The 230,686-nt window shown below is 53.4% G+C and carries 206 protein-coding genes, 9 tRNA genes, 6 rRNA genes and 1 riboswitch (2 of these 222 cut by a window edge); of the genes, 83 read left to right on the top strand and 138 right to left on the bottom strand.

Translation table 11 applies throughout. The features are described 5' to 3' along the window. A protein-coding gene (gene ubiD, locus J2125_RS12340; RefSeq protein ID WP_017800689.1) for a 4-hydroxy-3-polyprenylbenzoate decarboxylase crosses the window boundary here: on the bottom strand, positions 1-103 show its start. 1,382 nt of this gene lie to the left of the window's left edge; 103 of the gene's 1,485 nt are visible here — the first part of the coding sequence; its start codon is at positions 101-103; its stop codon lies off the left edge, out of view. 327 nt (positions 104-430) lie between these two features. Between ubiD and rfaH the strand changes: the two genes are divergently transcribed. Next, a complete protein-coding gene (gene rfaH, locus J2125_RS12335) occupies positions 431-919 on the top strand; it encodes a transcription/translation regulatory transformer protein RfaH (protein WP_026111642.1) in 489 nt (162 codons plus the stop codon). A gap of 30 nt (positions 920-949) precedes the next feature. Here rfaH and hemB read toward each other — a convergent pair whose 3' ends face one another. The 10 genes from hemB to udp all read right to left on the bottom strand — a co-directional run bounded on the left by hemB (position 950) and on the right by udp (position 10,216). Next, the gene (gene hemB / locus J2125_RS12330) at positions 950-1,972 is read right to left on the bottom strand and encodes a porphobilinogen synthase (RefSeq protein ID WP_017800687.1); all 1,023 of its coding nucleotides are present in this window, start codon (positions 1,970-1,972) and stop codon (positions 950-952) included. 37 nt (positions 1,973-2,009) lie between these two features. Continuing rightward, complete coding sequence (gene tatD / locus J2125_RS12325; protein WP_017800686.1) at positions 2,010-2,792, bottom strand: 3'-5' ssDNA/RNA exonuclease TatD; 783 nt, start codon at positions 2,790-2,792, stop codon at positions 2,010-2,012. 212 nt (positions 2,793-3,004) lie between these two features. After that, positions 3,005-3,766, bottom strand: coding sequence for a Sec-independent protein translocase subunit TatC (gene tatC, locus J2125_RS12320; protein ID WP_017800685.1), 762 nt, complete (start codon positions 3,764-3,766; stop codon positions 3,005-3,007). Between the two features lie 2 nt (positions 3,767-3,768). Further along, entirely contained in the window at positions 3,769-4,314 is a 546-nt protein-coding gene (tatB, locus tag J2125_RS12315) for a Sec-independent protein translocase protein TatB (RefSeq protein ID WP_017800684.1), read from the bottom strand. Positions 4,315-4,317: 3 nt separating this feature from the next. Next, on the bottom strand, positions 4,318-4,569 hold the full coding sequence (gene tatA, locus J2125_RS12310; protein ID WP_017800683.1) for a Sec-independent protein translocase subunit TatA: 252 nt from the start codon (positions 4,567-4,569) through the stop codon (positions 4,318-4,320). Between the two features lie 122 nt (positions 4,570-4,691). Then, a complete protein-coding gene (ubiB, locus tag J2125_RS12305; protein ID WP_017800682.1) occupies positions 4,692-6,329 on the bottom strand; it encodes a ubiquinone biosynthesis regulatory protein kinase UbiB in 1,638 nt (545 codons plus the stop codon). Continuing rightward, the gene (gene ubiJ, locus J2125_RS12300; protein ID WP_017800681.1) at positions 6,326-6,931 is read right to left on the bottom strand and encodes a ubiquinone biosynthesis protein UbiJ; all 606 of its coding nucleotides are present in this window, start codon (positions 6,929-6,931) and stop codon (positions 6,326-6,328) included. The genes ubiB and ubiJ overlap by 4 nt, the downstream gene beginning before the upstream one ends. A 12-nt stretch (positions 6,932-6,943) precedes the next feature. After that, entirely contained in the window at positions 6,944-7,699 is a 756-nt protein-coding gene (gene ubiE, locus J2125_RS12295) for a bifunctional demethylmenaquinone methyltransferase/2-methoxy-6-polyprenyl-1,4-benzoquinol methylase UbiE (protein WP_017800680.1), read from the bottom strand. 75 nt (positions 7,700-7,774) lie between these two features. Then, complete coding sequence (rmuC, locus tag J2125_RS12290; RefSeq protein WP_017800679.1) at positions 7,775-9,289, bottom strand: DNA recombination protein RmuC; 1,515 nt, start codon at positions 9,287-9,289, stop codon at positions 7,775-7,777. Between the two features lie 165 nt (positions 9,290-9,454). Further along, the gene (udp, locus tag J2125_RS12285) at positions 9,455-10,216 is read right to left on the bottom strand and encodes a uridine phosphorylase (RefSeq protein ID WP_017800678.1); all 762 of its coding nucleotides are present in this window, start codon (positions 10,214-10,216) and stop codon (positions 9,455-9,457) included. A gap of 252 nt (positions 10,217-10,468) precedes the next feature. On the opposite strand from udp, the gene J2125_RS12280 reads away from it, so the two are divergent. Continuing rightward, complete coding sequence (locus J2125_RS12280; RefSeq protein ID WP_017800677.1) at positions 10,469-11,305, top strand: dienelactone hydrolase family protein; 837 nt, start codon at positions 10,469-10,471, stop codon at positions 11,303-11,305. Between the two features lie 48 nt (positions 11,306-11,353). Here the strand turns inward: J2125_RS12280 and metE are convergent, their stop codons facing one another. After that, entirely contained in the window at positions 11,354-13,630 is a 2,277-nt protein-coding gene (metE, locus tag J2125_RS12275; protein ID WP_017800676.1) for a 5-methyltetrahydropteroyltriglutamate--homocysteine S-methyltransferase, read from the bottom strand. 145 nt (positions 13,631-13,775) lie between these two features. Here metE and metR point away from each other — a divergent pair, with 145 nt between their 5' ends. Together metR and J2125_RS12265 are read left to right on the top strand one after the other, a co-directional pair. After that, on the top strand, positions 13,776-14,714 hold the full coding sequence (metR, locus tag J2125_RS12270; protein ID WP_017800675.1) for an HTH-type transcriptional regulator MetR: 939 nt from the start codon (positions 13,776-13,778) through the stop codon (positions 14,712-14,714). 90 nt (positions 14,715-14,804) lie between these two features. Then, complete coding sequence (locus tag J2125_RS12265; protein ID WP_017800674.1) at positions 14,805-15,281, top strand: YehS family protein; 477 nt, start codon at positions 14,805-14,807, stop codon at positions 15,279-15,281. Between the two features lie 45 nt (positions 15,282-15,326). Here J2125_RS12265 and J2125_RS12260 read toward each other — a convergent pair whose 3' ends face one another. Next, positions 15,327-16,190 carry a carboxylate/amino acid/amine transporter gene (locus J2125_RS12260; protein WP_026111641.1) on the bottom strand — a complete coding sequence of 288 codons (864 nt, stop codon included), beginning with the start codon at positions 16,188-16,190 and terminating at the stop codon, positions 15,327-15,329. 256 nt (positions 16,191-16,446) lie between these two features. Here J2125_RS12260 and glpT point away from each other — a divergent pair, with 256 nt between their 5' ends. Next, positions 16,447-17,796 (top strand): glycerol-3-phosphate transporter, encoded by a 1,350-nt coding sequence (glpT, locus tag J2125_RS12255; protein WP_017800672.1) that lies wholly within the window; start codon positions 16,447-16,449, stop codon positions 17,794-17,796. Positions 17,797-17,832: 36 nt separating this feature from the next. Here the strand turns inward: glpT and yigL are convergent, their stop codons facing one another. After that, a complete protein-coding gene (gene yigL / locus J2125_RS12250; protein ID WP_017800671.1) occupies positions 17,833-18,633 on the bottom strand; it encodes a sugar/pyridoxal phosphate phosphatase YigL in 801 nt (266 codons plus the stop codon). Between the two features lie 66 nt (positions 18,634-18,699). Further along, a complete protein-coding gene (pldB, locus tag J2125_RS12245) occupies positions 18,700-19,692 on the bottom strand; it encodes a lysophospholipase L2 (protein WP_017800670.1) in 993 nt (330 codons plus the stop codon). Between the two features lie 114 nt (positions 19,693-19,806). Here pldB and rhtB point away from each other — a divergent pair, with 114 nt between their 5' ends. Continuing rightward, positions 19,807-20,430, top strand: a complete 624-nt coding sequence (rhtB, locus tag J2125_RS12240) for a homoserine/homoserine lactone efflux protein (RefSeq protein WP_017800669.1) — start codon at positions 19,807-19,809, stop codon at positions 20,428-20,430. A 41-nt stretch (positions 20,431-20,471) separates the two neighbouring features. Here the strand turns inward: rhtB and rhtC are convergent, their stop codons facing one another. After that, on the bottom strand, positions 20,472-21,095 hold the full coding sequence (rhtC, locus tag J2125_RS12235) for a threonine export protein RhtC (protein WP_017800668.1): 624 nt from the start codon (positions 21,093-21,095) through the stop codon (positions 20,472-20,474). A gap of 140 nt (positions 21,096-21,235) precedes the next feature. Between rhtC and J2125_RS12230 the strand changes: the two genes are divergently transcribed. Further along, complete coding sequence (locus tag J2125_RS12230; protein ID WP_017800667.1) at positions 21,236-21,724, top strand: hypothetical protein; 489 nt, start codon at positions 21,236-21,238, stop codon at positions 21,722-21,724. Positions 21,725-21,923: 199 nt separating this feature from the next. Here J2125_RS12230 and recQ read toward each other — a convergent pair whose 3' ends face one another. Together recQ and pldA are read right to left on the bottom strand one after the other, a co-directional pair. Further along, positions 21,924-23,759: an ATP-dependent DNA helicase RecQ gene (gene recQ / locus J2125_RS12225; RefSeq protein ID WP_017800666.1), complete on the bottom strand. Its 1,836-nt coding sequence runs from the start codon at positions 23,757-23,759 to the stop codon at positions 21,924-21,926. Positions 23,760-23,832: 73 nt separating this feature from the next. Continuing rightward, positions 23,833-24,711, bottom strand: coding sequence for a phospholipase A (pldA, locus tag J2125_RS12220; RefSeq protein ID WP_017800665.1), 879 nt, complete (start codon positions 24,709-24,711; stop codon positions 23,833-23,835). Positions 24,712-24,890: 179 nt separating this feature from the next. Here pldA and J2125_RS12215 point away from each other — a divergent pair, with 179 nt between their 5' ends. Then, a complete protein-coding gene (locus tag J2125_RS12215; protein WP_017800664.1) occupies positions 24,891-25,361 on the top strand; it encodes a thioesterase family protein in 471 nt (156 codons plus the stop codon). A 100-nt stretch (positions 25,362-25,461) separates the two neighbouring features. On the opposite strand, the gene J2125_RS12210 is transcribed toward J2125_RS12215, so the two are convergent. The 10 genes from J2125_RS12210 to J2125_RS12170 all read right to left on the bottom strand — a co-directional run bounded on the left by J2125_RS12210 (position 25,462) and on the right by J2125_RS12170 (position 36,166). After that, positions 25,462-26,505 carry an AbrB family transcriptional regulator gene (locus J2125_RS12210; RefSeq protein WP_017800663.1) on the bottom strand — a complete coding sequence of 348 codons (1,044 nt, stop codon included), beginning with the start codon at positions 26,503-26,505 and terminating at the stop codon, positions 25,462-25,464. A gap of 119 nt (positions 26,506-26,624) precedes the next feature. Beyond that, a complete protein-coding gene (corA, locus tag J2125_RS12205; protein ID WP_017800662.1) occupies positions 26,625-27,578 on the bottom strand; it encodes a magnesium/cobalt transporter CorA in 954 nt (317 codons plus the stop codon). 150 nt (positions 27,579-27,728) lie between these two features. Further along, positions 27,729-27,785 carry a YsgD/CorL family protein gene (ysgD, locus tag J2125_RS25280; RefSeq protein WP_407704357.1) on the bottom strand — a complete coding sequence of 19 codons (57 nt, stop codon included), beginning with the start codon at positions 27,783-27,785 and terminating at the stop codon, positions 27,729-27,731. An 85-nt stretch (positions 27,786-27,870) separates the two neighbouring features. After that, positions 27,871-30,033, bottom strand: a complete 2,163-nt coding sequence (gene uvrD / locus J2125_RS12200) for a DNA helicase II (RefSeq protein ID WP_017800661.1) — start codon at positions 30,031-30,033, stop codon at positions 27,871-27,873. Between the two features lie 58 nt (positions 30,034-30,091). Beyond that, positions 30,092-30,808: a 5-amino-6-(5-phospho-D-ribitylamino)uracil phosphatase YigB gene (gene yigB, locus J2125_RS12195; RefSeq protein WP_017800660.1), complete on the bottom strand. Its 717-nt coding sequence runs from the start codon at positions 30,806-30,808 to the stop codon at positions 30,092-30,094. Then, complete coding sequence (gene xerC / locus J2125_RS12190) at positions 30,808-31,716, bottom strand: tyrosine recombinase XerC (protein WP_017800659.1); 909 nt, start codon at positions 31,714-31,716, stop codon at positions 30,808-30,810. The genes yigB and xerC overlap by 1 nt, the downstream gene beginning before the upstream one ends. Continuing rightward, on the bottom strand, positions 31,713-32,417 hold the full coding sequence (locus J2125_RS12185; RefSeq protein WP_017800658.1) for a DUF484 domain-containing protein: 705 nt from the start codon (positions 32,415-32,417) through the stop codon (positions 31,713-31,715). The genes xerC and J2125_RS12185 overlap by 4 nt, the downstream gene beginning before the upstream one ends. Further along, positions 32,414-33,238 (bottom strand): diaminopimelate epimerase, encoded by an 825-nt coding sequence (dapF, locus tag J2125_RS12180; protein ID WP_026111640.1) that lies wholly within the window; start codon positions 33,236-33,238, stop codon positions 32,414-32,416. The genes J2125_RS12185 and dapF overlap by 4 nt, the downstream gene beginning before the upstream one ends. Before the next feature lie 39 nt (positions 33,239-33,277). Next, complete coding sequence (gene lptM / locus J2125_RS12175; protein ID WP_017800656.1) at positions 33,278-33,481, bottom strand: LPS translocon maturation chaperone LptM; 204 nt, start codon at positions 33,479-33,481, stop codon at positions 33,278-33,280. A 135-nt stretch (positions 33,482-33,616) separates the two neighbouring features. After that, positions 33,617-36,166: a class I adenylate cyclase gene (locus J2125_RS12170; protein WP_026111639.1), complete on the bottom strand. Its 2,550-nt coding sequence runs from the start codon at positions 36,164-36,166 to the stop codon at positions 33,617-33,619. A 289-nt stretch (positions 36,167-36,455) separates the two neighbouring features. Between J2125_RS12170 and hemC the strand changes: the two genes are divergently transcribed. Genes hemC through hemY form a run of 4 tightly spaced genes read left to right on the top strand, consistent with a single transcriptional unit; the run spans position 36,456 to position 40,508 of the window. Further along, positions 36,456-37,397: a hydroxymethylbilane synthase gene (hemC, locus tag J2125_RS12165; RefSeq protein WP_017800654.1), complete on the top strand. Its 942-nt coding sequence runs from the start codon at positions 36,456-36,458 to the stop codon at positions 37,395-37,397. Next, a complete protein-coding gene (hemD, locus tag J2125_RS12160; protein WP_017800653.1) occupies positions 37,394-38,134 on the top strand; it encodes a uroporphyrinogen-III synthase in 741 nt (246 codons plus the stop codon). Before hemC ends, hemD begins: the two co-directional genes overlap by 4 nt. A 23-nt stretch (positions 38,135-38,157) precedes the next feature. After that, positions 38,158-39,315 (top strand): uroporphyrinogen-III C-methyltransferase, encoded by a 1,158-nt coding sequence (gene hemX, locus J2125_RS12155; protein ID WP_209499500.1) that lies wholly within the window; start codon positions 38,158-38,160, stop codon positions 39,313-39,315. 2 nt (positions 39,316-39,317) lie between these two features. Then, positions 39,318-40,508, top strand: coding sequence for a protoheme IX biogenesis protein HemY (hemY, locus tag J2125_RS12150; RefSeq protein ID WP_017800651.1), 1,191 nt, complete (start codon positions 39,318-39,320; stop codon positions 40,506-40,508). Positions 40,509-41,107: 599 nt separating this feature from the next. On the opposite strand, the gene J2125_RS12145 is transcribed toward hemY, so the two are convergent. The 16 genes from J2125_RS12145 to trxA all read right to left on the bottom strand — a co-directional run bounded on the left by J2125_RS12145 (position 41,108) and on the right by trxA (position 54,985). After that, positions 41,108-41,184: transfer RNA gene (locus J2125_RS12145), tRNA-Pro, on the bottom strand. 36 nt (positions 41,185-41,220) lie between these two features. Then, positions 41,221-41,307, bottom strand: a tRNA-Leu gene (locus J2125_RS12140). 15 nt (positions 41,308-41,322) lie between these two features. Beyond that, a tRNA-His gene (locus J2125_RS12135) sits at positions 41,323-41,398 on the bottom strand. A gap of 66 nt (positions 41,399-41,464) precedes the next feature. Next, positions 41,465-41,541 (bottom strand) — tRNA-Arg (locus J2125_RS12130). Between the two features lie 179 nt (positions 41,542-41,720). Beyond that, on the bottom strand, positions 41,721-42,461 hold the full coding sequence (wecG, locus tag J2125_RS12125) for a lipopolysaccharide N-acetylmannosaminouronosyltransferase (RefSeq protein WP_017800650.1): 741 nt from the start codon (positions 42,459-42,461) through the stop codon (positions 41,721-41,723). Between the two features lie 49 nt (positions 42,462-42,510). Further along, on the bottom strand, positions 42,511-43,860 hold the full coding sequence (gene wzyE, locus J2125_RS12120; RefSeq protein WP_017800649.1) for an ECA oligosaccharide polymerase: 1,350 nt from the start codon (positions 43,858-43,860) through the stop codon (positions 42,511-42,513). Beyond that, positions 43,857-44,930, bottom strand: a complete 1,074-nt coding sequence (locus J2125_RS12115) for a TDP-N-acetylfucosamine:lipid II N-acetylfucosaminyltransferase (RefSeq protein WP_026111638.1) — start codon at positions 44,928-44,930, stop codon at positions 43,857-43,859. Before J2125_RS12115 ends, wzyE begins: the two co-directional genes overlap by 4 nt. After that, positions 44,927-46,177 carry a lipid III flippase WzxE gene (gene wzxE, locus J2125_RS12110; protein ID WP_017800647.1) on the bottom strand — a complete coding sequence of 417 codons (1,251 nt, stop codon included), beginning with the start codon at positions 46,175-46,177 and terminating at the stop codon, positions 44,927-44,929. Before wzxE ends, J2125_RS12115 begins: the two co-directional genes overlap by 4 nt. A gap of 1 nt (position 46,178) precedes the next feature. Next, entirely contained in the window at positions 46,179-47,309 is a 1,131-nt protein-coding gene (rffA, locus tag J2125_RS12105) for a dTDP-4-amino-4,6-dideoxygalactose transaminase (protein ID WP_017800646.1), read from the bottom strand. Between the two features lie 4 nt (positions 47,310-47,313). Next, positions 47,314-48,006, bottom strand: coding sequence for a dTDP-4-amino-4,6-dideoxy-D-galactose acyltransferase (gene rffC, locus J2125_RS12100; protein WP_017800645.1), 693 nt, complete (start codon positions 48,004-48,006; stop codon positions 47,314-47,316). Positions 48,007-48,040: 34 nt separating this feature from the next. Continuing rightward, complete coding sequence (gene wecC / locus J2125_RS12095) at positions 48,041-49,303, bottom strand: UDP-N-acetyl-D-mannosamine dehydrogenase (RefSeq protein ID WP_017800644.1); 1,263 nt, start codon at positions 49,301-49,303, stop codon at positions 48,041-48,043. Then, on the bottom strand, positions 49,300-50,430 hold the full coding sequence (wecB, locus tag J2125_RS12090) for a non-hydrolyzing UDP-N-acetylglucosamine 2-epimerase (protein ID WP_026111637.1): 1,131 nt from the start codon (positions 50,428-50,430) through the stop codon (positions 49,300-49,302). Before wecB ends, wecC begins: the two co-directional genes overlap by 4 nt. 52 nt (positions 50,431-50,482) lie before the next feature. Beyond that, positions 50,483-51,535, bottom strand: coding sequence for an ECA polysaccharide chain length modulation protein (gene wzzE / locus J2125_RS12085; protein WP_017800642.1), 1,053 nt, complete (start codon positions 51,533-51,535; stop codon positions 50,483-50,485). Between the two features lie 21 nt (positions 51,536-51,556). Beyond that, positions 51,557-52,654: a UDP-N-acetylglucosamine--undecaprenyl-phosphate N-acetylglucosaminephosphotransferase gene (gene wecA / locus J2125_RS12080; RefSeq protein WP_040462385.1), complete on the bottom strand. Its 1,098-nt coding sequence runs from the start codon at positions 52,652-52,654 to the stop codon at positions 51,557-51,559. A 379-nt stretch (positions 52,655-53,033) separates the two neighbouring features. Beyond that, positions 53,034-54,293, bottom strand: a complete 1,260-nt coding sequence (gene rho, locus J2125_RS12075; RefSeq protein WP_017800640.1) for a transcription termination factor Rho — start codon at positions 54,291-54,293, stop codon at positions 53,034-53,036. A 359-nt stretch (positions 54,294-54,652) separates the two neighbouring features. Beyond that, positions 54,653-54,985, bottom strand: coding sequence for a thioredoxin TrxA (gene trxA, locus J2125_RS12070; RefSeq protein WP_017800639.1), 333 nt, complete (start codon positions 54,983-54,985; stop codon positions 54,653-54,655). 117 nt (positions 54,986-55,102) lie between these two features. Between trxA and rhlB the strand changes: the two genes are divergently transcribed. Continuing rightward, positions 55,103-56,398 carry an ATP-dependent RNA helicase RhlB gene (gene rhlB / locus J2125_RS12065; protein ID WP_017800638.1) on the top strand — a complete coding sequence of 432 codons (1,296 nt, stop codon included), beginning with the start codon at positions 55,103-55,105 and terminating at the stop codon, positions 56,396-56,398. A 7-nt stretch (positions 56,399-56,405) separates the two neighbouring features. After that, on the top strand, positions 56,406-57,890 hold the full coding sequence (gene gppA, locus J2125_RS12060) for a guanosine-5'-triphosphate,3'-diphosphate diphosphatase (protein ID WP_026111636.1): 1,485 nt from the start codon (positions 56,406-56,408) through the stop codon (positions 57,888-57,890). Between the two features lie 2 nt (positions 57,891-57,892). Here the strand turns inward: gppA and rep are convergent, their stop codons facing one another. Continuing rightward, positions 57,893-59,914, bottom strand: coding sequence for a DNA helicase Rep (rep, locus tag J2125_RS12055; RefSeq protein WP_017800636.1), 2,022 nt, complete (start codon positions 59,912-59,914; stop codon positions 57,893-57,895). An 88-nt stretch (positions 59,915-60,002) separates the two neighbouring features. On the opposite strand from rep, the gene ppiC reads away from it, so the two are divergent. Further along, on the top strand, positions 60,003-60,284 hold the full coding sequence (gene ppiC / locus J2125_RS12050; RefSeq protein WP_017800635.1) for a peptidylprolyl isomerase PpiC: 282 nt from the start codon (positions 60,003-60,005) through the stop codon (positions 60,282-60,284). A gap of 51 nt (positions 60,285-60,335) precedes the next feature. Here ppiC and ilvC read toward each other — a convergent pair whose 3' ends face one another. Next, positions 60,336-61,811, bottom strand: a complete 1,476-nt coding sequence (gene ilvC, locus J2125_RS12045; protein WP_017800634.1) for a ketol-acid reductoisomerase — start codon at positions 61,809-61,811, stop codon at positions 60,336-60,338. 166 nt (positions 61,812-61,977) lie between these two features. Between ilvC and ilvY the strand changes: the two genes are divergently transcribed. Then, positions 61,978-62,859, top strand: coding sequence for an HTH-type transcriptional activator IlvY (gene ilvY / locus J2125_RS12040; protein ID WP_017800633.1), 882 nt, complete (start codon positions 61,978-61,980; stop codon positions 62,857-62,859). A 64-nt stretch (positions 62,860-62,923) separates the two neighbouring features. Here ilvY and ilvA read toward each other — a convergent pair whose 3' ends face one another. The 6 genes from ilvA to ilvL all read right to left on the bottom strand — a co-directional run bounded on the left by ilvA (position 62,924) and on the right by ilvL (position 69,485). Further along, on the bottom strand, positions 62,924-64,471 hold the full coding sequence (ilvA, locus tag J2125_RS12035) for a threonine ammonia-lyase, biosynthetic (protein WP_017800632.1): 1,548 nt from the start codon (positions 64,469-64,471) through the stop codon (positions 62,924-62,926). Positions 64,472-64,473: 2 nt separating this feature from the next. Further along, positions 64,474-66,324 (bottom strand): dihydroxy-acid dehydratase, encoded by a 1,851-nt coding sequence (ilvD, locus tag J2125_RS12030; protein ID WP_017800631.1) that lies wholly within the window; start codon positions 66,322-66,324, stop codon positions 64,474-64,476. A 63-nt stretch (positions 66,325-66,387) separates the two neighbouring features. Then, on the bottom strand, positions 66,388-67,317 hold the full coding sequence (ilvE, locus tag J2125_RS12025) for a branched-chain-amino-acid transaminase (protein ID WP_017800630.1): 930 nt from the start codon (positions 67,315-67,317) through the stop codon (positions 66,388-66,390). Between the two features lie 18 nt (positions 67,318-67,335). Continuing rightward, the gene (ilvM, locus tag J2125_RS12020; protein WP_017800629.1) at positions 67,336-67,593 is read right to left on the bottom strand and encodes an acetolactate synthase 2 small subunit; all 258 of its coding nucleotides are present in this window, start codon (positions 67,591-67,593) and stop codon (positions 67,336-67,338) included. Further along, the gene (gene ilvG, locus J2125_RS12015; protein ID WP_209499499.1) at positions 67,590-69,236 is read right to left on the bottom strand and encodes an acetolactate synthase 2 catalytic subunit; all 1,647 of its coding nucleotides are present in this window, start codon (positions 69,234-69,236) and stop codon (positions 67,590-67,592) included. The genes ilvM and ilvG overlap by 4 nt, the downstream gene beginning before the upstream one ends. A 150-nt stretch (positions 69,237-69,386) precedes the next feature. Next, complete coding sequence (ilvL, locus tag J2125_RS12010; protein ID WP_071590505.1) at positions 69,387-69,485, bottom strand: ilv operon leader peptide; 99 nt, start codon at positions 69,483-69,485, stop codon at positions 69,387-69,389. A 349-nt stretch (positions 69,486-69,834) separates the two neighbouring features. Between ilvL and J2125_RS12005 the strand changes: the two genes are divergently transcribed. Continuing rightward, positions 69,835-71,355: a YifB family Mg chelatase-like AAA ATPase gene (locus J2125_RS12005; protein WP_017800627.1), complete on the top strand. Its 1,521-nt coding sequence runs from the start codon at positions 69,835-69,837 to the stop codon at positions 71,353-71,355. Positions 71,356-71,382: 27 nt separating this feature from the next. On the opposite strand, the gene J2125_RS12000 is transcribed toward J2125_RS12005, so the two are convergent. After that, positions 71,383-71,721, bottom strand: a complete 339-nt coding sequence (locus tag J2125_RS12000; protein WP_017800626.1) for a MaoP family protein — start codon at positions 71,719-71,721, stop codon at positions 71,383-71,385. A 121-nt stretch (positions 71,722-71,842) separates the two neighbouring features. On the opposite strand from J2125_RS12000, the gene hdfR reads away from it, so the two are divergent. Beyond that, positions 71,843-72,664 carry an HTH-type transcriptional regulator HdfR gene (gene hdfR / locus J2125_RS11995; RefSeq protein ID WP_017800625.1) on the top strand — a complete coding sequence of 274 codons (822 nt, stop codon included), beginning with the start codon at positions 71,843-71,845 and terminating at the stop codon, positions 72,662-72,664. A 122-nt stretch (positions 72,665-72,786) separates the two neighbouring features. Here the strand turns inward: hdfR and J2125_RS11990 are convergent. The 8 genes from J2125_RS11990 to btuB all read right to left on the bottom strand — a co-directional run bounded on the left by J2125_RS11990 (position 72,787) and on the right by btuB (position 81,208). Then, positions 72,787-72,862 (bottom strand) — tRNA-Trp (locus J2125_RS11990). Between the two features lie 7 nt (positions 72,863-72,869). Beyond that, positions 72,870-72,946 (bottom strand) — tRNA-Asp (locus tag J2125_RS11985). Between the two features lie 86 nt (positions 72,947-73,032). Beyond that, positions 73,033-73,148, bottom strand: a 5S ribosomal RNA gene (gene rrf / locus J2125_RS11980). Positions 73,149-73,365: 217 nt separating this feature from the next. After that, positions 73,366-76,273: ribosomal RNA gene (locus J2125_RS11975) — 23S ribosomal RNA — on the bottom strand. A gap of 225 nt (positions 76,274-76,498) precedes the next feature. Further along, positions 76,499-76,574: transfer RNA gene (locus J2125_RS11970), tRNA-Glu, on the bottom strand. Positions 76,575-76,644: 70 nt separating this feature from the next. Next, positions 76,645-78,187 (bottom strand): 16S ribosomal RNA (locus J2125_RS11965). Together the 16S, 23S and 5S rRNA genes with 3 tRNA genes alongside form the textbook arrangement of a ribosomal RNA operon. A 353-nt stretch (positions 78,188-78,540) precedes the next feature. Beyond that, positions 78,541-79,392: a glutamate racemase gene (gene murI / locus J2125_RS11960; RefSeq protein ID WP_209499498.1), complete on the bottom strand. Its 852-nt coding sequence runs from the start codon at positions 79,390-79,392 to the stop codon at positions 78,541-78,543. Then, complete coding sequence (btuB, locus tag J2125_RS11955) at positions 79,337-81,208, bottom strand: TonB-dependent vitamin B12 receptor BtuB (RefSeq protein ID WP_017800709.1); 1,872 nt, start codon at positions 81,206-81,208, stop codon at positions 79,337-79,339. Before btuB ends, murI begins: the two co-directional genes overlap by 56 nt. Positions 81,209-81,280: 72 nt before the next feature. Next, a riboswitch (cobalamin riboswitch) is annotated at positions 81,281-81,464 on the bottom strand. 123 nt (positions 81,465-81,587) lie between these two features. On the opposite strand from btuB, the gene trmA reads away from it, so the two are divergent. After that, positions 81,588-82,688 carry a tRNA (uridine(54)-C5)-methyltransferase TrmA gene (gene trmA, locus J2125_RS11950; protein WP_017800708.1) on the top strand — a complete coding sequence of 367 codons (1,101 nt, stop codon included), beginning with the start codon at positions 81,588-81,590 and terminating at the stop codon, positions 82,686-82,688. Between the two features lie 36 nt (positions 82,689-82,724). On the opposite strand, the gene J2125_RS11945 is transcribed toward trmA, so the two are convergent. Beyond that, the gene (locus J2125_RS11945) at positions 82,725-83,078 is read right to left on the bottom strand and encodes a YijD family membrane protein (protein WP_017800707.1); all 354 of its coding nucleotides are present in this window, start codon (positions 83,076-83,078) and stop codon (positions 82,725-82,727) included. Positions 83,079-83,100: 22 nt separating this feature from the next. Further along, a complete protein-coding gene (fabR, locus tag J2125_RS11940; protein WP_017800706.1) occupies positions 83,101-83,742 on the bottom strand; it encodes an HTH-type transcriptional repressor FabR in 642 nt (213 codons plus the stop codon). A 195-nt stretch (positions 83,743-83,937) separates the two neighbouring features. On the opposite strand from fabR, the gene sthA reads away from it, so the two are divergent. Next, positions 83,938-85,338: a Si-specific NAD(P)(+) transhydrogenase gene (sthA, locus tag J2125_RS11935; protein ID WP_017800705.1), complete on the top strand. Its 1,401-nt coding sequence runs from the start codon at positions 83,938-83,940 to the stop codon at positions 85,336-85,338. Here sthA and oxyR read toward each other — a convergent pair. Beyond that, positions 85,321-86,238, bottom strand: coding sequence for a DNA-binding transcriptional regulator OxyR (gene oxyR / locus J2125_RS11930; protein WP_017800704.1), 918 nt, complete (start codon positions 86,236-86,238; stop codon positions 85,321-85,323). The two genes, sthA and oxyR, sit on opposite strands and share 18 nt — an antisense overlap. Before the next feature lie 137 nt (positions 86,239-86,375). On the opposite strand from oxyR, the gene J2125_RS11925 reads away from it, so the two are divergent. Beyond that, positions 86,376-87,107 (top strand): redoxin family protein, encoded by a 732-nt coding sequence (locus J2125_RS11925; protein ID WP_017800703.1) that lies wholly within the window; start codon positions 86,376-86,378, stop codon positions 87,105-87,107. A 69-nt stretch (positions 87,108-87,176) separates the two neighbouring features. Here J2125_RS11925 and argH read toward each other — a convergent pair whose 3' ends face one another. The 4 genes from argH to argC all read right to left on the bottom strand — a co-directional run bounded on the left by argH (position 87,177) and on the right by argC (position 91,676). After that, positions 87,177-88,550: an argininosuccinate lyase gene (gene argH, locus J2125_RS11920; protein WP_017800702.1), complete on the bottom strand. Its 1,374-nt coding sequence runs from the start codon at positions 88,548-88,550 to the stop codon at positions 87,177-87,179. 80 nt (positions 88,551-88,630) lie between these two features. Continuing rightward, positions 88,631-89,845 (bottom strand): argininosuccinate synthase, encoded by a 1,215-nt coding sequence (locus J2125_RS11915; protein ID WP_017800701.1) that lies wholly within the window; start codon positions 89,843-89,845, stop codon positions 88,631-88,633. Positions 89,846-89,874: 29 nt separating this feature from the next. Then, positions 89,875-90,651, bottom strand: a complete 777-nt coding sequence (argB, locus tag J2125_RS11910) for an acetylglutamate kinase (protein ID WP_017800700.1) — start codon at positions 90,649-90,651, stop codon at positions 89,875-89,877. Between the two features lie 20 nt (positions 90,652-90,671). Then, positions 90,672-91,676, bottom strand: coding sequence for an N-acetyl-gamma-glutamyl-phosphate reductase (argC, locus tag J2125_RS11905; RefSeq protein WP_017800699.1), 1,005 nt, complete (start codon positions 91,674-91,676; stop codon positions 90,672-90,674). Between the two features lie 185 nt (positions 91,677-91,861). Here argC and argE point away from each other — a divergent pair, with 185 nt between their 5' ends. Together argE and ppc are read left to right on the top strand one after the other, a co-directional pair. Continuing rightward, positions 91,862-93,010: an acetylornithine deacetylase gene (gene argE / locus J2125_RS11900; protein WP_017800698.1), complete on the top strand. Its 1,149-nt coding sequence runs from the start codon at positions 91,862-91,864 to the stop codon at positions 93,008-93,010. A gap of 249 nt (positions 93,011-93,259) precedes the next feature. Next, positions 93,260-95,911 carry a phosphoenolpyruvate carboxylase gene (gene ppc / locus J2125_RS11895; protein WP_017800697.1) on the top strand — a complete coding sequence of 884 codons (2,652 nt, stop codon included), beginning with the start codon at positions 93,260-93,262 and terminating at the stop codon, positions 95,909-95,911. Positions 95,912-96,003: 92 nt separating this feature from the next. Here ppc and metF read toward each other — a convergent pair whose 3' ends face one another. The 3 genes from metF to metB all read right to left on the bottom strand — a co-directional run bounded on the left by metF (position 96,004) and on the right by metB (position 100,724). Then, entirely contained in the window at positions 96,004-96,900 is an 897-nt protein-coding gene (gene metF, locus J2125_RS11890; RefSeq protein WP_017801518.1) for a methylenetetrahydrofolate reductase, read from the bottom strand. 225 nt (positions 96,901-97,125) lie between these two features. Next, on the bottom strand, positions 97,126-99,561 hold the full coding sequence (locus J2125_RS11885) for a bifunctional aspartate kinase/homoserine dehydrogenase II (protein ID WP_026111750.1): 2,436 nt from the start codon (positions 99,559-99,561) through the stop codon (positions 97,126-97,128). A 2-nt stretch (positions 99,562-99,563) separates the two neighbouring features. Further along, positions 99,564-100,724 (bottom strand): cystathionine gamma-synthase, encoded by a 1,161-nt coding sequence (gene metB / locus J2125_RS11880; RefSeq protein WP_017801520.1) that lies wholly within the window; start codon positions 100,722-100,724, stop codon positions 99,564-99,566. A 251-nt stretch (positions 100,725-100,975) separates the two neighbouring features. Between metB and metJ the strand changes: the two genes are divergently transcribed. Continuing rightward, positions 100,976-101,293 (top strand): met regulon transcriptional regulator MetJ, encoded by a 318-nt coding sequence (gene metJ / locus J2125_RS11875; RefSeq protein WP_013200201.1) that lies wholly within the window; start codon positions 100,976-100,978, stop codon positions 101,291-101,293. 136 nt (positions 101,294-101,429) lie between these two features. On the opposite strand, the gene rpmE is transcribed toward metJ, so the two are convergent. Then, on the bottom strand, positions 101,430-101,645 hold the full coding sequence (gene rpmE / locus J2125_RS11870) for a 50S ribosomal protein L31 (RefSeq protein WP_071590511.1): 216 nt from the start codon (positions 101,643-101,645) through the stop codon (positions 101,430-101,432). A gap of 218 nt (positions 101,646-101,863) precedes the next feature. Between rpmE and priA the strand changes: the two genes are divergently transcribed. The 7 genes from priA to rraA all read left to right on the top strand — a co-directional run bounded on the left by priA (position 101,864) and on the right by rraA (position 110,048). Next, positions 101,864-104,059 (top strand): primosomal protein N', encoded by a 2,196-nt coding sequence (gene priA / locus J2125_RS11865; protein ID WP_017801522.1) that lies wholly within the window; start codon positions 101,864-101,866, stop codon positions 104,057-104,059. Between the two features lie 206 nt (positions 104,060-104,265). Next, entirely contained in the window at positions 104,266-105,300 is a 1,035-nt protein-coding gene (gene cytR, locus J2125_RS11860; protein WP_026111751.1) for a DNA-binding transcriptional regulator CytR, read from the top strand. 182 nt (positions 105,301-105,482) lie between these two features. Further along, entirely contained in the window at positions 105,483-106,379 is an 897-nt protein-coding gene (ftsN, locus tag J2125_RS11855; protein ID WP_017801524.1) for a cell division protein FtsN, read from the top strand. 89 nt (positions 106,380-106,468) lie between these two features. Beyond that, positions 106,469-106,999: an ATP-dependent protease subunit HslV gene (gene hslV, locus J2125_RS11850; RefSeq protein ID WP_004154863.1), complete on the top strand. Its 531-nt coding sequence runs from the start codon at positions 106,469-106,471 to the stop codon at positions 106,997-106,999. 11 nt (positions 107,000-107,010) lie between these two features. After that, on the top strand, positions 107,011-108,342 hold the full coding sequence (gene hslU / locus J2125_RS11845) for an HslU--HslV peptidase ATPase subunit (RefSeq protein ID WP_017801526.1): 1,332 nt from the start codon (positions 107,011-107,013) through the stop codon (positions 108,340-108,342). A 189-nt stretch (positions 108,343-108,531) separates the two neighbouring features. Next, positions 108,532-109,458, top strand: coding sequence for a 1,4-dihydroxy-2-naphthoate polyprenyltransferase (locus tag J2125_RS11840; RefSeq protein ID WP_017801527.1), 927 nt, complete (start codon positions 108,532-108,534; stop codon positions 109,456-109,458). A 104-nt stretch (positions 109,459-109,562) separates the two neighbouring features. Continuing rightward, positions 109,563-110,048 carry a ribonuclease E activity regulator RraA gene (rraA, locus tag J2125_RS11835; RefSeq protein WP_017801528.1) on the top strand — a complete coding sequence of 162 codons (486 nt, stop codon included), beginning with the start codon at positions 109,563-109,565 and terminating at the stop codon, positions 110,046-110,048. Between the two features lie 64 nt (positions 110,049-110,112). On the opposite strand, the gene zapB is transcribed toward rraA, so the two are convergent. Beyond that, positions 110,113-110,352, bottom strand: coding sequence for a cell division protein ZapB (gene zapB, locus J2125_RS11830; protein ID WP_017801529.1), 240 nt, complete (start codon positions 110,350-110,352; stop codon positions 110,113-110,115). Between the two features lie 438 nt (positions 110,353-110,790). On the opposite strand from zapB, the gene J2125_RS11825 reads away from it, so the two are divergent. The 4 genes from J2125_RS11825 to fpr all read left to right on the top strand — a co-directional run bounded on the left by J2125_RS11825 (position 110,791) and on the right by fpr (position 115,270). Next, entirely contained in the window at positions 110,791-111,648 is an 858-nt protein-coding gene (locus J2125_RS11825; protein ID WP_017801530.1) for an MIP/aquaporin family protein, read from the top strand. Positions 111,649-111,683: 35 nt separating this feature from the next. Beyond that, positions 111,684-113,195, top strand: a complete 1,512-nt coding sequence (glpK, locus tag J2125_RS11820) for a glycerol kinase GlpK (RefSeq protein ID WP_017801531.1) — start codon at positions 111,684-111,686, stop codon at positions 113,193-113,195. A 164-nt stretch (positions 113,196-113,359) separates the two neighbouring features. Beyond that, positions 113,360-114,370, top strand: a complete 1,011-nt coding sequence (glpX, locus tag J2125_RS11815; RefSeq protein ID WP_017801532.1) for a class II fructose-bisphosphatase — start codon at positions 113,360-113,362, stop codon at positions 114,368-114,370. Between the two features lie 153 nt (positions 114,371-114,523). After that, positions 114,524-115,270: a ferredoxin--NADP(+) reductase gene (gene fpr / locus J2125_RS11810; RefSeq protein ID WP_017801533.1), complete on the top strand. Its 747-nt coding sequence runs from the start codon at positions 114,524-114,526 to the stop codon at positions 115,268-115,270. Here fpr and J2125_RS11805 read toward each other — a convergent pair. Continuing rightward, complete coding sequence (locus J2125_RS11805) at positions 115,261-115,698, bottom strand: DUF805 domain-containing protein (protein ID WP_017801534.1); 438 nt, start codon at positions 115,696-115,698, stop codon at positions 115,261-115,263. The two genes, fpr and J2125_RS11805, sit on opposite strands and share 10 nt — an antisense overlap. A gap of 104 nt (positions 115,699-115,802) precedes the next feature. Here J2125_RS11805 and J2125_RS11800 point away from each other — a divergent pair, with 104 nt between their 5' ends. Together J2125_RS11800 and tpiA are read left to right on the top strand one after the other, a co-directional pair. After that, entirely contained in the window at positions 115,803-116,393 is a 591-nt protein-coding gene (locus tag J2125_RS11800) for a YiiQ family protein (protein WP_040462469.1), read from the top strand. A 123-nt stretch (positions 116,394-116,516) separates the two neighbouring features. Then, complete coding sequence (tpiA, locus tag J2125_RS11795) at positions 116,517-117,281, top strand: triose-phosphate isomerase (protein WP_026111753.1); 765 nt, start codon at positions 116,517-116,519, stop codon at positions 117,279-117,281. Positions 117,282-117,316: 35 nt separating this feature from the next. On the opposite strand, the gene J2125_RS11790 is transcribed toward tpiA, so the two are convergent. The 4 genes from J2125_RS11790 to fieF form a co-directional block, all read right to left on the bottom strand. Then, entirely contained in the window at positions 117,317-118,081 is a 765-nt protein-coding gene (locus tag J2125_RS11790) for a CDP-diacylglycerol diphosphatase (protein ID WP_017801537.1), read from the bottom strand. A gap of 117 nt (positions 118,082-118,198) precedes the next feature. Further along, entirely contained in the window at positions 118,199-119,188 is a 990-nt protein-coding gene (locus J2125_RS11785; protein ID WP_026111754.1) for a sulfate ABC transporter substrate-binding protein, read from the bottom strand. 148 nt (positions 119,189-119,336) lie between these two features. Continuing rightward, the gene (gene pfkA / locus J2125_RS11780) at positions 119,337-120,299 is read right to left on the bottom strand and encodes a 6-phosphofructokinase (RefSeq protein ID WP_017801539.1); all 963 of its coding nucleotides are present in this window, start codon (positions 120,297-120,299) and stop codon (positions 119,337-119,339) included. Positions 120,300-120,515: 216 nt separating this feature from the next. Beyond that, positions 120,516-121,418, bottom strand: coding sequence for a CDF family cation-efflux transporter FieF (gene fieF, locus J2125_RS11775; protein ID WP_017801540.1), 903 nt, complete (start codon positions 121,416-121,418; stop codon positions 120,516-120,518). 245 nt (positions 121,419-121,663) lie between these two features. Between fieF and J2125_RS11770 the strand changes: the two genes are divergently transcribed. Together J2125_RS11770 and J2125_RS11765 are read left to right on the top strand one after the other, a co-directional pair. Continuing rightward, positions 121,664-122,764: a diguanylate cyclase gene (locus J2125_RS11770; protein WP_040462470.1), complete on the top strand. Its 1,101-nt coding sequence runs from the start codon at positions 121,664-121,666 to the stop codon at positions 122,762-122,764. A gap of 628 nt (positions 122,765-123,392) precedes the next feature. After that, a complete protein-coding gene (locus J2125_RS11765; RefSeq protein ID WP_026111755.1) occupies positions 123,393-124,487 on the top strand; it encodes a glycosyltransferase family 9 protein in 1,095 nt (364 codons plus the stop codon). 157 nt (positions 124,488-124,644) lie between these two features. Here J2125_RS11765 and cpxP read toward each other — a convergent pair whose 3' ends face one another. Next, positions 124,645-125,160 carry a cell-envelope stress modulator CpxP gene (cpxP, locus tag J2125_RS11760; RefSeq protein ID WP_017801543.1) on the bottom strand — a complete coding sequence of 172 codons (516 nt, stop codon included), beginning with the start codon at positions 125,158-125,160 and terminating at the stop codon, positions 124,645-124,647. Between the two features lie 152 nt (positions 125,161-125,312). On the opposite strand from cpxP, the gene cpxR reads away from it, so the two are divergent. The 3 genes from cpxR to trmL are packed head-to-tail and all read left to right on the top strand — an operon-like array spanning position 125,313 to position 127,898. Next, a complete protein-coding gene (gene cpxR, locus J2125_RS11755) occupies positions 125,313-126,011 on the top strand; it encodes an envelope stress response regulator transcription factor CpxR (RefSeq protein WP_017801544.1) in 699 nt (232 codons plus the stop codon). Further along, positions 126,008-127,381: an envelope stress sensor histidine kinase CpxA gene (gene cpxA, locus J2125_RS11750; RefSeq protein WP_017801545.1), complete on the top strand. Its 1,374-nt coding sequence runs from the start codon at positions 126,008-126,010 to the stop codon at positions 127,379-127,381. The genes cpxR and cpxA overlap by 4 nt, the downstream gene beginning before the upstream one ends. A 43-nt stretch (positions 127,382-127,424) precedes the next feature. Further along, entirely contained in the window at positions 127,425-127,898 is a 474-nt protein-coding gene (gene trmL / locus J2125_RS11745) for a tRNA (uridine(34)/cytosine(34)/5-carboxymethylaminomethyluridine(34)-2'-O)-methyltransferase TrmL (RefSeq protein WP_017801546.1), read from the top strand. A gap of 31 nt (positions 127,899-127,929) precedes the next feature. Here the strand turns inward: trmL and cysE are convergent, their stop codons facing one another. The 6 genes from cysE to J2125_RS11715 form a co-directional block, all read right to left on the bottom strand. Beyond that, positions 127,930-128,751, bottom strand: a complete 822-nt coding sequence (gene cysE, locus J2125_RS11740) for a serine O-acetyltransferase (RefSeq protein WP_017801547.1) — start codon at positions 128,749-128,751, stop codon at positions 127,930-127,932. Between the two features lie 74 nt (positions 128,752-128,825). Then, positions 128,826-129,845, bottom strand: a complete 1,020-nt coding sequence (gene gpsA, locus J2125_RS11735) for an NAD(P)H-dependent glycerol-3-phosphate dehydrogenase (RefSeq protein ID WP_017801548.1) — start codon at positions 129,843-129,845, stop codon at positions 128,826-128,828. Next, positions 129,845-130,309 carry a protein-export chaperone SecB gene (gene secB, locus J2125_RS11730; protein ID WP_017801549.1) on the bottom strand — a complete coding sequence of 155 codons (465 nt, stop codon included), beginning with the start codon at positions 130,307-130,309 and terminating at the stop codon, positions 129,845-129,847. The genes gpsA and secB overlap by 1 nt, the downstream gene beginning before the upstream one ends. A 48-nt stretch (positions 130,310-130,357) precedes the next feature. Then, on the bottom strand, positions 130,358-130,609 hold the full coding sequence (gene grxC, locus J2125_RS11725; RefSeq protein WP_017801550.1) for a glutaredoxin 3: 252 nt from the start codon (positions 130,607-130,609) through the stop codon (positions 130,358-130,360). Positions 130,610-130,628: 19 nt separating this feature from the next. Continuing rightward, entirely contained in the window at positions 130,629-131,060 is a 432-nt protein-coding gene (locus J2125_RS11720; RefSeq protein WP_026111756.1) for a rhodanese-like domain-containing protein, read from the bottom strand. A gap of 332 nt (positions 131,061-131,392) precedes the next feature. Then, a complete protein-coding gene (locus J2125_RS11715) occupies positions 131,393-131,596 on the bottom strand; it encodes a hypothetical protein (RefSeq protein ID WP_198510903.1) in 204 nt (67 codons plus the stop codon). Here J2125_RS11715 and envC point away from each other — a divergent pair. Both envC and J2125_RS11705 read left to right on the top strand, forming a co-directional pair. After that, a complete protein-coding gene (gene envC / locus J2125_RS11710; RefSeq protein WP_026111757.1) occupies positions 131,511-132,818 on the top strand; it encodes a murein hydrolase activator EnvC in 1,308 nt (435 codons plus the stop codon). The two genes, J2125_RS11715 and envC, sit on opposite strands and share 86 nt — an antisense overlap. A 3-nt stretch (positions 132,819-132,821) precedes the next feature. Then, positions 132,822-133,730: a divergent polysaccharide deacetylase family protein gene (locus tag J2125_RS11705; RefSeq protein ID WP_017801553.1), complete on the top strand. Its 909-nt coding sequence runs from the start codon at positions 132,822-132,824 to the stop codon at positions 133,728-133,730. A 42-nt stretch (positions 133,731-133,772) separates the two neighbouring features. On the opposite strand, the gene tdh is transcribed toward J2125_RS11705, so the two are convergent. Beyond that, complete coding sequence (tdh, locus tag J2125_RS11700) at positions 133,773-134,798, bottom strand: L-threonine 3-dehydrogenase (protein WP_017801554.1); 1,026 nt, start codon at positions 134,796-134,798, stop codon at positions 133,773-133,775. 11 nt (positions 134,799-134,809) lie between these two features. Beyond that, positions 134,810-136,006 carry a glycine C-acetyltransferase gene (gene kbl, locus J2125_RS11695; RefSeq protein ID WP_017801555.1) on the bottom strand — a complete coding sequence of 399 codons (1,197 nt, stop codon included), beginning with the start codon at positions 136,004-136,006 and terminating at the stop codon, positions 134,810-134,812. Between the two features lie 235 nt (positions 136,007-136,241). Here kbl and rfaD point away from each other — a divergent pair, with 235 nt between their 5' ends. The 5 genes from rfaD (at position 136,242) to J2125_RS11670 (ending at position 141,470) form a co-directional block, all read left to right on the top strand. Beyond that, positions 136,242-137,174 carry an ADP-glyceromanno-heptose 6-epimerase gene (rfaD, locus tag J2125_RS11690; RefSeq protein ID WP_017801556.1) on the top strand — a complete coding sequence of 311 codons (933 nt, stop codon included), beginning with the start codon at positions 136,242-136,244 and terminating at the stop codon, positions 137,172-137,174. 33 nt (positions 137,175-137,207) lie between these two features. After that, the gene (gene rfaF / locus J2125_RS11685) at positions 137,208-138,257 is read left to right on the top strand and encodes an ADP-heptose--LPS heptosyltransferase RfaF (protein WP_017801557.1); all 1,050 of its coding nucleotides are present in this window, start codon (positions 137,208-137,210) and stop codon (positions 138,255-138,257) included. Continuing rightward, on the top strand, positions 138,257-139,219 hold the full coding sequence (rfaC, locus tag J2125_RS11680) for a lipopolysaccharide heptosyltransferase RfaC (RefSeq protein ID WP_017801558.1): 963 nt from the start codon (positions 138,257-138,259) through the stop codon (positions 139,217-139,219). The genes rfaF and rfaC overlap by 1 nt, the downstream gene beginning before the upstream one ends. A 198-nt stretch (positions 139,220-139,417) precedes the next feature. Next, a complete protein-coding gene (locus J2125_RS11675) occupies positions 139,418-140,314 on the top strand; it encodes a hypothetical protein (RefSeq protein ID WP_017801559.1) in 897 nt (298 codons plus the stop codon). Next, the gene (locus J2125_RS11670; RefSeq protein ID WP_017801560.1) at positions 140,304-141,470 is read left to right on the top strand and encodes an O-antigen ligase family protein; all 1,167 of its coding nucleotides are present in this window, start codon (positions 140,304-140,306) and stop codon (positions 141,468-141,470) included. Before J2125_RS11675 ends, J2125_RS11670 begins: the two co-directional genes overlap by 11 nt. A gap of 45 nt (positions 141,471-141,515) precedes the next feature. Here J2125_RS11670 and J2125_RS11665 read toward each other — a convergent pair whose 3' ends face one another. After that, positions 141,516-142,586, bottom strand: a complete 1,071-nt coding sequence (locus J2125_RS11665) for a glycosyltransferase family 9 protein (RefSeq protein WP_017801561.1) — start codon at positions 142,584-142,586, stop codon at positions 141,516-141,518. Then, on the bottom strand, positions 142,573-143,547 hold the full coding sequence (locus J2125_RS11660; protein ID WP_017801562.1) for a polysaccharide deacetylase family protein: 975 nt from the start codon (positions 143,545-143,547) through the stop codon (positions 142,573-142,575). Before J2125_RS11660 ends, J2125_RS11665 begins: the two co-directional genes overlap by 14 nt. A 166-nt stretch (positions 143,548-143,713) precedes the next feature. Here J2125_RS11660 and rfaQ point away from each other — a divergent pair, with 166 nt between their 5' ends. The 6 genes from rfaQ (at position 143,714) to coaD (ending at position 149,800) form a co-directional block, all read left to right on the top strand. Further along, positions 143,714-144,787 (top strand): putative lipopolysaccharide heptosyltransferase III, encoded by a 1,074-nt coding sequence (gene rfaQ, locus J2125_RS11655; RefSeq protein ID WP_017801563.1) that lies wholly within the window; start codon positions 143,714-143,716, stop codon positions 144,785-144,787. Next, positions 144,784-145,911 carry a glycosyltransferase family 4 protein gene (locus J2125_RS11650; protein WP_017801564.1) on the top strand — a complete coding sequence of 376 codons (1,128 nt, stop codon included), beginning with the start codon at positions 144,784-144,786 and terminating at the stop codon, positions 145,909-145,911. Before rfaQ ends, J2125_RS11650 begins: the two co-directional genes overlap by 4 nt. 3 nt (positions 145,912-145,914) lie before the next feature. Further along, positions 145,915-147,012: a glycosyltransferase gene (locus J2125_RS11645; protein ID WP_017801565.1), complete on the top strand. Its 1,098-nt coding sequence runs from the start codon at positions 145,915-145,917 to the stop codon at positions 147,010-147,012. Between the two features lie 263 nt (positions 147,013-147,275). After that, the gene (gene waaA, locus J2125_RS11640) at positions 147,276-148,550 is read left to right on the top strand and encodes a lipid IV(A) 3-deoxy-D-manno-octulosonic acid transferase (protein ID WP_017801566.1); all 1,275 of its coding nucleotides are present in this window, start codon (positions 147,276-147,278) and stop codon (positions 148,548-148,550) included. Next, entirely contained in the window at positions 148,551-149,327 is a 777-nt protein-coding gene (locus J2125_RS11635) for a glycosyltransferase family 2 protein (RefSeq protein ID WP_017801567.1), read from the top strand. Then, positions 149,324-149,800 carry a pantetheine-phosphate adenylyltransferase gene (gene coaD, locus J2125_RS11630; protein WP_017801568.1) on the top strand — a complete coding sequence of 159 codons (477 nt, stop codon included), beginning with the start codon at positions 149,324-149,326 and terminating at the stop codon, positions 149,798-149,800. The genes J2125_RS11635 and coaD overlap by 4 nt, the downstream gene beginning before the upstream one ends. Positions 149,801-149,823: 23 nt before the next feature. On the opposite strand, the gene mutM is transcribed toward coaD, so the two are convergent. From mutM to radC, 4 genes are all read right to left on the bottom strand, one after another. Next, positions 149,824-150,633, bottom strand: coding sequence for a bifunctional DNA-formamidopyrimidine glycosylase/DNA-(apurinic or apyrimidinic site) lyase (mutM, locus tag J2125_RS11625; RefSeq protein WP_017801569.1), 810 nt, complete (start codon positions 150,631-150,633; stop codon positions 149,824-149,826). Positions 150,634-150,716: 83 nt separating this feature from the next. Then, positions 150,717-150,884: a 50S ribosomal protein L33 gene (rpmG, locus tag J2125_RS11620; protein ID WP_003024094.1), complete on the bottom strand. Its 168-nt coding sequence runs from the start codon at positions 150,882-150,884 to the stop codon at positions 150,717-150,719. An 11-nt stretch (positions 150,885-150,895) separates the two neighbouring features. After that, positions 150,896-151,132 (bottom strand): 50S ribosomal protein L28, encoded by a 237-nt coding sequence (rpmB, locus tag J2125_RS11615; protein WP_026111758.1) that lies wholly within the window; start codon positions 151,130-151,132, stop codon positions 150,896-150,898. Between the two features lie 286 nt (positions 151,133-151,418). Then, on the bottom strand, positions 151,419-152,087 hold the full coding sequence (radC, locus tag J2125_RS11610) for a RadC family protein (RefSeq protein WP_026111759.1): 669 nt from the start codon (positions 152,085-152,087) through the stop codon (positions 151,419-151,421). 193 nt (positions 152,088-152,280) lie between these two features. On the opposite strand from radC, the gene coaBC reads away from it, so the two are divergent. The 3 genes from coaBC (at position 152,281) to slmA (ending at position 154,653) form a co-directional block, all read left to right on the top strand. After that, positions 152,281-153,495: a bifunctional phosphopantothenoylcysteine decarboxylase/phosphopantothenate--cysteine ligase CoaBC gene (gene coaBC, locus J2125_RS11605; RefSeq protein WP_026111760.1), complete on the top strand. Its 1,215-nt coding sequence runs from the start codon at positions 152,281-152,283 to the stop codon at positions 153,493-153,495. Beyond that, a complete protein-coding gene (gene dut / locus J2125_RS11600; RefSeq protein ID WP_026111761.1) occupies positions 153,473-153,931 on the top strand; it encodes a dUTP diphosphatase in 459 nt (152 codons plus the stop codon). The genes coaBC and dut overlap by 23 nt, the downstream gene beginning before the upstream one ends. A 125-nt stretch (positions 153,932-154,056) precedes the next feature. Beyond that, positions 154,057-154,653, top strand: coding sequence for a nucleoid occlusion factor SlmA (gene slmA, locus J2125_RS11595; protein ID WP_017801574.1), 597 nt, complete (start codon positions 154,057-154,059; stop codon positions 154,651-154,653). 3 nt (positions 154,654-154,656) lie between these two features. Here the strand turns inward: slmA and J2125_RS11590 are convergent, their stop codons facing one another. Genes J2125_RS11590 through rph form a run of 4 tightly spaced genes read right to left on the bottom strand, consistent with a single transcriptional unit; the run spans position 154,657 to position 158,631 of the window. Beyond that, on the bottom strand, positions 154,657-155,139 hold the full coding sequence (locus J2125_RS11590; protein WP_017801575.1) for a GDYXXLXY domain-containing protein: 483 nt from the start codon (positions 155,137-155,139) through the stop codon (positions 154,657-154,659). After that, positions 155,132-157,183 (bottom strand): DUF2157 domain-containing protein, encoded by a 2,052-nt coding sequence (locus tag J2125_RS25180; protein WP_017801576.1) that lies wholly within the window; start codon positions 157,181-157,183, stop codon positions 155,132-155,134. The genes J2125_RS11590 and J2125_RS25180 overlap by 8 nt, the downstream gene beginning before the upstream one ends. 32 nt (positions 157,184-157,215) lie before the next feature. After that, entirely contained in the window at positions 157,216-157,857 is a 642-nt protein-coding gene (gene pyrE, locus J2125_RS11580; protein WP_017801577.1) for an orotate phosphoribosyltransferase, read from the bottom strand. 57 nt (positions 157,858-157,914) lie between these two features. Then, positions 157,915-158,631: a ribonuclease PH gene (gene rph / locus J2125_RS11575; protein ID WP_017801578.1), complete on the bottom strand. Its 717-nt coding sequence runs from the start codon at positions 158,629-158,631 to the stop codon at positions 157,915-157,917. 167 nt (positions 158,632-158,798) lie between these two features. Here rph and J2125_RS11570 point away from each other — a divergent pair, with 167 nt between their 5' ends. After that, positions 158,799-159,983 (top strand): NupC/NupG family nucleoside CNT transporter, encoded by a 1,185-nt coding sequence (locus tag J2125_RS11570; protein WP_017801579.1) that lies wholly within the window; start codon positions 158,799-158,801, stop codon positions 159,981-159,983. A 35-nt stretch (positions 159,984-160,018) separates the two neighbouring features. On the opposite strand, the gene J2125_RS11565 is transcribed toward J2125_RS11570, so the two are convergent. Then, a complete protein-coding gene (locus J2125_RS11565; RefSeq protein WP_017801580.1) occupies positions 160,019-160,453 on the bottom strand; it encodes a DUF3574 domain-containing protein in 435 nt (144 codons plus the stop codon). Positions 160,454-160,587: 134 nt separating this feature from the next. Here J2125_RS11565 and J2125_RS11560 point away from each other — a divergent pair, with 134 nt between their 5' ends. Together J2125_RS11560 and J2125_RS11555 are read left to right on the top strand one after the other, a co-directional pair. After that, positions 160,588-161,451, top strand: a complete 864-nt coding sequence (locus J2125_RS11560) for a YicC/YloC family endoribonuclease (protein WP_017801581.1) — start codon at positions 160,588-160,590, stop codon at positions 161,449-161,451. A gap of 224 nt (positions 161,452-161,675) precedes the next feature. Next, positions 161,676-162,353 (top strand): tyrosine-type recombinase/integrase, encoded by a 678-nt coding sequence (locus J2125_RS11555; RefSeq protein WP_017801582.1) that lies wholly within the window; start codon positions 161,676-161,678, stop codon positions 162,351-162,353. Positions 162,354-162,588: 235 nt separating this feature from the next. Here the strand turns inward: J2125_RS11555 and J2125_RS11550 are convergent, their stop codons facing one another. Beyond that, the gene (locus tag J2125_RS11550; RefSeq protein ID WP_017801583.1) at positions 162,589-163,740 is read right to left on the bottom strand and encodes a Fic family protein; all 1,152 of its coding nucleotides are present in this window, start codon (positions 163,738-163,740) and stop codon (positions 162,589-162,591) included. A gap of 365 nt (positions 163,741-164,105) precedes the next feature. Here J2125_RS11550 and J2125_RS11545 point away from each other — a divergent pair, with 365 nt between their 5' ends. Then, the gene (locus tag J2125_RS11545) at positions 164,106-164,288 is read left to right on the top strand and encodes a type II toxin-antitoxin system CcdA family antitoxin (protein ID WP_017801585.1); all 183 of its coding nucleotides are present in this window, start codon (positions 164,106-164,108) and stop codon (positions 164,286-164,288) included. Positions 164,289-164,668: 380 nt separating this feature from the next. Here J2125_RS11545 and J2125_RS11540 read toward each other — a convergent pair whose 3' ends face one another. The 9 genes from J2125_RS11540 to J2125_RS11500 all read right to left on the bottom strand — a co-directional run bounded on the left by J2125_RS11540 (position 164,669) and on the right by J2125_RS11500 (position 172,123). Continuing rightward, the gene (locus J2125_RS11540; protein ID WP_017801586.1) at positions 164,669-165,130 is read right to left on the bottom strand and encodes a hypothetical protein; all 462 of its coding nucleotides are present in this window, start codon (positions 165,128-165,130) and stop codon (positions 164,669-164,671) included. A 487-nt stretch (positions 165,131-165,617) separates the two neighbouring features. Continuing rightward, complete coding sequence (locus tag J2125_RS11535) at positions 165,618-165,887, bottom strand: HPr family phosphocarrier protein (protein ID WP_017801587.1); 270 nt, start codon at positions 165,885-165,887, stop codon at positions 165,618-165,620. A 26-nt stretch (positions 165,888-165,913) separates the two neighbouring features. Then, the gene (locus J2125_RS11530) at positions 165,914-166,774 is read right to left on the bottom strand and encodes a class II aldolase (protein WP_017801588.1); all 861 of its coding nucleotides are present in this window, start codon (positions 166,772-166,774) and stop codon (positions 165,914-165,916) included. A gap of 116 nt (positions 166,775-166,890) precedes the next feature. Beyond that, on the bottom strand, positions 166,891-168,390 hold the full coding sequence (locus J2125_RS11525) for an FGGY-family carbohydrate kinase (protein WP_017801589.1): 1,500 nt from the start codon (positions 168,388-168,390) through the stop codon (positions 166,891-166,893). Beyond that, positions 168,383-169,741, bottom strand: coding sequence for a PTS galactitol transporter subunit IIC (locus J2125_RS11520; protein ID WP_017801590.1), 1,359 nt, complete (start codon positions 169,739-169,741; stop codon positions 168,383-168,385). The genes J2125_RS11525 and J2125_RS11520 overlap by 8 nt, the downstream gene beginning before the upstream one ends. A 96-nt stretch (positions 169,742-169,837) precedes the next feature. Next, on the bottom strand, positions 169,838-170,122 hold the full coding sequence (locus J2125_RS11515) for a PTS sugar transporter subunit IIB (RefSeq protein ID WP_017801591.1): 285 nt from the start codon (positions 170,120-170,122) through the stop codon (positions 169,838-169,840). Further along, on the bottom strand, positions 170,119-170,592 hold the full coding sequence (locus J2125_RS11510) for a PTS sugar transporter subunit IIA (RefSeq protein ID WP_017801592.1): 474 nt from the start codon (positions 170,590-170,592) through the stop codon (positions 170,119-170,121). Before J2125_RS11510 ends, J2125_RS11515 begins: the two co-directional genes overlap by 4 nt. Positions 170,593-170,637: 45 nt before the next feature. Further along, positions 170,638-171,384 (bottom strand): GntR family transcriptional regulator, encoded by a 747-nt coding sequence (locus J2125_RS11505; protein WP_017801593.1) that lies wholly within the window; start codon positions 171,382-171,384, stop codon positions 170,638-170,640. 214 nt (positions 171,385-171,598) lie between these two features. Continuing rightward, positions 171,599-172,123, bottom strand: a complete 525-nt coding sequence (locus J2125_RS11500) for a hypothetical protein (RefSeq protein WP_017801594.1) — start codon at positions 172,121-172,123, stop codon at positions 171,599-171,601. Positions 172,124-173,234: 1,111 nt separating this feature from the next. Between J2125_RS11500 and J2125_RS11495 the strand changes: the two genes are divergently transcribed. The 3 genes from J2125_RS11495 to J2125_RS11485 all read left to right on the top strand — a co-directional run bounded on the left by J2125_RS11495 (position 173,235) and on the right by J2125_RS11485 (position 176,018). Beyond that, on the top strand, positions 173,235-173,630 hold the full coding sequence (locus J2125_RS11495; RefSeq protein ID WP_017801595.1) for a hypothetical protein: 396 nt from the start codon (positions 173,235-173,237) through the stop codon (positions 173,628-173,630). 495 nt (positions 173,631-174,125) lie between these two features. Next, entirely contained in the window at positions 174,126-174,401 is a 276-nt protein-coding gene (locus J2125_RS11490) for a bacteriocin immunity protein (protein WP_017801597.1), read from the top strand. Positions 174,402-174,527: 126 nt separating this feature from the next. Further along, positions 174,528-176,018, top strand: coding sequence for an MOP flippase family protein (locus tag J2125_RS11485; RefSeq protein ID WP_017801598.1), 1,491 nt, complete (start codon positions 174,528-174,530; stop codon positions 176,016-176,018). Between the two features lie 62 nt (positions 176,019-176,080). On the opposite strand, the gene J2125_RS11480 is transcribed toward J2125_RS11485, so the two are convergent. Then, on the bottom strand, positions 176,081-176,785 hold the full coding sequence (locus tag J2125_RS11480) for a helix-turn-helix transcriptional regulator (RefSeq protein WP_017801599.1): 705 nt from the start codon (positions 176,783-176,785) through the stop codon (positions 176,081-176,083). A gap of 493 nt (positions 176,786-177,278) precedes the next feature. On the opposite strand from J2125_RS11480, the gene J2125_RS11475 reads away from it, so the two are divergent. Then, entirely contained in the window at positions 177,279-177,896 is a 618-nt protein-coding gene (locus J2125_RS11475) for a trimeric intracellular cation channel family protein (protein ID WP_017801600.1), read from the top strand. 15 nt (positions 177,897-177,911) lie between these two features. On the opposite strand, the gene ligB is transcribed toward J2125_RS11475, so the two are convergent. Beyond that, positions 177,912-179,588, bottom strand: a complete 1,677-nt coding sequence (gene ligB / locus J2125_RS11470) for an NAD-dependent DNA ligase LigB (protein ID WP_017801601.1) — start codon at positions 179,586-179,588, stop codon at positions 177,912-177,914. Positions 179,589-179,839: 251 nt separating this feature from the next. Between ligB and gmk the strand changes: the two genes are divergently transcribed. The 5 genes from gmk to recG are packed head-to-tail and all read left to right on the top strand — an operon-like array spanning position 179,840 to position 185,709. After that, positions 179,840-180,463: a guanylate kinase gene (gene gmk / locus J2125_RS11465; RefSeq protein WP_017801602.1), complete on the top strand. Its 624-nt coding sequence runs from the start codon at positions 179,840-179,842 to the stop codon at positions 180,461-180,463. 54 nt (positions 180,464-180,517) lie between these two features. Then, positions 180,518-180,793 (top strand): DNA-directed RNA polymerase subunit omega, encoded by a 276-nt coding sequence (gene rpoZ, locus J2125_RS11460; RefSeq protein ID WP_017801603.1) that lies wholly within the window; start codon positions 180,518-180,520, stop codon positions 180,791-180,793. 21 nt (positions 180,794-180,814) lie between these two features. After that, the gene (gene spoT / locus J2125_RS11455; RefSeq protein ID WP_017801604.1) at positions 180,815-182,932 is read left to right on the top strand and encodes a bifunctional GTP diphosphokinase/guanosine-3',5'-bis pyrophosphate 3'-pyrophosphohydrolase; all 2,118 of its coding nucleotides are present in this window, start codon (positions 180,815-180,817) and stop codon (positions 182,930-182,932) included. Between the two features lie 3 nt (positions 182,933-182,935). Then, positions 182,936-183,631, top strand: coding sequence for a tRNA (guanosine(18)-2'-O)-methyltransferase TrmH (gene trmH, locus J2125_RS11450; RefSeq protein ID WP_017801605.1), 696 nt, complete (start codon positions 182,936-182,938; stop codon positions 183,629-183,631). Next, on the top strand, positions 183,628-185,709 hold the full coding sequence (gene recG, locus J2125_RS11445) for an ATP-dependent DNA helicase RecG (RefSeq protein ID WP_017801606.1): 2,082 nt from the start codon (positions 183,628-183,630) through the stop codon (positions 185,707-185,709). Before trmH ends, recG begins: the two co-directional genes overlap by 4 nt. Before the next feature lie 6 nt (positions 185,710-185,715). On the opposite strand, the gene J2125_RS11440 is transcribed toward recG, so the two are convergent. Further along, positions 185,716-186,381 carry an SDR family oxidoreductase gene (locus J2125_RS11440; protein ID WP_017801607.1) on the bottom strand — a complete coding sequence of 222 codons (666 nt, stop codon included), beginning with the start codon at positions 186,379-186,381 and terminating at the stop codon, positions 185,716-185,718. Between the two features lie 182 nt (positions 186,382-186,563). On the opposite strand from J2125_RS11440, the gene J2125_RS11435 reads away from it, so the two are divergent. Beyond that, complete coding sequence (locus J2125_RS11435) at positions 186,564-187,958, top strand: nucleobase:cation symporter-2 family protein (RefSeq protein ID WP_017801608.1); 1,395 nt, start codon at positions 186,564-186,566, stop codon at positions 187,956-187,958. A gap of 141 nt (positions 187,959-188,099) precedes the next feature. Further along, a complete protein-coding gene (locus J2125_RS11430) occupies positions 188,100-189,776 on the top strand; it encodes an AsmA family protein (RefSeq protein ID WP_017801609.1) in 1,677 nt (558 codons plus the stop codon). A 54-nt stretch (positions 189,777-189,830) separates the two neighbouring features. On the opposite strand, the gene fabY is transcribed toward J2125_RS11430, so the two are convergent. From fabY to typA, 5 genes are all read right to left on the bottom strand, one after another. After that, on the bottom strand, positions 189,831-190,778 hold the full coding sequence (gene fabY / locus J2125_RS11425; protein ID WP_017801610.1) for a fatty acid biosynthesis protein FabY: 948 nt from the start codon (positions 190,776-190,778) through the stop codon (positions 189,831-189,833). Between the two features lie 59 nt (positions 190,779-190,837). Further along, complete coding sequence (gene dtd, locus J2125_RS11420; RefSeq protein WP_017801611.1) at positions 190,838-191,275, bottom strand: D-aminoacyl-tRNA deacylase; 438 nt, start codon at positions 191,273-191,275, stop codon at positions 190,838-190,840. After that, on the bottom strand, positions 191,272-192,144 hold the full coding sequence (locus J2125_RS11415) for a virulence factor BrkB family protein (protein ID WP_040462408.1): 873 nt from the start codon (positions 192,142-192,144) through the stop codon (positions 191,272-191,274). The genes dtd and J2125_RS11415 overlap by 4 nt, the downstream gene beginning before the upstream one ends. A gap of 3 nt (positions 192,145-192,147) precedes the next feature. Further along, positions 192,148-192,744, bottom strand: coding sequence for a glucose-1-phosphatase (yihX, locus tag J2125_RS11410; RefSeq protein ID WP_017801613.1), 597 nt, complete (start codon positions 192,742-192,744; stop codon positions 192,148-192,150). Positions 192,745-193,015: 271 nt separating this feature from the next. Further along, positions 193,016-194,833 carry a ribosome-dependent GTPase TypA gene (gene typA, locus J2125_RS11405; RefSeq protein WP_017801614.1) on the bottom strand — a complete coding sequence of 606 codons (1,818 nt, stop codon included), beginning with the start codon at positions 194,831-194,833 and terminating at the stop codon, positions 193,016-193,018. Positions 194,834-195,267: 434 nt separating this feature from the next. Here typA and glnA point away from each other — a divergent pair, with 434 nt between their 5' ends. The 3 genes from glnA to glnG all read left to right on the top strand — a co-directional run bounded on the left by glnA (position 195,268) and on the right by glnG (position 199,324). Further along, positions 195,268-196,677, top strand: coding sequence for a glutamate--ammonia ligase (gene glnA, locus J2125_RS11400; protein ID WP_017801615.1), 1,410 nt, complete (start codon positions 195,268-195,270; stop codon positions 196,675-196,677). A gap of 180 nt (positions 196,678-196,857) precedes the next feature. Beyond that, positions 196,858-197,907, top strand: a complete 1,050-nt coding sequence (gene glnL / locus J2125_RS11395) for a nitrogen regulation protein NR(II) (protein ID WP_017801616.1) — start codon at positions 196,858-196,860, stop codon at positions 197,905-197,907. A 7-nt stretch (positions 197,908-197,914) separates the two neighbouring features. Then, positions 197,915-199,324, top strand: a complete 1,410-nt coding sequence (gene glnG / locus J2125_RS11390; RefSeq protein WP_026111763.1) for a nitrogen regulation protein NR(I) — start codon at positions 197,915-197,917, stop codon at positions 199,322-199,324. A gap of 121 nt (positions 199,325-199,445) precedes the next feature. On the opposite strand, the gene hemN is transcribed toward glnG, so the two are convergent. After that, the gene (gene hemN / locus J2125_RS11385) at positions 199,446-200,819 is read right to left on the bottom strand and encodes an oxygen-independent coproporphyrinogen III oxidase (RefSeq protein WP_017801618.1); all 1,374 of its coding nucleotides are present in this window, start codon (positions 200,817-200,819) and stop codon (positions 199,446-199,448) included. A 238-nt stretch (positions 200,820-201,057) separates the two neighbouring features. Next, entirely contained in the window at positions 201,058-201,600 is a 543-nt protein-coding gene (gene yihI / locus J2125_RS11380; RefSeq protein WP_017801619.1) for a Der GTPase-activating protein YihI, read from the bottom strand. Positions 201,601-202,161: 561 nt separating this feature from the next. On the opposite strand from yihI, the gene yihA reads away from it, so the two are divergent. Then, entirely contained in the window at positions 202,162-202,797 is a 636-nt protein-coding gene (gene yihA / locus J2125_RS11375) for a ribosome biogenesis GTP-binding protein YihA/YsxC (protein WP_026111764.1), read from the top strand. 112 nt (positions 202,798-202,909) lie between these two features. On the opposite strand, the gene spfP is transcribed toward yihA, so the two are convergent. The 5 genes from spfP to J2125_RS11355 all read right to left on the bottom strand — a co-directional run bounded on the left by spfP (position 202,910) and on the right by J2125_RS11355 (position 208,472). After that, on the bottom strand, positions 202,910-202,957 hold the full coding sequence (gene spfP / locus J2125_RS25335; RefSeq protein WP_071892919.1) for a small protein SpfP: 48 nt from the start codon (positions 202,955-202,957) through the stop codon (positions 202,910-202,912). A gap of 291 nt (positions 202,958-203,248) precedes the next feature. Next, complete coding sequence (gene polA, locus J2125_RS11370) at positions 203,249-206,038, bottom strand: DNA polymerase I (RefSeq protein WP_017801621.1); 2,790 nt, start codon at positions 206,036-206,038, stop codon at positions 203,249-203,251. Positions 206,039-206,478: 440 nt separating this feature from the next. After that, positions 206,479-207,108: a thiol:disulfide interchange protein DsbA gene (gene dsbA / locus J2125_RS11365; protein ID WP_017801622.1), complete on the bottom strand. Its 630-nt coding sequence runs from the start codon at positions 207,106-207,108 to the stop codon at positions 206,479-206,481. A 26-nt stretch (positions 207,109-207,134) separates the two neighbouring features. Next, positions 207,135-208,121 (bottom strand): serine/threonine protein kinase, encoded by a 987-nt coding sequence (locus J2125_RS11360; protein ID WP_017801623.1) that lies wholly within the window; start codon positions 208,119-208,121, stop codon positions 207,135-207,137. Positions 208,122-208,202: 81 nt separating this feature from the next. Continuing rightward, the gene (locus tag J2125_RS11355; RefSeq protein WP_017801624.1) at positions 208,203-208,472 is read right to left on the bottom strand and encodes a YihD family protein; all 270 of its coding nucleotides are present in this window, start codon (positions 208,470-208,472) and stop codon (positions 208,203-208,205) included. 77 nt (positions 208,473-208,549) lie between these two features. Here J2125_RS11355 and mobA point away from each other — a divergent pair, with 77 nt between their 5' ends. Both mobA and mobB read left to right on the top strand, forming a co-directional pair. After that, on the top strand, positions 208,550-209,140 hold the full coding sequence (mobA, locus tag J2125_RS11350; protein ID WP_017801625.1) for a molybdenum cofactor guanylyltransferase MobA: 591 nt from the start codon (positions 208,550-208,552) through the stop codon (positions 209,138-209,140). Between the two features lies 1 nt (position 209,141). Beyond that, a complete protein-coding gene (gene mobB / locus J2125_RS11345) occupies positions 209,142-209,645 on the top strand; it encodes a molybdopterin-guanine dinucleotide biosynthesis protein MobB (RefSeq protein WP_017801626.1) in 504 nt (167 codons plus the stop codon). Between the two features lie 48 nt (positions 209,646-209,693). Here mobB and rrf (J2125_RS11340) read toward each other — a convergent pair. From rrf (J2125_RS11340) to J2125_RS11320, 5 genes are all read right to left on the bottom strand, one after another. After that, positions 209,694-209,809 (bottom strand): 5S ribosomal RNA (rrf, locus tag J2125_RS11340). 114 nt (positions 209,810-209,923) lie between these two features. Continuing rightward, positions 209,924-212,831 (bottom strand): 23S ribosomal RNA (locus J2125_RS11335). Positions 212,832-213,029: 198 nt separating this feature from the next. Beyond that, positions 213,030-213,105, bottom strand: a tRNA-Ala gene (locus J2125_RS11330). A 150-nt stretch (positions 213,106-213,255) separates the two neighbouring features. Next, positions 213,256-213,332: transfer RNA gene (locus J2125_RS11325), tRNA-Ile, on the bottom strand. Between the two features lie 73 nt (positions 213,333-213,405). Continuing rightward, positions 213,406-214,948: ribosomal RNA gene (locus J2125_RS11320) — 16S ribosomal RNA — on the bottom strand. A 512-nt stretch (positions 214,949-215,460) separates the two neighbouring features. Here J2125_RS11320 and mdtD point away from each other — a divergent pair. Further along, a complete protein-coding gene (mdtD, locus tag J2125_RS11315) occupies positions 215,461-216,864 on the top strand; it encodes a multidrug transporter subunit MdtD (protein ID WP_017800264.1) in 1,404 nt (467 codons plus the stop codon). Here mdtD and rbsR read toward each other — a convergent pair. The 8 genes from rbsR to budA form a co-directional block, all read right to left on the bottom strand. Beyond that, positions 216,861-217,862 (bottom strand): ribose operon transcriptional repressor RbsR, encoded by a 1,002-nt coding sequence (rbsR, locus tag J2125_RS11310; RefSeq protein WP_026111596.1) that lies wholly within the window; start codon positions 217,860-217,862, stop codon positions 216,861-216,863. The genes mdtD and rbsR overlap by 4 nt on opposite strands. 5 nt (positions 217,863-217,867) lie before the next feature. Then, positions 217,868-218,797, bottom strand: coding sequence for a ribokinase (rbsK, locus tag J2125_RS11305; RefSeq protein WP_017800266.1), 930 nt, complete (start codon positions 218,795-218,797; stop codon positions 217,868-217,870). 64 nt (positions 218,798-218,861) lie between these two features. Beyond that, on the bottom strand, positions 218,862-219,737 hold the full coding sequence (gene rbsB, locus J2125_RS11300) for a ribose ABC transporter substrate-binding protein RbsB (RefSeq protein WP_017800267.1): 876 nt from the start codon (positions 219,735-219,737) through the stop codon (positions 218,862-218,864). A 92-nt stretch (positions 219,738-219,829) separates the two neighbouring features. Then, entirely contained in the window at positions 219,830-220,801 is a 972-nt protein-coding gene (gene rbsC / locus J2125_RS11295; RefSeq protein ID WP_017800268.1) for a ribose ABC transporter permease, read from the bottom strand. Next, a complete protein-coding gene (rbsA, locus tag J2125_RS11290; RefSeq protein ID WP_017800269.1) occupies positions 220,798-222,309 on the bottom strand; it encodes a ribose ABC transporter ATP-binding protein RbsA in 1,512 nt (503 codons plus the stop codon). The genes rbsC and rbsA overlap by 4 nt, the downstream gene beginning before the upstream one ends. Before the next feature lie 7 nt (positions 222,310-222,316). Further along, on the bottom strand, positions 222,317-222,736 hold the full coding sequence (rbsD, locus tag J2125_RS11285; protein WP_017800270.1) for a D-ribose pyranase: 420 nt from the start codon (positions 222,734-222,736) through the stop codon (positions 222,317-222,319). Between the two features lie 218 nt (positions 222,737-222,954). Next, a complete protein-coding gene (gene alsS / locus J2125_RS11280; RefSeq protein WP_017800271.1) occupies positions 222,955-224,634 on the bottom strand; it encodes an acetolactate synthase AlsS in 1,680 nt (559 codons plus the stop codon). Between the two features lie 20 nt (positions 224,635-224,654). Further along, positions 224,655-225,437, bottom strand: a complete 783-nt coding sequence (gene budA, locus J2125_RS11275; protein ID WP_017800272.1) for an acetolactate decarboxylase — start codon at positions 225,435-225,437, stop codon at positions 224,655-224,657. Between the two features lie 104 nt (positions 225,438-225,541). On the opposite strand from budA, the gene J2125_RS11270 reads away from it, so the two are divergent. Then, positions 225,542-226,435 carry a LysR family transcriptional regulator gene (locus tag J2125_RS11270; RefSeq protein WP_017800273.1) on the top strand — a complete coding sequence of 298 codons (894 nt, stop codon included), beginning with the start codon at positions 225,542-225,544 and terminating at the stop codon, positions 226,433-226,435. A 23-nt stretch (positions 226,436-226,458) separates the two neighbouring features. Here the strand turns inward: J2125_RS11270 and J2125_RS11265 are convergent, their stop codons facing one another. After that, positions 226,459-226,854, bottom strand: a complete 396-nt coding sequence (locus J2125_RS11265) for a YgiW/YdeI family stress tolerance OB fold protein (RefSeq protein WP_026111597.1) — start codon at positions 226,852-226,854, stop codon at positions 226,459-226,461. Positions 226,855-227,070: 216 nt separating this feature from the next. Here J2125_RS11265 and qseB point away from each other — a divergent pair, with 216 nt between their 5' ends. Beyond that, complete coding sequence (qseB, locus tag J2125_RS11260) at positions 227,071-227,733, top strand: quorum sensing response regulator transcription factor QseB (RefSeq protein ID WP_017800275.1); 663 nt, start codon at positions 227,071-227,073, stop codon at positions 227,731-227,733. Further along, positions 227,730-229,082 (top strand): quorum sensing histidine kinase QseC, encoded by a 1,353-nt coding sequence (gene qseC / locus J2125_RS11255; RefSeq protein ID WP_017800276.1) that lies wholly within the window; start codon positions 227,730-227,732, stop codon positions 229,080-229,082. Before qseB ends, qseC begins: the two co-directional genes overlap by 4 nt. Before the next feature lie 32 nt (positions 229,083-229,114). Here the strand turns inward: qseC and kup are convergent, their stop codons facing one another. Then, positions 229,115-230,686, bottom strand: the 3' portion of a protein-coding gene (kup, locus tag J2125_RS11250) for a low affinity potassium transporter Kup (RefSeq protein ID WP_017800277.1). 297 nt of this gene lie beyond the right edge of the window; the window shows 1,572 of its 1,869 coding nt (coding positions 298-1,869); its start codon lies off the right edge, out of view — the gene reads right to left on this strand; the stop codon is at positions 229,115-229,117.

Raw genomic sequence — 230,686 nt, 5'->3', positions numbered from 1 at the left:
TCTCGGTCATTTCCAGTTCAGGATCGATCTCAAGAGTGATGCGTTTTAGTTCCCCGCGCTTTTCCAGCAGGGCAAGGAAGTCGCGTAAGTCGTGGTATTTCATGCCTTTCCATCAATCCGGCCGGTGAATCGGCCATTATAAGGCTGATTCAGCGGGCATGCTTGTTTTTGTTCCTGCCAGATGTCCGGCAGATCGCACTGTCAAATTATGTCGCGCGCCCAGAGTCTGATACAGATAAAGCCAACGCGTCAATTTCCAATTTCAGCCAATGTGACAAATCCATGGCCAAATTGCTGCGAGTTTGTCACGATGGCTTCGGATATTTCGTAGCCAGCGCGCAGCAGCAAATCCAGTTAACACGCGTGATGTTGCTACAACTCTGACAGCAGTTTTGTTATTCTTAGCGTCCGGTAATTGGAAAGTGACATTATGGAATCCTGGTATTTACTGTACTGCAAACGTGGTCAACTGTTGCGCGCAAAAGAGCATCTTGAGCGCCAGTCAGTTCATTGCCTGAGCCCGATGATTGCACTGGAAAAAATCGTGCGCGGTAAACGTACAACCGTCAGTGAGCCACTGTTTCCCAATTATCTGTTTATTGAGTTCGATCCCGAAGCAATTCACACCACCACCATCAGCGCCACACGTGGTGTCAGCCATTTTGTGCGCTTTGGCACCCTGCCAGCGACGGTGCCGGAAAATGTTATTCAGATATTGCAGACTGAAACCCCGGAAAATATGGTCGATCCGGAAACGCCGCAACCGGGCGATGAGGTGCTGATTATTGACGGCACCTTTGAAGGGCTGAAGGCCATCTTTACCGAGCCGGATGGCGAAGCACGCTCGATGCTGCTGCTTAACCTGCTGAATAAACAGATCGTGCGCAGCGTCGATAATTTACAGTTTCAGAAGCTGTAATAGCGGGCGGCGTTATCGCCGCCCGACTGACTAACGCTGCATCTGCTCGTCGCGGATCCACTGTGCAACACGCTTCGAGAAGTAAGTCAGAATACCGTTGGCGCCTGCGCGCTTAAAGCACAGCAACGACTCCATCACCGCCGGTTTCTCGGCCAGCCAGCCATTCTGAATCGCCGCCATATGCATCGCATACTCGCCGGAAACCTGATAAGCAAAGGTCGGCACGCCAAAGGTGTCTTTGACCCGACGGATCACATCCAGATACGGCATGCCCGGTTTCACCATCACCATATCGGCGCCTTCCTGCAGATCCTGGGCGATCTCCTGCAGCGCTTCATCGCTGTTAGCCGGGTCCATTTGATAGGTCAGCTTATTGCCGCCCTTCAGGTTGCCGGATGAGCCAATCGCATCGCGGAATGGGCCGTAGTAGCAGGAAGCATATTTCGCCGAATAGGCCATAATCTGGGTGTTCACATGATTATCCCGCTCCAGCTGGTCGCGCAGCGCGCCAATACGGCCATCCATCATATCGCTTGGCGCCAGAATCTCGGCGCCAGCTTCGGCATGCGACAGCCCCTGACGTACCAGAATTTCTTTGCTGATATCATTAATCACATAGCCATGCTGGTCGATAATGCCATCCTGACCATGAGTGGTGTAAGGGTCGAGCGCCACATCGGTCAGCAGGCCCAGCTCCGGCACCGCTGCTTTCAGGGCGCGTACCGCACGCTGCACCAGACCCTGCGGGTTATACGCTTCTTCGGCATGCAGGGATTTCTTATCCGCTTCAATCACCGGGAACAGAGACAGTACCGGTATGCCCAGCTTCGCGATCACTTCCGCTTCTTTAACCAGCACATCAATGGTCATGCGGAAAACGCCCGGCATTGACGGGACTTCCTGCTGCTTGTTATGGCCTTCCATCACAAATACCGGATAGATCAGGTCGCTGACCGTCAGCTGATTCTCAGCGACCAGACGACGGCTGAAATCATGGCGACGAACGCGGCGCAGGCGGCGGCCAGGAAAGGCGCCAGGGAAAGCAAAACTCATGGGAATAGACTCCTGTGGAGGATAGCCGACAAACTTACTACCCTATTTTAAATAATTTACGACTGTTCGCTGCGGTCTGCTGTGCTAACCCTTCAGCATCTTCACCGCGCCACGCGGCGACCTGCTGAACGATATGCGGCAGAAAACAGGGTTCGTTGCGGCGGGAAGTCGGCCTTGGTCGCATATCCCGTGGCAACAGATAAGGCGCATCGGTCTCCAGCAGTAGACGCTCTGCGGGAATCAATGGCAGTAATTCACGTAATTCCAGTCCCCGGCGCTCATCACACACCCAGCCGGTAATGCCGACCGATAAGCCAAGCGCCAGGCACTCTTCGATTTCCGCCTGGGTACCGGTAAAGCAGTGCACCACCGCGCCGGGCAGCTTCTCAATCCAGGGTTTGAGGATCTCAATAAAGCGTGAGTGCGCATCGCGACAGTGCAGAAACACCGGCATCGAGAGTTCCGCCGCCAGCTCCAGCTGGGCGTTAAAGGCGTACTCCTGCTGCTCCTGGGCGGAGAAGTTGCGGTTAAAATCGAGTCCGCACTCGCCAATCGCCACCACCTGCTCACTCTCCGTCAGACGGCGTAAGGTGGCGGCAGTCTCACCCGACCACTCGCTGGCGTGGTGCGGATGGACGCCCGCGGTGGACCAGCAGTAATCAGGATGCTGACGCGCCAGGCTCTGCGCCTGCTGACTCTCCAGCGCATTGGTGCCGGTAATCAGTATGCCGGTAACGCCCGCTTCGCGCGCGCGTTTAACCACCTTGTCACGATCTTTAGCGAACTGCGTACTGGTCAGGTTTACACCGATATCAAACATATTTCTTTCCAAACAGTAACCGCCCTTACGGGCGGTTGGCTATGACTTTAAATTCCTCGCAGCAAGGCCGGAATCTCATGTTTCTGAGATGCCCTAAATAATTCGAATTGCATCAAGGCGGCAAGCGAACGAATCCCGATGAGCGTAGTAAACTACGTGATTCGGGTGAGTGAACGCAGCCAACGAAGAGGCAATCCGAAGTATGACGGGCATCACGATTCAGACTCCTGTTCCTTATCATCATTATCCTGACGTCCCTTTCCTACATAGAAGCGACCAAAGAATACGCCGACTTCAAACAGGCAGTACATCGGAATAGCGAGCAAAGTTTGCGAAAGAACGTCCGGTGGCGTTAATAACATCCCCACCACAAAGGCGCCAACCAGCACATAAGGGCGTTTTGCTTTCAGATCTTCCGGACTTGTCACACCTGTCCAGCACAGCAATACGATCGCAATCGGCACTTCAAATGAGATGCCAAACGCCATAAACAGCGCCATGACAAAATCAAGATAGTTATTAATGTCAGTGGCTATCAGTACGCCTTTCGGTGCGGTTGAGGCAAAAAAGCCAAACGCCAGCGGAAAAACGACGAAATAGGCAAAAGCCATACCGATATAAAACAGCGCTGAACTGGAAAACAGCAGCGGCATCACCAGCTTGCGCTCATGGCGATACAACGCCGGAGCAACAAACGCCCACACCTGATGCAGGATCACCGGTATTGAAATAAATACCGAGACGATCATCGTCAGCTTGATGGGGGTAAAGAATGGTGAGGCCACATCAGTGGCGATCATACTGGCGCCAGCCGGCAGCTGTTTGATTAGCGGTGCGGAAACGATTTGATAGATATCATTTGAGAAGTAAGCCAGTGCCAGAAAAATGCCTAAAACGGCAATAATGCAGTTCAGCAGACGCTTGCGCAGCTCTATCAGATGACTGATCAGCGGTTGGGTATCTTCAACAGCCATGGTTAACGTTCACCGCTAGTTTGAGTGGTTGAGGCCTGAGTGCGGACGACTGGCGTGGCTTCGGGCGCGGCAACAGCGTCCGGTTTGATCTCCGGTTCGGGCTGAGTGACAGGCTCGACAGCTTCAGGGGTCTGAGCCGGTGCGCTGGCTTGCGTATCCGCTTCAGCAGGCGTCACGCCTTCATGTGACTCCTTCGGATCTTTTACCAAAGGGTTATGGATAGTATTGGCTTCGTCGTCAGCTTTTTCGTTGTCGCCGAGATAAGAGCGCTTCATGGACTCCGCTGATTTCTTCAGCTCTTCCATTGACTCTCTCAGCTCCGGCGACAGGGAGTCTTTACTGGCCTGCTCGACTTTTCTCAGGCTGTCCTGCAGTTCCTGCAGTTTCAGCTCTTGCGCCAGCTCATTTTGTACATTGGATGCCAGTGAGCGCAGCGCGCGGATCCAGCCGACCACGGTTCTGACCGCAACCGGCAAGCGTTGCGGACCCAGCACCACCAGACCGATAACGAACACCAATGCCAGTTCACTAAAACCTATGTCGAACACGGCTTACACCTTGTCTTTGTCGTTCTTAACTTCTTCGCTTTTCGCGTCAGTATGCGGCTTGTCTGCCAGAGTTTTGGCATTGAAATCAGCATCCTGAGAATCTTTTTCTTTCTGCTCGTCGTCACCCATGGCTTTCTTAAAGCCTTTGATTGACGAGCCTAAATCGGAACCAAGGGAACGCAACTTGTTGGTACCAAACAGAAGTACGACAATCACGGCAATAATTAACAATTGCCAAATACTGATACCGCCCATGTTTATGCCTCTGATATTAGAAATAAAGTGTCTGCACCGCAGTATATATTAACTGACCGCCGGGTCACGACCAACGCGCTAATCGTTACAGCATTAAAGCGTCTTTTTACCATTCATGACAATCAGTTTGTCCTGCGCCAGCCAATCAGCCATGCCACCAGGCCACCGGCCATCATCACCGCCGGTAAAAAGTCCCACTCCGGATGGGTTAACAGAATGGCGGTGCCGCTCACCAGCAGGGTAGCGCCGATGCCAAACAGAAAACGTGACTGGTGTTGGCGCGTGCGCTGCACATTCAGATCGGTCACCAGCCGGTCAACACTGTGTTGCAGGCGTTTGTGCTGACGCAAGCTGTCGTAAAACAGCTCAGGTAACTCCGGCAATTTCTCCGCCCAGAACGGCGCTTTCTCTTTTAGCGCGCGCACAATCGCCGGAATACCCACCTGGTCTTTGATCCAGTCTTCGAGGAATGGCTTGGCGGTTTTCCACAAATCGAGCTGTGGATAGAGCTGACGCCCTACGCCTTCCACATACAGCAGGGTTTTCTGCAATAACACCAGCTGCGGCTGTACTTCCATATTGAAGCGACGGGCGGTGTTAAACAGATTCAGCAGTACGTGGCCAAAAGAGATCTCCGCCAGTGGTTTCTCAAAAATCGGCTCACAGACGGTGCGAATGGCAAACTCGAAATCCTCAACATTGGTATCCAGCGGCACCCAGCCGGAATCGACATGCAACTCCGCCACTTTGCGGTAGTCGCGGTTAAAGAAGGCAATAAAGTTCTCGGCCAGGTAGCGCTTATCTTCTTTATTTAACGAGCCGACGATACCGCAGTCGATACCGATATATTGCGGATCTTCCGGATGCTCATAACTGACAAAGATATTGCCGGGATGCATATCGGCATGGAAGAAGCTGTCACGGAACACCTGGGTAAAGAACACCTGTACGCCACGTTCGGCCAACAGCTTCATATTGACGCCATGCTGTTCCAGCGCCACCACATCAGAAATCGGAATACCGTAGATGCGCTCCATCACCAGCATGGTTTCGCTGCCGTAATCGGAATAGACTTCAGGCACATACAGCATTTTGCTGTTATCGAAATTGCGGCGCAGCTGAATGGCGTTCGCCGCTTCGCGCAGCAAATTCAGCTCATCGATCAGCGTTTTTTCGTAATCTTTAACCACTTCCACCGGCCGCAAACGGCGACCATCAGGAAGCAGGCGCGGCACCCAGTGCGCCAGGCGGTAAATCAGTCGCATATCCGCTTTAATCACCGGCAGAATATCGGGACGAATCACCTTGATCACCACCTTCTGACCGTTCTCTTTCAGCGTTGCGGTATGTACCTGAGCGATGGAAGCAGAAGCCAGTGGAGTAATATCGAAATCTTCAAACCAGGTTTCAATCGCGCCGCCGAGCGACAGCTCAATCTGACGGCGCGCTTCAGCGCCATCAAATGGGGCCACGCGGTCCTGCAACATCGCCAGCTGGTCGGCGATATGCGGCGGAAACAGATCGCGCCGCGTCGACATCATCTGACCAAATTTGATCCACACCGGTCCCAGCTGCTCCAGCGCCATACGCAGGCGCGCGCCTAGCGGCTTATCTTTATGCTGATTGGGGATCCAGAACACAGAACGTCGCCACAGCCGAATTAGCAGGCCAAAGCGCATACGCGGAATAAGTTCATCAAGACCGTAACTCAGGAACACCTTGATGATGTAATAGAGTCGGCGAATTTCACCTAACGTCATTTCGCCTCCAGTTGATCTAACCGGGCGCTGAGCGCGTCCAGTGAACGGTTAACCGCGTCGACTTCTTCGGCAAACCAGGCCAGCTCTAAGCCGCCCGGCGCCACGCGCCACTCTTCGGTTAACACTTGTGCTGCATAGCCCTGCTTGCGTTGCAGATCGCTGCGCAAAAAGCTGAAGCCGCGATGCGCGACCTGACTGATGCCCTGGGCGGCGATATCGCCGATCCACGGCGCCAGATACTCCGCCGGATCCAGTTCAGCCATATCAATCAGGGCAGAGAAGTGCTGAACCACCTGCAGATCGCCGCTGACATCCAGCTCACCGCTGCGAATCAGCGTGGTAAGCTGCTGACGATCGCGCAGTTTCGGCAGTACAGAAAGACGGGTTCTCACCGTGCAGTCGGTGGCGTCAAGCCATTCGCCCAGCACATCGACCTGATTTTCACTAAACACCAGCGTCAGTGGCTGTGGCAGTTCCTGCAGGTCGATGGCGAGAGTTTTGCCATTTAAACGTTGACGCGCCGCTTTCAGTCCACGATCGCGATACAGAATATGGTTAAGCGCGGTCTCCAGACCTGCGGTTAACAGCGGCGTTAAGGTCATGCGATTTCCTGGTTAAAACTTGAATCCACGATGCAGCGCAACAATGCCGCCCGTCAGGTTGTAGTAGGTGGTGTTTTCGAAACCCACATCCATCATCATCTGTTTTAACGTTTCCTGATCCGGATGCATGCGGATCGACTCCGCCAGATAGCGATAGCTTTCGGCATCTTTCGCCACCAGCTCACCGACGCGCGGCAGGATATGGAAAGAGTAAGCGTCATAGGCTTTACTCAGCGGTTCCAGCAGCGGTTTGGAGAACTCCAGCACCAGCAGGCGACCGCCTGGCTTCAGCACGCGGAACATCGACGCCAGCGCTTTCTCTTTTTCGGTGACGTTACGCAGACCGAAGGAGATGGTAATGCAGTCAAAATAGTTATCGGGGAATGGCAGCGCTTCAGCATTGGCCTGCACATAACTGACGTTACCGACTACGCCGCTATTGCGCAGTTTTTCACGTCCCATCTTCAGCATTGAGCTGTTGATATCCGCCAGCACCACCTGACCGGTTTCACCCACCAGACGGGAAAACTTCGCCGTCAGGTCGCCCGTGCCACCCGCCAGATCCAGTACGCGTTGCCCGCGACGCACGCCGCTGCAATCAATGGTGAAACGTTTCCAGATACGATGGATGCCAAAAGACATCAGATCGTTCATCAGGTCATACTTCGCCGCTACGGAATGGAATACATCAGCAACCATGTCAGCTTTTTCAGTCTTCGCTACCGTGCGAAAACCGAAGTGTGTGGTTTCCTGTGATTCATCTGCCATTTGTTTTGCCTGCTCCACAATCAAATATCATCGAAGTGTATCAGAGTAAGGGTAGCCAGGCACCCTACCCGGCGTTTATTCATTGATTCGGCGCAGCATCTCGCTGACCGGTTGCGCCGGGGATTCCGCCTGCGCATCATCATCCTGCTCAGGGTCATTTTCTGGCGATTCCGGTAACGCCTGTTCCGCCAGACGGGGATTAATTGGCCGTTTAACTTCTACCCCTAACTGACGAAAACTTTCGCTCTGGGCGATAAGGTTGCCGCGTCCTTCCGCCAATTTTTTCATTGCCGTACGATAGCTGTCCTGCGCCTTATCAAGGTTTTGCCCGATACTGGTCATATCGTCGACAAACAGCCGCATCTTGTCGTACAGCCGGGCGGCGCGATCCGCAATGCGCTGGGCATTGCGACTCTGATGCTCGTAGCGCCAGAGATTATTGATGGTACGCAGCGCCACCAGCAGCGTGGTCGGACTGACCAGCATAATATTCAGTTTCAGCGCTTCGTTGATCAGCTCCGGCTGGCGATCGATCGCCAGCAGAAACGCCGGTTCCACCGGGATAAACATCAACACATAATCCAGCGAGCGTAAACCGGGCAATTGTTGATAATCTTTACGGCTCAGCCCGCGCAGATGGGCGCGAATTGCCGCCACATGCTCATTGATGGCCTGCTCACGCGTCACCTCATCATCGCCGTTAAAGTAGCGCTCGTAGGCCACCAGCGTCATTTTAGCGTCAATCACTACATCTTTGCCCTGCGGCAGACGCACGATAACATCCGGTTGCATACGACTGCTCTGATCGACCTGTACATTGACCTGGGTCTGGTATTCGTGGCCTTCGCGCAGGCCGGAAGCTTCCAGCACCCGGCCCAGCACCACTTCTCCCCAGTTGCCCTGAGTTTTATTATCGCCTTTCAGCGCTTTGGTCAGATTGATCGCTTCCTGCGCCATCTGTGCATTCAGCTGTTGCAGATTGCGGATCTCATGGGAAAGGGTGTGGCGTTCGCGCGCTTCCTGGCCAAAGCTGTCCTGCACCTGACGACGGAAACCATCAAGCTGCTCACGCAGCGGGGTGATCAGACCATTCAGACTCTGGCGGTTTTGTTCATCTACCCGGCGACCACTGTTTTCAAAAATGCGGTTGGCCAGATTTTCAAACTGGGCGGTAAGACGCTGCTCACTGTTGGTCAGCAGACGCTGCTTCTCTTCCGCCGCCATCCGCGTCTCTTCAAGGCGGATGGTGACTTCGCGCAGTTCCGCTTCCTGGGCGCTGTTGATTTCCAGCTGATTACGCAGCTCGCGACCAAGTTGTTCACTCTCACTGCGCCAGTGGTCGAAATAGTGCAGCTTTTCCTGGGCGGCAGCCAGCGCGCCATGCAGCTGGCGTAATTCGGTCTCGCTGAGTTGCAGACTTTGTTGCTGCTGCTGAAGCTGCTGCTCAGCCTGTTGCAGCGACTGAGCTAATAATCGCCGCTCAGTTTCCTGACCTGCCTGCTGCTGACCGCTACGAAATGAGGCAAACAACCAGCCCACCAGCAAACCCGCCAGCCCAAGACAGACGCCCAATAAGTATTCTTTTTCCACCGTTCCTCCTGCACACCGCGTCAGACAGTGAAAAGGTAGAGGCGCACTGTATAAATGTCCAGATAAAAAGCGAGGGGGTGATAGTGAAAGGGAAATTTGTTGGCAAGAGCGGCGATAACGCCGCCCCTACAGACTTTTGTAGGGGAGCCGTTATCGGCTCCCTTATTACAGCAGACGCCGCGCCGCCTCGACCACAATAGTGACCGCATCGCTTTCGGTCTGCTTCATGGTGACCGCATCCGGGATCTCTTTCTGCGTACGATTAACAATCACCCCGGCAACCATACCGGCGCGCAGCCCCTGGCTGGCGCACATGGTCAGCAGCGTGGCGGACTCCATTTCATAGTTCAGCACACCCATCTGCTGCCACTCTTGCATCGAGCCCTGATAACGGCTGACCACCCGGCCAGAGAAGGTGTCATAACGCTCCTGACCCGGATAGAAGGTGTCAGAAGAAGCGGTAATACCGATATGGGTTGTCGCGCCTGACGCTTTCGCCGCCGCCACCAGCGCGGTGGTGCAGTCAAAATCCGCTACCGCCGGAAACTCCATCGGTGCAAAGTGCAGGCTGGCGCCATCCAGACGGACCGAGCCGGTGGTCACCAGCACATCACCGACATTAATATGTGGCTGAATCGCACCCGTGGTGCCGACGCGCAGGAACGTGCGTACGCCCAGCTGCGCCAGCTCTTCCACCGCGATCGACGTTGATGGGCCGCCAATGCCGGTTGAGCAGACTACTACCGGTTTGCCATCCAGTTCGGCGCGCCAGCTGGTAAATTCACGATGCGAAGCCAGATGCACCGGATTGTCCATCAGCGCGGCGATTTTCTTCACCCGCTCAGGATCGCCGGGAACAATCGCCAGCGTCGCGCCTTGCAGGTCGGCTTTGGTAATACCAAGGTGGAACACATCAGACTCGGCCATAACAGACTCCTGAAATAAGGGGGAAATAATTTAATGCGCTACTGTAAGCCATACACCGCCACAATAGCGTGATCAGATTCACCGATAAAAATGAAAGTTACATTAGGAATCAAAAATATTGTGATTTTAATCACATAAACAGGTCGTGTGAGCGAATTTTCCGTTTAACCTCACTGCGCAGTTATCCGGTCAGATGTTAAAGAGAGTGTCTATAGTTAGCTGATTGCGCTAACGCTTAGCATGGAGAGGACGATGAAAACCGAAGATAACATGGCTCAAAAGCCAGGCAATAGCGGCTTTGCGCCTGCCGTTTTACCCACCGCTTCGACAACAATTATTACCGACAATGATAACATTCAGTCTGGCGAAACCTCGATACCGACGCAGGGCGAGAATATGCCCGCTTTCCACGCCAGACCGAAAAATGCCACGACGCCGCTGCCGGTAGTGATGGTGGTACAGGAAATCTTCGGCGTCCATGAACATATTCGCGATATCTGCCGTCGGCTGGCGGCCGAAGGCTATCTGGCGATCGCACCGGAACTCTACTTCCGTGAAGGCGATCCCGCCGACTACGACGATATTCCCACGCTGTTTCAGCAACTGGTAAGTAAAGTGCCGGATGCGCAGGTGCTGGCCGATCTCGATCATGTCGCCAACTGGGCGTCACGTAACGGCGGCGATATGCGTAATACCGCCATCACCGGTTTTTGCTGGGGCGGACGTATCTGCTGGCTCTATGCTGCCCATAATCCACAACTGAAAGCTGCAGTGGCCTGGTATGGCAAACTGGTCGGGGAAAAAACCCTGAAGCAACCGAAGCAACCGCTGGATATCGCAGTCGATCTTACTGCGCCGGTGCTGGGTCTGTATGGCGGTAAAGATGACAGCATTCCGCAGGAGAGCATTGAGCAGATGCGACAGGCGCTGCGTGCCGCCAACGCCGATGCGGAAATCGTGGTTTATCCCGATGCCGGACATGCGTTTAATGCCGACTACCGCGCCAGTTACCATCAGGAGTCGGCGCAGGATGGCTGGCAGCGGATGCTGGCGTGGTTTAAGCGCGCAGGCGTCACGCCTGAGGTTTAAGCAAAAAAAAGGGGGCGCCAGGCGCCCCAGAAACGACAACACAACACTTTACACAGAAACTTTATTTGCCCGCAGGTTCTGCGCGGCTTTTACCATATTGGCCAGCGCCTGACGGGTTTCGCTCCAGCCCCGCGTTTTCAGGCCGCAGTCCGGATTAACCCACAGACGCTCAACCGGAATACGCTGCGCCGCTTTCAGCAGTAACGCTTCCATCCACTCAACAGTTGGTACGTTTGGTGAATGGATGTCATACACGCCCGGACCAATTTCGTTCGGATATTCAAACTCTTTAAACGACTCCAGCAGTTCCATATCGGAGCGCGAAGTTTCGATGGTAATCACGTCCGCATCCAGCGCGGCGATAGAATCCATAATGTCGTTAAACTCGCAGTAACACATATGGGTGTGGATCTGGGTTTCATCCTGCGCCACCGCGGCGTTCAGGCGGAAGGCATCGACTGCCCATGTCAGATAGGCGGCCCAGTCGGACTGACGCAGCGGCAGTCCTTCACGCAGCGCCGGCTCATCAATCTGGATAATGCCGATACCGGCTTTTTCCAGATCTTCCACTTCGTCACGCAGCGCCAGTGCAATCTGTCTGGCGATAGTTTCACGCGACACATCTTCACGCGGGAACGACCAGCAGAGGATAGTTACCGGGCCAGTCAGCATGCCTTTGACCGGCTTTTCGGTCAGTGACTGGGCATATTTAGCCCACTCGACGGTAATCGCTTCCGGGCGGCTGACGTCACCGATAATCACCGGAGGTTTAACGCAACGTGAACCGTAGCTCTGCACCCAACCGTTTTGCGTAAAGACAAAACCATCAAGGTTTTCACCGAAGTATTCCACCATGTCATTACGTTCAGCTTCACCATGCACCAGCACGTCAAGACCCAGTTGTTCCTGCTCCGCAATCGCCTGTTTAATATGTTCAGCGATACCGGTGCGGTAGTTGTTGCGGTCGAGATTGCCCTTTTTGAAGTCCAGACGCAGGCCGCGAATTTCGGTGGTCTGCGGGAATGAACCTATAGTGGTGGTCGGCCATGCTGGCAGATTAAAACGTTCACGCTGGGCTTTCGCACGCACCTGGTAGCAGCTGTCGCGCAGACTGTCTTTGCTGGTGATCGTGGCTAAACGCTGGCCAACCGCTGCATTGTGGACGCGGCTGGAGTGACGACGGGCGCGAACCGGTGCGCTCCAGGCTTCCAGCGAAGCGGCATCGTTATTGTTCAGCGCGTTAGTCAGCAGTGACAGTTCACCACACTTTTGCAGGGCGAAAGCGAACCAGCTTTTCACCTCTTCATCAAGGCGGGTTTCGACGCTCAGATCGATTGGGCTGTGCAGCAGTGAACAGGAAGAACCAATCCACAGCTGCTTGCGCTGACTCGTCAGCGGTTGCAGACGCTCAAACCAGCTGCTCAGATCGGCACGCCAGACGTTACGGCCATTAATCACGCCGACAGACAGCAGCCACCCGGCTGGCAGTCTGGCGTTCAGCGCCGCCACATCGTCATTACCGTGTACCAGGTCAACGTGCAGACCATTTACCGGTAATTCACAAATGGTATCGAGGTTCTGACCCACGCTGTCGAAATAGGTGGTCAGCAGCAGTTTAGTCTGCCCCTGCAACGCAGCGTACGCCGGTTTAAAGGCATTCAGCCACTCAGCTGGCAGTTCCAGCACCAGCGCAGGTTCGTCGATCTGTACCCATTCGATATCGCGTTTTGCCAGCTCAGCCAGTACCTGCTGATACACCGGAAGAATCTCTTTTAGCAGGCTCAGACGGTCAAATGGCTCACCTTTGACTTTACCCAGCCACAGGTAAGTGACCGGCCCTAACAGCACCGGCTTCACTTTATGGCCCAGCGCCAGCGCTTCGTCGACTTCCTCCAGCAACTGCGTCCAGCTCAGTTTAAATTGCTGACCTTTAACGAACTCCGGCACCATGTAGTGATAGTTGGTGTTAAACCATTTGGTCATTTCTGCCGCCGCCGCAGGCTCGCCGGCAGGCGCACGGCCACGGCCGAGGCGGAACAGGGTATCAAGGTCGACCGAACCGTCTTTATTCTGATGGCGCGCCGGGACGTTACCCAGCAGCAGGCTGGTGGTCAGTACGTGATCATACCAGGCGAAGTCGCCAACCGGCAGCAAATCAACGCCAGCATCTTTCTGTTGCTGCCAGTGTCGAGCACGCAACTCGCGACCCACAGCCAGTAATTCCTGCCGGGTGCTGTTACCCGCCCAGTAGCTCTCTTGTGCTTTCTTTAGTTCGCGACGCAGACCGACGCGTGGAAATCCAAGGGTATGGTTCAGAATAGTCATATCTTTGTCCTGAATTAAGAGGTTACAAAGCGGGCGGGGAAATTAGCTGATTCATTTAGCCGTCCAGATGTTTACACCGCTATAATGTGCAGGTACTGTATCAACCACAAGCGCAAATTGTTCACTATCGATGTGAAGGACTCTCATGATCGAACTCAAACACCTGCGGACGCTGCAGGCCTTAAGGAATACAGGCTCTCTGGCTGCCGCCGCCGCACAGCTGCATCAAACGCAATCGGCGTTATCTCACCAGTTCAGCGATCTGGAGCAGCGTCTCGGCTTTCGTCTGTTTGTACGTAAAAGCCAGCCGCTGCGCTTTACGCCGCAGGGAGAGATTATGTTGCAGCTGGCGGAACAGGTGCTGCCGCAAATCCAGCAGGCGTTGCAGGCCTGTCATGAGCCGCATCAGACCACGCTGCGTATCGCCATTGAGTGCCATAGCTGTATTCAGTGGCTGACCCCGGCGCTGGATAATTTCCGTCAGAGCTGGCCTCAGGTAGTGATGGACTTCAAATCAGGCGTGACCTTTGATCCACAACCGGCGCTGCAACAGGGCGAGCTGGATGTGGTGCTGACTTCCGATATTCTGCCGCGCAGTGGCCTGCACTATACGCCGATGTTTGATTTTGAAGTGCGGCTGGTGCTGGCGCCGGATCATCCGCTGGCGCAGGCTGAACAGATTTCACCGGAAGATTTGGCCAGTGAAGTGTTAATGATCTATCCGGTGCAGCGTCAGCGGCTGGATATCTGGCGCCATTTCCTGCAACCGGCAGGCGTCAGTCCGGCGCTGAAAAGTGTCGACAATACGCTGCTGCTGATTCAGATGGTCGCCGCGCGGATGGGCATTGCCGCGCTACCGCACTGGGTGGTGGAGAGCTTTGAACATCAGGGACTGATTGTTACCCGCACGCTGGGCGAGGGGTTGTGGAGCCGTCTGTATGCAGCGGTGCGCGATGGCGAGCAACGTCAGCCGGTGGTGGAAGCCTTTGTGCGTTCGGCGCGCCAGCATGCCTGCGATCATCTGCCATTTGTGCGTGATGCCTCGCGTGCTGGTGTACCCTTGCCGGGCACCGTGCAGGGGTGAGACTTCAGTCTCCCGCTAACAGCGCTGCAACTTCAGAGGCAATGTGTATAATGCGCCACATTGCATTTTATTAACTGAAGAGATTTCATTATGACCAACAACGACGTGTTACGCAGCGTGCGCTACATGCTGAATATGAGTGACGCTAAAATGGTCGAGACGCTGGCGCTGGCGGAGAGCGAAGCCTCTGTCGAAGAGATGCAGAGCTTTCTGAAAAAAGATGAGGAAGAGGGTTTTCGCGCCTGTCCTGACGTGCTGATGGGCTATTTCCTCAATGGCCTGATTTTCTCACTGCGCGGTAAAAGCGAAGAGGCTCCGGTGCCCTCCGTCGAGCGCAAAATGACCAACAATATCATCCTGAAAAAACTGCGTGTGGCGTTTAACCTGAAAACCACCGATATCACCGAAATTCTGCAACTGGCTGATTTCTCGGTGTCACAGGCGGAAATTGGCGCCATCTTCCGCAAACCTGGTCATAAAAACTATCGCGAATGTGGCGATCAGATTCTGCGCAACTTCTTGAAAGGGCTGACGATGAAAATCCGCCCGGTTGCCGGCAAAGCCTGATTGATAAGCATAGCGGAGCGGTTTACCCGCTCCGCTGGCCCTGGCTTACACTCCCACCGGCTTACCGATAATCCAGCGCTTATGCACCCACAGTGAGGCGCAAATCACCGCCGCGCCGATAATAAAACTGGTCCAGTGCGGTTGCTGCTGCCAGATTGCCAGATTCACCAGCAGACCAGCCGGCACATGCATATTGTTCATAATCCCCAGCGTTCCCGCATCCACCTGGGTCGCACCATAGTTCCACATAAAATAACCCAGCCCCGATGCCACCACGCCCAGCCAGACCAGAATGCCCCACTGCAGCGAGGTGGTCGGCAGTTTGTTCGCGTTGCCCCACAGGCTCCAGGCGACAACCGCCACTATCGCCGCACCGATATAGAACCAGGAGAAGGCAGTATGCTGTGGCATCGGACGCACTTCCTGCAAACGTTTATAACCCACCATGCCAATGGCAAAACAGATATTAGCCAGCTGTACCAGCATCAGGCCGAACCAGAAGTGGTCGCTGACTTTGTCATAACGAATAATCGCCGCACCCAGTACCGCCAGCAGTGCGCTGAGCGCATAGCCTGCACGGATGCCGCGCCCGCTCAGCAGATCGTAAATCAGTGTGATATACAGCGGCGTCAGTACGGTAAACAGCAGGAACTCTGACACGCTGAGATAGATATAGGCCTGGAAGCTGAACAGATACATGATCCCCAGCTGCATTGCGCCTGCCACCATATACAGCAGCAGCGTCGACAGTTTATAGCCACGCCAGCGCAGAAATGGCAAAAACACCAGCGCTGCCAGCCCGACGCGCATCAGCACCGAAAACCAGCTATCGACCTGCCCTGCCAGATACTCGCCGATCAGACTAAATGAAAACGCCCAGAGAATGGTGGTGATAATCAGTAACGCCACAGTAAGCACTCGTCAGAAAAAGGAGCGACTAGTGTAACCGATTGCTGTCAGCTGGCAGCAAGTTCCTGGTTGACAACTGAGCAAATAAAAAACGATGGAAACCCTAAATCGAAACCCATATAGTTATCATTGACACAAAAATGTAATAAAACTGAAACATTTGCGTGGTTACTCACAGTCCGAAATCGATTTTGCTCCTATTCTTTGCGCGAAATGGAACATTTCAAGCGGCGAAAACGACCATCGGAGTTTTTTTATGTTGAGTATTTTTAAACCTGCATCACACCAGGCACGCGTGGCAGATGAACGCGTCGACCCACTCTACCGCCGTCTGCGCTGGCAAATTTTCTTCGGCATCTTTTTCGGTTACGCCGCTTACTACCTGGTGCGCAAAAACTTTGCACTGGCGATGCCTTATCTGGTTGAACAGGGCTTCTCGCGCGGCGATCTCGGCTTTGCGCTGTCAGGTATCTCAATCGCCTACGGATTTTCTAAATTTATTATGGGTTCGGTTTCGGATCGCTCGAATCCGCGCGTGTTTCTGCCTGCGGGTTTGATTCTGGCGGCGGTGGTGATGCTGATTATGGGCTTCGTCCCCTGGGCCACCTCCAGCATTATGATTATGTTTGTGCTGCTGTTTGTCTGCGGCTGGTTTCAGGGCATGGGCTGGCCGCCCTGCGGGCGCACCATGGTGCACTGGTGGTCGCAGAAAGAGCGCGGCGGCATCGTTTCAGTATGGAACTGCGCACATAATGTCGGCGGCGGTATTCCCCCTCTGCTGTTTTTGCTGGGTATGGCGTGGTTTAACGACTGGAAAGCGGCGCTGTATATGCCAGCCTTTGGCGCGATTATCATCGCGTTTATCGCCTTCGCGCTGATGCGTGATACCCCGCAATCCTGCGGTCTGCCGCCGATTGAGGAGTATAAAAACGACTATCCGGTTGATTACAGCGATAAGCATGAAGAGGAGCTGACCGCGAAGCAGATCTTTATGCAGTACGTGTTGCCGAACAAGCTGCTGTGGTATATCGCGCTGGCAAACGTGTTTGTCTATCTGCTGCGCTACGGCATCCTCGACTGGTCACCGACCTATCTGAAAGAGGTGAAGCACTTCTCGCTGGATAAATCCTCATGGGCTTACTTCCTGTATGAGTACGCGGGGATCCCCGGCACGCTGCTGTGCGGCTGGATGTCAGATAAGGTGTTTAAAGGTAATCGCGGCGCCACCGGAGTGTTCTTTATGGTGCTGGTCACCATCGCCACCATAGTCTACTGGATGAACCCGGCGGGTAATCCGGGGGTGGATATGGCCTGTATGATTATTATCGGCTTCCTGATTTACGGCCCGGTGATGCTGATTGGTCTGCATGCGCTGGAACTGGCACCAAAAAAAGCAGCCGGAACGGCGGCGGGCTTTACCGGACTGTTTGGCTATCTTGGCGGATCGGTCGCGGCCAGCGCGATTGTCGGCTATACCGTTGACTACTTCGGCTGGAACGGCGGCTTTATTATTATGGTCGGCGGCTGTGTGCTGGCGGTAATCCTGCTGATTATGACCATGCTGAGCGAGAACAAACATAAGCAGCAGCTAAATCAGACATCATAAACAGCGATGGCCAGCACTGCTGGCCATCCGCCATCGCTAAGCCAGTAACAGCTTACGTAAATAGTGCGGCACGGCATCGTCAGCATTGCTGCCAATCACTTCCAGCTCCGGCAGCAGATCTTTCAGACGCTGATGCGCATTGCGCATAATGCAACCTTTACCCGCCATCATCAGCATCTCTTTATCATTCAGGCCGTCACCAAATGAGATGCACTCTTTCAGCGAGTAACCGAGGGTTTTCGACACCGCTTCCAGCGCATGTCCTTTCGAAACGCCACCCGCCATCACTTCCAGGCAGGTCGGGAAGGAGAAGCTGACATTCACCCGGTCGCCCCAGCGCGCCAGAATCGCCTGCTCCAGCGGCAACAACACATCGGGATCATCGCAGGTGAAGAACACCTTGCTGACGCCATCGGTGTCGAGCATGCCCGGTTCAAACAGCTGGTAGTTAAAGATCGACTCGCGGAAAAAACGCTTCTCTTCCGGACGGTGGCGATTGAGAAACCACTCATCGTCGCGATAGACGTTAGTAAGAATATCCTGATCGTTATATTTGATCGCGAACAGATCGCTGGCGATATCAGCATCAAGATTATGGCTGAACACCAGCTCACCGGCAGTATTGTGTACGCGCGCGCCGTTTGAGGTGATCATATAAGCATCGATTTCCAGATTATCGCGCATCTGGGAGACGTCGATATGGTGACGTCCGGTAGCAAAAACGAAGTGAACGCCGCGCTCGGTTAATAACTTCAGTGTCTCTTTGGTGTAAGGCGTCAGTCTGTGATCGGGCGACAACAGCGTGCCATCGAGATCGGATGCGACAACGTAATACATAATGCTTTCAAACCTCTGGTTAGAAAAAGTAACCGGGCGTGCCCGGGAGAAATCTGAGTCATGTTGCTAACTGTGCCGTGCGAAAAACTCCACGATGGCATCTAAGGCTTCGGCACGCATATCGTCTCTTTCAAATAAGATCTCATGACGCGCGCCAGCGATAACCCGAGGTTTGCCCCCTTCACAGGGATGACCTGCGGCATTCATTGCCTTACAGAACAGATCCTGACAGCGATTATCGACGATTTTATCGTCTGCCGCTTGCAGCAGCAAAATCGGCGTATGGATATCGGCGACTTTGGTTAAAATATTCTGCCCGGCCAGTACCCCTTCGCGTACCCAGTGATAGGTCGGGCCTCCGACACGCAGGCCGGGATCGTCGGCATAGAAACGCAGATTACGGCGATAGCGCTCGCGGCTGTGGGTCAGCGTATTAATGCTGAACGGGCGGGCGCGCCACTTGCCGGTGCCCAGCGCATAGCCTTCGCGAATGGCCGGGCGCTTCTCGGCCCAGTTAAGAATACGGTTCGCCATCCAGGCGGGCATCGGTAAATAGATGCCAAACATTGGTGAAGCCAGTACCGCAGCATCAAACGCCTGCGCATGACGCGCCAGCAGCAGCGACAAAATCGCGCCGCCCATCGAATGCGCCAGCGCATAGCGATGACGATACTCACTGTCAGCAATTTCCCGCTGCCACAACGCTTCTAAATCATCAACGTAGTGGCTGAACGCCGCCACATGTCCACGGTGGGAATCCTGCAACAGGCGGCCGGATCGCCCCTGCCCACGGTGATCGATAATGATCACGTCATAGCCGCAGTGGAACAGATCGTAAGCCAGTTCGGGATATTTTACGTAACTCTCGATACGCCCCGGCACCAGCAGGATCACTTTATCGTGCTGGGGTGACGTAAAGCGCACATAGCGAATAGGGACGTTCTCGACCCCCTCAAACTCGCGCTCCTCGCGGCGATGCCAGAAATCCAGCAGCGGTCCGGTGGCGAATGCGGCGAACGCCTTTTCACGGGTTGGCCAGCCATTTTTATGCTTTGTCATCGGCAAGAATTCCGCAAAAAATTGTCGATGCCATAACCAGTCGTGCGGGCCATAGCAGATCGTTCCACAATGTCGTATTGTGTCATAATTCTGCGTATTCAGGGAGTTTTACCCATGACCATCGAATGGTGGCTGACTTATCTTTTAACCACCAGCATCCTCAGTCTGTCGCCAGGTTCAGGGGCGATTAATACCATGAGTACCGGCATCAGCCATGGCTATCGCGGTGCGGTGGCGTCAATTTCCGGTTTACAGGTCGGGCTTTCATTGCATATTTTGCTGGTCGGCATTGGTCTTGGCGCGCTGTTTTCCCAGTCGCTGCTGGCATTCGAAATTCTGAAATGGGCCGGGGCGGCTTATCTGATCTGGCTGGGTATTCAGCAGTGGCGTTCCGCTGGCGCCATCGATCTGAGTGCGGTGGCGCAGGCGATGCCACGTCGCCGCCTGTTTAAACGCGCGGTGCTGGTGAATCTGACCAACCCGAAGAGCATTGTGTTTCTCGCCGCCCTGTTTCCACAATTTATTATCCCGCATCAGCCGCAGGCGTTGCAGTATCTGGTGCTGGGCGTCACCACGGTGGCGGTCGATATTATTGTGATGATTGGCTACGCCACCTTAGCGACCCGTATTGCCGGGTGGATTAAGGGGCCACGTCAGATGAAATTGCTGAACCGTATTTTTGGCGGGATGTTTATGGCGATTGGCGCACTGCTGGCGACAGCGCGCAGAGTGGCATAAGCCTTCGGCACGGGCGGCGAGAACGCCGCCCGTGCGCTAAATCAACGCGATAGAATTAAATGAATGCCAAATCCGGCAAATAACACGCCCGCCGTACCATCAATCCATTTCGCCAGACGCTGATATCCACGGCGCACCGCCGGAAGCGCAAAGACACAGGCCACCAGGCTGAACCAGCAGAATGTCTCAAGAATAATCAGGATAAACAGCCCCCAGCGCTCAGCAGCGCCGACGTCATCGCCAACAAACAGTGAGAATACGCTACCAAAGTAGATAACGGCTTTGGGATTCGACAGATTGGTGAGAAAACCTTTTAAGAAGCTGCGGCCATGGCGTGATAACTCCATCGGCGTTTCCGTCTGCACCGGTTGCTGGTGTCGCTGACGGGCAGAACGCAGCAGCTGCCAGCCCATCCACAGCAGATAAAGCCCACCGCCAACCATAATAATCTGATGCAGCCAGGCCATTTTCTGCAGAATCAGATGCAGGCCCATCAGCGCGACTCCTGCCCACAACACAATCCCCAGCGAAATGCCCAGCACCCCCAGCATCGCCTCTTTGCGCGAGCGGCTGGCGGCAGTTTGTGACACAAAGAAGAAGTCCGGCCCCGGACTCATCAGCGCAATAAGATGCACCGACGCAACGGTAAGAAACAGTATCAACATTGAGGTTCCATCCTGAAGAGATCGATTATTTCCGGTTTAGCATAACATCTGCCCGGACGAAGGCAGTAGGCTCTCTGTGGCGGATTATGCGAAAATAGTGACAGGCACAGGAAGTGCCGGAAAGCATACAGGGAGCGAGCATGATCGGCGATGACGGACTGCGTGATGCAATCACAGATTTCACCCAATGGATTAGCGACATCATCAGTGCTGGACATCAACTGCCTGCTGAACAATGGAATGCCCCCTTGTTTACCTGTCTTATAACTAAGAAACAATTCAATCAGCTAAATAGCCTCTGCCAAAAGCATAACTGGCCTCGTCAGCGCTGTCCGGGCATTACGGTTTACCCTCGCCATATCAGCCATATACTGAGTTCACGTGCGAAGGATCGGCTTAGCTGGCAGGATGTGGCTAAAATCATTTCATTGTCATATAGCGCACGCAGCCAGGTTGCGTTAAACAAGGGGAGGATGCAGCAAGGAATTGTACTCAACGCCAGCGAAGCAATACGCATTGGCAAGGGAAAATATTATGGCATGGCAATTATTCAGGTCTCTGAAAACAGCTTAGCCCCGGTTACAGCGTATCACGCATCCGAGGCTAAAGTTCGCGCCATCACAAAGTGATGGCATGTAATCGAAAGGAGGTACGCCACCGCAGGCCACTCTCCACAATTTAATGTGAATGAATCATATACCTGAGATTCCCCTCATCGGTCTGCCTGACGGCAGTCTGCATGGCATCGGCGTTTTTCCATGCGTCTTCCGATCACGTTTTTAAATTAGCAAATTGCTCAAAAATATCAAGAGACCACAGCAGCCCGGCTTATTCATCATCGCCATCGACATGTTCTCTGATCATCACCATAAACGGCTTGCCAAAGCGCTCCAGCTTACGCTGGCCAACGCCGTTAACACTGAGCATTTCAGAGGCGGTAAGCGGCATCTGTTCAGCCATTTCGATCAGGGTCGCGTCGTTAAAGACCACGTACGGCGGAATATTCTCTTCATCGGCAATCGCTTTACGCAGCTTACGCAGTTTAGCGAACAGCTTGCGGTCATAATTGCCGCCATAGGATTTCTGGCTGCTATTTTTGCTTTTGATCGTCACCAGACGTGGCACCGCCAGCATCAGCGGCTCTTCACCGCGCAGAATCGGGCGCGCCGCTTCGGTCAGCTGTAGCGCCGAGTGCATAGCAATATTTTGCGTCACCAGCCCCAGATGAATCAGCTGACGCAATACGCTGACCCAGTGTTCAGTGGTCTGCTCACGGCCAATACCGTAAACCGGTAATTTATCGTGCTGGAACTCGCGAATACGCTGGTTATTCGCGCCGCGCAGCACTTCGACGACATAGCCCATACCAAAGCGCTGGCCCACGCGGTAAATGCTCGACAGCGCTTTCTGCGCTTCGACCAGACCATCATAGCGGCGTGGCGGATCAAGACAGATATCGCAGTTGCCACAGGATTGCTGGCGTCCTTCGCCGAAATAGTTGAGCAGCACCAGACGACGACAGGTTTGCGCTTCCGCAAAGGCGCCCATCGCGTTCAGTTTATGGCGTTCAATATCCTTCAGCGCCCCCGGCGCTTTCTCTTCCAGGCAGCGACGCAGCCACGCCATATCGGCCGGATCGTAAAACATCAGGGCTTCGGCAGGCAGACCATCACGCCCGGCGCGACCGGTTTCCTGATAGTAGGATTCGATATTGCGCGGAATATCGAAGTGCACCACAAAGCGGACATTCGGCTTGTTAATACCCATCCCGAACGCCACGGTGGCGACCACAATTTGCAAATCGTCACGCTGAAAGGCTTCCTGCACCTGCGCGCGATGCACATTGTCCATGCCGGCGTGATAAGCACCGACGCTGATACCACGGCTTTGCAGACGCGCGGCGGTATCTTCAACTTTCGCCCGGCTGTTACAGTAAATAATGCCGCATTTGCCGCGCTGGTCCTGCACATAGCGCATCAGCTGGTCGGTGGGTTTAAACTTATCCACCAGCGTGTAGCGAATATTGGGGCGGTCAAAACTGCTGATCTGAATCAGCGGATCGTTGAGCTGTAGCAGGCGCGCAATATCATTGCGCGTGGTTTCATCGGCGGTGGCGGTTAGCGCCATTACCGGCAGGGTCGGGAAACGCTGTCGTAACTGGCCGAGCGCGCCATACTCCGGACGGAAGTCGTGACCCCACTGCGAAATACAGTGCGCCTCATCGACCGCCAGCATCGCCGGATTCCAGTGGGTCAGACTGTCGAGGAAGTTGTCCATCATCAGACGCTCGGGCGCGATGTACAGCAGACGAATACGCCCGCTACGGCATCCGGCCATCACTTCCTGTTGCTGTTCACGGTTTTGCGTTGAATTCAGACAAGCCGCTGCGACGCCATTGGCCAGCAGCTGATCGACCTGGTCTTTCATCAGCGAGATCAAAGGTGAAACCACCAGCGTCAGCCCCTCGCGCACCAGCGCCGGGATCTGATAGCAGAGTGATTTGCCGCCACCGGTAGGCATCACGACCAGACAGTCACGCCCGTCGAGCGACGCCTGAATGATGGTTTGCTGGCCGGGACGAAACTGCTGATAACCGAAAGTATCCTGTAATACCTTCGCCGCCAGCGTTTCATCGTGATCGTTGATTACTGCAGCCGTAGACACATCTTCCCCGTTTAGCTTGTTATGACATGATTTATCGTTGATGGCGGGCCAGACCGTTGCCTGACCCGGCACATCAGAACAGGTCGTTCAGCGTAACACCGACACCAATGCGCGTCTGGTGATGGTTATAATCGATTAACGATTCGCCGTAGCCGCTAAACACCTGAGTATAGAAGCGCACGTGCTCGCTGACTGGATAGCTCCAGCCCAGCTCTGCGCCGCCGTAGCCACTGTTCCAGTTGTAATTGCCCTGCACGCTGAAAATGCTGTCGCCCACCAGATAGCCCAGCTTCAGGCGGTAATAGCCCATATATTTGGTGATATCCGGGTTGTCATCATTGCTGTCGCTTTCCGGCAGACGATACCACGGCTTCACTTCCGCCATAAAGTTGCCGTTCTGCGCCATCAGACGCGCATAAACACGGTTCCAGCTGCGTGAAGTGGGATCGGAACGCCCGTTCGACTGATGGTTCAGGCCGAACTCAACATCGCGCAACGTCCAGCCCGCCAGATTGTAATCGGTGGCCCAGCCAAGGAAAATCTGCGGCTCGTAGTCGGTTTCACGGAAAGGCGATGAGGCGCCACGGTTGGAAAGCTGCCACCATGAACGCTGGGTATAAGAAGCTGCCAGCAACGAGTTATCGCCAAAGATACCGCGCCACAGCGGAAAAGCCAGGCTGAGCTGGAATTTTACTTCATCTTTTTTGGCTTTATCGGCCCAGTCGTATGATTCAATCGCTTCGGTGTTCAGATTGCTGGTGTACGTATATAGTAAATAGTTGTTTTCATAAGGATAAAGCACAAAAGGATTGTCATGCTTTTCCAGCAAATTAGCGATAATACTGCCACGCACGGCTGGTGCATCATGAACATCTTTAATGGTCGCTTCCTGCGCCGATGCGAAAGCGGGTAATAATATAACCGCTGCCAGCAGTCCTCGAAGCATACGCATAGTGTTCTCCAATAAAGCAAGCGCTGCAAGATAGATGAGTAAAAAGCACGCCATTCTACACACAAAAACCGCCCAACATTAGCGCTGATTGCGGAAACTGGAAAGCAGCCCGACAGAAGCATAAGATAACCAAAATATTAACATTTTGTACGCCATAATTGCCTTCAGGAAGTCATTACATGTCGGGTACTTTATTAACTCAGGACGCTGCGCGCCGTCTGATTGGTGAGATTTTTGTCTATGATATGCCGTTTAACCGCGCCCTTGGCCTGACGCTCGATCGTCTGGAGCCAGACTACGCCGAGTTAAGTTTTGCTAATCAGTCGATGCTGGTCGGTAATGCCGCGCAGAAAATTTTGCATGGCGGCGTGATTGCTTCAGTGCTGGACGTTGCCGCCGGACTGGTCTGCGTCAGCAATACGCTGACCCGCCAGGAAAGCATCAATGAAGAGGAGCTGCGTCAGCGGCTGTCACGGATGGGCACTATCGATCTGCGCGTTGACTATCTGCGCCCGGGACGCGGCGAGCGCTTTACCGCCAGCAGCAGCCTGCTGCGTGGCGGCAATAAGGTCGCGGTAGCACGCGTGGAGCTGCATAACGACGCCGGAGTGTATATTGCCAGCGCCACCGCGACGTACCTGATTGGCTAATACGTTCGATGTATATCTGCAACACCGGCGGCGAGAACGCCGCCCCTACAAAGAATCGGCAGGTTTATGTAGGGGCGGCGTTCTCGCCGCCCGAAAGGTTTTAGCGTGCATAACGTGAAATAAAGCGCGCCATCGCCGGGCCGGTAAGCAGAATAGTGAACAACCGTAAGGTCTGTAGCGCCATCACAAAAGCGATATCCACCTGGCTGCCCGCGGCGATAATCGCCACCGTATCCAGCCCGCCCGGGCTGGTTGCCAGATAAGCGGTCAGCAGATCGACATGCAGCAGTCGCGTCAGCATCCACGCCATACCGCCACATAACAGCATCAGCCCCATAATCGACAATATCATTTGTGGCAGGGTGCGCAGCGCCAGCCGGAAGATCGGTTTAGTGAACCGCAAACCTACACTCCAGCCAATCAGTGCGTAGGCCAGCGCCAGCAGCCATTCCGGCACCTGCAACGACAGCGTGCCGCTGGCATGCAGTACAGCGCCAAACAGCGCTGGCAACAGCAGCGCGCCAGAGGGAATGCGAAATTTCTGGCCCAGCCAGGCGCCGCCAAAGGCCACCGCCAGCGTGGCGGCAAAACGCAGATCCAGCGGCGGAAACCACAGTTGCGGCGCGGCGCTTTGCGCGCTGTCGCCCAGCCCGATACGCGCCACTACCGCCGCCGCCGTGGCGACAAACAGCACGCGCAGATACTGCATAAACGCCACCAGCCGCGCATCGGCGCCATATTCACCGGCCATCGCCACCATCGCTGAAGCGCCACCAGGCGACGATCCCCAGGCGCCGGTAGCGCCGGGCAGATCGCTAAAACGCACCAGCAGAAAACCCGATAGCCCGCTGGCGGCCAGCGTCAGTACCAGCACGGCCAGCACCACCGGCCAGTCAGCAATTAATGGGGTAAGAATCGAAGGTGAAAGGCTTTGCGCAATCATACAGCCGAGGATCGCCTGCGCCAGAATAAACAGCCGCTTATCGATGCGTAAGGTCGCGCCGGACAGTCCCATCACTACGCCGACAATCATCGGCCCCAGTAACAGCGCGGCGGGAACATGGAAATATTGCAGCAAAAAACCCAACAGCAGTGAGACGCTGAGCAGGATAAACCATTGCAGCCTGAGTGACAGCCGTTCCATATTAAGCAAACTTATATTGGGAAAAGAGCAGGTTATAACTTACGCGGATGTTGCAAGATGCGCCAGCACCAACTGGCAGGATGGTAGCTCCCCCAGAATAAGGGGGAGTGAATCTGCGCTTACAGCCAGTTTTTACGTTTAAAATAGGCGTAAGGCGCGAGACCAGCGAGGATCATCAGGGTGATGGCAGCGGGATAACCGAAGCTCCATTTTAACTCCGGCATAAACTCGAAGTTCATCCCGTAACTGGAAGCGACCAGCGTTGGCGGCAGGAACACTACCGAGACCACCGAGAAGATTTTGATAATGCGGTTCTGCTCGATATTGATAAAGCCCATCGCCGCCTGCATCAGGAAGTTCACCTTCTGGAACAGCGATTCGTTGTGTGGCAACAGTGACTCGATATCGCGCAGGATTTCCCGCGCCTGCTCCAGCTGCGTATTTGGCAGACGCGCTTTACGCACGAGGAAGTTCAGCGCACGCTGAGTATCCATCAGGCACAGACGCACTTTCCAGCCGATATCTTCCAGTTCCGCCAGCGTCGACAGCGCGCGGTCAAATTCATCACCCTGCTGTCCTTCCATAATCACCCGGCTCAGCTTTTCCAGATCGCTGTAGACGTTTTCAATCTCATCCGCCAGCTGTTCGATTTTGGTTTCAAACAGATCCAGCAGCAGTTCAAAGGCGTTACCGTCGATTAGCACCTGATTGCGCGCACGCATACGGTAGAGGCGGAATGCCGGCAGTTCACGCTCGCGAAGGGTATAGAGACGTCCTTCACGGATGGTAAACGCCACGGTGGAGTTACCGGCATGATCGTCCGCATCTTCATAGAAGAAGAAGGAGTGAATGTGCAGACCGTCTTCATCTTCGAAGAAACGCGCTGACGCTTCGATATCTTCCAGTTCAGGACGGGTTGCAAGGCTCTGGCCTAATTCAGACTGGACACGCTCACGTTCATTCTCTTCCGGCTCAACGAGATCCACCCAGACCGAAGAGGTCAGTGAGTCCGACTCGTCATCCAGTTCCAGCCGGGATAAACGGTTTTGATCCAGTTTAAATGCGCTCAGCATAGCAGTACTCCCAATTGCAGTAACAAATGGGACATTGCGCCAGAACACGGGAAACGATGACGTTTCAGTCAGTGATAGTGCTAACTCAGGCGACGGGAAATGCGAGGTCGCTGACAACCACAAAGGCTACCAGCATTTAAGAGGATAGCCTTAGGCGTTGCACCTGCTAAACAGGTTATTGAGCCAGTATCGACTGGGTGTGTCCAAGGCGAATGTCCTCTTAGGGTAATCGTGGGCGCATGTTACGCTGAGACGAAAAAGGCGTCAAGCGGCCCACTCGGCAGGCGCGGCGTCAGACCGTTTCCAGTCGGGCGTATGCCGCCACCAGCCATTTGATCCCCTGTCCCTGAAAGGCCACTTGCAGCCGACTGTGTTCGCCGCTGCCTTCCATATTCACGATAGTGCCTTCGCCAAACTTGCTGTGGCGCACCCGCTGTCCGAGGGCAAAACCGCTGTCATTACTGGTCACCGGCGTCCCCAGACGCTGATGATTCACCGGGCGGCTGACGCTGGCGCGCAGACGCACTTCGTCGACGCACTCCACCGGCAGCTCACCAATAAAGCGTGACGGACGGTGATACACTTCCTTACCATAAAGCCGACGGGTTTCCGCATAGGTCAGCGTCAGTTTCTGCATTGCCCGCGTAACGCCAACATAGGCCAGCCGACGCTCCTCTTCCAGCCTGCCGCCCTCATCCAGCGACATCTGGCTCGGGAACATTCCCTCTTCCATGCCGACGATAAACACCTGGCTAAACTCCAGACCTTTCGCCGCATGCATGGTCATCAGTTGCACCGCATCCTGCCACTTATCCGCCTGGCCTTCGCCCGCTTCCAGCGCCGCATGGGAGAGAAACGCCTGTAACGGCATCAGATCCTGGTCTTCATCCTGATAGCTGTACTGACGTGTGGCGTTGACCAGCTCTTCTAAGTTTTCGATGCGCGCCTGGCCCTTCTCGCCTTTTTCCTGCTCATACATCATCCACAGGCCGGAGTCTTTGATTACCCGGTCGGTTTGCACATGCAGCGGCATTTCCGCGGTTTCCTGCGCCAGAGAATCCACCAGTTCGCAGAAGCGTTGCAGCGCCGAGGCGGCGCGACCCGCCAGCACTTTTTCCTGCAGCAAAGCGCGCGTCGCCTGCCAGAGCGTCATCTGTCGATCACGCGAGGTCTGACGCACCACATCAAGGGTACGATCGCCAATGCCACGGGTCGGGGTATTAATCACACGCTCAAAGGCCGCATCGTCATTGCGGTTGGCCATCAGACGCAGATAGGCCAGCGCATCTTTGATTTCCTGACGTTCGAAGAAGCGCATACCGCCATAAATGCGGTAGGGCATGCTGGTCTGCAACAGAGCTTCTTCCAGCACGCGCGACTGGGCGTTGCTGCGATAGAGAATGGCGCAGTCATTTAATGCTCCGCCATTCTCCTGCCACACCTTGATGCGATTAACCACAAACCGCGCTTCGTCCAGCTCGTTAAAGGCGCAGTAAAGGGAGATCGGTTCGCCATCAAGGCCATCGGTCCACAGCTCTTTACCCAGACGGCCATTATTATTGGCGATCAGGGCGTTGGCCGCTTTCAGAATGTTATTGGTTGAACGGTAGTTCTGCTCCAGACGAATGGTTTCCGCGCCGGAAAAATCCTTCAGGAAGCGCTGAATATTCTCGACCTGCGCGCCGCGCCAGCCGTAAATCGACTGGTCATCATCACCCACAATAATCACCCGCCCGCTGTCACCGGCCAGCATACGGATCCAGGCGTACTGGATATTGTTGGTATCCTGAAACTCATCCACCAGAATATTGGTAAAGCGTTCGCGATAGTGATTGAGGATATGCGGTTTGTTCAGCCACAGTTCATGCGCACGCAGCAGTAGTTCGGCAAAATCCACCAGCCCGGCGCGGTCACAGGCTTCCTGATATGCCTGATAGACGCGCAGCCAGGTCTGCTCAATCGGGTTGCCGTAGCTTTCTATATGCTTTGGCCGCAAACCTTCATCTTTTTTGCCGTTGATGTACCACATCGCCTGCCGCGCCGGCCACTGCTTATCATCCAGATTCATTGCTTTGATCAGGCGCTTTAACAGCCGCAGCTGATCTTCGCTATCAAGGATCTGAAAATCCTGCGGCAGCGCGGCGTCAAGATGGTGTGCGCGCAGCAGGCGATGGGCCAGACCATGGAAAGTCCCGATCCACATCCCGCCCTGACTGGTGCCAATCAGCTGTTCGATACGATGACGCATCTCCGCTGCGGCTTTATTGGTAAAGGTTACCGCCATCACCGAATATGGCGAGCAGTTCTCCACCGTCAGCAGCCAGGCGATACGGTGTACCAGCACGCGCGTTTTGCCGCTGCCCGCGCCCGCCAGCACCAGCAAATTGCTGCGTGGCGCCGCCACGGCTTCGCGTTGTTTGTCATTCAAACTGTTGAGCAGGTCAGAAACGTCCATAAGCACCATTCAGGCAGGGAAAACGCCGGCGGCGTTTTACTGGATATATTAACAGTTATTATACCAGCGCGGTCAGCGATGCCAACTGCGAAATTTCAAGGTGCGGTAACAGGCGGCTGTCGCCGATATGCATCAGGTTGCCGCCACGCAGATTGATCCAGCACGCCTGCATACCACAGCGCACTGAACCGGCCACGTCGGTGGTCAGATCGTCACCCACATGCAGAATATTTTCCAGTGGCAGATCAAGCTTTTGCGCCGCCAGCTGGTACATATCATCATAGGGCTTAGCGCGCCCGTGCGGACCGGCGCGCAGAATAAATTTGAAGTAGCTATCAAGGCCGCACAGATGCGGCTCGGCGTTGCCGTTGGTAATCGCCACCAGCGGCACGCGTTGCGCCAGCGCCGCCAGTGTCTGGTGTGTCTCTTGCGGCACCTCTATCTGGCTGCGCCAGTGGGCAAAATTCGCCATCACCGCACGTGAACCTTTTTCCGCTTCCGCCGCTGGCAGACCAATACTCAACATCGCCTCAGCCACCGCACGACGCCGCCATTCCGACACATCATGATAAATTTCTGGCTCCTGCTGCAACAACTTATCGCGCAGCACCTGGTACTGCTGAGGTGTGAAATCAGCCAGCGCCGGATGGTAGCCTTGCAAAAACGCATGGGACTCTTTCGTCGTGCGACGAATCACTTCGGAGTTGTCATACAGGGTGTCATCGAGATCAAAGGTAATCGCTTTAATCGGTCGCAGGGGGCGGTAAAAGTGCATCAGGATTTTCCTCGTTTCGCACGGGGATGTGCTGCATCGTAAACCGATGCAAGATGTTGGAAGTCTAAGTGGGTGTAGATTTGGGTCGTCGACAGGTTGGCATGGCCAAGCAGCTCCTGCACCGCGCGCAGATCGCCGCTCGACTCCAGCATATGAGTGGCGAAGGAGTGGCGCAGCTTATGCGGATGAATATGGCTGTTAACGCTCTGCTTCACGCCCCACTCGGCAAAGCGCTTCTGCACATTGCGCATTGAGATACGTTTACCCTGACTGGACAAAAACAGCGCGTCATCGTCGGGAGCAAAAAATTCACGTAACGCCATCCACTGTTCTACCCAGCTGACGGCGGTCGCGCCAATCGGCAACCGCCGCTCTTTGCTGCCTTTGCCGGTCACCCACACCTCGCCGGAGGCGAGATCAAGATGACGGCAGTCGATGCCGACCAGTTCCGCCAGACGCAGGCCAGCGCCATACATAATTTCCAGCATCGCCCGATCGCGTACCGCCAGCGGATCGTTGAGATCGATCTCCAGCAGCTGATTCATTTCGTCAACATCAATATTTTTCGGCAGATGGCGCGGCGCACGCGGCGTGGCAATGCCTTTCGCCGGATTGGCTTTTAATTGTCCCTGGCCGACCAGCCAGTCAAGAAAGCTGCGCAGTGCAGAGAGGCGCAGCGCCAGGCTGGCAGGTTGCAGCCCGGCACGACGGCTGCGCGCCGCCAGCGAACGAACCTGAGCCGCATCCAGCTTTGCCCAGTCGCTGATTTTCATCTCATCCGCCAGCGTCACCAGTACGCCAAGCTGATGGCTGTAACTTTTTTGCGTCAGCAGACTCAGCTGCCGCTCCACTTTCAGATAACGCAGGAAACCCTCTACGGCTGGCTGCAGAGGCGACTCGCTGCTCATGCCCGTTCAATCCAGCGCGACAGCAGATCCGGCATCATCAGCGCCAGATGCTGCAGTAACAGCGTCCCCATACCAGACTGATAGTGCTGGGTATCACGGCTGCTAAATATCAGCACACCAAGATCGCCGCGATCGCCCATCAGCGACATGGCAACGGATCCGATCGCTTTCGCCTGCGGCAACAGCAGCAGTAACTCCGGGCCGTTAAGGCTGCCGAGGTAGTGTTGCTGATTACCCATGCGCTGAATGCGCACCGATTCAAACGCCTGCGGAGAAAGCGCCAGCTGAGTGAAGTCCGACGGCGCGCCAATATGCCACTTATCGCTGAACAGGCGCAGGTTGGCGCCCGCCAGCCCCAGTTCACGCGCCCAGCGATGCAGACGGTTCAGCATATCGTGCAACGTCGGCGCCGCCGCCAGATGGCTTTGCAACGCTAACAGACGGTCAAACAGTTGATGATTGGCCGTGGCCTGCTCCATCAGCAAGGTGATCTCTTCTTCCAGCTGGGCGATATGGTTGCGCTGACGCGCCAGATGCCACTCCACCAGCGACACCGTGCCGCGTACCGGATGGGGTATCACCATCTGCTCAACCTGACGCGCATTGCGGATAAAGAAATCCGGATTTTGCCGCAGGTAGTCACTCACCGCCTGATCGTCCAGCATCACTTCGCTGGCCGTCTGTTCGCCGACATTTTTCATAAATGAATAAACCCGTCGTAAACGTGGGTGGCCGGTCCGGTCATAAACAGCGGATGACCCGGCCCTTTCCAGGCGATATGCAGCGTACCGCCCGGGAGATCGACGCGGACTTTCTCCGCGAGCTTAGCTTGCTGAATACCAACGGCGACGGCAGCGCAGGCGCCGCTGCCGCAGGCTTGCGTTTCGCCGGCGCCACGTTCATAGACGCGCAGACGGATATGTTCGCGATTCACCACTTCCATAAAGCCGACGTTGACGCGTTCCGGGAAGCGCTCATGGCTCTCCAGCACCGGGCCAAGACTTTCGACCGCGGCGGTTTTTACATTGTCGACCTGAATCACGCAGTGCGGATTGCCCATCGACACCACGCCACACATCACCGTCTGTTCAGCGACCCGCATCAGATAGAGATTTTCCGCTTTATTGGCGCGGAACGGCACCTGCTGCGGCTCGAAATTTGGCTCACCCATATTCACGCGCACCAGATCGTCACTGGTGACGCTCAATACCATGCGCCCGGTCTGGGTGCTGACATTGATATCATTCTTATTGGTTAAGCCTTTCAGGCGCACAAAGCGGGCAAAACAGCGCGCGCCGTTGCCACACTGGGCGACTTCGCTGCCGTCTGCGTTGAAAATGCGGTAGTGGAAATCAAGATCGGGATCGTACGGCGGTTCAACGATCAGCAGTTGATCAAAGCCGATCCCCAGATGACGATCCGCCAGACGGCGAATCAGCTCTGGTGAAAAATAGACGTTTTGCGTCACGGCATCAACGACCATAAAGTCGTTGCCAAGGCCGTGCATTTTGGAGAACTGCATTTTCTGCTCCGCCGGATTCGCCATAGATTACTCAGTCAGTTACATACCCGGCTGGTCAGGCGTCTGATCCTGCACGCTGCCATCCTGCTGGGTTGTGGTGGAATCCTGCGTCGTCTGCTGCGCAGGTTGCTGTTCCTGCTGCGGCTGATCCTTCGGCGGAAAGTAGAGCGGGCCTTTTAAACCGCAACCAACCAGGCTCGCTAACGCCAGCGCCATCGCCAGCTGGCATATCGTTTTGTTCATTATCGTTCGGCTCATGATTAATGCTTACTGGTTGCTTATCATCGCAGGTGAACTCTGAAAAGCAACAGGTATTGGCGATTGGATGATGCTGCCGCTGTCGCATTTTTAACATTTAGCGCCGGGGGACAGCGCTAATCAATGCATCTGAATACGTTGCTGGTAATCCGTATGGTCATTGTCAGAGACGGTTGCGCAGAGCTGAGTCAGCGTCTGGCTACGAAATGGAATCACCTGCAAGCGTTCATCCGCCTGCACAAGCTGATAGAACTGCGGCAGATTGAAATTAACGAAGCTGGAACCATAGGTGAAGCGGTCATGTGACGACGAGTAGAAGCGGCTGACATCACGCACCAGATCTTCTTTGCTGCCTTCACAGTGATGATAAATCTCAATGCGGTTGGTTTCATCGAGAATATAGATATTAAAGCCATGGTCATCACTGGTGTCTTCAAAGAAGAACTGGATGATCCCTTCGCTGGCATAGTTGTTCACCACGCTGGGTAAGCGCGTCTCGCTTTCGACTTTGATCGATAAGCCATGCAGTTTGTTATTGGAAATCGCGCCGTAAAACTCTACCGCATTTTCCAGTTTCTGCACCGAAACACCGAGACGTTCGAAAAACAGTCCCCAGGTCTGGCCAGCCACGCGCAGCGCTTTAAAACGTCCCGGCTCCTGGCTGGTGCTGGAGAGGCGTAACTCAACGCATTCGGAAACCAGCTGCTGCACCCGGGTACGAATCAAACCGCGCAGGTGCTGGCTGTAGCAGAACACTTCCACCGCATCCGGCGGCGAGGCGTCCTGATGCATTTTGCCGAGGATGGTCTTCAGCGCTTCAATCATCGACTGCTCGCCATTAAAGTGCAGCGTACGCACCTCATTCCACGAGTTGCGATACAGCAGATCGATACTGCCCACTAAGCACTGCTGCTGCTCGCCAAAGCTGAACACATCCAGCTTACGGAAATCAAAATGCACCACCTGATTACGGAACGCCGCCGTCGGGTCATATTCGAGATTGACGATAATCGCCAGATGGCGAATTTCGCACGGGCTGTACAGCGCTTTTGGCGTTGGTGAAGGCAGGCGCAGCGGGAAGTGATGCGACACATCGGCCACCAGCTCCTGCAATCGCGCGAGGTCGCAGATTTCATTGCCTTTAATATGCAGCCGCGTTTTGCTGGTCAGCAGACCATTAAACCACGCCCAGGCCACCAGCTTATTCAGATAGCGGTTATATTCCAGCGGCTGATGGCTGATAATCGACCCCATATCCGGCGACTGATTATACAGATACCAGCCTGCGCGGTTAGCGCGACCATTGGGCACATGAATAAAGGTCAGATGCGGTTCGGAGAGGTCCGGCGAAATCTGCGGATTAACCAGCGTCACTTTGCCCGGCAACGCTTCAAAAGCGGCATACAGCTTACGGGTCAGCACGCCAATATCTTGCGGGCTGGCGCTGACACTTAAGTTGTTACGACGGGCAAAGCGGATCAGATTGCGATAACTCTGCATCATCGCATCCAGCAATTCATTGTGCGCTTCGCGTACCCGGCCGATTTTCCAGTCGGAGCGGCTATCAAGCATCTGCAGACGCTCATTATCCCAGCCCCACTCTTTCACCAGCTGACCAAGAATTTCACGACGCCAGCCCGCTTTACCGCCCTCTTGCGACAGTTTTTCGCATACTTTAAGATAGAAACAGCGGCGCACCAGGTCGAGACGCGCATGGTCATCAATGCTGGTCAGATAGTGCGTGACGCGTTCCAGCATCATGCAGTAAGGATCGAGGCCAAAGGAGACGATTTCGCCATCATGCAGGCGCTGCTTAATATCCATCGCCAGCAGTTTGGGATCCGGATATTCCCAGGAGTAGGCTTCCAGCAGCAGGGTTTTCAGCACCGCTTTATAGGGTGAGTCGATGCTTTTATATAGCTGCCACAGACTGGCGCCAAAGTACTCTTCCGCCGACAGCGTGCCCAGGCCGCCGAGATCCAGCCACTCATTAGGCGTCAGCACACCCTGCGAGTAGAGAGACATTACATAGTCGTCGTAATGCTCTTCTTCTTCACCCGGCACCATATTCCACAGAATGCGCTTACCGGCCATTCGCACGGCGGTACGGTAGAATTCATCCAGCAACAAGATATGTTGGGTTGAGCCGCAGTCTTCACCACCGAGGCTACCGCTTTCATTGTGGCGGAAGCGGTTCTCATCAATCAGGAAGAAGCTGACCTCAACGCCCATCGCCGCGCACCATTTTTGCAGCTGGGTGCACTTTTTCTGCAGGCTAAGACGTTCTTCATTATCAAGCCAGGACTGGTGGCAGACCCAGATATCGAGGTCAGAAGTGAAGTTCTGCCCTACCGATGAGGTGCTGCCCATTGAGTAAACACCGGTAATTGGCCGCTCGCCTTGCGCGGGCAGCGCCGCACGCTTGCCGGATTTACCTTCTAAATCATTGAGATAGCTTATCTGGTTTTCATCAGGCGTGAAGAAGCTGATGCCATGTGGAACGTTACCTTCGAGGTAACCCGGCATCAGCGGATGATGATAATGTAATAAGGTTGGCAGCAGACTGTATACCTGCTGGAAAGCAGGTCCCATCGCAGCCAGTGCGCGATCGACGCGCAGCTGATTGATGGCATCCAGTCTCTGTTTCAATGTCTCAATGTAGAGGTACAAGACGTTTCGCCTGATTGTCCCAGTGTTTTTAAACAAACCCGGTTTCCGACATCCACCCTTTGCTTTAGAAATATTCGGGCGAATAATTGCTGGAAACGTGATCAATCTAACACCTGGCAGATTGACCGTAAAGAAAGTTGCGCTACCACACAGTTTAGCACGTTTTACGATCAATCAAGCTTCCGCCGGGTGTACTCATCCCTGACATACCGTTTAAAAGCCGTTGAAACTGACAGCCTTCATGTATCAATGATAGGATAATCAATGAACGATCAAAACGGTAAGAAGCATGTTAGACAAAATTTTAAGAATTGCCACCAGGCAAAGTCCGCTCGCGTTATGGCAGGCACAATATGTACAACAGCGTCTGATGGCTTGCCATCCGGGGCTTGTGGTTGAACTGGTGCCGATGGTGACGCGCGGTGATGTGATCCTCGACACGCCATTAGCGAAAGTCGGCGGCAAGGGTTTATTCGTTAAAGAACTCGAACTGGCGATGCAGGAAGGCCGGGCGGATATCGCGGTGCATTCAATGAAAGATGTGCCGGTAGAGTTCCCGCAAGGGCTGGGGCTGGTGACAATTTGCGAGCGTGATAATCCGCTCGATGCTTTTGTTTCTAACCACTATGATTCGGTAGATGCGCTGCCGCAGGGCGCGATTGTCGGCACCTCCAGCCTGCGTCGCCAGTGTCAGCTTAGCGCACGTCGGCCTGATCTGGTGATCCGCTCGCTGCGCGGCAATGTCGGCACACGCCTCAGTAAACTGGACGCCGGTGACTATGACGCGATTATCCTTGCGGTGGCCGGCCTGAACCGTCTTGGTTTACAACAGCGTATTCGCTATGCAATGCCAGCGGAAGAGTCACTGCCCGCGGTGGGCCAGGGCGCGGTGGGGATTGAGTGTCGTCTCGACGATCAACACACCATAACCCTGTTGTCGGCCCTGAACCATGAAGACACATCGGTGCGCGTCAGAGCCGAGCGCGCGATGAATACCCGTCTGGAAGGTGGCTGCCAGGTGCCGATCGGCAGCTATGCGCTACTGGAAGGCGATGAGCTGTGGCTGCGCGGCCTGGTCGGTTCGCCGGATGGCAAACAGATGATCTGCGGTGAACGCCGCGGCCCGCGCGCCGATGCCGAACAGATGGGCATCTCCCTCGCTGAAGAGCTGCTGGATAAAGGGGCGCGTGAGATTCTGGCTGAAGTTTATCAGGGAAATCCACCGGTATGACCATTCTGGTAACCCGTCCATCACCTGCTGCTGAAGAGCTGGTCAGTCGCCTGCGCGGCCTGGGACAGGTTGCCTGGAGCATGCCGCTGATTGAATTTACTCCCGGCCGCGACCTTGATGCTCTGCCACAGCAGCTGGCCAGTCTGGCTGCCGGGGACTTACTGTTTATTCTTTCGCAGCATGCCATTCACTTTGCGCAGCCGGTAATCCGTCAGCACGGCGTAACATGGCCCGCCAGCCTGAACTATTATGCTATAGGTCGCAATACGGCGCTGGTGATGCATACCGCTACCGGCTATCAGGTAGACTATCCACACCAGCGCGAAAGCAGTGAGATCCTGATACAGCTACCTGCACTACAGCAGGTCGCGGGTAAACGCGCGCTGATTCTGCGCGGCAATGGCGGTCGCGAACTGTTAGCGGAAACGCTGATCGAGCGCGGTGCAGAAGTGACCTTTTGTGAATGTTATCAGCGTTGCGCCAAATTTTACGACGGCCATACTGAAGCACGTCGCTGGCGCGATCGCGGCATTGATACGCTGGTGGTAACCAGTGGTGAGATGCTGCAACAACTCTGTTCACTGTTCCCTGAGATCGATCGTGAGGAATGGTTACTACACTGTCGACTGGTGGTCGTCAGTGAACGTTTGGCTACCCTGGCCAGGGAGTTTGGCTGGCAGGAGATTACGGTAGCCGATGGGGCCGATAACGACGCGCTGCTGCGCGCGTTACAATAAACTTAAAGATGGGATGTGCCACAATGACGGAACAAAAAGATTCATCCGCCATGGTTGAAGAGACCACCCCAGCGGTAGAAACCACCGCGCCAGCGGAACAAAAGCCGCCACGGAAGTCAAAAAACAGCGGCATGGCGTTGGGCGCTCTGGCAATAGTCATCGCTCTGGCGTCAGGCGCCGGACTGTACATTAATGCTAAACACCAGACACAACTGCAAACCGAGGCGACCCAGGCGCTGGCGGATCAGCTAAGCGAACTGCAACAGCAGGCCAAAAACGATAAGCAGCAGCTCACTGAGCAACTTGCGGCGCAGACCAGCGCACTGCAGACCGCACGTGACCAGCAGTCCGCCACCAGCCAGCAGCTTGATGAATTAAAAGAGAAAGTCACCACCATCTCCGGTAACGACTCACGCACCTGGTTACTGGCGCAGGCAGATTATCTGGTGAAACTGGCCGGACGTAAGTTGTGGAGCGACCAGGATGTCACAACTTCCGCCGCACTGCTGAAAAGCGCCGACGCCAGCCTGGCGGATATGAACGATCCCAGCCTGATCGAAGTGCGTCGCGCCCTGACCCAGGATATCAGCAATCTGTCGGCGGTCAGCCAGGTTGATTACGACGGTATTATTCTGAAACTCAATCAGCTGGCTAACGGTGTCGACAATTTACGTATTGCCGACACCGACAGCGATGAGTCGCCAATGGATGCGGACAGCACCGAGCTCTCCTCGTCACTGCATGAATGGCGTCAGAATCTGGTGAAGAGCTGGCACAAATTTATGGATGACTTTATTACCGTGCGTCGTCGTGACAATACGGCAGAGCCGCTGCTGGCGCCGAATCAGGACGTTTATCTGCGTGAAAATATTCGCTCACGTCTGCTGATTGCCGCCCAGGCGGTGCCGCGTCATCAGGATGAAATCTATAAACAGTCGATTGATACCGTCTCAACCTGGGTTCGCGCCTGGTTTGATACCAATGATGCCTCAACCAAAGCCTTCCTTGCCCAGCTGGATGATCTCAGTCAGCAAAGCGTTTCGATGGATGTGCCGGACGCCCTGCAGAGCCAGCCGATGCTGGATAAACTGATGCAGACACGCGTACGCAATCTGCTGGCGCAGCCGTCAGGCGATCAGCCGCAGCCGCAGCCGCAGCCGCAGCCGCAGCAGGGAGAATAAGCATGCTTAAAGTACTTTTGCTTTTCCTGCTGTTGATTGCCGGTATCGTTATTGGCCCGATGATCGCCGGTCATCAGGGTTATGTCCTGATTCAGACCGACAACTGGAATATTGAAACCAGCGTCACCGGTCTGGTGATCATACTGATTCTGGCGTTGCTGGTGATTCTGGCGGTGGAGTGGTTATTGCGCCGCATTTTGCGTACCGGCGTCAGAACCCGCGGCTGGTTCCTCGGTCGTAAACGCAGCCGGGCGCGTAAGCAGACGCAGGCAGCGATGCTGAAGCTGGCGGAAGGCGATTACAAGCAGGTGGAAAAGCTGCTGTCACGTAATGCCGACCATGCTGAGCAACCGGTGGTGAACTATCTGCTGGCAGCGGAAGCCGCGCAGCAGCGCGGTGATGAGATACGCGCCAATCAGCATCTTGAGCGCGCTGCCGAACTGGCGCAGAGCGATCAGCTGCCGGTTGAAATCACCCGCGTACGTATTCAGCTGGCGCGCAATGAAGATCATGCTGCGCGTCATGGTGTTGATCGTCTGCTGGAAGTGGCGCCGCGTCATCCGGAAGTGCTGCGTCTGGCGGAGCAGGCTTATATCCGCACCGGCGCCTGGAGTTCATTGTCAGATATTCTGCCCGCGATGCAAAAAGCGCAGGTTGCCGATGAAAATCATCGTGCCGCCTTGCAGCAGCAGGCATGGCTGGGCTTAATGAATCAGGCGATGGCCGATCAGGGCAGCGATGGCCTGAAACGCTGGTGGCAGGAGCAGAGCCGTAAAACACGTCATGAACCTGCCTTACAGGTGGCGATGGCGGATCATCTGATTGCTTGCGATGATCATGATATGGCTCAGACTATCGTGCTGGATGGACTGAAACGTCAGTATGACGAGCGTCTGGTGCTGTTGATGCCACGGCTGAAAACCGGCAATCCGGAACAGCTGGAAAAAGCGCTGCGCCAGCAGATCAAACAGCATGGTGCCACCCCGCTACTCTACAGCACGCTGGGTCAGCTGCTGATGAAACACGGTGAGTGGGAGCAAGCCAGTGAAGCGTTCCGTGAAGCGTTAAAACAGCGCCCTGATGCCTTTGATTATGCCTGGCTGGCAGATACGCTTGATCGCCAGCATAAGCCGGAAGAAGCGGCGCAGATGCGGCGTGACGGACTGCTGTTGACGTTAAAGAACAATCCTTAGCGCAGGCGCTACGGAAGATATCAATAAGCCGGGTTCGCCCGGCTTTTTTACGCCTGGATTCAGGCAAAAAAAAACACCTGCCAGATAGCAGGTGTAAATATCAGGTCGGTAAGACAACCGATTGGTACCAGACTCAACGTGGTGCCCGGGGATCCAATAAGATCAATTGACGATATTGGCTGGCTGGACAACTGGTACCGTAAAATGGCTCTGCGTCATTCCCAGGTTTATGAAGCTTGCGCGAACATAAGAGGTGGAATGAGCATCTACAGTAATATTATTGCATAATGCGTGCCAGGATGGCAGTAATCTTATTGTTTATATATAAATATGATGATTTTCATCAGGTTATAATTTTATTTACAGATAAATACGCAGACAAATGGTGTCGTTAAAACCCCACAATCCAGTCAGCCAACGTCTCCGATCGACGACAAGCAGTGTCAGATTATGAAAACATATTAAATAACATAGTGTTATACGTCGCCCATATGAGACATATGCTGTTTTTTTGCCGTAAGAGAAACATGACGGAACAGAGGTTTTTTTGGCGGACGCCAGACGCAAAAAACCCCGCTATAAAAGCGGGGTTTCGAATATGGTCGGCGAGAGAGGATTCGAACCTCCGACCCACTGGTCCCAAACCAGTTGCGCTACCAAGCTGCGCTACTCGCCGAAATGTACTGCTTTACTGCTTCACATCGATTTTGTGTGGTGCGAAGAGAGGGACTTGAACCCTCACGTCCGTTAAGACACTAACACCTGAAGCTAGCGCGTCTACCAATTCCGCCACCTTCGCATACCGTACAAAATCTGGGGTGGCTAATGGGACTCGAACCCACGACAACTGGAATCACAATCCAGGGCTCTACCAACTGAGCTATAGCCACCACACCTTACTGCTTACTTCTTAACGCGATAAATATTACCACCGCAGCTCTTGCGCACAAATTAAATGGCGCGCCCGACAGGATTCGAACCTGAGACCTCTGCCTCCGGAGGGCAGCGCTCTATCCAGCTGAGCTACGGGCGCGTAGCGCCGTTGCGGATGTGCATACTACGGATGTGAGCCGATCCTGTCCAGTGCTTTTTTCACAAAAAAACGCGTTTGATTACGCTTTGTGCATTCCGTCGAAACAACCGGCGTTTTTTGCCCTTTTTAGCTCACAAATCAGTACAAAACCGCGGTAAAACCTTTACCCCGGCGACAAATTAAAGTTGGCCACGATAATGATAGTTGAGATATTTCAGCAATCTGAGCTGACGACGCAAACGGCTCGGCTGCAAAATCAGGCGATACAGCCATTCTAAGCCCAGATTTTGCCAAATCATCGGAGCACGCTTCACATGACCGGTAAATACGTCGTAGGTGCCACCGACGCCCATATACAGCGCATCCGGATAGAAAGCTTTGCAGTCACGCATTACTATCTCCTGCTTTGGCGACCCCATGGCAACGGTGACAATCTTTGCCCCACTGGCGCGAATGCGGCTAAACAGCGCCTCGCGATCGGCTGGCGCAAAGTAACCATCCTCACTGCCAACGATATTGACGTTCCACAGCCGACGCAGTTTATCTTCCGTTTGCGCCAGCACCGCCGGTTTGCCGCCGATTAGAAACACCGGCGTGGCTTCACGTCCGGCGCGCTCCATCAGCGCTTCCCATAAGTTGACCCCGGCAATGCGTGACACTTGCGCCTGCGGATATTTTTTACGGATTGAGCGCACGATACTGATGCCATCCGCATACTTATATTCCGCGTCATCAATCAGTTTATACAGGTCTGCATCACTTTCCGCCGTCAGTACTTTTTCGGCATTAATCGCCACCAGCGTGCCGCTTCTCAGCCGCCCGTCGCTATAGAGGAAATCCAGACACTGCTTCATATCGCGAAAGCCATACAGTGACAGACCACGAATTTGATACTGCGGCGCAGCAGAGGTGACATCCATTTAAGTTCCCTTACATCATTCCGGCCCATCTTAGCCGAAAGAGATTTTATTATTGTGTTGCAGCTTGCATCGTACGACCTGAAACGCGCCGGCGGATTAGCCCCGCGCGATCGAACAGCCAGTAAAGCAGTTTGGCAGCCACCACGCAGGCGCCAAAAATGACGCAGAAAAAGACCACACGCGAAGCAAAAGCATCGAGTCCTTCACGCGCCAGCACAATCATATTAAACACCGCGCCAAAACAGAAACTTTGCAGAATCGCGGCCTTATAACGATTGCTTTCCGCTTTACCCAGCTCATACAGCCAGTCGAACCATTTAATAATCAGTCCCACCGCCACCGCGCCAAGCGGAATAAACGCTACGCCGCCCATCACCACCAGCGAACCAATCAGCGTTGGTGAAATCGCCAGCCCGGAATGGTTGTTCAGCACTTCCCAGGTGAAGTAGTTGGCGCTGTTCAGGACAATGCCCGGACGGTCATGCCATAACCAGCTGGGAATAAACACATAGAAGTCGCGCACAATCGGCGCCAGCCCCTGGAAATCAATCTTGTCGTAGTTTTGCAGCAGCAGACCCAGATTTTCCCACGGCGAGAAAGTGTCGCGCGTCAGATACAGGAAGGTATAAAACGCTTCCGCACCGCTGACATCAAGGTTGTAGCGACGTAAGGCCAGCCAGAACATCGCCACCACGCCGAGCATGCCAGCCACCGCCAGCATCCACAGCGTAATCCAGCCGCGAATAATGCCAATAAACAGAAACAGCGCGAAGGCGATAATGATATTGGCGCGTGTACCGCCGACAATCACATACGTCAGCAGGCCAAACGCCAGCGTGCTGACCAGGAAGAACAGCCAGGCGCGCGAATCCTGGCGCAGGAAGTAGACCACCAGCATCGCCGGAATAAAGAAGTAGAAAAAGCGCTTCAGCGCCACGCCGGACACATCGCTGGAAAAAATCTGACTGTAGGCATGCAAGCGAAACAGCAGAAAACCATTGTGCATAAAGAAGACGGCCACGGTCGCCAGCGCCACCAGCGCCAGCAGCATCCAGGTGAGATGGGTCTCTACCCGGTTCATATTAAACACCGGACGCCGCGGATGTGTAGTGGATGCGCGCAGCCGGGTTTTATAACTGACATAATAGATGCCATAAAAACAGCTGGCCGCCAGCATCGCCTGCAACAGGTTTTCCGCAGGTACCACATTAACGTCAAACTGGAACACCAGAATGCTGGTCAGCGGAAAACCAAAATAGAAGGTCAGCAAAAACAGTAACGAAAAGAAGACGTTAAAGTTAAAACGTACGCGACGAAACTCACGCCAGGTCAGCGTCAGAATAAATCCCACTGAAAACAGATAAACCAGCAGCAAACCACTAAATTGCATCAGGCTCATGCCTTGTCCCCTTCAGCCAGCGATAACGCCTGTTGCCAGCCGGTGATAAACGCCGGGTCAAAAAAGGCGATCTGTTGTTTATCCAGCAAACTCAACTGGCGATGTGCTTCCGCCACCACCTGCTTATCCAGCACATCACCACTGAACAGTACCGGCACCTGCTGCTCGGTTAAATCCTGCCAGAACGGATTGTCACGACTCAATACAAACGGGATATTGGCCTGAATCAGCAGACATAAAGTACCAATGCCCTGCTGACGGCGGAAAATAAAATAGCCGAGATCGCAATGCGCAATCAGCTGGAGATAGTCGGCAAACGCCAGATTATCGGTCAGCAGCTGGAGGTTATCGGCACTGAACAACGCCTCACCAGCCTGGCGCACGCTGGCGATATAAGCTTCATTGTTCGGTGGATAGCCGAGCGGCACAATCACTTTTACCTGATCGCCAAACTGCTGGTGAATTTCCTGCAGCGCCTCACGATGACGGTTACTGGCGTCGCCGGAGTTACCCAACAAAATGGTAAAAAGCCGCTCGCCAGCTTCTGACGGCGCCACCTGCGTGGCCATGCGCGTCGGGAAATAAAGCAACGATACTGGCGTCTGCGGATGTCGCTGCTGATAGTGGTTAATATCACCCCGGGTGGCAAACAGATGGCTTACCCGCCCCTGCGCCAGCCGGCGCAGCAGATAGAACAGGCGAAACTTCAGGCTGGAAGACTCTTCATACAGATCCGCGCCCCACGCATGCCAGTATACCTGCGATGAACGCAGCTTGCCGGTCAGCAGCGCCAGCCACAGTAGCGGATTAAACTGACCATGAAAGAAGAAACGCGTCTGCCGCTGCCGCGCGCGCGCGATAACTGCATGGGCCAGCGCTTTTTTACTGGCAAATAGCTCAATATGCAGCGCATTAAAGGCTGCAAAAGCGCTGCCATCCCGTGCCACCACCATAAAGTGGCGCGCGTCAGCCGTCGGCTGTTTAACGCTTAGTACATCGTTAAAAAAACGCAGCACGGTCAGGTTATGGTGGGGAATATCCGATCCCAATACGTGAATCAGTGTAGTCATGCTCTTCGACGATAAATTAAGAAAGCGCTACAACAGAGCGCAAAATAGACCACATAGGTCGCCAGGTAGGCCTGCGCCGCACCGGTGGCGCCATGTAGCGGAATCAACCAGCGGGAAAAGGCGGTCAGCAAAATAAACTGGCTGATTTCGGTCAGAATATAAAAGCGCAGCGACGCTTTGGCGATCACCAGATATCCGAAAATATAGGAGCCAACCTTCAGCACATCGCCGGGCAGCTGCCAGCTAAACAGATCGCGCATGCCGTTAAACTGGCTGGAGAACAGCAGCCAGATGGCGAAATCGCGCAGCAGCCAGACGCAGAAACTGGCGGCGGCGACCGCCGGAATGACAAATCGCAGCGCGCGCCAGATCTCTGCGGAAATTTCCGCTTTGCTGTTTAGTCGTGACAGCGTCGGCAGCAGCCAGACGCTAAAGGTGGCGGTGACAAATTGCAGGTAAGCATCTGAAATCGTGGTCACCCCCTGCCACAGCCCCACCTGCTCCCAGCCCGCGTGCGCCGCCAGCAGATTACGCATCATCACCCAGGCTACCGGTAAGGTTACCGAGGTAATCAGCGCCATCAGCGTAAACTTGCCGAGATTAGCCGCCAGCTCGCCGTGCCACTGGGGCAGTAAGTAGCGCAGCGGCAGATGATCACGTTTCGCCAGCAACAGCGCCGCAGGCAGCACCACTAACGCCGGAACCAGCGCCAGGCCCACCAGCGCACCGCTGTAACCACCAAGCCAGTAGCAGGCATAATAAGCCACCACGCCAATCAGGCTGCCAGCAATCAGCGCCAGCGCATTACCCATCGCATCGCGAAAACCTTTCATTATCGCCAGCGACAGATTGGCCCAGGCAATGCCCATCTGCAAAAATGCCACGATGCGCACGACTTGCTGATAATCCGCATGGCCAAACAGGCCGATGCTGACAGGCTCTGCAGCCAGCAGGAAAATCACCGCCAGCAGCGTCGAAAAGCCCAGCACCATACTGGAGGCGGTGCCGGTCACCGCGCGCAGTTTCTCCGGCTGTTGCTGATATTCGGCGACATACTTGGTGATACCGTTAAAAATACCGGCGCCAGCCAGCACGCCTAACACGGTGATTAACTGACGAAAGTTACCCGCCTGTCCCACCCCGCCCGGTCCATAAGAGACCGCCAGCAACTTAACCACCAGCAATCCGGCAGCGATTTTTACCAGTGTCGACGCGGCGGTCCACACTGAGGCTTTGGCCAGTGACATATCAGGAGAAGAAGCTCAGCAGCGAATTGATAACCGTGCTCTGGTTATTGTCCGATAAATTGTAAAACAGCGGCAGACGCAGCAGGCGCTCACTATCCGCCGTGGTCACCCGATCTTCACCAGCAAAGCGACCGAAGCGCTCCCCGGCGGGTGAACTGTGCAGCGGAATATAGTGGAATACCGCCAGAATTTCCGCTTCCTTCAGCCAGGCGATCAGCGCCTGACGCTGATCATGGTTGCGCAGCTTAATGTAAAACATATGCGCATTGTGCTGGCAGTGAGCCGGCATCGACGGCAGGGTGATTAATCCACGGGCGGCAACCGGTTGTAAGGCATCGTAATAACGCTGCCACAGGCGTAAACGCTGATGGTTAATCTTTGTCGCGGCTTCCAGTTGCGCCCACAGATAAGCCGCCTGTAAATCGGCCATCAGATAGCTGGACCCGATATCCCGCCAGGTATATTTATCCACCTGGCCACGGAAGAACTGACTACGGTTGGTGCCTTTCTCACGGATCACCTCGGCGCGCTCAACCAGCGATGCATCGTTGATCAACGTCGCGCCGCCTTCGCCACCGGCGGTGTAGTTTTTGGTTTCATGGAAGCTGAAGCAGCCAATATGACCAATGGTGCCCAGCGCCTTGCCCTTGTAGCTGGACATCACGCCCTGCGCGGCATCTTCAATCACAAACAGCTGATAGCGCTGCGCCAGCGCCATAATCTCATCCATCTCACAGGCCACACCGGCATAATGTACCGGCACAATGGCGCGCGTACGATCGGTGATCGCCGCTTCAATCAGCGTCTCATCGATATTCATGGTGTCTGGTCGCACATCGACAAACACAATAGTCGCGCCGCGCAGCACAAAGGCATTGGCCGTTGAGACAAAGGTATAGCTCGGCATAATCACTTCATCGCCGGGCTGGATATTAATCAGTATCGCCGCCATTTCCAGCGAGGCGGTGCAGGATGGCGTCAGCAATACTTTTTTACTGCCAAACTGATGCTCCATCCACTGCTGGCAGCGACGGGTAAAGCCGCCATCGCCGCACAGCTTGCCGCTGGCCATCGCCGACTGCATATATTCGAGTTCGGTTCCCACCACCGGTGGTGCATTAAATGGAATCATTGGGTCACCTGTATAGCCAGTACGCGGTGCTTTCAAGTGTGGCGCCGCGACTAAGATAGAGCCGCATCGCGGCGAGATTACTGAGTTGGGTGGCCACACGCAGCGTTGGAATACGACGCGCCTGACACCAGTCCGCCGCCGCATGCATTAAACGCTGCCCCACACCTTTACCGCGCGCCTCGGGTAACGTCGCCAGCAGGCCAATACGCGCCTCGCCATTGCCCAGTTCACGCAGGGAAACAAAACCTTCCATCACCCCGGCTTTGTCAACCGCCAGCAGACACTGATGGTCAAAGGTGCCACGCACCGCATTTTCAATCCACTGCGCATAAAAACGTCCGCTGTCACCCGGCTGATACCAGGGCGCGCGGAAACGGCTGTTAGCAAATGCCTCGCTGGCCACCGCACGCAGCTGGGGAATATGTTCGCTGCGGGCAATACGAATACCAGACTGGCGCTGCGTGGCGCTGATCGCGATCGACATATCGGCCTCGCCCTCCACCAGGCGGAAACCGATAGCGCTCAGCGCGTCAATTTCTGCTGTCTGATGGCTGCCGAGTCTGGCCTGCAACAGATCGCAGGCTGCCAGCTGTGCTTCGGTCAACGGTTGTGGCGCGCTAAAGTCCAGCAGCGCACTGTTGATCCCAAAGAACTGGTTTTCCCACTCAAGCGGCTTAATTGTGGCAAGGATATGCATTCAACAACCCCCCAGACCGCAGGATACGGGCGCGTTAACGCCAGACTCCTTTCGTATCAACAATCCAGCGCTGGGTGACCTGTGCCGCATCAATGGCTTTAAACTGCTGATGATCCACCAGCATTACCAGCACATCCGCCTGCTGTAACGCGCTTTCGGCGCTGACCAGCTGTGTGATATGCGCCAGCCTTTGCGGGGTGGTCTCAATATTTGGCTCCACCACCCAGGTTTCACCGGCGTTCCAGCTGGCGATCAGATGCGCCACCTCCATCGCCGGACTTTCACGCAGATCGTCAATATTTGGTTTAAACGCCAGACCAAAACAGGCAACTTTCAGCTCGCTGGCGCGCTTATCACTCGCTGCCAGACAGTCCGCTACCGTACGCTTAACCTGATCCAGCACCCAGTGCGGTTTGCTGTCATTTACTTCGCGCGCAGTACGAATCAGGCGTGCCTGCGCGGGGTTTTGCGCCACAATAAACCAGGGATCGACCGCGATGCAGTGTCCACCGACGCCCGGACCCGGCTGCAGAATATTGACGCGCGGATGGCGATTAGCCAGCGCGATCAGCTCCCAGACGTTAATCCCCTGATCGGCGCAAATCACTGACAGTTCATTGGCAAAGGCGATATTAACGTCACGGAAACTGTTTTCGGTCAGCTTACACATTTCGGCCGTGCGTGCGTTGGTGACCACACACTCCCCTTCAAGGAAAATGTTATACAGTTCGCTGGCGCGCGCGGAGCACCGCGGCGACATCCCGCCAATAACCCGATCGTTTTTAATCAGCTCCACCATCACCTGCCCCGGCAAGACCCGCTCCGGACAGTAGGCGACATTGATATCAGCCTGTTCGCCAGCCTGCTGCGGGAAACTCAGATCGGGGCGCGCCTGCGCCAGCCATTCCACCATCTGCTCAGTGGCGCCCACCGGCGAGGTGGATTCAAGGATCACCAGATCGCCTTTTTTCAGCACCGGCGCCAGCGACAGTGCTGCTGCCTGTACGTAGGCCATATCCGGCTGGTGGTCGCCTTTAAACGGCGTCGGCACCGCGATTAAAAAGGCATCTGCCGCTACCGGCTGTGATGCCGCGCGCAGAAAACCGCCTTCTACCGCGTTTTTCACTACACGATCGAGATCCGGCTCCACAATATGAATTTCACCGCGATTAATAGTATCCACCGCGCGCTGATTGATATCGATACCGATCACTTTTTTCTGGCGGGAGGCAAAAGCCGCAGCGGTTGGCAGGCCAATATAGCCGAGGCCAATAACTGAAATGGTATTAAAACTCATAGGGTTACTCTGTTATTTTTTAGTGCCTGCACGATGCGCTCGCAGGCATGACCATCACCATAGGGATTATGCGCGCGGCTCATACGGTGGTAAGCCTCTTCATCGGTCAGCAACCGCGTCACTTCCGTCACGATCTTCTCAACGTTGGTGCCGACCAGACGTACTGTACCCGCATCGACCGCTTCCGGGCGTTCCGTGGTATCACGCATCACCAGCACCGGTTTGCCCAACGATGGCGCCTCTTCCTGAATGCCGCCAGAGTCGGTCAGAATCAGCCAGGAATGGTTCATCAGCCAGACAAACGGCAGGTACTCCTGCGGCTCAATCAGCACGATATTATCGATATCTTTCAGGATGCGGTTGACCGGCTCGCTGACATTGGGATTCAGATGCACCGGATAGACGATTTGCGCTTCGGGATGCAGACGGGCGATTTCCGCCAGTGCGCAGCAGATACGCTCAAAACCTTCGCCAAAGCTCTCGCGGCGATGGCCGGTGACCAGGATCATCTTTTTATCCGCCTGTAAAAACGGATAACGTTCGGCCAGCCGATTGCGCAAATTGCCATCACTTAATACCCGGTCACGCACCCAGAACAGCGCATCAATTACCGTGTTACCGGTTATAAAAATCCGTTGGTCGTTCAGGTTTTCACGCAGCAGATTCTGGCGTGAGGTTTCCGTCGGTGTGAAATGCAGGGTGGCCAGATGACCGGTCAGCTTGCGGTTAGCCTCTTCAGGCCAGGGGGAATAAAGATCGCCGGTGCGTAATCCTGCTTCAACGTGCCCCACAGGAATTCGGTGATAAAAGGCTGCGAGGCTGGTTGCCATGGTGGTGGTGGTGTCGCCATGCACCAGCACCATATCCGGTTTAAACTCGTCGAAAACCGCCTTCAGACCTTGCAGGATACGGCAGGTAATTTCCGTCAGCCCCTGCTCCGGACGCATAATATTCAGGTCGTAGTCCGGCTCCAGAGCAAACAGATGCAATACCTGGTCCAGCATCTCACGATGCTGGGCGGTGACGCACAGACGTGACTCTATCTCAGGATCCTGAGACAAAGCATGTACCAGCGGCGCCATTTTTATCGCTTCCGGGCGCGTGCCGAAAACAGTCAATACTTTCACTGTAGCTCTCTTAATTCGTCTGCCGTTATTACGGAATCAGGTAAGCGCGCAGTTAAGCGCGTGGTCGACGCACCAGCGCAACGCCTGCGCCAATTAGCGCACCCACTGCACCCCACATAATCATTAAGAACAGGCGACGCGGACTGTCGCGTTTAACTGGCTCTTCAGGCGTTCGCAAATAGCGGTAGGTCTGGAATTTCTCATCCAGCGTCGGCCCGACATCCAGAGTGGACAGCATCGCTCTGTTTTGATCATAGTCCAGATCGTAACCCGGACCGCTGGCCTGCAAATTCTCTAAACGCGCCTGCAACATCGGCCGTCCCAACAGGAACAGCTCCGAGTCTGGTAATTGTTCTGAAGGGGTATCGGTCTTAGCCCGGTCAATCCCCTGCTGCTGCGCGATTTTCAGCGCCTGCTGCACGGCATTAACCTGACGATCGTAAATCGCTTTTGCTACCGCTTCCTGGCGTTTTACCTGCGCTTTTAACTGAATCGCACGCGCCGCCCAGGCGCCGCTCAGCTCTTCATTAAGATGGCGAGCGGAACGCTGGCTGGCGAAAGCCACATATTGACGCAACAGGTTATTGGCATCCGGCGCGGTTTCCGCCACCAGTTTGACGCTGTCACTGGTATTTTTCAGCGCGTCTGCCGCGGTAAATTGAATGTTGTTGACCATCTCATCCAGCAGCGCGGCATCACTTTTGGCATTACCGCTTTTACGATGTTTGTAGTAATCGGTCTGCAACCAGAAATCGCGACGCGTGTCATATGCTGACAGCTGCATCACAAACTCCTGATAAGCATCCTCCATCACCGTAGGCTGGGGCGCGACGGCCATTGTGGTGGTGCGGGCATCAAGATTACGTAAAAACTGCTGTTGCGAATAGAAACCGCCCAGCATATTGACCGTCGGACGATCGGTAATCGCGGTAGTGCTCCACTCCTGTTTAACCAGCAGTGACCAGATAAAGGCGACAATCACAAACAGCAACGCCAGACCGACAATCCACGATTTTCCTCGCCATAGCGTGCAGCAAAGACCGCGGATATCCAGTTCATTATCCACCGCAGCTGAGTGAGATAAAGATTCAGGTTCAGTTTTCATGGCGTCCCTATATGATTTATTTCAAGAAAGTTTTTTATTGGCACTGGCATTGCGCATTCTGCGCTTCATGCGCTTAATCAACCGCGCCACTCTCCAGGCACGTTTTATGCAATAGCCGTACAGCATAAATGCTAGCAAGAACAATACCAACATTACCCATTCAGGAACAAAATTCAGGTATTCGCCCAGCACCCCAACCCCGGCAAGCAGGGCGGCCGCCAGCGTAATCAGCAGGAAAGCCTGTTGCGAGGTAAATCCGGCGCGCATAATCAGATGATGGATATGCTGACGGTCAGCTGAGAACGGACTCATACCTTTACGCAGACGCCGATACATGATGGCAATCATATCCATCAGTGGAATTGCGATTAACCAGAGCGCGGTAACCGGCGTAATTGGATGGGTCTTTCCCTGGGTGGTTTCGAGCAGTATCCAGATAATAGTGAAACCGATCAGCGTACTGCCGGCATCGCCCATAAACACTTTGTAGCGACGGCCAAAAGTGCCGAGGTTCAGCAAAATATAAGGCACGATAGCGGCGATCATCGCGAAGCACCACATGGCAAGACTTAGCTGGCCGTCAAAATAGAGAATGATGCCTATCGCCGCAAAAGTAACGCATGAGAGGCCACCGAGCAGACCGTCGATGCCATCCACCATATTAAAGGCGTTAATCGCCGCCCAGACGGCAAACAGGGTCAGCACATAGCCAAAGGGGCCGACAACCAGTTCCCAGGAGCCAAAGATATGACCGAGGCTCAGCAGGTAAAGGTTGCCGTAATACATCATGACCACCGCGATCAGCGCCTGTACCGAGGCGCGCAGCTTAACGCTGATGTCATAGCGGTCATCCAGCGCGCCTATCAGCACCAGTACCCCAGCGCAGCAAAGATAGAGCCAGGCATGCGGAATGTAGTAATTAGTGATCAAAAAAGTAAAGCAAATCCCTGCATAGACTGAGATCCCACCGACGAGAGGAATCACTCCCTGGTGGCGCTTACGGTAGTTTGGTTTGTCCACTAATCCAATTTTCTTGGCTACTTTGCGTGCAAAAAACAGGAACACCAGTGAAAACAAAAAGATTGAAGCAAGCTCAGCACTCATCGTGAGTAAATTCACATTAACAGCTCTCAGCAAAGAATCTCAGGTTAACTCTGCATTATGGATGCAAGATTCATACCCGATTCTGAAATCCTGTAATGGCGAAGGGCAAATACGTTAAGCCTTCCCTACCATCATTTTATATGTCGACGCCTGGTGTAGATCAGCGTCCTGGCGTCCTGCCGCATTAAAGCAGTAAACCGCGACTTCAGCCCACCGGCTATCAGTGAAAACCGAAAAAGGGTCAGTCTGAAGGTTACAACGCATAAAATTCAAACTTATGATTGTTGTTAACGCACTTTAAGGTCGGAAATTCAGGCGACCATTTTATATCGTATAGCCCATAAACGAAAAACGCCACGTCTCAGCGTGGCGAATTCCGTGTTTTTCCGCTTTTTTAGGAGCGCTTCATCATATCGAAGAATTCATCGTTGGTTTTGGTCATCGCCAGTTTGTTGATAAGGAACTCCATCGCATCAATTTCACCCATTGGGTGAATAATTTTGCGCAGGATCCACATCTTCTGCAACTCTTCCTGGGAAGTAAGCAGCTCTTCTTTACGAGTACCAGAGCGGTTGTAGTCGATAGCCGGGAAGACGCGTTTTTCGGCGATTTTACGTGCGAGATGCAGCTCCATGTTACCGGTGCCTTTAAACTCTTCGTAAATCACTTCATCCATCTTCGAGCCAGTATCAACCAGCGCGGTAGCGATGATGGTCAGGCTTCCGCCCTCTTCCACGTTACGCGCAGCACCGAAGAAACGCTTCGGACGATGCAGGGCGTTCGCATCCACACCACCGGTCAGAACTTTACCGGAAGCCGGCACCACGGTGTTGTAGGCACGCGCCAGACGTGTAATCGAGTCAAGCAGGATGATCACATCTTTCTTGTGCTCAACCAGACGCTTCGCTTTCTCGATAACCATCTCGGCAACCTGAACGTGGCGGGATGCTGGCTCATCAAAGGTCGAAGCAATCACTTCGCCTTTAACCAGACGCTGCATCTCGGTCACTTCTTCCGGACGTTCATCGATCAGCAATACCATCAGCGTACAATCCGGGTGATTGTAGGCAATGCTCTGTGCGATATTCTGCAGCAGCATGGTTTTACCCGCTTTTGGCGGCGCCACAATCAGACCACGCTGGCCGCGGCCAATAGGTGATGCCAGATCCAGTACACGTGCGGTTAAATCTTCGGTGGAACCATTACCACGCTCCATACGCAGACGAGAGTTTGCGTGCAGCGGCGTTAAGTTCTCAAACAGAATTTTATTACGCGCGTTTTCTGGTTTGTCGTAGTTGACCTCATTAACCTTCAGCAGGGCAAAGTAACGCTCGCCTTCTTTTGGCGGTCGAATTTTGCCAGCGACGCTGTCGCCGGTACGAAGGTTAAAGCGGCGAATCTGGCTAGGGGAAACGTAGATATCATCAGGACCGGCGAGGTAGGAGCTATCTCCAGAACGGAGGAAACCAAATCCGTCCTGCAATATTTCCAATACGCCATCGCCGAAGATATCTTCGCCACTTTTTGCATGTTGCTTGAGGATGGCGAAAATAATGTCCTGTTTGCGCATACGCGCCAGGTTTTCCAGCCCCATGTTTTCGCCGAGAGTAATCAGCTCAGAAACCGGCGTATTTTTTAATTCGGTAAGATTCATAATGGTGGGTTCTTAAACTCGGGGTAAATCTCGAAATGTTTGTCGTGAATGGTATGGCAAGAACGTCCATGCCTGTTTAATGGCACTGTTTCCGTTGTCCGCTCGGCGATCATGTGCAGGAATATGCTGATCTGAAAACGAGGAGACGGTTGGAACGCGATGCCGGAAAATATTGATGCTGACCGTCAGATTGCTGAATGCTTATGCACTTCGCTGTGAAATGCCGTATTCAACAAGGGAAAATCTAAGATTCAAACTACCAGGTAAGTTCGTAATGCAGTAAAACCAACTTAGCACGCTTCAAGGCGGGCGTCTAGCGGTCTGCAAAAAATAACCAGACCGCCAGCGCCGATCGGGGATTAACCCAGATTTGCGTTCAGGAACTCTTTCAGCTGGCCTTTAGAAAGCGCGCCAACTTTCGTTGCTGCCACTTCGCCGTTTTTAAACAGCAACAGCGTAGGAATACCACGAATACCATACTTAGGCGCAGTGCCCGGATTTTCGTCGATATTCAGTTTCGCAATGGTCAGCTTACCATCGTATTCGTCAGCGACTTCATCCAGAATGGGTGCAATCATTTTGCACGGGCCACACCACTCTGCCCAGAAATCAACCAGCGTTAAACCTTCGGCTTTCAGGACGTCGGTTTCGAAGCTGTCATCGGTCAGGTGAACAATTTTATCGCTGCTCATGTCTTACTCCACAAGATTATGCCTGGCTGGTTGGCGTAAAATCTGCCAACTTAGGTTGACTTTATTTCACCGGATACGCTTTCGTAAAGCAATAGTAAGCTGATATTCTACCACACTATGAGCAAAACACACTTAACTGAACAGAAGTTTTCCGACTTCGCCCTGCACCCTCAGGTCATTGAAGCCCTTGAAACTAAAGGCTTTCATAATTGCACGCCGATTCAGGCGCTTGCATTACCTTTCACGCTCGCTGGGCGTGATGTAGCAGGTCAGGCGCAAACCGGTACCGGCAAAACGATGGCGTTTCTGACGTCAACGTTCCATCATCTCCTCTCTCACCCGGCTGCGGAAGGTCGCCAGGTGAATCAACCGCGTGCGCTAATTATGGCACCAACGCGCGAATTGGCCGTGCAGATCCACGCCGATGCCGAGCCGTTAACCAAGTCTACCGGACTGAAATTAGGTCTGGCTTACGGTGGTGACGGATATGACAAACAGCTTAAAGTGCTGGAAAGCGGTGTCGACGTATTAATCGGCACTACCGGTCGTTTAATCGACTATGCCAAACAAAACCACATTAACCTTGGTGCAATCCAGGTAGTGGTGCTCGACGAAGCCGACCGTATGTTTGATCTCGGCTTTATTAAAGATATCCGCTGGTTGTTCCGCCGTATGCCGGCCACCAGCCAGCGTCTGAATATGCTGTTCTCCGCTACGCTGTCATACCGCGTACGCGAACTGGCGTTTGAACATATGAACAACGCCGAATACGTGGAAGTAGAGCCAGAACAGAAAACCGGCCATCGCATCCAGGAAGAGCTGTTCTACCCTTCTAACGAAGAGAAAATGCGTTTACTGCAAACGCTGCTGGAAGAAGAGTGGCCGGATCGCGCGATTATCTTCGCTAACACCAAGCATCGTTGTGAAGATATCTGGGGCCATCTGGCTGCCGATGGTCATCGTGTTGGCTTGCTGACCGGCGACGTGGCGCAGAAGAAACGCCTGCGTATCCTCGATGACTTTACCAAAGGTGATGTGGATATTCTGGTCGCTACCGATGTGGCGGCACGTGGCCTGCATATTCCAGCCGTGACCCATGTGTTTAACTACGACCTGCCTGACGATCGTGAAGACTATGTGCATCGTATCGGCCGTACCGGTCGTGCTGGCGCCAGCGGTCACTCCATCAGCCTGGCGTGTGAAGAGTATGCGCTCAACCTGACGGCTATCGAAGAGTATATTGGTCACAGTATTCCGGTGAGCAAATACAACAGCGAAGCATTGATGACCGATCTGCCACCGCCGAAGCGCTTAACGCGTAACCGCTCTGGCAATGGCCCACGTCGTGGTGGCGGCACTAATAACCGCCGTGGCGGTGCGCCGCGTAATAACAACCGTAAACGTACGAGTTAAGTCAGCCATGCTAAGCGCGTCGTCACTCTATGCTGCGATAGACCTTGGTTCTAACAGTTTTCATATGTTGGTGGTGCGTGAAGTAGCGGGCAATATTCAGACCGTCGCGCGTATTAAACGTAAAGTGCGTCTCGCCGCGGGTCTTGATGCGCAGAATCATCTGTCGGATGAGGCGATGACGCGAGGCTGGCAGTGTCTGCGGCTGTTTTCCGAGCAGTTGCAGGACATCCCCGCGGACCAGATCCGTGTGGTGGCGACAGCCACCCTGCGGCTGGCGCAGAATGCCGATGTTTTTCTGCACAGCGCCGGAGAGATCCTTGGTTGCCCGATTAACGTCATTACTGGCGAAGAGGAAGCACGCCTGATTTATCAGGGCGTGGCCCATACCACTGGCGGCTCAGATAAGCGTTTAGTCGTCGATATCGGGGGCGGAAGTACCGAGCTGGTGACCGGTGATGGTTCCCATGCTACCGCGCTGTTTAGCCTGTCGATGGGGTGTGTCACCTGGCTGGAGCGCTACTTTAGCGATCGTCATCTGGGCAAAGAGAACTTCGAACAAGCCGAAGCTGCGGCGCGCGCCATGATTCAGCCGATTGCCGCCCAGCTGCGCACGCAGGGCTGGCAGGTTTGCGTCGGTGCTTCCGGTACAGTGCAGGCGTTGCAGGAAATTATGGTGGCGCAGGGCATGGATGAGCGCATCACCCTGAAAAAACTTCAGCAGCTTAAGCAGCGCGCCATTCAGTGCGGCAAGCTGGAAGAGCTGGAGATAGAAGGGCTGACGCTGGAACGTGCGCTGGTGTTCCCCAGCGGCTTATCGATTCTGATCGCCATTTTTCATGAGCTGAATATCGAAAGTATGTTGCTGGCTGGCGGCGCGCTGCGCGAAGGTCTGGTGTATGGCATGCTGCATCTGCCGATCGATCGCGATATTCGCAGTCGTACGCTGCAAAATATTCAGCGCCGCTTTACCATTGATGCCGAGCAGGCAACACGCGTACGCCAGCTGGCGGAAAGTTTTGCCCGCCAGGTAAGTTCGAACTGGAAGCTGGATGAACGATGTCGTGAATTGCTGGACAGCGCCTGTCTGATCCACGAAATTGGCCTCAGTGTCGATTTCAGACAGGCTCCGCAGCATGCCGCCTATTTAGTCCGCCATCTCGACCTGCCAGGCTTTACGCCCGCACAGAAAAAACTGCTGGCAACTTTGCTGCAAAATCAGGGTAACGGTATCGATCTGGCGCTATTAAGCCAGCAAAATGCCGTGCCGCCGCGGATGGCAGAACGCATGTGTCGTCTGCTGCGCCTGGCGATTATTTTTGCCAGTCGCCGTCGCGACAATACCTTACCTGCGGTTCGTTTACAGGCTGATGACGATACGCTGCATCTGACCCTGCCGGCTGGCTGGCTGGAAGCGCATCCCTTGCGTGCCGAGCTGCTGGAGCAGGAGAGCCACTGGCAGAGCTATGTGCACTGGCCCCTGATTATCTCGTGAAGTTAACTGCCTTTCGCTTTATCTAACATCGCACGCAGATTGGCCACCCGACTCTGGCCGGTTTGCATGCGCTCTTCCGCACTGACCACCTTACGCTCGCTTTCCCATTTCAGGTCATCCTGCGGCAATTCAAGCAGAAAACGGCTTGGCTCCGGGCGCATCATCTCGCCGTACTGACGACGTTCGCGGCACAGGGTGAAAGTCAGTTCTTTCTGCGCACGCGTAATGCCGACATAGGCCAGACGCCGCTCCTCCTCGACATTATCTTCATCAATGCTGCTTTGATGCGGCAACAGCCCCTCTTCCATACCGACCAGATAGACATAGGGGAACTCCAGGCCTTTGGAGGCGTGCAGCGTCATCAGCTGAACCTGATCCAGCTCTTCATCGCTTTCACCCCGTTCCATCATGTCGCGCAGGGTAAAGCGCGTCACCACCTGAGTTAAAGTCATCGGCTCATCGATATCCGTACCCTCCAGCATTTCCGTCATCCACTGGAACAACATATTGACGTTTTTCATGCGCATTTCCGCCGCCTTCGGGCTGGGCGAGGTTTCAAACAGCCAGCTTTCATAATCGACGCCACGAATCAGATCGCGCACGGCGGCAATTGGCTCGCGCTCAGCAAGGCGGGCGATTTCCTGCAGCCACAGCGTAAAACGCTGCAGCGACTCCAGACCCCGTCCGGTTAACGTCTGGCTGAGTCCTATATCAAAACTGGCGCTAAACAGACTCTTGTTGCGCTGCATCGCCCATTCACCCAGCTTTTGCAGTGTGGCGGAGCCAATCTCACGCCGTGGCGTATTCACAATGCGCAGAAACGCGCTGTCATCATCCGCATTGGTCAGCACGCGCAGATAGGCCAGCAGATCTTTAATTTCTGGCCGCGAGAAAAACGAGGTACCGCCGGAAATGCGATACGGGATGCGGTTCTGCATTAGCATCTTTTCAAATACGCGCGACTGGTGGTTGCCGCGATAGAGAATGGCGTAATCTTTATAGTGGGTTTTATTAATAAAGTGGTGGGCGATTAACTCGCCGGTGACGCGCTCGGCTTCATGTTCTTCATGATTGGCGGTAACCACTTTCAGTTCCGCGCCATAACCCAGCTCGGAAAACAGACGTTTTTCAAAGACATGCGGATTATTGGCGATCAGTATATTCGCCGCCTTCAGAATGCGCTCCGAGGAGCGATAGTTCTGCTCCAGCTTAATCACCTGCAATGCCGGGAAATCCTCTTTCAGCAGCACCAGATTTTGCGGACGGGCACCACGCCATGAGTAGATCGACTGATCATCATCGCCAACCACCGTAAAACGCGCCCTGGCGCCCACCAGCAGCTTTACCAGCTCATACTGACTGGTGTTGGTGTCCTGATACTCATCCACCAGCAGATAGCGGATACGCTGCTGCCAGCGCTCACGGACCTCTTCATTGCGCTGTAATAACAGCGTCGGCAACAGGATCAGATCGTCAAAATCGAGCACGTTGCAGGATTTCAGGTGCCGATCATACAGCGCATAACAGTGAGCAAAGATCTTATCGCGCTCACCGCTGACCTGTGCGGCGGCACGCGAAGGGTCAGTCAGATCGTTTTTCCAGTTGGAGATGGTCGAGATCAGCTGCTGCAGCAGATTTTTATCATTCTCCAGCCACTCTTCGGTCAGATCCTTCAACAGGCCGAGCTGATCCTGATCGTCAAACAGCGAGAAATTCGATTTCATCCCCAGCGCAGCATATTCGCGTTTAATAATCTCCAGCCCCAGCGTGTGGAAAGTGGAGATCATTAACCCGCGCGCCTCTTTGCGCCCAAGGGTTTGCGCCACACGCTCTTTCATCTCACGCGAGGCTTTATTGGTAAAGGTCACCGCCGCAATATGGCGCGCCTGATAGCCGCATTCACGGATCAGATGGGCAATCTTATTGGTGATCACGCGTGTCTTACCGGAGCCAGCACCGGCCAGTACCAGACAAGGCCCGGTAACGAATTCGACGGCCTGTTGTTGGCCAGGATTTAGACGCATAGCAGATGTCACTCAATGAAATTGCGGAGGGAGGAAATAATAGCGTGGTAGTATAGCCAGCGGTATTCTTAAAACTCAAGGCACGATCATGGCAAAAACCGCGGCAGCATTGCATATCCTTGTTAAGGAAGAGAAACAGGCGCTCGACATTCTGGAGCAGCTGAAAAACGGCGGCGACTTCGAGAAACTGGCGAAGAAGCACTCCACCTGTCCGTCAGGCAAAAAAGGCGGCCATTTAGGCGAGTTTAAACAGGGTGCGATGGTACCCGCCTTCGATAAAGTTGTGTTCTCCGCCCCCCTGCTGGAACCTTATGGTCCGCTGCATACCCAGTTCGGTTATCACGTTATTAAAGTGCTGTACCGCAATTAAAAAAGGCGCCCTCAGGCGCCTTTGTAGGGGCGGCGTTCTCGCCGCCCTGGATTAACCTGCAACCGCAATACGTTTCATATCAGTCATATAGCCACGCAGTTTGCGGCCCACTGATTCGATTGGGTGGTTACGAATCGCTTCGTTAACGTCACGCAGTGAAGCGTTGTCCACGGTAGTGGTTGCTACCGCTTTACCCAGATCGCCCGCCTGCAGCGTGGTCATAAACTCTTTCAGCAACGGCACCGCCGCGTAAGAGAACAGGTAGTTACCGTATTCCGCTGTATCTGAGATAACCACGTTCATTTCATACAGACGCTTACGCGCGATGGTGTTCGCGATCAGCGGCAGCTCATGCAGTGATTCATAGTAAGCAGACTCTTCGATAATGCCGGCAGCAACCATGGTTTCAAACGCCAGCTCAACGCCCGCTTTAACCATGGCAATCATCAGCACGCCCTGGTCGAAGTAATCCTGCTCGGCAATTTTGCCTTCAAACTGTGGCGCAGTTTCGAATGCCGTTTTACCGGTCTCTTCACGCCAGCCCAGCAGTTTCTTATCGTCGTTCGCCCAGTCAGCCATCATGCCGGAAGAGAACTCGCCGGAAATGATATCGTCCATATGTTTCTGGAACAGCGGCGCCATAATCTCTTTCAGCTGCTCAGACAGCGCGAAAGCACGCAGTTTCGCCGGGTTAGACAGGCGATCCATCATCAGTGTGATGCCGCCCTGCTTCAGCGCTTCGGTCACGGTTTCCCAGCCGAACTGAATCAGTTTTTCCGCGTAAGCCGGGTCAGTGCCTTCTTTCACCAGTTTGTCGAAGCACAGCAGAGAACCGGCCTGCAACATGCCACACAGAATGGTCTGCTCGCCCATCAGATCGGACTTCACTTCCGCAACGAAGGAAGATTCCAGTACGCCAGCGCGGTGACCACCAGTTGCTGCCGCCCAGGCTTTGGCAATCGCCATGCCTTCACCTTTTGGATCGTTTTCCGGATGCACGGCGATCAGCGTCGGTACACCGAAGCCACGCTTGTACTCTTCACGCACTTCGGTACCCGGACATTTCGGCGCCACCATTACTACCGTAATGTCTTTACGCACCTGCTCGCCCACTTCAACGATATTGAAGCCATGGGAGTAACCCAGCGCCGCGCCATCTTTCATCAGCGGCTGTACAGCCTGCACCACAGATGAGTGCTGTTTGTCTGGCGTCAGGTTAACCACCAGATCGGCCTGTGGGATCAGTTCTTCGTAAGTACCTACTTTAAAACCGTTTTCGCTCGCTTTACGCCATGAAGGACGTTTCTCGGCAATCGCTTCGGCACGCAGGGCGTAGGAGACATCCAGACCAGAGTCACGCATGTTCAGACCCTGGTTCAGGCCCTGAGCACCACAACCAACGATGACGACTTTTTTACCTTTCAGGTAGCTCGCTTCATCAGCAAATTCATCACGCGCCATAAAGCGACATTTACCTAATTGCGCTAACTGGTTGCGCAGGTTCAAAGTATTGAAATAGTTAGCCATGGGTACTCCGTATGAGGTTATGTTTGTCATTTATTCTGCCGGTACGGCGCCTTTCTGCCTTACCGATAATTGTCCCCATCATATGACAGGAAATGTGTTGCTTAAATTGATATATTAACAACGTGACATTGCAAGAACTGCAACGCAAAAACGAGGCCCGCATCGCATGGATTTACGTGACCTGAAACTGTTTCTCCATCTGGCGGAGAGTCGCCACTTTGGCCGTTCTGCGCGCGCCATGCATGTCAGTCCGTCAACGCTGTCGCGACAGATCCAACGACTGGAAGAAGATCTCGGCCAGGCGCTGTTTTTGCGCGACAACCGCACCGTCACCCTGACCGACGCCGGTGAACGCCTGCGTCAGTTTGCCCAGCATACCCTGTTGCAGTATCAGCAGCTGCGCCATGCCATCGGGCAGCACGGCCCTTCGCTGAGCGGCGAAATGCGGCTGTTTTGTTCGGTTACCGCCGCCTACAGCCATCTGCCGCCGATTCTCGATCGCTTTCGCGCCGAACATCCGCTGGTCGAAATTAAACTCACCACCGGTGATGCCGCCGATGCAGTAGAGAAAGTACAGTCCAACGAAGCCGATCTGGCAATTGCCGGACGCCCGGAAACCTTACCGGCCAGCATTGACTTCACGCCGCTCGGCTATATTCCGCTGGTGTTAATTGCTCCGGCGCTTGCCTGTTCGGTGCGTCAGCAGGCAACCCAGGATGAACCGGACTGGTCACAAATTCCGTTTATTCTACCGGAACAGGGGCCGGCGCGGCGGCGGATCGATCTCTGGTTCCGCCGTCACCATATTGCCAACCCGCTGATATACGCCACGGTGTCCGGCCACGAAGCGATTGTGTCGATGGTGGCGCTGGGCTGTGGTATCGCGTTATTACCGGATGTGGTGCTGGAAAACAGCCCTGAACCGGTGCGTAATCGCGTGCTGGTGCTGGATGGCGTCGAATCCGTCGCGCCGTTTGAACTGGGCGTTTGCGTACAAAAAAAGCGGCTGAATGAGCCGCTTATCGATGCTTTCTGGAATTTGCTGTAATAACGGGCGGCGAGAACGCCGCCGCCCCTACATCATCGTAGGGAAGCCGTGATCGGCTCCCGTTTTATTTTCCGGCGAGGAAGAAGCTAAACGCCGGATTACGCGTCTCATCGTGGCAGTCATAGCCCAGTGCAGTGAGATGCTGTTCAAACTCCGGCTCCTTCTCGCCCAGCTCAAAACCGGCCAGCACGCGACCATAATCGGTGCCGTGGCTGCGGTAATGAAACAGCGAAATATTCCAGTGCGTGCCCAGCGTCTGCAGAAAGCGCAACAGCGCCCCTGGCGATTCCGGGAACTCAAAGCTGAACAGCCGCTCGCGCAACGGTTTTGACGGACGTCCACCGACCATATAGCGCACATGAAGTTTTGCCATCTCGTCGTCAGAAAGATCCACCACCTGGTAACCGCCTTCACCTAACAGCGCAATAATCTCGGCGCGTTCTTCAGCACCGCGGGTCAAGCGCACGCCGACGAAAATGCAGGCATTATCCGCATCAGCATAGCGATAGTTAAACTCGGTAACCGAGCGACCGCCCAGCAGCTGGCAAAAATTCAGGAAACTGCCTTTCTGCTCCGGAATGGTCACCGCCAGCAGCGCTTCACGCTGCTCACCCAGTTCACAGCGCTCTGAAACGTAGCGCAGGCCATGGAAGTTAACGTTAGCGCCGGACAACACATGAGCGAGACGTTCACCTTTGATATCGTGCTGCTGGATATATTTCTTCATCCCGGCCAGCGCCAGCGCCCCGGAAGGCTCAGCAACGGCACGCACGTCTTCAAACAGATCTTTCATCGCCGCACAAATCGCATCGCTATCGACAGTAATAATATCGTCGAGATACTGCTGGCACAGACGGAAGGTTTCGTTACCGATGCGTTTTACCGCCACGCCTTCGGCAAATAAACCAACGCGCGGCAGATCGACCGGCTCACCAGCGTCCAGCGCCGCTTTCAGGCAGGCTGAATCTTCCGCTTCTACCGCAATCACTTTGATTTGCGGCATCAGCTGCTTAATCAGCACCGCCACGCCCGCCGCCAGACCGCCGCCGCCGACCGGTACAAACACCCGGTCGAGATGCGCATCCTGCTGCAGCAGCTCCATCGCCAGCGTGCCCTGTCCGGCGATAACCGCCGGATGGTCAAAGGGCGGCACAAATGTTAAGCCCTGCGCTTCCGACAGCTCGATAGCCTTGGCTTTCGCTTCGTCGAAGTTAGCGCCAAACAGAAAAGCCTCACCGCCAAACGCCCGCACTGCATCAACCTTGATATCTGCCGTCGCCACCGGCATCACAATCAGCGATTTGATCCCCAGCTTGCTGGCTGACAGCGCCACGCCCTGCGCATGGTTACCGGCCGAAGCCGTCACCACGCCACGCGCTTTTTGCTCTTCGTTCAGACCAGCGATCATCGCGTAAGCGCCACGCAGCTTAAAGCTGTGTACAGGCTGACGATCTTCGCGCTTCACCAGAATGGTATTGCCGAGGCGCAAAGAGATCTTTTCCATTTTCTGCAGCGGTGTCACCTGCGCCACTTCGTACACCGGCGCGCGTAATACCGCGCGCAGATACTCGGCGCCACAAGGTGCGTCGGGTAGCGGTTGAGACTCTGCCATTTTTAGCCTCCCAGCTTGCTCTTGTCGCGGATTGCGCCTTTGTCGGCACTGGTCGCCAGTAAGGCGTAAGCACGCAGGGCAAGAGATACCTGACGCTCACGACCATGTGGCGTATAAGCTTCAGCGCCACGCGCCTCTTCTTCTTCACGACGCGCATGCAGCTCGCTATCCGGCACATCCAGCTGGATACCGCGATTCGGGATGTCGATATTGATCATATCGCCCTCTTTCACCAGCGCGATCACACCGCCAGCCGCCGCTTCCGGTGAAGCGTGGCCGATAGAGAGACCTGAGGTGCCGCCGGAAAAACGCCCGTCGGTGATCAGCGCACAGCTTTTGCCAAGACCCATCGACTTCAGATAGGTGGTCGGATAGAGCATTTCCTGCATGCCCGGACCGCCTTTTGGCCCTTCATAACGGATGACCACGACGTCGCCCGCCACTACTTTGCCGCCCAGAATCGCTTCTACCGCCGCATCCTGTGACTCATACACTTTGGCCGGGCCGCGGAAGACGTGAATCTCTTTCTCCACACCGGCGGTTTTTACAATACAACCGTCCTGCGCAATATTGCCGTAAAGCACCGCTAAACCGCCGTCCTGACTAAAGGCGAATTCGCGTGAACGGATACAGCCTTCCTGACGATCGTCATCCAGCGTGTCCCAACGGCAATCCTGCGAGAAGGCCTGAGTGGTGCGAATACCCGCCGGACCCGCGCGGAACATTTTCTTCACCGCTTCGTCTTTGGTCAGCATGATGTCGTACTGTTCCAGCGTCTGCTGCAGATTCAGACCCAGCACATTACGCACATCGTTATTCATCAGACCAGCACGATCCAGCTCACCCAGGATACCCAGTACACCACCGGCGCGGTGTACGTCTTCCATATGGTATTTCGGCGTGCTCGGCGCCACTTTGCACAGATGTGGCACTTTGCGCGACAGACGGTCGATATCACTCATATCGAAATCGATTTCGCCTTCCTGCGCTGCCGCCAGCAGATGCAGTACGGTATTGGTGGAGCCGCCCATCGCGATATCCAGCGTCATCGCATTCTCAAATGCGGCTTTACTGGCGATATTGCGTGGCAGAGCAGTTTCATCATCCTGCTCGTAGTAGCGTTTCGACAATTCGACAATGCGCTGGCCAGCGGTGAGGAACAGCTGTTTACGGTCAGCATGGGTGGCCAGCAGTGAACCATTACCCGGCTGCGACAGGCCCAGCGCTTCGGTCAGGCAGTTCATTGAGTTGGCGGTAAACATACCGGAACAAGAACCGCAGGTCGGACAGGCGGAGCGCTCAATCTGATCGCTGTCGGCGTCGCTGACATTCGGGTTAGCGCCCTGAATCATCGCGTCGACCAGGTCCAGCTTGATGATTTTGTCTGACAGCTTCGTTTTACCGGCTTCCATCGGGCCGCCGGAGACAAAGATCACCGGAATATTCAGGCGCAGTGACGCCATCAGCATTCCCGGGGTGATTTTGTCACAGTTGGAGATACACACCATCGCATCGGCACAGTGGGCGTTGACCATATACTCTACGGAGTCGGCAATCAGTTCACGAGACGGCAGTGAATACAGCATACCACCGTGACCCATCGCGATTCCGTCGTCTACTGCGATGGTGTTGAACTCTTTGGCCACACCACCGGACGCTTCAATCTGCTCTGCGACCAGTTTGCCGAGATCGCGCAGATGCACATGTCCCGGTACGAATTGGGTGAATGAGTTAACAACCGCAATGATCGGCTTACCGAAATCATCGTCAGTCATTCCGGTTGCGCGCCACAGGGCACGTGCACCAGCCATATTACGGCCATGGGTGGTGGTAGCGGAACGGTACTTAGGCATGCTCTATACTCCAGTCTAAATAAGTTGCGAGCGGACAATCATCCGCTCGCCAAATCATTATGCTTATGGATTTACCTGATCCAGCCAGCCCCACTTGTCTTCCGTTTCACCGGTAAACAAGCCGAAGAACGCCTGCTGAATACGTTTGGTGACAGGACCACACTTGCCCTCGCCAACCTTGATCTGATCGACACTGCGCACCGGGGTGATTTCAGCAGCGGTACCAGACATAAAGACTTCATCCGCCAGATACAGCGATTCACGCGACAGCACCTGCTCGCGCACTTCGATGCCCATATCTTTGGCTAATTTAATAATAGCGTCGCGGGTGATGCCCGGCAGCGCAGAAGAGGTAAATGGCGGGGTGAACAGTATGCCATCTTTCACTTCAAACAGGTTTTCACCCGCGCCTTCAGAGATATAACCCTGCGTATCCAGCGCGATACCTTCCTGATAACCGTGGCGGCGCGCTTCGCTACCGACCAGCAGTGAGGAGAGGTAGTTACCACCGGCTTTCGCGGCGGTTGGCAGGGTGTTCGGCGCCACACGGTTCCATGAAGAAACCATCGCATCAATACCCTGCTCCAGCGCTTCAGCACCGAGGTAAGCGCCCCACGGGAAGGCAGCAATAATCACGTCGGTTTCGTAGCCCTCTGGCGGGTTCACACCCAGACCAACATCACCAACAAATACCAGCGGACGAATATAAGCACTTTTCAGCTTGTTAACGCGCAGGACTTCACGGCAGGCTTCCATCAGCTCGTCGACGCTCTGGCTGACCGGGAAACGATAAATTTTGGCGGAGTCGTGCAGGCGCTGCATATGTTCACGATGGCGGAAAACTACCGGGCCTTTGTGCGAGTCGTAGCAGCGGACGCCTTCAAACACAGACGTACCGTAATGCAGTGCGTGGGACATCACGCTGACTTTAGCGTCTTCCCATTTAACCATCTCGCCATTGAACCAGATAAAGTCTGCTTTCTTCGTCGTCATTCTTCTTTCCTTTCGCGGCTATGCGCGGATTTGTTGTGTTGTCTGTTGTTGAACCTGAACGCACGCAACGTCCATCAGTTTACTTAGCTGCGTCGACAGTAAATCGACAGAACGCTGGCTGGCAACGGTCATTTCAATATTAATATTATTCACGTTACTTGCCGCTGCCATATTCATCGCGCAAATCTGGAAGCCGCGATGGCGAACGACACGTAAAATGCGCTCCAATATTTCAGGTCGGAAACGCGCTTCGATAGACAATTGATGCTGATTCATGAGGTTTTCTCCATCATATTGGCGTTACTGGCGCCAGGCGGCACCAGCGGCCAGACGTTTTCAAGCTCATCGATTGAAACATGCAGCATGTAAGGCCCTTCGCTGTTCAGCAGAGCGTCTAATGCGGCGTCGACCTGATCTTTACGGGTAATACGCTGGCCCGGGATATCAAACGCGCGCGCCAGCATCAGGAAATCGGGGTTATCGGAGAGGTTGGTCTCACTGTAACGCTCAGAGAAAAACAGCTGCTGCCACTGGCGCACCATCCCTAAACGTTGATTATCCAGCAGCACGATTTTGACCGGCAGCTGTTTGCGTTTGATGGTGCCCATCTCCTGCACATTCATCATAAATGAGCCATCACCGGAAACGCAGATAACGGTGTCGTGCGGACGAGCAACCTGCGCGCCGACCGCAGCAGGCAGGCCAAAGCCCATAGTGCCGAGACCACTGGAGGTGATGAAATTCTCTGGCGCGCTAAAACTCATATGCTGCGCCGCCCACATCTGGTGCTGGCCCACATCGGTGGTCACCACTGCGTTATCTGGCTTACGCGCTGACAGCTGCTGCAAAAACAGCGGCGCGTAGATCGCTTCACCCGGATGATCATAACGCCAGCCGTTCTCCGCTTTCAGCGCCATCACCTGTTGACGCCATGCGTCGATGGCAATTGGCTGATACAGCTCCGGCAGCAGGCGATTGAAATCACCCTGCAGCGCTACATTGGCGCGACGCAGTTTGTGCAGTTCTGCCGGGTCGATATCCAGATGGATTACGCTGGCATGGGGGGCAAAGGTATCCAGCTTGCCGGTAACGCGGTCATCAAAGCGCGCGCCAACCGCAATCAGTAAGTCACACTCCTGCACCGCCAGGTTGGCGGCTTTGGTGCCGTGCATACCCAGCATGCCAAGATAACAGGGATCGTTTGCATCAGGTGCGCCCAGCCCTTTCAGCGTGGCAACCGAGGGAATGCCGGTCTCTTTGGCAAAGGCGCGCAGCGCCGGAACTGCCTGCGCCATCCCCACACCGCCGCCGACATACAGCACCGGCTTTTTGGCCTGCGCCAGCATCGCCCGCGCCTGTTGCAGTTCGTGGACCGGATGATCCGGTGTCGGTTCTGTCGCCAGCAGATGCGGCGTCAGTTCACACTCCGCCAGCTGGATATCTTTCGGGATATCAACCAGTACCGGGCCTGGGCGGCCTGACTGGGCGATGGCAAAGGCTTCAGCCATTACCCATGGCAGATCGTCGAGGGTCTCAACAAGGAAACTATGTTTGGTGCATGCCAGTGACAGACCTAATACATCGATCTCCTGAAAAGCGTCAGTACCGATAAAAGCGGAGGAGACCTGACCGGTAATCGCCACTACCGGCACTGAATCCATCATCGCATCAGCCAGACCAGTAATCAGATTCGTCGCGCCAGGGCCGGAAGTGGCGATGCAGACGCCCACTTTTCCGGTGGAACGCGCATAACCGATTGCAGCCATTGCAGCACCTTGCTCATGACGACACAGTAGGTGTTCCACGCCGCCATCATAGAGCGCATCGTATACCGGCATAATTGCACCACCCGGATAGCCGAATACAGTTTCTATATCTTGCGCACGCAACGCCTGAACCACCCACTGAGCACCATTCATAGTTATTCCCCCGCCTCTCGCTGGGAACAACAGCATTTTATGCTACTGTTCATTCTTTATTCCTCAGACATTAACTGCCATTGCATCGGGTCAAAAAAAAACCCCCGGACCTTTCGGTGCGGGGGTTTTTTGTGAATTCAGACTTGATTTTTAAGCCTTTCTTTCTCCAAGCGAAGCCCCGCAAGGTGTGATAATAATCACCACCACGCTAATCACGACTAGGCTAATCACTCGTAGAAGGGCTGTCATTTTCAGTTCGATATTTCGCTTGTTCGAAGTAATGCCTACAGAGTTATCACAGTTAGCCGGTTAAACACAACTTTTTTCAGCAAATAATTTAATGCGCCAGGTCGCGAATTTATAAAAAACGATTGTTATTCAGTGCATAAGCCAAATGCTGAAAAATCTTCATTACTCACCTGTCGTGATGAATCTTTTTCTCTCTGGCCCGGCGGGTGATTTTTGCGATCCCGCGCGGATAAAATGTTTTTCGCCGGTAAACCAGCACGATTATTTTCGTGACGCCACGCAAAACCCGCGTTTGCCCGTCGTCAACGCGCAGGGCGCCAGGCACACTGGCTGGCAACAAGGAGCCATTATGACCTTAGCCATCGTCTTTACGCGTGCTGCGCTGGGCGTTGAAGCGCCACTCGTCTCTGTCGAAGTGCACTTAAGCAACGGACTGCCTGCCCTTTCGCTGGTGGGATTACCGGAAACCACAGTAAAAGAGGCGCGGGATCGCGTCAGAAGCGCCATTATCAACAGCGGATTCACCTTTCCGGCGAAGCGCATTACCGTCAATCTTGCGCCTGCGGATCTGCCGAAAGAGGGCGGGCGCTATGACCTTCCCATCGCCATCGCCATTCTCGCGGCCTCAGAGCAAGTCCCTGCGGCTAAATTGCCTGCTTATGAATTCCTGGGCGAGCTGGCGCTCAGCGGCGCGCTACGGGCCGTACAGGGCGCTATTCCGGCTGCCATGGCCGCATTGCAAAATGGTCGGCAGCTGATTCTTTCGTTTGAAAACCAACAGGATGTCGGATTAATCCGCCATGGTGAGAGTCTGGTTGGCAACCATCTGCTGGAGGTATGTGGTTTTCTGCACGGGAAGTCGCCGTTAGCGCCTGCGGTGGCTGAAATGCCGCTCGCAACGGGCAGTCAAAACGATCTAAGTGAAGTTATTGGTCAGCAGCAGGCTAAACGCGCACTGGAGATCACCGCGGCCGGCGGCCACAACCTGCTGCTTATCGGGCCGCCCGGCACCGGTAAGACCATGCTGGCGTCGCGGCTGATCGGATTAATGCCGCCGTTAAGCGATAGCGAAGCACTGGAGTGTGCGGCCATCGCCAGTCTGGTGAGTAGCGGCGCCATGCAGAAACAGTGGCGTCAGCGGCCATTCCGTTCACCGCATCACAGCTCCTCAATGTATGCACTGGTCGGTGGCGGCTCACTGCCGCGTCCTGGGGAGATCTCCCTCGCCCACAATGGCGTGCTGTTTCTTGATGAGTTGCCGGAATTCGAAAAGCGGACCCTGGATGCACTCCGCGAGCCGATCGAGTCAGGCGAAATTTGTATTTCGCGGGCGCGCGCAAAAGTTATTTATCCGGCGCGTTTCCAGCTGGTTGCCGCCATGAACCCCAGCCCATCAGGCCACTACAGCGGCACCCATAATCGCAGCTCACCACAGCAGACCTTGCGCTACCTGAATCGCCTTTCTGGCCCCTTCCTCGATCGTTTTGATTTATCACTGGAGGTACCGCTGCTGCCCTCAGGTACGCTGAGCAGTAACCGCAGCAGCAGCGAATCCAGCGACACTGTCCGGGCACGGGTACTGGCTGTCAGAGAGCGTCAGCTTATGCGCAGCGGTAGAATCAATGCCATGCTTAACAACAGTGAGATTCAACAATGGTGTGTGATTAGCCGGGAGGATGCTGAGTGGCTGGAATCGGTACTGAATCAGCTGGGGTTGTCAGTCAGAGCCTGGCAGCGCATTCTGAAAGTGGCGCGTACTATCGCCGACCTGGCGCAAGAGGAAAATATCCGGCGCGATCATCTGCATGAAGCACTAAGCTATCGTGGCATTGATCGTTTGTTGATTTATCTGCACAAATCTCTGCAATAAAAAATGGGGCGCTGAGCCCCATTCGTTTTAATCGTCGCTGTCAGAATAGTCTTCAACACCTTCCATCTGCGGCTTACCACCAGAGAGGGTGTGGAAACGTTTCGGACGCTTAATTCGTGTCATATACTTTGACCACACGCGTTCCGCTTCAGTTTGCGGCTCACGTATGCCACGGCAAACCTCGATAAACAGACGCTCTTCTTCTGTTACAGGTTCGCGTTTCGCCAGATCCAGCTCATTGAAGGCGTAACCATGACGCTCAAGAAGCTGTGCTTCCTTAATGGTGAAATCACCGTGACGCGAGAATCCACGTGGATAATGTTTGTTATCAAAAAAACGATTAGTTGTTGCGAAGCTTTCCGCCATTTTACACGCTCCTAACTCTTTTATGGCCGTGCTATTTATGGCGCGGAGTATTAGATAGGCTTGACAGAGTGTAAAACAAAACATTTAAATCATGACGACAAATGTTTTTTGGGAGATAACTGTGGATACGGAATTACTTAAAACCTTTCTTGAAGTGAGCAGGACTCGCCACTTTGGACGTGCCGCTGAAGCGCTTTATCTCACACAGTCTGCGGTCAGCTTCCGTATCAGACAGTTGGAAAATCAGTTAGGTGTGAATCTTTTTACCCGTCATCGCAATAATATTCGCCTGACCTCAGCCGGGGAACGTTTACTACCTTATGCCGAGAGCCTGATGAGTACCTGGCTGATGGCTAAGAAGGAGGTATCGCACACTCAGCAGCATCATGAGCTGTCGATAGGCGCCAGTGCATCCCTTTGGGAGGCTTACCTCACTCCGTGGCTACAAACGCTGTATGAGAACCGTGAGGACCTGCACCTTGAAGCACGTGTGGCGCAGCGGCATTTACTGGTTAAACAACTCCATGAACGCCAGCTGGATCTGCTGATCACCACTGAAGCGCCGAAGATGGATGAACTTACCAGTCAGCAAATTGGCCATATTTCGCTGACGCTGTTCCGTTCGCGAAAAAGCGAAAAACGTGAAAAATATGACTACATCAAACTGGAATGGGGCGCCGATTTTCATCAACATCAGAGCTACCTGGCCGGCGCTGATGATGTTCCCGTGCTGACCACCACATCGGCGCATTTAACCCGACAATTGCTGCATACTACCGGCGCTTGTGCGTTTTTACCCGACGTTTGGCACAATCTCTATCCGGATCTGATGGTGATCCCTGATACGCCGGTCGCCGTGCGTCCGCTGTATGGCGTCTGGCTACAGAACAGCGATCAGCAGTCGCATATTCGTCAGCTGTTAAAATTTCCGGTAGCGATTTAGTTTTTGCTTTATAAACAGTAAAAATCAAAGGGGGTCAGTAAGTACTGGCTCTTTTTTTGCGGTTATCTGGCGGGATATTGAAGACAAAAAAAATCCTTTGCCGAAGCAAAGGATTGTTTTTATGGCAGGGGCGGAGAGACTCGAACTCCCAACACCCGGTTTTGGAGACCGGTGCTCTACCAATTGAACTACGCCCCTAAAAGGGTGGCGGAACGGACGGGGCTCGAACCCGCGACCCCCTGCGTGACAGGCAGGTATTCTAACCAACTGAACTACCGCTCCACCGATTCTGTACTGATCCCAGACATGACGTCTGAATTCAGGTGTTTCTCTCACTTCCGTGTCACGGGAAATGGTACTAATTTGATGCCTGGCAGTTCCCTACTCTCGCATGGGGAGACCCCACACTACCATCGGCGCTACGGCGTTTCACTTCTGAGTTCGGCATGGGGTCAGGTGGGACCACCGCGCTAAAGCCGCCAGGCAAATTCTTGGGCACTAAACGAATCTTTTGCGCTGCTGCTGCGTTGGCCGCTCTCGCGTCACTCAGTCACATACTTCCGTATGCTCCTTCATGCCGTCTCGTTTGCCGCCTTGCTTCAGCACAAAATCTTTCGTTTATGCAGATTCTTGTATCCGGGGAACAAAGCTGAAAATTTTCGCGTCTCTCATAACGCTCACCAAAACACTTCTGGTGTTGTAAGGTTAAGCCTCACGGGTCATTAGTACCGGTTAGCTCAACGCATCGCTGCGCTTACACACCCGGCCTATCAACGTCGTAGTCTTCAACGTCCCTTCAGGACTCTCAAGGAGTCAGGGAGAATTCATCTCGAGGCAAGTTTCGCGCTTAGATGCTTTCAGCGCTTATCTTTTCCGCATTTAGCTACCGGGCAATGCCATTGGCATGACAACCCGAACACCAGTGATGCGTCCACTCCGGTCCTCTCGTACTAGGAGCAGCCCCTCTCAATTCTCCAGCGCCCACGGCAGATAGGGACCGAACTGTCTCACGACGTTCTAAACCCAGCTCGCGTACCACTTTAAACGGCGAACAGCCGTACCCTTGGGACCTACTTCAGCCCCAGGATGTGATGAGCCGACATCGAGGTGCCAAACACCGCCGTCGATATGAACTCTTGGGCGGTATCAGCCTGTTATCCCCGGAGTACCTTTTATCCGTTGAGCGATGGCCCTTCCATTCAGAACCACCGGATCACTATGACCTGCTTTCGCACCTGCTCGAGCCGTCACTCTCGCAGTCAAGCCAGCTTATGCCATTGCACTAACCTCACGATGTCCGACCGTGATTAGCTGACCTTCGTGCTCCTCCGTTACTCTTTAGGAGGAGACCGCCCCAGTCAAACTACCCACCAGACACTGTCCCCACCCCGGATTACGGGGCCAGGTTAGAACATCAAACATTAAAGGGTGGTATTTCAAGGTTGGCTCCACGCAGACTGGCGTCCACGCTTCAAAGCCTCCCACCTATCCTACACATCAAGGCTCAATGTTCAGTGTCAAGCTGTAGTAAAGGTTCACGGGGTCTTTCCGTCTTGCCGCGGGTACACTGCATCTTCACAGCGAGTTCAATTTCACTGAGTCTCGGGTGGAGACAGCCTGGCCATCATTACGCCATTCGTGCAGGTCGGAACTTACCCGACAAGGAATTTCGCTACCTTAGGACCGTTATAGTTACGGCCGCCGTTTACCGGGGCTTCGATCAAGAGCTTCTCCTTGCGGATAACCCCATCAATTAACCTTCCGGCACCGGGCAGGCGTCACACCGTATACGTCCACTTTCGTGTTTGCACAGTGCTGTGTTTTTAATAAACAGTTGCAGCCAGCTGGTATCTTCGACTGCCTTCGGCTCCGCCCGCGAGGGGGTTCACCTACCAGCAGCGTGCCTTCTCCCGAAGTTACGGCACCATTTTGCCTAGTTCCTTCACCCGAGTTCTCTCAAGCGCCTTGGTATTCTCTACCTGACCACCTGTGTCGGTTTGGGGTACGATTCGATGTTACCTGATGCTTAGAGGCTTTTCCTGGAAGCAGGGCATTTGTTACTTCACCACCGTGGTGGCTCGTCATCACGCCTCAGCCTTAAAGCGTTCCGGATTTGCCTGGAACGCAAGCCTACACGCTTAAACCGGGACAACCGTCGCCCGGCTAACATAGCCTTCTCCGTCCCCCCTTCGCAGTAACACCGGGTACAGGAATATTAACCTGTTTCCCATCGACTACGCTTTTCAGCCTCGCCTTAGGGGTCGACTCACCCTGCCCCGATTAACGTTGGACAGGAACCCTTGGTCTTCCGGCGAGCGGGCTTTTCACCCGCTTTATCGTTACTTATGTCAGCATTCGCACTTCTGATACCTCCAGCAGACCTCACAGTCCACCTTCGACGGCTTACAGAACGCTCCCCTACCCAACAACGCATACGCGTCGCTGCCGCAGCTTCGGTGCATGGTTTAGCCCCGTTACATCTTCCGCGCAGGCCGACTCGACCAGTGAGCTATTACGCTTTCTTTAAATGATGGCTGCTTCTAAGCCAACATCCTGGCTGTCTGTGCCTTCCCACATCGTTTCCCACTTAACCATGACTTTGGGACCTTAGCTGGCGGTCTGGGTTGTTTCCCTCTTCACGACGGACGTTAGCACCCGCCGTGTGTCTCCCGTGATAACATTCTCCGGTATTCGCAGTTTGCATCGGGTTGGTAAGCCGGGATGGCCCCCTAGCCGAAACAGTGCTCTACCCCCGGAGATGAGTTCACGAGGCGCTACCTAAATAGCTTTCGGGGAGAACCAGCTATCTCCCGGTTTGATTGGCCTTTCACCCCCAGCCACAAGTCATCCGCTAATTTTTCAACATTAGTCGGTTCGGTCCTCCAGTTAGTGTTACCCAACCTTCAACCTGCCCATGGCTAGATCACCGGGTTTCGGGTCTATACCCTGCAACTTAACGCCCAGTTAAGACTCGGTTTCCCTGCGGCTCCCCTATACGGTTAACCTTGCTACAGAATATAAGTCGCTGACCCATTATACAAAAGGTACGCAGTCACCCCCCTGAAGAGGGCTTCCACTGCTTGTACGTACACGGTTTCAGGTTCTGTTTCACTCCCCTCGCCGGGGTTCTTTTCGCCTTTCCCTCACGGTACTGGTTCACTATCGGTCAGTCAGGAGTATTTAGCCTTGGAGGATGGTCCCCCCATATTCAGACAGGATGTCACGTGTCCCGCCCTACTCATCGAACTCACAGCAAGTGTGCCTTTGTGTACGGGAGTATCACCCTGTACCCTGCGACTTTCCAGACGCTTCCACTGACACACAAACTGATTCAGGTTCTGGGCTGTTCCCCGTTCGCTCGCCGCTACTGGGGGAATCTCGGTTGATTTCTTTTCCTCTGGGTACTTAGATGTTTCAGTTCCCCAGGTTCGCCTCGTTAAGCTATGTATTCACTTAACGATGATGCACCGTAGTGCACCGGGTTTCCCCATTCGGGTATCGACGGGTATAGCGCCTCATATCGGCTTACCGTCGCTTATCGCAGATTAGCACGCCCTTCATCGCCTCTGACTGCCAGGGCATCCACCGTGTACGCTTAGTCGCTTAACCTCACAACCCGGAAGTGTCTTTCGACCCTCGGGGCTGCAAGCATTTGAGAGACTCGAATATATCGTGCTTCATTTCTTATTACGGAGAAATGAGACGACATATCGTTTCAATTTTCAGCTTGTTCCGGATTTTTAAAGAGCAAATATCTCAAACGTGACTCGCCTTGCGGCCTAATCAGTTTTGAGATACTGGGTTGATAACGTCTTTCACATCGTTATCAGAGTATGGCGTCCCCAAGGGGATTCGAACCCCTGTTACAGCCGTGAAAGGGCAGTGTCCTGGGCCTCTAGACGATGGGGACTCTGTTACTGTTGCTCGTTACTTTCATCAGACAATCTGTGTGGGCACTGCGCGGAGTATCTTCACATAGGTAAGGAGGTGATCCAACCGCAGGTTCCCCTACGGTTACCTTGTTACGACTTCACCCCAGTCATGAATCACAAAGTGGTAAGCGCCCTCCCGGAGGTTAAGCTACCTACTTCTTTTGCAACCCACTCCCATGGTGTGACGGGCGGTGTGTACAAGGCCCGGGAACGTATTCACCGTAGCATTCTGATCTACGATTACTAGCGATTCCGACTTCACGGAGTCGAGTTGCAGACTCCGATCCGGACTACGACGCACTTTATGAGGTCCGCTTGCTCTCGCGAGTTCGCTTCTCTTTGTATGCGCCATTGTAGCACGTGTGTAGCCCTGGCCGTAAGGGCCATGATGACTTGACGTCATCCCCACCTTCCTCCGGTTTATCACCGGCAGTCTCCTTTGAGTTCCCGCCATTACGCGCTGGCAACAAAGGATAAGGGTTGCGCTCGTTGCGGGACTTAACCCAACATTTCACAACACGAGCTGACGACAGCCATGCAGCACCTGTCTCACGGTTCCCGAAGGCACTAAGGCATCTCTGCCGAATTCCGTGGATGTCAAGGCCAGGTAAGGTTCTTCGCGTTGCATCGAATTAAACCACATGCTCCACCGCTTGTGCGGGCCCCCGTCAATTCATTTGAGTTTTAACCTTGCGGCCGTACTCCCCAGGCGGTCGACTTAACGCGTTAGCTCCGGAAGCCACGCCTCAAGGGCACAACCTCCAAGTCGACATCGTTTACGGCGTGGACTACCAGGGTATCTAATCCTGTTTGCTCCCCACGCTTTCGCACCTGAGCGTCAGTCTTCGTCCAGGGGGCCGCCTTCGCCACCGGTATTCCTCCAGATCTCTACGCATTTCACCGCTACACCTGGAATTCTACCCCCCTCTACGAGACTCTAGCCTGCCAGTTTCAAATGCAGTTCCCAGGTTGAGCCCGGGGATTTCACATCTGACTTAACAGACCGCCTGCGTGCGCTTTACGCCCAGTAATTCCGATTAACGCTTGCACCCTCCGTATTACCGCGGCTGCTGGCACGGAGTTAGCCGGTGCTTCTTCTGCGGGTAACGTCAATCGACGCGGTTATTAACCGCATCGCCTTCCTCCCCGCTGAAAGTACTTTACAACCCGAAGGCCTTCTTCATACACGCGGCATGGCTGCATCAGGCTTGCGCCCATTGTGCAATATTCCCCACTGCTGCCTCCCGTAGGAGTCTGGACCGTGTCTCAGTTCCAGTGTGGCTGGTCATCCTCTCAGACCAGCTAGGGATCGTCGCCTAGGTGAGCCATTACCCCACCTACTAGCTAATCCCATCTGGGTTCATCCGATGGTGTGAGGCCCGAAGGTCCCCCACTTTGCTCTTGCGAGATTATGCGGTATTAGCTACCGTTTCCAGTAGTTATCCCCCTCCATCGGGCAGATCCCCAGACATTACTCACCCGTCCGCCGCTCGTCACCCAAGGAGCAAGCTCCTCTGTGCTACCGCCCGACTTGCATGTGTTAGGCCTGCCGCCAGCGTTCAATCTGAGCCATGATCAAACTCTTCAATTAAAAAGCTTGATGCTCAAAGAATTAAAACTGTTATTCGTAATGAATATAGTAGTCACTCTTGAGACTTGATATTTCAAATTTTTTCCATCCGGAGATGGTTTGCGATATCAACCCTGCGAGTGCCCACACAGATTGTCTGATAAATTGTTAAAGAGCAGCGCCACAATCTTCTGTGGCGCGGGCTGCGTATATTACGCCTTCCCGCTGAAGAGTCAAGGAATTAATCACTTTTTCTCTTCCTGACACCGCGCTGTGTAAGCCGTTGTTCCGTGTCAGTGGAGGCGCATTATAGGGAGTTCCTGACGGGTGACAAGTGCTAATTGCAAAAAACTTTCTGAGTGATGCTTTTTTACTCAAAACGTCAGTTTTTCGAGCTTTTCAAAGCCATAACGTTGTAAAACGGGCATTAATTGCGCGGTTTCTTCAGTAAAAGCCATGCAATATGCGGTATTGCACTCTGCTGAAAGCGCAACTGGCGACTCATGCTCCAGTAACCACGCTGTACGACGCGCGATTGCCGCGCCCGAATCCACTAAACGCGTACCTTCCGGCAACACTTGCTGCAACTCTTCACTTAACAAAGGAAAGTGGGTGCAACCGAGCACTACGGTATCGGGTGGCTCAGACATGCGCAGCCACGGCTGCAGAATACGTCTGATCTCATCTAATGGCACCGCCTTCCCTTGCAGCTTCGCTTCAGCCAGTTCTACCAGCTCCGCCGACCCTAACATTTCAATCTTGCACTCACCGGCAAAGCGGGCCACCAGTTCATGTGTATAAGGACGGCGCACCGTGCCACGGGTAGCCAGTAAACCGACGCTGCCGTTACGGGTTAAACGTGCCGCCGGCTTAATCGCTGGCACCACCCCAACCACCGGGAAATCAAAGCGCGCGCGCAATGCCGGTAACGTAACGGTGCTGGCGGAATTACAGGCAATCACCACCAGCGACAGCGGGGTATCGCGGGTAATAGCCGTAACAATGTCGACGACACGCTCAACAATAAACTCTTCGCTTTTCTCACCATAGGGGAAAGCGACATTATCGAAGGCATACAGATAGTGGAGATCCGGCAGCAACTGCCGCATCTCCTGATAGACGGAGAGCCCACCGACGCCGGAATCAAATACCAGCACGGTGGGTCTTAATTCAGAAGGTGTAGCTGCCGTTAACGAAGTATTCGCGTCCTGCAGTTGGATAGCCATACGCTGTCTCGTAATCTTTATCGAACAGGTTGGCAATTCTACCACGAACAGTGAACTGAGATGTGACCGGATACGAAACGGCGAGATCTACCGTGCTATAACTCGGTAAGCGTTGTGCAGCGCTGGTGCTGTTGTCGAAACGTTTGGAGAAGTACTGATAAATCATGTCGACATCAACGTCATACATAGTCCAGCCCAGTTGATACTTGGCCTGCTGCTTTGAACGGCGTCCCAGTTCGCGGTTATCGGCATCGTTACGGGCATCAAGATAGCCAAGGGTGACCTGATGATGGAAAATCCCCGTATCCAGCTCGCCAGTCCACTCAATCCCCTTTAGCGTAGCAGCACTCACATTATAGTAAGTACCCTTAAAGGTGGCGGAGTCATAGCTGTAATCGATAAGGTTATCGATCTGATTATGATAAGCCGCTAAGCGCCAGCTTAATGGGCCAGTCAGACCTTCCAGCGCCGCTTCCCACTGCTTAGACTCTTCAGGTTTCAGGTTCTCATTTGAGTTGATGCTAAAACTCTTCTGCCCATACAGTTGCCCCAGCGTAGGTGCCTGGAATCCAGTGCCGTAAGAGAGTGAGACACGATAATCAGGCAAAAACTGCCAGCCCGCCGCCGTCTGCCAGGTGCCATGCCGACCAAACTGCTGATTGTCGTCACCACGCATTGAGCCTTCCAGCGTCACAGTGCCAAACTGCTGCTGCGCAGTCAGATACGCGCCAGTATTGTCTCGCTTGTAATTATCGGTCGCACGCGCAAAGGTGTCATAACTGAAGCCATCAGAGGTAAGCTTTTGCTGCTGCCAGTCCAGCCCGGCGCTGATCATGCCGTGGCCGACACGGAAGGTGTTGCCCCACTGCAGGTTCCGCTGATCCATATCGTCAAGCGTATGGTTATCGCTGTAACGCCCTTCAGTACTGACATAGTTCAGATAACTGTATTTCTGATAGCTGGCCACCAGCTGAGAAGAGTAATCTCCCTGCGTAAAACGCAAACCGGTATCAAAGGTATGATTATTAATCTGCTGCTCGTCTGTGCCGCCAAAGCCATCATAATCAGAGTTAGCACCATAACCATAACCGCGGAAGAAACCACTGAACTGCTGATTAAACTGATGTTCAACACCTGCCCAGAAGGATTTATTGCGCCAGCCGTCGCGATCGCTATCAACCGGCGCCGTTGAAGTCGAGTTAACATCAAAGCCCTTCGTATCCTGATAAGAACCGGCGACGGTAACGCGCGTGCTGTCAGAAATATGTTGATTCAGGCTGCCACTGTATTCCTGGTAGTGATCGGAACCGGCGCCAACAGTGAGATTGTTTTTATCTTCATCGGATTGGGTAATAACGTTAATTACGCCACCAATGGCATCGGCGCCATAAACCGCAGAGCGCGGCCCACGAATAAATTCAATACGCTGCACCAGTGAAATCGGGATTTGGTTGAAATCCGCCACACCAGAAATCCCCGGTTTAGCCAGCGGAATACCATCAACCAGCACCAGCGTATGACGCGCTTCGGAGCCACGGATATACATAGAAGCGCTCTGACCTATGCCGCCACTCTGCGCGATATCCACGCCCGGCAAACGGCGCATCACTTCCAGCAGATTTTTCGACTGCCAGCGATCAATCTCATCTTTAGTGACCACCGTTGTCGATGCCAGCACTGAAGAGACCGGCTGCGCAAAGCGGTTGGCGGTAACCACCAGTTCATCACTACTGTTTTGCTGCGCAAAGCCATGTTGCGCCCAGAGAGAAATAGCCGTGACGCTAAACGCCAGCAGCGAAGTTTTTGTTTTCATCATTTGAATTTAAGCATCCAAACATATGTAGCAGGATGCCGCAGGCATACGATCGATAGCACGCGATAATCGTACGAAGTGCGACGTACCCCGGCAGGTCTTCGGGCTTGGTGTCGTTTATACTGGCAAAGACTTCCCATCATTAAGACAGTGTCTGCATTCGCAATCGCCACGACAATCCTTACCGCTGCGCGTCAGCTCCAGATTTACACTGGATTCCCTTTTAACTCTTCAGGAGGCCGGAAAGCGCATACTACGTTCAAGGATAATGGAAGTCCAGACTTCCGGAGTGCTAAACTAATGCTTTTCGCGACAATACTGGACATCGACGATCGAATCCCTACAATCGCCCGGCAAGTCAGACATTCAATCAGGAACGCATATGACGCCCGAACAATTACCCATCGAAAATTATGACGCCCAACTGGCGGAAAAAGTCACCCGTTTACAGGGGATGATGTCGCCATTTGCCGCGCCTGAGGTTGAGGTATTTCGTTCGCCGGTAAGTCATTACCGCATGCGTGCGGAGTTCCGCCTGTGGCATGACGGCGACGACATCTACCATATAATGTTTGATCAGCAGACGCGCGAACGCATTCGCGTCGACAGTTTCCCGGCGGCCAGCCAGCTGATAAACCGTCTGATGCCGCTGCTGATTGAGGCAATTCGCGATAACCGCGTATTACGCCGCAAACTGTTCCAGATCGATTATCTCTCGACAATGAGCGATCAAATCGTCGTCTCTCTGCTGTATCACCGTGCGCTGGATGATGAGTGGCAGCAGGAAGCGACTAAGCTGCGTGATGCTCTGCGCGCGCAAGGCATTAATCTGCATCTGATTGGTCGCGCCACCAAAACCAAAATCTGTCTCGATCAGGATTTTGTCGATGAGCGTTTGCCGGTCGCGGGCCGCGAGCTGATTTATCGTCAGGTCGAAAACAGTTTTACTCAGCCTAATGCGGCGATGAATATTCAGATGCTGGAGTGGGCGCTGGATGTGACGCAAGAGTCACAAGGGGATTTGCTGGAACTGTACTGCGGCAATGGCAACTTCTCGCTGGCGCTGGCCCGCAATTTCCGCAAAGTGCTGGCGACCGAGATTGCCAAACCGTCAGTGGCATCGGCGCAATACAATATCGCCGTTAACCAGATCGATAACGTACAGATTATTCGTATGTCAGCCGAAGAGTTTACCCAGGCGATGAACGGTGAACGCGAGTTTAACCGTCTGCAGGGCATCGATCTCAGCAGCTATCAGTGTGAGACCATTTTCGTCGATCCCCCGCGCAGCGGTCTGGATGCCGAAACGCTGAAGATGGTGCAGGCTTATCCGCAGATCCTCTATATCTCCTGTAATCCGGAGACCTTAAGCGAAAACCTGCAAACGCTGGCGCAGACCCATCAGGTGACAAGGCTGGCGCTGTTTGACCAGTTCCCTTATACCCACCATATGGAGTGTGGTGTGTTGCTGACCCGCCGCTAAACCAAAAACGGCGAACCGGGTTCGCCGTATTCACCGTTAACCGTTCTTCCGCGCCTTGATACGTAAGCCAATCCAGAACACCAGCGCCACCATCAAAATCGTCGGCACAAAGTTCGATCCGATATCCGGATGTTCCGCGCGCACAATCGCGCTGTACAGCAAAATACCAAGCAGGAAAAAAGCGGCGGCCAGCGAAGGCATGCCGTCGGGCATCGCCCGGTTGAGATAGCGCTGATGCAAACACCAGGCGGCAAGGCCCAGCGCAATCAGCGGAAAAATTGAAAACGGCACGATAGAACTAAAAAGCACGGTGAAAGAACCGTTAATCGACAGGCCAGTGATAAACGCCAGCACCAGAGTGCCTTTGTCCCGATGGGTGGTTTCAGTCATGTCATTATCCTTATCAACCAGCTTAAGTATTTGACTCCAGGGTAACCGCCAGCTTCTCTTGCTCACGGCGATACCAGTAATAAGCCCCTTTCGAGATCATCCGCAGCTGCAATACCAGCCGTTCTTCCAGCTGGCGGCGCTGGTCAGCATCGATATCCAGCGCTTCCGCACCGGCGTTAAACACGATGATCACCATGGCTTCGGCCTGCGCTTCGGTAAAGCTGCGCGGCATACGGTTTTCCAGCTCAAGATAATCCGCCAGCTCAGCGATAAAGTGCTGGATTTCACGCGCCACCGCCGCACGGAACGCGGCAGAGGTGCCGGAACGCTCACGCAGCAGCAACCGGAAAGCGTTAGGGTTATTGCCGATGAACTCCATAAAGGTGGCGACCGACGTGCGGATCACGCTGCCGCCTTTCGCAATACGCTGACGCGCCTGGCGCATCAGCTGGCGTAACATCAGGCCGCTTTCATCGACCATCGTTAACCCTAATTCATCTACATCACGAAAGTGACGATAAAATGAAGTCGGCGCAATACCGGCTTCACGTGCAACTTCACGCAGGCTGAGACTGGCAAAACTTCTTTCAGCACTCAATTGACTGAATGCCGCTTCAATCAGCGAACGTCGTGTACGTTCTTTTTGTTGTGCTCTGACGCCCATGTTTCTGCCTGTTTGACCTGCCGAAGCGGAACTATAGCAAACTTTTCAGCGTACAGTCCGATCAACTTTGTGAACGCCTGTTAACCTCTTTACTTTGGCAATTCGCGGCAAAAATGAGTGATCCGATTGGGATGTAAGCGGTGAGATGTTAGAATCTCGTTGTAAAAATGTAGATAAAATATAGGACGTATCGGTATGCAACAGTCTTACGATTACGATGCCATTGTTATTGGCTCCGGTCCTGGCGGTGAAGGCGCCGCAATGGGGCTGGTTAAACAGGGAGCGAGGATCGCGGTGATCGAGCGCTACCATAATATCGGTGGTGGCTGTACTCACTGGGGAACCATTCCGTCAAAAGCCCTGCGCCATGCGGTCAGCCGTATTATCGAGTTTAATCAGAACCCGCTCTACAGCGATCATAGCGTCCATATGCGATCCTCGTTTGCTGACATTCTTAATCACACCGAAAACGTTATCAGCCAGCAAACCCGCATGCGTCAGGGTTTCTATGAGCGTAACCATTGTGAGATGTTTCAGGGCGACGCCCATTTTATTGACGCAAACACGATTGAGATTGATTTTCCCGACGGCACCAAAGATCGTCTGACCGCCGGTAAGTTTGTTATCGCTTGCGGCTCACGCCCTTATCATCCGGTGGATGTCGATTTTACCCATCCGCGCATCTATGACTCCGACTCGATCCTCAATCTGCATCACGAACCTGGCCATGTGATCATTTATGGCGCCGGGGTGATCGGTTGTGAGTACGCATCGATCTTCCGTGGACTGAATGTCAAAGTCGATCTGATTAACACCCGCGATCGCCTGCTGGCGTTCCTTGATCAGGAGATGTCCGACTCACTCTCTTACCACTTCTGGAACAGCGGCGTGGTGATTCGTCATAACGAAGAGTTTGAGAAGATTGAAGGGGTGCAGGATGGCGTGATTGTCCACCTGAAATCCGGCAAGAAGGTAAAAGCCGATTGCCTGCTGTATGCCAATGGCCGTACCGGTAACACTGATTCACTGACGCTGGAAAACGTCGGCCTGGAAGCAGACAGCCGTGGACTGCTGAAGGTCAACAGCATGTACCAGACCGCACAGCCGCATATTTACGCGGTGGGCGATGTAATCGGTTATCCAAGCCTGGCGTCAGCGGCTTACGATCAGGGGCGTATTGCCGCGCAGGCGATTATTAAAGGCGAAGCAACCGCGCATCTGATTGAAGATATCCCGACCGGTATCTATACCATTCCGGAAATCAGCTCGGTGGGTAAAACCGAACAGCAGCTGACGGCGATGAAAGTGCCGTACGAAGTGGGCCGTGCGCAGTTTAAGCATCTGGCGCGGGCGCAGATTGTGGGTATGAATGTGGGTAGTCTGAAGATTCTGTTCCATCGGGAAACCAAAGAGATTTTGGGCATTCACTGTTTTGGTGAGCGCGCTGCCGAGATTATTCATATCGGCCAGGCGATTATGGAGCAGAAAAACGGTGGCAACACGCTGGAATACTTCGTGAATACCACCTTTAACTATCCGACGATGGCGGAAGCCTATCGGGTTGCAGCGCTAAACGGCTTAAACCGCCTGTTTTAAGCTATTGCCCATATAACTCTGCATATGGGTGCGAATCGCCTCTGCCAGCTGTTCATAACGGCTGCGCAGTGGTGAGCCAGGACGATAGACCAGCGCGATAGTGCGCTGCGGCTCCGGCTTATAGCAGGAGAGATAGCAGACGCCATCACGGATACGCTCATTCGGCACTGCCAGCGAAGGTAGCAGCGTGATGCCGCTGCCCGCTGCAACCATATTGCGCAGGGTTTCTAAACTGGTGGCGCGGAAGTGGGTATCTTCATCGGCGCCAGCCTGGAAACAGAAGCCCATTGCCTGATCGCGCAGGCAGTGACCATCTTCCAGCATCAGCAGTTTTTCACCGGCCAGCTCGGACATCGCAACACGATCGCGATCGTGCCACGGATGATCGGCATAGATCGCCAGCTTCATTGGCTCGTCGAACAGCGGTACTTCGATAAAGGCTTCGCTCTCTTTCACCAGCGCTAAAATCGCACAGTCCAGCTTACCGCTGTCCAGTTGCGCCAGCAGCTGCTGAGTCTGCGCTTCATGCAGATACATCTCCAGCTTCGGAAAGCCCTGATGCAGCATCGGCACAATTTGCGGCAGCAGATAAGGCCCCACCGTCGGGATCAGACCAATATGCAGCGGCCCGGACATCGCTTCGCCCTGCTGGCTAGCCATCTCTTTCAGCACTTTCACTTCACGTAACACCGTACGCGCCTGATCCACCAGCAGCAAACCCGCCTGTGTGAACAGAACCTTACGGCTGGTGCGCTCCAGCAGCATCACGCCTAATTCATCTTCCAGTTTACGAATTTGTCCGCTCAGCGTGGGCTGACTGACATGGCAGGAATCAGCAGCACGTCGAAAGTGACGATGCTCGGCTAACGCCACCAGATATTCCAGATCACGAATATTCATTATTATCCTCCGAGCCACGATAGTCCGTGGCGATAGATAGGATAGCAATCAACGATTATCCCTATCAAGCTGATATAGCAATAATGTCCAACATTCGGCAACGACCAGATTTATCCATTTAATTTTTGAGGTATTTTATGTTTGCTAGTCAGGAAGGTAAGTCCATCCCGCAAGTCACTTTTCACACACGTCAGGGCGATAGCTGGGTCGACGTTACAACTGATGAGCTGTTTAAAGATAAAACCGTCATTGTCTTTTCTCTGCCAGGCGCCTTTACGCCAACCTGCTCATCAAGCCATCTGCCACGCTACAACGAGCTGGCCACGGTGTTTGCTCAGCATGGCGTTGACAGCATTCTTTGCGTCTCGGTTAACGACACCTTTGTGATGAACGCATGGAAAGCCGATCAGCACGCCGATAACATCACCTTTATTCCGGACGGCAACGGTGATTTTAGCCGCGGCATGGAGATGCTGGTTGAGAAAGCCGATCTCGGCTTTGGCCCGCGCTCATGGCGTTATTCGATGCTGGTGCGTAACGGCGTGGTAGAAAAGATGTTTGTTGAGCCAAACAAGCCGGGCGACCCGTTTGAAGTTTCCGATGCAGATACCATGCTGCGTTACCTGGCGCCTGAATTTAAAGTGCAGGAATCCGTTTCACTGTTTACCAAACCGGGCTGTCCGTTCTGCACTAAAGCTAAACAGATGCTGCTGGATCGCGGAATTCAGTATGAAGAAATTGTGCTGGGACAGGATGCCACCACCGTTAGCCTGCGCGCAGTAAGCGGCCGCGCCACGGTGCCACAGGTGTTTATCGGCGGTCGCCATATTGGTGGCAGCGACGATCTGGAAAAGTTTTTTGCGGCGTAAAAACAGGGGAGCCGAAAACGGCTCCCCTGTAAATGTTCCGTAGGGGCGCCGTTCTCGCCGCCCGCTGCCTTAATTCAAACGCTGTTTCGCTTCACTAATCGCCAGCGCAACCTGCTGCGGCGACACGCCGCCTTTGGCTTTACGCTGGTCCAGACAAGACTGCAAGGCGAGGAAGGGATAAACGTCGTCGCCAATAACGCGGTTAAATTTCTGCAGATCCGCCAGCGACAGCGCTTCCAGCGCCACACCCTGACGGATCGCTTCAACCACCGCCTCACCGACAATATGGTGCGCTTCGCGGAACGGGATACCTTTAGCCACCAGATAATCCGCCAGTTCAGTCGCATTGGCATAACCCTGCTCGGCCGCTTCTTTACAACGCGGACGTTTCACCTGAATACCATCCAGCACCAGCGCCGCCATATGCAAACAGTCGGACCAGGTATCAAGCGCGTCAAACAGCCCTTCTTTGTCTTCCTGCATATCTTTGTTATACGCCAGCGGCAGGCCTTTCAGCGTCATCATCATCCCGGTCAGCGCGCCCTGTACGCGGCCACATTTGCCACGAATCAGTTCCAGCGCATCGGGATTTTTCTTCTGCGGCATCAGTGATGAGCCGGAAGTGACGCGATCTGACAGCTCCACAAAGCCCGCTTCACCGGTATTAAAGAAAATCAGGTCTTCAGCGAAACGTGACAGATGCACCATACCGATCGAGGCATCAGAGAGCAGCTCTAACACATGGTCGCGGTCGGATACGGTATCAAGGCTGTTACGGGTGGCGGAAGCAAAGCCTAACCAGCCAGCCAGTTGCTCGCGGTCGATGGCATAGGCGGTACCGGCCAGCGCACCGCAACCCAGCGGGCTGACATCCAGACGTTTCAGGGTATCCTGTAAACGGCTCTCATCACGTGCCAGCATCTCGACGTAAGCCAGGCACCAGTGCGCAAAAGTCACCGGCTGCGCGCGCTGCAAATGGGTATAACCCGGCATAACCGCGTCCTGATTGGCTTCAGCAGTGACGACCAGCGCCTGCTGCAACTGACGGGTGGCCGTCAGCAGTTCGCTGACCTGTTCTTTACACCAGAGTTTCAGATCGGTGGCGACCTGATCGTTACGACTACGGCCAGTGTGGAGTTTCTTACCCAGCGCGCCGACTTTGTCGATCAAACGCCCTTCCACCCAGCTGTGAATATCTTCAGCATCGCTTTCCAGAATCTGCTGCGGATTGGCGCGCACTTCTTCCAGCAATACGGTTAATGCAGCTTCTAATTGCTGCTGTTCTTCTGCGGTCAGCACGTTAACCGTGACCAGCGCTTTGGACCAGGCGACGGAACCGACAATATCCTGCTCTGCCAGACGATAGTCAAAGCGCAGCGAGTCGTTAAAAAGCTTGAAACGTTGATCTGCTGCCTGAGTAAACCGTCCACCCCAAAGTGCCATGTTAGTGCTCCGTTTGATAAAATTTAACCGGTGATGCCATTAAGACGGGCGGCGAAAACGCCGCCCGCAGAGAGTACAAATTATTTCTTTTCGTTCAGCGCGCGAATACGTGAAGAGAGCGAGAACAGACGGATAAAGCCGCCAGCATGACGATGGTCATACACTTCGTCTTCGCCGAAGGTGGCAAACTCTTCAGAGTACAGGCTGTTAGGGGATTTTTTCTGAATCGCCGTGACCTGGCCTTTGTACAGTTGCAGTACCACTTCGCCGTTCACTTCTTCCGCCAGCGCTTCAGCAGAAGCCTGCAGAGATTTACGCAGCGGGGCGAACCAGCGTCCGTCATACACCACGTAAGACATCTCATGGCCGAGCTGCTCACGCCATTTGAAGCTATCGCGATCCAGCACCAGCTGCTCAACAGCGCGCAGCGCGTTAACCATAATGGTACCGCCCGGGGTTTCGTAGCAGCCGCGAGACTTGATGCCCACCAGACGGTTTTCCACGATATCGATACGACCGATGCCATGCTTCGCGCCGATAGCGTTCAGTTTGTCCAGACAGCCGAACGGGCTAAGGGCTTCGCCGTTAACCGCAACTACACGGCCTTTTTCTACTGCAACCGTTACCTGCTCTGGCTGATCCGGTGCTTCCAGCGGATCCACGGTCCAAACCCAGCAATCTTTATTCGGTGCATTCCACGGGCTTTCCAGCACGCCGCCTTCGGTAGAGATATGCCAGGCGTTTTCGTCACGGCTGTAGATTTTTTCCAGCGACGCAGTGGTCGGGATATTACGCTCTTTCAGATAATCCAGCAGTGCTTCACGGGAACGCAGGTTCCACTCACGCCATGGCGCAACCACTTTCAGCTGTGGCGCCAGCGCGGTATAGGTGGTTTCGAAACGTACCTGGTCGTTACCTTTACCGGTCGCGCCGTGGCACAGTGCATCCGCACCCACTTTCAGCGCCAGCTCAACCTGCGCTTTAGCGATAATTGGACGCGCCATCGAGGTGCCCAGCAGATAAGTGCCTTCGTACAGCGCGCCAGTTTGCAGCACCGGATAGACGTAATCACGGATAAACTCTTCACGCAGATCCACCACGTGACACTCAGAAGCGCCAGACTGCAGAGCTTTCTGCTCAACGCCTTCCAGATCGCCACGCTCCTGGCCAATATCCGCCACAAAGGCAACCACTTCACAGCCACCGTAATTCTCTTTCAGCCATGGAATAATTGCTGAGGTATCCAAACCACCGGAGTAAGCCAGAACGATTTTTTTAATGCCTTGGTTTTGCATCTTTTAATCCTTGAATATAAAGCGTTTCGTTATGCGAGAATCCGGGTGCCAATGGACACACCGTTAAATAAAGTTGGCAGTTGTTCTGCATTGCGCCAGCTGGCAATGTCTACCGGACGGCCCAGCGTACGGGCGGCATCCAGTGCGGCGTTCACTTTCACAATCATGCCATCGGTAATAATGCCCTGCGCGATCAGCTGCTCAGCTTTTGCCGCCGTCATCTCTTCGATGCGCTGACCTTTACCATCCAGAATGCCGCTGACATCGGACAGCAGAATCAGATCGGCGCCAAGGGTGGCCGCCAGCGCGGTGGCTGCCTGGTCAGCATTGACGTTCATCAGCTCACCTTCTGCGGTGATGCCAATCGAGCTAATCACCGGCAGAAAACCGCCCGCCAGCAGGGAGTTGATCAATACCGGTGAACCCGGCGTGGCATTGCCGACGTGACCCAGCGCTTCATCCAGTTGCGTCACGTTGACGCTGCTACCGTCACCGAGGCACAGGCCAACAGCATTGATAGCATATTTTTTTGCCCACGCCAGCAGCGTTTTGTTGGCGGTACCTGCCAGCGCGCCAGTGATAATATCAATCTGATCCGGCGGGGTAACACGCAGGCCGTTCTTTTTCTCTACCGGCAGCGCCAGTTTCTTCATCAGTTCGTCAACCAGGCAGCCGCCGCCGTGCACGATCAGCAGCGGACGCTGATGCGATTCACGGTAGGTCACCAGCGCGTCAAACAGACGCGCCAGCGCCTCTTCGCTATCTAACAACACGCCGCCCAGTTTGATAATTAATGGATTAGTCATGGTGTGCTCAAACTCGCCTGTTAAATAAGTGACTGCGTTTCAGGGAAGCCGAAACGAATATTTAAACACTGAACCGCCTGCGATGAAGCGCCTTTCAGCAGATTATCTTCCACCGCCACGATGATCAAATGCTCGCCCTGGATCGCAAAACCGATATCGCAGAACGGCAGGCCTACAACCGCTTTCAGCTCCGGCACGCCCTGCTGATAGACACGCACCAGCGGTTTATCGTGATAGGCGTTATGGAAGGCTTCCGCTACATCTACACGCGTCACGCCGGCCTTCACCCGGCAGGTGATGGTTTCGAGAATACCGCGCGGGAAGTTGCCGAGATGCGGGTTGAAAATCACCGGCACGCCAAGATGCGCCGCGATTTCCGGCTGATGGCGATGGGCAAACAGGTTGTACGCTTTCAGGCTGACTTCGCAGAAGCTGGTATTCATGCTGGCCTTACGACCGGCGCCGCTGACGCCGCTGGTGGCGTTAATTACCGGCCACTGCGCGTTATTCAGCAGATCGGCGGCGACCAGCGGTTTCAGCGCCAGCTGCGCGGCCGTCGGATAACAACCCGGCACCGCAATCAGCTGCGCTTCTTTGATTTTGTCATGCTGCCACTCCGCCAGACCGTACACCGCTTTATCCAGCCACTGCTGATGCTGATGGGTAAAGCCGTAGTATTGGGTAAAGAAGTTTTCGTCGTTGACGCGGAAAGCGCCCGAGAGATCGAACACCACGCAGCCCGCTTTAAGGAATTCTGGCGCCAGATCGTGGCTGACTTCGTGGGCAGTCGCCAGAAACACCACATCCACTTTACCGGCGTACTCAGCAGGATCGCTCAGCGGCTGCAATGGCAGATCGATCACCCCTTTCAGCTGCGGGTGAAGATCGGAAAGTAACTTTCCGGCATCCGGACTTTGCGCTGAAACCGCTAAAGCGGTTATGTTCATATGCGGATGGCGATTCAGAAAGGTCGCGAGCTCTACACCAGCGTATCCACTGGCGCCTACAATCAGCGTATTCAACATCAGGCTGTATACCTTCTTACAGTCACAAAATTCCGGGTTGCAGCCTGCTGGCTCCTCACCGACGAAGTCAGGCGTTTTTTTATTCAGGAACCAATTAACCGTTTCCTTAAGCCTGACGATAATGTATTTTTATTCACTATTACTGCATGAATATTGATACTATCCTAACTCAAGGACTGTCAACAGTGAAGACAAAATTACCCCCTTTTATTGAACTCTACCGCCAGTTGATCGCTATACCGTCAATCAGCGCCACCGACAGCGCGCTCGATCAGAGTAATGAAACTTTAATCAATTTACTGGCCGGCTGGTTTCGTGACCTTGGCTTCAGTGTTGAAGTGCAGCCAGTGCCGGGAACGCGCCATAAATTTAATATGCTGGCGAAAAGCGGCGCCGGCGCCGGTGGTCTGCTGTTAGCCGGTCACAGCGACACCGTCCCTTATGATGATGGCCGCTGGACCCGTGATCCTTTTACCCTGACTGAACACGATAACAAGCTGTATGGTCTGGGCACTGCCGATATGAAAGGCTTCTTTGCCTTTATTCTTGATGCGCTGCGTGATGTGGATACTTCCACACTGGAAAAACCGCTGTATATCCTCGCTACCGCAGATGAAGAGACCACCATGGCGGGCGCCAGCTACTTTGCTAAGTCCACTACCCTGCGTCCTGACTGCGCCATTATCGGCGAGCCGACATCGCTGAAGCCGGTGCGCGCCCATAAAGGCCATCTGTCGCAGGCGATTCGTATTGAGGGGCAGTCTGGCCACTCCAGCGATCCAGCCCGCGGCGTCAACGCGATTGAGCTGATGCACGAGAGCATTGGCCATCTGATGAATCTGCGCAACACGCTGAAAGAGCGTTATCACCACGACGGCTTTGCCATCCCCTATCCGACGATGAACTTTGGCCATATTCATGGTGGCGATGCGGCAAACCGTATTTGCGCCTGCTGTGAGTTGCATATGGATATTCGTCCGCTGCCGGGACTGACGCTGAGCGATCTTGATGGTCTGTTGAATGAAGCGCTGGCACCGGTGAGTGAGCGCTGGCCAGGCCGGTTGACCGTTGGTGAACTGCATCCGCCCATTCCTGGCTACGAATGCCCGCCCGATCATCAGCTGGTGCAGGTAGTGGAGAAACTGCTGGGAACACCAACCGAAGTGGTGAACTACTGCACCGAAGCGCCGTTTATCCAGCAGGTCTGTCCGACGCTGGTACTGGGTCCGGGTTCAATTAATCAGGCGCATCAGCCCGATGAGTTTATCGATATGGCGTTTATTAAGCCGACGCGCGAACTGATTGCACAAGTCGTGCAGCACTTTTGCCATTAACCAGCAATAACTGGGGTATTTGGCTGGCTATTCGGCCAGTTACCCCTGATTTATTCCGTGTTTAGCGATAAGAATAACTTATCTCACCTTGATGTAATTAAATTTCATAAATTACCGTCATTTAGCTGCAGGATAGCGCCTGTTTAAGTCATTTGACGAATGGATAGTTACATGGCTAGATAAAAGACGAAGTTATGCCGGCGACGGTGAAATAAAGTTACAGAAAAATATAAGGGTGTCAGGGGTCATATGAACGAACAATATTCCGCAATGCGAAGTAATGTCAGTATGCTCGGCAAACTGCTCGGGGATACGATAAAGGATGCGCTGGGAGAGAACATCCTCGACCGGGTGGAAACCATCCGCAAACTCTCCAAGTCATCCCGCGCGGGAAATGACGCCGATCGTCAGGAATTGCTGAATACGCTGCAAAACCTGTCGAATGATGAATTGCTGCCGGTAGCGAGAGCATTCAGTCAGTTTCTGAATCTGACCAATACCGCCGAGCAGTACCACACCATCTCACCAAAAGGTGAAGGCGCAAATAATCCTGAGATGCTGGCAAAGGTGTTTGATCGCCTGAAACAGCAACCCGATCTCAGCGAAGAGGCCGTCCGTGAAGCCATTGAGTCGCTGTCACTGGAGCTGGTGCTCACTGCACACCCGACTGAAATCACCCGTCGCACCCTGATTCACAAACTGGTTGAAGTTAATACCTGCCTGAAGCAGCTCGACCATAATGACCTGTCGGATTACGACCGTGGACAGATTATGCGCCGCCTGCGTCAGCTGGTGGCCCAGGCCTGGCACACCGATGAGATCCGTAAATATCGTCCATCGCCGGTCGATGAAGCCAAATGGGGCTTTGCGGTCGTGGAAAATAGCCTGTGGGAAGGTGTCCCCAACTTCCTGCGCGAACTGAATGAGCAGGTCGAAGCCTCCTTTGGTTACAAACTGCCGGTCGACTTTGTGCCGGTGCAGTTTACCTCGTGGATGGGCGGCGATCGCGATGGCAATCCAAATGTCACCGCCGATATTACCCGCCATGTATTGCAGTTAAGCCGCTGGAAAGCCACCGACCTGTTCCTGCGTGATATCGCGGTGCTGGTTTCTGAGCTGTCGATGTCAGAATGTACGCCTGAAGTGCGCAAGCTGTGCGGTAATCCGGAAGCGCTGGAGCCGTACCGTGAAATTATGAAGCATCTGCGCAGCCAGCTGACTAATACCCAGGCTTATCTGGAAGCGCGCCTGAAAGGCGAACGCCTGCCGCGTCCAGCCGATCTGCTGATTTCCAATGATCAGCTGTGGGATCCGCTCTATACCTGTTATCAGTCACTGCAGGCGTGCGGCATGGGTATTATCGCCAACGGCCAGCTGCTGGATACCATGCGTCGCGTGAAATGCTTCGGCGTGCCGCTGGTGCGAATTGATATCCGTCAGGAGAGCACCCGCCATACTGAAGCTATTGCTGAAGTGACGCGTTATCTCGGCCTTGGTGATTACGAAAGCTGGTCAGAAGCGGATAAACAGGCGTTTCTGATCCGCGAACTGAACTCCAAACGTCCGCTGTTGCCACGCCAGTGGGAACCGAGCGCCAATACCCATGAAGTACTGGAGACCTGCCGCGTCGCCGCACAGGCGCCGAAAGGTTCGATTGCCGCCTATGTGATCTCGATGGCGAAGACGCCGTCGGACGTGCTGGCGGTGCATCTGCTGTTAAAAGAAGCCGGTATTCCGTTCGCCATGCCGGTGGCGCCACTGTTTGAAACCCTTGATGACCTGAATAACGCCAACGATGTGATGAGCCAGCTGCTCAGCATTGACTGGTATCGCGGCTTTATCCAGGGCAAACAGATGGTGATGATTGGCTATTCTGACTCGGCAAAAGACGCCGGGGTGATGGCCGCTTCCTGGGCGCAGTATCAGGCGCAGGACGCATTAATCAAAACCTGCGAGAAAGCGGGTATCGCCCTGACGCTGTTCCACGGACGCGGCGGCACTATCGGCCGTGGCGGCGCACCGGCGCAGGCGGCGCTGCTGTCACAGCCGCCGGGCAGCCTGAAAGGTGGTCTGCGTGTCACCGAACAGGGTGAGATGATCCGCTTTAAATACGGGCTGCCGGAAATCACCATTTCCAGTCTGTCGCTGTATACCGGTGCGATTCTGGAAGCAAACCTGCTGCCACCGCCGGAGCCGAAGAAAGAGTGGCGCAGCATTATGGACCAGCTGTCGAGAGTCTCCTGCGATATGTACCGTGGCTATGTCCGCGAAAATGCTGACTTTGTGCCTTATTTCCGTTCGGCGACGCCGGAACAGGAGCTGGGCAAACTGCCGCTCGGTTCACGCCCGGCCAAACGTCGTCCGACCGGCGGCGTTGAGTCACTGCGCGCTATTCCATGGATCTTCGCCTGGACGCAGAACCGTCTGATGCTGCCCGCCTGGCTGGGCGCTGGCGCCGCATTGCAGAAAGCAATGGAGCAGGGTCATCAGGATCAGCTGGAAACCATGTGCCGTGACTGGCCGTTCTTCTCCACCCGTCTTGGCATGCTGGAGATGGTGTTCTCGAAAGCCGATCTGTGGCTGGCGGAATATTACGATCAGCGTCTGGTGGATACCTCACTGTGGCCGCTGGGCAAACAGCTGCGTGATCAGCTGGACTCCGATATCAAAGCGGTGCTGACAATCGCCAATGATTCACATCTGATGGCCGACCAGCCGTGGATTGCGGAATCTATTGCCCTGCGTAACGTCTATACCGACCCGCTGAACGTATTGCAGGCCGAACTGTTGCATCGTTCGCGTCAGCAGGAGCAAAGTGGTGGTGAAGTGGATGCCCGCGTCGAGCAGGCGCTGATGGTGACTATCGCCGGTGTGGCGGCGGGAATGCGTAATACGGGTTAATCTCGTTCAACATCATACGGGCGGCGAGAACGCCGCCCCTACATAATTCTCTGATTACTCTGTAGGGGCGGCGTTTTCGCCGCCCAAGCCGGTCAGACCGCCGCTGTCGGACGCACACCCAGCGTATGACAAATAGCGTAACTCATTTCCGCGCGGTTCAGCGTATAGAAATGGAAATCCTTCACCCCTTCGCGGCTAAGGATCTTCACCATATCCATCGCCACATTGGCGCCGACCATTTTGCGCGTCTCAGGATCATTATCCAGCCCTTCAAACATCGCGGTCATCCAGCCCGGCACACGCACGTTGGTCATGGTGGCAAAACGCTGTAGCTGCTTAAAGTTCGATACCGGCAGAATGCCCGGGACAATTTCGACATCAATACCGGTTGATACGCAGCGGTCACGAAAGCGCAGATAGCTTTCGACATCAAAGAAGAACTGAGTGATTGCGCGACTGGCGCCGGCATCAATTTTACGCTTCAGGTTAATCAGATCCGACTGCGCGCTTTTCGCTTCCGGATGCACTTCCGGGTAAGCCGCGACCGAGATATCAAAGTCACCGACTTCTTTTAACAGCGCCACCAGGTCGGCGCCGTACATTTCCGGCTTGCCGCTGCCCGGCGGCAGGTCACCGCGCAGCGCCACGATATGGCGAATACCGTTGTTCCAGTAATCCTGGGCAATGCTACGCAGTTCATCACGGGAAGCATCGATACAGGTCAGATGCGGTGCCGCCTCAAGGCCGGTGCGATCTTTAATCCCTTTAATAATACTGTGGGTGCGGTCACGCTCGCCGGAGTTAGCGCCATAGGTGACGGAAACGAATTTTGGTTTCAGGCTGCTTAAGCGATCGATAGAGCTCCACAAAGTCTGTTCCATTTCACTGGTGCGCGGCGGGAAAAATTCAAAAGAGACATTAATCTGGCCACTAATCTCTGCCAGGCTCTGATTTAATGCTTCGCGCTGGTTGGCGTGAAAGAAACTCATAACTGCTACCTCATCAATCGCTTTATGTCAGTATGACGGCGTAAGCTGACATCCATACGTTTAGACGTCCAGACACTCAAAATGAACGATTCTGGTTAAATCGTCAACAGAAAAGTGATCAACATGCGTGACAAATTTTCAGCGAAGATGAAAGAAATTCAGGATGGCGCGGCAGATTGAAAAATGGCCAGACAACGTCCGGCCATCAGTGACAGGCAGAGGAAACTACAGCAATTGCGCCAGCCGATTGATATCTGACTGAATTGCGCCAGCGGTCACGTCGCGTCCGGCGCCGGGACCACGAATCACCAGCGGATTATCGCGATACCAGCGGCTTTCGATAGCGAAGACGTTATCGCACGGCAGCAATGACGCCAGCGGATGCTCCGGGCGTACCGCTTCCACGCCGACACGCGCTTTACCGTTAGCATCGAAGCGCGCGACATAGCGCAATACCAGCCCCATCTCCTGCGCTGCTTCTAACCGCTGCACCATCTGGTCGTTTAACACTTCACCATTTTCAAAGAAGTGATCGACCGACTCGCTTTCACAGCCCGCAGGCACCAGCGACTCGACACGCACCTGATCCGGTTCGATGTTATAGCCCGCTTCACGCGCCAGAATCACCAGCTTACGCATCACGTCCTGACCGGAGAGGTCAACGCGCGGATCCGGCTCGGTTAAGCCCTGCTGCCACGCCTGATCCACCAGCTCGGTAAACGGCACCGTGCCATCAAACTGTAAAAACAGCCACGAAAGCGTACCGGAGAAAATACCGCTGATCGCCAGAATGCTGTCGCCGCTTTCGCGCAGATCGCGCACCGTATGGTTAACCGGCAACCCGGCGCCGACAGTGGCGTTATACAGCCAGTGACGGCCGGTTTTGGCAAAAGCATCGCGGATCTGACGGTACGTCTGGCTGTCAGAGGCGCCCGCCACTTTATTGGCGCTAATCACATGGAAACCGTGGCTGGCGAAATCAAGATACTGTCCGGCTAATGGCGCGCTGGCGGTGACATCCAGCACCACCAGATCGTCAAACGGATGCGCGCGCATCCACAAGAACAGCGACTCTTCATCCTGTTCCACCGCTTCATCTTCAAAGAACGCCAGCGCCCGGCTGGCATCCAGCCCGTCATAGCTCAGCAGACTGCGGCGGCTATCCACTACCCCGGTCAGTACAAATTCAAATCCGGTGCGGGCTGAAAGGATTTCATGTTCACGCGCAAACAGCTCCAGCCAGCGCGAACCGATATTGCCTTTGCCAAACAGCACCAGGCCGATTCGTTTTTCTGCACGGAACAGCGACTGATGCAGGCCCTGGATCAGATGCCCGGTAGGGCCAACGCGCAATACCGCCACCAGGCTGATACTGTCCTCTGACTGCCAGATAAACTCTACCGGCTGGTCTTTAATCTGCTGCCAGAAACGGTGGCTGTGCAGTGGATTACGGCTGACGCCTGCGCCGACCAGCGCCACCAGCGCCAGACCGTCGCGCAGCTGCAGGTGGCCCGGCAAACCGGCATCCTGCAAAATATCCAGCGCACTGTTAACCACTTCCGAGGTATAGCACAGCTGCAACAGGTTCCGATCCGGATGCACACCGGTCGCCAGAGGACGCACCTGCGCGCGTTTCAGCAGCAGGTCGATCTGTTTATGCAGACTGGTGAAATCATGGGATGGCGGCACCTGAAACTCAATCAGGCAGACATCATCATGGCTGGTGACAATACGTGCGCCAGTACCGGAAGCCAGTACGCGTTCAATACGGGTGGAACCCTGCTCGGGCTGATAGCTACAGCGCAGTTGCAGATCGATATCGCTGCCGGAAACCGGCTGCAGGGTGCGGGTATGCAGTACCGGCGCGGCTAAACGCGCCAGTTCACTGGCTTCATCAAGACGCAGTAACGGCAGCAGGCAGGCATCTTTCACTTTGCGCGGGTCAGCGCTGTACACCCCGGCGACATCACTCCAGATGGTGACGCGGGAGGCACCAGCCAGCGCGCCAATCTGCGTGGCGGAGTAGTCGGAACCATTACGACCCAGCAACACGGTCTCACCCGCTTCATTGCGGCAGATAAAACCGGTCACCACCAGCCGCTTATGCGGATGCTGCGCCATCAGCTGTTGCAGCAGTGGCCAGGATTTCCCCTCATCCACCTGCGGCTGCGCGGCGCGTTCGGCACGCAGAAAATCGCGGGCATCCAGCCAGCCCGCTTCCATATCGCGCTGATTAAGCACCGCCGCCATTAACCGTGCCGACCATACTTCACCGTGGCCCACAACTTCGGCATACACCGCATCGCTGATTTTGCCATCCAGCAACGCCGCCAGCTTTTCCAGATCGTGAATAAATTCGGCAACCATCGGTTCGGCAAATTCAGCAGGCAGCAGGCCGGTAATCAGTTCCGTTTGATAACGACGCAGCGCCTGTTGCACCTGATGAGCCGACAGCCGATCGTTCTGGCTGAGTTTCAGCCAGCTAATCAGCTGATTGGTGGTGCTACCGGCGGCCGAGACCACCATCAGATCGCCCGGCTGGCTGTAATCCGCCATAATCCCGGCCACGCGCTGATAACATTTGGCATCGGCCAGACTGCTGCCGCCAAATTTATGCAACTGCCGCGTGTTGTGCGTCCCTGCTACTGCTGAAATACTCATGATTACCTCTCGGCCGCTACCCGGAATGCATTATCCAGATCGGCTATTAAATCTTCGTGATCCTCAATGCCAACAGAAATACGCAGCAGCGACTCTGAAATTCCCGCTTCGGCCCGCGCCTCCGCCGACATACCCGCATGGGTCATGGTGGCCGTGTGGGAAATCAGACTTTCCACGCCGCCCAGCGATTCTGCCAGGGTAAAGAGTTCCAGCGCTTTCAGGAAGCGGCGAATTCTCTGCTCATCGCCATCCAGCTCAAAACTCAGCATCGCGCCGAAGCCACGCTGCTGACGTACTGCGTATTGATGGCCGACATTTTCCGGCAGTGAAGGATGATACAACTTTTTCACTAAAGGTTGTTGCTTCAGGTAATCAACAATTGCCAGCGCATTGCGCTGCGCCGCCGCCATACGCGGCGCCAGAGTGCGCATACCACGCAGCAGCAGGTAACTGTCGAATGCCCCGCCGGTAACACCGATATTATTTGCCCACCATGCCAGTTCGGTGGCCATTGCGGCCTCTTTCGCCACCACCGCGCCAGCCACCACATCTGAGTGGCCATTAAGGTATTTGGTGCAGGAGTGAAGCACTAAATCAGCGCCCAGCGCCAGCGGGTTTTGCAGCGCCGGACTGAGGAAAGTGTTATCCACTACGCTGATGGCGCCGGCATCACGCGCCGCCTTACAGATTGCCGCAATATCCACCACCCGCAGCAGCGGGTTGCTTGGGCTTTCAATCAGCACCAGCTTCGGTTTTTCCGCCAGCGCCGCCTGCAATGCCGCCGCGTCATTCTGGTCGACAAACTTAACGCGATACGCGCCACGCTTACTCAGACTGTCGAACAGGCGATAGCTGCCGCCATAGCAGTCATGTGGGGCGACCAGCAGATCGCCAGGTTTCAGGAACACCGTACACACCAGATGAATCGCCGACATACCGGTATTGGTCATCACCGCGCCCGCTCCACCTTCCAGCTCCGCCAGCGCACGCTGCACCACATCACGCGTCGGGTTGCCGCGACGGGAATAGTCATGGGCGCGTGGCTGGTTGAAGTCGGTAAAGTTATAAGTACTGGAGAGATGAATCGGTGGGACAACGCAGCCATATTGCTCGTCATCATTCAAACCGCTACGTACTGCGATAGTTGCCTGTTTACGCGTCATGGTGCTCACTGTTCCTGACTAAAATAAGAAGAGTGACAGGATAGCATCATGGTAATAGACGTCAATACATCTGGACATCTAAATGTCTTTGCGTATAGATTGAGCAAAGACACAATACCCGTTAATATTACGCGGTATATTTGCCCCACCCGCCTCCCTGCTGACATTTATTAGTGAGAAGCGGCAAGATCGGGCATAATTAGCCGATTTCCGGCAACTCCACATTCAAATGATAATGATTAAGGTAACCCATGGCTGAATGGAACGGCGAATATATCAGCCCTTACGCTGAGCACGGTAAGAAGAGCGAGCAGGTTAAGAAGATTACAGTTTCTATTCCGCTGAAAGTTCTGAAGATTTTGACCGATGAGCGTACGCGCCGTCAGGTAAATAACTTACGTCACGCGACCAATAGCGAATTGCTGTGCGAAGCGTTTCTGCACGCATTTACCGGTCAGCCGTTGCCGGATGATGTCGATCTGCGCAAAGAACGTAGCGATGAAATTCCCGAAGAAGCAAAAGCCATTATGCGGGAAATGGGTGTCGATCCCGATACCTGGGAATATTAATCCTCTTTCCGTACTATACGGGCGGCCATCTTTTTCACGCAGATGGCCGCCCGTGGCTTTTCTGGCGCTGAATGTCAGCCATAAAAAAACCCGCCATGGCGGGTTTTTTCTTATTAATAAAACCGCAGTGGTTTTATTAAGCTTTGCTGCCTGGGATGCTGAAACGCTTGTTGAAGCGGTCAACACGGCCACCGCTAGCAACGTCACGCTGCTTACCGGTGTAGAACGGGTGACATTTGCCACAAACGTCCAGGTTCAGATCGCGACCGACAGTAGAGCCGATTGTGATTTCGTTACCGCAAGAACATTTAGCAGTAACTTCAGTATATTTAGGGTGAATACCTTTTTTCATGGGAAAACCTCAGTTAAGGCCGCGTCGCTCTCCCGTGCCAGGAAAATTCCTGCACCGGCACCACACGAAGATTAAAAAAATTAGGTGTCATTGATACTAAAACACGGTATCAAAGGCGGCGAACTATACAGAAAGTCGCCAGCGCCTGCAATCGAATCCGCACATTGCAGGCCACACAGTGTACACTATCTCGTCATTTTTTTCATCCGGATGAATTCATGCCCGTTGTTCAGGTCGCGCTGCCCGTACCCCTTGCCCGTAATTTTGACTATCTGCTGCCCGATCACCTCCATGCGGTGGTGGGCGGACGCGTGAGCGTACCTTTTGGGAAACGCAAAGCGACCGGCATTGTGGTCGGCATCAGCGAAAGCAGCGACTTTCCTGTCGACCAGTTAAAAGCGGTGCATGAGGTTCTCGATCGGCAATCCCTGTTCCCGCCTTCCCTGTGGCGCATTCTGCTGTGGGCGGCTGACTATTATCATTTTCCGCTGGGCGAAGTGTTATTCCATGCCATTCCGGTGCTGCTGCGTCAGGGGAAGCCGGCGCAGGAAGCGCCGTTGTGGCAATGGTTTATCAGCGAACTGGGACGTGAAACCGCCCCTGAAAGCCTGAAGCGCGCGCCGAAACAGCAACAGGCATTAGCCGCGCTGCGCCAGCGTCCGATTTACCGCCATGAAGTCACGCAGCAGGAGATTACCGACGCCACCCTGCAGGCGATGCGCGCCAAAGGTTTATGCGAGCTGCGTGAGCATCAACGCGCCGCGGAAGACTGGCGCACTCACTTTGCGGTAAAAGGTGAGCGCCTGCGGCTTAATACCGAACAGGCCACCGCCGTCGGCGCCATACGCAGCGAAGACGACCACTTTGCCGCCTGGTTACTGGCCGGGATTACCGGCTCCGGTAAAACCGAGGTCTATCTCAGCATTCTGGAGAATGTGCTGGCCAGCGGTCGTCAGGCGCTGATTATGGTGCCGGAAATTGGCCTGACGCCGCAAACCATCGCCCGCTTTCGCGAACGCTTTGACGCGCCGATCGACGTGCTGCACTCAGCGCTGAACGACAGCGAGCGCATGGCGGTGTGGTTACGCGCGCGCAGCGGTGAAACCGCCATTGTGATTGGCACCCGCTCCTCACTGTTTACACCCTTCGCCCGACTGGGAGTCATCGTGATCGATGAAGAGCATGACAGCTCGTATAAACAGCAGGAGGGCTGGCGCTATCAGGCGCGCGATCTGGCGGTGTTCCGCGCGCGCGAAGAGGACATCCCGATAGTGATGGGTTCAGCGACTCCGGCGCTGGAGACGCTGCAAAATGTGCAGATGGGTAAATATCGTCAGCTGAATCTGAGTAAACGCGCCGGGAATGCCCGGCAGGCCACTCAACAACTGATTGATCTAAAAGGTGTGAAACTGGAAGGCGGCCTGTCGCCAGCGCTGATCCAGAAAATTCGCCAGCATCTGCAGGCCGATAACCAGGTTTTACTGTTTCTGAATCGCCGCGGCTTCTCGCCGGCGCTGCTGTGCCACGAGTGTGGCTGGATTGCCGAATGCCAGCGCTGCGATCACTACTACACGCTGCATCAGAACCAGCGCCAGCTGCGCTGCCACCACTGCGACAGCCAGCGCCCGGTGCCGCATCAGTGCCCGCAATGCGGTTCAACCCATCTGGTGCCGGTCGGTCTTGGCACAGAACAGCTGGAGCATAATCTGGCGGCGCTGTTCCCCACTACCCCGCTGTCGCGTATCGACCGTGATACCACCAGCCGTAAAGGGGCGCTGGAGCAGCATCTGAATGAAGTGCATCGCGGCGGCGCGCGCATTCTGATCGGCACCCAGATGCTGGCGAAAGGTCACCACTTCCCCGATGTCACGCTGGTGTCACTGCTCGATGTTGATGGCGCGCTGTTTTCTGCCGACTTCCGCTCTGCCGAACGCTTTGCTCAGCTCTATACTCAGGTCGCCGGACGTGCCGGGCGCGCCGGAAAACAGGGCGAGGTGCTGTTACAGACGCACCATCCGGATCATCCGCTGCTGCAAACCTTACTGCACCAGGGTTATGACGCCTTTGCCCAACAGACGCTGCAGGAGCGTAAAACGGTGTTTTTACCGCCCTTTACCAGCCATGTGCTGATCCGCGCTGAAGATCACGACAATCAACAGGCATCCGCCTTCCTGCATCAGCTGCGGAATCTGTTTGAGGCCAGCCCGTTAAAAGATGAGGCGTTATGGGCAATGGGGCCGGTACCGGCGCTGCTGGCGAAACGTAGCGGACGCTATCGCTGGCAGCTGCTATTGCAACACCCTTCACGGGCGCTGTTGCAGCGTTTGCTGAAAAGCAGTTTACCACTGGTCAGCACCTTGCCGCTGGCGCGCAAGGTGAAATGGACACTCGATGTGGATCCCACTGAAAGCTGATGAATGACTGACGACGACAACAGTTGTGCGAGCAGGATCGAAAAAAGTCGCACAAGTCACACTTTTTATGCAAATTAAGTAACAGCACCCGGCGCAATCTGTTAAGAATGAGATGACCATCAGCTAATGGCCGCAGAAAGTGGCGATGAAAATCTAAAGAAAATTCAGTTGGTCAGGCCAGCTTCGCTGGCGTGAGGAGAAAAGTGTTGGAGCAGAATCAACAGACAACGGCAGCCACCATGAAAGACGTGGCTGAAAGAGCAGGCGTATCAACGGCCACCGTGTCACGCGCACTGATGAACCCGGAGAAGGTTTCAGTCGCAACGCGACAGAAAGTGGAGCAGGCGGTGATTGACGTCGGCTACTCGCCACATGCGCTGGCGCGCAACGCCAGACGTAGCGAATCACGCACCATCCTGGTTATTGTGCCGGACATCTGCGATCCCTTTTTCAGCGAAATTATTCGCGGCATTGAAGTGACTGCCGCGCAGGAAAACTATCTGGTGCTGATTGGCGACTGCGCCCATCAGAATCAGCAGGAAACCTCATTTTTAAATCTGATGCTGACGCGGCAAATCGATGGCATGGTGCTGCTCGGCTCGCAGGTACCCTTTGATACCGGAATAGAAGAGCAACGCAATCTGCCGCCGATGGTGATGGCCAATGAGTTTGCACCGGAACTGGAACTGCCAACGGTGCATATCGACAACCTCACCGCTGCGTTTGAAGCCGTTAATCATCTGCATCAGCTGGGTCATCGCCGTATCGCCTGTATTGCCGGGCCAGAAGAGATGCCGCTGTGCCACTATCGCTTGCAGGGTTATATCCAGGCGCTGCGGCGTAATGGCCTGCCGGTAGAGCCGGAATATATTGTGCGCGGCGATTTTACTTTTGAAGCCGGCGCCAGGGCGCTGAAGCAGCTGATGGCTCTGCCGCAGCCACCCGATGCGCTGTTCTGCCATAGCGACATTATGGCGCTGGGCGCGATGTCGCAGGCCAAAAGCAGCGGCCTGCATGTACCGCAGGATCTGTCGCTGGTAGGCTTTGACGACATCGAACTGGCTCGTTACAGTGACCCGCAACTGACCACTGTCGCGCAACCGCGTTTTAATATTGGTCGTGAAGCGATGCTATTGTTACTGGAACAGCTGCAGGGAAAAGTGGTCAGCAATGGCTCCCGTTTGCTTGATTTTGAACTAAAAATCCGCGGCAGCAGCGCACGCGCCACCCGGCATAAGTAGCCGGAAATTTTCCTGATACGGTGAGATTCAGCCGATTCCTGGGTGACTCACTGCTGGTCAAACTTCCAGCCCTTGAGTAACATGTCCGGCTAATCGCCAGGCTCATAAAGTGCTGACTTTTCGCACGCATTGCAAATTTTTGCCCGGCGTGCCTTTTCTTATTTGATATTAGCGGAACGATAGTGGCACAAAAAGATTATGTAGGCCGCGGGCGTTCGACAGGGACGCGTCGCAAAAAACCCACCGGCCGCAGCAAAAAACGCAGCAGTGGTTCAGGTGTTTCCAAATTTATGGTGGTACTGGCAGTCGCGGTATTGATCGCTTTTATCGGTGTGCTGTGGTTTCTCGCTCACCACAAGAAAGACGATACGCCGGTTATCCCTAACCACAAAGCCGCAGGTAATGGCTTGCCGCCAAAACCGGAAGAGCGCTGGCGCTACATTAAAGAGCTGGAAAATCGTCAGATTGGCGTGCCGTCACCGACAGAACCTTCTGCTGGTGGCGAAGTGCATTCCCAGACTCAGCTGACTGACGAGCAGCGCCAGCTGCTGGAGCAGATGCAGGCCGATATGCGCCAGCAGCCGACGCAGCTAAACGAAGTACCGTGGAATGAACAGACTCCGGCGCAACGTCAGCAGACGATTCAGCATCAACAGCAGCAACAACAGGTTCAGCAACAGCAGCAGCGGATGTTGCAGCAAAACCAGTTGCAGCAGCAGTCACGTATGCCGCAACAGCAGACCCAGCCCGCCGCACCGATCACCCGCGAGCCGGCACGCCAGGCGCCGCCTGCGCAGGCCAGCAAACCGCAGGAAACGGTGAAAGCGAAAGAGAAAGAAGAGAAACCGAAGGCGCAAAGCTGGATGGTACAGTGTGGTTCCTTTAAAGGCACCGATCAGGCCGAATCCGTGCGTGCGGCGCTGGCGTTTGAAGGCTTCGAAAGCCGGATTACCACCGGCGGCGGCTGGAATCGCGTGGTCGTGGGACCGTATAACAATCGCGCCAGTGCCGACAGCACCCTGAAGCGTCTGCGCAGTTCTGGCCACTCAAACTGCATTCCCCTCGCCATCGGGGGTTGAAACCCGCCAAACTCGCCCCATATCTTGTTGCATAATGCCCCGTACCTTGTGTGCGGGGACATCTTCCGACTGCAACAAGGGGTCTGCCCGTGACAACAATAGTAAGTGTACGACGCAACGGCCAGGTAGTGATTGGCGGCGATGGCCAGGCTACTCTCGGCAATACCGTGATGAAAGGCAATGTTAAAAAAGTGCGTCGTCTCTACAACGACAAGGTGATCGCCGGATTTGCTGGCGGCACTGCAGATGCCTTTACCCTGTTTGAACTTTTTGAACGTAAACTGGAAATGCACCAGGGTCATCTGGTTAAAGCCGCTGTGGAACTGGCGAAAGACTGGCGTACCGACCGTATGCTGCGCAAGCTGGAAGCCCTGCTGGCTGTCGCCGACGAAAACGCCTCGCTGATTATCACCGGTAACGGTGACGTGATTCAGCCCGAAAACGATCTTATTGCCATCGGTTCAGGTGGTCCTTACGCTCAGGCAGCCGCGCGCGCGCTGCTGGAAAATACCGATATTGGCGCACGCGATATCGTGGAAAAAGCGTTGGGCATTGCAGGTGATATCTGCATCTACACCAACCATAATCTCACCATTGAAGAACTTCCGTCCAAAGCGTAAGGATCCTAATTATGTCTGAAATGACTCCGCGCGAAATCGTCAGCGAACTAAATCGATTTATCATTGGCCAGGACGGCGCGAAAAAAGCCGTGGCTATCGCCCTGCGCAACCGCTGGCGCCGCATGCAACTGGACGAAGAATTACGGCATGAAGTCACGCCAAAAAATATTCTGATGATCGGTCCAACCGGCGTCGGTAAAACCGAAATCGCCCGTCGTCTTGCCAAGCTGGCGCATGCGCCTTTTATCAAAGTTGAAGCGACCAAATTCACCGAAGTGGGCTATGTCGGGAAAGAAGTGGATTCAATTATCCGCGATCTGACTGACGCCGCACTGAAAATGGTGCGGATGACCGCCATCGATAAAAACCGCTATCGTGCTGAAGAGATGGCCGAAGAGCGCATTCTTGACGTTCTGATCCCTCCAGCGAAAAACAACTGGGGTCAGGCCGAAGCAGCAGCAGAACCTTCTGCAGCGCGCCAGTCGTTCCGTAAAAAGCTGCGTGAAGGCCAGCTGGACGACAAAGAGATTGAGATCGATCTCGCCGCCTCCTCAATGGGCGTAGAGATTATGGCGCCTCCAGGCATGGAGGAGATGACCAATCAGTTGCAGTCGATGTTCCAGAATCTGGGCGGCCAGAAGCAGAAACCGCGTAAGCTGAAGATCAAAGAAGCGATGAAGCTGCTGATCGAAGAAGAAGCGGCGAAACTGGTTAACCCGGAAGAGCTGAAGCAGGAAGCGATCGAGGCCGTCGAGCAGCACGGTATCGTGTTTATCGATGAGATCGACAAAATCTGTAAACGCGGTGAGTCTTCCGGTCCGGATGTGTCGCGTGAAGGCGTACAGCGCGACCTGCTGCCGCTGGTGGAAGGTTGTACCGTATCGACTAAACATGGCATGGTGAAAACTGACCATATTCTGTTTATCGCCTCCGGTGCCTTCCAGGTGGCCAAGCCTTCTGATTTGATTCCGGAACTGCAGGGTCGTCTGCCAATTCGTGTTGAGCTACAGGCGCTGACGGTTAATGACTTTGAACGCATTCTGACTGAGCCTAACGCTTCCATCTCCGTGCAGTACAAAGCGCTGATGGGCACCGAAGGGGTCACAGTTGACTTTACCGAAGACGGTATCCGTCGTATCGCTGAAGCAGCATGGCAGGTTAACGAATCCACCGAGAATATCGGTGCGCGTCGCCTGCATACCGTGCTGGAGCGTCTGATGGAAGATATCTCCTATGACGCCAGCGATCGTCAGGGTGAATCCATCACCATTGATGCAGCCTATGTGGGTAAACATCTGGATGTGCTGATTGCTGACGAAGATCTCAGCCGCTTTATTCTGTAATCGTTCGCACGGGCGGCGACAACGCCGCCCCTACGTGGTTTGTAGGGGAGCCGTTAACGGCTCCCGTTTCACCGACGAATCCCCTGCCAATCCCCTTCTTTATTGACGAAGATTAATTTTTCCCCTCCTGCCTCCACGTACACTGCCGGTAAGCGTTCAATCCGTATCTGCGACCATCCGGTGAAATCTATGGAAAATATTCAACTGGCGCCACGTCTCACGGCCTCGCGCGCCTGGCTGGAAAGCTTGCGACTGCGTACGCTGCCGCTGGCCTTTGCTTCGATTATCAACGGTTCGGCGCTGGCTTACTGGCAGGGACATTTTACCCCTGGCATCGCGTTGCTTACCCTGCTGACCACCGCCCTGCTGCAAATTCTGTCTAACCTGGCTAACGATTACGGCGATGCGCAGAAAGGTAGCGATACCCCGCAACGTATTGGCCCGTTGCGTGGCATGCAGAAAGGCGCTATCAGTCCGTTACAGATGCGTTCGGCATTAGTGTTAACGGCGGTAATCACGATATTCTCCGGCATAGCGCTGGTGGTGCTGGCCTGCACCACCCTCAGCGATATGCTGGGCTTTATTGCGCTTGGCGGGCTGGCGATGGCGGCAGCGATTGCCTATACCGTCGGTAAGAAGCCGTATGGCTATCTCGGCCTCGGCGATCTGTCGGTGCTGATCTTTTTCGGCTGGCTGGGCGTCAATGGCAGCCAGTATCTGCAAACCCACAATCTGAACCTGATTGATCTGCTGCCAGCGACCGCCTGTGGTTTACTGGCGGCGGCGGTACTGAATGTAAATAATCTGCGTGATATCGACAGCGACCGCCAGAATGGCAAGTTTACGCTGGCGGTACGCCTCGGCCCGGTTAACGCGCGCTGCTACCATGCCGGATTATTATCCTGCGCGCTGCTGTGCTTCGCCTTTTTTGCCCTGTTCGCTTCACAAACCGCTGGTAGCTGGTTGTTTCTGTTAGCAGCACCACTGATTTACCAGCAAACGCGCTATATCCTGCGGGAAACCAGCCCACTGGCGATGCGTCCAATGCTGGAGAAGACGGTAAAGATGGCGCTGCTGGTCAATGTACTGTTCGCGCTGGGCCTGATACTGAGTTAACGCCAGGTGACAAATGTCCCTGATTTCTGACAATTGATGATTTTGCCAACATCAGCCAATAAGCGATATACTTAGCGCTCCTGTGGCAAACAGACGAAACTCCTATGAAATACGATACTTCCGAACTCTGCGACATCTATCATGAAGAAGTGAATGTTGTGGAACCGCTATTTTCGAACTTTGGTGGCCGCACCTCCTTTGGTGGGCAGATCATCACAGTGAAATGTTTCGAGGACAACGGGCTGCTGTACGATCTGCTGGAAGAGAACGGCCGCGGGCGTATATTGCTGATTGATGGCGGCGGTTCCGTCCGTCGCGCACTGGTTGATGCTGCGCTGGCGCGTCTGGCGGTGCAAAACGAGTGGGAAGGCATTGTGGTCTATGGCTCGGTGCGCCAGGTCGACGATCTGGAAGAGCTGGATATTGGTATTCAGGCGATTGCCGCGATTCCGGTGGGTGCGGCGGGTGAAGGCATTGGTGAGAGCGACATCCGGGTTAACTTCGGCGGCGTCACCTTCTTCTCCGGTGATCATCTGTATGCCGATAATACCGGTATGATCCTCTCTGAAGATCCACTGGATATCGAGTAGCCTTTCATACAAAGCAAAACGGGCGCCTGCGGCGCCCGTTCTAATTTCTGTCATTGCGCGCCGATCAGACTTCTTCCATCTTTCCCAGCAATGCACGCAGACGATCCTGCCACACATGCTGCTCTTCTTTCAGCTGCTGGTTTTCGCGCACCAGTGATTCGGTGTTGCCCGAAACCTGATTCACTTCCTGCTTCAGCGTACTGTTTTGCTCTTTCAGCTCTTCAATTTCCATCTGCAGCAGGGTGATGGTATCAATCGCCTGCTGGACTTTCGCTTCCAGTTTCTCGAACACTTCAAATGACATCTTTATAACCTCTCCTTAATCGCAAGGCGTTGATGATGCTAGCCGCTGACTGTGAGGTTTATCGAAAACTCCGCGGATAGCAACGATTCCCCGATTGTATGTAGCCTGTCACCCCAAGTCCAGCAACGAACCTGCGCAGAGTGCAGTCTGTAACAATTTTCAGCTTATGCTTAAAACTGGTAGGTAAGAGTAGCGCTTTGGCTTTTTCAGCACCAAACAACCGTATTGAAACTTTTTTAACCACTTTTATGATGCTTTTGGAAAACCAAAAGACGCGAAAGCGCGCATTTTTATGACGTAGTACACAGTTTTTGATTTCGCTATTTCTCGATTATGCTCGTTAACGATAAATTTACATCAGCCCTACATTAGATCGGGGTGACTGATGAATGAAAACAAAGAACGACAACATTTAACCTCGCCTTCAGGAATTTCACTATGAGCCAGACAGCAACAAGTTCGCTTAAAGGTCAGTGCATCGCCGAGTTTCTCGGCACCGGTTTAATTATTTTCTTTGGTGCTGGCTGTGTTGCCGCGCTGAAACTGGCTGGCGCCAGTTTTGGTCAGTGGGAAATCAGTATCATCTGGGGCCTTGGCGTCTCCATGGCGATCTATATGAGCTCGGCGATTTCCGGCGCTCACCTTAACCCGGCGGTTACCGTCGCGCTGTGGCTGTTCGCCTGCTTTGAACGCCGTAAGGTCCTGCCTTATATCGTCGCCCAGGTCGCCGGCGCCTTCTGTGCAGCAGCGCTGGTCTATGGTCTTTACTACAATCTGTTTATCGATTTCGAACAAACGCACCAGATGGTACGCGGCAGCACGGAAAGCCTCGACCTTGCCGGCATCTTCTCCACCTATCCGAACCCGCATATCGGTGTCGGTCAGGCGTTCCTGGTGGAAATGGTGATTACCGCCGTACTGATGGCGCTGATTATGGCGCTGACCGATGACGGCAACGGCATCCCGCGTGGTCCACTGGCGCCGCTGCTGATTGGCCTGCTGATTGCGATAATCGGCGCATCCATGGGTCCACTGACCGGCTTTGCGCTGAATCCGGCCCGTGACTTCGGACCTAAAGTCTTCGCCTGGTTAGCAGGCTGGGGTGAAGTGGCCTTCACTGGCGCACGTGACATCCCTTACTTCCTGGTTCCGATTTTTGGACCATTAGTCGGCGCATGCCTGGGCGCATTCGGATATCGTGCCTTGATTGGTCGTCACCTGCCATGCGATGTTTGCATTGATGATGACGAGAAAGCAGAAAAGCCCGTCGCGCGCACTGAACAACGTAAAGCGTAATTGTGCTCATCCTTTACACCATCAGGAATTGAATTATGACTACAGAAAAAAAATACATCGTTGCCATTGACCAGGGCACCACCAGCTCTCGTGCAGTCATACTGGATCATGATGCCAATATTGTCGCCGTATCACAGCGCGAGTTTCAGCAAATCTATCCTAAAGCTGGCTGGGTTGAGCACGACCCGATGGAAATCTGGGCCTCCCAAAGCTCAACCTTAGTGGAAGTGCTGGCGAAAGCAGATATCAGCTCCGACCAAATCGCCGCTATTGGTATCACCAACCAGCGTGAAACCGCGATTGTCTGGGACAAAGAGACCGGCAAGCCCATCTATAACGCGATTGTCTGGCAATGCCCGCGTACCGCCGACTATTGCGAAAAGCTGAAGAAAGAGGGCCTGGAAGAGTATATCCGCCACACTACCGGGCTGGTAATCAACCCCTACTTCTCCGGCACTAAAGTGAAGTGGATCCTCGATCATGTCGAAGGCGCACGTGAGCGCGCAAAACGTGGTGAACTGCTGTTCGGTACCGTCGACACCTGGCTGGTGTGGAAAATGACCCAGGGACGGGTGCATATCACCGACTACACCAACGCATCCCGTACCATGATGTTCAATATCCACAAGCTGGAATGGGATCAGCGCATGCTGGATATTCTGGATATTCCGCGCGAAATGTTGCCAGAAGTACGCAAATCTTCCGAAGTGTATGGACAGACCAACATCGGCGGTAAAGGCGGCACGCGTATTCCTATCGCCGGTATCGCCGGTGACCAGCAGGCAGCGCTGTATGGCCAGCTGTGCGTCAGCACCGGCATGGCGAAGAATACCTACGGCACCGGCTGCTTTATGCTGATGAACACCGGCACCGAGGCTGTGACCTCAACTCACGGCCTGCTGACCACCATCGCCTGCGGTCCGCGCGGCGAAGTGAACTATGCACTGGAAGGTGCGGTGTTTATCGGTGGCGCCGCGATTCAGTGGCTGCGTGACGAGATGAAGATGATCAGCGAGTCTGAAGATTCCGAATATTTCGCCACCAAGGTGAAAGATACTAATGGCGTGTACGTAGTGCCGGCCTTTACCGGTCTGGGCGCGCCATACTGGGATCCGTATGCACGTGGCGCCATCTTCGGTCTGACGCGCGGCGCCAATGCCAACCATATTATTCGCGCCACACTGGAATCTATCGCCTACCAGACGCGAGATGTTCTGGAAGCAATGCAGGCCGATGCCGGTACGCGTTTGCAGTCTTTACGCGTCGATGGTGGTGCGGTTGCCAATAACTTCCTGATGCAGTTCCAGTCCGATATCCTGGGCACCCGTGTTGAGCGTCCGGAAGTTCGTGAAGTCACCGCACTGGGTTCCGCTTACCTCGCGGGTCTGGCTGTTGGCTTCTGGAAGGATCTGGATGAAGTGCGTTCTAAAGCCGTGATTGAGCGCGAATTCCGCCCGAGCATTGAAACTACCGAACGTAACTATCGTTACGCTGGCTGGGTGAAAGCGGTGGCGCGCGCTAAAGCATGGGAAGATCACGAAGATTAATCCTGTTGTGGGCGGCGATAACGCCGCCCCTACAATATATTTCATGTTCCCCCGCAATGACGGCGTTATCGCCGCCCGTGTCAATGATTTGCACTGTCCCATTTCCCAGGGGCAAAGTGTATCTGTGATAAACTCTTCGCCTCATCTACTCCCCGAGGCAAATCATGAAACGAGAACTCGCCATTGAATTTTCACGTGTTACCGAAGCTGCCGCGCTGGCTGGTTATAAGTGGTTAGGACGCGGAGATAAAAATACCGCCGATGGCGCCGCCGTGCATGCCATGCGCATCACGCTGAACAAAGTCGATATTGACGGGCAGATCGTGATTGGCGAAGGGGAAATTGATGAAGCACCGATGCTGTATATCGGTGAAAAGGTCGGCACCGGCAAGGGCGATGCGGTAGATATCGCCGTCGACCCGATCGAAGGCACGCGTATGACGGCAATGGGTCAGGCCAATGCGCTGGCGGTACTGGCGGTCGGCGATAAAGGCACATTCCTGCACGCACCTGATATGTATATGGAAAAGCTGATTGTCGGACCAGCCGCCAAAGGCTGTATCGATCTGAATCTGCCGCTGGCGGAGAATTTACAGCGTATTGCCTCCGCGCTCGGCAAGCCGCTCAACACTCTGACCGTCACCATTCTGGCAAAACCGCGTCACGATGAGATTATTCGTCAGATGCAGCAGCTGGGGGTGCGCGTTTTCGCTATCCCTGATGGCGACGTTGCCGCCTCGATTCTTACTTGTATGCCGGACAGTGAAGTTGACGTGCTGTATGGCATTGGCGGTGCGCCGGAAGGTGTGGTGTCCGCAGCGGTGATTCGCGCGCTGGATGGCGATATGCAGGGCCGTTTACTGGCGCGTCATGTGGTCAAAGGCGATAATCAGGAGAATCGCCGCATTGGCGAACAGGAACTGGCGCGCTGTCAGCAAATGGGCATTACGGCAGGTGAAGTACTGCAACTGGATGAGATGGCGCGTAACGATAACGTTATTTTTTCCGCCACCGGCATCACCAGTGGCGATCTGCTAAAAGGCATCACCCGCAACGGCAATATGGCGACCACCGAAACCCTGCTGATTCGCGGAAAATCACGCACCATTCGCCGCATTCAGTCGATCCACTACCTTGACCGTAAAGATGCCGACCTGCATCAATATATTTTGTAATCTATAGTACTACGTCCAGATTGTGCTTAATGGCGGGGCAAATTTGTCGATACGAGCTTTGCCGCAGGTTGGGGGGTGGAAAAAACCCCGCAGCCTGGCGAAGATGACAGCAGACGAAAATAGCGAGCTAAAATCAACCATTAAGGAGTTTTCATGGCTGAGTGGATCACCGGAAAAGTGACCAAAGTGACTAACTGGACCGATAGTTTGTTCAGTATCACCGTGCATGCACCCGTGGCGGCGTTTAATGCTGGTCAGTACGCCAAGCTGGCGCTGGAAGTTGACGGCGAACGTGTGCAGCGCGCTTACTCCTATGTAAATGCTCCCAGTGATAAAAACCTCGAGTTCTATCTGGTCACCGTGCCGGAAGGCAAACTTAGCCCGCGCCTGTTTGCGCTGAGGCCAGGCGATGAACTGATGATTACCAAAGATGCCGCCGGCTTTTTTGTTCTCGACGAGATCCCCGAATGCGAAACCCTGTGGATGCTGGCCACCGGCACTGCCATTGGCCCTTACCTGTCGATTTTGCAGGAAGGCAAAGATCTGGATCGCTTTCGCCATATTGTACTGGTGCACGCCGCGCGCTTTGCCGCCGACCTCAGTTATCTGCCACTGATGCAGCAGCTACAGCAACGCTATAACGGCAAACTACAGATTCAGACGGTCGTCAGCCGCGAAGAGGTTGCCGGTTCACTGACGGGCCGCGTACCGGCGCTGATTGAGAGTGGCCAGCTGGAGCAGGCCGTTAACCTGAAAATCGATGCGGAAACCAGTCACATTATGCTGTGTGGTAATCCGCAGATGGTGCGGGACACCCAGCAGTTGCTGAAAGATACCCGTCAGATGCGTAAACATCTGCGGCGTAAACCTGGTCATATGACCAGTGAGCATTACTGGTAATCCGCTTTCCTGAGGTAATTTACCGGCTGCGCGGCACTGCCGAAGCGGTTGTCACCGGCGGTGCCGGTAATGACCCCCAGTTCAAGCAGCATCATGATAAAGATCAGCGTGGGGATAAAACGGCCTGATATCCAGTGCCAGCTTTCACCCAGCACTGCCCAGTTGCCCGCCAGCAGTATCCACGCCACAATTACCAGTAGCGCCCAGTAACCTTTTTTATTGCGGTCATGCAAACGCTTCACCATCACCGCACTCGATGGCCACAGCAGGCACACCACGCCAAACGCCGCCATCTGCGTATCCAGCCAGCCATTACCCGCCAGACTGAACAGCAGCACCATTGCGATCAGCCACACAGCCTGCCAGATCCAGAAGTCACGGCGTCCCAGACGACCGCGGTAAGAAAAGCACCATTGTTGTAGAGTCATGCATCCGTCCCGGAAAAAGCATCAATAAAAGGCCGCAGCTTTTGACTTTGGCGGGTAAAAACCGTTCTAATCGTTGGCTGAGTTTACTGGTTAGGGTCAACAAAATGAAGAAAGCGCGTGGCATGGCATTAATAATAGGATGTTTACTGTGGCAAACCGCCTGGGCGGATCCCGAGCCGCAGGATCGCGCTGAACATATGCCTGCCGCCCCCTACCTGCTGGCGGGTGCGCCCACTTTCGATATGACCATCGCGCAGTTTCGTGAAAAGTATAATCTTGCCAATCCTGAGTTACCGATTAGTGAATACCGCGCCATCGATAATCGCGATGACAAAAGCAATCTGACCCGCGCCGCCAGTAAAATTAACGAAAACCTGTATGCTTCCACCGCGCTGGAACACGGCACCGGAAAAATCAAAACGTTGCAGATTACCTGGCTGCCGATTCAGGGTGCGGAAGAGAAGAGCGCTCATGAAAAAGCGCTGGCTTATATGACCGCCATGATGCGCTTTTTTGTGCCGGGAATTTCCGCCGAAGAAGCCACTAAGCGCATGAATAATTTACTGAATAAAGGTAAAGGATCGCGTTATTTTACCCAGACGGAGGGTGCTCTGCGCTTTGTGGTGGCGGATAATGGTGAAAAGGGCCTGACCTTTGCCATTGAGCCGATAAAACTCTCGCTGGCAACCCCTTAACAGCACAGGCAAAGATGACGAAAAGCAAAGCCTTTCACGGTTTTGATCTCTATACTGTCTGGCAGACAACACTGTCTGATGGCAGTGCTACTTCAAAGTATCACGTTAAGCGTGGAGGATATGATGCGACATCCATTAGTGATGGGTAACTGGAAACTGAACGGCAACAAACATATGGTCAACGAGTTGATCGAAGGTCTGCGTAAAGAGCTGAGCACCGTTGATGGTTGCGGCGTTGCTATCGCACCACCGGCGCTGTACCTGGACCAGGCTAAACATGCCATTTCTGGTAGCTATATTGCTCTGGGCGCACAGAACGTCGACGTTAACCTGTCTGGCGCGTTCACCGGTGAAGTTTCCGCAGATATGCTGAAAGATATCGGCGCGAAATACATTATTATCGGCCACTCTGAGCGTCGTACTTACCATAAAGAGAGCGATGAGTTTATCGCGAAGAAATTTGCCGTGGTGAAAGCCGCAGGTCTGGTTCCGGTATTGTGCATCGGTGAAACCGAAGCAGAGAACGAAGCGGGCCAGACTGAAGAAGTATGCGCACGCCAGCTTGATGCAGTGCTGGAAACGCAGGGCGCAGCGGCGTTCGAAGGTGTGGTAGTGGCTTACGAGCCAGTATGGGCGATCGGCACCGGCAAATCCGCCACCCCGGCGCAGGCTCAGGCAGTACACAAATTTATTCGCGACCATATCGCGAAGAAAGATGCCGCTATTGCTAACCAGGTGATCATTCAGTACGGCGGTTCTGTTAACGATAAAAACGCAGCAGAACTGTTTACCCAGCCTGATATCGACGGCGCGCTGGTCGGTGGTGCTTCTCTGAAAGCAGACGCCTTTGCGGTCATCGTGAAAGCCGCTGCCGCAGCGAAGAAATAACCCCCACGGGGCGGCGCTATCGTCGTCCCCGTTATTTATGCCGCTTTATCGAGGATCTTACAGTTATGATCCTGCACCTCTTCTGCCGAACCACGATTTAACTTCAGCCAGTTACGCTCAATCGCCATCAGCACCAGACGGCCATCCGGCAATGCTGCCAGCGCCAGACCATATTTTCCCATTGCTGCATGCGCATCCGGCACTTCATCCGCCAGACGGATAAACGCGCTCTGCTGCGCCAGTTGTTCAACCGTCAACGCTCTGAGCAGATAAGGGTGGTTTAACAGGGTGGCAGATTGCCAGTGCTGACTTAATGACGGCGCCAGCTGATTGAGCTGCTGACGCACATCCGGCCGCAGACAAGAGATATGAATATGCAGCTGATTCTGCGTACGGCCATACTGCGAATTAATCGCCAGCGAAATTGCATTATCGGCAACCGGTGCGCCGCGCTTGTCGGCCATTAAGTGACGTTCCCGCCAGGATTGAAAAAAGAAGTTGGGTGTTCGCGAGTTAAGCAGCAGTGGGTTTTCGATACCGCTGATTCTGGCGACCGGCATCAGTAAATATTGCAGCGGCCCGTTGCGATCCTTCATGGTGACATAGCCCTGAGCCATATCAACATTCTCGCAAGGCGCGGGATTGCCATGTTGTTGCTGGCCTGGTACACATTTCTCACTGACGATTTGCCACAGCGCATCAGCATTTTTTTGAAAACTTAGCGCCGCGATCGCCAGACCTGCCACCAGTAGTGCAATGATCAGCGCGATCACCGTAGCCGCGCGATTTCTTCCGTGCATCAGCGTCACCTTTTAATCTTTTCACCCGGAAAAATAGTCGCCGAAGTGCCGATAAAAGTCACGCATTGCATAGTGACAGCAGCAGGCGGCAATCAATACCGCCTGCCCGGTGGCTAATTAACGCTTCATAATCTGATCGTAACTACCGCCTTCGGAAAAGTGGGTCTTCTGTGCAGCGGTCCAGCCGCCAAATTTACCATCAATGGTAAACAGATTGACCGGCTGGAAAGTACTGGCATATTTCTTCGCTACCGTAGCATCACGCGGGCGATAGTAGTTCTGCGCCGCGATCTCCTGACCTTCTGGCGAGTAGAGATACTTCAGGTACTCATCGGCCACTTTACGCGACTCGCGCTCGTCGACCACTTTATCGACGACAGAAACCGTTGGCTCCGCCAGAATCGATTCGCTTGGGGTGACAATCTCAAACTTATCTTTGCCCAGCTTATTTACCGCCAGGTAAGCTTCGTTTTCCCATGCAATCAGCACGTCGCCGATGCCACGCTCAACAAAGGTGTTAGTGGCGCCACGCGCACCGGAATCCTGTACTTCGACATTCTTAAACAGATCTTTGACAAACGCCTGTGCTTTCGCCTGATCGCCATGGTTCTTGTCCAGTGCATAGCCCCACGCCGCCAGATAGTTCCAGCGTGCACCGCCCGACGTTTTCGGATTTGGCGTAATCACCGCGACACCTGGCTTAATCAAATCTGGCCAGTCATGGATTTGCTTAGGATTGCCTTTGCGAACCAGGAATACGATGGTGGAGGTATAAGGTGCGGAGTTGTCTGGCAGACGTTTGATCCAGTTTTTATCAATGCGGCCACGTTCGGCAATGGCATCAACATCCGAAGCCAGCGCCAGCGTGACCACATCGGCTTTAATGCCGTTAATCACTGAGGTCGCCTGCTTGCCTGAACCACCGTGTGACTGGCGGATAACCACATTGTCACCGGTTTCCTGCTTGTAATGTGCGCTGAAAGCTTTGTTGTACTGCTCGTATAATTCACGCGTTGGATCGTAAGACACATTCAGCAGCTGAATATCTTTTGCCAGCACGCTGGTTGAAGCCAGTAACAGGGTAAAACCCACACTCCACTTATTCATCGCACACACTCCCAATGTTGTTATGCGAGAAGCGTGACACAAAGTTATCGGTGATTTAAAGAATTAAAAAGTAACCTTTATATCTTAATGGAATATATCTTTGCATAACAAAGGCGCTGAACCTGCAGCGCCTCTGTCTGAAACGCAATCAGTAGAGTTTTTTCGCCGTATCCAGCCAGTCGCCTTTAAACGGACGCTTCATATTTTCAATGGCATCAATAATGTCATGATGCACCATCTTCTCATTCTGAATACCGACACAACGTCCGCCATAGCCCTGCAACAGCAGTTCGATAGAGTAAGCGCCCATACGTGAGGCCAGAATACGGTCGTAGGCTACCGGCGCACCGCCACGCTGAATATGGCCCAGCACCGTGGCGCGAGTTTCACGTTTAGTTTCTGCTTCAATAAACTTCGCCAGATCATCGATATCACAGATATGCTCAGTGATCGCCACGATCGCATGCTTTTTACCTTTGGCGATGCCCGCTTTGATCTCCTCCACCAGCTCTTCACGGGTGTAAGGGATTTCCGGCAGCACGATAAACTCACAGCCGCCAGCAATCGCTGCCGCCAGCGTCAAATCGCCACAGTAACGGCCCATCACCTCTACAATCGAAATACGCTGGTGCGAGGAAGAGGTATCGCGCAGACGGTCAATTGCTTCAACTACCGTTTCCAGCGCGGTGAAATAGCCGATGGTGTAGTCAGTACCGGCAACGTCGTTATCAATGGTGCCTGGCAGGCCGATGCAGGGGAAACCCATCTCGGTCAGACGTTTGGCGCCCATATAGGAGCCATCGCCGCCAATCACCACCAGCGCATCAATGCCACGCTTTTTCATATTATCAATCGCGACCATACGCACTTCATCATTGCGGAACTCCGGAAAACGCGCGGAGCCGAGGAAAGTGCCGCCACGGTTAATCATATCGGACACGCTATAGCGATCGAGATTGGTCATGCGATCTTCATACAAGCCCAGATAGCCATCATAAATACCAAAAACTTCCAGACCTTCACTCAGTGCCGCGCGAACGACCCCACGAATAGCTGCGTTCATTCCCGGAGCGTCACCGCCACTTGTCAGTACACCGATTTTTTTGATCATGACAACCTCTGAACTTGTTGATGCAAAGTGATGAATTCAGTACGCCGGAAGGCCACGGCGCGTAAAAACAGATAGCGAGCTTATCGCCTGATAATGACACATAGTATATCAAACACTTCTGGCTGAATTGATTCAGGTCAGACAAGTTTCGGCAAAAATATCTGCTTAGCCTCTCGCTTTGAACTATTCATCCGCTATCTGCTTAATAACCTTAGGTTATAACTCGAAAAACCCCTGCCGCTCAGCCGGAACCACCGAACAGGGATCCTGGTGAATAATAATATCTGCTCCGGGAAACCGCCGCAGCAATGCCTGTTCAACCTGCTCGGCCACCAGATGTGCCTGCACCAGCGGCAGATGGTCATCCATCTCCAGATGGAGCTGGATAAAGCGCGTCGGACCCGACTGGCGCGTGCGTAACTCATGGGCGCCACTGACCCCAGGCCACGAAGAGACAATATCAATAATCTCATTACGTTCATCGTCGGGTAAAGCACGATCCAGTAAAGATTGTACCGCTTCGTAACCCATACGCAGCGCGCTATAGAGGATCCATACCCCGATACCCAGCGCAAACAGCGCATCGGCGCGTGAGAAACCATACCAGCTTAACGCCAGTGCGATCAAAATTGCGCCATTCATTACCACATCGGATTGATAGTGCAGCATATCAGCACGAATCGCCTGGCTGCGGGTTTTGCGCACCACCCAACGTTGAAAAGCCACCAGCCCCAGCGTGGAGAACAGCGCAATCACCGTCACAATTATCCCCACCAGTGGCGCATGCAGGGTTGCCGGCTGTGCAAGGTGCTGAATGCCGGTAAGAAACAGAAACAGTGCTGAACCAGAGATAAACATGCTTTGCGCCAGCGCCGCCAGCGACTCCGCTTTACCATGGCCAAACGTATGTTCAGCATCAGCCGGTTGCAGTGAGTAACGCACCACCAGCAGATTGGTCAGCGAGGCGGCGATATCGACCAGTGAATCGACCAGCGCTGCCAGCACGCTAACCGAGCCGGTATACCACCAGGCAAATATTTTGATAATGAGCAGTAGCGAAGCCAGAACCGTTGCCGCAACCGCTGCTGCATTAACCAGACGTGCATATTGAGGATTCATGCCGCACTCCGCAGGATATTGGCGTGTCAGTATACTGAAATTAAGGGGAAAAAAGCCCCGGCGTGTTTATCACACTATCAGCCAGCCCAGGCGATCAGATACGTTTTTCTGCCGGATATGCAGGCTGACAAAACATCTTAAGTCAGAAAAGCAACATATTCGCTGCACGCCCGTTAAATAGTGCCATTCCTCTGCGGATTTTTGCTAAATTGACCCTTATTCAACGTATGCCGCCGGCTGGTGTTATGATCTTGCTTCCCAATGATGACGAATATTTAAAGATCCGCAGCTTGCGCTTTGTTCGTCGCATGTTTCTGATGCGTCAGCTGGGAACATTTTTGTGCTTTTTTCCGATAATGTCAGTGCTGCTGGAAAACGGTGCCGGGAAAATCACATTAGTCATGCTGGGATTAAATGCTTTTCTGTGGCCCGCCGCCGCTTATCTGCTAAGCACCCGCTCGAAAGATCTGGTCAAGGTCGAACAACGCAGCCTGACCATCGATGCTTTGTGGGGTGGGATGTGGGTGGCGTTAATGGGCATCAGCCCCATCCCCTCTTGCGTCATTCTGGCGATTCAAATTTCTGACCGATACGCCGCGGGCGGATGGAAGCAGCTGAGGCCTGCGCTGTTCGCTTTCTGCCTGACGTTTATTATCGTCTGGTCCGCTACAGGATGCCCGATCCGTTTAAATTTCAGCGCGAAGACCGTCTGGCTTACGCTGCCGCTGGCCACCGTTTACCTGGTGGCGCTAAGTATCCTCTCACGCCAGCTGACCGTGCGGCTGCGTGATAAAAGCCGGGAGTTTGAGCGAGTAGCATTACTGGATCCCCGTCTGCATATTCCGAACCGCCGCCTGTTCGAACAGCGGCTGGCCAGCGCCTGGCTGCAATCGCAGCGGGGCACCCATACGGCATACCTGATGCTGCTGGATGTTGATAATTTTAAGCAGGTAAATGATAGCTACGGTCATGAGGTTGGTGATTTTTTGCTGGCTGAAGTCTCTGAGGCGTTGCGCGATGTCATCAGCGCAAAAGATGTGCCGGCAAGATTTGGCGGCGATGAGCTGGCGGTAATAATCCATCACAGTGATGAGCATAATGCTTTCCAGCTGGCCGCAAAGATGCTTGAGAGAATAGAGAAAATCCGCCTTCCCTGCGATGAAGTCTATCGCTGCACCGTCAGTATTGGTATCGCATCAGCAAAAGTGGCGACATCAGCGTCGGAATGGTTGCGCCACGCCGATCACGCGCTGTATGAGACCAAACGCGCCGGCAAAAACGGCTTCAGGATGTCTGACGGCCACATCAGTTTGCACAGTTTCCAGGAGCCAGGGGCAGAGGCTTAGTGATTCGGGCGTGAAAAAAGCAAAAAAGCCGCATTCTCCCCTCTTCCTCTTAAAAGGGGGAAATGCAGGGCATACGCCTGAGGAATGTTTTCCGCGTGGCGCGTTTTCTTTCTGATTCACTAATAAAAGCGCCGGGTGATGAAATATCGGCGGGCTTTTTAAACATGTTTCATAGCCATGCCCAGCAGCAGCGCTACTTTTTACGCTCAGACTCACTACCACTCGTCGGCGTCAGCCTTACGGCCTGAAGCCCGTTATAAACCTTCAATGCAGGTAGTTGTTAACGTTCATCCGCAAAATGAAGTGCTTACTTCCATATCGGTTGATGCGGATTACTCATTATCTCAATGCGCGCCTTCAGTTGCTATCGAGGCAGACATAAGCATAGACCCACTCATAGTGAGTTCTGTGTCATCAGCAGAACTGCCGTGAAGAGTTGCATATAGATAGCCTAAAAAGTGTTACATCAACAATCATATGCAAGTTTAATTATTATCAAAAAGAAGGTACTCTGTTACACGATCACAAAAAAAAGTAGCCCGGTTAGATGTTATGCCGTTTACTCTGCCGAATGAACGGCCTACGCATGCAGCCATTAGCGAAGTAAGACAGTTATAATGGGTGTTTTATGAGTTTCCTGCGCAAGATAAACAGAACCAAAAATAATTTTCTAAGGGAAATTAAGAAATCTGCATTAATTTCTTTTTTAAAAACACAACGTTTTGAACGGACATTTGATCCATTAGCCGTGCGCAAAGTGCTGTTACTGCGCCTGGACGATAAAATTGGTGATATGGTTGTTTCTACTGGTACTGCTCATCTTCTGGCGGAACGGGGGTATCACGTTTCTGTTCTCACCGGGCCTTTATGCTGCGAAATGTTGAGAAACTGTCCATACCTCGACAAGGTTATTCTTTATAAAAAAAGAATGTCTCTGAATGAGTTGCGGGCTGAGAAATTTGATGTAGTTATTGACGTTGACGACGTGCATGATTTCGAACGCCTTAAACTGGCGTGGCGTCTGAAAGCACGCCACCATGTTGGTTTCAACAAGAACGGCCTTAATATCTACAACATTCCCATTGAGTATCTCAATGAAGAGCAGCACATCACTGAGCGTCATAAGAAAATATTACGTTTGTTTAATGTCGATGCGGATATTATTCCCTATCGCCTCGGCACCAGCCATGACGAACGCAACAGAATTGAGCATAACTTAGACTACAGCAACAGTGATATTATTATTGCAATTAATCCATTCTCTGGTGCGGAAGATAAAGATTTCTCCGCCGGACAGATAATTGAGTTAATTGCTTTTATTCATTCGCTGAATCCCGCAATTAAAGTTGTCATGATTGGCCAGACTAAAAAGGTGCAATCTTTTGCTGATCAGGGTGCTTATGTTATGCAAAACAGCACCATCAATACAGCAATTGAAACTGTAAGAATATCTGACGTGGTAGTGAGTACTGATACTTCAATCGTACATATCGCAAATGCGATAAACCGCCAGCTCGTTTCGATTTATAACAAGAGAAAGTTAAAAGATACGGGGTTGTCAGGTTATAAAATCTGGGCGCCTAACTACGAGAGGGCAACGCAGATTGTGATTGAAGATGCTCAAGTGAGCGATTACGTCATCAGCAATGCATTTCCGTTTATTAAGGCTGCGGTTGAAGCATTAGAGCGCGATCTCTCTGGCGAAAATCACGAGAGGCATTGAGTAAGCGCAGAAGCATAAAACTTCTCAAGCCAGCCGGTGACCGCCAGTCACTTTATGATGAATGGTGGGAACATCAAAATCATGATAAAAAAAACCCCCTCATCATGAGGGGGAAGACAGGGATGGTGTCTATGGCAAGGAAAACAGGGATACTATGTTACTGGTTACTGCCGGTACTACTCACTGCCTGCAGCGATGAAGACTGCTGCACATTCGTTAGCTTGCGCATCTCTTTCATGCGCTGCTGATGTCGCTTTTCTAAAACGTCCTGCTGCTCGGGCGTTAACAGGTGATACATCTGGTTGCGAACGCGGGCCATTTCGACCTGCCTTTCAACCTGAGCTTGTGCTAACTTTTCTGCCAGAGCCTTGACGGCCGTTTCATTAAATTTGTCTGCAATGACTAAGTCATGCATGGTTTCTAAATCGCTAATACTAATGGGAGAACGCTCATGACGCGCTTGCTGCATCAGGTCTCGCATTTGCTGACGCTGCTGCTCTGTCAGATTGATGCCATCAAACATGTGACTTTGCGAATTTTGCGTCATACTGCGATTCGTCAATCCGTCGTCATCTTGATGCATCTCATCAATCGTCGTTACGTCTGCTGCCCATGCGCTGGAGAAACTGACTGCCATCGCTGAAACAATGACGACGGCGGTTAAGTTGCGCATCGTTCACTCCCGGTTATGTTTCCGTATTTCGATTCAACGAGGTCCAGTGTACGGAGATGGCTGCAAACTAGCGTCAGGGGGTGTAAAACTACGTAAAGCGATGGATTGAGGCCATGGGATCAAGGTATTTTGCCTGCGGAGGGAAATAAAAAATGAATAAAATCCTGTTGGTTGATGATGACCGCGAATTAACTTCGCTACTAAAAGAGTTGCTGGAAATGGAAGGGTTTGACGTGGTTGTCGCCAGCGATGGCGAGCAGGCGCTCAATATCCTCGACAGCTCCATCGATCTGTTATTACTTGATGTCATGATGCCGAAGAAAAACGGTATCGACACTTTGAAAGAATTACGCCAGCAGCATCAAACGCCAGTGATTATGCTGACAGCCCGCGGTAGCGAGCTGGACCGCGTTCTGGGGCTTGAACTGGGTGCAGATGACTATCTGCCTAAGCCATTCAACGATCGTGAACTGGTCGCGCGTATACGTGCGATTTTGCGGCGTTCGAACTGGAGTGAGCAACAACAGCAGCATGACAATAGCTCCCCGACGCTGGAAGTCGATTTTCTGCGCCTGAACCCAGGCCGCCAGGAAGCCAGCTTCGACGGCGTTACCCTCGATCTGACCGGCACTGAGTTCACTCTGCTTTACTTACTGGCGCAGCATCTCGGCCAGGTTGTATCGCGTGAACACTTAAGCCAGGAAGTGCTGGGTAAGCGCCTGACACCGTTTGATCGCGCTATTGATATGCATATTTCTAATCTTCGCCGCAAACTGCCTGAGCGCCGTGACGGGCATCCGTGGTTTAAAACGTTACGTGGACGCGGGTATTTAATGGTCTCCGCAACATGATAAGTAGTTTGACCACCCGCATCTTCGCCATCTTCTGGTTAACCCTGGCGCTGGTGTTGATGCTGGTACTGATGGTTCCAAAACTCGATTCCCGTCAAATGACCTCGCTGCTCGAAAGTGAGCAGCGCCAGGGAATCATGATTGAACAGCATGTTGAAGCCGAGCTGGGCCACGATCCACCAAACGATTTGATGTGGTGGCGTCGCCTGTTCCGCGCGATTGATAAGTGGGCGCCGCCTGGTCAGCGCCTGCTGCTGGTGACCAGTGAAGGTCGCGTTATTGGCGCCCAGCACAATGAAATGCAGATTATCCGCAACTTTATCGGCCAGTCTGATAATTCCGATCATCCGCAGAAAAAGAAATATGGCCGCGTGGAACTGGTTGGCCCTTTCTCGGTGCGCGACGGTGAAGATAATTATCAGCTGTATCTGATCCGCCCGGCGGGCAGCTCACAGCTGGATTTTATTAACCTGCTGTTTGACCGCCCGTTACTGTTACTGATTGTCACGATGCTTATCAGCTCCCCTCTGCTGCTGTGGCTGGCCTGGAGCCTGGCGAAACCTGCGCGTAAACTTAAGCATGCAGCAGATGAAGTCGCCAGCGGCAACCTGCGACAACATCCTGAGCTGGAGGCTGGTCCTCAGGAGTTCCTCGCCGCCGGTTCGAGCTTTAACCAGATGGTAAGCGCGCTGGAAAGAATGATGACCGCTCAGCAGCGCCTGCTGTCAGATATCTCCCATGAATTGCGCACGCCACTGACACGCCTGCAGCTGGCTACCGCCCTGATGCGTCGCCGTCAGGGAGAAGGCAAAGAACTGCAACGTATTGAGATGGAAGCCCAGCGTCTGGACGGCATGATTAACGACCTGCTAGTGCTGTCGCGGACTCAGCACAAAAATGCGCTGGTCAGTGAGGCAATGAAAGCCAACCAGCTATGGGCTGGCGTGCTGGACGACGCGAAATTTGAAGCCGAGCAGATGGGCAAAACGCTTGAGGTGCCCTACCCGCCAGGGCCATGGCCGCTGTACGGCAACCCCAATGCGCTGGACAGCGCACTGGAAAATATTGTGCGCAATGCACTGCGTTACTCACACACCCGAATTTCCGTCAGTTTTTCAGTAGATAATCAGGGTATTACCGTGCATGTCGATGACGATGGCCCGGGCGTCAGCGCGGAAGATCGCGAGCAAATCTTCCGTCCTTTCTACCGTACCGACGAAGCGCGCGATCGCGAATCGGGCGGCACCGGGCTGGGGCTGGCAATTGTTGAAACCGCCATTCAGCAGCATCGTGGCTGGGTGAAAGCTGATGACAGCCCGTTGGGCGGTTTACGTCTGACAATCTGGCTGCCGCTGTACTCCAGCCGTTAATATTTTGCTATCCTGCGGCCCTCGTTATTGAGGGCCGCTACCGATGTTAAATATCGTATTGTTTGAACCTGAAATCCCACCGAACACCGGCAATATTATTCGCCTGTGCGCCAATACTGGTTTCCAGCTGCATCTGATTGAACCCATGGGCTTTGCCTGGGACGATAAACGCCTGCGTCGCGCGGGTCTGGATTATCACGAATTTACGCATATTAAGCGTCATGCCAATTACAACGTTTTCCTCGCGGCAGAAGCGCCACAGCGGCTGTTTGCGCTGACTACCAAAGGTACGCCAGCACACAGTGCGGTGAGTTATCAGCCTGGGGATTACTTGCTGTTTGGCCCGGAGACCCGTGGTTTGCCCGCGACCATTCTTGATGCCCTGCCCGCGCAGCACAAGATTCGCATCCCGATGCAGCCTGACAGTCGCAGTATGAATTTGTCGAACGCGGTGTCAGTGGTGGTGTATGAAGCGTGGCGGCAACTGGATTACGCGGGGGCGGTGATTAAAACGTGACTAGCGGGCGGCGAGAAACCGCCCCGGAAAATCAGATGCCGTCGCCAAACTCAAAGCCAGACACCATACCGTTAAAGTGCTGATCCATTTCCATCGAGGGTTTCTCGCTGCCAGGCTTACCGACAATACGTGCTGGCACGCCCGCTGCCGTGGTATGTGGTGGGATCGGTTGTAACACCACCGAACCGGCGCCAATTTTCGCCCCGCGCCCCACTTCAATATTGCCGAGGATCTTAGCTCCGGCGCCAATCATCACCCCTTCACGAATCTTCGGATGGCGATCGCCGCTGGTTTTACCGGTACCGCCGAGGGTGACTGACTGCAGGATGGAAACATCGTTTTCCACCACCGCCGTCTCACCAATCACAATACCGGTAGCGTGGTCGAGCATAATGCCGTGACCGATGCGAGCGGCGGGATGGATATCGACCGCAAACGAGACTGAGATTTCATTTTGCAGATAGACCGCCAGTGCGCGACGCCCTTCATTCCATAGCCAGTGGCCAATGCGGTACGCCTGCAACGCGTGGAAGCCTTTCAGATAAAGCAGTGGCGTGGAGTATTTATCCACCGCCGGGTCACGCAGACGCACCGCCTGAATATCAAGGGCGGCCGACGCAATCATCGAAGGATCTCTGCTGTACGCTTCTTCAATAACTTCGCGAATGGCAATAGCAGGCATAATCGGGTTGGCAAGTTTATTCGCCAGCATATAGCTCAGCGCGCTGCCGAGATTTTCGTGCTTCAGCAATGTCGCATGGTAAAAACTGGCCAACATCGGCTCACAGTCCGCAAGTGTACGGGCTTCAGCTTTGATGTTATTCCAGACCAGTTCTAACTCTTCAGACGGCATTGCTCTCTCCCGATAAAAAAACAGCGCCCGGCAAAAACCGGTACGCTACAGGTGAAGGTGCTGTGCTTCCTGCATCAGCTGGTGCTGTTTTCGTCCTTCCTTGCGCGACCCAATAACGTCAATGCTGCCTCGCGGGCACTTTTTTCGCAATACAGCACCTGATAAATTTGCTCGGTAATTGGCATTTCTACGCCACAGCGAGCCGCTAACGCTTTGACTTCTTTCGTATTGCGGTAACCTTCCACTACCTGACCGATGGTGTTCTGGGCGCTCTCAACATCCACACCCTGCCCCAGCATCATACCAAAACGACGATTACGCGACTGATTGTCGGTACAGGTCAGCACCAGATCGCCCAATCCCGCCATACCCATAAAAGTAACCGGATCGGCGCCCAGTGCGGTTCCGAGGCGCGTCATTTCCGTCAATCCACGGGTAATCAGCGCGGTGCGCGCATTAGCGCCAAAGCCGATGCCATCGGAAATACCGGCGCCAATCGCAATCACGTTTTTCACTGCGCCGCCCAGCTGCACACCGATAAAATCCGGATTGTTGTAGACGCGGAAGCTTTTTCCGCAGTGCAACAGCTGCTGCAGATCTTCAGCAAATTGTGTATCTGTCGCCGCCAGCGCAATAGCCGTGGGTAAACCCGCCGCCAGCTCTTTGGCAAAGGTTGGCCCGGAGATCACTGCCAGCGGAATGGCATCGCCGAGGATCTCACGCGCCACATCCTGCAACAGACGACCTGTCTCTTTTTCCAGCCCTTTGGTTGCCCAGACGATGCGTGAATCCGCACGCAAAAACGGCTTAATCTGACGCAGAACATCACCAAACACATGGCTCGGCACCACCACCAGTAAATCACGGCTGGCGGCAATGGCGTGCTGGAGATCGCTCTCTAACAGCAGTGTATCGGGAAAGGGCACATCGGGAAGGAAAGCAACATTACAGCGATCGGCTTGCAGTTGCGCCTGGTGCTGCGGATTGTGGCCCCACAACAACACATTGTGGCCGTTACGGGCCAGCGTAATTGCCAGTGCGGTGCCGTACGAGCCGGCACCGATAACGGTCATAGACGCGTTAAGATTTTTCATCAGGCATCCTGACGGGGTTCTGCACCTTCACCCTGCTGCTGCAGATAGTTCATAAACAGCGCATCGAAGTTTACTGGCGCAAGGTTCAACTGCGGGAAAGTACCGCGCGAAACCAGGCTGGTGATGCACTCGCGCGCATACGGGAACAGAATGTTCGGGCAATATGCGCCAAGACAATGTGCCATCTGGTTGCCGTCGATACCGGAGATGCTGAAGATACCTGCCTGCTGCACTTCACACAGGAATGCAGAATCTTCTTCAACCGTAGCCGTTACGGTAACACGCAGAACGACTTCAAAAACGCCATCCGCCAGCTGGCTGGATGCAGTGTCCAGATCCAGTTTCACTTCCGGTTCCCACTCTTTCTGGAAAACCTGTGGCGCGTTTGGCGCTTCAAAAGAGATATCTTTAGTGTAAATACGCTGAATCTGGAAAGACATTTCGCTGGAGCTTTGTTCTGACATTTTACTCAATCCTATTGGTTAATAATCCATCATCGCGCTGGCGGAGCATCATTTCAACAGCGGGTCGAGCCCTGCGCGTCCATCCAACGCATACAAGTCGTCACAGCCACCAATGTGCTGCGCATCGATAAAAATTTGAGGTACGGTCGTCCGGCCGCTACGTTTAATCATCTCTTCCCGCTTATCGGCATCGCCATCAATGGGGATTTCCTGAAACGCCACGCCTTTCTCACTTAACAGTGCTTTTGCACGATGACAAAAAGGGCAGGTCGCTTTGGTATAGAGCTCTACGTTAGCCATTTACAGTACCTCGAATCGGTTATTTTCCACGAACGAGGGGCAGATTATCGCCGCTCCAGCCCGCAACACCTTCTTTAAGTACCGATACCTGAGCAAATCCGGCAGCACTCAGCTGGGCCGCCGACTCTGCTGCCGAGGTTCCGGTAGCGCAAACGACAATCACAGGCTGCGCTTTATGCTTTTCCAGCTCGCCTAAATTGCCTTTCTTAATATCTGCCGCCACCACGTTCAGGGCGCCAGAGATATGACCTTTACGATAGTCATCACGTGAACGAACGTCGACCACAACTGCATCTTCTTTATTGATCTGACGTGTCGCTTCGCCACGACTGATGGTTTTTACTTTAGAGAACATGCCTTTAACTGTGGTCACGATCACCAAAACCAGCAAGACAACCCACGCCATACCTAATATTGGGTGATTGCTTGCGAATTGCATAATTTCTTGCATGAGGGGTAACAACTCCCAACCGGGTTAATAAGCTAAAACAAGGTTTCTGAGTATACCTGCGCCACTTCTCATGTACAGTCGCGAAGGCGCCAGAGTTACGTTTTATGCGGTAGATTCCAAAAAAAAGTGTGATCACACTGAAAATGGATATTGCTGGCCGCGCTGTTGCGTTCCTGAGCAGCTTTGTATAGCAGCCCGGATAAGCCTGGCATTTGTAAGTAAAGGTTTCGCCGCTTTCAGTCAGGGAAGCGGGATTAATGCGGATTTTATGATGTTAACCACCGGTTGCGCCGCTGCTTTTGCCACGGCCATCTGGCTGACTGCTGCATTACTCAACACCGCCAAATGTGCTGGCCACGCCCGATCATCACCATGCTGCCACCACCAGAAATGGAAATCCCCAAAGAGATGACTGGTAAGCCGCTGTTCATCGTGGAATAATCCTTCCCCATGCGGGAAAAAGCGACAGTTTCATCTTTACGGACCCGGGGTAACGGATTGGCCAGCCGCGTATCGTCACTCTCAAGATTGTCCACACTGTCCGCCAGCGTATTATGCGCTGGCGTTTTGCTGCTGCCTTTTTATAGCCAGGCGGCCGACGACAGTAAGTCTCAGCTTAAATCCATCCAGCAGGACATCGCGGAGAAGGAAAAGAGCGTCAAACTGCAAAAGCAGCAACGTAGTCAGCTGCTTAATCAATTGCAGAGCCAGGAAAAAAGCATCGCTGAAGCCAGCCGCAAGCTGCGCAGCACACAAATTTCGCTGACCTCACTGAATAAAGAGATCGAGGCGTTAAACGCGTCGATCAGCAGACTGCAAAAACAGCAGATTGAGCAGGAAAAACTGCTCGCACAGCAGCTGGACGCCGCATTCCGCCAGGGTCAGCATAACGGTTTGCAACTGGTACTGAGCGGCGAAGAGAGCCAGCGCAGCGAACGTATCCTTGCCTATTTCGGTTACCTGAACGACGCGCGCCAGAAAAATATCGACGATTTACAGCAGACGCGTAGTGAATTAACGGCGCAGAAAGCGTCGCTGGTCGATAAACAGGCGCAACAGAAATCCCTGCTTGGCGAGCAGCAAAACCAGCAGACCAGACTGGAACAGGCGCGTGTCGCGCGTCAGAAAACCATTACTACGCTGGAATCGTCGCTGGAAAAAGATCAGGCCCAGCTGACAGAGATGCGTCAGAACCAGGCGCGCCTGCAGGATAAGATCGCTAAAGCCGAGCGCGAAGCCCGCGCCCGTGCCGAACGTGAAGCGAAAGAAGCGGAACGTGTTCGTGCCCGCCAGCAACAGGCGAAAAGTAAAGGCACCACCTACAAGCCAACAGAGAGCGAGCGCTCACTGATGTCACGTACCGGGGGGCTGGGTCGCGCCGGAGGCCAGGCGGTATGGCCGGTGCGCGGCAATATCGAGCATCGCTTTGGCGAAGCCATGCAGGGCGAGCTACGCTGGAAAGGCCTGGTGATTAACGCACCGGAAGGCACCGAAGTAAAAGCCATCGCCGATGGTCGTGTGTTAATGGCCGACTGGTTGCAGGGCTACGGTCTGGTAGTCGTAGTCGAACACGGTAAAGGCGATATGAGCCTCTATGGCTACAACCAAAGTGCATTGGTGAGCGTGGGAACCCAGGTTAAGGCAGGAGAGCCAATCGCGCTGGTCGGTACCAGCGGCGGCCGGGGCACGCCTTCACTCTATTTTGAAATCAGACGACAAGGACAGGCCGTCAATCCACTGCCGTGGTTAGGAAGATAAGTCTTGTTTCAGCGCTTAAAACTCACCGGACTCCTGAGCAGTCTGTTATTTACCTGCTCAGCCCATGCCGGGAAACTGGCTATCGTTATTGACGATTTCGGTTATCGTCCCGCCCAGGAAAATCAGGTTTTGCAGATGCCGCCAGCGATTTCCGTCGCCGTACTGCCAAACGCTCCCCATGCCCGCGAGATGGCGACCAAAGCTCATCAACGCGGCCATGAAGTCCTGATCCATCTGCCAATGGCGCCACTCAGCAAGCAACCGCTGGAAAAAGATACCTTACACCCGGAGATGAGCAGCGCCGAGATCGCACGCATTATCAGTGACGCGGTGAAGAGCGTCCCTTATGCGGTCGGTCTGAACAATCATATGGGTAGCGCCATGACGTCCAGCCTGCCTGGCATGCAGAAAGTGATGCAGGTGCTCGATCACTATAACTTTTACTTTCTCGACAGCATGACTATCGCCAACAGTCAGTCCACGCGTGCGGCGGCGGGAACCAGCGTGAAAGTGATTAAACGCCGTGTCTTCCTTGACGACAGTCAGAATGAAGCTGAGATCCGCAAGCAGTTCACCCGCGCGGTGCGGCTTGCCCGGCGCGATGGTTCAGCTATCGCTATCGGCCATCCCCATCCGACCACGGTAAAAGTGTTGCAGCAGATGCTGCCGACGCTGCCAGCGGATATTACGCTGGTGCGCCCGGGTCAGTTGCTTAACGAACCGCAACGCATCAACAACAAGCCGCTGCCGCCGGAAAGCAAACCGGCTAAGCCGCGTAATCCGTTCCATGGCGGTGAGCTGTGCATCAATAAAAACGCCACGCAGCCAGTGCCGGCCACCCGTGTGCTCGGCGTGATTGGCGACAGCATTGCCGACAGTTATCCGGTAAAAACGCTGAAAAAACTGTTCTGATTTGGCATGGGCGGCGATAACGCCGCCCATTGACCGGCAAAATCAATCCCAGCTCAATACCACTTTGCCGGACTGACCGGAACGCATATCGTCAAACCCCTGCTGAAACTGATCAATGCTGTAGCGATGGGTAATAATCGGCGTTAAATCAAGGCCGGACTGAATCAACGCCGCCATTTTGTACCAGGTTTCAAACATCTCGCGACCATAGATGCCTTTAATAAACAGCCCTTTAAAGATCACCTGATTCCAGTCGATCGACATCTCCGAAGGCGGAATACCCAACAGCGCAATCCTGCCGCCGTGATTCATCGCCGCCAGCAGCGTACGAAACGCCGGTGGTGCGCCGGACATCTCCAGTCCGACATCAAACCCTTCGGTCATTCCCAGCTCGCCCATGATTTTATTCAGGTTTTCCTGATTAACATTCACTGCGCGCGTCACACCCATTTTGCGCGCCAGCTCAAGACGATAGTCATTGACGTCGGTGATCACCACATGGCGTGCGCCCACATGTTTGCAGACCGCCGCGGCCATAATGCCGATTGGTCCGGCTCCTGAGATCAGCACATCTTCACCGACTAAATCGAAAGAGAGCGCCGTATGGACCGCGTTGCCAAAGGGATCGAAAATCGCCGCCAGCTCATCGGAGATATTGTCGGGAATTTTAAAGGCGTTAAAAGCCGGGATCACCAGGTACTCGGCAAAACACCCCTGACGATTAACGCCAACCCCGATGGCATTACGACATAAATGGGTACGCCCGGCGCGACAGTTACGGCAGTGACCACAGGTGATATGGCCTTCGCCTGAGACGCGATCGCCGATCTGGTAGCCATTCACCTCCTGGCCAATCGCCACCACTTCCCCAACATACTCATGGCCGACAATCATCGGCACCGGAATCGTCTTTTGCGACCATTCATCCCAGTTGTAGATATGCACATCAGTGCCGCAGATGGCGGTTTTGCGGATTTTAATCAGCAGATCGTTATGGCCCGGCTGCGGAATCGGCGCTTCGGTCATCCAGATGCCAGCTTCCGCCTTTAGTTTCGCCAGTGCTCTCATCGCCTCACCTCTCAGCCAATAACGTTAAGTTGCTTACCAATCCGCGTAAACGCCTCTACCGCGCGCACCAGCTGCTGCTGGCTATGGCCAGCTGAAATTTGAGTACGGATACGCGCCGCGCCTTTCGGCACCACTGGATAGAAGAAACCGGTGACATAAATCCCCTCCTGTTGCAGCAGGCGCGCAAACTCCTGCGCCACTGTCGCCTCACCCAGCATCACCGGAATAATCGCGTGATCGGCGCCAGCAAGGGTAAATCCGGCTTTGGTCATCTCTTCACGGAAGTAACGGACGTTATTCCACAGGCGCTGACGCAGGCCATCACCTTCGGCCAGCATATCCAGCACGCGGATTGAGGCAGCCACAATTGCCGGCGCCAGCGAGTTGGAGAACAGATAGGGCCGTGAACGTTGACGCAGCCACTCCACCACCTCTTTTTTGGCTGCGGTATAGCCACCGGATGCGCCGCCGAGCGCTTTACCCAGCGTGCCGGTAATAATATCGACGCGACCCATCACTTCGCAGTATTCATGGGTGCCGCGTCCGCTGGCGCCGACAAAACCGACGGCATGGGAGTCATCCACCATCACCAGCGCGTCGTACCGATCAGCCAGATCGCAAATGCCCTGCAGATTGGCAATAATACCGTCCATGGAGAAGACGCCATCGGTGGCAATCATAATATGTCGTGCGCCCGCCGTTTTCGCTTCTTCCAGCCGCGCCTGCAGCTCCCCCATATCATTATTAGCGTAGCGATAACGTCTGGCTTTACACAGACGCACGCCATCAATAATCGAGGCATGATTTAATGCATCCGAGATAATGGCGTCTTCAGCGCCCAGCAGTGTCTCAAACAGGCCGCCATTGGCGTCGAAGCAGGAGGAGTAGAGAATGGCGTCTTCCATACCGAGAAATTCTGCCAGCCGTTTTTCCAGCTGTTTATGGCTATCCTGAGTGCCGCAGATAAAGCGCACCGAAGCCATGCCAAAGCCATGGCTGTCCATGCCCTCTTTGGCCGCCAGAATCAGCGCCGGATGATTCGCCAGCCCGAGATAATTATTGGCGCAAAAATTGATGACATGATGCCCGTCGCCTGTTTCGATATCAGCCTGTTGTGGCGAAGTAATAATGCGTTCTTCTTTGAACAGACCTTCCTGACGGCTTTCCGCCAGTTGATCGTTGATTTGACGATAAAAATTCCTGCTCATGTTTGCCCTCCATTATTAGCCAACCTCTGGCACATATTACTGAAGAGAAGCGACTTAAACGATAAATCACCATACCGATTGTCAATTTTGCAGCATATATCACGCCATCAGACATCAGTTACATTCCGTTACGGACTCATCTGGCTGTCTGCCCGCCAATGAAATGTTATGATGAGTGTTATAAGCGTATGAAACCTCCTGTTTCATGCCACTGTTCAAGGTTAAGGTTAAGCTCATGATTATCGTGACTGGCGGCGCTGGCTTTATTGGCAGCAATATTGTTAAAGCGCTCAATAACGACGGCTTTAATGACATCCTGGTAGTGGATAACCTGAAAGACGGCACCAAGTTCGTCAATCTGGTGGATTTAGATATCACTGACTATATGGATAAAGAAGATTTTATCGCCAGCGTGGTCGCCGGCGATGACTTCGGCACCATTGAAGCGGTATTCCATGAAGGCGCCTGCTCTTCCACCACCGAGTGGGATGGCAAGTATATGATGGATAACAACTATCAGTACTCTAAAGAGCTGCTGCACTTCTGTCTGGAGCGTGAAATCCCGTTCCTCTACGCCTCTTCCGCCGCCACTTACGGTGGTCGCAACACCGACTTTATTGAAGAGCGTCAGTATGAGCAGCCGCTAAACGTCTACGGCTACTCCAAAGTGCTGTTTGACCAGTATGTGCGTCAGATTCTGCCGGAAGCTGAATCGCAGATTTGTGGTTTCCGTTACTTCAACGTTTATGGTCCGCGTGAGGGCCATAAAGGCAGCATGGCCAGTGTGGCTTTCCACCTGAACACTCAGCTGAATAACGGCGAAAATCCGAAACTGTTTGAAGGCAGCGACGGCTTTAAACGCGACTTTATCTACGTTGAAGACGTGGCGGCGGTGAATCTGTGGTTCTGGAAAAATGGCGTTTCCGGCATTTTCAACTGCGGTACCGGCCGTGCCGAATCCTTCCAGGAAGTGGCGGACGCTGCACTGAATTATCACCAGAAAGGTGAAATTGAATACGTGCCATTCCCGGAAAAACTGAAAGGACGTTACCAGGCATTCACCCTCGCCGATCTGACTAAGCTGCGGGCTGCGGGCTATGACAAGCCGTTTAAAACGGTGGCGGAAGGTGTAGCAGAATATATGGCCTGGCTGAACCGCGACGCATAACGCATATCACGCATAAGGAAGGCAATCTCGTCGATGAAAATTCTGGTGATCGGGCCGTCATGGGTCGGCGACATGATGATGTCGCAAAGTCTGTATCGCACGCTGAAGGCTGCATATCCTGAGGCGGTGATTGACGTGATGGCGCCTGCGTGGTGCCGTCCCCTGCTGTCCCGCATGCCGGAAGTTAACGAGGCGCTGGCGATGCCGCTGGGACACGGCGCACTGGAAATTGCCGAGCGCCGTCGCCTGGGTAAAGCGCTAAGCGTTCAGGGCTATGATCGTGCCTATGTACTGCCTAATTCGTTTAAATCGGCGTTAGTGCCCTTCTTCGCTGGCATCAGACAGCGCATCGGCTGGCGTGGTGAAATGCGCTACGGCCTGCTGAATGATCTGCGCGTGCTGGATAAACCGGCCTTCCCGTTAATGGTCGAGCGCTATGTGGCGCTTGCTTATGACAAGGACCGGATTAAAACCGCACGCGATCTGCCACAGCCGTTGCTTTGGCCGCAGCTGCAGGTCAGTGACGCGGAAAAAGTGACCACCGCGGCTGCTTTTGCGCTCACCACTGAGCGCCCGGCCATCGGTTTTTGTCCCGGCGCCGAATTTGGCCCGGCCAAACGCTGGCCACATTATCACTATGCAGCGCTGGCGCAGCAGCTGATTGAACAAGGTAAGCAGGTGCTGCTGTTTGGCTCGGCGAAAGATCATGAAACCGGCGAGCAGATAATTCAGTCACTACCGGAAGCGGCGCGTCCATTCTGCCGTAATCTGGCCGGTGAAACTCAGCTGGAGCAGGCGGTGATTCTGCTGGCTCACTGCAGTGCCGTGGTCAGTAATGATTCGGGTCTGATGCATATTGCCGCGGCGCTTAATCGTCCACTGGTGGCGCTGTATGGCCCCAGCAGCCCGGACTTTACCCCGCCGTTGTCGCAGCAGGCGCGCGTTATCCGCCTGATTACCGGCTACCACAAAGTTCGCAAAGGTGATGCCGAACAGGGTTATCACCAGAGCTTGATTGATATTCAGCCCGCTCGCGTTATGGCTGAGCTGGAAAACCTGCTCGCACCGGGCCAGGAGAGTTAATGCAGGTTCTGATTGTTAAAACGTCATCGATGGGCGATGTTCTGCATACGCTGCCAGCGCTGACCGATGCGATGCATGCCATTCCGGGCATCCGCTTTGACTGGGCAGTGGAGGAGGGCTTTGCCCAAATCCCCTCATGGCATCCGGCCGTTGACCGCGTGTTGCCAGTGGCGATTCGTCGCTGGCGCAAACACTGGTTTGGCAGCCAGCAGCGTGAAGAGCGCGTGCAGTTTAAACGCGAGCTGCAATCACGCAGCTATGATGTAGTGATCGATGCCCAGGGTTTGATCAAAAGCGCGGCGCTGGTTACCCGTCTGGCAAAAGGCGTTAAGCATGGCCAGGACAGTCGCAGCGCACGTGAACCTTTCGCCAGCTGGTGGTATGACAAACGCCACGAAATTGATAAGCATCAGCATGCGGTTGAACGCACGCGCGAACTGTTCGCCAAAAGTCTGGGCTACGAAAAACCCACCACCTCTGGCGATTACGGCATTGCGGCGCATTTTCTGGCGGAACCGCCGATCGATACCCATCCGTACCTGGTGTTTTTGCATGCCACTACCCGTGACAGCAAGCACTGGCCGGAACTGCAGTGGCGCGAGCTGATCGGTTTAGTTGCCGCTTCCGGGTTGCGCATTAAACTGCCGTGGGGCGCCGAGCATGAACGTCAGCGCGCAGAGCGGCTGGCGGAAGGTTTTGACCACGTTGATGTATTACCGAAACTGACGCTGGAAGAAGTGGCGCGAACCCTGGCCGGTGCTAAAGCGGTAGTGTCTGTTGATACCGGTTTAAGCCATTTAACCGCGGCGCTCGACCGTCCCAATATCACGCTGTATGGCCCTACGGATCCTGGTCTGATTGGGGGGTATGGGAAGAATCAGTTTGTGGTGAAAGCCGAAGACCAAAAGATAGCCTCAATTAGTTCTGAAAACGTGATGCAAAAACTTGTGACGTTGTTTTAACGCCAGAAGATGAACAAATCCTTCATCCGATGTTAAAACTGGCAAAAGATTCTTCATATTTATAGGGGAAGTTTGATGGACACTTTTTAGCCGCCCTGTAAAATCAGCAAAATTGGGCGCTGCGCCAGTCATCTCTACCCTGAATACATTAGCAACTTAACTATAAGTTGTTAAAAATATGAGGAAAAATCGGTACAAATGGGAACATTCTTCAAGCAGATCTACCGGTATACTCGCCCGCGTCGCTATCGCCATAATGAAAATCTGTGGCCTTATGTCAGAATCACTCGCGCCAGTGAAGGGCATATCACCAGCCTCAGATTACGCGGGCAGCAGGTACCGATTGTAAACCTTTCCGATCTGCGGGGAAAATACTCTGGCGACCTGCTGCTCGTCGCCTCGGGTCCGTCGGTCAATCAAACCGATTTTGCTCCATTGCAGCAAATGCCTGCGATGGGTGTGAACGGTTCCTGGTTCCTGCAAGACCGGGCTAGCTTCAGATTTTATATTATTGTTGATATGACTTTTATAGATCAGCGGTTGAGCATGGTCAGCGAGATGATTAAGGATCCGCAGATTCTTTTTTTCACCACTGTTCACGGCATCGTAAAAATAATCGACCACTTTGGTTTTTCAGCCATACGCTGCCAGGTGGCGATCATTGAAGACGCCTGTTTTAAAATTTTCCAGCCTAAGCTTTGGCCTGAAGAGATTCATCTGCAATACCAGAATGAAGCAAGCATCAGTTTCAGCGCAAAGAATGAAAATATCGCTTTTGCGCATGATATTCGCAAAGGCATCTTTGACGCCGCCACCGTAGTGTACTGGGCGTTGCAGGTGATCCATTTTATGGGGTTCAACAGAGTGGTTATTGCCGGTCTGGATATGAATAATTTCCAGCAGCCCCGTTTCTATGAAAATGAACATGACTGTTCGCCAAGTTATCTTGAGAGTAAATTCAACGAATTAATTGAACCGGCATTTAAACATGCAAGTGGCGTATTTAATAACGAAAAAAGAGAGGTGTTAAACCTTTCACTAAATAGTGCATTAGATAGCAGCATTTTCAAAAAGGTAAGTTCCAATGATCTCTAATAAAAAAAATGTTTTTTTATTTAAATCTTTTTATTTTTTCTATGCAGCATTTCTTTTTTTACTACCAGTGATCGGTGGCTTGGGGAAGGTCAATAATCTTTTTCATATAGCATTAATGCTGTGCCTGATTATCATACTTTTCAATGAAGAGATCCGTGGAAAGGTATTTAACAATCGCGATTTTAACACCGGTCTGTTTGTGCTTGCCATTTTCCTCAGCTACTTCTCTCTCAGTACCCTGTGGGGTGCTGAAGAGCGGGGAATCAGTTCAGAGCTGACCCACAGTTTTTATCTTATTATGTTCGTTATCTTTTTTAATCTGGTTGCCATGCAGGGTAAAAAAAACACCATGCTGGCAATGTTTTTTTCCGGCGCTCTCGTCCTACTGTTATTGACCTTATACTATGTCGATAAGCATATCCTGTTTGAAAATCGTTTGGGTTCAGGCTTCTCACTGGCGCCGGAAAACGTTATTGATATGGGGGGATACTACGGCATAGGTATCTTTTGTGGCTTAATCCTTATCCGCGAAACAGGACATAAATGGCTTTATTTGCCCGTTGCCTTCCTGCTCGTGGGCCTGCTGTTAACCCAAAGCCGTGGTCCATTGTTAGCACTGGTAATCGCCTGCGTGCCGCTGCTGCTGTTTAAACGTATTCATCTCAGCCATCTGCTGATAATCGGTTTGATTATTGCAGTAATTGTGTCAGTGATCGTTTTTGCCAATGCCAATGAACTGCTGGTACGCATAGAGCGGAGCTATTCACAGAGCTTTACGCGTTTTGGTATCTGGGAAAATGCGCTGCATTATGTCCAGCAGAAGCCGTGGTTTGGCTGGGGTTTTGATAAACAACTCGACTTTGTTAATGTTGTTGGTCAGCGCGTCCATACCACTCACAGCCTCTATTTCGCCACGCTGTTGAAAGGCGGTATTATTGGTGGAGTGCTGCTATTAAGTGTAATCACCTACGGTCTTTATATGGGATGGCAGCAAATTAAGGCGGGGCACGCACTGGAAACGTCGATGTTTCTGTTTAGCCTGATATTCTACTCCACCCAGGGCATGTTTATTATCAGTAACCCAAGCGTATCATGGGTGATTTTCTGGCTGCCACTGGCAGTAGTAATGGCGCTACCGAAACGTCAGGAAAAGTAATCGATTATCATTAATACACCGGCAATATGCCGGTGTATCAGCCAGTCAATTAGCCACCAGTTGGCTAATATTTTTACGCACCGCCTGCACGCTGATTTGTTCCAGAGGCTGACTGCTCGCTGGCATATCATCAGTAATTTTCAGGATGCAGTGCCGTTCCAGATCCTGATACGGGCCAGTATGTTTCGGCTCGGCATCAGCAAACAGACACACAGTCGCAGTCTGCAGCGCGACGGCAAGATGTAGCGGACCGGTATCCCCTGTCACTAATACATCGAATCCATCAATCAGCGTCAACAATTCAGCTAACGAAGTTTTACCTACCCGGTTTTCAACCTGGGAAAAGAGTTCTTCACCTGCCAGTTGCTCAAATTGCTGCATTAAAGCCACATCTTTAGGACCGCCAGTGAGTACTGGCTGGTAATTACCGTCCTGACACAATAACGCAGCCAGCTCGACAAAATGCGTAACCGGCCAGCAGCGTTTTGCTTCTGATGCTCCCATCTGAAAACCTACGCGGATTTTACCGCTGGCTGGCTCGCCGGCTGGCCATGTCACCGGGATGCGCATCCGGGGATCGTCGTTACGACATCCCAAAACCGTTAACATATCCAGTTTGCGCTGAATTAAATGCTGGTCAGCAAGCGAAGACCAGCCGTTTAACCAGCGATTCATGATTGGGCTGTCAATACGATAGTGATCGCGAATGATATATTCGCTGCCAGATAACACGGCACATAATATGTCATAAGGCATATAGGAGTGCAGAATCACCGTCAGCTGTGGCTTAAAATGACGTAATTGTTTAATCAGCCGGTGCGCATTCCGAATCTTGTTATCCCAGTAAAAAACGTCGTCAAACCACGGACTGTCAGCCACCAGCGGTCGATTCTTTTCGCTGGAAACCAGCACAAATGAAGCATGCGGATAACGCTGCTTTAGCGCATATATCGCTGGAGTATTGAACATTAAATCGCCCAACGCCGTGGTCGAATATATAGCAATACGCTGGAATGCCATTCCGGCATCCAGAGATTTATTCTTTTTTAAATGACGGGAGAATACGGTATATAACGTTAGTAAACGATTAACCCACTTTGCTTTATTTTCCTTCATTGCTATCGCTCATCGTTTGCTGATAATACTCTGCCAGAGTCATGCCGTGAGTACGGCTGTGCAGATAATCAAATAGCTGCGTCAGATCGTCATACAATGCGTCGATATCTGCTGCGGTCTTAAACGTAGGACTACCGCCGGGCATAAATTCAGATGAGTGCAGCATAAATTCGACATAATCGCTGCCGCCAGCCAGCGTCTTTTCAACAACCTTGATCATCTTTTCCACATTGCCGCCCATCGGGCGCAACCAGTGTACCGACGGGCTACGCTGCTTCCCGCGCAGACGGTCATAAGCGGTTTTAACATAATTCATTAATGGCGCATGTTTATATTGAATGCTCATCGGCACTTCCAGCAGCGATGAGTTGCCGGGTCTGGAAATATCCTGTGGATCAATAAAATAGGCCCTGTCCGGGAAATGCTGATAATTAGTACCGCCATGGCCCTGCGGCGCACCCGGTGAAAACTGCCAGTTAACACGTGGCGTTACTGAACAGTCAACCTGATAACCCAGCTCAATGAGCAACTGCGCATAATATTCATTAAATGCCCAGCGCCCGGCACGGTGACTGCGCATTTTCACCTGTAGGGTATCTTCCAGCAGCCGGGTTATATAGCTGACCTTATCCCTGATATTAGCCTCAGGATACTCAATCAGATAAGGTTTATGCCGCCAGTCGTCACCGGTTAAGTCAAACAGGGGCGGGCTGTTCCATGCATGCAGATGCATGCCAATCTCACCACTATCGCGAGCGATGATATCTCGGGCAAACTCCACGTACTCAGGATCGACCGCCATCTCGTAGTTGGTCAGCCAGGTGGGCCTGAAGGCGTATTTTTCACATAGCTGCTGAAATCGTGGCAAAAACCGGCTATTTTCGGTCGCGATACGATCGTGATTTTGCCAAAGGTTATCGCCTTCGGTATCGATGGTGATGATAAACGCGGGCTTACCCATTTTCTTTCCTGCCGTAAAATTTACCTGGTCGCTATGTTACGTAGCGGATGATGAATGCGCAAAGTTATTCAGTCACCTAACGGGACAGCGGAGGCTGCGCTAGCCACGCCCCTGTGTCTGCTTTAGAATCATCGACTGGATTATTGTACAGTGATAGCGATATAGCATGAAACGTCCGAACCTGCCGCTTTCTCCCCACCAGATTACGCGTATTCTGGTAATCAAGTTTCGTCATCATGGCGATATGCTACTCACCACGCCGGTAATCCGCTCGCTAAAGGCGGCCTGGCCAGCAGCCAAAATTGATGTCTTACTTTATGAAGAAACGCGCGCCATGCTCGCCTGCCACCCGGATATCAACCAGATCTATGCTATCGATCGGCGCTGGAAAAAACAGGGCGTACGCTATCAGCTTGGTCAGGAGTGGCGTTTACTGAAAACCCTGCGAAAACAGCATTACGATATTGTCGTCAATCTGGCCGACCAGTGGCGTAGCGCGATGATCACGCGCTTTACCGCTGCACCGGTAAGACTGGGCTTCGATTTCCCCAAACGCCGTGGCTTACTCTGGCAGCACTGTTACACGCATTTAGTCCCTACCGGTAATCATCAGAGTCTGCATACCGTTGAGCAAAATCTGTCGCTGCTGGCGCCGCTTGGACTGCCCGCGATCGATTGCACTGTTGGTATGCACTATGCAGAAAGCGATCGCCTTACAGTACAGCAGCTGCTGAATGGCGTGACGAGATACATTGTGGTGCAGCCGACCTCACGCTGGTTTTTCAAATGCTGGAGCGAAGAGAAATTTGCCGCTGTGCTACAGGCTCTGCATGATGACGGACATTCCATTGTGCTGACATCAGGGCCTGATGGCAAAGAACTCGCGATGATTGATAAGATCACCGCCCATCTCTCCTCACGCGAGAATGTTATTTCCCTGGCGGGCCAGCTGACACTGACGCAGCTGGCAGCGCTGATCGATAAGGCAGAACTGTTTATTGGCGTCGATTCCGTGCCGATGCATATGGCCGCTGCATTACAAACGCCTTGTGTCGCCCTGTTTGGGCCATCAAAACTGGTGTTCTGGCGCCCCTGGCAAGTCAAGGGTGAGGTGATCTGGGCCGGTGATTTTGCGCCATTGCCAGACCCGGATGCCGTCGATACCAAAACCGCAGAACGCTATCTGGATGCGATCCCGGTAGAACATGTGCTGTCAGTTGCCCGGAGGCTATTAGCATGAAACCCATTCGGCTGGCGATCGTTCGTCAGAAATATCGCCCGGACGGTGGAGCCGAACGCTTTATCTCCCGTGCCCTTGAGGCGCTGGATCAGCAAGCGATGGATCTCAACGTCATCACACGTCAATGGCAGGGAGAACGTCAGGCCAACTGGCATCTCCATCTTTGCGATCCGGTTAAATGGGGGCGCATCAGCCGCGAACGAGGCTTTGCCAATGCGGCCCGGACACTCTGGCAACGGGAAAATTTTGATATTGTGCAGAGCCATGAGCGTATTGCCGGCTGTGATATCTACCGTGCAGGGGATGGTGTACACCAGCGCTGGCTCGAATTGCGTTCCCGCCTGCTGCCCACATGGCGACAGAAATTGCTGATGAACAATCGCTACCATCGTTATGTGATGGGGGCCGAACGTGCGATGTATCAGGCGCCAGAACTGAAGGCGGTGATCTGTAATGCGCAGATGGTAAAGCAGGAAATTATTGAGCGCTTTGGCGTTGCCAGCGATAAAATCCACGTTATCTACAATGCCATCAATACCACCCAGTTTATTCCGGCAGATGAGGCGGATCGCCTGCTGCTGCGACAAAAACTGGGCCTGCCGTCCAATGCCACTCTGCTAATCTATGTCGGTTCCGGGTTTGAACGTAAAGGTCTGGCCGCAGCGATTCGCGCCATCGCAGACACCAATCGCTATCTGGTCGTGGTTGGCAAGGATAAAGCGGAAAAACAGTATCGGGCGCTGGCGACTGAGCTGGGGTGCAGTGACCGTGTATTTTTTGCCGGAATGCAGTCAGATACGCGCCCATGGTATCAGGTGGCAGATGGCCTGTTACTCCCAACGCTTTACGATCCGTTTCCCAATGTGATCCTTGAAGCAATGGCCTGCGGTTTGCCAGTAATAACTTCCACCACCTGCGGCGGCAGTGAGTTTATTCGCCCAGGGGAAAACGGCTATGTTTGTGATGCGCTGGATATTGCTGCCCTGCGTGATGCAGTGATGGCGCTCCCTGAGCACGCTATCGGCAGCAGTATGGCAGGCCATGCCCGTGAACGCGTAATGGGTTCCTCACCCCAACGTTTATCACAGCAGCTGATTGCTCTTTATCAACAGATTCTGGAATAACCGATGCGTATACTGATGATTATCGATGGATTGCCCGGTGGCGGCGCGGAGAAAGTCGTTCTGACGCTGTGCGAAGGAATGCAACAAATGGGACATCAGGTCAGCCTGTTTTCGCTGCGTAACGTCTGTCACTACGCGCTGCCTGACGGCATTGATTATCAGGTAGTGGAAAGCCACAGCAGGACCCCGTGGCGTAAACTCACCGAACTGAGCCGTCGCGCTGCCGCGCTGGAACAAGCCATCATTGCCAGTGAGCAACAGTCCGGGGATTTTGATTTAATTTTTTCACATCTGCACAAAACCGACCGCATTGTGGCGCGCTGCAAAACGCTGCCAGTGGAAAAACTGTGGTTCTGCATTCACGGTATTCTCTCCACCTCGTATCTGGGGCACCGTCGCGGTCTTGATCGCTGGCTGAAACAACGCAAGATTGGCCATGTTTATCAGGGGAAAAATATCGTTGCTGTATCACAAGCCGTGGCTGACGATCTGACACAAAACCTGCCAGTCTCTCCGCGCCGTCTGGCGGTGATTAATAATCCATTTGATATCAATGCGATTCTCTCTCAGGCCGCTGAACCTTTTACCCTTCCGGATGAACCGTATTTGATCCATGTTGGCCGCTTTCACCCGCACAAACGGCATGATCGCCTGCTCAGGGCCTATGCAAAGTCAGGTATTCAGGCCAGGCTGCTGCTGGTCGGTACGGGTGATCAGCACTATATTGCCGGCATCAGACAGCTGGCGGAAAAGCTGGGCATCGCCGATCGGGTAATTTTCGCTGGTTTTCAGGCCAATCCTTATCCACTGATCAAACATGCGGCGATGCTGGTGCTCAGCTCGGACAGTGAAGGTTTTGGCAATGTACTGGTGGAAGCATTGCTCTGCGGTACACCAGTGGTCAGCACGCGTTGCCCGGGAGGGCCAGCTGAAATTCTGCAGCGGGCAGGTATGAGCAATGTACTGGCAGATCTGAAAAACCAGTCGCTGGCGGAGAAGATGGCGCAGGTCTGGCAGTCGCCGCCAGCGATCGATCACCAGCAGCTAATGAGCTACGACCTGCAGCCTATCTGCCAGCAATACCTGTCACTTAAGGATTAAGCCGGGTCGGCCCCTGACTGACATCCTCGATGCCCTCAGTTAATGGTGTCGGGCAAACCAGATCGCCAATATTATCCTGGCGCGCGGTGAGAACAGGGAATGCACACACCACAACCCCAAAATGCCAGAATCACATGTGAGCCGCCAGCCACCGATTATGAAGTAGTGTGAGGGAGACGCACTTATCTGCTAACATGCTGCATTATTTCTCTTTTTGCGGCTCTCTCTGGACGTAAGTCTCTATTCACCTGAAAAGCAATGCGATGACGACAATTTACACCGTTCTGCTCTATCTCATTCAGCCGCTGATTTGGCTGCGCCTCTGGTTGCGCGGCCGGAAAGCGCCTGCCTATCGTAAAAGATGGGCCGAACGCTATGGTTTTTGTGAAGGAAAGGTAAAGCCGGACGGTATTTTGCTGCACTCGGTATCGGTGGGTGAAACCCTTGCTGCCGTGCCGCTGGTACGTGCGCTGCGCCATCGCTACCCAACGCTGCCGATTACCGTCACCACCATGACGCCAACCGGTTCAGAACGCGCGCAATCCGCCTTCGGGAAAGACGTCCATCACGTTTATCTGCCTTATGACCTGCCCGGCGCGATCCATCGCTTCCTCGATACCACCCGCCCCAAGCTGGTGATTATTATGGAAACCGAGCTGTGGCCAAATATTATCAAAGCGCTGCACGACCGTAAGATCCCGCTGGTGATTGCCAATGCGCGCCTTTCAGAACGTTCCGCCGCGGGTTATAAGAAGCTGGGTAAATTTATGCGCCAGTTACTGCAGCGCATTACGTTGATTGCCGCGCAGAATCAGGAAGATGGTGAGCGTTTTGTCTCTCTTGGGTTAAAGCGTTCGCACCTGACGGTGACCGGCAGCCTGAAATTTGATATTTCGGTGACGCCAGAGCTGGCGGCGCGCGCCATCACCCTGCGCAGCCAGTGGGCGCCAAGACGTCCGGTGTGGATTGCCACCAGCACCCACGAAGGCGAAGAGAGCATTATTCTGGCCGCCCATCGCAAATTACTGGAGCGTTTCCCCAATCTGCTGTTGATTCTGGTGCCGCGCCATCCGGAACGTTTTGCCGACGCACGCGATATGACGCAAAAAGGCAACTTCAGCTATATCCTGCGCAGCAGTGGTGAAATTCCTTCCGGCAGCACCCAGGTAGTGATTGGCGATACCATGGGTGAACTGATGCTGCTGTACGGCATTGCCGACCTGGCTTTTGTCGGCGGCAGCCTGGTGGAACGCGGCGGTCACAACCCGCTGGAACCGGCTGCGCACGCCATTCCGGTATTGATGGGTCCGCACACCTTCAATTTCAAAGATATCTGTAGCAAACTCCAGCAGGCAGATGGCCTGATTACCGTAACCGATGCGGATTCACTGGATAAAGAGATCGGCAACCTGCTTACCGATGACGACTATCGCCGCTATTATGGCCGTCACGCGGTAGAAGTGCTGCATCAGAATCAGGGCGCCCTTCAGCGTCTGCTACAGTTACTCGAACCCCATTTGCCACCACGGAATCACTAAATGACCGCTCGCCAACGACTTTCGGTGGTGATGATCGCCAAAAACGAGGCCGGGCTGTTGCCAGATTGCCTGGCTTCAGTGAGCTGGGCCGATGAAATCATTCTGCTCGACTCCGGCAGCAGCGATGACACCGCCGAAATTGCCCGCCAGCATCATGTTCAGGTCTATCACTCTGAAGGCTGGCCCGGCTATGGCCTGCAACGTGAACATGCGCAAAGCTATGCCAGCGGCGACATGATTTTGATGATCGATGCCGATGAGCGGGTAACCCCTGAATTGCGCGCCTCGATTGAACGCGTACTGGAACATCCGCAGCCACACACGGTTTACAGCATTGCCCGACGCAATCTGTTTCTCGGACGCTTTATGCGCCACAGCGGCTGGTATCCTGACCGCGTAACCCGCCTCTATCCGCGCGACTATCACTACAATGATAATCAGGTGCATGAGTCGCTGAATACCCGCGATGCGCACGTCGTGCCATTGCTCGGCGATCTGCTGCATCTGACCTGCCGTGACTTCTCTGCGTTTCAGCGTAAACAGTTCGCCTATGCGGAAGCCTGGGCCAGACAGCGTCACCAACAGGGAAAAGGGTGTACGGTATTCTCCATTTTCAGTCATACCATCAGCGCGTTTCTGAAAACGCTGGTGCTGCGCGCTGGCTTTCTTGATGGTAAACAGGGCTGGATACTGGCAGTGGTTAATGCACAGTACACTTTTAACAAATACGCCGCCCTGTGGGCGCTTAATCAGGCAGCAGAGAAAGGTAGCTTATGAGCACTAAAGCGATCTATCCCGGTACTTTCGACCCGATGACCAACGGCCATCTCGATATCGTCACCCGTGCAGCGCTGATGTTCGATCATATCGTACTGGCGATTGCCGCCAGCCCGAGTAAGAAACCGATGTTCTCGCTGGACGAACGCGTGGCGCTGGCGCAACAGGTTACGGCACATCTCGATAATGTTGAAGTGATTGGTTTTAGCGATCTGATGGCAAACTTCGCCAAAGCGCAGCATGCCAATGTGCTGGTGCGCGGTCTGCGCGCCGTGGCGGACTTTGAGTATGAACTTCAGCTGGCGCATATGAATCGCCATCTGCTGCCGACGCTGGAAAGCGTATTCCTGATGCCATCGGCAGAGTTTTCCTTTATCTCTTCTTCACTGGTGAAGGAAGTCGCGCGCCATCAGGGCGATGTGCAGGCTTTCCTGCCACCGGTGGTGTACCAGGCGTTGATAGCCAGACTGTAAAACGGGAGCCGATAACGGCTCCCCTACTTCTGACAACCGCGGCAGAAAAAGGTACTGCGCTGACCATGGATGGCTTTCTCAATTAAGGCGCCGCATACCCGGCACGCTTCACCGGCGCGACCATAGACCTGCAACTCCTGCGCAAAATACCCCGGTTTACCATCCGTTTGCAGAAAATCACGCAGCGTGGTGCCGCCCTGTTCAATTGAGCGTAACAGCACCGCCTTAATGGTGGCGACCAGCAGCGCCGCTTCGGGCTGCGTCAGTGACATTGCCGGACGATCGGGCAGGATCCCCGCCGCAAACAGCGACTCGCTGGCGTAGATATTGCCAACGCCCACCACCAGCTTATTATCCATCAGCCAGGGTTTGATCGCCGTACGTTTCGCGCGTGACTTGGTAAACAGCCAGTCACCGCTAAACTCTTCACTCAGCGGCTCCGGACCTAAATGCGCCAGCACATTGCTGGCCTGTGGATCGACACTCCACAACCATGCGCCAAATCGGCGCGGGTCGGTATAGCGCAGCACTTTACCGTTGCTCATCACCAAATCGACATGATCGTGTTTAGCGGCAGGAATATCTTCCGGCAATACGCGCAGGCTGCCAGACATACCGAGGTGAATAATAATCCAGCCAGTCGGCAACTCCAGCAGTAAGTATTTGGCCCGGCGCTGTACGCTTAATACCGGCTGATCGCTCAGTGCATGAATTTCCTGTGATACCGGCCAGCGCAAGCGGCTGTTACGTACCACTGCATGCAAAATGGTTTCACCGACCAGATGCGGCTCGATTCCGCGCCGACTGGTTTCGACCTCAGGTAACTCAGGCATGCCAACTCCTTGGGTTGTGTTGTTTTATCTTATAAAACAAAAAACCCGGCCGAAGCCGGGTTTTTCTTAAGTCGCCAAATTAATTACTTAATTTTAGCTTCTTTGTAGAGCACGTGCTGACGGACAACTGGATCGAATTTTTTCAGTTCCAGTTTTTCCGGCTTGGTGCGCTTGTTCTTCGTGGTGGTATAAAAATGACCTGTACCAGCAGAAGAAACCAGCTTGATTTTCTCACGAATACCTTTAGCCATGATTCAGTTCCTTAGTACTTCTCACCACGGGCACGGATTTCGGTCAGAACCGTCTCAATACCCTTTTTATCGATAACACGCATACCTTTAGCAGATACGCGTAGCGTAACAAAGCGCTTTTCGTCTTCAACCCAGAAACGGTGCTTGTGCAGGTTCGGCAGGAAACGGCGCTTCGTCGCGTTCATTGCGTGGGAACGATTGTTACCGCTCACCGGACGCTTGCCAGTTACTTGGCAGACTCGTGACATGTCAATTCTCCAAAAATCAAATTCAGCTCGAGCTTTAAAAATAGGGTTCTGGCCGCCTCGTCAGGCTCTTAGCCCATCCAGGCGAGTTCTTATGTAAACCCGCTTAGCAGGCCCAAACGCCAAACCCGAGATTCTCAAAGGTGGCGTAGTATACGCCCTGTAGCGCCGCTGCTCAAGTCCCGAACAGATAAAGATCCCGGCGGATCGCGCAAAATAGCCGCACCTGGTCAGAAATCCGCTGATAAAAAGCGCAATCCGGGCCATCTGATGTAAGTTATTGTGCAGTTTACAACCAACCCCGTTCGGCGAAGGAGACATACTGACCATGGCCGACCACCAGATGATCTAATATCCTGATATTCAATAATAAGCCGGCGTTGATTATCTGTTGGGTGATATCGCGATCGGCGGCGCTAGGCTCCGGTATCCCGGAGGGGTGATTGTGCGCCAGAATCAGCGCCGCCGCATTGATTTTTAACGCTTCGCGCACAATTTCCCGTGGGTGTACTTCAACACTGTTAATACTCCCGGCAAACATCTCGCGCGACGCCATCACCCGATGCTGGTTATCAAGGAAAATAACCATAAAAATTTCCCGCTCCTGATGCGACAGCATCCCTAACAGATATTGATGGGTGACCTCCGGGTTCGCCAGCACATCTTCGCGCGCCATCTTTGCGCCAAAAAAACGTCGTCCCAGTTCAGCCACCGCATGCAGTTGCACTAATTTAACCTCACCTACCCCTTTCACCTGCGACATCGCCTGTTTATCGGCAGTCATAACCTGATATAACGAACCAAAATGCTGCAGCAGCTGACTGGCCACAGCCATTACCGGTTGCCCGATGGAACCGGTACGCAAGAAGATCGCCAACAGCTCCGCATCCGTTAGCGCTTCTGCCCCCATCTTCCGTAACTTCTCTCGCGGCATCAATTGCTGCCATGACGCTTCCATATCTCACCTCTCCCTGATAAAAGGTCAGCATGCCTTCCACGGCGCCATGTGAGTAGGGGCGAATTGTCAGTTTTCGAGGTGTCTCGCAAAGGTGGCAGTATGCTAAAGGGTTACCTGTGCGGAGTGTGATAAAATACGCAAATCGTGACGCCAATCAGCGCGTCTGGCTAGGGTAATGATGACGGATAACACTATGACGGGATTAACCGGTAAACACATCGTACTGGGCGTTAGCGGCGGTATCGCAGCGTATAAAGCACCTGAACTGGTACGTCGCTTGCGCGATCGCGGCGCTGAGGTGCGGGTGGTGATGACCGCAGCGGCGAAGGCCTTTATCACACCGCTTAGTCTGCAGGCGGTATCCGGTTTCCCGGTCTATGATGACCTGCTTGATCCGGCGGCTGAAGCTGCGATGGGCCATATCGAGCTGGGAAAATGGGCGGACTTAATGATTCTCGCCCCCGCCACCGCCGACCTGATTGCGCGCGTTGCCGCCGGGATGGCCAATGATCTGGTGACCACCATCTGCCTGGCGACAGCGGCGCCAGTTGCCATCGTGCCGGCGATGAATCAGCAGATGTATCGTGCGCTGCCAACCCAGCACAACCTGCAAGTACTGGCCGATCGCGGCGTATTAGTCTGGGGGCCGGATAGCGGCAGTCAGGCCTGTGGCGATATTGGCCCGGGCCGCATGCTGGACCCGCTGGCGATTGTCGATCACGCCGTGCAATGGTCAGCACCGGTCAACGACCTGCAACATCTTAATATTATGATTACCGCCGGGCCGACGCGTGAAGCGCTGGATCCGGTGCGCTATATCAGCAATCAAAGCTCGGGGAAAATGGGTTTTGCCATTGCCGCCGCCGCCGCTGCACGCGGCGCCAGTGTCACGCTGATCGCCGGTCCGGTAAATCTGGCGACCCCGCCCTGGGTACAGCGTATTGACGTCACCAGTGCGCTGGAGATGCAAAAAGCGGTGATGGAGCACATTACTCGCCAGCATATTTTTATTGGCAGCGCAGCCGTGGCAGACTACCGCGCGGCCACCATCGCCGAAGAAAAAATAAAAAAACAGGGTGATGAAGTGACACTCACCATGGTAAAAAACCCCGACATTGTGGCAGGCGTCGGCGCAATGACCGATAGCCGCCCCTATGTGGTAGGATTTGCCGCTGAAACCCAGAATGTGGAAGAATACGCCCAACAAAAACGTGCGCGAAAGAATCTGGATTTAATCTGCGCCAATGATGTGTCAAAAGCCGGGCAGGGTTTCAATAGCGACACCAATGCTCTTCACCTTTTTTGGCAGGAGGGAGATAAAGTCTTACCGCTCAGCGATAAGTCACTCCTTGGCCAACAGTTAATAGACGAGATTGTCAGCCGTTATGATGAAAAAAATCGACGTTAAGATTATGGATCCGCGTGTAGGCAAAGCGTTCCCACTGCCAACTTACGCGACCTCAGGATCGGCAGGTCTTGATCTGCGCGCCTGCCTTGATGAGGCCATTGAACTGGCTCCGGGCCTTACCACGCTGGTCCCAACCGGATTAGCGATTCATATTGCCGACCCTGAACTGGCGGCGGTGATCCTGCCACGTTCCGGACTGGGCCATAAGCACGGCGTGGTGCTGGGCAATCTGGTGGGTCTGATTGACTCTGACTATCAGGGACAACTAATGGTATCGGTGTGGAACCGTGGTCAGGATACTTTCACCATTCAACCCGGTGAGCGCATTGCACAGATGGTATTTGTGCCAGTGGTGCAGGCGGAGTTTAATCTGGTTGAAGATTTTGATGCCAGTGCGCGTGGCGAAGGTGGTTTTGGCCACTCAGGCCGCCAGTAACGCATAACGAACAACCCTCGTAACGATATATAGCCGTTTACTCTTTAATGCCGTGAGACGCTCTCTCACGGATGTTACGTGGGTATTTGCCCGTTTATGGTGAATTTTCAGGGGTCTTTTAAGTCATGGCAGAAAAAAAGAGTGCGAAAAGGAATCGTCGCGAGGAAATATTGCAGGCTCTGGCGCAGATGCTGGAATCTGGTGATGGCAGCCAGCGCATCACCACCGCCAAGCTGGCAGCCAATGTTGGTGTCTCCGAAGCGGCGCTATACCGCCATTTCCCCAGCAAGACGCGGATGTTTGACAGTCTGATTGAATTTATTGAAGACAGCCTGATCACCCGTATCAATCTGATCTTAAATGATGAAAAAGAGACATTGCCGCGCCTGCGCCTGATCGTACAACTGATTCTTGGCTTTGGTGAGCGCAACCCTGGCCTGACGCGTATCCTGACTGGCCATGCCCTGATGTTTGAACAGGATCGCCTGCAGGGGCGCATTAACCAGCTGTTCGAGCGGATTGAAGTGCAGTTGCGTCAGGTAATGCGTGAACGGAAAATGCGTGAAGGTGAAGGTTTCACCACCGATGAAACCCTGCTGGCCAGCCAGCTGCTGGCATACTGTGAAGGCATGCTGTCGCGTTTTGTCCGTTCCGAATTTCGCTATCGTCCCACCGTGGACTTTGACGCACGCTGGCCACTGCTGGCGGCGCAGCTGGTATAATCGCTACGGCGCTGTCGATAAGGGGGTCAACTGTTCATCCAGTAAAGCCACCAGCAGCGCCGTGCCATCCTCAGCCACCCGCAGTTCGCCATAACGCGCACTGGTAAAGTCATCAGCATGCCCTTCTTCGAAAAACCACCCATCACTCGCCACCCCAATGCCCTGATTACCACGATGGGTCTGCAAGTAAAGCTGATTAGCGCTTAATGGCTGACCGCGATCCCAGCTGGCGTCAGTGGCAATGCGCTGCGCATTCAGCGTGACGATCAGGCGTTTATTTTGCGGCATCTCTTCGCCGGACAGGCGGTTATTCAGCGCATAATTCAGCGCCATATAATCGCCCTGCATCAGCGAACGGGGATCGACCGGCGCCAGCGCCAGCCGCACCACGCTGCCGTGTTTCAGTAACTGCTCTTTCTGATAAATCGCCCGATTAGTTGCCAGTAAGATCACTAATAACACGGTAAACAGCAGCCACTTACGCATATTCACCACCCTGTAAACGGCGATGCGCCAGCGCCGCAATCAGCAGCAACACCACACCAGCGGCAAACAACATCAGTGCTTTATCCAGCAAGGAAGTGCCAAGGAAGTAATACCAGTCGATGGTATAGAGCACCAGCAGCACGGCGGCAGCGGCCATCAACACTTTGCTGTTCTGAAAGCGCGCCAGCAGTAGCAATAACCACGCCAGAGCGATACCCGGCGCAAACAGACTCATCGTCGCCAGCACGGTGGCAATCAGCAGCAGTTGCCAGGCGCCTGGCACCCCTTCGCGGCGACCGAGAATCAATGCAGCGATCAGTAGCCCGGCGGCAATCCCCTCGTTAAGAGTGGAAAAATCGCCGCCGCGCGGCGCCACTTCATTGATCAGCAGCAGGTTTTCCATCGGCACCGAACCATAGAAGCAGAGCGCCAGCAGACCGCTGCTTACCCCTAACAAGCAGGGGCGAAAGCGCCTGGTGTAGCGATCGTCAATGCCAGCCAGAATGACACCGATAGTAATCAGCGCAGAGACGGCGACCGGCAGGCTGCTGGTAAACCAGGTCAGACCGCTGACGAGGAAAAATACCAGCGCAGCACTGTTGAGGTAACGGTAAAAATTATCGCGGAACAGGATAAACAGCAGCGCCAGCACTGGCACAAAGGCCAGACACATCTGGCCGCTGATCCAGTTGCGGTCATCAATCCACAGCGCTACCGCGACACAACTGCTAAAGCTACAGGCAATCGCCCAGGATAAACCAATTTGCCGTTGCGCCAGGCCAGATTTACTTAAAAACAGCCAGCCGGGAACGCCGCTGACCAGCGCAATCAGCACAAAGGTCAGCACCTCAAATTGATCAAACAGGCCGTAAAGGAAACAGGCCAGCACCAGCAGGGCAAAAGCCATTACACCGGCAAACCAGCCGCTTAATACCAGGGCAGCGCGCACATACCAGGGCAACTCATCGTCATTATCCTGTTGCAGCAACGCGATCTGTTGTGGCGTCAGTAACGACTGCTGTTGCAGCCGCATCCAGATAGCCTGCTGCTCGTCACGATCTTCCGGTTGCAGCTCGTCAGGGTTTTGCGCACGTAACTTTAATATCCAGCGACTGGCCTGAGCGGCGCACAGGCATAACACCACCAGCGCCACCACTAAGGTCAGAATAATATCGACCTCAACCAGCAGTCGTATCACTCCCGCCACCAGCAGAAAGCTGATGCTGAATAAACCACAAGTGAGAATAAACAGGTCGCGCTGACGGCGATAAAACAGCAGATAGCCCGTGACCAGCATGGCCAGCCACAGCAACGCGCTAAACACGCCATAGGGCTGATGATCGCCAAACAGTTCGCTGGCGCTGGCAACCGTCAGGGTAACCAGCGTCCAGAACACCATCAGCCGGAACAACCAGTTACTGCTGCGGGTGAGTGCATACCATGCAACCAGCGCGGCCAGCAGCGAGAGCTGATAAATCAGACTAAAACCGGTATTAAACGGGAAGTCCTGCCAGCCATCCAGCCGCAACAAGAAGGCGACATTGGCCACCAGCCAGCAGAGAAACCAGAGTGCGGTAACGCGGGCAAAGCAGGCTAACGCGAACAGTGCCACTGCCCAGGCGCGGAACAGCATCCAGCTCCCGGCGCCAGTCTGATAGACCTGGCCATACACGGCAAACAACACACCGGTCAGCATGCCGATGGCAATCAGCGCCAGCCGGGCGCTATTCTGCGCCCAACGCCACCACACCAGCACCGCCAGGGCGATAATCGCGCCCTCAACCAGCGCAAACTTCAGCATGCGCGGCAGCGAATGCCAGTTCCAGGCAAAAAAGAATATCACCCCGCAAACCAGTGACAGGGTGCCAATCAGCGCAAAGGTGGCGCGCAGAAACAGCAGCCATCCCTGCGCATCTGGCCGCGCGCCAATCAGCTGTAAAATGGCATGTTGGGTCGCGGGAGAGATCTGGCCCTGAGACTGTAACCGTCGCACCGCTCTGCCTGCCGCGGTGGCTGCTTTTCCTGCATATAAGTGGTTTTCCACGCGTTACTCTCCGCGCCAGTCAGGGCTTGTTATCAGATTCCGTACTCTTTCTGGTACGCACGTACTGCCGCCAGATGATCGGCCATTTCCGGCTTCTCAGCGAGATATTCAATCAAATCTTTCAGGGTGATAATCGAGATAACCTGGCACTGGTAATCGCGTTCCACTTCCTGGATTGCGGAGATCGCCCCACGGCCACGCTCCTGACGGTCTAATGAAATCAGCACCCCCGCCAGTGTCGCGTTATTAGCGGCAATAATCTCCATGGATTCACGAATCGCGGTGCCTGCGGTAATCACATCATCCACCAGCATAATGCGGCCCTGCAGCGGACTGCCTACCAGGGTGCCGCCTTCGCCATGATCTTTGGCTTCTTTACGATTAAAGCAGTATGGCACATCACGCTCATGATGATCGGCCAGCGCAACCGCGGTGGTGGTGGCAATTGGAATGCCTTTATAAGCCGGGCCAAACAGCAGGTCAAAATCGATACTGGAATCAACCAGCGCCTGAGCGTAGAAACGTCCCAGCAGCGCCAGATCGCGCCCGGTATTAAACAGTCCGGCGTTAAAGAAGTAAGGACTCTTGCGGCCCGATTTCAGGGTGAATTCACCAAATTTTAATACCTGTTTGTTTAGTGCAAACTCGATAAATTGACGCTGCCAGGGTTTCATCACTCTCTCCTCAAAATGTTTTCATAAAAAAGGCGACCCTCAGGTCGCCTGTAAAAATCAGTTTGCCAGCGCTGCTTTCTGCGCCTGAATTAAGCTGTCGATGCCGCCTCGCGCCAGCTCAAGAAGCTTCAGCAACTCCTCGTGGCTAAACGGTTCACCTTCTGCGGTGCCCTGCACCTCAATCATGCGGCCATCTTCGGTCATCACCACATTCATATCGGTTTCAGCAGCCGAGTCTTCCACATACTCGAGATCGCACAGCGCTTCGCCATTCACAATACCAACGGAAATCGCCGCCACCATCCCTTTCATTGGGTTGGCTTTCAGTTTACCTTGCGCCACCAGATGGTTCAGCGCATCGGCCAGCGCCACACAAGCACCGGTAATCGATGCGGTACGGGTGCCACCGTCGGCCTGCAGTACATCGCAGTCCAGCGTAATGGTGAACTCACCCAGCGCTTTCAGATCGATCGCGGCACGCAGTGAGCGGGCAATCAGACGCTGGATTTCAAGAGTACGGCCACCCTGCTTACCTTTGGCCGCTTCACGCGCGTTACGACTGTGGGTAGCGCGCGGCAACATGCCATACTCCGCGGTAACCCAACCCTGTCCCTGACCTTTCAGGAAACGCGGCACGCCTTCTTCAATGGTGGCAGTGCACAGTACTTTTGTATCGCCGAATTCAACCAGCACAGCACCTTCTGCGTGTTTGGTGTAGTGACGTGTCAATGTGACGGGACGCACCTGTTGTGCGCTACGGCCTGCTGGACGCATGGTTTCTCTCCGGCTTGCTAATAGTGGCTGCGCATTATACGGGCTTCATGCGCCGCTGCCTACCGACGCCTGCGGGCAATATTTTTAAATCTGCAAAACAGAGAGTTAATGAAAAAAGCCGCGAACTATGTATAAATGCGTCTTCCTCCCCATAATCTGAATTTTATATGCCTGAGCTTTTACATTTTACTCTGGCGCTGGTGGTTATTTTCGCCCTGGCGTTACTGGTCAGTACTGACCGCAAGAAAATCCGTCCGCGCTATATTGTGCAACTGCTGGTGATTGAAGCCGCGCTGGCGTGGTTTTTTTTACACGCCGCCAGTGGCCTGTGGATCGTTCAGCATGTTGCCGGCTTCTTTGAAACGCTGCTGACCTTTGCCGCTCAGGGTTCAGATTTTGTGTTTGGCGGTATGAGCTCGCAGGGGCTGGCGTTTATCTTCCTTGGCGTGCTTTGCCCGATCATCTTTATTTCGGCGCTGATTGGTATTTTGCAGCACTGGCGCATTCTGCCATTACTGATTCGCCTGGTGGGAACGTTGCTGTCGAAGGTTAACGGCATGGGCAAGCTGGAGTCGTTTAACGCCGTCAGCACCCTGATCCTCGGGCAGTCAGAGAACTTTATCGCCTATAAAGGGATTCTCGCCGATATCTCGCCGCGTCGCCTTTATTCGATGGCCGCTACCGCCATGTCGACGGTTTCCCTGTCGATTGTCGGCGCCTATATGACGATGATCGATGCCAGATATGTTGTCGCGGCGTTAGTGCTGAATATGTTCAGCACCTTTATTGTACTGTCGATTATTAACCCGACACCGGCGGGTGATGAACCAGATATCAAGCTGGATAAGCTGCATGAAGATCAGAGCTTCTTTGAAATGCTTGGCGAATATATTCTCGCCGGTTTTAAAGTGGCGATGATTATCCTGGCGATGTTAATTGGCTTTATCGCGCTAATCGCGGCGGTCAACGCGCTGTTTGCCGCGGTATTTGGCATCAGCTTCCAGCAGATCCTCGGCTATGTGTTCTGGCCATTTGCCTGGCTGGTGGGCATTCCCGCGCAGGATATCCTGAAGGCCGCCAGCATTATGGCCACCAAGCTGGTCGCCAATGAGTTTGTCGCGATGATTGAGCTGAAGAAGGTGGCGGCCGAAATGACGCCGCGAGGTCTGGGGATCCTTTCGGTGTTCCTTGTTTCCTTTGCTAACTTTGCTTCTATCGGCATTGTCGCGGGCGCCATCAAAGGCCTGAACGAGCAGCAGGGCAATGTGGTGTCACGTTTTGGTCTGAAGCTGGTCTACGGCGCGACGCTGGTCAGTTTGCTGTCCGCAGCCTTCGCCGGACTGATGCTGTAAACTGTATCCGGCGGCGCCAGCCGCCGGATTCTTATTCAGAATGCGACGCAAACCGGCGCATCCACCCGCATCACTGAATCCTGCATAAAGCGCTGTTTATAGATACTGCGCAGCACTTCAATCCGACTTTCACTCTCTTTATCCGGCGCATGAATCAGCAACAGTGCTTTGCTGTTTTCGCGGGCCAGCCTGCCATCATTGCCCAGCCACTGACCTTTGGCCTCAAATACCGACAGCCCATCTTTAAATCGTGGCGTAACGTCATGATCAATAAACCCCTGCCACTCGGCGGCGCTGATGACCGGGCCGCTCGGACGGTTCAGCCCAAAATAGAGCGTGGTTTGCGTCATGGCATCACCCACCGTACAGCTTGCCGTCGCTGGCGCCGTCACGTTTTTTGGCGATGCCATACAGCCGCTCAGCAACAGTGCAGCAGTTATCATCATTAGTTTCGGGCTGGTTATTTTCATTATCATCCTTTAGCAGAAAAAATGGCTATCGCCCTTAGCGGGCACGACGGTTTCAGGACTGAGAGCAAATACCTATCATGCATCCACATGCATCGCTATAATTCCTTCATATTTCTCTGATACAGGTACGCAAAATGATCCGCAGTATGACCGCCTATGCACGTCGTGAAACCAAAGGCGAATGGGGCAGCGCAGCCTGGGAACTTCGTTCCGTAAATCAACGCTACCTGGAAACCTATATTCGTCTGCCGGAGCAGTTCCGCAGCCTGGAGCCTGTTATCCGTGAGCGCCTGCGTAATCGCCTGACGCGTGGCAAAGTGGAATGTAACCTGCGTTTCGATGCCGATCCAAGCGCACAAAGTTCGCTGTTGCTGAATGAGCCGCTGGCAAAACAGCTGGTTCAGGCAGCGAACTGGGTCAAAATGCAGAGCGATGAAGGCGAGATTAATCCGCTGGATATTCTGCGCTGGCCTGGGGTAATGTCCGCCAAAGAGCAGGATCTGGATGCTATCACCGCCGAGCTGCTACAGGCGCTGGATGGCGCCATTGACGAATTTATTATCGCGCGTGAAACCGAAGGTAATGCGCTGAAGGCAATGATTGAGCAGCGCCTGGAAGGCGTCAGCACCGAAGTAACGAAAGTGCGCGCACAGATGCCAGAAGTGGTGAAATGGCAGCGTGAGCGCCTGGTGAGCAAACTGGAAGAGGCGGAAGTTCAGCTGGAGAACACCCGTCTGGAGCAGGAGCTGGTGATGATGGCGCAGCGCATTGATGTGGCGGAAGAGCTGGACCGCCTGGAAGCGCATGTGAAAGAAACCTATAACATTCTGAAGAAGAAAGAAGCGGTTGGCCGTCGTCTCGACTTTATGATGCAGGAGTTTAACCGCGAGTCGAATACGCTGGCATCGAAATCGATTAATGCTGAGATTACCACTTCCGCGATTGAGCTGAAGGTGTTGATTGAGCAGATGCGCGAGCAGATCCAGAATATCGAATGATAATTCCATCCCTATCATGAATCTATTAACGCCCTGTTTTCAGGGCTTTTTTATTGCCTTCATATTCCACCCATCTACGCTAAAATCCATACTAATCCATAGCCAAGTGGGTAGTACATTGGGTAGTACATCCCCTTTACAGCACAAAAATTCCGCTTTATAACCGATGTACTACCCACTTTTTGGCCTCAGGCCAGACAGAATGCGGCTCACAGGAGGTGGCTATGGGAAGTCTGACGGTTAAAACCGTGCAATCAATTCTGCGTAGCAATAAGCCCGGACGCTATGCCGACGGTCAGGGGTTGTATCTGATGCTGCCCGAGCGTGGGGAAGCCTACTGGATGCTGCGTTATACCCTGCACGATAAGCGCCGCGCCCTCACCCTTGGCAGGCAATCTGATCTTGCACTCGCTGAAACACGCTCTAAAGCCGACGATATTCGCAGGAAGATCAGGCAAGGCGATGACCCAATCGTCGAACGTAAGCGCATCCAGCCCGTTAAAATCCATACGGTCAACGCTCTGTTTAAAGACTGGTATCCCGACCAGGTAAGACGACTTAAACACCCTCGCATTCCGCATCGCATATTCAGCAAAGATATCAGCCCACAGATTGGCGAACTGGTGTTAAGCAAGGTGACACCGCTGGATATCCGCGCGGTACTGCGACGTATCACCGCCAGCGGCAGACCGTCTATCGCCAACGATGCGCTGATGTATATGAAACAGCTGTTTAATCATGGCATTAAGCTGGGGTTGCTGATTTACAACCCGGCTGCGGCCTTTAATGTTGATGACGCTGGGGGCGTTGAAGAAAGTCGGGAGCGGGCGCTGAGTGTTGAAGAGCTGGGGACGCTTTTGCAGACCTTCAGAGAAAACCGCGCCAGCTTTACCCGTCGTTGACACTTAACGCATATCTCACATCAAACTCGCACTTTTGCCAGTGACGTCCGGCCTCCAAGCAAAAGGCTGTTCTGCCTGTGCGGCGCGCGATCAAAAGCGAAACCTGCTAATCAACTACGCACTTCAGTGCATAGTTGATTAGCAGGTGCCTTCTTTTAAAACACGTTCCCACCGAACCAACAGGAAACTCGCCGAACTTGCCTTATAACCACCATTTCAAAGCCCAACAGAGTTTTTAATCGTTACGCAAAATCTCCACGTAATCATGGTACACATAGCTTCTTCCGCGTGTTTTTCCCGTCGTTTCACGCAGAATTCCGGCAGTAACGAGACCCTGTACAGCAGCATTGGCTGTTGGGAAGGATACATTTAATAATTCAACGGCACGATCGACAGTCAGCTTTGGCATTGTGGGCAAAAACTCAAACAGACGCATGGTATGGAGTGATGTTGTCGGCATAGCAAGAGCCTTTTTTCTGTCATCAGCAATCAGTGTGGCAATTCTGATGATGCTCTGCTCTGCTTCTTCTGCGGACAGCTGAACTGCTTCAAGGAAAAATTCAACCCATTGCTCCCAGTTCCCATTGCTTCTGACCTCTGTCAGACAATGGTAATAATGCGCCTGGTGTTGTTTCAGGTACCCTGAAACGTACAGCAGTGGCTCCCGCAACAACTTCCACTCTTCCAGCAGCATGGCTATTAACAAGCGGCCAATTCGCCCATTCCCATCGAGAAACGGGTGAATAGTTTCGAACTGAGCATGCACCAGTGCAATTCGCACCAAAGGTGGCAAGGATGGATTCGGCTCATGGATAAATTTTTCGAGATCAGACAACAGCTCGCCTACCAGGTCGGCAGGCGGCGGAACATATGCTGCGTTACCAGGTCTTGTCCCCCCAATCCAGTTCTGGGTTGCCCTAACTTCACCTGGCTGCTTAGTTGCCCCTCTGGCACCGGATAGCAGCACCTGATGCGCCTCCTTCAGCAGACGAACGCAAACAGGTAACCCCTTTTCAGAACTCAGATGACCACGAGCGAATTTAAACGCTTGCAGGTAGTTGGTAACCTCTTCAACATCATCAACATTGGTTACGGCCAGCCCCGCCTCTTCATCGAAAATATCAGTGAGGGTTGCCTGAGTTCCTTCGAGTTGGGAAGTCAGCAATGCTTCCTTACGTATGGCGCTATAAACGAGCCATTCACTGGAAGCCACAAGTCCCGATATACCAGATAATCTTGCCAGCGCCTTTTCTGCTTTTTCATTCAGCTCCACATACGAAGCCGGATCCAGAACAGGGGATGCTGGTGGTAAGGGAGCGGGAACAAACGCATTGACCGCCTCGTCATGACTTTGAGTCACGATAAATTTTCCGGAAGTACGACTCATTTAAACTCCTTTAACAGGCGCAGATGCTGTTAAAGCATCCTTTAATCATGCCTACCGCTATTAAAGAACTCTTTAATAAAACCAGCGTTATTAAACTTTACTTTAATACAGCATGTATTATTAAAGAAGTCTTTAATAAGTATTTTGTTAAGTAAAGAGCCTTTTAATAGTGAGTAAAGTTGTTAAATATCACTTTAACTAATTGATATAATACTAATTTTTAATCTAATTAGTCGGTAAATGCGCAATTCCCGCCGACAGATTGCTACACCTCCGGTGATGGTCGCTAGCCTCCTCCTTACTCACCAAAACGCGCATATCATCGGCAAGAGTCATCTACTGATGTAATCGCAGGGAGGGGAGGTATGTCGGCAACAGAACATCATCATAAAACGACTACTGGCATGAAAATGGAGCATGCTGGTAGCCACCCAGTTGCTCAGGAAGACGCCGAACGCTGGAAACAGGATAACCATCAGGCAATGCAGGAACTCAACCGCATTACTGACGAATACGGCTTACTATCAGACAGCGACAAGTCTTTTTAATCCGCCAGCCAGACCAAATCCAAATGGGTAGTACATTGGGTAGTAAAAACTTTTAAGCGGCAAAAAAACACTCTAACTCACTGTTTTAAAATCGAATCCAAAACCTGTTCAATAAGCAGATCCATGTCAGCAAACAGCCCGCCTCACAGCGGGCTTTTTTATGCGTATTAGCTTTCAGGAAAGCATATAAAGATACGCGTTTAACTTGTCCCCATACCTGCTTGATGTGAAAAGCGATATTACTGTGTGATAACGCATAACTGGCGAGTGTTCGTCAGCCCCAAATCAATCCCGAAGTGATAAATATGCGGGAGTACCAGCAGCTATCGATTTTCTGGAGGAGTTTTAGCTGGTCACAACATCGCTATATTTTTGAAAAATCATGGAATGCATCGGTTGATCTTGCCTGGAAGAGTGGGCAGAAAAGCATAGCCATTTTCATCAAGTGCATTAAAAACATCCAGCACACCACGGTCAGTTTCAATTAAAAGACGCGTATCCAGATGAAAATTTTTATCCTCCCACGTAAGAACGCCCTGTCCCAAAGAAACCGATAATATGACGCCGCCGAGTAGTGGATTAATGCTAGTAAACCTATTTTCAGTCCAGCGTACCTGGTTATCACAGATATCAAATGGTAACGATATATCATTCGATAGCCATAAATCGTTGAATCTGGACCAGGAAATAGCAACTATCTCTCCATTATCGAACATTAGCCTGATCGGCAGATCGTTCCAGGATTCCCATTCCTCATAAAATACCTCAGCGGTAAAGTAGCTGGTCAATCTTGTTCCTGTAACTTTCCCAAAGGCTTTTTTGATTGCTTCAACTTTGTTCATCAGGCTCCTCAGGCACCACGCGCATAATTCCCGGACACATCGTTACCGCCATACTGTTGCAGGCTCCTTGCTCGCGAGTACACGATGACAGATTAACTCTCCTGCACATCATTATTCAGGATTTCCAGATACTGCCCGTATGCATAAACCCGATGTCGCTTTTGCCCGGTAATCTCGGCAACTTTTCCAGCGCATCTAATATCTTCCCAATTGTAGCTGCCATCAACCCATTAAGTTCAACCAGTTTGCCAATGTTTACAACAGGCTGCACAAACAGTGCGTCCAGAATCTGATTAGCCAGACACGACAGCCCAATCCAAAACTAAAATGCCCGTTGCCATATCACGCCCTGAGCACTAACGTTGAGGCGGCTGCAAGGCGCCTATGACAGCATTGAAGTCCCCCACCGCCCCCCTGACTTACATAAAAAAACCAGGATCCCTGATCTGACCCCGGCTTAACTCGGTAAAATAATTAACTAAAAACGCTACTCTTTTTCGCCAAAGCCACTGGCAAAAGCAGTTTTCAGCTCATCCATTAATTGATGCTCATCCTGACCATCGCAAATCAGGTCAATCATCGCATTTCCTTTTACTCCAGCGCCTAAAATGCTCATCATCCCTTTAATCTGAATTTCCTTGCCGTTATTGATCAGAATCAGCGAGGAATCATACTTCTTCACTATTTTTGCTAAAGAGGCCGCTGGCCGGGCGTGTAACCCCGTGCTGTTCATTACTTTGACACTTTGTCTGATCATACTATTGTCAGCCTTTGTAGTGAATTTCAGGATGCCTGGCGAATATATTGATGATCTTTATTCATCATCAGAATTTTGCTATACACATCATCTTCCACTGCGCTTTTTGCACTGGCCATCACACGCGCCAGATTGGCCTCGTTATTATTTTTAACATAAGCTTTGCCTACCGAGGTGATAAACGCTTTGCGCAGATCACTGGCAATATTTACTTTCACCACATTGTAATTAACGAAGCTGCGCAGCGTTTCTTCATCAATCCCGGAACCGCCATGGATCACCAGCGGCACCGGTGAAATCCCGGCAATACGCTTAAGCAGTGGAATATCGATCCGCGGAATATCTTCCAGGCCATGAACATTGCCCACCGAGACAGCAAGCATATCGCAGCCGGTTCTTTCGACAAACGCCTTCACCTTTTCCGGTTCGGTTTTACAATCCGCTTCACTGACATGATCATCTTCTTTACCAAGAATAGCGCCCAGCTCTGCTTCAACCGGCACACCAAACGATTTACAAAAATCGACGGCCTCACGGGTAAAAGCAATATTCTCTTCAAAAGAAAACTCAGCACCATCAATCATCACCGACGTAAATCCGGCACGTACGGCCTGTTTCACATCATCCAGTGTTTTGCCATGATCAAGATGCAAACTCACCGGCACATCCATTTTATCAGCATGACGTTTGACGATTTCGTAAATATAATCATAACCGGATAATAACGCATTGGTTGGCGCAATCTGAATAAAATTCGGCAAGCCTGAACGCTCAATAGCATTTAAAATAGAAATGGTCGTTTCAAGATTAGTCGTATTAAACGCACCGGCCAGTACGCGTTTTTCGCGAATACGGTCGAGCAGGATTTTTCCATTAACTAAAGGCATGGTATTTTCCTCTGTCATTATAAAAATAAGATAACGGGTGATTATTTTCCCGTACTGCCCCCTCTGTTAACGGGAACAGTCGGCCAATTGTTCAGATAGAAATAAATTCAGGTTAATTAATCCGCGTAAACAAACGCGTCAGTGATTACGCCTTCCTGCTGAAGTTTAAAGTGATAAAATTCGCGCCAGCGTCTCTGGTAACTCAGCAATCGCTGATATCGTCGGGCATCGGGCATATAACGCGCAGCAACCGTAACTTCCGGCGGCGTTAAAGTCGGGCAGGCAGTGATCAGCGCCCCCACGGAAACCGCCTCATCAAAAGCGATCGCATCAACCGGACACTGCAAAATATCCGCCTTCAGCTGCAACCAGAGTGGATTGCCGGTTGCCGGACCAATCACCTTGAGTGTTCGTCCCTGCGGAACCGAAAAACAGGCAAAGCAGTTAGCAAACTCCATTGTCAGCCCCAGAGAAATGCTGGCGATCAGCATATCCACTGGCAAGCCGTCACCCAGGCCATACAGCAAACCGCGGGTATGGCGATTTTTGTGTGGCGAACCGGAGCCACGCAGATGGGGAATAAACAGCGGAACCTCATCCAGCTGCCAGAGATCATCCAGATAATGCTGGTAACCCTCAGTCAGCGCCGCCGCTATCTCTTCCGGGCTATAGCGGAAGGTTTTACTCATCCACTCCAGCGCAAATCCTCCTACCGGCAGCGAGGCGAACAGGGTATAGAGTTGCGGTAACGAGTAACGCCCATTCGCCAGCTTGTCACGTCGCGCCTGCGCATTCAGGGTAGGCTGTGCATTCAGCAACAGAATGCCCTCCGTGGTTCCCGTTGAGTTCAGCACTTCTCCCGGCATCATTTGCAGCGCGCGTGCGCCTGCCATATGGTCGTGGCCAGCCAGGGTTACGCTGACCGGCGTGGAGAACCCCAGGCTACCGCTTAACTGCGGAGTAACCCAGCCAGCAACCTCACCCGGCGTCAGCAGCGGCGCAAAAGCAGTGAATGGCAGCTGCAGGATGCTGGCAGCTTCACGCGACCAGCATCCCTGCGTGACATCAAGGCATAGCGTACGGCTGGCCAGAGTGGTGTCGGTGCGTCTTTGTCCGGTGAGACGCCACAACAGCACTTCGGGAGCGTGCAGCCAGCAGATATCGTCGCGTCCCTGCAAATGGCAGTGATCCAGCAGCCAGCGTATTTTAAACGCCGAGTAGTTACTGTGCGGCGGTAAGCCGCTAATCGCATATAGCTTTTCGTTTTCTTCTTCACTTAACGTGGCGAGATACTCTTCGCCACGACGGTCATACCAGGCCAGCATCGGCGTCAGGATTTCTCCTTTCTCATCAATGAACACGCCTGACTCACCAAAGCTGGCAATACTGATGTGTGCTACCGGCAGCGGGGATTGCGCGACCAGGCTGGACATCGCCGCCATAACCTCCCCCCAGAGCGCGTCGATATCAAAATCGACCGCCGCTTGTGCCGATATCAGTTTAGGGGTAACGAATTTTCTGCTCCCCAGCTGCGTGGCATCCTGGCAGGAAAAACAGGTGACTTTACAATTGGTGGTGCCGATATCAATGACAATAGCCGCGCTGAAATCAGGCATAAACAGTACTCCGGGTCAGACGGAAAACGCCATACAGCACCAGACCAATCACCGGCACTAAGCCAATGGCAATCACGTTGCCGTTAAAGATCTCAAGCAGCCAGAAGCGGAACGGATTGCCGCCATCAAGGAAACTGGAAACCTGCCCGCTGGAACCTTCTGCAAATTTAAAGTTGACGTCTTTCGCCATGCCGGTAACGAACGGCGCAATTTTGGTCGCAATCCACAGGTCAGCAACAATCACCGGAATAGCGGCCAGCACGGTACGGAAGATATTGCCGCGGCTGGCCAGCGCAATCATCGACGCCATTACCGCCAGATTTGCCAGGTCACCGAGCGGCAGCACCTGATTGCCCGGCAGAATAAATGCGATAAACACGGAAATCGGCGTCAGTATCAGCGCAGTGGAGATAATCGCCGGGTTACCCACTGCCACCGCAATATCCAGACCGATATAAAGATCATCTCGCCCCGGATATTTAGTGTTGAGGTACTTCTTGATGGCTTCGGACAGCGGCAGCAACCCTTCCATCAGGATGCGTACCATGCGCGGCAAAATAAACATCACGCCACCAATGCTGATTCCCAGCAGCAGAATATGTTTAAAGTCATAGCCAGCGATAATCCCCAGCAATACGCCAAGAATGGTGCCAACCATCATCGGCTCACCAAAAATGCCGAGTTTTTTCTGTACGTTTTCCGGATCAATATGAATACGGTTAATTCCGGGGATTTTATCGATGATTTTGTCTACCAGTAATCCAACCGGGAAGAACACCACCGCCGAAAGAGTGGGCAGTGAAATGCCCTCCAGACCGAAATATTTTTGCACCATCGGCGCTGACCAGTCAGCCAGTTTCAGTACCACCACTGCCGCAATGCCTGCAGCCAGCAAGCCGAACAGGAAACTGCCGGTGCTGTAGTACACCAGCGTACCAGCGAGAGCAAAGTGCCAGTAGTTCCACATATCCACGTCAACCGTTCGCGTCTTGTTAAATGCCAGTAACGCCACATTAATCAGGATGGTCAGCGGGATAACAAAGGGCGCAATCGGCGAACCCCAGGTGATAGCGGAAAGCGGCGGCCAGCCAAGATCCACCACCGGCAAATTGATCCCGGTACGCTCAACCATCGCCTGCGCGGCTGGGCCGACGTTGCTGGTAAGAATGTCGAAAATGGCATAGATACCGACAAAGCCAATACCGACCGTCAGCGACGATCGTAACGCTTTTGCCGGTTTAACTTTAAAGAACAGAGCAAGGATAAACAGTACCAGTGGCAATAATACTGTTGGGCCAAAACCCAAAATATATTGCACCACTGAATAGAGAGTATGGGCTATCTCATTCATGGCAAACCCCTGTTGCGGGCGTAACGAGACCTCGCGTTAGCGCCTGAATAAATTAATCGGAAAGGTTTAATTAAATAAAACTGTTTAAACGATTTATTATTGTCCCTTCAGGATCGAGACTATTTTTTCCAGCACTTTGTCCTCACCGACACCAGTAATAATCGGCAGCGCATTGACCACCGGAATATCCAGTTCATAAGGCACCTTCGTGGTGGAAACCACTAAGGTCGCGCCAGCCGTATTTCCCGGCAGCGAGGCGACGTTGGTCTGGGAATAATTAACGTTAAGGCCATGCTCCTTGCAATACTCCATTACCTTTTCGGCCACAGCGGTGGAAGTGGCAACCCCGGTGGCGCATACAAATAAAATGGTCTGGCTCATACTTCACCTCTTTCGGTCATTTTGTCTGATATTGCGCGATAAATGTCTTTATCACACATGGTGAGCAATTCCTGCATAAAATCGCCATCCTGAATCAGTTCCATTATCCAGCCCAGCGCATTAAGTTGTTTGTTACTCTCACTCAGCGCCAGCAGGAATACCACCTGTACCGGCACCGGATCTGGCTCGCCAGCCATATCGGCGAAACTCACCGGCGCGGGCAGGATGCCCAGTCCGAAGGCGTTGTGATGTACATGACGATGATCGGTATGCGGGATCGCCACGCCAACAGGCTCGGTTGGCAGGCCGGTCGGGAATGTCTCCTCGCGGGCCAGCACATGGTCGGCAAAATCTTCGACAACCTGTCCGTCAGCAATCAGCGGCTGCGCCAGCTGGCGAATCAGTGTCTCAACAGTAAGTCCTGCGGGTAAATGCTGGACATAACCGGGTTTAAACTCAATTCCCTGCATAAATCCCCTCACTAAAAATGGATGATTCAGTTGGAAATAAAAACATCAGCTGATCTCTCTGCGTTGCAGGATGGTGCCCAGATAATATTTATTCCCTTTCAGCCAGACATTGCCAAATTCCACCGGCAATTCACGGGAGAAAAATACCAGCTGCTCCAGATGCAACACCGGGGCATCTTCACTGATATCCAGAAAATGGCCGCGCTCGTTACCGATCAAGCGGGCGGCGTAGCGGCTCTCTGAATAACGTATTTTTTGCTGAGACAGACGCTCAATGGTGGGAAACAGATTTTCCTTATTAAAGTCCACCTCTGCAATGCCCGGGCAAAGTTCTATATTGATGCGATTCTCAATCAGCATCACTTTTTCACCGCCAATTGAGCGCAGACGTTCAAGGTAAAGAATGTCCTGCCCCGGCTCAATCTGCAGCTTTTCCGCAACAAAGCGATTTGCGGCTTCAATACGTGCCGTCACCACACTGGTATTAAAGTGGATCTTCTGGCTTTCAAGTGATTCTGCAAACGACAGCAGCCCTTCGCCCAGCGGATAAGCAATATTCTCTTTTTTAACAAAGGTGCCCTTCCCCTGAACCTGGACCAGCACACCCTCTTTAACCAGCTGAGCCACCGCTTTCTTCACCGTTCCTCGGCTGACTTCGAGCATGTCCATAATCTGGAATTCAGAGGGAATACGGTCATCCTCCACCAGTTCCCCGGTATAGATACTCTCTCTTATCCATTCAGCTACCTGCTGGTAGAGAGGGATATGGGAATTCTTACTTAATGATTTCATGGCGCGCACCTGAACATCCTGGGTTGTCTATAGACAATCATGTACAACTTGCAGATATAGTATGCAAAAGCGGGAAGCAGGTGATTGAGAAGGGTCACACTTTGAGGTACCGGATCGGGATCAGGAAAAAGTGATGTTCGTCACATAAGATTGTGCGGTTCAGAACGACAAAACCCGCATTAAGCGGGCATTGACACAGAAAGAGAACGCTCTGTTAACCAAAGCTATTCAGATAAAAAGAGTAACTTTTCGATAATGTGACAAACATAATGTCGTCTTTAATACCGTACTTCTTTTTTAAAAAATGCTTGGTATTGGTGACTGTTTTCTCATGAATCTCAAGAAAGCGCGACATCATTGCCACGCTCCAGTTTTTGTAATACAGAAACAGGAACAACATTTCTGTTTTAGACAGCGTGACCTCTTGCAAGGAAAACAGTGTTCTTTTAACCAGGGAGGCTAAAAACTGACAGATAACACTCAGCGCCGTGTTCAGGCTAATCAGAATGATTCTGCTACCAATATTGATGGGTTTGTGAGACTGATGGGTGAAAATCACAATAATGCCATCTTTATCTTCCAGCGACTTACTGACAACATTTTCCAGCGAATCATAATATTGATCGGTGAAGTATATACTGTTTTTTACACGGAGCTTCTTGTGATTATAAGTTAATGATGAAAAAATAGAAGTAATCGATAACTTCAATAAATTGTCATTAGAGTAGATGTTATACATTCCCAGGCTCCGCACGAATTGATTTTTATTTTCCCTAATTATTCACATGTCTGACCGGGAGATAAACTTTCTCATTAATGACAATCGCACCGCTTTCTATCATTTTTATAACATACAGGACAGTGACCCCCTGAATTCTTGCATACAGAGCTATATCACCATTATATTTTTTTTAATATGAAAATCTAAGTCACTGACCGTCATCTGCTAACCCCGCATCTCTTTATTTTTTCTTTTAAACACGACCTTTCTTTCTGCTGTAGTTCTTAAGTGCTTAAAAAGGCAGTAAAGAACCAGCAAAAACATCACTATGACTAATGACAACAAGATTGATGGTTGCATTTTGGTTTACCCTGGAACGATTCGCGACTGAAAATATATTTAACACGCTAATATTTATCAAGCCCCAGCGATAGGGGTTAATGTAAAAAACAGTGTAAATAGGAATAACCTTATTTCTTATATTAACAATTCTTTATGATAAAGAGAGGGGCATAGTGACGCTGTAAAAAAACACTATATTTATCATGATATAAATAATTATTACTTTTATCCGCAGCAACTAAATCATTAGATTTTTTATGTATAGTCTTTATGAATTTATTATTCCAATACTTACACAGGATTTAACAATACGGGGGTAAAAGCGCAAAAAAACACCATCTTTCATTTATACAACGTGCCATTTAATGCAAGAAAACCAGCATAAATTAACGCCCGGCAATGGTAACCACAAAATATTACCAGGGCAGATGACACAGTTTTCAGACAACAAGACTGTTATAGACAGATTAATGTAAAGAGAGTGCACACCATTAAATGATCGATCAAATGAGCCATGCAGTGCAATGAGGCTTTGTCTGAAGTTCAGTGCATAACTATGCTAAACAGTGCTTATCAGCAGATTCGTTCACCTGTTCAGGTGATGCTTGCAGATGACAAAATCAGCCGTTAACGGTTGCTGGATCGGGTTATCGGCTCGATGACGCAGAACTTTAGCAACTTTTTAATTTTTTTATTTTGTGGCAGCAAACGGCTAAATCAGCCCTTGCCGTTTCCTTATCTGCGCTTCAATGCTTAAATCGCTTATCAGTGTTTTTCAGGAGGTAACATGCTGCCATCACAAACTATCAGCCAGACCATCCCGCGTAACTGGCTGGATCTCTATGAAACAATCTGGAAACCCGAGTTCTTTGCCAAATGGGCATCCGGTCTCAGTCATGCGCCGCTGGTCGCTGAAGGTAACCACTGGAAAGCGAAAGGGCCGGACGGCACAATAAAAATCCGCTTTACTGAACACAACGAGTTGGGGGTCATGGATCACTATATCGACACTGGTTTTGGTAAAGAGGTATATGTGCCAATGCGGGTGATCGCCAATCAGGAAGGTGCAGAGGTGCTGATCACCCTCTTTCGCCAGCCATTAATGTCAGATGAGAAATTTGCCCATGACATTGAATGGGTGACCCGCGATTTGCAGACACTGCATACGCTTATGACATCCTGAGAACGTCATCCCCCTCAGCTGGCGTTCCCTGCTGTTTGCCGCGCCCCCCTTTTACTGGTCTTGTTATTCCACCAAGGCCATTTTTAATTTGAGTTATGCTCACCGCCTGCAGATTTAATGCAATATTTTTTCTCTTTCAGTGATTATCAGTAATCTATTTGATTACATAAAAATCACGCTATTTATAAAGCTTCCCTTAAGCATAAATAATGGCATTTCTCTTAATAAAAACCGATAAAAATTGCATCTTATCTCGTAAAAACAATGCATTGATAAAAGCACTCAGCGGCGGGCAGCGTTGCCAGTCAAATCGTCTGGTAAGCAGTTCTGTGCAGCTGAATTAATAATAAATAACCACCCATTAAAACCTTTCAATGATTGGCCCTGACAATAAAAATATCAGACTTTTCTTATGGTGTTTATTTATTTGAAAGGGGGTATAACTCATTTGCACACAGCAATTCCCCAAAAATATAAATTCCAGGAAACATCAAAATGGAAAAAACATCCTTGCAGCAGTTTTCTGAGGAAGAATTTATTGAGCTAGCCGAAAAAATTCTCCTTGCACAATTTCCGACAACCGATGAACTACTCAATGCAGCTATGCAGTTCGTATTAGTTTCGGGACATCCTGCTGGTACCGACCTTATATGCTATCCGGAAGAATTTAATATCAACGGGCCGAAAAGCATGGTGGATATCATCAAGCTTTGGCGGGTAAATCATGGACTCCCGGGTTTCAGAATAGATAGCATTTCTATTGCATCCTGATGGTTATTTTTTAATTCTCAACACCAGGGAATTATTCTGACCATGATATAATAATAAATTTCACCACACAGCAAAAGAGTGGCAATCACACTCCTGCACTATGGCATCCGCCATTAGGAGCAATATATGAATTTAAAAGAAAAAACATTTAATGGTGCAAAATGGTCGGCGCTATCATCAATAACCACTATTGGCATTGGACTTTTGCAACTAACCTTACTGGCAAGATTACTTGAGCCAAAAGAGTTTGGCTTGCTGACCATTGCAATGGTTATATTAATTCTGGTTGATACCTTTTCTGATTTTGGCTTATCCAACTCCATTATTCAGCGCAAAAATATTTCCGAGACCGAACTGTCAACACTGTACTGGATCAATGTGGTTATTGGCGTCGGTGTTTTTGCTATTTTATTCTTTGGTAGCCATTTTTTTAGTCAGCTTCTGCACCAGCCAGACCTGGAAATCATTATAGAGACGCTGTCAGTCGCCTTTATCATTATGCCGCAAGGGCAGCAATTTCGGGCCTTACTGCAAAAAGAACTCGAATTTACCCAAATCAGCATCGCCGAAATCACCGGGGCACTGGTTGGTTTTGTTGTCACCCTGGCCTGCGCCTGGTTTAAGCCGGTTGCGATCTGCGCTATCTGGGGCTTTCTGGCTGCCGTTTCCGTCCGCATGCTGATGTTTTGCTGGTTTGGTCGCGAAATTTATCAGCCCAAAGCGGTATTCCAGCTTGATGGGGTGAAGTCCAATCTGCGTTACGGCGGGTTTTTAACCGCAGACAACCTGTTCAACCAGCTAAGTATGAATATCCCCACCATGATTTTATCTCGTGTGCTGGGCGCCGTAATTACCGGTGGTTACAACCTGGCGTTTAATATTGCAGTCATGCCGCCAGCGAAAATTAACCCTATTATCACCCGGGTGCTGTTTCCGGCATTCGCCAGGATTCAGGATGATCAGCCACGACTGCGCCACAATTTCTACAAAATGCTGTCGATAGTAGGCCTGCTTAATTTCGCCGCACTGCTGGGTTTAATGTCAGTTGCCGACAATTTTGTATTGTTCATGTTTGGCGAGAAGTGGCTGTTTATTGCACCCGTTATGCAGATTTTATGTGTGGTAGGTTTGCTGCGCGCCATCAGCAACCCGATTGGCGCCTTAGTGATGGCGACAGCGCTGGTGAACGTAAGCTCGAAACTAAACGCTCTGCGTCTGGTGATTACCGTTCCTGCTATCTGGCTGGGAGTCGTGTCTGGTGGCGTTATCGGCGCGGCATTGGCCTTCCTCGCCATACAGATTCTCTACTTTGCGCTTAACTACTTCTTCCTTATCCGGCCAATCCTGGGAAAAAGCGGTAAAGCGTATCTGTACAGTTTGTGGATGCCGTTTAAACTCTCATTGCCAACCTATGCCATTAGCTACTTGTCAGGTTTTGCCTTTGATCAGGTGGTTTCCGTTAATGCGGTGCTGGCATTACAAGTGGTCAGTGGCGCTGCGGTCTATATTGTCATGGTACTAGTCAGCAAAGAGCCGGTGATTGTTGAAACCCGGGCTATGTTGTTCCGGAAACTTAAAATAAATCCCGATCTTAATAAGGGTAAGCAGGCGGTGTAGCCGATTGGTCGGCTGAGGACTCCTCTCTGTGTTTTTAGCGTGTCGGGCACACGACACGCTTTTTACACTTTCCAGAGAAGTGCAGATATATCCGGTTTATCGTCGTTCTCTGACGTATCTTTATCTTTGCGTTTAAGACGAAGCATCGTAACGATCATTCTTAACTCATCAATCACGGTATAGAGATCGACGATATCCTGCCTGGTGTGAATTTGCAGACGCGCCAGCGCATTCAGTTTATGCGCATACACGGTCTTGGCGGTTATCCCCATACGATGGGCGACCTGCTCGGCACTGTATGACCATGAAAGCATAAGTAATACTTTTAACTGCCTTTCAGGCAGCATCACATCTGCACCGCTATCTTTAGGCAACTGGCTGCGTACCCCCATCAATTCCGCAGTAATAATCCACAACAGTTCTGACAATGGCGTCTTCAGAGAGGTCACGTTAGTGCCAGTTAAATACTCTCTTAATGCACTAAATACCGATATCAGTTTATTGGTGATAATCAGCTGGCGGATATTCGGATAGTGTTGCTGATGGGTGTAAATGCTGTGAATAATGCCGGTTAACGCCATATTTTCATGAAATATGTAGACCACCAGTTTGGGGCGATGTTTTTTACAATAAAAAGCAATATCATGCATCGTGCCCACCTCAAGCGCTGTTAAGCTTATCGGTAAACGCTGCAAAAGCTGGCAGAGGCCCGTCGCCGCCAGCACATCAGAGGAAAAGAAGATGATGTCATACTTTTGATTTTTCATTTTACGGTTAACATCCGTGTATCGTCCTGATTAAACTTAAAAAAGAGCCACTTCACTGGCAGCTCATAGCGGGTATTATTATTGAAAATAAATTAATAATTAGATAATTATCTGCCTCATCATCAGATGATAAATACTGCAATTTTGTGCTATATAATTAACGCGACACTTTTCAACCGTATCTAAATGGTCTGGCATTTTTTTATAAATTTTCGTCGTCACCGGTAGCGAATTAGTCGATTACGTATTACTCTGCTTCAGCTTGTATCCCTTCTTCCCGCCATAGCGCGATAGTAAAGGCCAGAGATTAATCACTCCGCTAAAAAAATAATAACCAGATCAGTGCAATTAATATATAACATATTGTTAAATATGATATATCTACCCGAACACCATTAATTTATATAATCTGAATTGATTAGCCTTAGAAAATCTCAGTCGTCTGAACTGCCTAAAACGTTTAGTCTTGCCGGCGATTTTTCAGGAGTTGGCCATGTTACTTACCGTTCTCTATATCATTGGTATTACCGCAGAAGCGATGACAGGCGCGCTTGCGGCAGGTCGCCGTAAGATGGATATGTTTGGCGTTATTATTATCGCTTCGGTTACCGCCATCGGCGGCGGTTCGGTGCGCGATATGCTACTGGGCCACTACCCACTTGGCTGGGTTAAACACCCCGAATACATCATGATTGTCGCCGCCGCTGCAGTCGTGACGACCCTGGTGGCGCCACTTATGACCCACTTGCGGAAAGTCTTTCTGGTGCTGGATGCGCTGGGGCTGGTGGTTTTCTCGATTATCGGCACCAAAGTCGCACTCGATATGGGCCATGCGTCAATTATTGCCGCCATCAGTGCAGTGATTACCGGCGTGTTTGGCGGCGTGCTGCGCGATATGTTCTGCAACCGTATTCCACTGGTATTTCAGAAAGAGCTTTATGCCGGGATTGCCTTCGCTTCCAGCTGGATTTATATCCTGCTGTTGAAAACCCCGTTGTCCCATGAATTGATTATCTCCATTACCTTGCTGACTGGCTTCGCTGCCCGCTTACTGGCATTGCGGTTTAAACTGGGTCTGCCAATTTTCAATTATCCGCATCCTGAGCATTAAGCGCAGTTGCGCGACTCAGGGCATATCAAGTTCATGCTGTAAAAAGGCAATCAGCCGCCTGACATCTTCATCGCGCAGAAAATGAGTGATACGCAGCGCCAGCGCTTCGCCAATACCTGGCAGCGCTTGCCAGCTTTGCTCATCCCGCGCTATTAACTGTTGCCAGCTGTTATCCGCTAAAGCATTGAGCGCCGCCGTCGGCACCGGCACACCCAGAGCCTTTACCCAGCGCTTAAAAGGCTGCTGTCGACTTTGCTGAAAGTGAAGCCAGATCTGCTGCGCTCTGGCTTCAGTGATACCCGGCACCGACTGCAACTGCTGCGGGCTAAAACTCAGCCAGGCAAACAGATGGCTGAACGCCTCCATCTGCATCAGACGCTGCCAGCTACGACGCTGGATACCCGGTATATTCAGCACCTCTTTCTGGCTCAGCCAGCTTAGCCGCGCCAGAAACTGCTCACGACATTCCGGCGTAGGGTGCAGACAACTGAGAATGTGGTAATCGTCTGCCACGGGCGCCACCGGTATCTGACGCTGTTTTACCCGCCAGACAACCTGCTCAAAGCGTGGTATCCCTTGCCCGGCCAGACTGATGGCTATCTGATCGCCCGGCACAACATTCGCTTCCTGCCAGCGCCGTAGCGACCCCATGCTGACCCGTCGGACAATTTTATCGTCCAGCTGCACCGGTAACAGATTCAGCACCACCGCAATTTTACCGGTACGCCCGATCGGAAAATCGACTGACAAGACTTCGGTGGTAATGACTGGTGGCGTATATTTCCATGCCGCCACCTCATCACTCTGCCCGGGGAGCCAGTGTTTACCTGCTGAGCGCTGTTCACGCTGCACTACCACGCCGTCGGTCACAAAAGGCAGCGGCTGGCGGAACCAGCGTTCACGCCAGTGCGCCACCTCATCCGCCGTGTTAACTGGCTGCGTCCAGTGTGATTCTGCGCCAAAACCAAAAGCCGTTAATTGACTTAAGCGCTGTGCCATCGAAGCCGGGCCGTCAGGCCACGCCCAGATAAAAACCCCCAGACTTTCCAGTAATGGCGATGGCTGCTGGCGCATCAGCGCCCCGGCAACCTGCGCGCGAGCATTTGCGCCCCCCATTGTCGCCTGCTGATGACCGGTCATCGGCAAATAGATCTCGCCCTGCAACACCACCCGCTCGCTCTCAGTGGCAATCTGCTGCGGTACCGCCTTAATATGACGCACTTTTTCCAGCCATGACTCGCCCTGCAAACCACTGCCACGGCTGATCGCCGCTGTCAGTTGCCCATGCTGATAGACCAGCGTTACCGCCACGCCATCGACTTTAGGTTGCAGCCACAGTGGTGCTTTACCCTGCATCCAGTTTGCCAGCGACTGCCTGTCGGCCAGCTTTTTAACCCCAGTATGGGCAACAGGGTGCCAGCGATCGCCCTCGCCCGTTTGCGGCTCCCGCAGCGCGAGGGCGGGCTGGAAGCAGCGTTGCCACTGCTGTAATCGCTGATGCAGACTGTCATACAGCGCATCATCAACCGGGCTTTCCCCCTGCTGGTAATAGGCCTGATCCCACTGATTAAGCTGCTTTTGTAAGTGCGCAATCTCTTCCCGGGCGGTTGCCGGCGTCCAGACCGGACAGATCGCCTGCCCGCTGCCACAAAACAGCCATGCCACTATCGCCAGCCAGCGCATCCCTGTCATGTTCGCTCTCCTTTTATCCCCGCAGACAGTTAACGTCGGCCCGGCAGTAAACGCCAGCAACAGGCTGAAAATATGGAAAGCAGTACCAGAAGTTTTACTGTAATGATGAAAATGGCGAAAAAATCTGCGTAATCTGTCAGGTAAATAAAGAAAAAGCGCAGCGGAAAGGCGCAAACGCTGCATGGCGGGCGGAAGCTGTGTATACTGTGCAGGAAACAGACTCCGCACTTTAAGACACTTCAAGAATAATCATGGCTCAAGGCACGCTTTTTATTATTTCCGCCCCAAGTGGCGCGGGTAAATCCAGTCTGATTCAGGCACTGTTGAAGACTCAGCCGCTGTACGATACGCAGGTGTCCATTTCGCATACCACGCGTAACGTCCGTCCCGGCGAGAATCACGGTGAGCACTACTTTTTCGTTTCCAAACCCGAGTTTGAAACGATGATTCAGGAAGATGCTTTCCTTGAGCATGCTGAAGTTTTTGGCAATTATTACGGCACATCCCGCAAGGCCATTGAGCAGGTGCTCTCGACCGGTGTGGATGTTTTTCTCGATATCGACTGGCAAGGCGCCCAGCAGATTCGTCAGAGAATGCCGCAGGCTCGCAGCATTTTTGTGCTGCCGCCGTCGAAAGATGAACTCGATCGCCGTTTGCGCGGTCGTGGGCAGGACAGCGAAGAGGTGATCGCAAAGCGCATGGCGCAAGCCGTCGCAGAAATGAGCCACTACGCCGAGTACGACTATTTAATTGTGAATGATGATTTTGATCTGGCGGTGTCCGATCTGAAACACATTATTCGCGCAGAGCGCCTGCGCATGGGCCGTCAAAAAGCCCGACATGATGCTTTAATCAGCAAACTATTGGCAGACTGAAGACACTTTCAGTATGATGCCGAGTCATTTCGTCACCCGTGGAGTATCACACTTATGGCACGCGTAACCGTACAGGACGCAGTAGAGAAAATTGGCAACCGCTTTGACCTGGTTCTGGTCGCTGCACGTCGCGCACGTCAGATGCAGGTTGGCGGCAAAGATGCACTGGTTCCGGAAGAAAACGATAAATCTACCGTAATCGCTCTTCGTGAAATCGAAGAAGGCCTGATCACTAACCAGATTCTGGATGTGCGTGATCGCCAGGAACAGCAAGAGCAGGAAGCCGCTGAATTACAGGCAGTCACCGCTATCGCTGAAGGTCGTCGTTAATTAGCTGCCGGAAGGCTCGCCTTGTATCTGTTTGAAAGCCTCAATCAGCTGATTGAAAAATACTTGCCTGAGGACCAGATTAAGCGCCTCAAGCAAGCTTATCTTGTCGCACGTGATGCTCACGAGGGACAGACACGCTCCAGCGGTGAGCCTTATATCACCCATCCGGTAGCTGTCGCCTGCATTCTCGCTGAAATGAAGCTCGACCATGAGACGCTTATGGCCGCGCTTCTGCATGACGTTATTGAAGACACGCCCGCCACCTATCAGGATATGGAGCAGCTGTTTGGCAAAAGCGTTGCCGAACTGGTTGAGGGCGTATCCAAACTGGATAAGCTGAAATTCCGCGACAAGAAAGAGGCGCAAGCCGAGAACTTCCGCAAAATGATCATGGCGATGGTGCAGGATATCCGCGTCATTCTGATCAAGCTGGCGGACCGTACCCACAATATGCGCACGCTGGGCTCATTACGCCCGGACAAACGTCGCCGTATTGCGCTGGAAACGCTGGAAATCTACAGTCCTCTGGCTCATCGTCTGGGTATTCATCATCTGAAAACTGAGCTTGAAGAGCTCGGTTTTGAAGCGCTCTACCCTAATCGCTACCGCGTAATCAAAGAAGTCGTGAAGGCGGCGCGCGGTAACCGTAAAGAGATGATTCAAAAGATCCTCTCGGAAATCGACGGTCGCCTGCAGGAAGCCGGTATCCCTTGCCGCGTCAGTGGTCGCGAAAAGCACCTCTATTCCATCTACTGCAAAATGCACCTGAAAGAACAGCGCTTTCACTCGATCATGGATATCTACGCTTTCCGCGTGATCGTCAGCGATGTCGATACCTGTTATCGCGTGCTGGGTCAGATGCATAGCCTGTATAAGCCACGTCCTGGCCGGGTTAAAGACTATATTGCCATTCCAAAGGCCAACGGCTATCAGTCGCTGCATACTTCGATGATCGGACCGCATGGCGTGCCGGTTGAAGTGCAGATTCGTACTGAAGATATGGACCAGATGGCAGAGATGGGTGTTGCCGCACATTGGGCTTATAAAGAGCAGGGCGAAAGTAGCACTACCGCGCAGATCCGCGCCCAGCGTTGGTTGCAGAGCCTGCTGGAGCTGCAACAGAGCGCCGGTAGCTCATTTGAATTTATTGAGAGTGTAAAATCCGATCTGTTCCCGGATGAGATTTACGTTTTCACCCCGGAAGGCCGCATCGTCGAACTTCCCGCAGGCGCCACACCAGTCGACTTTGCCTATGCCGTGCATACCGATATCGGTCACGCCTGTGTTGGCGCACGCGTTGATCGCCAGCCTTATCCCCTGTCGCAGCCGCTGACCAGCGGCCAGACGGTGGAGATTATCACCGCGCCGGGCGCGCGCCCGAACGCTGCATGGCTTAACTTTGTAGTCAGCTCGAAAGCGCGGGCGAAAATTCGTCAGTTGCTGAAAAACCTGAAGCGCGATGACTCGGTCAGCCTTGGCCGTCGCCTGCTTAATCACGCGCTGGGCGGCAGCCGTAAACTGGCAGAGATCCCGCCGGACAATCTGCAGCAGGAGCTTGAGCGCATGAAGCTCGCGACGCTGGACGATCTGCTGGCGGAAATCGGCCTTGGCAACGCGATGAGCGTGGTGGTGGCAAAAAATCTGCAGCAGAACGAACCAGCTGCACCAGTGCAGCCAGTCAGCGGTAGCTCACGCAGTAAGCTGCCGATTAAAGGCGCCGATGGCGTTCTGATTACCTTTGCCAAATGTTGCCGGCCGATCCCAGGTGACCCGATTATCGCCCATGTCAGCCCAGGTAAAGGACTGGTGGTGCACCACGAATCCTGCCGTAATATCCGTGGCTACCAGAAAGAGCCGGAGAAATTTATGGCGGTAGAGTGGGATACTGAGACCGAGCAGGAGTTTGTCGCCGAAATCAAAGTGGATATGTTTAACCACCAGGGCGCACTGGCCAACCTGACCGCCGCGATCAATACTGCCGGTTCCAATATTCAGAGCCTGAATACTGAAGAGAAAGATGGCCGTGTGTACAGCGCGTTTATTCGCCTGACCGCACGCGACCGCGTTCATCTGGCAAATATCATGCGCAAAATCCGCGTTATGCCGGATGTGATTAAAGTTCACCGTAACCGTAACTAACGCATGAATGCTCAACGCTTTGCTCGTATTCGCGAGATGCTTGCGGCGCGTCAGCATGATCTGACCGTCTGCATGGAACAAGTCCATAAGCCCCATAACGTCTCTGCCGTCATTCGCACCGCAGACGCCGTTGGCGTGCATGAAGTTCATGCGGTCTGGCCTGGCCACCGTATGCGTACCATGGTCTCCTCTGCCGCCGGCAGCAACAGTTGGGTGCAGGTGAAAACCCATGCCACCATCGGTGAAGCCGTCGGCCAGCTGAAAGCGCAGGGCATGCAAATTCTGGCAACCCATCTCTCTGATAGCGCGGTGGATTTTCGCGAAATCGATTATACGCGCCCCACCTGCATTTTGATGGGACAAGAGAAAACCGGCATTACTCAACAAGCGCTGGATCTGGCCGATCAGGATATTATTATCCCGATGATCGGCATGGTGCAGTCGCTGAACGTTTCGGTCGCTTCGGCGTTAATCCTCTATGAAGCGCAGCGCCAGCGGCAGAATGCCGGCATGTATAACCGCAGCAGCAGCACTCTTGATTACGCTGAACAGCAGCGCCTGCTGTTTGAAGGCGGTTACCCGGTGCTGGCCCGCGTCGCCAAACATAAAGGCTTACCTTATCCGCTGATCAATGATGATGGTGAGGTGGTCGCTGACGACAGCTGGTGGGCAACCATGCAGTCTTCGGTGAAAAAATGAAAGGCCGCCTGCTGGATGCCGTACCCCTCAGTACGCTTTCCGGCGTTGGCGCCAGCCAGGCGGGCAAACTGGCAAAGCTCGGTTTGCATACCGTGCAGGATTTGCTGCTCCATCTGCCGATGCGCTATGAAGACCGCACCCAACTCTATGCGATTAACGATCTGCTGCCGGGGATTTATGCCACGGTAGAGGGCGAAGTATTGCAGAGTGATATCAGCTTTGGTCGCCGCCGCATGCTGACCTGTCAGATCAGTGATGGCAGCGGTATCCTGACCATGCGCTTCTTCAATTTCAATGCCGGGATGAAAAACAGCCTCGCCGCCGGTAAACGCGTGACCGCCTATGGTGAGATCAAACGCGGCCAGCGCGGCGCTGAAATTATTCATCCTGAGTATCGCGTCCAGGGCGAAAACAGCGTTACCGAGCTACAGGAGACGCTGACGCCGGTCTATTCGACCACTGAAGGCATTCGCCAGGCGACGTTGCGTAATCTTACAGAGCAGGCGCTGACGCTGCTGGAAACCTGCGCGATTGCCGAACTGCTGCCGCCGGATCTCAGTCAGGGCATGATTAGCCTGCCACAGGCGTTGCGCACTCTGCATCGTCCGCCGCCGGATATGGCGCTGGTCGATCTGGAAAGCGGGAAACATCCCGCGCAGCGCCGCCTGATTATGGAAGAGCTGCTGGCGCACAACCTCAGTATGCTGGCGGTTCGCGCCGGCGCGCAGCGTTACCACGCCCTGCCGATGACCGCACGCCATGAGCTGAGCGATAAACTGCTGGCCGCCCTGCCGTTTAAACCCACCGGGGCGCAGGAACGGGTGGTGGCGGAGATTGAACGCGATTTAGCGCACGACTATCCAATGATGCGTCTGGTGCAGGGTGATGTCGGTTCCGGTAAAACGCTGGTTGCCGCGCTGACGGCGCTGAATGTAATTGCTTACGGTAAGCAGGTGGCGTTAATGGCGCCCACCGAACTGCTGGCCGAGCAGCACGCCAGTAACTTCCGCCAGTGGTTTGCGCCGCTGGGCATTGAAGTCGGCTGGCTGGCAGGTAAACAGAAAGGCAAAGCGCGTCAGGCACAGCAGGACGCGATTGCCAGCGGTCAGGTATCGATGATTGTCGGCACCCATGCAATTTTCCAGGAGCAGGTACAATTTAACGGCCTGGCGCTGGTGATTATCGATGAGCAGCACCGTTTCGGCGTCCACCAGCGTCTGGCGCTGTGGGAGAAAGGCGAGGAGCAGGGTTTCCATCCGCATCAGCTGATTATGACCGCCACCCCGATTCCGCGCACCCTGGCGATGACCGCCTATGCCGATCTCGATACCTCGACGATTGATGAACTGCCGCCGGGGCGCACCCCGGTGACGACAGTGGCGATCCCGGATACCCGGCGCGCAGATATTATTGCCCGGGTGAAAAGCGCCTGCAGCGATGAAGGACGCCAGGCTTACTGGGTCTGCACGCTGATTGAAGAGTCAGAGCTACTGGAAGCTCAGGCGGCAGAAGCCAGCTGGGAAGAGCTGAAAATTGCGCTGCCGGATCTGAATGTCGGCATGGTTCATGGTCGCATGAAGCCGCAGGAAAAACAGCAGGTGATGCAATCCTTTAAACAGGGTGATATTCAGCTGCTGGTGGCCACAACGGTGATTGAAGTGGGCGTAGATGTGCCCAACGCCAGCCTGATGATTATTGAGAACCCGGAGCGTCTGGGGCTGGCGCAGCTGCATCAGTTACGCGGCCGCGTCGGACGTGGCGCCGTCGCCTCCCACTGTGTGCTGCTGTATAAAGCGCCGCTCAGCAAAACCGCCCAGAAGCGTCTGCAAGTGCTGCGCGACAGCAATGACGGCTTTGTGATTGCCCAGTGCGACCTGGAAATTCGCGGCCCCGGTGAAATGCTCGGTACACGCCAGACCGGTAATGCCGAATTTAAAGTCGCTGACCTGCTGCGCGATCAGGCGATGATCCCGGAAGTACAGCGCGTGGCGCGCCATATCCACCAGCACTATCCCGAACAGGCACAGGCGCTGATTGAACGCTGGCTGCCGGAAACCGAACGTTATACCAACGCCTGATGCGGCTTAGCGTCCGCTATATGCCGCCATCTGCTGCACAGCGGCGCTGACCGGCTGTTCACCGCGGGTCAGTTCGATAATCACCCGCTTCACAGCCGGTTGCTCAACCAGGCTGTGAAGCACTGCCGCCACATCATCACGCGGGATCTCACCATAAGCGATCGCCAGTCCGCTATGCACTCTGCCGCTCCCCTCATGGTTAGTCAGGGTGCCGGGGCGCAGAATCACCCAGTCCAGATCGGTCGCCGCCAGCATCACATCGGCCTGACGTTTCACCTGCATATAGTGTTCGAAAGTGGGCGATAGCTGTTTGCCACGCCCGGCATCCGGAAAAGCAGAAACCAGTAAAAAACGCTTAACACCCGCGATACGCGCGGCTTCGGCGGCGATTTGCGCGCCACGGCCATCAATGCCATCGGTTAACTCAACGCCCGCGCCAGCCGCACCGGCGGAAAACACCACTACATCACAACCGTGCATCGCGGCCGCCAGACTTTCATTACTGGTGGTCAGCAGATCAAGCTGCACCGGCGTTACGCCATCCTGCTGTAACTCTTCGGCCTGCCCGGGCTTACGATGCAGGCCGGTAACCTGGTGGCCCGATGCGGTTAACTGTTTTCTCAGACGGCGGCCAACGCCGCCAGTGGAACCAATAATAAAAACCTGACTCATCTGTACCTCATCTTTTCTCCGCTGAATTACGGAATAGCCTTAAGCGTAGTGGTTATCTGACCGCGTGGATAAGCCTGTGATGCGGTGGTTAAGCAGGACTTTATGATGATCAGGCTGGCAAACGATTGCTTTTGCCAGGCAGAAGATTAAAATCGCCACTTTGCCGCCTGGGAACCGTTAAAATGTCCGCCGAAATCGATGCTGCCGCAGCAAATCGCCGCCCCACTCCTGTTGCTGCAAGCGAGCTTATTTATCGTCTTGAAGACCGTCCACCGCTGCCACAAACCCTGTTTGCCGCCTGTCAGCATCTGCTGGCGATGTTTGTGGCGGTGATTACGCCAGCGCTGCTGATCTGTCAGGCGCTGGGCTTACCGGCACAGGATACGCAGCATATTATCAGCATGTCGCTGTTCGCTTCAGGCGTCGCCTCGATTTTGCAGATTAAGACGTGGGGACCGGTCGGTTCCGGCCTGCTGTCGATTCAGGGCACCAGCTTTAACTTTGTCACGCCGCTAATTATGGGCGGTCTGGTACTGAAAAACGGCGGCGCCGATGTGCCCACCATGATGGCTGCGCTGTTTGGTACCCTGATGGTGGCCTCCTGTACCGAAATGGTGCTGTCGCGAGTGCTGCATCTGGCGCGTCGCATTATCACTCCACTGGTTTCCGGTATTGTGGTGATGATTATTGGCCTGTCGCTGATTCAGGTTGGCCTGACCTCGATTGGCGGTGGCTTCGCCGCGATGAACGATCACAGCTTTGGCGCGCCGAAAAATCTGCTGCTGGCTGGCGTGGTGCTGGCGGTGATTATTCTGCTGAATCGTCAGCGTAACGCTTATCTGCGCGTGGCCTCGCTGGTGATCGCCATGGCGGTGGGTTATCTGCTGGCGTGGGCGCTGGATATGCTGCCACAGAGCGGCCCGGCAACCAGTGATTCGCTGATCGCCATTCCGACGCCGTTCTATTACGGTCTGGGCTTCGACTGGAATCTGATTATTCCGCTGATGCTGGTGTTTATGGTGACCTCACTGGAAACTATCGGTGATATCACCGCCACCTCCGATGTCTCCGAGCAGCCGGTCAGTGGACCGCTGTATATGAAGCGTCTGAAGGGCGGCGTGCTGGCTAACGGCCTGAACTCTTTCGTCTCGGCGCTGTTTAATACTTTCCCTAACTCCTGCTTTGGCCAGAACAACGGCGTGATCCAGCTGACCGGCGTCGCCAGCCGTTATGTCGGTTTTGTGGTGGCCCTGATGCTGATCGTGCTTGGCCTGTTCCCGGCGGTCAGCGGCTTTGTGCAGCATATCCCGGAGCCAGTGCTTGGCGGCGCCACCATCGTAATGTTCGGCACCATTGCCGCTTCCGGCGTGCGTATCGTGTCACGCGAGCCGCTAAATCGCCGCGCGATTATGATTATCGCCCTGTCACTGGCGGTCGGCCTTGGCGTTTCACAGCAGCCACTGATTCTGCAATTTGCCCCTGACTGGCTGAAAACCCTGCTCTCTTCCGGCATCGCCGCAGGGGGTATCACCGCTATCGTGCTGAACCTGGTTTTCCCGCAAGAGCAGGATAAGTAATCTGCCCGGGCGAGGCTGACCTCGCCCGCAATTCCCACTGATTTTTCAGCGAGTTTGTCTGACTTTACATCCAGGCTGTTGAGCTAAATGGCTAATTCAGGCATAACAACCGGACACCGGAAATTCATAGGGAAGGATGCGATGAAATTTATCGGAAAATTTTTTCTGACACTGCTGCTACTGCTGCTGTCAGTACTGGTCGTGATTTATGTTTTGCTGCAAACACGCTGGGGGGCTGACTGGACCAGCCGCTGGATCAGCGATCGTACGGATTATCATTTGTCGGTGGCCAAAGTTGATCACGATTTTTCCTGGCCTTCACACCTGATACTCAATGATGTCACCTTTGGCCACGACGGGCAGCCTGCGGTGCTGGTGGCTAAACGTGTTGATCTGGGCTTTGCTCTGACGCAATTCAGTAACCCGCTGCACTTTGACAGCGTAGAGCTGAGCGAAGGCACCCTGAATGTTTCCGACAGCAGCGTGGCCTGGCCATTACAGGCGCGACGTCTGCAACTGACGGATATGGTTGTCGAAAGTCCGCACAGCGTGCTGCCGATCAGCGCCCGGCGCGTGCATGGCGGCGTCATGCCATGGCAACCGGGTGTGGGCAATGTGCTGGGCAACAATGCCAGCTTCCAGCTGAGCGCAGGCTCAATGACCATCAATGGCGTACCGGGCGACAATGTGCTGTTGCAAGGGCGTATTGATAATCAGCGCCTGGTGTTCAGCAATGTGGGCGCTGATCTCGCGCGTGGCTCAATGACCGGCAACGCCGAGCGCGATGCCCGGGGCAACTGGCGCATCGCGAATCTGCGCCTGAATGATATTCGCCTGCAATCCAGCCAGTCGCTCAGTGACTTCTTACAACCGATTCTGAGTCTGCCGTCGGTACAGCTCGACCGCGTCGACATTACCGATGCGCGTTTACAGGGACCGGACTGGGCGGTTACCGACCTCGATCTGTCGCTGAAAGATTTGACCTTGCATAATGGCGACTGGGAAAGCAACGGCGGTTCGCTGTCGATGAACGCCAGTAGCTTTATTAACGGTCAGCTGGAGCTTAACGACCCGATCGCCAATATGGATTTTTCGCCGCAAGGCATCAATATTTCGCAGTTTAGTTCACGCTGGGTTAACGGACTGGTCCGCACCAAAGGCCAGTGGCAGCGCAGTGATAAGCGTCTGACGCTGGATGAGCTGGTGATTGCCGGTCTGGAGTACACGCTGCCTGCTAACTGGCGCGATCGCTGGATGCAGCAGCTGCCGCAGTGGCTGGATAGTGTGGCGGTCACCCGTTTCTCTGCCAACCGCAACCTGGTGATTGATATCAATCCCACATTCCCGTTCCAGCTGACGTCACTGGATGGTAACGGCAGTAATCTGCTGATGGCGCGCAATCATCAGTGGGGCATCTGGTCTGGCAGCCTGAGCCTTAATGCGGCGGAAGCGACCTTTAACCGTACCGATCTGCGTCACCCTTCGCTGGCGTTAAGCGCCGATGACAATCAGATCAAAGTCACTGAGATGAGCGCTTTTGCCGGTCAGGGGATGGTGGAGAGTCTGGCTACGGTATCGCAACAGCCTGCACGCACACTCTCTTTAACGCTGAATGGACGCGCGGTGGCGACTGACCTGCTGCATAACTGGGGCTGGCCTGCCGTGCCGTTGTCGGGCAGCAGCAATATGCAGCTGAAGCTCGATGCCAGCCTGGCGGCTGACAAACCGCTACGTCAGAGCGCCAGCGGTACGCTATCAGTGAACACTAATGACCAGAATGTGCAGCAACATATGGTCAATGGGGAATTGCGTCCTTAAAGGGCACGGGCGGCGAGAACGCCGCCCCTACAACCGTGGTATCGCCGCCCGCGATTATGTAATCATCGCGCCGGAACCACCCTCTTCCAGCGGCCCATCGGGATCGGCGGGCAATACGATAAATACCCCTTCAAATACCGCGCCCAGCAGATCGTTGCCGAACAGCTCGACTTCCAGCTGTACGCGCGCTTTCCGCCCGCGCGCCAGACGATCCAGATCGCCACTTAACGACCCCAGATTGGCAATTGCGCCAGGTTTGCCGGTAATCGCATGACTGTAACGAATATGCGCATCGGCAAGAATAATAGTGCCGCCCAGCTGACGTTCACGCAGCAGCAGCCAGATCAGTCCCCAGCCGGTCAGGGTCGCCAGCGAGAACAGGCTGCCGGCGAATAAGGTATGATGCGGATTCTGATTGCCCGTCTCAGGCATGGTGGTGATAAATTTCTGCCCGGTGTACTGGGTAATACGTACACCCATTTTCTCACTAAGCGGAATATGTTCGTACCACGCCTGTTGCAGCTGACCACACCAGTCGGCACGATGCAGAATATCATCCAGGGTGACGATCGGTTTGATCATCAGGAAATGACGTACCGGCGTGGTTTGCGGCGCGGTGATTTCGCCCTGGTTGACGTAACCCAGCTTGGCAAAGAACTCGACGGCATCCTCACGCGCGCTGGCGACGACACGCTTCACCCCTTCCTGACGCGCCACCGATTCCAGCGTCATCGCCATCAGCGTGCCCAGCCCTTTGCCCTGAACCGCTGGGTGGACCGCCATAAAGCGGATTGCCGCTTCATTATCGGCATTAATATACAACCGCCCGATAGCCACCGGCTTGCCCTGTTCATCCACCACCATCTGATGATGCGCCATGGCATCCCAGGCATCGCGTTCCGATCCCTGTGGCTGGTGCAGCGGTTTGCGCAGCATCTCCCAACGAAACTGATAATAGATATCCAGCTCTTCTGCTGTTTCAGGTACACGAAGGTGATACATAAAGTGATTCTCTCTGTCAGAGCTCGCCTGGCCCGTCCATAGCCGCTCAGCTAAGTGGCTCACACCTGTAACCAAAAGGTGACCGGGCCATCGTTGACCAGCGAGACTTGCATATCCGCCGCAAAGCGGCCGGTTTCCGTCACAATGCCTTTCTCCCGGCAACATCCGACGAAATAGTTGTACAGCCGTTCAGCTTCAGCCGGCTCGGCGCCGCGGGAAAAACCCGGGCGCATACCTTTGCTGGTATCCGCCGCCAGCGTGAACTGAGACACCACCAGCAGGCTACCACCTGCCTGCTGCACATTAAGATTCATCTTGTCGTTTTCGTCGCCGAAAATGCGATAGCCTGAAACGCGATCGCACAGGCGCGCCGCCTGCTGTTCGCTATCCCCTTTTTCCACGCCCAGCAAGATGAGCAATCCTGGCCCAATTTCGCCGATGGTTTCTCCCGCCACCGTCACGCTGGCATTCAGCGCTCGTTGTATTAACGCAATCATGGTTTTTCGTTAGCCTTTTCTTGTTCTTGTTGTCGTAGCTGGCGATAGTCGTCCAGTGATGCTGTGATTTCCGCCCCTAAAAGTACGATACACCAGGTCCAGTAAACCCATAAAAAAAGAATCGGGATCACCGCCAGTACACCGTAAATCAACTGGTATGAGGGAAACATCGTAACATAGAGCGCAAAACCTTTTTTTCCCAGCTCAAACAGCAGACCCGCCACCAGCGCGCCAATCAGGGCATCACGCGGCGGTACGCGCGTGGTCGGCACAATGCTGTACAGCAGCCAGAACGCCAGCCAGGAGAGTAATAAAGGGAAGATGCGCAGTAGTTGATCGACCAGACTGGTCACGCCGGTGACTTCCACCCAGCGCAGCGACAACAGATAAGAGCTGATGGCCAGACTGGCGCCTGCCAGCAGCGGACCGAGGGTCAGAATCATCCAGTAAACGGCAAATGAGTAGACCAGCGGGCGCTTTTTCGTGCTGCGCCAGATTTCATTCAGCGCCGTATCCACCGAGTACATCAGCAGCAGCGCGGTAACAATCAGTCCGACCGCACCAATCGCCGTCATCTTATTGACGTTGGCGACAAACTGCTCCAGATAACGCTGCAACGTATTGCCCGCCGACGGCATAAAGTTGGCAAAGATAAAATTCTTTAACTGCACGCTGACATCAGAGAACACCGGGAACGCCGCGAATAACGCAAATACCACCGCAATCAGCGGCACCAGCGCCAGCAGCGAGACATAGGCGAGATTACCGGCATGCGTGGTCATGCCATCATGCTCAATACGTCGCCACAGCAGCTTTAACCACGTAAAGAAGATGCGCGTCTTATGACGCGTATGTTTAATCACTGACATCCCTTAGCGCGATTGAGCAAAGTAAGCCGGGATCACGCTCGCATCAGTGACATGAATACTGGTAATACCCAACGCCCGTGCCGCTTCAATATTGGCGAGGTTATCATCAAAGAACAGCGCCTGATCCGCCGTCACCGCTTCCTGCGTCAGCACCTGGCGGTAAATTTCGGCTTCGGGTTTACGCACGCCCATCTCCTGCGACAGATAGAGTTTATCTGCAGCCAGCTGTACCTGCGGATACTGCGACGGCCAGTAACTGCAATGCAGCTGGTTAGTATTCGACAGGATCACCACACGGTGGCCTTGCTCGCGCAGCTGATGCATCACCGCAATCACTTCCGGACGCACATCAATAAACACCGCCTGCCAGCCCGCGGCAAATTGCTCGTAACTCAGGGCAATATCCAGCTCTTCACAGAGATTGGCCGCGAAATGTTCATCGCTGATTTCACCGCGCTCATGCTGTTCAAAATTGTCGCCCATGCGGAAGCGGCTCTGTAGCGTCGCCAGTGGCACACGGCCAAGGTCACTCCATACGCCGAGCACCCGGTTGAAATCAATATCAACAATGACGTTACCCAAATCAAAGATATACAGCATGGTCATCTCCTTTTGTTCCGGTGAGCTATTCACTCTAGCGGTAAAACTGAGGACTGAACAGGTAACAAGCGGCAGGATGAGCGAAATCAGAACAAGGCCCGGCAAGTTACCCCCCGGGGCGACTCAATAAGTAACCTGATTCCGGCAGCCGGTATGTGGAGGTTCTCACAGATTTTTAACCTCGATGCGATTTTATTGTCAGGTAAGCGCAGATCGCAGGCAAAAAAAAAGCCCCGTAAACGGGGCTTTCTCACGTCAGACTGAACTGAACTTATTTTGGACCACGAGAAGAGCGTTTACGATCGTTCTCGGTCAGGTGGCGTTTACGAATACGCACGGAGGTAGGAGTTACTTCTACCAGTTCGTCGTCATCGATAAACTCCAGCGCCTGCTCCAGTGACATTTTCACTGGTGGTACCAGGGTCGTTGCTTCATCAGTACCAGAAGCACGCATGTTGGTCAGTTTCTTACCGGTCAGACAGTTAACTGTCAGGTCGTTAGAGCGGCTGTGAACACCGATGATCTGGCCTTCATACACTTCCGCACCATGACCCAGGAACAGCTTACCGCGGTCCTGCAGGCTGAACAGAGCAAACGCAACGGCTTTACCCTGACCGTTAGAGATCAGTACGCCGTTCTGACGCTGACCAATTTCACCCGCACGCACATCGTCGTAGTGGCTGAAAGTGGAGTACAGCAGACCAGTACCGGAAGTCATGGTCATAAATTCGGTACGGAAACCGATCAGACCACGCGCCGGGATCAGGTAATCGAGACGAATACGACCTTTGCCATCTGGCACCATGTCTTTAACGTCGCCTTTACGCTCACCCATCGCCTGCATCACAGAACCCTGATGCTGTTCTTCGATGTCCAGGGTCACGTTTTCAAACGGTTCCTGGTTGCGGCCGTCGATAATGCGGTTGATAACTTTCGGGCGGGATACTGCCAGCTCGAAGCCTTCGCGACGCATGTTTTCGATCAGGACTGACAAGTGCAGCTCACCACGACCAGAAACACGGAATGCATCCGCATCTTCAGTTTCGTCAACACGCAGTGCCACGTTGTGCACCAGTTCTTTGTTCAGACGGTCAAGAATCTGACGTGAAGTCACATACTTACCTTCTTTACCACAGAATGGCGAGGTGTTGACGTTGAAGAACATGGTTACGGTTGGTTCATCAACGCTCAGCGCTGGCAACGCCTGCACATTCTGTGGATCACAGATAGTGTCAGAGATGTTCAGTTCGCCCAGACCGGTGATAGCGATGATATCGCCTGCTTCCGCGATAGTGGCATCGATACGCTCCAGACCCATATGGGTCAGCACTTTACCGACTTTACCGTTGCGGGTTTTGCCTTCGCTATCAACGATAGTCACCTGCTGGTTAGGCTTAACCACACCGCGTTTGATGCGGCCGATACCGATTACACCAACGTAGTTGTTGTAATCCAGCTGGGAAATCTGCATCTGGAATGGCGCTTCCATTTCTACCTTTGGAGGAGAAACGTGGTCAACAATCGCCTGATACAGCGGAGTCATATCCTCTGCCATATCGTTGTGATCGTTACCGGCGATGCCCATCAGTGCAGATGCATAGATAATTGGGAAGTCGAGCTGCTCGTCGGTCGCGTCGAGGTTAACGAACAGGTCAAAGACCTGATCAACAACCCAATCTGGACGTGCGCCCGGACGGTCAACTTTGTTGATTACAACAATCGGTTTCAGACCATTAGCAAAGGCTTTTTTGGTCACGAAACGGGTTTGCGGCATCGGGCCATCCATTGCGTCGACAACCAGCAGTACGGAGTCAACCATTGACATCACGCGCTCAACTTCGCCGCCGAAGTCGGCGTGTCCTGGAGTATCCACGATGTTGATGCGGTAGTCTTTCCAGTTAATGGCGGTGTTTTTGGCGAGGATAGTAATCCCACGCTCTTTCTCCAAATCGTTGGAGTCCATTACGCGTTCGGTTGCTTCGGTGCGGGCATCAAAGGTCCCGGACTGCTGCAGCAACTTATCAACCAGGGTAGTTTTACCATGGTCAACGTGGGCAATAATGGCGATGTTACGCAAATTTTCGATCACAGCTTTGCCTCAGGCATTAGAAATAGCGCGCTATTGTACACGGATTAATCGAAGAGCTGAACAGGATCACAAATTTCATATAAAGATAAGTGTCGTGATTGCTTTTACAGCCATTTACAGTGCAAAGATTGCACTCGGTCAAGATTTTGCACCAAAACAGTGCCCGTTAATCATTCAATAGCACCAAAATGGTGCGCGACATCCATTGTGGTGCATCTCTCGTCTCAGGAGAGGGCGCATGATAACGCCTTTTTACCTAAATAAAAAAGTTGGCATAGATTTCGCTTTAGTCTACCTAAGCGAAAACGGCAGTTTCCATAACAGTTGATAGCTTGTCTGAGATCTTTATTATCGGGAGTACGCTATATTTTACGCGTTCCGAATCGTGAAGTCTCGAACCACGACGACAATGACAAAATCCAGGAGAGTTAAGTATGTCCGCTGAACACGTTCTGTCGATGATGAACGAGCACGAAGTTAAGTTCGTCGATCTGCGTTTTACCGATACCAAGGGTAAAGAGCAGCACGTTACCATTCCTGCTCACCAGGTTAACGCTGACTTCTTCGAAGAAGGCAAAATGTTCGATGGTTCTTCCATCGGCGGATGGAAAGGTATCAACGAATCAGACATGGTTCTGATGCCTGATGCTACTACTGCAGTTATGGACCCGTTCTTCGAAGATTCAACCCTGATCATTCGTTGTGACATTCTTGAGCCAGGCACCATGCAGGGCTACGACCGCGACCCACGTTCTATCGCTAAGCGTGCAGAAGATTTCCTGCGCTCTTCCGGTATCGCGGACACCGTGCTGTTCGGACCAGAACCAGAGTTCTTCCTGTTTGATGATGTGCGTTTCGGCGCCACCACTTCAGGCTCACACGTTGCTATCGACGATATCGAAGCAGCATGGAACACTGGTAAAGAGTACGAAGGCGGCAACAAAGGCCACCGTCCAGGTCTGAAAGGCGGTTACTTCCCGGTTCCACCAGTCGATTCATCACAGGACATCCGTTCTGCTATGTGTCTGACCATGGAGCAGATGGGTCTGGTGGTTGAAGCTCATCACCACGAAGTGGCAACTGCTGGTCAGAACGAAGTGGCTACCCGCTTCAACACCATGACCAAAAAAGCTGACGAAATTCAGATCTACAAATATGTAGTTCACAACGTTGCTCACGCTTACGGCAAAACCGCGACCTTTATGCCGAAACCGATTTTCGGTGACAACGGTTCAGGTATGCACTGCCATATGTCCCTGTCTAAAGGCGGCAACAACCTGTTCGCTGGCGACAAATACGGCGGCCTGTCTGATATCGCGCTGTTCTACATCGGTGGTGTAATCAAACACGCCAAAGCGATCAACGCCCTGGCGAACCCAACCACCAACTCTTACAAGCGTCTGGTCCCGGGTTACGAAGCACCTGTTATGCTGGCTTACTCTGCCCGTAACCGTTCTGCTTCAATCCGTATCCCGGTAGTTGCCAGCCCTAAAGCTCGTCGTATCGAAGCGCGCTTCCCTGATCCAGCGGCTAACCCATACCTGGCGTTCTCCGCGCTGCTGATGGCTGGCCTCGACGGTATCATCAACAAGATCCATCCTGGCGATGCTATGGATAAGAACTTGTATGACCTGCCGCCGGAAGAAGAAGCTGAGATTCCAAAAGTAGCTGGCTCTCTGGAAGAAGCACTGAATGCCCTGAACGAAGACCGTGAGTTCCTGACTCGTGGCGGCGTATTCACTGACGACACCATCGATGCTTACATCGAACTGCGTAAAGCCGAAATGGACCGCGTTCGTATGACTCCGCATCCGGTAGAGTTCGAGCTTTACTACAGCGTTTAATAAGTTTGACGTTTTTGTTGCCGTGGAAACTTTCAGCCCATCTTCGGATGGGCTTTTTTCTCCACAAATTCATCGTTTGATACGATGAATTTGTAACCGACAACTATAATGCACCAAAATAGTGCCTGATTTGCCAGGCGTTTTACTGGTGAAAGCAGGCTCAGTGCAGGGGAAAGCTGTATGGCAACTGGCACCCTGCCCGATGCTGGGCAGATTCTCAACTCTCTGATTAACAGTATCTTGCTGGTGGATAACGAGCTGGTGGTGCAATACGCCAACCCGGCGGCGCAGCAGCTACTGGCGCAAAGCTCCCGTAAGCTGTTTGGCACACCGTTGCCAGACCTGATGGGCTATTTTTCGCTGAATATTGATGTGATGCGGGAAAGTCTTGATGCCGGCCAGGGGTTTACCGATAGCGAAGTGACGCTGGTGGTAGACAGTCGTGCGCACATCATGTCGTTAACCGCACAGCGGCTGCCCGAGGGCTTTATCCTGCTGGAAATGGCGCCAATGGATAATCAGCGTCGTCTCAGTCAGGAACAGATCCAACATGCTCAGCAGGTTGCCGCACGTGATTTAGTTCGCGGTCTGGCGCATGAAATCAAAAATCCGCTGGGTGGATTACGTGGCGCGGCGCAGTTACTGGCGAAAGCCCTGCCCGACCCGTCATTAACCGAATATACCAAGGTGATCATTGAACAGGCTGACCGTCTGCGCAATTTAGTCGATCGCCTGTTAGGGCCGCAACAGCCCGGCATGCACGTTACGCAAAGCATTCATCAGGTGTCCGAACGCGTGGTCAACCTGGTGACGATGGAGTTGCCGGATAACGTGACGCTGGTGCGGGATTACGACCCAAGTTTACCTGAATTACCGCACGACCCCGATCAGCTGGAACAGGTGTTGCTGAATGTCGTACGCAACGCGCTGCAGGCATTAGGTGATGAAGGCGGCACTATTACTTTACGTACGCGCACAGCGTTTCAGCTGACGCTGCACGGCGTACGTTATCGTCTGGTCGCGCGCATCGATATTGAAGATGACGGTCCAGGCATTCCGGCACAACTGCAGGATACGCTGTTTTATCCGATGGTGAGCGGACGCGAAGGCGGCACCGGTTTGGGGCTTTCGATTGCTCGCAGTCTGATCGATCAGCATTCAGGAAAAATAGAATTTAACAGTTGGCCCGGTCACACCGAATTCTCGGTTTACCTGCCTATTCGCCAGTGAGGTTTCTATGCAACGAGGGATAGTTTGGATCGTCGATGACGATAGCTCCATCCGCTGGGTGCTTGAACGTGCGCTCACTGGAGCCGGTTTAAGCTGCGCGACCTTTGATAGCGCTAACGAGGTGCTGGAAGCGCTCGCCACCAAAACCCCAGACGTTTTATTATCGGATATTCGGATGCCCGGCATGGACGGCCTGGCGTTACTGAAGCAAATTAAACAGCGTCATCCTATGCTTCCGGTCATCATAATGACCGCGCATTCTGACCTGGATGCCGCCGTTAGCGCTTATCAGCAGGGCGCTTTTGATTACCTGCCAAAACCGTTTGATATTGACGAAGCGGTAGCGTTAGTCGAACGCGCCATCAGTCACTATCAGGAGCAGCAGCAGCCGCGTAACCAGCCGGTCAATGGCCCGACGACCGATATTATCGGTGAAGCGCCAGCGATGCAGGATGTGTTCCGCATTATTGGCCGTCTGTCGCGCTCATCGATCAGCGTGCTGATCAATGGCGAATCAGGTACCGGTAAAGAGCTGGTGGCACATGCGCTGCATCGCCACAGCCCGCGCGCCAAAGCACCGTTTATTGCGCTGAATATGGCCGCAATCCCGAAGGATTTGATCGAGTCGGAGCTGTTTGGCCATGAGAAAGGGGCGTTTACCGGCGCCAATCAGATTCGTCAGGGGCGTTTTGAACAGGCTGATGGCGGTACGCTGTTTCTTGATGAGATCGGCGATATGCCGCTCGATGTGCAAACCCGCCTGTTGCGTGTGCTGGCTGATGGCCAGTTCTATCGCGTCGGTGGCTATGCACCGGTGAAAGTGGATGTGCGTATTATCGCCGCCACCCACCAGAATCTTGAACTGCGCGTGCAGGAAGGCAAGTTCCGTGAAGATTTGTTCCACCGTCTGAATGTGATCCGCGTGCATCTGCCGCCACTGCGTGAACGTCGTGAAGATATTCCACGTCTGGCGCGCTATTTCCTGCAGGTGGCTGCGCGTGAGTTGGGCGTTGAAGCGAAGATTCTGCATCCGGAAACCGAAACCGCGTTAACCCGACTGCACTGGTCCGGCAACGTACGTCAGCTGGAGAACACCTGTCGCTGGCTGACGGTGATGGCTGCGGGTCAGGAAGTGTTGATTCAGGATCTGCCGTCCGAACTGTTTGAGACCTCGACGCCGGACAACCCGGTGCAGTCACTGCCGGACAGCTGGGCAACGCTGTTAGCGCAGTGGGCCGACCGCGCATTGCGTTCCGGTCATCAAAATCTGCTGTCGGAAGCGCAGCCAGAGATGGAACGCACCCTGCTGACCACCGCCCTGCGCCACACGCAGGGCCATAAGCAGGAAGCCGCACGCCTGCTCGGCTGGGGCCGCAATACGCTGACACGTAAGTTGAAAGAGCTGGGAATGGAGTAATCTGTTACGGGCGGCGAAAACGCCGCCCCTACGCCATTTCCTTGTAGGGGCGGCGTTTTCGCCGCCCGAGCCGATGATTAGCACCTGCCATCATGGCGGCATTCTCGCCGCCCGCTTTATTTCAGATCACCCGCGAAAACTGCTGTGTACGCGCTTTCTGGCGCAGATAACGATCAAAGCACATGCAGATATTCCTGATCAGCAAACGCCCCTTAGCGGTCACCTGAAGGCCCTTCTCGTCGCGATCCACCAGCCCGTCGTCAATCAGCGGCTGCAGTAATGCCAAATCTTCGGCAAAGTAGCGTTGAAAATTGATTTGCCACTGTGCTTCAAGCTGAGAGAAGTCGAGGGCGAAATGACAAATCAGCGCTTTAATCACCTCACGCCGCACACAATCATCGTCCGTTAAGGTTAAGCCCCGCCATAGTGCGTTGCCCTGCAGACTGACGCTGGCGCTGTAATCCTTCATCACTTTCTGATTCTGCGCATAACTGTCACCGATCATACTGATTGCCGACACCCCCATACCCAGCAAATCACTGTCGCCCTGCGTGGTATAACCCTGGAAATTACGATGCAGCTTGCCGGCGCGCTGCGCCACCGCCAGCTCATCACCGGCGCGCGCAAAGTGATCCATGCCGATAAACTGATAACCTTCGGCGGTCAGCGTGGCAATGGTTTGCTGCAGGATCGTCAGCCGCTGACTGGGGTCGGGCAGATCCGCCAGTTTGATTTTGCGTTGCGCGGCAAACATCTCAGGCAGATGGGCATAATTAAATACGCTCAGGCGATCGGGGTTCAGTTCGGCCACTTTTTGCAGGGTGAAAGCAAAACTCTGTGGCGTCTGCGCTGGCAGACCATAGATCAGATCAATATTGGTTGAGGTAAAGCCCAGTTCGCGCGCGCGCTTGATTAGCGCAAAAATAAAAGCTTCATCCTGCACGCGGTTTACTTTTTCCTGCACCTGCTTATTAAAATCCTGCACCCCCATGCTCAGCCGGTTAAAGCCCGCCGCACGCAGATGATCCAGCACATCCAGCTCAATTTCGCGCGGATCGACTTCAATCGACAGTTCAGCATCAGCGCTAAAATTAAAACAACTGCGCAGCAGATCAGTCAGACGGCTGATCTGCGCCTTATTAAGGAACGTCGGCGTGCCGCCGCCCCAGTGCATTTGCGTCACCGTGCGCTGCGTAAACAGCGGCGCGCGAGTGCGGATCTCCTGCTCCAGCAGATCGAGATAATCATCGGCTTTATGCTGCTGGCGGGTGACAATTTTATTGCAGCCGCAGAAGTAGCAGAGGCGGTGACAGAATGGGATATGCAGATACAGCGAAAGCGGCCGTTCAGGGTAACGCAACGCAGCCTGCTGAAAAGCGGCTTCGTTATAACTTTGCTGAAATTCGAGCGCGGTAGGATAGGAGGTGTAGCGTGGCCCGGAGATATTATATTTCTGGATGAGGGCCAGATCCCATTCAATCGTTGGCGCAGGCATGCTTATTCCTTCCAGTGACGTCGTCGTACTGACCGTCGTGCCGGAGGACGCTGTTTCAGCTGCCGATTGACGGTATCGCGTCGCAAGCCTGATTTCAGCCGCAACAGACGCCGTAGTTTAACGAATAACCAAAACAGATAACATGTCAGAAACAAAGCTAAAATTGATCCAGGCCAAAGCATCGGCTTAAACCTCATAGCCGGCATTCTGCAAACAGAATGCCGGAATCAAAGAATGATCAGTTGCCACCCTTCAGCAGACGATACATATCTTCCTGCGCTTCATCACCATCATCGTCGTCACCCAGCTCGATGCCCAGCTGTTCCATCAGCACGTCGATGCGATCCAGCGTCAGATCCAGCCACGCCTGATCTTCTGCCGGCAGCGTTTCGCCATTTTCCAGACGATCCAGCAGACCATCCAGACGCTCGCTGTTTTCCAGCTGCGTCAGCTCTTCCTGCGGACTCAGTTTTGGCTGTTTCTCAGCGGCTTCTTTTGCTTTCTTCTCTTTTACCGGTTTCGCTGGTGCCGGTTTAGCCGCCACAGCATCGTTACCCAGCGGAATCGGCTTTTTGCTGCCGATACGCGGATCTTTCGGCTGGCTGTCAGTGGCTTTATGCTGGTTCTGCGCCACAGGATTGGCGCGACTGCCAGAAGCATTGCCGCGGTGCTTTTTATCTTGCTTCTGATCGCGCGATTTCTGGTTCATATCTTCGCGTGATTTACGTTTGTCTTTCGGCGCTTTGGTTTTACCCTGCGGCGCGCGTGCAGGTTGCTTCATGATGTCGACTCTCTGGGAATGTCTGGTCAGTATAGAATTGCGGCGAATCTAGCAGAAAGCGGACAAAGAAAAAAGGCGGCAGGTCACCCTGTCGCCTTTTTTCGCACCTTCCGTAGAAGGACAGTCTTCCTTTACATCCATTTATGCAATCAACATCCCGGTTTTTCCTTGTGCCGTCCACTCATCCAGAGCGCTTCCTTATCCTTGAAGGTTCCTTTCCGCTGAACCTGTCTCCCTTGTCCTGAGCTCTTAGTCACCCTGACACTCCCTGAGCGCTTCTTCCTGAAGAGAGTTATCCAAACTCTGCGGATTACTTTAGACTAAATGGTCAGACAGACAAGGTAGCGCCAAAGGTTTGTTGTACTTTAGTTTAGGTGCAACAGATTAAGACATTGATTTAAAAACATAAATATTTTTAAATTTTTCCTAAAAAAAGCAATAACTCACTGCAACTATGGTCAATGTCTCACAAAATCATCCTCTGCTACGGCTATCGGGCGCTTTGCCCGCTTTACAGGTATAATCATCCCCATTGCCACATTGACCTTCGGAGTTTCTATTTTGTCTGGCTGGAATTATCACGTAACGCATTTTGTCACCAGCGCCCCCGACATCCGTCATCTTCCTGCCGATACAGGTATTGAAGTGGCGTTTGCTGGTCGTTCTAACGCCGGTAAGTCCAGCGCGCTGAATACCCTTACTAACCAGAAAGGCCTCGCCCGTACCAGTAAGACACCTGGACGCACGCAGCTGATCAACCTGTTTGAAGTTGCAGAAGGCATTCGCCTTGTCGACCTGCCGGGCTATGGTTATGCCCAGGTTCCGGAAGAGATGAAGCTGAAATGGCAGCGCGCGCTGGCGGAATATCTGCAAAAGCGCAACTGTCTGAAAGGGCTGGTAATACTGATGGATATCCGTCATCCGCTGAAAGATCTCGACCATTCGATGATCCAGTGGGCAGTGGAAAGTCGCATTCCGGTGCTGGTGCTGCTGACCAAGGCCGATAAACTGGCTTCCGGCGCGCGTAAAGCCCAGCTGAATATGGTGCGTGAAGCAGCGATGGGCTTTGTCGGCGATATTCAGGTTGAGATGTTTTCTTCCCTGAAGAAGATTGGCGTTGATAAATTACGTCAGAAGCTGGACAGCTGGTATAGCGAAATCCCACCTGCTGTAGAAGACGATATTGCTGAAGAGTAACATCCTGTCAGGACGGCGTTCTCGCCGTCGGTGGTGATAACAACACCACGCCAGCATTTATTTTTGCCAATAAAAAACGCCCCAGTCATAAATGACTGGGGCGGCTAAATATTCAGCCAAATCCGATTACGTGAAGTAAAAGGTCTGAAAGATAGAACATCTTACCTCTGTACCCTACGACTTAAACTCTACATGATTTTTTCTGAGCTAAAAAGCGTTTTTTGTAGTTAATTTTCATCAAACGACATTGATTTCCCAACATGGGTCACAAAAACACAGCTGCGATGTAGCTTAATTACCAGGAAAATGTTTAGGGGATAGAAGCTTAGCAACTTTTTCCGCTCCGGCCTTGCCAGCTCTGGGGCTGAAGCGATTAACCCAAGGTTTTTCTTATATCACCGTAATGAGACTGATTTAACACATAAATCCGTCTCATCCGGTCATCATAATCTTAGTGTGCCTGATCCCAGTTGTCGCCAACTCCAATATCGACACGTAACGGCACATCCAGCGTCATGCTATTTTCCATCAGTTCACGGATTTTTTTACTGGCGCTGTCAACTGCATCTTCCTGCACTTCAAATACCAGTTCATCGTGTACCTGCATAATCATTTTCACTTCCGGCGTTTTCTGTGCCAGCAGCCATTTATCAACAGCAATCATTGCGCGCTTAATAATATCTGCCGCGGTGCCCTGCATCGGGGCGTTAATCGCCGCGCGCTCGGCCGCCTTGCGACGCATGGCATTGCTGGAGGTGATATCCGGCAGGTAGAGACGGCGTCCATCCAGCGTCGAGATGTAGCCCTGCTCCGCTGCCTGCTGACGCGTGCTCTCCATATATTGCAGCACGCCCGGGTAACGTTCGAAGTAGAGGTCCATATACTTTTTCGCTTCGCCAGCACCAATATTGAGCTGACGCGACAGACCAAAGGCGCTCATCCCGTAGATCAGACCAAAGTTAATCGCTTTGGCGCTGCGACGCTGCTCCTGGCTGACCTTCTCCAGCGCGGTGCTGAACACTTCGGCCGCAGTGGCGCGGTGAATATCCAGGCCTTCGGCAAATGCGCTCAGTAGCCCTTTGTCCTGCGACAGATGAGCCATGATACGCAGCTCAATTTGCGAATAGTCAGCCGCCACAATGCGATGGCCTTGCGGCGCGATAAAGGCCTGACGGATACGGCGGCCTTCGTCATTGCGCACCGGAATGTTTTGCAGGTTTGGATCACTGGAAGAGAGACGACCCGTGGCGGTAACCGCCTGATGGTAAGAGGTATGTACGCGACCGCTATGAGGATTAATCATCAGCGGCAGCTTGTCGGTATAAGTCGTTTTCAGCTTCGACAGGCCACGGTGTTCCAGAATAACCTTCGGCAGCGGATAATCCAGCGCCAGTTCAGCCAGCACCTCTTCACCGGTCGACGGAGCGCCGCCTGGCGTCTTTTTGGTAGGCTTGATGCCCTGCTTCTCAAACAGAATAGTTTGCAGCTGTTTCGGCGATGAGAGGTTAAACGGCTCGCCTGCCAGCTCATGCGCTTTCAGCTCCAGCTCCGCCAGGCGCGTGGTCAGCTCCTGCGAATGAGCCGCCAGTATATTTTGATCGATCAACACACCGTTTTGCTCAACGCGGGAAATCACGGTGACCAGCGGCATCTCGACAGATTCGAAGACGTTTTTCGGCCCCTGTTGTTTTTCCAGCTCCGGCCACATTTTCAGGTGCAGCTGCAAGGTGACATCAGCATCTTCCGCGGCGTAGTGAGCCGCCTCTTCCAGCGCGATCTGATTGAAGGTCAGCTGATTTTTGCCTTTACCGGCGATCTCAGTAAAGGTAACGGTCTTATGGTTCAGCCAGCGCAGCGCCAGGCTGTCCATATCATGCTTGCCGACTACGCTGTTCAGCATATAGGACTCAAGCATGGTATCGAATTTAATGCCCTGTAGTTCGATATCATGGCTCTTCAGTACACCGCGATCAAACTTCAGGTTCTGCCCTACCTTTAATGCCTTAGGGTCTTCCAGCAGCGGCTTGAGGCGCGCCAGTACTTCCTTACGATCCAGTTGCGGCGGCGCATCAAGATAATCATGCGCTACCGGTAAATAAGCAGCTTCGCCTGGCGCTACGGCAAAAGAGAGACCGATAATATTGGCGCTCAGGGTATCCAGCGCATCAGTTTCAAGGTCGAAAGCAAACAGCTCGCTGGCTGCCAGCTTTTCCAGCCACTGCGCAAATGTCTCTTCTTCGAGGATAGTAACGTAGCCATCCGCAGAGAGTACGCTGGCCACTTCCGGCTGCTCAAGGCTTTCGGCTACGGCCGCCGCTTTTTGCGCCGTACCGTTAACTTTTTTACCCTGCAACCAGACGCCCTGTTCGAGATCAGTGATCCAGCGCTTAAACTCATAATGCTTAAACAGGCCCAGCAGCTCATCCACCGCGGGCTCATTGACGTTCAGCTGGTCACAGGTAACCTCCAGTTCAACATCGGTTTTAATGGTTGCCAGCTGATATGAGAGCAATGCCACATCTTTATTCTGCTCCAGCTTTGCCGACATGGTTTTCGCGCCACGGAACGTGAGACCTGCTACCTTATCGAGGTTGTCATAGATCGCCGTTATTCCTCCCAGTCCTTGCAACAGAGCCTGCGCGGTTTTCTCACCCACGCCTGGCACGCCAGGGATATTATCGGAAGAGTCACCCATCAGCGCGAGGAAATCGATAATCAATTCTGGCGGAATACCATATTTCTCATTGACCTCTTCCGGGCCAAGAATCGTGTTATTCATCGTGTTAATCAGCGTGACATTTGGCGTAACCAGCTGCGCCATATCTTTATCACCGGTGCTGATCAGTACCGGACGACCCAGTTTCTCCGCCTGCAGCGCCAGCGTGCCAATCACATCATCCGCTTCAACGCCACTGACGGCCAGCAGCGGCAGTCCCATCGCTTTTACCATCTGATGCAACGGTTCTATTTGCGCCCGCAAGTCATCAGGCATCGGCGGGCGATGGGATTTGTAGTGTTCGAACAGCTCATCACGGAACGTTTTTCCTTTGGCATCGAAAACCACGGCCACATGGCTCGGCTTATATTGCAGCAGCAAACTGCGCAGCATATTCAGCACGCCATACATCGCGCCCGTCGGTTCCCCGGCACTATTCGTCAGTGGAGGGAAAGCGTGATACGCACGATAAAGATAAGAGGAGCCATCAACCAGAATCAGCGGGTTTTCTGCAATTTGTGCCATAGGGAGTCACATTTCTTTGTTTGCCATTTGAATGGGCATAAGGATGCCACAGCTCAGGCATAAAGTTGAAATAACTCGGCAGATAAAGCGGTAAAGATTTTTGAACTGCGCGCTGGCTTCCAATAGTCAGGCTGTGGATAAGTTTGTGTGTAAGTTTCCTAAGATATTGTAAATTACGCTACAAAAAAACCACGAGCACATTAAATGTCAGCAATTTCATAGTGTTATTAATTAAGCGCGGGATTTTTTTAAAAATTCTCAGGAATGCTTTAGTGTGGATACAAATATTTCGTCTCTGTCATCAAAACAACATCTATGGCTAAATATTTTATCGATTAACGATATTTGTCCTGACGACGGTACTGAGAGGATATAAGCAATATGCGGGATGGCGGGAATAAAAAACGCCGGTAAAACCGGCGTTTAGTGATGCAGTAAACTTACTTCTGGCTGACGAGGAATTTAACCACGTTAGCATATTCCTGTACGAAGTTATCCATTGAGCTGGTGTCGAGGCCGCCGTTATTAACCATATATTTGCCGTTAACAAACATCGCCGGAACGCCACGTAAATCGACATCTGCAGCCGCTTTTTCCTGCTGAGCGACCAGCGATTTAACCACAAAGCTGTTCCACGCTGCGTCATACTCTTCTGGTTTAATGCCTGCTGCGGTCACAAAAGCGTCTTTCAGGCTGGCGGGATCGGTAATGGTCTGCGTTTTCTGGATACCATCAAAGACAGGCCCGGTCACTTTGTCTTCCACACCCAGCGCCATTGCCACTGCCCATGCCTGGGTCACTGTTTTACCCATGTCGCCACCGAGGAACTCAACGTGGTATTTGACCACTTTGACGTTTGCCGGCAGGTTTTTCTTTACCGTTTCGCTCACATGATAAACACGTTCAAACTGGTAGCAGTGCGGGCAAAAGAAGGAGAAAAACTCCATAACCTGAGGCTCACCGGCAACAGGCTTGCCGAGCGTAACATACTGCTGACCATCACTAAACTGTGCAGCAGATGCGCTGAAAGCCAGCACCAGACCGACGAGCGCAAACCAAATCTTTTTCATTTTGAACATCTCTCCTAAATACTACGTCAAAAGGCAGACATTAACTGTAGCGGGGGTTCCTGCAACAGCTTGTTCTGCTCATCAAAAATGGAAATCTGTCTGCGCCAGAAATCCTCATCCGTCATCCACGGAAAGCTTCTCGGAAAAGCGGGATCCTGCCAACGGCGAACAATCCATGCCAGATAATAAACCATCCGCATGGCGCGTAAAGGCTCAATCAGTGACAATTCGTGTGCATCAAAGTCACTGAATTCATTATAGGCTTCCAGCAGGATATCCCATTGCAGACGCTGCTCCTGGCGATCGCCATTAATCAGCATCCATAAATCCTGTACCGCCGGACCATTGCGCGCATCATCCAGATCGACAAACAGCGGGCCATCACGCCACAGGATATTACCCGGATGGCAGTCACCATGCAGACGCAGTGGCGTCCAGTCGTGATGCCAGCATTTGTGTAATGTCGTGCTGAGGCGATCCAGACTCTGTAACAATCTAATCTTTAATTTCGCCGGGATCAGGCTGCTATTTTCGAGGATCTGGCGGGGTTCAACAATATACTCCTGCAAACCAATGGTCGGGCGCTCGGCAAACAGCTGCTTTTTACCGGTCTGATGGATACGGCCAAGAAAACGGCCAACCCATTCCATATGGTCGTAATTATCGGTTTCATACTGGCGGCCACCGAGGCTGGGGAAAATAGCGAAGTAAAATCCCTCATGCTGATGCAACATCTTGTCCTGCAATAGCAGAGGCGCTGCAATCGGCACTTCATCCGCCAGTAATTCGACCGAAAACTGATGTTCTTCATTGATTTGCGCAGGTGTCCAGCGTTGCGGTCGGTAAAACTTCACCACATAACGCTTTTTATCTTCGTCCGAAAACTGATAAACCCGGTTCTCGTAACTGTTTAATGCCGTCAGGCCAGATTCCACGCGCAAGCCGGTATCCCAAAGCGCATCGACTATCGCATCAGGATTTAACGTCTGGAAGTTAAAGGCTGGTTGGTTCATTGCGCAGGTTCGCCATTTTCGCTATAAGTCAGCGACAAAGAGTATCATTAAAAGACCTGCGGAATGGTTGAAGGTTCAGATTTAATCCTTAATCACACCACGTGCACGCAGCAAGGCGGTCTTAAAATCCTCTTCATAATCTTTTTTCAGACCAGGAATCTCTTCACTGGCTTCCGTATCACGCATTTTAAGATGATAAATCAGAATATCGTCGGTCAGTTGATCAATTGGCCCGGAGAAACCTGACTCGGCGGCCAGTTTCTGTAAAAATTGCAGCAGATTCAGATCCGGCTCCTTTTGCCATGCTGGCTGGAGCAGTGAGATTAGTTCATTAAGACGATGGCATTTCATAGTGGTATTCCTTAACCCAAAGATATCCCATTACGTTAGCAGGGTTAATCCCATATGAAAAGAGAGGTTTAAGCCCGATGAGTTCAACACAACGCGCTGAAATAACCGGCGTTATTCTTGCCGGTGGCCGTGGCAGCCGTATGGGCGGTGAGGATAAAGGGCTGATGATATTAAATGGCCTGCCGCTTTATCAGCATGTTTTACAGCGGCTGCAACCGCAAGTCACCAGCGTTTGCATCAGTGCCAACCGTAATCTTACCTGCTATCAGCTGAGTGGCCTGCCAGTGATAAGCGATACCGTTTCCGGCTATGCCGGTCCGCTGGCGGGCATGCTCGCCGCTCTGCGCTTTATCGATAACGACTGGGCGCTGTTCGCAGCCTGCGACACGCCTTTTATTCCATATAATCTGGCTGAGCGCTTATGGCAGCAGAGAGGTGAGGCAGACGCAGCATGGGTACGCAGCGGTGAGCGCGATCATCCCGTTCTGGCATTGATTCACCGCCGTGTCGCGGATCGGTTGACTGATTTTCTTGCCCGGGGGGATCGTAAGTTAATGCTTTTTTTGCAGGAAATCGCTGCAACAGCCGTAATATTTCCCGAAGATCGGCAAAGTTTTATCAATATCAATACCCTGGATGATTTGCGCAGTTACAGCGAGGAGCATTGATATGCTGCCGCTCATTGCTCTCGCCGCGTGGAGTGGCACCGGTAAAACGACCCTGCTGAAACAGCTTATCCCGCTGTTAAAAATGCGCAATATTCGCTGCGGCCTGATTAAACATACTCATCACCAGATGGATATTGATACGCCGGGCAAAGACAGTTATCAGTTACGCAAAGCCGGCGCCGATCAGGTTCTGGTCGCCAGCCAGCAACGCTGGGCGCTAATGACGGAAACTGCAGATAACCAGCAACCGCTTAATCTGCAGTTTCTCGCCAGTCGTCTGGATGCATCTTTATTAGATCTGGTGCTGGTTGAGGGGTTTAAGGATGAGGCAGTGACAAAGATTGTCTTGTGGCGTGAAGAAAGCGGACGAGATCTGAACGAATTACTGGATCAGCATGTGATTGCAGTGGCCAGCGATCAGCCATTAAGCCTGCATATTCCCTCTCTCGATCTGAATCAGCCGGAAAGTATTGCTGATTTTATCGTTAACTGGCTGAAAAAATGACACAAAAAAGCCTCATGCTTTCGCATGAGGCTTGTCTGTTTAATTGATGCCTGGCAGTTCCCTACTCTCGCATGGGGAGACCCCACACTACCATCGGCGCTACGGCGTTTCACTTCTGAGTTCGGCATGGGGTCAGGTGGGACCACCGCGCTAAAGCCGCCAGGCAAATTCTGTTATTTATGCCGTCACTCCGCTGACCACACAAATTAATCCGTTTATGAACAAGCTGAATACTGTCGCGTCTCTCTCAACGCTCACCAAAACACTTCTGGTGTTGTAAGGTTAAGCCTCACGGGTCATTAGTACCGGTTAGCTCAACGCATCGCTGCGCTTACACACCCGGCCTATCAACGTCGTAGTCTTCAACGTCCCTTCAGGACTCTCAAGGAGTCAGGGAGAATTCATCTCGAGGCAAGTTTCGCGCTTAGATGCTTTCAGCGCTTATCTTTTCCGCATTTAGCTACCGGGCAATGCCATTGGCATGACAACCCGAACACCAGTGATGCGTCCACTCCGGTCCTCTCGTACTAGGAGCAGCCCCTCTCAATTCTCCAGCGCCCACGGCAGATAGGGACCGAACTGTCTCACGACGTTCTAAACCCAGCTCGCGTACCACTTTAAACGGCGAACAGCCGTACCCTTGGGACCTACTTCAGCCCCAGGATGTGATGAGCCGACATCGAGGTGCCAAACACCGCCGTCGATATGAACTCTTGGGCGGTATCAGCCTGTTATCCCCGGAGTACCTTTTATCCGTTGAGCGATGGCCCTTCCATTCAGAACCACCGGATCACTATGACCTGCTTTCGCACCTGCTCGAGCCGTCACTCTCGCAGTCAAGCCAGCTTATGCCATTGCACTAACCTCACGATGTCCGACCGTGATTAGCTGACCTTCGTGCTCCTCCGTTACTCTTTAGGAGGAGACCGCCCCAGTCAAACTACCCACCAGACACTGTCCCCACCCCGGATTACGGGGCCAGGTTAGAACATCAAACATTAAAGGGTGGTATTTCAAGGTTGGCTCCACGCAGACTGGCGTCCACGCTTCAAAGCCTCCCACCTATCCTACACATCAAGGCTCAATGTTCAGTGTCAAGCTGTAGTAAAGGTTCACGGGGTCTTTCCGTCTTGCCGCGGGTACACTGCATCTTCACAGCGAGTTCAATTTCACTGAGTCTCGGGTGGAGACAGCCTGGCCATCATTACGCCATTCGTGCAGGTCGGAACTTACCCGACAAGGAATTTCGCTACCTTAGGACCGTTATAGTTACGGCCGCCGTTTACCGGGGCTTCGATCAAGAGCTTCTCCTTGCGGATAACCCCATCAATTAACCTTCCGGCACCGGGCAGGCGTCACACCGTATACGTCCACTTTCGTGTTTGCACAGTGCTGTGTTTTTAATAAACAGTTGCAGCCAGCTGGTATCTTCGACTGCCTTCGGCTCCGCCCGCGAGGGGGTTCACCTACCAGCAGCGTGCCTTCTCCCGAAGTTACGGCACCATTTTGCCTAGTTCCTTCACCCGAGTTCTCTCAAGCGCCTTGGTATTCTCTACCTGACCACCTGTGTCGGTTTGGGGTACGATTCGATGTTACCTGATGCTTAGAGGCTTTTCCTGGAAGCAGGGCATTTGTTACTTCACCACCGTGGTGGCTCGTCATCACGCCTCAGCCTTAAAGCATTCCGGATTTGCCTGGAACGCAAGCCTACACGCTTAAACCGGGACAACCGTCGCCCGGCTAACATAGCCTTCTCCGTCCCCCCTTCGCAGTAACACCGGGTACAGGAATATTAACCTGTTTCCCATCGACTACGCTTTTCAGCCTCGCCTTAGGGGTCGACTCACCCTGCCCCGATTAACGTTGGACAGGAACCCTTGGTCTTCCGGCGAGCGGGCTTTTCACCCGCTTTATCGTTACTTATGTCAGCATTCGCACTTCTGATACCTCCAGCAGACCTCACGGTCCACCTTCGACGGCTTACAGAACGCTCCCCTACCCAACAACGCATACGCGTCGCTGCCGCAGCTTCGGTGCATGGTTTAGCCCCGTTACATCTTCCGCGCAGGCCGACTCGACCAGTGAGCTATTACGCTTTCTTTAAATGATGGCTGCTTCTAAGCCAACATCCTGGCTGTCTGTGCCTTCCCACATCGTTTCCCACTTAACCATGACTTTGGGACCTTAGCTGGCGGTCTGGGTTGTTTCCCTCTTCACGACGGACGTTAGCACCCGCCGTGTGTCTCCCGTGATAACATTCTCCGGTATTCGCAGTTTGCATCGGGTTGGTAAGCCGGGATGGCCCCCTAGCCGAAACAGTGCTCTACCCCCGGAGATGAGTTCACGAGGCGCTACCTAAATAGCTTTCGGGGAGAACCAGCTATCTCCCGGTTTGATTGGCCTTTCACCCCCAGCCACAAGTCATCCGCTAATTTTTCAACATTAGTCGGTTCGGTCCTCCAGTTAGTGTTACCCAACCTTCAACCTGCCCATGGCTAGATCACCGGGTTTCGGGTCTATACCCTGCAACTTAACGCCCAGTTAAGACTCGGTTTCCCTGCGGCTCCCCTATACGGTTAACCTTGCTACAGAATATAAGTCGCTGACCCATTATACAAAAGGTACGCAGTCACCCCCCTGAAGAGGGCTTCCACTGCTTGTACGTACACGGTTTCAGGTTCTGTTTCACTCCCCTCGCCGGGGTTCTTTTCGCCTTTCCCTCACGGTACTGGTTCACTATCGGTCAGTCAGGAGTATTTAGCCTTGGAGGATGGTCCCCCCATATTCAGACAGGATGTCACGTGTCCCGCCCTACTCATCGAACTCACAGCAAGTGTGCCTTTGTGTACGGGAGTATCACCCTGTACCCTGCGACTTTCCAGACGCTTCCACTGACACACAAACTGATTCAGGTTCTGGGCTGTTCCCCGTTCGCTCGCCGCTACTGGGGGAATCTCGGTTGATTTCTTTTCCTCTGGGTACTTAGATGTTTCAGTTCCCCAGGTTCGCCTCGTTAAGCTATGTATTCACTTAACGATGATGCACCGTAGTGCACCGGGTTTCCCCATTCGGGTATCGACGGGTATAGCGCCTCATATCGGCTTACCGTCGCTTATCGCAGATTAGCACGCCCTTCATCGCCTCTGACTGCCAGGGCATCCACCGTGTACGCTTAGTCGCTTAACCTCACAACCCGGAAGTGTCTTTCGACCCTCGGGGCTGCAAGCATTTGAGAGACTCGAATATATCGTGCTTCATTTCTTATTACGGAGAAATGAGACGACATATCGTTTCAATTTTCAGCTTGTTCCGGATTTTTAAAGAGCATAATACTTCGCAGCATACCGTTGCCGGTGTGCTCTGAAGTATTTTTTAGTAACGGTATGGTGGAGCTAAGCGGGATCGAACCGCTGACCTCCTGCGTGCAAGGCAGGCGCTCTCCCAGCTGAGCTATAGCCCCATACAGTTACTGCAGAGACCTTTACTACCACTCACCAGGAGTCACATCCGTTTAAGAACACGAATGTTAATTTGGATTCAGGCAAGGCATGCAGGAGGGAAGTTTACTCTGGTAAACGACCGAGTGCATAACGCAGCATGAATACAAATTTGGTAGGCCTGAGTGGACTTGAACCACCGACCTCACCCTTATCAGGGGTGCGCTCTAACCACCTGAGCTACAAGCCTGTAGAGGTTTTTTCTGCTCGTTACTTTCATCAGACAATCTGTGTGGGCACTGCGCGGGGCATCTTCACATAGGTAAGGAGGTGATCCAACCGCAGGTTCCCCTACGGTTACCTTGTTACGACTTCACCCCAGTCATGAATCACAAAGTGGTAAGCGCCCTCCCGGAGGTTAAGCTACCTACTTCTTTTGCAACCCACTCCCATGGTGTGACGGGCGGTGTGTACAAGGCCCGGGAACGTATTCACCGTAGCATTCTGATCTACGATTACTAGCGATTCCGACTTCACGGAGTCGAGTTGCAGACTCCGATCCGGACTACGACGCACTTTATGAGGTCCGCTTGCTCTCGCGAGTTCGCTTCTCTTTGTATGCGCCATTGTAGCACGTGTGTAGCCCTGGCCGTAAGGGCCATGATGACTTGACGTCATCCCCACCTTCCTCCGGTTTATCACCGGCAGTCTCCTTTGAGTTCCCGCCATTACGCGCTGGCAACAAAGGATAAGGGTTGCGCTCGTTGCGGGACTTAACCCAACATTTCACAACACGAGCTGACGACAGCCATGCAGCACCTGTCTCACGGTTCCCGAAGGCACTAAGGCATCTCTGCCGAATTCCGTGGATGTCAAGGCCAGGTAAGGTTCTTCGCGTTGCATCGAATTAAACCACATGCTCCACCGCTTGTGCGGGCCCCCGTCAATTCATTTGAGTTTTAACCTTGCGGCCGTACTCCCCAGGCGGTCGACTTAACGCGTTAGCTCCGGAAGCCACGCCTCAAGGGCACAACCTCCAAGTCGACATCGTTTACGGCGTGGACTACCAGGGTATCTAATCCTGTTTGCTCCCCACGCTTTCGCACCTGAGCGTCAGTCTTCGTCCAGGGGGCCGCCTTCGCCACCGGTATTCCTCCAGATCTCTACGCATTTCACCGCTACACCTGGAATTCTACCCCCCTCTACGAGACTCTAGCCTGCCAGTTTCAAATGCAGTTCCCAGGTTGAGCCCGGGGATTTCACATCTGACTTAACAGACCGCCTGCGTGCGCTTTACGCCCAGTAATTCCGATTAACGCTTGCACCCTCCGTATTACCGCGGCTGCTGGCACGGAGTTAGCCGGTGCTTCTTCTGCGGGTAACGTCAATCGACGCGGTTATTAACCACATCGCCTTCCTCCCCGCTGAAAGTACTTTACAACCCGAAGGCCTTCTTCATACACGCGGCATGGCTGCATCAGGCTTGCGCCCATTGTGCAATATTCCCCACTGCTGCCTCCCGTAGGAGTCTGGACCGTGTCTCAGTTCCAGTGTGGCTGGTCATCCTCTCAGACCAGCTAGGGATCGTCGCCTAGGTGAGCCGTTACCCCACCTACTAGCTAATCCCATCTGGGTTCATCCGATGGTGTGAGGCCCGAAGGTCCCCCACTTTGCTCTTGCGAGATTATGCGGTATTAGCTACCGTTTCCAGTAGTTATCCCCCTCCATCGGGCAGATCCCCAGACATTACTCACCCGTCCGCCGCTCGTCACCCAAGGAGCAAGCTCCTCTGTGCTACCGCCCGACTTGCATGTGTTAGGCCTGCCGCCAGCGTTCAATCTGAGCCATGATCAAACTCTTCAATTAAAAAGCTTGATGCTCAAAGAATTAAAACTGTTATTCGTAATGAATATAGTAGTCACTCTTGAGACTTGATATTTCAAATTTTTTCCATCCGGGGATGGTTTGCGATATCAACCCTGCGAGTGCCCACACAGATTGTCTGATAAATTGTTAAAGAGCAGTGCAATCAGCGACTTCGTCTGCTGCTGCGAGGTGGCGTATATTACGCTTTCCACCTTCAGAGTCAAGTATTTATTTACTTTTCTCTTCCTGACACCGCGCTGTGTAAGCCGTTGTTCCGTGTCAGTGGAGGCGCATTATAGGGAGTTCCTGACGGGTGACAAGTGTTTATTATAAAAAAATGACTGACCGGTTTAATTTTAGCCAAAAGGTGCAAAAACAGCCTTTTAACGACTATTTTTCAGCCTGACACGCGGAATTTGCGATAATAATGGCGACAAAGAAGATGTTATCTTTACAGCTAACGCGTTTATCCCGTCACTCCAATGCGTTAAATAAGAAGAAAAGGACGCTCAATGATCAAATCCGCACGCAGCATGGCCGGTCTTCCGTGGATTGCTGCTATGGCGTTTTTTATGCAGGCACTGGATGCCACTATTCTGAACACCGCCCTGCCCGCAATAGCACAGAGTCTTAACCGTTCGCCGCTGGCGATGCAGTCGGCGGTCATCAGCTACACCCTGACGGTGGCGATGCTGATTCCGGTCAGCGGCTGGCTGGCCGACCGTTATGGCACGCGTAAAGTGTTTATCGCGGCGGTGTCGCTATTCACCCTGGGGTCACTGGCCTGTGCGTTATCGGGTTCGTTAAGCATGCTGGTGATTTCCCGTGTCATACAGGGCGTGGGTGGCGCGATGATGATGCCGGTAGCCCGACTGGCGTTATTGCGTGCTTATCCACGCAGTGAACTGCTGCCGGTACTTAACTTCGTCACCATGCCCGGACTGGTCGGCCCGATTCTTGGTCCGCTGCTCGGCGGCGTGATGGTGACTTACGCCACCTGGCACTGGATCTTCCTGATTAACATTCCTATAGGCATTCTCGGCATTCTCTATGCGCGCAAATATATGCCGGACTTCACCACGCCGCGTCGCCGCTTTGATCTCACCGGCTTCTTGCTGTTTGGTTTCGGTCTGGTGCTGGTATCGAGCGGTATTGAACTGCTTGGCGAACAGATTGTGAGCGGAGGTATTGCGGCGGCGGTGTTACTGGGAGGGGTCTTACTGCTTCTCTTCTATATATTGCATGCGCGCCATCACCCGATGCCGCTGATTGGCTTGCCGATGTTTAAAACCCGCACCTTCTCGGTCGGCATTATCGGTAATATCGCCTCACGGCTGGGCACCGGTTGTATTCCGTTCCTGATGCCGCTGATGCTACAGGTTGGTTTTGGCTATTCGGCGATTCTCGCCGGCTGCATGATGGCGCCTACCGCACTGGGTTCAATTCTGGCGAAGTCTACGGTTACCCAGGTGCTGCGCTGGCTTGGCTATCGTAAAACCCTGGTGGCGATCACCTGCATTATTGGCGTACTGATTACCACCTTCTCGCTACAGTCACCGGGCATGGGCGTATTGATGATAGTGGCGCCGCTGTTTGTGCTGGGAATGGCGATGTCGACGCAGTTTACGGCGATGAATACGATTACGCTGGCGGACTTAACCGATGAGAACGCCAGTAGCGGCAACAGCATGCTGGCGGTGACTCAGCAGCTGGCGATCGGTTTTGGCGTGGCGGTCAGCGCCGCGGTGCTGCGCATGTATCAGAATTTCGACGGCACAACCGTTGACCATTTCCATGCGACCTTCCTGACGATGGGTGTGGTAACAATATTGTCGGCGCTGGTGTTTATGTTATTAAAACCGGGCGATGGGCGTCATCTGATTGCCAATCGTGAAAAACGCAAAAAAAGCGCTTAAATCTCGCCTACCGAAGCGCGTTCGATTAACTCCGGTGTCAGCACTAACAGCTGCTTGCTGATGCCGGGATCGGTAAGGCGCTGAATAATAGTATCAATCGCCAGCGCGCCCAGCTCATCTTTGGGTTGATGAATGGTGGTTAATGGCGGCGTCATATAGCGCGCCAGCTCAATATTATCGTAACCAATCACCGCAAGATCCTGCGGTACCGACAATCCGGCCTGATACAATGCGTGATAAACCCCCACCGCCATCGCATCATTGCTGGTAAACACCGCCTGCGGCAGCGGGTTCAGCGCCAGCAGCTGATTCATTGCGTTATAACCGCCCTGAAATTCAAAGTCACTCTCCACAATATAGCCCGGCAGAACCGGCAATCCGGCGCTGGCCATCGCTTGTTTGTAACCGTCCAGACGCATGCGCGCCGGGGTTTTATCCTGCGGACCGGCGATACAGGCAATACGCGTATAACCACGCGTAATCAGGTAAGCGGTAGCCTGCTCGCCGCCCAGCAGCGAGTTATCCTGAATAATGTCGCTGCCGCCTTCAAACGGCGCCCAGTCCATCATCACCGATGGAATAGTCGGGTAGCGATTAAGGATCTCTGCCGAAGGCAGATGGCTTTCAGTACACATGATCAACAATCCATCCACCCGCTTTTGCAGCAACGTTTCCAGACTGCGGTTCATGCGCTCTTCATCGCCTTCGGTATTACACAGCACCAGACTATAGCCACGCTGATAACAGCTATTTTCCACGCCACGCACCACTTCAGCATAAAACGGGTTGCTGCTGGCGGTCAGCAGCATGCCGATGGTGCGGGTCTGTTTAATTTTCAGGCTCCGCGCCAGCGCCGACGGGGCGTAGTTAAGCTGTTGGATGGCGGCATCAATTTTTTCGCGCACCGCATCGCTAACAAAACGATTGTTATTAATGACGTGGGAGACCGTCGAGGTCGATACGCCCGCTAAACGGGCGACATCTTTCATAGTGGCCAGGATACTTACCTCTGCTGCAGCAGGAAGCTATCAATCTCTTCGCGCCATGGAACGGAAGGCTGCGCGCCCGGACGTGTAACGGCAATCGCTGCTGCGGCATGCGCAAAGCGCACCGCCTGATCCATCGGCTGCTGTTCAAGCAACGCGGTAATCAACGCACCATTAAAGGTATCCCCTGCCGCAATGGTATCGACGGCAGTGACACGGAAACCGGCAATACGCTGGCCCTGACCGTTATCACTCAACCAGACGCCACGGCTGCCGAGTGTAATCAGCACTTTACTGATGCCCTTGCCATGCAGCACGGCGGCGGCACGGGCAGCATCTTCATCGTTGCGAACCGGAATGCCGGTAAGGATTTCCGCTTCGGTTTCATTCGGGGTAATCATATCCACCAGCGCCAGCAGCTCATCGGAAAGTGGAATCGCCGGAGCGGGATTAAGGATCACCTGAGTCTGATGTTGCTGCGCAATTCGCGCGGCGGCCAGCACGCTATCCAGCGGCGATTCCAGCTGCATCAGCAGTGCTGAAGCATCGGCAATAGTTTGCTGATGACGGCTAACCAGCGCCGGGGTTAACGCCGCATTGGCGCCGGCATGGATGGCGATGGAGTTTTCACCGTCACCATTAACAAAAATCAGCGCCACTCCGGTTGAAGCCCCGGCAATAACCTCTACCGGCTTGATATCAATACGGTCTTTCGCCAGCTGCTGACGCACGCGCTCGCCAATATCATCTTCACCAACGCAGGCAATAAAAGCGCTATCCGCGCCGCTACGACCGGCAGCCACCGCCTGATTCGCCCCTTTGCCGCCAAACGCGATCTGATACTGCTTACCGATCACCGTTTCGCCCGGACGCGGAAACTGCGCCAGATTGAGGATATGATCTGCATTGATGCTGCCAAGAACAGCCAGTTTACCGGTTTTAGTCATATGTAAAACATCCTGAAAAGTGCGCCACCGGACAGGGTGGCGCAGTGCTCTGCTTTTCTTTGATTTATTTGGTGACCAGCTTCAGGTCTACCGGATTGATCGCTCTGACTTTCTCGCCTTTCAGCACTTTATCGGCGGTTTGCACGCCAATAACCCCGATCTGCTCCGGCATCTGCGCCACGGTCGCGGCCAGTTTGCCGCCTTCAACCGCTTTCACACCGTCAGCGGTGCCATCAAAACCCACCACCACTACATCAGATTTGCCTGCGGTTTGTAATGCACGCAGCGCACCCAACGCCATTTCATCGTTCTGGGCAAACACTGCCTGCACGTCAGGATGAGCAGTCAGCAGGTTTTGCATCACATTCAGACCTTTAGTACGGTCGAAGTCAGCAGGCTGGCTGGCCAGGATATTAAATTTGTGTGCATCGGCAGCCTGTTTAAAGCCTTCGCCGCGTTCGCGCGCGGCGGAAGTACCGGCAAGTCCCTGCAGTTCGATGATTTTGCTGCCTTCACCGAGCTTTTTGGCAATAAAGTCACCGGCCATTTTGCCGCCGAAGCGGTTATCCGAAGCCACATGGCTGACCACCGTGCCCTGCGCTGCTACGCGGTCGAGGGTGATCACCGGGATATTGGCCTGATTGGCCATTTTCACTGCGTTACCAACCGCATCAGAATCGGTTGGGTTGATCAGTAACAGTTTGGTGCCACGCACTGTCAGATCCTGCACGTTAGCCAGCTCTTTTGCCGGGTTGTTCTGTGAATCCAGCACCACCAGGTTATAACCCAGTTTGTCCGCTTCTTTCTGTGCGCCATCCTTCAGTGAAACGAAAAATGGGTTATTCAGGGTAGACACCACTAAAGCAATGGTGTCCTTCGCCAGCGCATTGGCGCTCAGGGTGGCGCTAAGTAATACGGCAAGTGCAGTCAGTTTTTTCATTTTTTATTTCCTGTCAGGGATATACCCTAAATAATTCAAGTTGCAGGCGCAGCCAACGCGCCTGCAACTTGAAGAATGACGGGTATCGAGGGTTATTTACTGCTTTTGTTATCCACCAGCACCGCCAGCAAAATTACCGCTGCTTTAACGATCATCTGGTAGTAAGAAGAAACACCTAATAAATTCAGTCCGTTATTCAGGAACCCAAGGATCAGCGCACCGATCAGTGTGCCAACAATGCGTCCTTTACCGCCCGCCAGGCTGGTACCGCCCAGCACTACCGCCGCAATCGCATCCAGCTCATAACCGGTACCTGCCGTTGGCTGCGCCGAAGAGAGACGTGCAACTTCGATACTTCCCGCCAGTGCCGCCAGCATGCCGCACAGCGAATAGACAATGATTTTCACCCGGTTAACGTTGATGCCGGACAACTGGGTTGCCGCTTCGTTACCGCCAAGCGCGTAGATGTAGCGTCCTAAACGAGTATGATGCAGCATGTACCACGCCAGCAGAAAGACGACCGCCATAATCCAGATTGGCGTTGGCACGCCCAGCGGGCGACCAATGCCAAACCAGCCCAGCAGGTCGGCATTGGCGTCAAAACCGGTATTAACCGGACTGCCGTTGGTATAAACCATGGTGACGCCACGCAGCAGCAACATCATTACCAGCGTGGCGATAAATGCCTGTACTTTGCCTCGGGCGACAATGGTGCCGGTAATCGCGCCGATAAAGGCGCCGAGCGCCAGCGAAGCGGCGACCGCCGCCAGCGCATTCACTTCCATGCCCACCAGCGAGGCCGCCACCGCGCCGGTCAGCGCCAGCAGCGAGCCGACCGACAGGTCGATGCCGGAAGTTAAAATCACCAGCGTCATACCCACCGCCATAATGGCGTTGACCGACGTCTGCTGCAGAATATTAAACAGGTTATTAACGGTAAAAAAATTCGGGCTGAGGCTGGAAACGATAACGATCAGCACAATCAGGGCTATCAGCGATTTCTGCTCCAGCAGCCACGCTTTGCTAATCAGGCGACGGCGTGCAGGTAAACTTTGCGTACTCATAAATGTGCTAACTCCTCGCTGTGTTGCTTGCCCACGGCCGCAGCCATAAGGGCTTCCTGTGTGGCGTGTTCAATCGGGAAATTACCGCTCAGGCGGCCTTCATGCATCACCAGAATGCGATCGCTCATGCCGATCACTTCCGGCATTTCGGACGACACCAGGATGATGCTCAGCCCTTCTTCTTTAAACTGGTTAATCAGCTGATAGATCTCTTTCTTGGCGCCGACATCCACGCCACGCGTCGGTTCATCAAGAATTAACACCTTTGGACGGGTCATCAGTCCGCGGGCAATCGCCACTTTTTGCTGGTTGCCGCCGGAAAGCAGACCAATCGGCTGCTCCATGGAGGGCGTTTTCACATTAAACAGACGGATAAAGTCGCCCACCGCCTGCATCTCTTCCGCGTGCTTCAGACGTCCACCGGCATGGCTGAAGTAGCGCAGCGCCGTCAGCGACATATTCTCTTTTACCGACATTCCCAGCACCAGGCCGTCACGTTTACGATCTTCAGAGATATAAACAATGCCATTTGCCAGCCCCTGCTGCGGTGAACGGGTCAGCACCTCACGCCCGTCCAGCGTCACTTTACCGCTGGTACGCGGCAGCGCGCCGTATAACACTTTCATCAGTTCGGTACGCCCGGCGCCCATCAGGCCAGCCACTCCGAGGATTTCGCCTTTGCGCAGCGTAAAACTGATACTGTCGACGCCCGGTCCGCTAAGATTTTCCACCTTAAGGCGTACTTCACCCGGCGCTTTATCAAGACGCGGATATTGCTCTTCCAGCTTACGACCCACCATCATTTCGATTAGCGACTCTTCGCTCAGGCTCTCCACCGTGCGCTCGGCAATAAACTGGCCATCGCGGAATACAGTGACGTCATCGCAAATTTCAAAAATCTCTTTCATCCGGTGCGAGATATAGACGATGCCGCAACCCTGCGCTTTCAGCTCATTGATCACGCGAAACAGCGACACGGTTTCGGTGTCCGTCAGCGCATCGGTCGGCTCGTCCATCACGATCACTTTTGACTCAAAGCTAAGCACCTTAGCGATTTCCACCATCTGCTGATCGCCAATCGATAAATCGCCTACCAGCTTATGGCTGTCAAAACGCAGATTCAGACGCTGTAACAGCGCATCGGCGGCGCGGTACATCTTTTTCCACTCGATGCGGCCAAAGCGGTTAACAAATTCACGACCGAGGAAAATATTTTCCGCGATGCTGAGCTGTGGGATCAGGTTAAGTTCCTGATGGATAATGCCAATCCCGGCTTCCTGGGAGGCTTTCGGACCGCTAAAGCTGGTTTCATTGCCCAGCCACAACAGCGATCCGGCATCGCGGCTGTAGATGCCGGTCAGCACTTTCATCATGGTGGATTTACCGGCGCCGTTTTCGCCCACCAGCGCCATAACGCGTCCCGGATAAACCGCCAGCGCAGCCCCGGAGAGCGCTTTTACGCCCGGGAAGGATTTATCAATGCCTTTCAGTTGCAGTAACGGTTGCATACCAGCCTCAGAAGGTCACGCCAGCGACCAGGATGACATTCGCATACGGAGAGCACTCTCCGCTGCGAATGACCGCCTGACTACGCTGAGTCTGTTGTTTGAACTGTTCATGGCTGGTGTAACGGATACTGATGGTATTTCCCTGAAGTTGTTGCAATGTTTCGAGCAGAGCGACCAGTTCGTCGTGAAGTTGCGGATTATGCTGCTTCATCTCTTCCGCGATGATGGCGCTTTCTACCTGCATCTCATTGGTTACGACTTCAGCGACCCGCAAAAAGCTGGGAATACCGTGCGTCAGCGCCAGATCGATACGCTGCGGGCCTGCCGGAACAGGTAAACCAGCATCGCAGATCACCAGGCTATCGGTATGACCGAGACGGGAAACCACGTAAGAAATTTCAGAATTCAGTAAGGTGCCTTTTTTCATCTTTCACTCCAGAGCGAAACGTTTCGCTGATCGGGAGTGTAAAAAAAGCGCAGAGGAACACAACGAGGATATGATGAATTTGTGATCGCCATCGAAACGTTTCGCTGGCGACGAAAATAATTTGGCTTATGCCACCAGATACGCCGTAAACCGGGCCACTGCTGACGATAACCTGGCGTAGCTGGCAGCATGCGGCCGCCAGCTTTCACCATGCAGAATCAGAGAATCTGACTGAGATGCAGCTGTCCCATCAGCAGATGGTTATCGGCATAGTCGACCGGTATCGCAACGATCGCCGGACCGGCAACATCCATCGCTTTACGCAGCGTGGGTTCCAGCGCCTGTGCGCTGTCGACCGCAAAACCGGCGGCGCCAAAGGCTTCGGCGTAGGCCTTAAAATCGATAGCGCCAAATTTAACGCCGGAAACACGCTGATACTTTTTCTCTTCCTGCATCGCTACCATATTGTAAGCATCATCCACCCAGATAATATGCAGGATATTAGCCTTAAGCCGCACGGCGGTTTCCAGCTCCATACTGGATTGCATAAAACCACCGTCGCCGGAAACCGAAACCACTTTGCGGCCTGGATCCACCAGCCATGCGCCGATAGCCCATGGCAAAGCGACGCCCATGGTTTGCTGACCGTTAGAGATCATTATCTGGCGCGCGCGGAAACTGTAGAGATAGCGCGCAATCCAGATATGAAAACTCCCCATATCCACGGTTAAGGTGACATCGCTGTTAATAATGTCCTGCATCGCGCGCACAATACGTAATGGGTGCAGGGCAAACTGATCCAGCTGATGACCGCGCAGCGCCAGCAGCTGACGCTGGGTCTGACGATCCTGCAGGATTTCCGCCGAGGCGCTGCTCAGATGCAGCGGCGAGGCGATGCATTGCGCCAGTTTATCGAGGGTGGCGGCGATATCGCCTACCAGCTCGGCATCAGGCAGATAGCAGTTATCGGTATCTGCCGGCAACACATCAATATGCACCAGCGTGGCATTGCCGCTATTCCACATTGCCGGTTCATACTCCACCGGACTGTAACCGACGGTGATAATCAGATCGGCCTGCCGCAGCAGACGGTCACCGGCCTGATTATTAAATAAGCCCACCCGGCCAGCGAAACGGGAAAAGTGTGACTGCCGAACCGCACCCGCCGCCTGATAGGTGCTGGTAACCGGAATATGGCTGCGCTCCAGCAACCGGTGCAGCGCTGCGGCATTTTCCGGCTGACTGGCCATCAGCCCCAGTAAAATCACCGGATTTTTCGCTGTCGCCACTTCGCGGGCAACGGCATCGATCGCACTGTCCGGCGCCGGTCCGAGTAACAGATTACCGTTGTGCTTCAGCACATTGCCGCTTACCGGCTGATTAATAATATCCTGCGGCAGACTGACAAAAGCGCCGCCCGGACGGCCCAGCTCTGCGCTGCGAAACGCGTTTGACAGCACTTCACCCAGCGCGTCGGGGGAATTGACCTCAACCGCATATTTGGTGACTGGCTGGAACATGCCGACAGTATCCATGCTCTGATGCACCTGTTTCGCGCTATCAGCACGTTTTACCGCGCCACCGATCGCCACCAGCGGATCACCCTCGGAAGTGGCGGTAGCCATGCCGGTAATCAGATTGGAACAACCAGGCCCGGAGGTAACCAGCGCCACACCGGCTTTACCGGTTAAACGGCCCACCGCAGCCGCCATAAAGGCCGCATTTGCCTCATGACGCACCGGAATGGTCTCGATGGAGGAATCCACCAGTGAATCAAACACTTTATCGATTTTTGCGCCCGGGATGCCAAATACCTGCTTCACCCCCTGCGCTTCGAGTTGTGCCACCACCAGATCTGCCCCATGTGTCCATTGCTGAATTTCAGTTGCCGTTTTCATCTGCTCTCCTTTTCGGGTTATTAGCTCTCAACGCTGCGAATAGCATCATCAAGATCGGTGGGGTTCAGGTTAGCGTTAAGGAAATCCTCATCATCCGGCAGATCAATCACCAGTTTGCTGATCTCACCAAAAGTCAGCGTGCCCTGCTGCAGCTGGTAGTCGAGGACATGGCCGCCTCCCTGTCGATCGGCAGTAATAAAATGCTCGTGGTAACCGGCGACATTGATGCCCTGCATATAGCGCGGCGAGCGGAAGCCGATCAGCACGCCGTTACGCTGATTAAAATGGAAGGTGGGTTGCTCCTCTACCGCCTGCATCATCGGTTTATACGGGCGATGCTGGCAGGGCACGGTGCGGGTATCGACCTGCACAAAATGGCCTTCAAGCCGTAGCGCGCAAAACTGGTTATCAGAGCTAATCTGCTGGTTAATGACCTGATGCACCTCATCACGGCTGGCAGGATGCGAGAAGCGGTGCTGGTACTGCGGGTTAAAGAAGGTGATAACCGCAAACGGGGTACGTTGATCGTGACGCGCCTTATTGGCCGAGCCGTCAGCGCGCAACTGATAGACTTCACGATCGAAGGCAATCAGCTCGCCATCCAGATGATTAAAGGTGCCAAGGCCAAAATCGCCTTTCTTCAGCAAATCGCCAATGGTGGTGCTGCCCTCATAGACGCCGCTCAGCAGGGCGCTCATCAGCGAGGTCTGATAGATAACACTTTCTGGTCTTTTTTGCTGAAAAGCAGAAAGGGTAGAAGTCAGCTCATCAGCACAGAAACAATCAGTTACGTTATCCTTCATTGTATTCCTCCGGGATAAAGTATTAGAAAACGTTAACTGTATATTGACTCGATTCAGCTTCGCATTCCAATATAGAACTCCCCCCACTTTGAGACGTTTTCGATATGGAATTACGATATCTGCGTTATTTTGTGGCGGTCGCGCAAACGCGTAACTTCACCCGGGCGGCGGAAATGCTCGGCATGTCGCAGCCGCCGCTAAGTCAGCAAATTTTGCGGCTGGAGCGCGAGATTGGTACGCCATTGCTGAAAAGGCTGACGCGTGGCGTTGAGTTAACCGAGGCGGGCGCGGCATTTTATAATGATGCCCGGCAAATCCTTGAACTGACCGGCAATGCACTGGAGAAGGCAAAAGGGATTGCCCGTGGCGTTTCAGGACAGCTGTCGCTGGGATTTGCCTGTTCCATTGCTTTTCATCCGGCCATTTTCAGCCTGCTGCGGCAGTTTCAGGCGAGTTATCCGGCGATGACGCTGCTGCCTCGCGAGGCGAATATGGCGGCGCTGATGCATGATTTACAGGAAGGATTACTGGATGCAGCCTTTGTGCGCTTGCCGTGTGAAAGCAGCAAAGCCTTTAATCTGCAGATTATCGCCAGTGAAGCGATGCGGATTGTGTTGCCTGCAATCCATCCACTCAGCAGCAGCAGCACGCTATCGCTGGCGCAGCTGGTGGATACGCCGATGATTACCTTTCCGCGCGATGTGGCGCCAAGTCTGTATGAATCGATTATCAGCGCCTGCCTGCGCAGCGGTTTTCAGCCGCAAACCGGGCCGCAGTCGCCACAAATCTCTTCGGCGATCAGTATGGTGGCGGCAGGCTTTGGTTTCGCCATTGTTCCGGCGTCGTTATGCTGCATCAGCTCGCCGCATGTCAGCTTTCATCATTGTGCCGACCCGGCGCTGACCAGCGATATTGCGCTGGCGTGGCGCAAGTGGGATCGTTCAGCGTCGGTGCAAAGCCTGATCCAGACGCTGGAAAGACAGAAACAGGCCAGCTAATGCTGGCCTGTTTCTGAGGCAGGTTACTGAATTTTGCTGACGCGTTTTACATCCAGTTCAACCGAGTTGAAGTCTTTATCCAGCTCGCCCTGCAACTCAACTTTATCAGCTGGTGATACGCTTAGCCCTTCCCAGCGCTTATGGTCAATTTCCACCGTCATGGTGCCGGATGCGTCACGGAAGGTGTAATCCTCATCACCAATACGTTTTTCGATATTGCCACGCAGCGTCACCCAGCTGTCATCTTTCAAATCCTGCGCCTGTTTCACCGTGACCACACTGCCGTTCGGGCCAGAGAAGCCCCCTTTCTGCACCGGGGCTGCCGCTGCGTCAGGGTCAACAAAACCACCGTGGCTGGCGGCAAGCACCGGCGTAGAAACCAGGGCGGCGATAGCTAATAAAGCGGCGGTCTTTTTCATATTGTTCACCTTATATTCCATTGCGGGTTTGCAGAAGTAAGTTGTCTTCGGTCGCTATTAAAGCAAAGGGTTCTTAACAGGATCTTAAGAACTCAGACCATTACGATTTATTTGTTTATCCTGCGCTAAATAGCCGATTTTGCGTGCATTAGCCTGTACAAGCCGCCCGGCGATTCCGTATAACTGCGGTTAATTACCTGAAGGAAAAAGACGCCGATGAGAATTTTATTAATCGAAGATGACCGCCTGATTGGCGATGGCATTAAAGCCGGATTAATTAAAATGGGTTTTAGCATCGACTGGTTTTTATCCGGCAAACAGGGTTTAGCGGCGCTGGCGGCAGCGCCTTATGACGCCGTGGTACTGGATCTCAGCCTGCCGCATATCGACGGGCTGGAAATATTGCGTCAGTGGCGCCAGAGCGGGCAGGATGTACCGGTACTGATCCTGACCGCGCGCGATGCGCTGGAGCAGCGCGTACAGGGTCTGCAACAGGGAGCGGATGACTACCTGTGTAAGCCGTTCGCCCTGAGTGAAGTGGCGGCACGACTTCAGGCGCTGATTCGCCGGCGTCATGGCCAGCTGCAACCGACCCTGCAACATGGCGGCGTGGTGATGGAACCTGGCTCACACACCGCCACGCTGAATGGCGAAGCGCTGGTATTAAAATCGCGCGAACTGGCCATCCTCGAACTGCTGCTGCTGAATGCCGGTCGCGTACTGACGCGCGCGCAGCTGGAGGAGAAGCTGTACAGCTGGGATGAGGATGTCTCCAGCAATGCAGTGGAAGTACATATTCATCACCTGCGTAAAAAACTGGGCAGCGACTTTATTCGCACCGTGCATGGCGTTGGCTACACGCTGGGAGCCGTGACATGAAGCGGATGAGTCTGCGCCTGCGGTTAATTATCGGCTTTATTCTGCTGACGCTGCTGTGCTGGGGCGTCGCCAGTGTGGGGGCCTGGTATCAGACGCGCGATAAAATCAACGAACTGTTTGATACCCAGCAGATGCTGTTTGCCAAGCGTCTCGCCACGCTTAACCCGGAAGATCTCAGCCAGCAGCCGCAATCCCTGCCAAAAACCAAAAAACTGCTGCGCCATCATCGCGGCGATCAGGAGGATGATGCGCTGGCGTTTGCGGTATTTAGCCGCGACGGCCAGATGGTGATGAACGACGGCGATAATGGCAAAGACTTCCTGTTTCATTACTATCAGCGCGACGGTTTTAGTGATGGCAGGCTGCGCGATGACGACGATCGCTGGCGCATGGTGTGGCTGGCGACGCCCGATCAACGCTATGTGGTGGTGGTCGGCCAGGAGTGGGAATATCGCGATGATATGACGCGCGATATCGTGCAGACCAATTTAACGCCGTGGCTGTTTGCCCTGCCAGTGATGCTGATTTTACTGTTCTGGCTGGTCACACGCGAACTGTCACCGCTAAAACGCATCGCCACGCAGCTGCATCAGCGCCAGCCGGATGACGGTTCGCCATTAACCACCCCGCATCTGCCGCAGGAAGTGCGGCCAATTGTCGATGCGCTGAATACGCTGTTTGCCCGTATCAATCAGATGCTGCTGCGCGAACGGCGCTTTACCTCCGATGCCGCCCATGAACTGCGCAGTCCGCTGGCGGCGCTAAAAGTACAAACCGAAGTGGTGCAGCTGGCGCATGATGATCAGCAGATGCGTCAGCATGCGCTAAGTAATCTTGATGCCGGTATCGATCGCGCCACCCGTCTGGTGGATCAGCTGCTGACGCTGTCGCGGCTGGATGCCGAAGCGGCTCTGGCGGAGTGTCAGCACGTCGATCTGCATCAGCTGTTACAACAGGCGGTGATCGACCATTACCATAAAGCGCAGCAGGCCGGGGTCGATATTACTTTGCAGCTGCCGGATACCGCGGTCTCGCGCGATGGCCATCCGCTGTTGCTGGCGCTGATGGTGCGTAACCTGCTGGATAACGCCATTCGCTACAGTTATGCGGGCAGTACGATAGAGATTAACCTGCAGCAGCGCGCATTCAGCGTTGCCGATAATGGGCCGGGCGTCAGTGAAGAGGATTTGCAGCGGATTGGCGAGCGCTTCTATCGCCCGCCGGGACAAGAGAAATCGGGCAGCGGCCTGGGACTGTCGATTGTCAGCAATATCGCTGAGCTGCATGGTATGCAGGCGCACTTTAGCAATCGGACTGAGGGCGGATTTGTCGCCACCTTAAGCTGGTAACAAAACGGGCGACATCGCTGCCGCCCGTTAATTTAAATCTCGACCTGCGTCCCCAGTTCAATCACCCGGTTCGGCGGGATTTCAAACTGATCCGGCGCGCGCAGCGCATTACGTTGCAGCGCCAGGAACAGCTTGCCGCGCAGACGCAAATACCACGGGCGCTTACCGATAATCAGCGACTCATGCGACATAAAGAACGACGTCTCCATCATGCGGCAGCTTAAGCCTTCCAGACCACAGCGATGGAAGATCTCTTCCACGTTTGGCGTTTCACGCCAGCCATAACTGGCCACCACTCGCCAAAAAGTCGGCGACAGCTGCTCAATGGTCACGCGTCGCACATTATGCACGTAAGGCGCATCTTCGGTGCGCAGCGTCAGCAATACCACCCGCTCATGCAAGACTTTGTTATGCTTAAGATTATGCAGCATGGCAAAGGGAATTACATTGAGTGCACGCGACATATAGACGGCGGTGCCGGGCACCCGCACCGGCGGCGATTTCTCCAGCGAGGCGATCATCGCTTCCAGTGAGTTGCCGTGTTCATGCATACGACGCAGCAGGCGGAAACGCTCACTTTTCCAGGTAGTCATCACGATAAACATCACCAGCGCCAGGCAGAGCGGCAGCCAGCCGCCGGAGAAGATTTTCACCAGGTTGGCGCTAAACAGCGGCACATCAATGCACAGCATCGCCAGCAGAATCAGCCATACCAGATAGCGATTCCAGCCCCAGTTTTTCACCGCCACCGTACAGCTGAGAATCGACGTCAGCACCATGGTGCCGGTCACCGCAATACCGTAAGCCGCCGCCAGGTTACTGGAGTGCTCAAAGCTGACGATAACAATCACCACCGCAAAGTAGAGCAGCCAGTTAATCACCGGGATATAGATTTGGCCGGATTCATTTTCCGAGGTGTAAATAATGCGCATCGGCGGCAGATAGCCTAAACGCACGGCCTGACGCGTCAGCGAGAAGACGCCGGAAATCACCGCCTGCGAGGCAATTACTGTCGCCAGGGTGGCGAGGATCAGCATCGGAATCAGCGCCCACTCGGGAGCCAGCAGGAAGAACGGGTTTTTAATCGCTTCCGGATGTTTAAGCAGTAGCGCGCCCTGACCAAAGTAGTTCAGCGCCAGCGAAGGCACCACCACAGTAAACCACGCCAGGCGAATCGGGAACTTACCAAAGTGCCCCATATCGGCATACAGCGCTTCCACCCCGGTAATCGCCAGCACTACCGCGCCAAGGGCAAAGAAAGAAACCTGCTTATATTCGATAAAGAAGTGAATCGCCCACGCCGGATTCAGCGCCTGCAACACTTCGGGATTGGCGAGAATACCGCGTGCGCCAAGCACCGCCAGCACGATAAACCACACCAGCATCACCGGCGCAAACAGCTTGCCGACCATCCCGGTGCCGTGCTTCTGGATCACAAACAGTAGCGTCAGCACCGCAATCGACATCGGCACAATATAAGGGTCGAGCGCAGGCGCGGCGATTTCGAGACCTTCAATCGCCGACATCACCGATATCGCCGGGGTAATCACCACTTCGCCATAGAAGAAGCTGCCACCAATCAGGCCAATAATCACCAGAAACGC

Origin of the sequence: Winslowiella toletana (genome assembly GCF_017875465.1) — a bacterium.
In the GTDB taxonomy this organism is placed as follows: domain Bacteria; phylum Pseudomonadota; class Gammaproteobacteria; order Enterobacterales; family Enterobacteriaceae; genus Erwinia; species Erwinia toletana.
The sequence above is the reverse complement of the archived record's forward strand: the minus strand, read 5'-3'. Positions and strand labels throughout refer to the sequence as shown.

Bases quoted from the DNA above. Each gene is read 5' to 3' on its own strand.
- rfaH (WP_026111642.1), top strand. From the start codon at position 431: ATGGAATCCTGGTATTTACTGTACTGCAAACGTGGTCAACTGTTGCGC.
- hemB (WP_017800687.1), bottom strand. From the start codon at position 1,972: ATGAGTTTTGCTTTCCCTGGCGCCTTTCCTGGCCGCCGCCTGCGCCGC.
- tatD (WP_017800686.1), bottom strand. From the start codon at position 2,792: ATGTTTGATATCGGTGTAAACCTGACCAGTACGCAGTTCGCTAAAGAT.
- tatC (WP_017800685.1), bottom strand. From the start codon at position 3,766: ATGGCTGTTGAAGATACCCAACCGCTGATCAGTCATCTGATAGAGCTG.
- tatA (WP_017800683.1), bottom strand. From the start codon at position 4,569: ATGGGCGGTATCAGTATTTGGCAATTGTTAATTATTGCCGTGATTGTC.
- ubiB (WP_017800682.1), bottom strand. From the start codon at position 6,329: ATGACGTTAGGTGAAATTCGCCGACTCTATTACATCATCAAGGTGTTC.
- ubiJ (WP_017800681.1), bottom strand. From the start codon at position 6,931: ATGACCTTAACGCCGCTGTTAACCGCAGGTCTGGAGACCGCGCTTAAC.
- ubiE (WP_017800680.1), bottom strand. From the start codon at position 7,699: ATGGCAGATGAATCACAGGAAACCACACACTTCGGTTTTCGCACGGTA.
- udp (WP_017800678.1), bottom strand. From the start codon at position 10,216: ATGGCCGAGTCTGATGTGTTCCACCTTGGTATTACCAAAGCCGACCTG.
- J2125_RS12280 (WP_017800677.1), top strand. From the start codon at position 10,469: ATGAAAACCGAAGATAACATGGCTCAAAAGCCAGGCAATAGCGGCTTT.
- metE (WP_017800676.1), bottom strand. From the start codon at position 13,630: ATGACTATTCTGAACCATACCCTTGGATTTCCACGCGTCGGTCTGCGT.
- metR (WP_017800675.1), top strand. From the start codon at position 13,776: ATGATCGAACTCAAACACCTGCGGACGCTGCAGGCCTTAAGGAATACA.
- J2125_RS12265 (WP_017800674.1), top strand. From the start codon at position 14,805: ATGACCAACAACGACGTGTTACGCAGCGTGCGCTACATGCTGAATATG.
- glpT (WP_017800672.1), top strand. From the start codon at position 16,447: ATGTTGAGTATTTTTAAACCTGCATCACACCAGGCACGCGTGGCAGAT.
- yigL (WP_017800671.1), bottom strand. From the start codon at position 18,633: ATGTATTACGTTGTCGCATCCGATCTCGATGGCACGCTGTTGTCGCCC.
- pldB (WP_017800670.1), bottom strand. From the start codon at position 19,692: ATGACAAAGCATAAAAATGGCTGGCCAACCCGTGAAAAGGCGTTCGCC.
- rhtB (WP_017800669.1), top strand. From the start codon at position 19,807: ATGACCATCGAATGGTGGCTGACTTATCTTTTAACCACCAGCATCCTC.
- rhtC (WP_017800668.1), bottom strand. From the start codon at position 21,095: ATGTTGATACTGTTTCTTACCGTTGCGTCGGTGCATCTTATTGCGCTG.
- J2125_RS12230 (WP_017800667.1), top strand. From the start codon at position 21,236: ATGATCGGCGATGACGGACTGCGTGATGCAATCACAGATTTCACCCAA.
- pldA (WP_017800665.1), bottom strand. From the start codon at position 24,711: ATGCGTATGCTTCGAGGACTGCTGGCAGCGGTTATATTATTACCCGCT.
- J2125_RS12215 (WP_017800664.1), top strand. From the start codon at position 24,891: ATGTCGGGTACTTTATTAACTCAGGACGCTGCGCGCCGTCTGATTGGT.
- J2125_RS12210 (WP_017800663.1), bottom strand. From the start codon at position 26,505: ATGGAACGGCTGTCACTCAGGCTGCAATGGTTTATCCTGCTCAGCGTC.
- corA (WP_017800662.1), bottom strand. From the start codon at position 27,578: ATGCTGAGCGCATTTAAACTGGATCAAAACCGTTTATCCCGGCTGGAA.
- uvrD (WP_017800661.1), bottom strand. From the start codon at position 30,033: ATGGACGTTTCTGACCTGCTCAACAGTTTGAATGACAAACAACGCGAA.
- yigB (WP_017800660.1), bottom strand. From the start codon at position 30,808: ATGCACTTTTACCGCCCCCTGCGACCGATTAAAGCGATTACCTTTGAT.
- xerC (WP_017800659.1), bottom strand. From the start codon at position 31,716: ATGAGCAGCGAGTCGCCTCTGCAGCCAGCCGTAGAGGGTTTCCTGCGT.
- J2125_RS12185 (WP_017800658.1), bottom strand. From the start codon at position 32,417: ATGAAAAATGTCGGCGAACAGACGGCCAGCGAAGTGATGCTGGACGAT.
- dapF (WP_026111640.1), bottom strand. From the start codon at position 33,238: ATGCAGTTCTCCAAAATGCACGGCCTTGGCAACGACTTTATGGTCGTT.
- lptM (WP_017800656.1), bottom strand. From the start codon at position 33,481: ATGAACAAAACGATATGCCAGCTGGCGATGGCGCTGGCGTTAGCGAGC.
- hemC (WP_017800654.1), top strand. From the start codon at position 36,456: ATGTTAGACAAAATTTTAAGAATTGCCACCAGGCAAAGTCCGCTCGCG.
- hemD (WP_017800653.1), top strand. From the start codon at position 37,394: ATGACCATTCTGGTAACCCGTCCATCACCTGCTGCTGAAGAGCTGGTC.
- hemX (WP_209499500.1), top strand. From the start codon at position 38,158: ATGACGGAACAAAAAGATTCATCCGCCATGGTTGAAGAGACCACCCCA.
- hemY (WP_017800651.1), top strand. From the start codon at position 39,318: ATGCTTAAAGTACTTTTGCTTTTCCTGCTGTTGATTGCCGGTATCGTT.
- wecG (WP_017800650.1), bottom strand. From the start codon at position 42,461: ATGGATGTCACCTCTGCTGCGCCGCAGTATCAAATTCGTGGTCTGTCA.
- wzyE (WP_017800649.1), bottom strand. From the start codon at position 43,860: ATGAGCCTGATGCAATTTAGTGGTTTGCTGCTGGTTTATCTGTTTTCA.
- J2125_RS12115 (WP_026111638.1), bottom strand. From the start codon at position 44,930: ATGACTACACTGATTCACGTATTGGGATCGGATATTCCCCACCATAAC.
- wzxE (WP_017800647.1), bottom strand. From the start codon at position 46,177: ATGTCACTGGCCAAAGCCTCAGTGTGGACCGCCGCGTCGACACTGGTA.
- rffA (WP_017800646.1), bottom strand. From the start codon at position 47,309: ATGATTCCATTTAATGCACCACCGGTGGTGGGAACCGAACTCGAATAT.
- rffC (WP_017800645.1), bottom strand. From the start codon at position 48,006: ATGCATATCCTTGCCACAATTAAGCCGCTTGAGTGGGAAAACCAGTTC.
- wecC (WP_017800644.1), bottom strand. From the start codon at position 49,303: ATGAGTTTTAATACCATTTCAGTTATTGGCCTCGGCTATATTGGCCTG.
- wzzE (WP_017800642.1), bottom strand. From the start codon at position 51,535: ATGAAAACTGAACCTGAATCTTTATCTCACTCAGCTGCGGTGGATAAT.
- rho (WP_017800640.1), bottom strand. From the start codon at position 54,293: ATGAATCTTACCGAATTAAAAAATACGCCGGTTTCTGAGCTGATTACT.
- trxA (WP_017800639.1), bottom strand. From the start codon at position 54,985: ATGAGCAGCGATAAAATTGTTCACCTGACCGATGACAGCTTCGAAACC.
- rhlB (WP_017800638.1), top strand. From the start codon at position 55,103: ATGAGCAAAACACACTTAACTGAACAGAAGTTTTCCGACTTCGCCCTG.
- gppA (WP_026111636.1), top strand. From the start codon at position 56,406: ATGCTAAGCGCGTCGTCACTCTATGCTGCGATAGACCTTGGTTCTAAC.
- rep (WP_017800636.1), bottom strand. From the start codon at position 59,914: ATGCGTCTAAATCCTGGCCAACAACAGGCCGTCGAATTCGTTACCGGG.
- ppiC (WP_017800635.1), top strand. From the start codon at position 60,003: ATGGCAAAAACCGCGGCAGCATTGCATATCCTTGTTAAGGAAGAGAAA.
- ilvC (WP_017800634.1), bottom strand. From the start codon at position 61,811: ATGGCTAACTATTTCAATACTTTGAACCTGCGCAACCAGTTAGCGCAA.
- ilvY (WP_017800633.1), top strand. From the start codon at position 61,978: ATGGATTTACGTGACCTGAAACTGTTTCTCCATCTGGCGGAGAGTCGC.
- ilvA (WP_017800632.1), bottom strand. From the start codon at position 64,471: ATGGCAGAGTCTCAACCGCTACCCGACGCACCTTGTGGCGCCGAGTAT.
- ilvD (WP_017800631.1), bottom strand. From the start codon at position 66,324: ATGCCTAAGTACCGTTCCGCTACCACCACCCATGGCCGTAATATGGCT.
- ilvE (WP_017800630.1), bottom strand. From the start codon at position 67,317: ATGACGACGAAGAAAGCAGACTTTATCTGGTTCAATGGCGAGATGGTT.
- ilvM (WP_017800629.1), bottom strand. From the start codon at position 67,593: ATGAATCAGCATCAATTGTCTATCGAAGCGCGTTTCCGACCTGAAATA.
- ilvG (WP_209499499.1), bottom strand. From the start codon at position 69,236: ATGAATGGTGCTCAGTGGGTGGTTCAGGCGTTGCGTGCGCAAGATATA.
- ilvL (WP_071590505.1), bottom strand. From the start codon at position 69,485: ATGACAGCCCTTCTACGAGTGATTAGCCTAGTCGTGATTAGCGTGGTG.
- J2125_RS12005 (WP_017800627.1), top strand. From the start codon at position 69,835: ATGACCTTAGCCATCGTCTTTACGCGTGCTGCGCTGGGCGTTGAAGCG.
- J2125_RS12000 (WP_017800626.1), bottom strand. From the start codon at position 71,721: ATGGCGGAAAGCTTCGCAACAACTAATCGTTTTTTTGATAACAAACAT.
- murI (WP_209499498.1), bottom strand. From the start codon at position 79,392: ATGGCTATCCAACTGCAGGACGCGAATACTTCGTTAACGGCAGCTACA.
- btuB (WP_017800709.1), bottom strand. From the start codon at position 81,208: ATGATGAAAACAAAAACTTCGCTGCTGGCGTTTAGCGTCACGGCTATT.
- trmA (WP_017800708.1), top strand. From the start codon at position 81,588: ATGACGCCCGAACAATTACCCATCGAAAATTATGACGCCCAACTGGCG.
- J2125_RS11945 (WP_017800707.1), bottom strand. From the start codon at position 83,078: ATGACTGAAACCACCCATCGGGACAAAGGCACTCTGGTGCTGGCGTTT.
- fabR (WP_017800706.1), bottom strand. From the start codon at position 83,742: ATGGGCGTCAGAGCACAACAAAAAGAACGTACACGACGTTCGCTGATT.
- sthA (WP_017800705.1), top strand. From the start codon at position 83,938: ATGCAACAGTCTTACGATTACGATGCCATTGTTATTGGCTCCGGTCCT.
- oxyR (WP_017800704.1), bottom strand. From the start codon at position 86,238: ATGAATATTCGTGATCTGGAATATCTGGTGGCGTTAGCCGAGCATCGT.
- J2125_RS11925 (WP_017800703.1), top strand. From the start codon at position 86,376: ATGTTTGCTAGTCAGGAAGGTAAGTCCATCCCGCAAGTCACTTTTCAC.
- argH (WP_017800702.1), bottom strand. From the start codon at position 88,550: ATGGCACTTTGGGGTGGACGGTTTACTCAGGCAGCAGATCAACGTTTC.
- J2125_RS11915 (WP_017800701.1), bottom strand. From the start codon at position 89,845: ATGCAAAACCAAGGCATTAAAAAAATCGTTCTGGCTTACTCCGGTGGT.
- argB (WP_017800700.1), bottom strand. From the start codon at position 90,651: ATGACTAATCCATTAATTATCAAACTGGGCGGCGTGTTGTTAGATAGC.
- argC (WP_017800699.1), bottom strand. From the start codon at position 91,676: ATGTTGAATACGCTGATTGTAGGCGCCAGTGGATACGCTGGTGTAGAG.
- ppc (WP_017800697.1), top strand. From the start codon at position 93,260: ATGAACGAACAATATTCCGCAATGCGAAGTAATGTCAGTATGCTCGGC.
- metF (WP_017801518.1), bottom strand. From the start codon at position 96,900: ATGAGTTTCTTTCACGCCAACCAGCGCGAAGCATTAAATCAGAGCCTG.
- J2125_RS11885 (WP_026111750.1), bottom strand. From the start codon at position 99,561: ATGAGTATTTCAGCAGTAGCAGGGACGCACAACACGCGGCAGTTGCAT.
- metB (WP_017801520.1), bottom strand. From the start codon at position 100,724: ATGACGCGTAAACAGGCAACTATCGCAGTACGTAGCGGTTTGAATGAT.
- metJ (WP_013200201.1), top strand. From the start codon at position 100,976: ATGGCTGAATGGAACGGCGAATATATCAGCCCTTACGCTGAGCACGGT.
- rpmE (WP_071590511.1), bottom strand. From the start codon at position 101,645: ATGAAAAAAGGTATTCACCCTAAATATACTGAAGTTACTGCTAAATGT.
- priA (WP_017801522.1), top strand. From the start codon at position 101,864: ATGCCCGTTGTTCAGGTCGCGCTGCCCGTACCCCTTGCCCGTAATTTT.
- hslU (WP_017801526.1), top strand. From the start codon at position 107,011: ATGTCTGAAATGACTCCGCGCGAAATCGTCAGCGAACTAAATCGATTT.
- J2125_RS11840 (WP_017801527.1), top strand. From the start codon at position 108,532: ATGGAAAATATTCAACTGGCGCCACGTCTCACGGCCTCGCGCGCCTGG.
- rraA (WP_017801528.1), top strand. From the start codon at position 109,563: ATGAAATACGATACTTCCGAACTCTGCGACATCTATCATGAAGAAGTG.
- zapB (WP_017801529.1), bottom strand. From the start codon at position 110,352: ATGTCATTTGAAGTGTTCGAGAAACTGGAAGCGAAAGTCCAGCAGGCG.
- J2125_RS11825 (WP_017801530.1), top strand. From the start codon at position 110,791: ATGAGCCAGACAGCAACAAGTTCGCTTAAAGGTCAGTGCATCGCCGAG.
- glpK (WP_017801531.1), top strand. From the start codon at position 111,684: ATGACTACAGAAAAAAAATACATCGTTGCCATTGACCAGGGCACCACC.
- glpX (WP_017801532.1), top strand. From the start codon at position 113,360: ATGAAACGAGAACTCGCCATTGAATTTTCACGTGTTACCGAAGCTGCC.
- fpr (WP_017801533.1), top strand. From the start codon at position 114,524: ATGGCTGAGTGGATCACCGGAAAAGTGACCAAAGTGACTAACTGGACC.
- J2125_RS11805 (WP_017801534.1), bottom strand. From the start codon at position 115,698: ATGACTCTACAACAATGGTGCTTTTCTTACCGCGGTCGTCTGGGACGC.
- J2125_RS11800 (WP_040462469.1), top strand. From the start codon at position 115,803: ATGAAGAAAGCGCGTGGCATGGCATTAATAATAGGATGTTTACTGTGG.
- tpiA (WP_026111753.1), top strand. From the start codon at position 116,517: ATGCGACATCCATTAGTGATGGGTAACTGGAAACTGAACGGCAACAAA.
- J2125_RS11790 (WP_017801537.1), bottom strand. From the start codon at position 118,081: ATGCACGGAAGAAATCGCGCGGCTACGGTGATCGCGCTGATCATTGCA.
- J2125_RS11785 (WP_026111754.1), bottom strand. From the start codon at position 119,188: ATGAATAAGTGGAGTGTGGGTTTTACCCTGTTACTGGCTTCAACCAGC.
- pfkA (WP_017801539.1), bottom strand. From the start codon at position 120,299: ATGATCAAAAAAATCGGTGTACTGACAAGTGGCGGTGACGCTCCGGGA.
- fieF (WP_017801540.1), bottom strand. From the start codon at position 121,418: ATGAATCCTCAATATGCACGTCTGGTTAATGCAGCAGCGGTTGCGGCA.
- J2125_RS11770 (WP_040462470.1), top strand. From the start codon at position 121,664: ATGATCTTGCTTCCCAATGATGACGAATATTTAAAGATCCGCAGCTTG.
- J2125_RS11765 (WP_026111755.1), top strand. From the start codon at position 123,393: ATGAGTTTCCTGCGCAAGATAAACAGAACCAAAAATAATTTTCTAAGG.
- cpxP (WP_017801543.1), bottom strand. From the start codon at position 125,160: ATGCGCAACTTAACCGCCGTCGTCATTGTTTCAGCGATGGCAGTCAGT.
- cpxR (WP_017801544.1), top strand. From the start codon at position 125,313: ATGAATAAAATCCTGTTGGTTGATGATGACCGCGAATTAACTTCGCTA.
- cpxA (WP_017801545.1), top strand. From the start codon at position 126,008: ATGATAAGTAGTTTGACCACCCGCATCTTCGCCATCTTCTGGTTAACC.
- trmL (WP_017801546.1), top strand. From the start codon at position 127,425: ATGTTAAATATCGTATTGTTTGAACCTGAAATCCCACCGAACACCGGC.
- cysE (WP_017801547.1), bottom strand. From the start codon at position 128,751: ATGCCGTCTGAAGAGTTAGAACTGGTCTGGAATAACATCAAAGCTGAA.
- gpsA (WP_017801548.1), bottom strand. From the start codon at position 129,845: ATGAAAAATCTTAACGCGTCTATGACCGTTATCGGTGCCGGCTCGTAC.
- secB (WP_017801549.1), bottom strand. From the start codon at position 130,309: ATGTCAGAACAAAGCTCCAGCGAAATGTCTTTCCAGATTCAGCGTATT.
- grxC (WP_017801550.1), bottom strand. From the start codon at position 130,609: ATGGCTAACGTAGAGCTCTATACCAAAGCGACCTGCCCTTTTTGTCAT.
- J2125_RS11720 (WP_026111756.1), bottom strand. From the start codon at position 131,060: ATGCAAGAAATTATGCAATTCGCAAGCAATCACCCAATATTAGGTATG.
- envC (WP_026111757.1), top strand. From the start codon at position 131,511: ATGCGGGAAAAAGCGACAGTTTCATCTTTACGGACCCGGGGTAACGGA.
- tdh (WP_017801554.1), bottom strand. From the start codon at position 134,798: ATGAGAGCACTGGCGAAACTAAAGGCGGAAGCTGGCATCTGGATGACC.
- kbl (WP_017801555.1), bottom strand. From the start codon at position 136,006: ATGAGCAGGAATTTTTATCGTCAAATCAACGATCAACTGGCGGAAAGC.
- rfaD (WP_017801556.1), top strand. From the start codon at position 136,242: ATGATTATCGTGACTGGCGGCGCTGGCTTTATTGGCAGCAATATTGTT.
- rfaF (WP_017801557.1), top strand. From the start codon at position 137,208: ATGAAAATTCTGGTGATCGGGCCGTCATGGGTCGGCGACATGATGATG.
- rfaC (WP_017801558.1), top strand. From the start codon at position 138,257: ATGCAGGTTCTGATTGTTAAAACGTCATCGATGGGCGATGTTCTGCAT.
- J2125_RS11675 (WP_017801559.1), top strand. From the start codon at position 139,418: ATGGGAACATTCTTCAAGCAGATCTACCGGTATACTCGCCCGCGTCGC.
- J2125_RS11670 (WP_017801560.1), top strand. From the start codon at position 140,304: ATGATCTCTAATAAAAAAAATGTTTTTTTATTTAAATCTTTTTATTTT.
- J2125_RS11665 (WP_017801561.1), bottom strand. From the start codon at position 142,586: ATGAAGGAAAATAAAGCAAAGTGGGTTAATCGTTTACTAACGTTATAT.
- J2125_RS11660 (WP_017801562.1), bottom strand. From the start codon at position 143,547: ATGGGTAAGCCCGCGTTTATCATCACCATCGATACCGAAGGCGATAAC.
- rfaQ (WP_017801563.1), top strand. From the start codon at position 143,714: ATGAAACGTCCGAACCTGCCGCTTTCTCCCCACCAGATTACGCGTATT.
- J2125_RS11650 (WP_017801564.1), top strand. From the start codon at position 144,784: ATGAAACCCATTCGGCTGGCGATCGTTCGTCAGAAATATCGCCCGGAC.
- J2125_RS11645 (WP_017801565.1), top strand. From the start codon at position 145,915: ATGCGTATACTGATGATTATCGATGGATTGCCCGGTGGCGGCGCGGAG.
- waaA (WP_017801566.1), top strand. From the start codon at position 147,276: ATGACGACAATTTACACCGTTCTGCTCTATCTCATTCAGCCGCTGATT.
- J2125_RS11635 (WP_017801567.1), top strand. From the start codon at position 148,551: ATGACCGCTCGCCAACGACTTTCGGTGGTGATGATCGCCAAAAACGAG.
- coaD (WP_017801568.1), top strand. From the start codon at position 149,324: ATGAGCACTAAAGCGATCTATCCCGGTACTTTCGACCCGATGACCAAC.
- mutM (WP_017801569.1), bottom strand. From the start codon at position 150,633: ATGCCTGAGTTACCTGAGGTCGAAACCAGTCGGCGCGGAATCGAGCCG.
- rpmG (WP_003024094.1), bottom strand. From the start codon at position 150,884: ATGGCTAAAGGTATTCGTGAGAAAATCAAGCTGGTTTCTTCTGCTGGT.
- rpmB (WP_026111758.1), bottom strand. From the start codon at position 151,132: ATGTCACGAGTCTGCCAAGTAACTGGCAAGCGTCCGGTGAGCGGTAAC.
- radC (WP_026111759.1), bottom strand. From the start codon at position 152,087: ATGGAAGCGTCATGGCAGCAATTGATGCCGCGAGAGAAGTTACGGAAG.
- coaBC (WP_026111760.1), top strand. From the start codon at position 152,281: ATGACGGGATTAACCGGTAAACACATCGTACTGGGCGTTAGCGGCGGT.
- dut (WP_026111761.1), top strand. From the start codon at position 153,473: ATGATGAAAAAAATCGACGTTAAGATTATGGATCCGCGTGTAGGCAAA.
- slmA (WP_017801574.1), top strand. From the start codon at position 154,057: ATGGCAGAAAAAAAGAGTGCGAAAAGGAATCGTCGCGAGGAAATATTG.
- J2125_RS11590 (WP_017801575.1), bottom strand. From the start codon at position 155,139: ATGCGTAAGTGGCTGCTGTTTACCGTGTTATTAGTGATCTTACTGGCA.
- pyrE (WP_017801577.1), bottom strand. From the start codon at position 157,857: ATGAAACCCTGGCAGCGTCAATTTATCGAGTTTGCACTAAACAAACAG.
- rph (WP_017801578.1), bottom strand. From the start codon at position 158,631: ATGCGTCCAGCAGGCCGTAGCGCACAACAGGTGCGTCCCGTCACATTG.
- J2125_RS11570 (WP_017801579.1), top strand. From the start codon at position 158,799: ATGCCTGAGCTTTTACATTTTACTCTGGCGCTGGTGGTTATTTTCGCC.
- J2125_RS11565 (WP_017801580.1), bottom strand. From the start codon at position 160,453: ATGAAAATAACCAGCCCGAAACTAATGATGATAACTGCTGCACTGTTG.
- J2125_RS11560 (WP_017801581.1), top strand. From the start codon at position 160,588: ATGATCCGCAGTATGACCGCCTATGCACGTCGTGAAACCAAAGGCGAA.
- J2125_RS11555 (WP_017801582.1), top strand. From the start codon at position 161,676: ATGGGAAGTCTGACGGTTAAAACCGTGCAATCAATTCTGCGTAGCAAT.
- J2125_RS11550 (WP_017801583.1), bottom strand. From the start codon at position 163,740: ATGAGTCGTACTTCCGGAAAATTTATCGTGACTCAAAGTCATGACGAG.
- J2125_RS11545 (WP_017801585.1), top strand. From the start codon at position 164,106: ATGTCGGCAACAGAACATCATCATAAAACGACTACTGGCATGAAAATG.
- J2125_RS11540 (WP_017801586.1), bottom strand. From the start codon at position 165,130: ATGAACAAAGTTGAAGCAATCAAAAAAGCCTTTGGGAAAGTTACAGGA.
- J2125_RS11535 (WP_017801587.1), bottom strand. From the start codon at position 165,887: ATGATCAGACAAAGTGTCAAAGTAATGAACAGCACGGGGTTACACGCC.
- J2125_RS11530 (WP_017801588.1), bottom strand. From the start codon at position 166,774: ATGCCTTTAGTTAATGGAAAAATCCTGCTCGACCGTATTCGCGAAAAA.
- J2125_RS11525 (WP_017801589.1), bottom strand. From the start codon at position 168,390: ATGCCTGATTTCAGCGCGGCTATTGTCATTGATATCGGCACCACCAAT.
- J2125_RS11520 (WP_017801590.1), bottom strand. From the start codon at position 169,741: ATGAATGAGATAGCCCATACTCTCTATTCAGTGGTGCAATATATTTTG.
- J2125_RS11515 (WP_017801591.1), bottom strand. From the start codon at position 170,122: ATGAGCCAGACCATTTTATTTGTATGCGCCACCGGGGTTGCCACTTCC.
- J2125_RS11510 (WP_017801592.1), bottom strand. From the start codon at position 170,592: ATGCAGGGAATTGAGTTTAAACCCGGTTATGTCCAGCATTTACCCGCA.
- J2125_RS11505 (WP_017801593.1), bottom strand. From the start codon at position 171,384: ATGAAATCATTAAGTAAGAATTCCCATATCCCTCTCTACCAGCAGGTA.
- J2125_RS11500 (WP_017801594.1), bottom strand. From the start codon at position 172,123: ATGTATAACATCTACTCTAATGACAATTTATTGAAGTTATCGATTACT.
- J2125_RS11495 (WP_017801595.1), top strand. From the start codon at position 173,235: ATGCTGCCATCACAAACTATCAGCCAGACCATCCCGCGTAACTGGCTG.
- J2125_RS11490 (WP_017801597.1), top strand. From the start codon at position 174,126: ATGGAAAAAACATCCTTGCAGCAGTTTTCTGAGGAAGAATTTATTGAG.
- J2125_RS11485 (WP_017801598.1), top strand. From the start codon at position 174,528: ATGAATTTAAAAGAAAAAACATTTAATGGTGCAAAATGGTCGGCGCTA.
- J2125_RS11480 (WP_017801599.1), bottom strand. From the start codon at position 176,785: ATGAAAAATCAAAAGTATGACATCATCTTCTTTTCCTCTGATGTGCTG.
- J2125_RS11475 (WP_017801600.1), top strand. From the start codon at position 177,279: ATGTTACTTACCGTTCTCTATATCATTGGTATTACCGCAGAAGCGATG.
- ligB (WP_017801601.1), bottom strand. From the start codon at position 179,588: ATGACAGGGATGCGCTGGCTGGCGATAGTGGCATGGCTGTTTTGTGGC.
- gmk (WP_017801602.1), top strand. From the start codon at position 179,840: ATGGCTCAAGGCACGCTTTTTATTATTTCCGCCCCAAGTGGCGCGGGT.
- rpoZ (WP_017801603.1), top strand. From the start codon at position 180,518: ATGGCACGCGTAACCGTACAGGACGCAGTAGAGAAAATTGGCAACCGC.
- trmH (WP_017801605.1), top strand. From the start codon at position 182,936: ATGAATGCTCAACGCTTTGCTCGTATTCGCGAGATGCTTGCGGCGCGT.
- recG (WP_017801606.1), top strand. From the start codon at position 183,628: ATGAAAGGCCGCCTGCTGGATGCCGTACCCCTCAGTACGCTTTCCGGC.
- J2125_RS11440 (WP_017801607.1), bottom strand. From the start codon at position 186,381: ATGAGTCAGGTTTTTATTATTGGTTCCACTGGCGGCGTTGGCCGCCGT.
- J2125_RS11435 (WP_017801608.1), top strand. From the start codon at position 186,564: ATGTCCGCCGAAATCGATGCTGCCGCAGCAAATCGCCGCCCCACTCCT.
- J2125_RS11430 (WP_017801609.1), top strand. From the start codon at position 188,100: ATGAAATTTATCGGAAAATTTTTTCTGACACTGCTGCTACTGCTGCTG.
- fabY (WP_017801610.1), bottom strand. From the start codon at position 190,778: ATGTATCACCTTCGTGTACCTGAAACAGCAGAAGAGCTGGATATCTAT.
- dtd (WP_017801611.1), bottom strand. From the start codon at position 191,275: ATGATTGCGTTAATACAACGAGCGCTGAATGCCAGCGTGACGGTGGCG.
- J2125_RS11415 (WP_040462408.1), bottom strand. From the start codon at position 192,144: ATGTCAGTGATTAAACATACGCGTCATAAGACGCGCATCTTCTTTACG.
- yihX (WP_017801613.1), bottom strand. From the start codon at position 192,744: ATGCTGTATATCTTTGATTTGGGTAACGTCATTGTTGATATTGATTTC.
- glnA (WP_017801615.1), top strand. From the start codon at position 195,268: ATGTCCGCTGAACACGTTCTGTCGATGATGAACGAGCACGAAGTTAAG.
- glnL (WP_017801616.1), top strand. From the start codon at position 196,858: ATGGCAACTGGCACCCTGCCCGATGCTGGGCAGATTCTCAACTCTCTG.
- glnG (WP_026111763.1), top strand. From the start codon at position 197,915: ATGCAACGAGGGATAGTTTGGATCGTCGATGACGATAGCTCCATCCGC.
- hemN (WP_017801618.1), bottom strand. From the start codon at position 200,819: ATGCCTGCGCCAACGATTGAATGGGATCTGGCCCTCATCCAGAAATAT.
- yihI (WP_017801619.1), bottom strand. From the start codon at position 201,600: ATGAAGCAACCTGCACGCGCGCCGCAGGGTAAAACCAAAGCGCCGAAA.
- polA (WP_017801621.1), bottom strand. From the start codon at position 206,038: ATGGCACAAATTGCAGAAAACCCGCTGATTCTGGTTGATGGCTCCTCT.
- dsbA (WP_017801622.1), bottom strand. From the start codon at position 207,108: ATGAAAAAGATTTGGTTTGCGCTCGTCGGTCTGGTGCTGGCTTTCAGC.
- J2125_RS11360 (WP_017801623.1), bottom strand. From the start codon at position 208,121: ATGAACCAACCAGCCTTTAACTTCCAGACGTTAAATCCTGATGCGATA.
- J2125_RS11355 (WP_017801624.1), bottom strand. From the start codon at position 208,472: ATGAAATGCCATCGTCTTAATGAACTAATCTCACTGCTCCAGCCAGCA.
- mobA (WP_017801625.1), top strand. From the start codon at position 208,550: ATGAGTTCAACACAACGCGCTGAAATAACCGGCGTTATTCTTGCCGGT.
- mobB (WP_017801626.1), top strand. From the start codon at position 209,142: ATGCTGCCGCTCATTGCTCTCGCCGCGTGGAGTGGCACCGGTAAAACG.
- mdtD (WP_017800264.1), top strand. From the start codon at position 215,461: ATGATCAAATCCGCACGCAGCATGGCCGGTCTTCCGTGGATTGCTGCT.
- rbsK (WP_017800266.1), bottom strand. From the start codon at position 218,797: ATGACTAAAACCGGTAAACTGGCTGTTCTTGGCAGCATCAATGCAGAT.
- rbsB (WP_017800267.1), bottom strand. From the start codon at position 219,737: ATGAAAAAACTGACTGCACTTGCCGTATTACTTAGCGCCACCCTGAGC.
- rbsC (WP_017800268.1), bottom strand. From the start codon at position 220,801: ATGAGTACGCAAAGTTTACCTGCACGCCGTCGCCTGATTAGCAAAGCG.
- rbsA (WP_017800269.1), bottom strand. From the start codon at position 222,309: ATGCAACCGTTACTGCAACTGAAAGGCATTGATAAATCCTTCCCGGGC.
- rbsD (WP_017800270.1), bottom strand. From the start codon at position 222,736: ATGAAAAAAGGCACCTTACTGAATTCTGAAATTTCTTACGTGGTTTCC.
- alsS (WP_017800271.1), bottom strand. From the start codon at position 224,634: ATGAAAACGGCAACTGAAATTCAGCAATGGACACATGGGGCAGATCTG.
- budA (WP_017800272.1), bottom strand. From the start codon at position 225,437: ATGAAGGATAACGTAACTGATTGTTTCTGTGCTGATGAGCTGACTTCT.
- J2125_RS11270 (WP_017800273.1), top strand. From the start codon at position 225,542: ATGGAATTACGATATCTGCGTTATTTTGTGGCGGTCGCGCAAACGCGT.
- J2125_RS11265 (WP_026111597.1), bottom strand. From the start codon at position 226,854: ATGAAAAAGACCGCCGCTTTATTAGCTATCGCCGCCCTGGTTTCTACG.
- qseB (WP_017800275.1), top strand. From the start codon at position 227,071: ATGAGAATTTTATTAATCGAAGATGACCGCCTGATTGGCGATGGCATT.
- qseC (WP_017800276.1), top strand. From the start codon at position 227,730: ATGAAGCGGATGAGTCTGCGCCTGCGGTTAATTATCGGCTTTATTCTG.